This is a genomic window from Lysobacter sp. (assembly GCA_013141175.1).
Taxonomy (GTDB): Bacteria; Pseudomonadota; Gammaproteobacteria; order Xanthomonadales; family Xanthomonadaceae; genus Lysobacter_I.
On sequence record JABFRN010000001.1, the window covers coordinates 3,846,625 to 4,077,310 of the forward strand.

160 protein-coding genes, 2 tRNA genes, 2 other RNA genes and 1 pseudogene (2 of these 165 running past the window's edge) are annotated in these 230,686 nt (G+C 64.2%); 75 read left to right on the forward strand and 90 right to left on the reverse strand.

Annotated elements, in window-relative coordinates:
- The 14 genes from HOP03_16880 to HOP03_16945 all read right to left on the reverse strand — a co-directional run.
- On the reverse strand, nt 1-185 hold the beginning of the coding sequence (locus tag HOP03_16880) for an SDR family NAD(P)-dependent oxidoreductase (GenBank protein ID NOT89833.1). Its footprint begins 10,390 nt before the window's first position; only the first 185 of its 10,575 coding nucleotides appear in the window; the start codon lies at nt 183-185; the stop codon falls past the left edge of the window.
- Between the two features lie 138 nt (nt 186-323).
- Nucleotides 324-749: a PaaI family thioesterase gene (locus tag HOP03_16885; GenBank protein NOT89834.1), complete on the reverse strand. Its 426-nt coding sequence runs from the start codon at nt 747-749 to the stop codon at nt 324-326.
- Nucleotides 750-767: 18 nt separating this feature from the next.
- Nucleotides 768-1,754: an acyltransferase domain-containing protein gene (locus tag HOP03_16890; GenBank protein NOT89835.1), complete on the reverse strand. Its 987-nt coding sequence runs from the start codon at nt 1,752-1,754 to the stop codon at nt 768-770.
- A gap of 7 nt (nt 1,755-1,761) precedes the next feature.
- Complete coding sequence (gene fabD, locus HOP03_16895; GenBank protein ID NOT89836.1) at nt 1,762-2,949, reverse strand: ACP S-malonyltransferase; 1,188 nt, start codon at nt 2,947-2,949, stop codon at nt 1,762-1,764.
- Nucleotides 2,950-3,053: 104 nt separating this feature from the next.
- Complete coding sequence (locus HOP03_16900; protein ID NOT89837.1) at nt 3,054-3,293, reverse strand: acyl carrier protein; 240 nt, start codon at nt 3,291-3,293, stop codon at nt 3,054-3,056.
- Nucleotides 3,294-3,385: 92 nt separating this feature from the next.
- Nucleotides 3,386-4,135: an enoyl-CoA hydratase gene (locus HOP03_16905; protein ID NOT89838.1), complete on the reverse strand. Its 750-nt coding sequence runs from the start codon at nt 4,133-4,135 to the stop codon at nt 3,386-3,388.
- Nucleotides 4,135-4,914 carry an enoyl-CoA hydratase/isomerase gene (locus HOP03_16910; GenBank protein NOT89839.1) on the reverse strand — a complete coding sequence of 260 codons (780 nt, stop codon included), beginning with the start codon at nt 4,912-4,914 and terminating at the stop codon, nt 4,135-4,137. The genes HOP03_16905 and HOP03_16910 overlap by 1 nt, the downstream gene beginning before the upstream one ends.
- Complete coding sequence (locus tag HOP03_16915) at nt 4,914-6,173, reverse strand: hydroxymethylglutaryl-CoA synthase family protein (protein ID NOT89840.1); 1,260 nt, start codon at nt 6,171-6,173, stop codon at nt 4,914-4,916. Before HOP03_16915 ends, HOP03_16910 begins: the two co-directional genes overlap by 1 nt.
- Before the next feature lie 55 nt (nt 6,174-6,228).
- The gene (locus tag HOP03_16920; protein NOT89841.1) at nt 6,229-10,278 is read right to left on the reverse strand and encodes an SDR family NAD(P)-dependent oxidoreductase; all 4,050 of its coding nucleotides are present in this window, start codon (nt 10,276-10,278) and stop codon (nt 6,229-6,231) included.
- A 14-nt stretch (nt 10,279-10,292) separates the two neighbouring features.
- Nucleotides 10,293-23,402 (reverse strand): SDR family NAD(P)-dependent oxidoreductase, encoded by a 13,110-nt coding sequence (locus HOP03_16925; GenBank protein ID NOT89842.1) that lies wholly within the window; start codon nt 23,400-23,402, stop codon nt 10,293-10,295.
- Between the two features lie 34 nt (nt 23,403-23,436).
- Nucleotides 23,437-33,576: an SDR family NAD(P)-dependent oxidoreductase gene (locus HOP03_16930; protein NOT89843.1), complete on the reverse strand. Its 10,140-nt coding sequence runs from the start codon at nt 33,574-33,576 to the stop codon at nt 23,437-23,439.
- Complete coding sequence (locus HOP03_16935) at nt 33,573-44,150, reverse strand: methyltransferase (protein NOT89844.1); 10,578 nt, start codon at nt 44,148-44,150, stop codon at nt 33,573-33,575. The genes HOP03_16930 and HOP03_16935 overlap by 4 nt, the downstream gene beginning before the upstream one ends.
- Nucleotides 44,147-57,130, reverse strand: coding sequence for an SDR family NAD(P)-dependent oxidoreductase (locus HOP03_16940; GenBank protein ID NOT89845.1), 12,984 nt, complete (start codon nt 57,128-57,130; stop codon nt 44,147-44,149). Before HOP03_16940 ends, HOP03_16935 begins: the two co-directional genes overlap by 4 nt.
- Before the next feature lie 492 nt (nt 57,131-57,622).
- On the reverse strand, nt 57,623-58,099 hold the full coding sequence (locus HOP03_16945) for a UpxY family transcription antiterminator (GenBank protein ID NOT89846.1): 477 nt from the start codon (nt 58,097-58,099) through the stop codon (nt 57,623-57,625).
- 1,108 nt (nt 58,100-59,207) lie between these two features.
- Between HOP03_16945 and HOP03_16950 the strand changes: the two genes are divergently transcribed.
- On the forward strand, nt 59,208-61,844 hold the full coding sequence (locus tag HOP03_16950; protein NOT89847.1) for a hypothetical protein: 2,637 nt from the start codon (nt 59,208-59,210) through the stop codon (nt 61,842-61,844).
- A gap of 10 nt (nt 61,845-61,854) precedes the next feature.
- Here the strand turns inward: HOP03_16950 and HOP03_16955 are convergent, their stop codons facing one another.
- The 9 genes from HOP03_16955 to HOP03_16995 form a co-directional block, all read right to left on the reverse strand.
- A complete protein-coding gene (locus HOP03_16955; GenBank protein ID NOT89848.1) occupies nt 61,855-62,697 on the reverse strand; it encodes a 4'-phosphopantetheinyl transferase superfamily protein in 843 nt (280 codons plus the stop codon).
- Nucleotides 62,698-62,825: 128 nt separating this feature from the next.
- Nucleotides 62,826-64,190, reverse strand: a complete 1,365-nt coding sequence (locus tag HOP03_16960) for an NAD-dependent succinate-semialdehyde dehydrogenase (protein ID NOT89849.1) — start codon at nt 64,188-64,190, stop codon at nt 62,826-62,828.
- Between the two features lie 9 nt (nt 64,191-64,199).
- Nucleotides 64,200-65,051 (reverse strand): ABC transporter permease subunit, encoded by an 852-nt coding sequence (locus HOP03_16965; GenBank protein NOT89850.1) that lies wholly within the window; start codon nt 65,049-65,051, stop codon nt 64,200-64,202.
- The gene (locus HOP03_16970) at nt 65,048-65,959 is read right to left on the reverse strand and encodes an ABC transporter permease subunit (GenBank protein ID NOT89851.1); all 912 of its coding nucleotides are present in this window, start codon (nt 65,957-65,959) and stop codon (nt 65,048-65,050) included. The genes HOP03_16965 and HOP03_16970 overlap by 4 nt, the downstream gene beginning before the upstream one ends.
- Nucleotides 65,956-67,104: a polyamine ABC transporter ATP-binding protein gene (gene potA / locus HOP03_16975; protein ID NOT89852.1), complete on the reverse strand. Its 1,149-nt coding sequence runs from the start codon at nt 67,102-67,104 to the stop codon at nt 65,956-65,958. The genes HOP03_16970 and potA overlap by 4 nt, the downstream gene beginning before the upstream one ends.
- A 69-nt stretch (nt 67,105-67,173) precedes the next feature.
- Nucleotides 67,174-68,310, reverse strand: coding sequence for a polyamine ABC transporter substrate-binding protein (locus tag HOP03_16980; GenBank protein ID NOT89853.1), 1,137 nt, complete (start codon nt 68,308-68,310; stop codon nt 67,174-67,176).
- Between the two features lie 89 nt (nt 68,311-68,399).
- Nucleotides 68,400-69,758 (reverse strand): aspartate aminotransferase family protein, encoded by a 1,359-nt coding sequence (locus HOP03_16985; GenBank protein ID NOT89854.1) that lies wholly within the window; start codon nt 69,756-69,758, stop codon nt 68,400-68,402.
- 38 nt (nt 69,759-69,796) lie between these two features.
- Nucleotides 69,797-71,227, reverse strand: coding sequence for a glutamine synthetase (locus HOP03_16990; protein NOT89855.1), 1,431 nt, complete (start codon nt 71,225-71,227; stop codon nt 69,797-69,799).
- A 4-nt stretch (nt 71,228-71,231) separates the two neighbouring features.
- A complete protein-coding gene (locus HOP03_16995; GenBank protein ID NOT89856.1) occupies nt 71,232-71,999 on the reverse strand; it encodes a gamma-glutamyl-gamma-aminobutyrate hydrolase family protein in 768 nt (255 codons plus the stop codon).
- Nucleotides 72,000-72,236: 237 nt separating this feature from the next.
- On the opposite strand from HOP03_16995, the gene HOP03_17000 reads away from it, so the two are divergent.
- The 4 genes from HOP03_17000 to HOP03_17015 all read left to right on the forward strand — a co-directional run bounded on the left by HOP03_17000 (nt 72,237) and on the right by HOP03_17015 (nt 75,339).
- Complete coding sequence (locus HOP03_17000; GenBank protein NOT89857.1) at nt 72,237-73,601, forward strand: glutamine synthetase; 1,365 nt, start codon at nt 72,237-72,239, stop codon at nt 73,599-73,601.
- 167 nt (nt 73,602-73,768) lie between these two features.
- On the forward strand, nt 73,769-75,049 hold the full coding sequence (locus HOP03_17005; protein NOT89858.1) for an FAD-binding oxidoreductase: 1,281 nt from the start codon (nt 73,769-73,771) through the stop codon (nt 75,047-75,049).
- An 80-nt stretch (nt 75,050-75,129) separates the two neighbouring features.
- Nucleotides 75,130-75,205, forward strand: a tRNA-Ala gene (locus tag HOP03_17010).
- A gap of 58 nt (nt 75,206-75,263) precedes the next feature.
- Nucleotides 75,264-75,339: transfer RNA gene (locus HOP03_17015), tRNA-Glu, on the forward strand.
- A gap of 88 nt (nt 75,340-75,427) precedes the next feature.
- Here the strand turns inward: HOP03_17015 and HOP03_17020 are convergent.
- Nucleotides 75,428-76,432: a hypothetical protein gene (locus HOP03_17020; protein ID NOT89859.1), complete on the reverse strand. Its 1,005-nt coding sequence runs from the start codon at nt 76,430-76,432 to the stop codon at nt 75,428-75,430.
- Between the two features lie 203 nt (nt 76,433-76,635).
- Entirely contained in the window at nt 76,636-77,121 is a 486-nt protein-coding gene (locus tag HOP03_17025; GenBank protein NOT89860.1) for a DUF1249 domain-containing protein, read from the reverse strand.
- Nucleotides 77,122-77,574: 453 nt separating this feature from the next.
- Here HOP03_17025 and ffs point away from each other — a divergent pair.
- Nucleotides 77,575-77,671, forward strand: an RNA gene (ffs, locus tag HOP03_17030) — signal recognition particle sRNA small type.
- Nucleotides 77,672-77,801: 130 nt separating this feature from the next.
- On the opposite strand, the gene fur is transcribed toward ffs, so the two are convergent.
- Nucleotides 77,802-78,206: a ferric iron uptake transcriptional regulator gene (gene fur, locus HOP03_17035; GenBank protein ID NOT89861.1), complete on the reverse strand. Its 405-nt coding sequence runs from the start codon at nt 78,204-78,206 to the stop codon at nt 77,802-77,804.
- Between the two features lie 136 nt (nt 78,207-78,342).
- On the opposite strand from fur, the gene HOP03_17040 reads away from it, so the two are divergent.
- Nucleotides 78,343-78,759 carry an outer membrane protein assembly factor BamE gene (locus HOP03_17040; GenBank protein NOT89862.1) on the forward strand — a complete coding sequence of 139 codons (417 nt, stop codon included), beginning with the start codon at nt 78,343-78,345 and terminating at the stop codon, nt 78,757-78,759.
- Nucleotides 78,760-78,772: 13 nt separating this feature from the next.
- Here the strand turns inward: HOP03_17040 and HOP03_17045 are convergent, their stop codons facing one another.
- Together HOP03_17045 and HOP03_17050 are read right to left on the reverse strand one after the other, a co-directional pair.
- Entirely contained in the window at nt 78,773-79,033 is a 261-nt protein-coding gene (locus HOP03_17045; GenBank protein ID NOT89863.1) for an RnfH family protein, read from the reverse strand.
- Nucleotides 79,034-79,035: 2 nt separating this feature from the next.
- On the reverse strand, nt 79,036-79,467 hold the full coding sequence (locus HOP03_17050; GenBank protein NOT89864.1) for a type II toxin-antitoxin system RatA family toxin: 432 nt from the start codon (nt 79,465-79,467) through the stop codon (nt 79,036-79,038).
- Nucleotides 79,468-79,528: 61 nt separating this feature from the next.
- Between HOP03_17050 and smpB the strand changes: the two genes are divergently transcribed.
- The 3 genes from smpB to HOP03_17065 all read left to right on the forward strand — a co-directional run bounded on the left by smpB (nt 79,529) and on the right by HOP03_17065 (nt 80,864).
- Nucleotides 79,529-80,056, forward strand: coding sequence for an SsrA-binding protein SmpB (smpB, locus tag HOP03_17055; protein ID NOT89865.1), 528 nt, complete (start codon nt 79,529-79,531; stop codon nt 80,054-80,056).
- Nucleotides 80,057-80,178: 122 nt separating this feature from the next.
- Nucleotides 80,179-80,532, forward strand: a transfer-messenger RNA (tmRNA) gene (ssrA, locus tag HOP03_17060).
- Between the two features lie 149 nt (nt 80,533-80,681).
- Entirely contained in the window at nt 80,682-80,864 is a 183-nt protein-coding gene (locus HOP03_17065; GenBank protein ID NOT89866.1) for a hypothetical protein, read from the forward strand.
- A gap of 14 nt (nt 80,865-80,878) precedes the next feature.
- Here the strand turns inward: HOP03_17065 and HOP03_17070 are convergent, their stop codons facing one another.
- The 17 genes from HOP03_17070 to rpsF all read right to left on the reverse strand — a co-directional run bounded on the left by HOP03_17070 (nt 80,879) and on the right by rpsF (nt 96,426).
- The gene (locus HOP03_17070; GenBank protein ID NOT89867.1) at nt 80,879-81,439 is read right to left on the reverse strand and encodes a hypothetical protein; all 561 of its coding nucleotides are present in this window, start codon (nt 81,437-81,439) and stop codon (nt 80,879-80,881) included.
- The gene (locus tag HOP03_17075) at nt 81,436-82,224 is read right to left on the reverse strand and encodes a hypothetical protein (protein NOT89868.1); all 789 of its coding nucleotides are present in this window, start codon (nt 82,222-82,224) and stop codon (nt 81,436-81,438) included. The genes HOP03_17070 and HOP03_17075 overlap by 4 nt, the downstream gene beginning before the upstream one ends.
- 70 nt (nt 82,225-82,294) lie before the next feature.
- The gene (locus HOP03_17080) at nt 82,295-83,515 is read right to left on the reverse strand and encodes a hypothetical protein (GenBank protein ID NOT89869.1); all 1,221 of its coding nucleotides are present in this window, start codon (nt 83,513-83,515) and stop codon (nt 82,295-82,297) included.
- Nucleotides 83,516-83,540: 25 nt separating this feature from the next.
- The gene (locus tag HOP03_17085; GenBank protein NOT89870.1) at nt 83,541-84,284 is read right to left on the reverse strand and encodes an outer membrane lipoprotein-sorting protein; all 744 of its coding nucleotides are present in this window, start codon (nt 84,282-84,284) and stop codon (nt 83,541-83,543) included.
- A complete protein-coding gene (locus tag HOP03_17090; GenBank protein NOT89871.1) occupies nt 84,281-85,501 on the reverse strand; it encodes an ABC transporter permease in 1,221 nt (406 codons plus the stop codon). The genes HOP03_17085 and HOP03_17090 overlap by 4 nt, the downstream gene beginning before the upstream one ends.
- Entirely contained in the window at nt 85,498-86,163 is a 666-nt protein-coding gene (locus tag HOP03_17095) for an ABC transporter ATP-binding protein (protein NOT89872.1), read from the reverse strand. Before HOP03_17095 ends, HOP03_17090 begins: the two co-directional genes overlap by 4 nt.
- Nucleotides 86,160-86,876: a hypothetical protein gene (locus tag HOP03_17100; protein NOT89873.1), complete on the reverse strand. Its 717-nt coding sequence runs from the start codon at nt 86,874-86,876 to the stop codon at nt 86,160-86,162. The genes HOP03_17095 and HOP03_17100 overlap by 4 nt, the downstream gene beginning before the upstream one ends.
- A 150-nt stretch (nt 86,877-87,026) precedes the next feature.
- Nucleotides 87,027-88,457, reverse strand: a complete 1,431-nt coding sequence (locus HOP03_17105) for a GNAT family N-acetyltransferase (protein ID NOT89874.1) — start codon at nt 88,455-88,457, stop codon at nt 87,027-87,029.
- A gap of 111 nt (nt 88,458-88,568) precedes the next feature.
- On the reverse strand, nt 88,569-89,513 hold the full coding sequence (locus tag HOP03_17110; GenBank protein NOT89875.1) for a hypothetical protein: 945 nt from the start codon (nt 89,511-89,513) through the stop codon (nt 88,569-88,571).
- Nucleotides 89,510-90,748 (reverse strand): hypothetical protein, encoded by a 1,239-nt coding sequence (locus tag HOP03_17115; protein NOT89876.1) that lies wholly within the window; start codon nt 90,746-90,748, stop codon nt 89,510-89,512. Before HOP03_17115 ends, HOP03_17110 begins: the two co-directional genes overlap by 4 nt.
- Complete coding sequence (locus tag HOP03_17120) at nt 90,745-91,200, reverse strand: hypothetical protein (protein NOT89877.1); 456 nt, start codon at nt 91,198-91,200, stop codon at nt 90,745-90,747. Before HOP03_17120 ends, HOP03_17115 begins: the two co-directional genes overlap by 4 nt.
- Nucleotides 91,201-91,226: 26 nt before the next feature.
- Nucleotides 91,227-91,493: an acyl carrier protein gene (locus HOP03_17125; GenBank protein ID NOT89878.1), complete on the reverse strand. Its 267-nt coding sequence runs from the start codon at nt 91,491-91,493 to the stop codon at nt 91,227-91,229.
- 20 nt (nt 91,494-91,513) lie between these two features.
- Entirely contained in the window at nt 91,514-92,242 is a 729-nt protein-coding gene (locus tag HOP03_17130) for an SDR family oxidoreductase (protein NOT89879.1), read from the reverse strand.
- A 1,268-nt stretch (nt 92,243-93,510) separates the two neighbouring features.
- A complete protein-coding gene (locus HOP03_17135) occupies nt 93,511-94,926 on the reverse strand; it encodes a replicative DNA helicase (GenBank protein NOT89880.1) in 1,416 nt (471 codons plus the stop codon).
- Nucleotides 94,927-95,130: 204 nt separating this feature from the next.
- Nucleotides 95,131-95,583, reverse strand: coding sequence for a 50S ribosomal protein L9 (gene rplI, locus HOP03_17140; protein ID NOT89881.1), 453 nt, complete (start codon nt 95,581-95,583; stop codon nt 95,131-95,133).
- 169 nt (nt 95,584-95,752) lie between these two features.
- Nucleotides 95,753-95,983, reverse strand: a complete 231-nt coding sequence (rpsR, locus tag HOP03_17145) for a 30S ribosomal protein S18 (protein NOT89882.1) — start codon at nt 95,981-95,983, stop codon at nt 95,753-95,755.
- Between the two features lie 11 nt (nt 95,984-95,994).
- Nucleotides 95,995-96,426 (reverse strand): 30S ribosomal protein S6, encoded by a 432-nt coding sequence (gene rpsF / locus HOP03_17150; protein NOT89883.1) that lies wholly within the window; start codon nt 96,424-96,426, stop codon nt 95,995-95,997.
- A 178-nt stretch (nt 96,427-96,604) separates the two neighbouring features.
- On the opposite strand from rpsF, the gene HOP03_17155 reads away from it, so the two are divergent.
- Nucleotides 96,605-98,317, forward strand: coding sequence for a serine hydrolase (locus HOP03_17155; GenBank protein ID NOT89884.1), 1,713 nt, complete (start codon nt 96,605-96,607; stop codon nt 98,315-98,317).
- A gap of 95 nt (nt 98,318-98,412) precedes the next feature.
- Here HOP03_17155 and HOP03_17160 read toward each other — a convergent pair whose 3' ends face one another.
- Complete coding sequence (locus HOP03_17160) at nt 98,413-100,185, reverse strand: DUF885 domain-containing protein (protein NOT89885.1); 1,773 nt, start codon at nt 100,183-100,185, stop codon at nt 98,413-98,415.
- A 97-nt stretch (nt 100,186-100,282) separates the two neighbouring features.
- Nucleotides 100,283-100,624: an iron-sulfur cluster assembly accessory protein gene (locus tag HOP03_17165; GenBank protein NOT89886.1), complete on the reverse strand. Its 342-nt coding sequence runs from the start codon at nt 100,622-100,624 to the stop codon at nt 100,283-100,285.
- A 73-nt stretch (nt 100,625-100,697) separates the two neighbouring features.
- Here HOP03_17165 and asnS point away from each other — a divergent pair, with 73 nt between their 5' ends.
- The 8 genes from asnS (at nt 100,698) to nei (ending at nt 105,860) form a co-directional block, all read left to right on the forward strand.
- Complete coding sequence (asnS, locus tag HOP03_17170) at nt 100,698-102,107, forward strand: asparagine--tRNA ligase (GenBank protein NOT89887.1); 1,410 nt, start codon at nt 100,698-100,700, stop codon at nt 102,105-102,107.
- Nucleotides 102,107-102,412, forward strand: a complete 306-nt coding sequence (locus HOP03_17175; GenBank protein NOT89888.1) for a hypothetical protein — start codon at nt 102,107-102,109, stop codon at nt 102,410-102,412. Before asnS ends, HOP03_17175 begins: the two co-directional genes overlap by 1 nt.
- Entirely contained in the window at nt 102,409-102,747 is a 339-nt protein-coding gene (locus HOP03_17180; GenBank protein NOT89889.1) for a hypothetical protein, read from the forward strand. The genes HOP03_17175 and HOP03_17180 overlap by 4 nt, the downstream gene beginning before the upstream one ends.
- 19 nt (nt 102,748-102,766) lie before the next feature.
- Complete coding sequence (locus HOP03_17185) at nt 102,767-103,399, forward strand: FMN-binding negative transcriptional regulator (GenBank protein NOT89890.1); 633 nt, start codon at nt 102,767-102,769, stop codon at nt 103,397-103,399.
- 21 nt (nt 103,400-103,420) lie between these two features.
- A complete protein-coding gene (locus tag HOP03_17190) occupies nt 103,421-104,206 on the forward strand; it encodes an SDR family oxidoreductase (GenBank protein NOT89891.1) in 786 nt (261 codons plus the stop codon).
- A 117-nt stretch (nt 104,207-104,323) separates the two neighbouring features.
- A complete protein-coding gene (locus tag HOP03_17195) occupies nt 104,324-104,605 on the forward strand; it encodes a PilZ domain-containing protein (protein NOT89892.1) in 282 nt (93 codons plus the stop codon).
- 129 nt (nt 104,606-104,734) lie between these two features.
- Nucleotides 104,735-105,043, forward strand: coding sequence for a PilZ domain-containing protein (locus tag HOP03_17200; GenBank protein ID NOT89893.1), 309 nt, complete (start codon nt 104,735-104,737; stop codon nt 105,041-105,043).
- 4 nt (nt 105,044-105,047) lie between these two features.
- Nucleotides 105,048-105,860, forward strand: a complete 813-nt coding sequence (gene nei / locus HOP03_17205) for an endonuclease VIII (protein ID NOT89894.1) — start codon at nt 105,048-105,050, stop codon at nt 105,858-105,860.
- 24 nt (nt 105,861-105,884) lie between these two features.
- On the opposite strand, the gene HOP03_17210 is transcribed toward nei, so the two are convergent.
- On the reverse strand, nt 105,885-106,328 hold the full coding sequence (locus HOP03_17210) for a hypothetical protein (protein ID NOT89895.1): 444 nt from the start codon (nt 106,326-106,328) through the stop codon (nt 105,885-105,887).
- A gap of 631 nt (nt 106,329-106,959) precedes the next feature.
- Here HOP03_17210 and can point away from each other — a divergent pair.
- From can to HOP03_17265, 11 genes are all read left to right on the forward strand, one after another.
- Nucleotides 106,960-108,603 (forward strand): carbonate dehydratase, encoded by a 1,644-nt coding sequence (gene can / locus HOP03_17215; protein NOT89896.1) that lies wholly within the window; start codon nt 106,960-106,962, stop codon nt 108,601-108,603.
- A complete protein-coding gene (locus HOP03_17220) occupies nt 108,600-109,052 on the forward strand; it encodes a RidA family protein (protein ID NOT89897.1) in 453 nt (150 codons plus the stop codon). The genes can and HOP03_17220 overlap by 4 nt, the downstream gene beginning before the upstream one ends.
- Before the next feature lie 3 nt (nt 109,053-109,055).
- On the forward strand, nt 109,056-109,607 hold the full coding sequence (locus HOP03_17225) for a 3-hydroxyanthranilate 3,4-dioxygenase (protein ID NOT89898.1): 552 nt from the start codon (nt 109,056-109,058) through the stop codon (nt 109,605-109,607).
- Nucleotides 109,604-110,125 (forward strand): hypothetical protein, encoded by a 522-nt coding sequence (locus HOP03_17230; protein NOT89899.1) that lies wholly within the window; start codon nt 109,604-109,606, stop codon nt 110,123-110,125. Before HOP03_17225 ends, HOP03_17230 begins: the two co-directional genes overlap by 4 nt.
- A 7-nt stretch (nt 110,126-110,132) precedes the next feature.
- Nucleotides 110,133-111,143: an amidohydrolase gene (locus HOP03_17235; GenBank protein ID NOT89900.1), complete on the forward strand. Its 1,011-nt coding sequence runs from the start codon at nt 110,133-110,135 to the stop codon at nt 111,141-111,143.
- A gap of 223 nt (nt 111,144-111,366) precedes the next feature.
- The gene (gene kynU / locus HOP03_17240; protein NOT89901.1) at nt 111,367-112,638 is read left to right on the forward strand and encodes a kynureninase; all 1,272 of its coding nucleotides are present in this window, start codon (nt 111,367-111,369) and stop codon (nt 112,636-112,638) included.
- 11 nt (nt 112,639-112,649) lie between these two features.
- Entirely contained in the window at nt 112,650-114,011 is a 1,362-nt protein-coding gene (locus HOP03_17245; GenBank protein ID NOT89902.1) for an FAD-dependent monooxygenase, read from the forward strand.
- A complete protein-coding gene (sbcB, locus tag HOP03_17250; GenBank protein ID NOT89903.1) occupies nt 114,012-115,454 on the forward strand; it encodes an exodeoxyribonuclease I in 1,443 nt (480 codons plus the stop codon). It begins immediately after the preceding gene.
- Nucleotides 115,451-116,137, forward strand: a complete 687-nt coding sequence (locus HOP03_17255) for a DUF2461 domain-containing protein (GenBank protein NOT89904.1) — start codon at nt 115,451-115,453, stop codon at nt 116,135-116,137. Before sbcB ends, HOP03_17255 begins: the two co-directional genes overlap by 4 nt.
- 373 nt (nt 116,138-116,510) lie before the next feature.
- A complete protein-coding gene (locus tag HOP03_17260; GenBank protein ID NOT89905.1) occupies nt 116,511-117,344 on the forward strand; it encodes a hypothetical protein in 834 nt (277 codons plus the stop codon).
- A 10-nt stretch (nt 117,345-117,354) separates the two neighbouring features.
- Complete coding sequence (locus tag HOP03_17265; GenBank protein ID NOT89906.1) at nt 117,355-118,518, forward strand: DUF4785 family protein; 1,164 nt, start codon at nt 117,355-117,357, stop codon at nt 118,516-118,518.
- Between the two features lie 94 nt (nt 118,519-118,612).
- Here HOP03_17265 and HOP03_17270 read toward each other — a convergent pair whose 3' ends face one another.
- From HOP03_17270 to HOP03_17300, 7 genes are all read right to left on the reverse strand, one after another.
- Nucleotides 118,613-119,533 carry a 5'-nucleotidase gene (locus HOP03_17270; GenBank protein ID NOT89907.1) on the reverse strand — a complete coding sequence of 307 codons (921 nt, stop codon included), beginning with the start codon at nt 119,531-119,533 and terminating at the stop codon, nt 118,613-118,615.
- Between the two features lie 58 nt (nt 119,534-119,591).
- Nucleotides 119,592-121,121 carry a DUF4080 domain-containing protein gene (locus tag HOP03_17275; GenBank protein ID NOT89908.1) on the reverse strand — a complete coding sequence of 510 codons (1,530 nt, stop codon included), beginning with the start codon at nt 121,119-121,121 and terminating at the stop codon, nt 119,592-119,594.
- A gap of 86 nt (nt 121,122-121,207) precedes the next feature.
- Nucleotides 121,208-121,516 (reverse strand): hypothetical protein, encoded by a 309-nt coding sequence (locus HOP03_17280; protein ID NOT89909.1) that lies wholly within the window; start codon nt 121,514-121,516, stop codon nt 121,208-121,210.
- A gap of 110 nt (nt 121,517-121,626) precedes the next feature.
- Nucleotides 121,627-121,950 (reverse strand): hypothetical protein, encoded by a 324-nt coding sequence (locus HOP03_17285; GenBank protein NOT89910.1) that lies wholly within the window; start codon nt 121,948-121,950, stop codon nt 121,627-121,629.
- A gap of 74 nt (nt 121,951-122,024) precedes the next feature.
- The gene (locus tag HOP03_17290; GenBank protein NOT89911.1) at nt 122,025-122,390 is read right to left on the reverse strand and encodes a hypothetical protein; all 366 of its coding nucleotides are present in this window, start codon (nt 122,388-122,390) and stop codon (nt 122,025-122,027) included.
- A gap of 475 nt (nt 122,391-122,865) precedes the next feature.
- Nucleotides 122,866-127,113 (reverse strand): RHS repeat protein, encoded by a 4,248-nt coding sequence (locus tag HOP03_17295; protein NOT89912.1) that lies wholly within the window; start codon nt 127,111-127,113, stop codon nt 122,866-122,868.
- A 301-nt stretch (nt 127,114-127,414) separates the two neighbouring features.
- Nucleotides 127,415-128,185, reverse strand: a complete 771-nt coding sequence (locus tag HOP03_17300) for an NAD kinase (GenBank protein ID NOT89913.1) — start codon at nt 128,183-128,185, stop codon at nt 127,415-127,417.
- Between the two features lie 187 nt (nt 128,186-128,372).
- On the opposite strand from HOP03_17300, the gene HOP03_17305 reads away from it, so the two are divergent.
- A complete protein-coding gene (locus tag HOP03_17305) occupies nt 128,373-129,257 on the forward strand; it encodes a lysozyme (protein NOT89914.1) in 885 nt (294 codons plus the stop codon).
- A 79-nt stretch (nt 129,258-129,336) separates the two neighbouring features.
- On the opposite strand, the gene HOP03_17310 is transcribed toward HOP03_17305, so the two are convergent.
- A complete protein-coding gene (locus tag HOP03_17310) occupies nt 129,337-134,313 on the reverse strand; it encodes an NAD-glutamate dehydrogenase (GenBank protein ID NOT89915.1) in 4,977 nt (1,658 codons plus the stop codon).
- Nucleotides 134,314-134,362: 49 nt separating this feature from the next.
- Nucleotides 134,363-135,523 carry an acyl-CoA dehydrogenase gene (locus tag HOP03_17315; protein ID NOT89916.1) on the reverse strand — a complete coding sequence of 387 codons (1,161 nt, stop codon included), beginning with the start codon at nt 135,521-135,523 and terminating at the stop codon, nt 134,363-134,365.
- Nucleotides 135,524-135,672: 149 nt separating this feature from the next.
- On the opposite strand from HOP03_17315, the gene HOP03_17320 reads away from it, so the two are divergent.
- The 5 genes and pseudogenes from HOP03_17320 to HOP03_17340 all read left to right on the forward strand — a co-directional run bounded on the left by HOP03_17320 (nt 135,673) and on the right by HOP03_17340 (nt 141,983).
- Nucleotides 135,673-136,602 carry a metalloregulator ArsR/SmtB family transcription factor gene (locus tag HOP03_17320; GenBank protein ID NOT89917.1) on the forward strand — a complete coding sequence of 310 codons (930 nt, stop codon included), beginning with the start codon at nt 135,673-135,675 and terminating at the stop codon, nt 136,600-136,602.
- Nucleotides 136,599-137,679, forward strand: a pseudogene (locus tag HOP03_17325) (5-methyltetrahydrofolate--homocysteine methyltransferase). Before HOP03_17320 ends, HOP03_17325 begins: the two are co-directional and overlap by 4 nt.
- The gene (gene metH, locus HOP03_17330; protein ID NOT89918.1) at nt 137,676-140,396 is read left to right on the forward strand and encodes a methionine synthase; all 2,721 of its coding nucleotides are present in this window, start codon (nt 137,676-137,678) and stop codon (nt 140,394-140,396) included. The pseudogene HOP03_17325 and the gene metH overlap by 4 nt, the downstream one beginning before the upstream one ends.
- 40 nt (nt 140,397-140,436) lie before the next feature.
- The gene (locus HOP03_17335) at nt 140,437-141,261 is read left to right on the forward strand and encodes an alpha/beta hydrolase (protein ID NOT89919.1); all 825 of its coding nucleotides are present in this window, start codon (nt 140,437-140,439) and stop codon (nt 141,259-141,261) included.
- Nucleotides 141,258-141,983, forward strand: a complete 726-nt coding sequence (locus HOP03_17340; GenBank protein ID NOT89920.1) for a hypothetical protein — start codon at nt 141,258-141,260, stop codon at nt 141,981-141,983. Before HOP03_17335 ends, HOP03_17340 begins: the two co-directional genes overlap by 4 nt.
- 144 nt (nt 141,984-142,127) lie before the next feature.
- Here the strand turns inward: HOP03_17340 and HOP03_17345 are convergent, their stop codons facing one another.
- From HOP03_17345 to HOP03_17370, 6 genes are all read right to left on the reverse strand, one after another.
- Nucleotides 142,128-142,874: a DUF2058 family protein gene (locus HOP03_17345; protein ID NOT89921.1), complete on the reverse strand. Its 747-nt coding sequence runs from the start codon at nt 142,872-142,874 to the stop codon at nt 142,128-142,130.
- Between the two features lie 52 nt (nt 142,875-142,926).
- Complete coding sequence (locus tag HOP03_17350; GenBank protein NOT89922.1) at nt 142,927-143,157, reverse strand: hypothetical protein; 231 nt, start codon at nt 143,155-143,157, stop codon at nt 142,927-142,929.
- A gap of 1 nt (nt 143,158) precedes the next feature.
- Nucleotides 143,159-144,505, reverse strand: a complete 1,347-nt coding sequence (locus HOP03_17355) for a UDP-glucose/GDP-mannose dehydrogenase family protein (GenBank protein ID NOT89923.1) — start codon at nt 144,503-144,505, stop codon at nt 143,159-143,161.
- Nucleotides 144,506-144,599: 94 nt separating this feature from the next.
- Complete coding sequence (locus HOP03_17360) at nt 144,600-145,403, reverse strand: FKBP-type peptidyl-prolyl cis-trans isomerase (protein ID NOT89924.1); 804 nt, start codon at nt 145,401-145,403, stop codon at nt 144,600-144,602.
- A 76-nt stretch (nt 145,404-145,479) separates the two neighbouring features.
- Entirely contained in the window at nt 145,480-146,439 is a 960-nt protein-coding gene (locus HOP03_17365; protein ID NOT89925.1) for an FKBP-type peptidyl-prolyl cis-trans isomerase, read from the reverse strand.
- A 103-nt stretch (nt 146,440-146,542) separates the two neighbouring features.
- Nucleotides 146,543-147,121, reverse strand: coding sequence for a glutathione peroxidase (locus tag HOP03_17370; protein ID NOT89926.1), 579 nt, complete (start codon nt 147,119-147,121; stop codon nt 146,543-146,545).
- Between the two features lie 134 nt (nt 147,122-147,255).
- Between HOP03_17370 and HOP03_17375 the strand changes: the two genes are divergently transcribed.
- From HOP03_17375 to HOP03_17400, 6 genes are all read left to right on the forward strand, one after another.
- A complete protein-coding gene (locus HOP03_17375; GenBank protein ID NOT89927.1) occupies nt 147,256-147,513 on the forward strand; it encodes a hypothetical protein in 258 nt (85 codons plus the stop codon).
- A gap of 2 nt (nt 147,514-147,515) precedes the next feature.
- The gene (locus HOP03_17380; protein ID NOT89928.1) at nt 147,516-147,887 is read left to right on the forward strand and encodes a GntR family transcriptional regulator; all 372 of its coding nucleotides are present in this window, start codon (nt 147,516-147,518) and stop codon (nt 147,885-147,887) included.
- Nucleotides 147,884-148,762: an ABC transporter ATP-binding protein gene (locus tag HOP03_17385; protein ID NOT89929.1), complete on the forward strand. Its 879-nt coding sequence runs from the start codon at nt 147,884-147,886 to the stop codon at nt 148,760-148,762. Before HOP03_17380 ends, HOP03_17385 begins: the two co-directional genes overlap by 4 nt.
- 26 nt (nt 148,763-148,788) lie before the next feature.
- On the forward strand, nt 148,789-149,787 hold the full coding sequence (locus HOP03_17390) for an ABC transporter permease (protein NOT89930.1): 999 nt from the start codon (nt 148,789-148,791) through the stop codon (nt 149,785-149,787).
- A 188-nt stretch (nt 149,788-149,975) separates the two neighbouring features.
- Nucleotides 149,976-150,812, forward strand: a complete 837-nt coding sequence (locus tag HOP03_17395) for a DUF4097 family beta strand repeat protein (protein ID NOT89931.1) — start codon at nt 149,976-149,978, stop codon at nt 150,810-150,812.
- Between the two features lie 69 nt (nt 150,813-150,881).
- Nucleotides 150,882-151,595, forward strand: coding sequence for a hypothetical protein (locus HOP03_17400; GenBank protein ID NOT89932.1), 714 nt, complete (start codon nt 150,882-150,884; stop codon nt 151,593-151,595).
- Between the two features lie 23 nt (nt 151,596-151,618).
- Here the strand turns inward: HOP03_17400 and HOP03_17405 are convergent, their stop codons facing one another.
- Complete coding sequence (locus HOP03_17405) at nt 151,619-153,019, reverse strand: class II fumarate hydratase (GenBank protein ID NOT89933.1); 1,401 nt, start codon at nt 153,017-153,019, stop codon at nt 151,619-151,621.
- A gap of 123 nt (nt 153,020-153,142) precedes the next feature.
- Here HOP03_17405 and purB point away from each other — a divergent pair, with 123 nt between their 5' ends.
- The 3 genes from purB to HOP03_17420 are packed head-to-tail and all read left to right on the forward strand — an operon-like array spanning nt 153,143 to nt 156,669.
- Nucleotides 153,143-154,510, forward strand: coding sequence for an adenylosuccinate lyase (gene purB / locus HOP03_17410; GenBank protein ID NOT89934.1), 1,368 nt, complete (start codon nt 153,143-153,145; stop codon nt 154,508-154,510).
- 1 nt (nt 154,511) lies between these two features.
- Entirely contained in the window at nt 154,512-155,753 is a 1,242-nt protein-coding gene (locus tag HOP03_17415; GenBank protein ID NOT89935.1) for a cupin domain-containing protein, read from the forward strand.
- Complete coding sequence (locus tag HOP03_17420; protein ID NOT89936.1) at nt 155,746-156,669, forward strand: GNAT family N-acetyltransferase; 924 nt, start codon at nt 155,746-155,748, stop codon at nt 156,667-156,669. Before HOP03_17415 ends, HOP03_17420 begins: the two co-directional genes overlap by 8 nt.
- Nucleotides 156,670-156,676: 7 nt before the next feature.
- Here HOP03_17420 and HOP03_17425 read toward each other — a convergent pair whose 3' ends face one another.
- Entirely contained in the window at nt 156,677-158,044 is a 1,368-nt protein-coding gene (locus tag HOP03_17425) for a PilN domain-containing protein (GenBank protein ID NOT89937.1), read from the reverse strand.
- Nucleotides 158,045-158,405: 361 nt separating this feature from the next.
- On the opposite strand from HOP03_17425, the gene HOP03_17430 reads away from it, so the two are divergent.
- The 4 genes from HOP03_17430 to HOP03_17445 all read left to right on the forward strand — a co-directional run bounded on the left by HOP03_17430 (nt 158,406) and on the right by HOP03_17445 (nt 164,772).
- Entirely contained in the window at nt 158,406-161,237 is a 2,832-nt protein-coding gene (locus HOP03_17430) for a 2-oxoglutarate dehydrogenase E1 component (GenBank protein ID NOT89938.1), read from the forward strand.
- A 72-nt stretch (nt 161,238-161,309) separates the two neighbouring features.
- Nucleotides 161,310-162,503, forward strand: coding sequence for a dihydrolipoyllysine-residue succinyltransferase (gene sucB / locus HOP03_17435; protein ID NOT89939.1), 1,194 nt, complete (start codon nt 161,310-161,312; stop codon nt 162,501-162,503).
- A gap of 147 nt (nt 162,504-162,650) precedes the next feature.
- Nucleotides 162,651-164,108 (forward strand): dihydrolipoyl dehydrogenase, encoded by a 1,458-nt coding sequence (lpdA, locus tag HOP03_17440; GenBank protein ID NOT89940.1) that lies wholly within the window; start codon nt 162,651-162,653, stop codon nt 164,106-164,108.
- 70 nt (nt 164,109-164,178) lie between these two features.
- Nucleotides 164,179-164,772: a TIGR00730 family Rossman fold protein gene (locus HOP03_17445; protein ID NOT89941.1), complete on the forward strand. Its 594-nt coding sequence runs from the start codon at nt 164,179-164,181 to the stop codon at nt 164,770-164,772.
- A 33-nt stretch (nt 164,773-164,805) separates the two neighbouring features.
- Here the strand turns inward: HOP03_17445 and HOP03_17450 are convergent, their stop codons facing one another.
- Nucleotides 164,806-166,245 carry a hypothetical protein gene (locus tag HOP03_17450; protein NOT89942.1) on the reverse strand — a complete coding sequence of 480 codons (1,440 nt, stop codon included), beginning with the start codon at nt 166,243-166,245 and terminating at the stop codon, nt 164,806-164,808.
- A 68-nt stretch (nt 166,246-166,313) separates the two neighbouring features.
- Here HOP03_17450 and HOP03_17455 point away from each other — a divergent pair, with 68 nt between their 5' ends.
- On the forward strand, nt 166,314-167,309 hold the full coding sequence (locus tag HOP03_17455) for an acryloyl-CoA reductase (GenBank protein ID NOT89943.1): 996 nt from the start codon (nt 166,314-166,316) through the stop codon (nt 167,307-167,309).
- A 118-nt stretch (nt 167,310-167,427) separates the two neighbouring features.
- On the forward strand, nt 167,428-167,796 hold the full coding sequence (locus tag HOP03_17460) for a response regulator (protein NOT89944.1): 369 nt from the start codon (nt 167,428-167,430) through the stop codon (nt 167,794-167,796).
- A gap of 161 nt (nt 167,797-167,957) precedes the next feature.
- Here the strand turns inward: HOP03_17460 and HOP03_17465 are convergent, their stop codons facing one another.
- Nucleotides 167,958-168,878: a DnaJ domain-containing protein gene (locus HOP03_17465; protein ID NOT89945.1), complete on the reverse strand. Its 921-nt coding sequence runs from the start codon at nt 168,876-168,878 to the stop codon at nt 167,958-167,960.
- Between the two features lie 103 nt (nt 168,879-168,981).
- Nucleotides 168,982-169,449 (reverse strand): Hsp20/alpha crystallin family protein, encoded by a 468-nt coding sequence (locus HOP03_17470; GenBank protein ID NOT89946.1) that lies wholly within the window; start codon nt 169,447-169,449, stop codon nt 168,982-168,984.
- A gap of 141 nt (nt 169,450-169,590) precedes the next feature.
- Between HOP03_17470 and HOP03_17475 the strand changes: the two genes are divergently transcribed.
- Nucleotides 169,591-170,067 (forward strand): peroxiredoxin, encoded by a 477-nt coding sequence (locus HOP03_17475; protein ID NOT89947.1) that lies wholly within the window; start codon nt 169,591-169,593, stop codon nt 170,065-170,067.
- A 201-nt stretch (nt 170,068-170,268) separates the two neighbouring features.
- On the opposite strand, the gene pbpC is transcribed toward HOP03_17475, so the two are convergent.
- Entirely contained in the window at nt 170,269-172,650 is a 2,382-nt protein-coding gene (gene pbpC / locus HOP03_17480) for a penicillin-binding protein 1C (protein ID NOT89948.1), read from the reverse strand.
- 154 nt (nt 172,651-172,804) lie between these two features.
- On the reverse strand, nt 172,805-177,763 hold the full coding sequence (locus tag HOP03_17485) for an alpha-2-macroglobulin family protein (protein ID NOT89949.1): 4,959 nt from the start codon (nt 177,761-177,763) through the stop codon (nt 172,805-172,807).
- Between the two features lie 392 nt (nt 177,764-178,155).
- Between HOP03_17485 and HOP03_17490 the strand changes: the two genes are divergently transcribed.
- Nucleotides 178,156-180,573, forward strand: a complete 2,418-nt coding sequence (locus tag HOP03_17490) for a hypothetical protein (GenBank protein NOT89950.1) — start codon at nt 178,156-178,158, stop codon at nt 180,571-180,573.
- Nucleotides 180,574-180,661: 88 nt separating this feature from the next.
- On the opposite strand, the gene gyrA is transcribed toward HOP03_17490, so the two are convergent.
- The 7 genes from gyrA to smc all read right to left on the reverse strand — a co-directional run bounded on the left by gyrA (nt 180,662) and on the right by smc (nt 193,656).
- Entirely contained in the window at nt 180,662-183,391 is a 2,730-nt protein-coding gene (gene gyrA, locus HOP03_17495; protein ID NOT89951.1) for a DNA gyrase subunit A, read from the reverse strand.
- A 265-nt stretch (nt 183,392-183,656) separates the two neighbouring features.
- Nucleotides 183,657-184,733 (reverse strand): S-methyl-5-thioribose-1-phosphate isomerase, encoded by a 1,077-nt coding sequence (gene mtnA / locus HOP03_17500; GenBank protein NOT89952.1) that lies wholly within the window; start codon nt 184,731-184,733, stop codon nt 183,657-183,659.
- 96 nt (nt 184,734-184,829) lie between these two features.
- Nucleotides 184,830-185,966 (reverse strand): DUF3011 domain-containing protein, encoded by a 1,137-nt coding sequence (locus HOP03_17505; GenBank protein ID NOT89953.1) that lies wholly within the window; start codon nt 185,964-185,966, stop codon nt 184,830-184,832.
- 135 nt (nt 185,967-186,101) lie between these two features.
- The gene (gene genX, locus HOP03_17510; GenBank protein ID NOT89954.1) at nt 186,102-187,103 is read right to left on the reverse strand and encodes an EF-P lysine aminoacylase GenX; all 1,002 of its coding nucleotides are present in this window, start codon (nt 187,101-187,103) and stop codon (nt 186,102-186,104) included.
- Between the two features lie 118 nt (nt 187,104-187,221).
- On the reverse strand, nt 187,222-189,318 hold the full coding sequence (ligA, locus tag HOP03_17515) for an NAD-dependent DNA ligase LigA (protein NOT89955.1): 2,097 nt from the start codon (nt 189,316-189,318) through the stop codon (nt 187,222-187,224).
- Between the two features lie 84 nt (nt 189,319-189,402).
- Nucleotides 189,403-190,116, reverse strand: coding sequence for a cell division protein ZipA (gene zipA, locus HOP03_17520; GenBank protein NOT89956.1), 714 nt, complete (start codon nt 190,114-190,116; stop codon nt 189,403-189,405).
- Nucleotides 190,117-190,137: 21 nt separating this feature from the next.
- Complete coding sequence (smc, locus tag HOP03_17525) at nt 190,138-193,656, reverse strand: chromosome segregation protein SMC (protein ID NOT89957.1); 3,519 nt, start codon at nt 193,654-193,656, stop codon at nt 190,138-190,140.
- A 258-nt stretch (nt 193,657-193,914) separates the two neighbouring features.
- On the opposite strand from smc, the gene HOP03_17530 reads away from it, so the two are divergent.
- Both HOP03_17530 and HOP03_17535 read left to right on the forward strand, forming a co-directional pair.
- Nucleotides 193,915-194,961 carry an N-acetylmuramoyl-L-alanine amidase gene (locus tag HOP03_17530; protein ID NOT89958.1) on the forward strand — a complete coding sequence of 349 codons (1,047 nt, stop codon included), beginning with the start codon at nt 193,915-193,917 and terminating at the stop codon, nt 194,959-194,961.
- On the forward strand, nt 194,912-195,319 hold the full coding sequence (locus tag HOP03_17535) for a hypothetical protein (GenBank protein NOT89959.1): 408 nt from the start codon (nt 194,912-194,914) through the stop codon (nt 195,317-195,319). Before HOP03_17530 ends, HOP03_17535 begins: the two co-directional genes overlap by 50 nt.
- Before the next feature lie 19 nt (nt 195,320-195,338).
- Here HOP03_17535 and ugpC read toward each other — a convergent pair whose 3' ends face one another.
- On the reverse strand, nt 195,339-196,424 hold the full coding sequence (ugpC, locus tag HOP03_17540) for a sn-glycerol-3-phosphate ABC transporter ATP-binding protein UgpC (GenBank protein NOT89960.1): 1,086 nt from the start codon (nt 196,422-196,424) through the stop codon (nt 195,339-195,341).
- A 165-nt stretch (nt 196,425-196,589) separates the two neighbouring features.
- Between ugpC and HOP03_17545 the strand changes: the two genes are divergently transcribed.
- Nucleotides 196,590-197,963 carry a beta-glucosidase gene (locus HOP03_17545; protein NOT89961.1) on the forward strand — a complete coding sequence of 458 codons (1,374 nt, stop codon included), beginning with the start codon at nt 196,590-196,592 and terminating at the stop codon, nt 197,961-197,963.
- A 120-nt stretch (nt 197,964-198,083) separates the two neighbouring features.
- On the opposite strand, the gene HOP03_17550 is transcribed toward HOP03_17545, so the two are convergent.
- The 9 genes from HOP03_17550 to HOP03_17590 all read right to left on the reverse strand — a co-directional run bounded on the left by HOP03_17550 (nt 198,084) and on the right by HOP03_17590 (nt 210,768).
- Nucleotides 198,084-201,194 carry a coagulation factor 5/8 type domain-containing protein gene (locus HOP03_17550; GenBank protein NOT89962.1) on the reverse strand — a complete coding sequence of 1,037 codons (3,111 nt, stop codon included), beginning with the start codon at nt 201,192-201,194 and terminating at the stop codon, nt 198,084-198,086.
- A gap of 81 nt (nt 201,195-201,275) precedes the next feature.
- A complete protein-coding gene (locus HOP03_17555) occupies nt 201,276-202,124 on the reverse strand; it encodes a carbohydrate ABC transporter permease (GenBank protein NOT89963.1) in 849 nt (282 codons plus the stop codon).
- Complete coding sequence (locus HOP03_17560; protein ID NOT89964.1) at nt 202,121-202,999, reverse strand: sugar ABC transporter permease; 879 nt, start codon at nt 202,997-202,999, stop codon at nt 202,121-202,123. Before HOP03_17560 ends, HOP03_17555 begins: the two co-directional genes overlap by 4 nt.
- On the reverse strand, nt 202,996-204,267 hold the full coding sequence (locus HOP03_17565; GenBank protein ID NOT89965.1) for a sugar ABC transporter substrate-binding protein: 1,272 nt from the start codon (nt 204,265-204,267) through the stop codon (nt 202,996-202,998). Before HOP03_17565 ends, HOP03_17560 begins: the two co-directional genes overlap by 4 nt.
- 9 nt (nt 204,268-204,276) lie before the next feature.
- Nucleotides 204,277-205,674, reverse strand: a complete 1,398-nt coding sequence (locus tag HOP03_17570) for a hypothetical protein (GenBank protein ID NOT89966.1) — start codon at nt 205,672-205,674, stop codon at nt 204,277-204,279.
- A gap of 165 nt (nt 205,675-205,839) precedes the next feature.
- On the reverse strand, nt 205,840-208,842 hold the full coding sequence (locus tag HOP03_17575) for a TonB-dependent receptor (protein NOT89967.1): 3,003 nt from the start codon (nt 208,840-208,842) through the stop codon (nt 205,840-205,842).
- Between the two features lie 92 nt (nt 208,843-208,934).
- A complete protein-coding gene (locus HOP03_17580; protein NOT89968.1) occupies nt 208,935-209,978 on the reverse strand; it encodes a LacI family DNA-binding transcriptional regulator in 1,044 nt (347 codons plus the stop codon).
- Between the two features lie 209 nt (nt 209,979-210,187).
- Nucleotides 210,188-210,466: a BolA family transcriptional regulator gene (locus tag HOP03_17585; GenBank protein NOT89969.1), complete on the reverse strand. Its 279-nt coding sequence runs from the start codon at nt 210,464-210,466 to the stop codon at nt 210,188-210,190.
- Between the two features lie 2 nt (nt 210,467-210,468).
- Nucleotides 210,469-210,768 carry a YciI family protein gene (locus HOP03_17590; GenBank protein ID NOT89970.1) on the reverse strand — a complete coding sequence of 100 codons (300 nt, stop codon included), beginning with the start codon at nt 210,766-210,768 and terminating at the stop codon, nt 210,469-210,471.
- A gap of 545 nt (nt 210,769-211,313) precedes the next feature.
- Between HOP03_17590 and HOP03_17595 the strand changes: the two genes are divergently transcribed.
- The 5 genes from HOP03_17595 (at nt 211,314) to HOP03_17615 (ending at nt 216,675) form a co-directional block, all read left to right on the forward strand.
- Nucleotides 211,314-212,306: a segregation/condensation protein A gene (locus HOP03_17595; GenBank protein ID NOT89971.1), complete on the forward strand. Its 993-nt coding sequence runs from the start codon at nt 211,314-211,316 to the stop codon at nt 212,304-212,306.
- A gap of 75 nt (nt 212,307-212,381) precedes the next feature.
- A complete protein-coding gene (scpB, locus tag HOP03_17600) occupies nt 212,382-213,206 on the forward strand; it encodes an SMC-Scp complex subunit ScpB (protein ID NOT89972.1) in 825 nt (274 codons plus the stop codon).
- Between the two features lies 1 nt (nt 213,207).
- Nucleotides 213,208-215,004: a pseudouridine synthase gene (locus HOP03_17605; protein ID NOT89973.1), complete on the forward strand. Its 1,797-nt coding sequence runs from the start codon at nt 213,208-213,210 to the stop codon at nt 215,002-215,004.
- A gap of 200 nt (nt 215,005-215,204) precedes the next feature.
- Nucleotides 215,205-216,317 (forward strand): NAD(P)/FAD-dependent oxidoreductase, encoded by a 1,113-nt coding sequence (locus HOP03_17610; GenBank protein NOT89974.1) that lies wholly within the window; start codon nt 215,205-215,207, stop codon nt 216,315-216,317.
- 82 nt (nt 216,318-216,399) lie between these two features.
- Nucleotides 216,400-216,675, forward strand: a complete 276-nt coding sequence (locus tag HOP03_17615) for a hypothetical protein (GenBank protein NOT89975.1) — start codon at nt 216,400-216,402, stop codon at nt 216,673-216,675.
- 101 nt (nt 216,676-216,776) lie between these two features.
- Here HOP03_17615 and HOP03_17620 read toward each other — a convergent pair whose 3' ends face one another.
- The 3 genes from HOP03_17620 to HOP03_17630 form a co-directional block, all read right to left on the reverse strand.
- Nucleotides 216,777-217,802, reverse strand: a complete 1,026-nt coding sequence (locus HOP03_17620) for a hypothetical protein (protein ID NOT89976.1) — start codon at nt 217,800-217,802, stop codon at nt 216,777-216,779.
- Nucleotides 217,803-217,951: 149 nt separating this feature from the next.
- The gene (locus HOP03_17625; protein ID NOT89977.1) at nt 217,952-218,749 is read right to left on the reverse strand and encodes an amidohydrolase; all 798 of its coding nucleotides are present in this window, start codon (nt 218,747-218,749) and stop codon (nt 217,952-217,954) included.
- 1 nt (nt 218,750) lies between these two features.
- Nucleotides 218,751-219,896, reverse strand: a complete 1,146-nt coding sequence (locus HOP03_17630; protein NOT89978.1) for a pyridoxal phosphate-dependent aminotransferase — start codon at nt 219,894-219,896, stop codon at nt 218,751-218,753.
- A gap of 114 nt (nt 219,897-220,010) precedes the next feature.
- On the opposite strand from HOP03_17630, the gene HOP03_17635 reads away from it, so the two are divergent.
- From HOP03_17635 to HOP03_17700, 14 genes are all read left to right on the forward strand, one after another.
- Nucleotides 220,011-220,499 (forward strand): DUF3293 domain-containing protein, encoded by a 489-nt coding sequence (locus HOP03_17635; GenBank protein NOT89979.1) that lies wholly within the window; start codon nt 220,011-220,013, stop codon nt 220,497-220,499.
- 82 nt (nt 220,500-220,581) lie between these two features.
- Nucleotides 220,582-221,136, forward strand: coding sequence for a DUF3293 domain-containing protein (locus tag HOP03_17640; protein NOT89980.1), 555 nt, complete (start codon nt 220,582-220,584; stop codon nt 221,134-221,136).
- 50 nt (nt 221,137-221,186) lie between these two features.
- Complete coding sequence (ccmA, locus tag HOP03_17645) at nt 221,187-221,831, forward strand: heme ABC exporter ATP-binding protein CcmA (protein ID NOT89981.1); 645 nt, start codon at nt 221,187-221,189, stop codon at nt 221,829-221,831.
- Nucleotides 221,832-221,857: 26 nt separating this feature from the next.
- On the forward strand, nt 221,858-222,553 hold the full coding sequence (ccmB, locus tag HOP03_17650) for a heme exporter protein CcmB (GenBank protein ID NOT89982.1): 696 nt from the start codon (nt 221,858-221,860) through the stop codon (nt 222,551-222,553).
- 113 nt (nt 222,554-222,666) lie between these two features.
- Entirely contained in the window at nt 222,667-223,434 is a 768-nt protein-coding gene (locus HOP03_17655; GenBank protein ID NOT89983.1) for a heme ABC transporter permease, read from the forward strand.
- Complete coding sequence (gene ccmD, locus HOP03_17660; protein NOT89984.1) at nt 223,431-223,604, forward strand: heme exporter protein CcmD; 174 nt, start codon at nt 223,431-223,433, stop codon at nt 223,602-223,604. Before HOP03_17655 ends, ccmD begins: the two co-directional genes overlap by 4 nt.
- Entirely contained in the window at nt 223,601-224,122 is a 522-nt protein-coding gene (gene ccmE / locus HOP03_17665; GenBank protein ID NOT89985.1) for a cytochrome c maturation protein CcmE, read from the forward strand. The genes ccmD and ccmE overlap by 4 nt, the downstream gene beginning before the upstream one ends.
- Before the next feature lie 12 nt (nt 224,123-224,134).
- Nucleotides 224,135-226,180 (forward strand): heme lyase CcmF/NrfE family subunit, encoded by a 2,046-nt coding sequence (locus HOP03_17670; GenBank protein NOT89986.1) that lies wholly within the window; start codon nt 224,135-224,137, stop codon nt 226,178-226,180.
- A complete protein-coding gene (locus HOP03_17675; protein NOT89987.1) occupies nt 226,180-226,725 on the forward strand; it encodes a DsbE family thiol:disulfide interchange protein in 546 nt (181 codons plus the stop codon). The genes HOP03_17670 and HOP03_17675 overlap by 1 nt, the downstream gene beginning before the upstream one ends.
- A 2-nt stretch (nt 226,726-226,727) precedes the next feature.
- Nucleotides 226,728-227,339, forward strand: a complete 612-nt coding sequence (locus HOP03_17680; GenBank protein NOT89988.1) for a redoxin family protein — start codon at nt 226,728-226,730, stop codon at nt 227,337-227,339.
- 5 nt (nt 227,340-227,344) lie between these two features.
- Nucleotides 227,345-227,785, forward strand: a complete 441-nt coding sequence (locus HOP03_17685; protein NOT89989.1) for a cytochrome c-type biogenesis protein CcmH — start codon at nt 227,345-227,347, stop codon at nt 227,783-227,785.
- Entirely contained in the window at nt 227,785-228,807 is a 1,023-nt protein-coding gene (locus HOP03_17690) for a cytochrome C biogenesis protein (GenBank protein ID NOT89990.1), read from the forward strand. Before HOP03_17685 ends, HOP03_17690 begins: the two co-directional genes overlap by 1 nt.
- Before the next feature lie 20 nt (nt 228,808-228,827).
- Nucleotides 228,828-229,769, forward strand: coding sequence for a hypothetical protein (locus tag HOP03_17695; protein ID NOT89991.1), 942 nt, complete (start codon nt 228,828-228,830; stop codon nt 229,767-229,769).
- 79 nt (nt 229,770-229,848) lie between these two features.
- A protein-coding gene (locus tag HOP03_17700) for a homoserine O-acetyltransferase (protein ID NOT89992.1) crosses the window boundary here: on the forward strand, nt 229,849-230,686 show its 5' portion. It continues 278 nt past the right edge of the window; only the first 838 of its 1,116 coding nucleotides appear in the window; it begins with the start codon at nt 229,849-229,851; the stop codon falls past the right edge of the window.

A 230,686-nucleotide genomic window follows, 5' to 3' on the forward strand; every position in this document is an offset into this window, starting at 1 on the left:
AGGGTTTTCGGCAATGTGCCGAAGTCCTGTTCGAGCCGCTTCAGTATCTTCAGCACATGAAACGAATTGACGCCCATTTCGCCGAACGGTGTCTGCGCATCGAACATGACTTCCGTGTCCGCTGCTCCACTGATCAGCGACTTCAGGTAGTTCTCAGTCAGCTCTTGCAAAATTTCGTGGTCCATCACCGTTCGTCTCTTCTAATTCAAGGTTATGCAGAATGGGAAATCAGGCGGATCAGCGACAGCGCAAGCGGCAGGCCGTCCTGCGGATGGCGCGAGGATGAATTCCAGCATGGGTCGCGTCGAGATACGGAAAAGCGCTCATGAGTATTCCCGTATATCGGTTTCGATCTTGACGATGGTGCCCTGGGCGACAGCGACCAGCATCGACTCCTGGCCGCGCACGACGTACACCTTGCATTCGCATACCGCCTGCCGCAGCGCGAACGACAGCACCGTGGATTTCGCGACGAGCAGATCGCCGATGCTCGGCATCACGTAGTTGATCTTGAATTCCGAGGTGACGCAGTGGCCGAGCACGGTCGCGCCGGCGAAGGTCAGGCAATTGTCGGCGAGGTAACTCACGACGCCGCCATGCACATAGCCATAGCTCTGTTTGAAATCCTCGCGGATCCGCAGCGCCAGCTCGGCATAACCCTGGGACAGGTCGCACAATTCGGTACCCAGCAACCGACTGAACGGCTGCGATACCAGCACTTGCTGTCCTTTTTCGAAAAAATCGCTCACTGTCCATTTCCCGCCAGGTTATGCGCTGCGCACATCGGTCAAGCCTCCGCAGCGCAGGGCATTGCCGAAAGTCCGGTTGTCCCTGCCGAATGGGTTGACCACGTCGCTGAACACGGAAGCCGTCTGCGCAGGCAGCAGATATTTCACGAACGTAGCCAGCGTGCCGCTGGGGCCAACATCGAGAAAACAGCAATCCCCCTGGCGCAACAGCGACTGCACGGTCGTATCGAAAGCGATCGGGTGACGGGACAGCGACCAGAAATGCCGAGGCCAAAGGCCGGTGTCGAATCGCGAATCCCTCGTCGAGCCGTCGAAACTGGAGATGCACGGCACCTGGAGCGGCTGGAAATCGATGCCCTGGGCCAGTTCGAGCATCCTGCCTTCGATCGGTTGCACCATTTCGGTATGGAATCCGAAATTGACCGCCAGCAACTGATGGACGACATTGTCGTCCAGCATGGCCTCGCGCAAGGACTGGATCGCGGGCACCGACCCCGTGACGACGACATGGCGGTCGAAATTGCGCGCGGTAAGCCAGCAGCCATCGAACAGGTGGGCATAGCGGGTTTCGACGGACGGCACGTCGAGAACCGCGAGCATTCTCGCCGGCGGGCATTCCGCCTCGATCAGTTTCGCGTAATCGACGATGAACCGTATGCCCTGCTCCAGGGTCAACGCGCCGCCGACCACCGCCGCGCTGAACTCGCCAAGGCTGTAACCGAGCAGATAGTCGGGCTTGACGCCCGCCTCGATCAGTACGCGCGCAAGGCTGAATTCGAAGCACAACAGCGCAGGATTGGTATACAGCAGGCGATCGAAGGGCTTGCTCTTGTCGCCGTCGCCGTACAGGACGTCGCACAGCGAGCGTCCGATCATCGGCTGTGCGATTTCGTCGCAGTGATCCATCCACATCCGGAATCGCGGGTGGCTGTGATACAGCTCCCGGCCCATTTGATAGTACTGGGAGCTTTGTCCGGAGAACATGAATACGACAGGGAGGCGCATGACGATCCTATGCCGCCGCGATTTCGTCGAGATCGAAATAGCCGTTGTAGCCTTCCATATAGACGGCGGCACGATGACCGAAGAGCTCGACGGCGGACGTGCGGGTGGTCAGTTCGCCGTAATCCATCACCAGCGATTTGACCTTGGTACCGACCGGATGGCGTTTGTTCCACGCCGATACCTTCTGCTCCGCCAGAGCGAAACGATTATCGGACGGCGCGGCAGCGCCGGCTTCCGTACGCGCATCCGTCCCGGGCGCCGCGACCGCGACCGCAGGCGCGATGCTGGCGACCGCCGGCGGCGTCTCCGTCTTCTGGACGGCGGGCGCGGCCTTCTCGGCGGCTTTCGCGAGTTGACGCTTGATGTTCGCGATCATTTTCGTCAGGACATCGCCATGCCCCAGTTCCAGGAATTCCATCTGGTCGGAGATCTTGAGCAGGGATTGAATCGTGTCGCTCCACAGCACCGTGCTGCTGATCTGTTTCGACAGATAGTCGACGACGGCGCCTTTCGGGTACGGCTTCGCCGTCAGGTTGGCCATGACCGGAATCTTCGGGTCGGCGAACTTGCGCTTCTTGAGGAAACTCTCGAACTTGCTCTGCGCGGGTTTCATCAGCCTTGAATGGAACGCGCCACTGGTGTTCAGCGGCACGAACATGACGTTGTCGAACTGGAAAATGTTCTGGCTCGCCGCGATCTCATCGGCCGGTCCGGAAATGACGATCTGCAGCGGCGCATTGTAGTTGGCGATATCGACGTTCTTGAATCCGTTTTCCTTCAGCAATGTTTCAACCTGTCCGCGAGTCGCGTTCAGGATCGCCGCCATCGCGCCGTCGGTCGCCTGGCTCATCAGCTCGCCGCGCTTCTTGACGAGTTTCAACCCGGTTTCGAAATCGAAACATTCGGCGGCGAGCAGCGCATTGAACTCGCCCAGGCTGTGGCCTGCGACGTAGTCCGGCGTCTCGCCCGCCTGCTGGATCTGCTTGTAGTACGAAAGCGCATTGACGACATACAGCGCCGGTTGCGTGAACTGGGTATTCTTGAGTTCCTTGTTGGGATCGCTCAGGCACAGTTCCTTGATCGAATAGCCGAGGATCTTGTCGGCCTTGTCGGTCAGCTCCGGAAACTCATCGAACAGGCTGCCGCCCATGCCGCGCGCCTGCGAGCCTTGCCCGGGGAACATATAGGTTTTCATCGAATTCTCCAGCATTGTTGGTGTTTACGAGCCTGGCGGCTTCGTCAACGACAGAATGGATGCGCGGGCGTCCCGATGCCCATGGTCATGTCCTCGGCCCGGCTTCACAGTTCCGCATGCAGCAGACCGGCCAGCTCGCCGATGTTTTCGGCCTTGACGACCTTGATCAGCGGAATCTTCAGCGACAGCGACTCGAGCGTGAGCATGACGATCTCGGAACGATCGATGGAATTCGCGCCGAGTTCGCGCAGCGAGTCCGAGAATTGAAACTGACGATCGTCCAGACCCGGAAGCACATCACGGGTATGCCCAACGATGATGTCGAAAATCTTTTCCATCTCCACAGCAACTTCTCCTGGGTGGCGTGCGTCAAGCGTCTCGTCGCATGATTGCCGACGCAGACGGACCCGCACGCGAAATGCGATTCAAAAACCACTCATGCGCCGAACAGCGTCGCTATCCTGGATTTCACTTCCGGCTGCGAGAACGTGATGGCATGCATGGCGACTTCCTGCGCGACCATCGCCGGCAAGGCCTCACGCAATGGCACGGTCAGGTGTTCCTTGAGCGTCACCAGCGACAAGCGTGGTTTTTCGGCCAACGTCCGCGCAAGCTCGAGTGCGTGCGCCATCACCTTGTCTCGCGGCAATACGGGAAACGGGATGCCGCGGAGCTGCAACTCATCTCCCCGATAGTTGTTCGCCGACAGCATCATCTCGGTCGCGATACCAATCCCCAACTTCTGCGGCAGGATGAATGTCGCGCCCATACCGGGCGTAAACCCATAACGCATGAAGTTTGCAGCGTAAATGCTTTCCCGGCTCAGTACAACCATATCGGCGAACATTCCCAGCACGAAACCGCCGCCGATTCCATGTCCCTGCATCGCGGAGATGACGGGCACCGGACAATGCAGCGGAAGGCTGTACAGCGCCCGATCCGTGAATGCCCCGCGACCGTCGGAAAGCCCCATCAGCAGCTCCTGGGTGCCGCCGCTGGCGAAATAATTGTCGTACCCGGTCAGGATGACGACCTTGCAGTCCGGATTCCCGCCGGCCGCAGCGAAGGCATCCATCAGGCCCTGGGTCAGGCCCTCCGAGAACGTATTCTTGTTGACCCGGTCCTGCATTTTGATCTGCAGGATGTGCGGTTCGAGCCAATCCAGTGAGACAGCGCTGTCAGACATTACGAGGTGCCCTCCCAGGGGAATTCTCCGGTCTTCACGTAACGCGAGATGCGCTGCAGATTCTCGATATCGGAAAACACCTCCCGGTTCGCGGCGAGCGCTGCGTGCTCGCAGGTATCGAGTGACCCTTCGATCGAGTGCATATAACGCTTGTAGCGCGCGATGCTGGTCTTGTTCAGTCGACGAAGACGGAGCAGATTCCTGCGCAGCAGGTTTTCGCTGTTCTCCTCGTAGGCGTCCACGAGGCCCCATTCGTGCGCGTTCTGCACCGTGACCGGCTGTGTCATCAGCGTCATGTAGTTGGCTTTGGCGAATCCGATGCGCCGGATCAGGAAAGGCAGTACGCACGCGGGCATCAGGCCGAACAGCAGTTCGGACAGGCTGAACACCGCCTTGGTATCGGCGAGGACGATATCGCAGGCGGCCACGAAACCGATGCCGCCCGCGTTGGCCTTGCCGCGTACGTGCGCGATCGACACGTACGGCCCGCTGGCCAGCCGCCGCCACAATGCGTACATCGGCTGCGGATCCTGCTGCGGCGGTGCGTCGCCGTCGAAGCTGCGCTGCAGCTCCGCGAAGTCGGCGCCGAAGCAGAATACTTCCGGCAAGCCTTCCACAACCACGATCTTGGCACGCACCTCGCACAGATCGAGCGCCGCCGTGAATTCCTTGATCAACTGTTCGTTGATCGCGTTGTTCGCGTCCGGCCGGTGGATCTGGAGATGCGCGATCTCGTCGTCGAAACGGACGCGCAGGGTCGTGAAAGCGGACGGGTCCATCAACCGACCCACTCGTATTCGCGGTGGAATTCCTTGATTTCCTTCAGGAACAACACCGGCTTGCCGATCGCGCTGCGCGCACGCGAGACGAAACTGCTGTCCAGTTCGACGTTGCGCGTACCGAAACGGACGGCATTGCTGCCGACCAGCAGCCGGTCGTATTCGTCCATCGTCAATTCGGTGCGGCGGTCGAGATGCTCCTTGATCTGCATCTTGCGCAGGCGCTGCTGCCCTTCCTTGCGCACCACTCCGCTGAAGAACTCGGAGCAGCAGCCGGAACCGTAGGAAAACGCGCCGATGCGACGCGGGGTTTCGAAATCGCCGTGCTCGATCGTGCTCGCGATCGCCAGCGGCATGGTCGCGCCCATGATGTTGGCGACGCGCTGGCAGTAGATCATGCCCGGGGTGACGCGACGCTGGAAATCCTCCTCGATGTCGTTGGGCTTGGCGCGCATGATCTTGCGCATCATGTTGCGGTGCGCGCCCTTGACCATGCCGCCGAAGGGACAGTGGTAAGCCAGGTAGGTGAACGTCTCGGCGAAGTTGGCGTCGGGCACGCGCTTCTTGTATTCGATGAACGCGTTCTCGCAGCAATCCAGGTACGACAGCAGCGACAGGTCGGAATCGCCGGCGTCGCCGTCCGCCGTCGGCCGGCAGGTATCCATCACTTCGTAGCCGTAGTAGCCGTTCGCGCCCACGTCGATCTGCAGCAGGTGCGGTTGATCGCTGATCAGCATCGCGACCGCGCCCGATCCGCTGCTGGGTTCGGCGAACGACCAGTCGGCGGTCAGCGCGTCGCCGCCGTCCTCGACCATGAAGCGCGAAATGTCGGTCGCGATCACCAGCGCTTTCGCGCCCGGCGACGCCTGCGACAGCACGAAGTTGACCGCCATCTGGATGCCGGCGGCGCCGGAATAGCAGGCGTTCTTCAGCTCGAACAGGCGGCAGTTGCGGTTCAGCCCCAGCAGGCTGTGGCAATAGGTGCTCATCGATTTGCCGAAATCGAAGCCCGATTCGGTGCAGGTGATCACCATCTCGATCCTGTCCCTCTCTTCCGGGCTCAGCGCATCGACGATGGGTCTTGCCGCATTGACGGCGAACGTGATCGGGTCTTCGTACGGCAATGCGACCGTCTTTTCCTTCATCAACAGGTTCTCGAAACGCGTGGTGTCGAGGTTGCGATGCTCCGCGAGGCTACTGACGTTCAGAAAGGCCGTTCCAGCGAACGCGTTCATGGCCTCGATACCAACTGTTTTCATCCTATCTCTCCAAATAAAAAGCAAAAAAATCCATGGTTCTTCGATTCATCGACCGTCAGGCGTGCAGAAGCCGCCAATCCAGCTTCGAGCCATTGATCCAGAGTTCGGCGAGCTTCTCGATTTCACCGGTTTCGACGAGCCGCTTGATGAATTCCTGGCCCGCCTGGGTATCGCCGATGTCGAGTTTCTCGCCGCCGCCACCCTTGACGGAGCCGCGAAAGACCTTGCGGTGGTAGAAGCTGTCCTTGTCCTTCAGGCAGCCATCGAGCAATTCGCTCCACTCCTCGATCGAACTGGCGACGAACGCGACCCGCTCCTGCATTTCGGTTCGACCGACCTGCAGGGTGTAGGCGATGCGGCGCAGTGCGTCCGGGCCGTCGCGGCTTTTGTCCAGGAAACCGGGATACGCCTGCAGGGTGTTGTACAGGCTGTCCACATTGCGCGCGGAGAACACCAGCAGTTGCGCGTGGTCGGCATCGGTCGACGCCGCCGGGGATTCGCGCTCGACGTACTCTTCGACGATGACGTGGGCATTCGCCCCGCCGAAGCCGAAACTGCTGACGCCCGCGATGCGGGTCTGCCCGGCCGGCACCACCCACTCGCATGCCTGCTGGGCGATGACGCACGGCGTGCCGTTCAGATCGATCAGGGGACTGACCTGATCGCAATGCAGGCTGCGGGCGATTTTCCGGTGGCGGATCTGCTGGATGACCTTGATCAGGCCCATCACGCCCGCGGCGTATTCGAGGTGCCCGATGTTCGATTTGATGCTGCCGAGATAGCACGGATGGTTTTCGCGCTTTTCGGCGGCTGCCGCCGGATCGAGCAGATCCTTGGAAACCGCCTTCAGGCCGCGGATTTCGACCGGATCGCCCAGCTCCGTGCCGGTGCCGTGGCATTCGATGTAGCCGACGCGGCTGAAGTCGATGCCGGCATCCTCGACCGCCCGCTTGATCACCGCCGCCTGCGCGTTGGGATTCGGCGCGGTGAGCGAGGTCGTGCGGCCACCGTGGTTTTCCGCTGCGCCCTTGATCACCGCATAGATGGCATCGCCATCGCGCTGCGCGGCTTTCAGGCCCTTGAGCATCAGCATGCCGGCACCTTCGCCGCGCACGTAGCCGTTGGCCTTGTCGGAAAACGTCTTGCAGCGTCCGTCTTCGCAGAGCATGCCCGACTTGGTGAAGCTGATGTACACATCCGGGCTGATCAGCGCATTGACGCCGCCGATGATGGCGACGCCGCAGTGACCGCCGCGTATCGCCTCGATGGCACGATGCACCGCCACCAGGGAGCTGCTGCAGGCGGTGTCGATGGGATTGCTCGGACCGTGCCAGTCCATGTGATAGCTGATCCGGTTCGGCCCCACCGACGACACGCTGCCGGTGACCGAATAGGCTTCGATCGGCAGGTGGCTCATCAGGCTGGTGTAACTGCTCGGGCCGCAGCCGACGAAGATGCCCGTGTTGGAGCCCTTCAGCGTGTCGCCGCCGTATCCGGCATCTTCGACGCATTCCCAGACGTACTGCATCATCAGGCGCTGTTCGGGGCTCATGTACATCGCTTCTGCCGGCGATATGCCGAAGAACAGCGGATCGAATTCGTCGATGCCGTCGACGAACGAGCCCCATTTGCTGACGCCCGGATAATCGTGCCAATCCCAGCGCTCGCCCGGGATCTCGCGGATCATGTCGCGCTCGTTGTCCAGCATGTCCCAGAATTCGTCCGGGTTGCGCGCGCCTGCGATCCTGCAGCTCATGCCGATCACGGCGACATCCTCGTCGCGGTAGCTCGACTGGTTTTTGTAGGCGGTGCGGAAGCGGCGTGCGAACTGCGAGACCGAACGGCTGTCCGCGGCAGCCACCTCGGCGGGGCGCGGTGGCGCCTGCCTGGCGGGCGTGGCGGCGGCCTTCGCGTTGGCCACCGCCAGCTTCTTCATCATCTCGGGCGCGTGGTTCTCGGCAAGGAACTGGCTGAAGCGCAGCAGATTGGACGCTTCGAACATCGAGGTCGGCATCAGGTCCAGGTCGTAGACATGGTTCAGGTGCGACACGAAACTCGAGATCAGGATCGAGTCGAAGCCGAAGTTGGTCCAGTCGTCCGTATCTCCGATCTGGTTCGGCTTCAGCTTCAGGTGCTGGGCCGCCTGCAGGCGCATTTCCTGCATGATTTCGCGCTGCAGCTTGTCCAGCTCGACCGGCGACTGCTGGGCCTGCTGTTCCACGGGCGCCTTCGGCGGCGCGAACAATGCGGCATGCGCGCCGCGCTGGCCGTAGAGCGTCATCAGCTGGGCGTGCGGGCTTGCGATCGCAAGACGCAGCGCCTTCAGGCCTTCGGCGGTCGGCAAGGGTTTGATGCCGAACGTCTTGGCCAGGCTCTCGCGGCTCGCCGCGTCGAGCTGCATCGCACCCTCTTCCCACAGCGGCCAGTTGATGCTGAGCGAACGGCCGCGCGCCTGCTGCGCGAGCACGCGCTGTTCGCGCTGTTCGATGTAGGCATCCATGTAGCCGTTGCCGGCCGCGTAATCGAACTGCCCGGCATTGCCCAGCACGCCGGCCATCGACGAGAAGGCGATGAAGTGATCGAGCGGACAGCCGGCGGTGGCGCGATCCAGATTGACGATGCCCTGCACCTTGGGCGCCAGCACCCGGTCGACGGACTCGACGGATTTGTGCGCGACCAGCGCATCGTCGATCAACCCGGCGGCGTGGACCACGATGCGGATCCCGGGATATTCGGCAACGACCTGTTCGACCTGCCGCGGATCCGCGATGTCGCAGACGCGATGGATGACATGGGCGCCGGCACGCTTCAGCGTTTCGATGCGGGCAAGATCGTCCTCGCCCGGGGTCCGCCTGCCCAACAGGATCAGCGTGCTGTCGGTGGAACGTTCGGCGATATCGGCGGCGACCAGCAAACCAAGCTCGCCGAGGCCGCCGCTGATCAGCACGGTGGCTCCGTTCGGCCAGGCGAATTCCCGGGCGTTGTCCAGATCCACGTCCTGTTGCTCGAACGCCAGGGACTGGTCGCCGAGTTTCATCCGGAATTCGATCTGCGAGTGCTCGATCGAAATCGTCCTCATCGCCGCCCACAGGCCACGCGCGAGCGGATGTTCCTTCGTCGCGTGCAGCTCCAGCACCGAACGTTTGCCCTTGTCCTGCACCAGCGCTTGCGCGGCGGCCAGCAAGGCTTTGGTCGTCGCGACGTAGTCGTCGCCCGCTTCCACCACGCTGACCGTCCGGTCATCCGAGCCGGCCGGCGCCGCCGCCTTCCACGTCGGCCGGTAGAAACTCAGCCGATCCTGCCTGGCATTCAGATCGATCTCGCGCGTCTGGAAGCCTTCGATGATCACGCGGACCTTGCCGCTTTCGTCGGTGGCGATGTAGTGCATGCCGTCCGCGCGCTGCTGGATGGACACGAACATCGTGTCGGTCAGCGGGCCGACGACCAGCGTGCCCAGGACGGCGAAAGGCACGACATTGGCTTCGGGATTGCTGACCAGCGCGATGCCGCTCTGGATGATGCTGTCCAGCGCACCGGCATCCATCGCCATGCCGCGCGCGGAGGCGCCGGGAAGACGGATCGTCGCCAGTCCATTGCCCTTCCCGTCCAGCAGGATCTCATCGACGCCGCGATGCGACGGTCCGAGTTCGACGCCGCGTTTCCTGAAGGTCTGGTAGAACGCCGATTTGGTCGGGCCGGGCAAGGTGCATTCGGATTTCAGCTGCGCGATGTCGAGGTGCGCCGCGTAGCCTTTCGCGGCGAGGAAGTCGCGCTTCTTCTGCACCGCGACTTTCGACTGGAAGTGCACGCCCTGATCGGTGCTGACCTCGACCCCGAACTGGCCGGCCGCGCCCGGATACACCCGCGTCACCACCGTGCGCTTGTCCTTCACGGTCAGCGCGTTCACGAACACGCTGTCGCTCAGGACCAGCATCGAATCGTCGTCCAGGGTGATCGACCCCGCGACGGCGGCGCGTGCGATCTCGAGGTACGCCATGCCCGGCAGGATCTTCTGTCCCTGGATGATGTGGTCGGCGAGGAACGGTTCGCTGCCATCGAAGGTCGACCGGAATTCGCCGATGGGATAGTCGTGTTGTGTGTCCATCGATACGGAGGTCTTCATGGGTTGACTGCCATCGAAAGGCGCGCGTCGTTCCTGGCCTGTGCGATGACCGGGGTTTCCGGCATCACCAGCGCGCGCACGTAGAAATTGGTGATCCTGACGAGCGGTTCGCCGCCCTCGCTGAGGATCAGGATGTTGAACTGGAGCACGCTGGCATGCGCGTCCTGTTCGCCGGATCGTTCGACAAGGGCGTAACAGCGCGGAGTCAGGCTTCCGAGGATCTCGATCTCATCGATCGCGAACGGCAGGTGCGGCACGCCGCCATCATCGGCGGCGAGCAACGCCACCACCGTCTGCAGCGCGCCATCGATCAGGCACGGATGCAGGATGTACTGCTCGAAGTCGTTCGCCTGCGCGTCCGCCAGTCGCAGGCTGGCGATGGCGCAGCCGTCTCCGAGCGACACCTCGTCGATGATCTGGAACGCGGTGCCGTAGTCGAAGCCCAGCCGCTTGAAGCGCTGGTAGTACTCGCTTCCGGCATGCCGGTCGCGACAGCGCTGCCGCCATTCCGCCAGCGATGGTCGGGTCGACAGCCTGTGCGCCGCGCCGTCGTGGAAAATGACGCGGCCCTCGCAGTGCAGGACGCTCTCGTTGTCGTCGTCGAAGGTCTTCACCGCGAATTCGGTACTGTCGCCGACGGCGTTGCGCAGGCTGATGTGCAGGCTCTGCGAGGCAGGGTTCTGCGAGGCATGGCCCAGCGCCAGCGGCTGCACCCAGAAGATGTCCTTCAACTGGCGCACCCGACGCTGGCCGGCGATCGTCGCGGCCACGCACGCCATTTCGACGAAGCCGGCGCCGGGGAACACCGGCTGCCCCTGGATCCGGTGTTCGCGGGCGTAGTACTGGTCGTCGGCGAGCGCGGCATCGAAGCTGATCTGTTTCAGCGTCGACGAATTGTGGGACAGCAACGGATGCAGGCGCGGTGGCGCCGCCGAAACGGGCGCATGCCCCGCTGGCGCCGCGTCGACGATCCAGTGGCGTTCGCGGGCGAACGGATAAGTGGGCAAGGACGTGCCCACCGGAACCGGCCCGGAATGGGCACGCGGCCATTCGACCTTTCCGCCCTGCGTCCAGAACTGCGCCAGCGCCGCCATGTCGCGCGCGTCGCACAGCGCCTGCATCTGCTCGCGCTGCTCGCGCGTTGCAGGCAGGGACGCACGTCGCGCGTCGAGACTGCCGCGCCACAGCGGCGCGGTCGCCTGCGCCGCCTGTCCGTCGGATGCGAGCCATTGCTGCAGCGCATCGCGCAGTTGGGCCGTGCTGTCGACCAGCAGTGCCAGTCGCTCGAACATCGGCTCGCGGCCGACTTGCGTCGTATGGCAGAGGCTGGCGATGTCGGCTTCCGGAGTCCGCGCCAGGAACGCCACGTAACGCGAGGCGTACTCGCGCAGGCGATCCGCATTCATCGCCGAGAGCACGAACAGGCTGTTCCCGCGCGTGATCGACGGCGCTCGCGTCACCGCAGGCACGTACTCTTCGAGCACGGCGCAGGCATTGACGCCGCCTGCACCGAACGCGTTGATCAATGCGCGCCGGGGCTCCTGTCCGGACGCCTGCCACGGTGTCAGCTGCGTCTGCAGGCGGCACGGCGAACGGGCGAAATCGATATCGGGATTCGCGACATCGGCATGGATGCTCGGCGCGATCTGGCGATGTTTGAACTGCAGCAGGATCTTCGCGATGCCGGCAATGCTGGTCGCCGATTCCGCATGGCCGATATTGGCCTTGACCGAGCCCAGCGCACAGAACGCCTTGTCGTCGGTCTGCTGGCCGAAGGCCTGGCTGATCGCGGCGATTTCCAGACTGTCGCCCATCTGGGTGCCGGTGCCATGGCCTTCGATGTAGCTGATCGATCGGGCCGGAACATGGGCCTGGGCGAGCGCCTGGACGATCACCTGCGCCTGCGCATTCGGATTCGGCGTCGCATAGCCGTTGGATCGGCCGCTGTGATCGAAAGCGCTGCCGAGGATCACGCCGCAAATCGGGTCGCCATCCTGTTCGGCGAGGCGCAGGGGTTTCAACACCAGCGTGCCAACGCCCTCGCCCGGGACGAAACCGTCGTCCCCCGCGCCATAGCTGCGGTTCTGGTCGCCGACCGCAAGCATGCGGCGCTGGCAGAACGACTGGTACTTGGCGGGATGCAGGTAGAGATTCACGCCGCCCGCCAGCGCGAGTTGGCATTCGCGGCGACGCAGGCTTTCGCAGGCCAGGTGCACCGCGACCAGCGACGAGGAACACGCCGTGTCGATCGGCATGCTGGGTCCCTGGAAGTCGAAGTAGTACGACACCCGGTTGGCGATGGACCACGGCATCGCGCTCGGCGTCACCATCTGGCCGCGCTGCCAGGCTTCGGGCGCCAGCAGGTTGTACGAGTTCGTGGTCACGCCGACGAACACGCCGACATCGGTGCTCTTGCCTTTCGGATACATCTGTTTCAGGCGTTCGCGCGTATAGCCCGCGTCCTCGACCGCCGCCCACGCCGATTGCAGGAAGCAGCGCTCCTGCGGATCGATGATGTTGGCTTCGGCATCCGCGATGTTGAAGAACGACGCGTCGAACTTGTCGAAATCCTCGAGGAAACCGCCCCACTTGCAGTAGATCTTGCCGTTCTCCGCCTGCTCCGGATCCGGATCGTAGAAGTCGGCGTAGTTCCAGCGATTCCCGGGCACCAGCTGGATCAGGTCGTCGCCTGCCTTCAGATGCTCCCAGAACGTGTGCAGGTCGCGGGACTGCGGGAAATCCGCGTGCACGCCGATGATGGCGATCGGTTCCGCGTGGGTCGGCGTCGTTTCCAGCGCAGCGGGAATGTGCGCGGTTTCCCGTACCGGATCGACGGTCGTCGCATCCGCCGCAGCGCCGGCAAGCGAGAGCCTGCGAACGAGCGCTTCCTGCGCGGACTCGCACAGATATCCCGCGAGATCGGCCACGGTCTCGTATTCGTACAGCAGCGTCTTCGGCAGATCGCCGAGGTCGTGTTCCAGCGCCGCATTGAAGCGGCCGATCATGATCGAGTCGAAACCGAACGCCTCGAAGCGTTCGTTGATGTCGATCAATTCGACCGGCACCCGGGTTTCGTTGTGGACCAGCCCGCACAGATACTGCTGCGTCAGCGTGCGCAGCGTTTCACGGTCGACCGCGAGGTTTCGCGGTTTCGCGTCCGTCGCCTGCCCGCCCGAAGGGTTGCAGTGCGCGGCGATCCTGGACGGATAACCATACAGCGCGAGCGCACGCGTCGAATCGGAACGCAGCAGGGTTTCCCAATACGCGATGCCGACGTCGGTCGGAAGCGCGCACAGGCCTGAGCGCTCTTCGGTGCGCTGCAGATCGGCTGCGGACACCTGCATCCCGCCGTCCTGCCAGAACGGCCATCCGATCGACAGGGTTTTCCCGAAGCGTTCGCGTCGCGCACGCAAGGATTCGCGATGCTCGGCAAAGGCATCCATGAACGCGTTCGCGTAGGCATAGTCGGTCTGCCCGGGGTTGCCGAAACTGCCGGCGCCCGACGAGAACAGCACGAACAGATCCAGCGGCTCTTCCGCAGTCGTCCGGTCGAGGTGCAAGGTGCCCTGCACCTTCGGCGCCAGGACCTGGCGCAGGCTTTCGCGATCCTTTCGGATCAGCAGGCTGTCGCGATTGACGCCAGCGCTGTGCAGCACGCCGTTCAACGATCCGAAGTGCGTTTTGGCGGAGGCGACCAGATCGCGGACCTGGTCGGCATCCGCGATGTCGGCCGGCACGTACAGGACATCGGCACCGAGCGCGCGCAGCTGTTCGAGTTTGCGTCCGGATTCGTCGCTCGGCGACGAACGGCCGCTGAGCACCAGTTTCGCGCGATAGCGTTCGGCGAGATGACGCGCGAACAGATAGCCCAGGCCGCCCAGGCCGCCGGTGATGAGGTAGACGCCGCGATGCTTCAGCGGCAGCTCGGCCATGGCCTGTTGCTCGGGATGTTGCAGCGTCAGCACGCGCACGAAGCGTTGCGCCGATCCGGCGCTGGACATCCGATACAGGATCTCCGTGTCGTGCGACGACGGCGATTGCAGTTCGTCGACGACGCAGGTGACCGTATCGATGCTGCTCGCCGCCGCCTCCACGCCTTCGTGGTCGAGCGCCAGCACGCGGCCTGCGTAACGGTTGTTTTCCAATGCGAGCGAGCGATAGAACGCGGCCAGTGCGGAGCATGGCGCGGTGTTCGCGGCGTCCGCAGCGTGGAAGAACGAGACGAACGTACAGGGTGACTGTTGCGCCCCGCCGCTCACCAGCGCCTTGCACAGGCCGAACAAACCGTCGATGCCGAACTGCAGCGCGCGTTCCGGCGCGTTGCCGTCCTGATCGCCGGCCAGCAGGCGCGCGGCATTCAGGTTGTGGATGACATGCGTGGGAACCTGCCCCTGCGTTCGCAGCGCGGCGAGCAGCGCGTCGAAATGTTCGGGATGCGAGGCATCGACGCTGTAGCGGTCGGCCGCATGCTGCTGATAGGCGCTCGCGAGTTGTACGAGGATGATCGCCTTCAACGGCGTCGCGACATGCAGGCGGGCCTTGATCTGTTCGTACAGCCGGTCGTCGGTGTCGAGGATCAGGAGCACGTCTTCGCGACCGAACGGCGTGCGCTGCGACGGCAGCGATGACGCCTGCCATGTCGGCGTGTAGAAGGTCTTCTGCTTGCCCTCGACCACCGTATCGGACAGCGCAACCGCCGCCGACCGCACGGGCAACGCCGCCTGGGCGCGTATCGCTGCTTGCGGAGCGACCACCTGCGTTGCAGTGGCGCTGATGGGCGCGCTCGGCTGCGGCCAGTACCGTTCCTTGGCGAACGGATACGCAGGCAGGTGCATGCGCAGCGGCAACGTCTCGGGATACAGCGATCGCCACTGGATCGTGGCGCCTTCGGCCCACAGCGCCGCAAGCCCCGCCGTCTGCTGCGCACCGCTGCGCCGCTGCAGCATCGCCGCTTCGTCGGTCAATACCGTACTGTCCTGGGTACGCGCCACGCTGCCGCGATGCCAGACGACGTTGCCCGTCTCTCCGGCGACGAAGGCACGCAATTGTGCCTGCAGCTCCGCAACGGAGTCGACGACCCATGCGCAGCGTTCGCGCATCGCGTCCCGGCCGATCTGCAGCGTGTAGGCCAGATCGGGCAATGCGATGTCCGCGCCGGTCCGGTCCGTGTCGGCGCGGACGAGGAACTCGAGCAGATCCTCGGCCTGCGACCGCAGCTGCGCAGCGGTACGCGCCGACAGCGGAACGATGCACGGCTGCTTGGCCACGTTGTCGCGGCGTGCAGCCGGAACGTACTCTTCGATGACGATGTGCGCATTCGTGCCGCTGAAACCGAAAGCGCTGACTGCGGCACGGCGTTTCTGGCCCGGTGCCGCGACCCAGTCCTGCACGGTGTTGTTGATGTAGAACGGTGAATCGGCGAAATCGAACAGCGTGTTTTCCTTCACCAGGTTCACATTCGGCACGAGCTTCCGGTGCCGCAGGCTCAGCAGCACCTTGTGCACGCCCGCGACGCCGGCGGCGCCGGAGACGTGGCCGATGTTGGATTTCACGGCGCCCAGCGCGCAGAAATGCTTCTTGTCGGTGTGTTCCTTGAACACCGTCGCCAGCGCTTCGAGTTCGATCGGGTCGCCGAGCTTGGTGCCGGTGCCGTGCGTTTCCACATAGCTGATCGATGCCGCATCGATGCCGTAGCGACGATAGATCTCGCGCTCCAGTTCGATCTGGCTGTTGACGCTCGGCGCGGTGATGCCGTTGGTCTTGCCGTCCTGATTGATGCCCGAGCCGATGATGACGCCGTAGATGCTGTCGCCATCTCGTTCGGCATCGCTGAGCCGCTTCAGCACGACGGTTCCGACGCCTTCGCCGGGAACGAAACCGTCGGCACCGTTATCGAAGGTCTTGCACTGTCCGTCGCGCGACAGCATGCCGGCGCGGCACATGCCGACATACGATTCCGGGATCAGGTACAGGCTGACGCCGCCCGCCAGGCCCATGTCGATCTCGTGATTGAGCAGCGCCTGGCTGGCCAGGTGGATCGCCACCAGCGACGACGAGCAGGCGGTGTCGATCGGAATCGCCGGGCCCTTCAGATTCAGGTGATAGGCGATGCGCGCGGCGCCGATCGCGAAACTGTTGCCGGTGGTTTCGACATTCAGCGGATTGCCCTTGGACAGCAGGAACGAATACTCGCTGCTCATGATGCCCAGATAGACGCCGCACTTCTGGTTGCTCAGCGCCGCGCCCGAATAGCTGGCGTCCTCGAAGGCGCGATAGCTTTCCTGCATGAACAGGCGGTGCTGCGGGTCCATGACTTCCGCCTCGGAGGGCGAAATCTGGAAGAACATCGGATCGAAATTCTCTGCACCGTCCAACAGGCCGAGCCACTTGCAGTAGACCTTGCCCGGCTTGCCCGGGGTCGGGTCGTAGTACGCGTCGACGTCCCAGCGATCCGGCGGGATCACCTTGATCGAGTTCCTGCTTTCGAGCAGGTTGCGCCAGAACTGCGAGAGGTTGTCCGCGTCCGGATAACGCCCGGACATGCCGACGATCGCGATCTTCTCGTCGCTGCGACGGCTGTGTCCGAGACTGCCGCTTTCGACGATGGGCGCCTGGGCGAACGCCGGAAGCGTACGCGCGCGACGCTGCAACACCGGCAATCCGGCCGGCGGCATGCGCAGCGCGGAGACATGCTGGACAGGCGCGGTCGCCGCCGGCACGGCGGCTTGGTATGCCATTTCCGGCACGGACGCAGTCGCCCGCGGCACGCGCCGCTCGGGCGGAAGCTTCGCCAGTTCGCCGTGCACGAAGCCGGCGAGCGAACGGATGGTGGCGTAGTCGTAGACGCGGGTCGCGGAAATCTCCAGGCCGTAGGCCTTGTTGATGGCCTTGACCCATTCCACGCCGACGATCGAATCGAGCCCCAGATCGACGAACGACTTGTCGTTGTCGATCGCGTTCTCATCGAGGTACAGCGCCTGCGCCAGACTGCGTCGGAGCTCGGGCTGCAGCGCTTCGATGCTGGGCAGACCGGCCTGCGCAGCCGATGCCACGGGCGGGAGCGTTGCGGAAGCCGCTTCGGCCGTGGCGATCGCAACCGTTTCCATCGGCAGGGTTTCCGCCGGCGCCTCTTCCCGGGTGGGCAGTTGGCTTTCGACATAGGCGCCGAGCGCGTCGATGTTCGCGTAATCGTAGACCCGGGTCGCCGCGATATTGATCCCGAGCCCCTTGTTGATGCTCTTGACCCACTCCACGCCGACGATCGAATCCAGGCCGAGATCGACGAACGAGCGATCGTTGTCGATGCTCGACTCGTCGAGATACAGCGCCTGCGAGAGCGTGCTTTTCAGGAACGCGAGCACGTCATCGCGACGACGCGGCTTGGCCGTCGTCTTCGCCGGTGTGACCGCGACCGGCATCGGTGCGGGCATCGGTGCGGGCATCGGTGCGGGCATTGGCGCCGCGATCGACTGCGGGCTGCGCGTGACCGCCAGCGGGGCCGAGATCGCATGTTCGAGCGCCGCAAGCCGCGAAGCAGAGGGCTTCGGCAACGCGACGCCTGCGGCGGGCGGCAGTGCCGTCAATTCGGCCAGCGCCACCGCATTCGGCTTGGACAGGCTCACCGCCGGCATCGTTTCGAAGAATGCATCCGCGCTCTGCAACTGCGCAAAAGAGTGCACGGCCGATGGCGTGGATGCGGCTCCGGCAAGCACTGCCGAGACCGGCACGAAACCGCGCCAGCGCAGACAGAGGTTGCCGTTGGCGTCGCACCAGTCCATGTCCCAGGCCGCAGCGTGTTCGTCGTGCCAGCGCACCCAGACCCGCATGCTTGGCGTGCACGCCGACACGATGTCCAGCGATTCGATCGTGCCCGGCGTCGACGCGTCGACGCCCAGCGCCGTCGCGGCGGTCTCCAGCACCGCCTGCACGAGCGCCGGATGCAGCAGGAAGTCGCCGGCCTGGCCGGCGCCGGTATCGGCATCGACCGCGATCAACAATTCCTGTGCGCCCCGCCACAGACGCCATGCGGCGTGCGGATGGCCGGTGGGCGATGGCGCAGGCTGAAGGCGCATGGCCAGCGCATCGACATCGAGTCTTGCGGTCGAGGCGGACGCCAGGACGCGGCCGGTGCCCTGCGCTTGAACGCGCTCATCGACGCCGCTGTAGATGTCGAAGTCGATCGCGTCGTCCGTCGAGGGATACAGCGCGATGTGCAGCGCGCTCGCGCCATCGGCAACGAACGGCGTACCGAAGCGCAAAGCACGCAGTTCGATCGTCGTCGTGGTCGCATGGCCGCGCTGTGCCTGCACCAGCGCCGCGCACGCCATTTCAAGCAGCGCTGCGGACGGCAAGCCGGCGGCAGCGGGCATCCTTCCGAGGAAAGGTTCATTGCCGCTGAGCACCGACGAGAAGCGCAGTTGGCCCAGGTCCGAGGTGTTGTCGTGCAGCAGCGGATGGAGGGTGGCGCGCGCAGCGGCGTGCCCCGGCGCGACGGGCGGGTGCGTGTCGAGCGGGAACAACCCCACCATCGGGTCGATCCAGTATTTTTCCTTTGCGAACGGATACGTCGGCAGATGCATGCGACGCGGTTTTGCGCTGCCGTGGAACTTCTGCCAATCCAGGTCGAAGCCTTTGACCCACAGGTCGACCAGCTTCGCCAGCTTGCCCTGCGCGATCCATTTGTCGACCGCTTCGTCGTATTCGGGATCGGCGGCGAACAGGCTCAACATCTCCTTGTTCGCCTTGACCTGGCCACGGAAGCCGCTGCCGAGGTCGCCACCCAGCCAGGCGCGCAGCGCGTCCTGCAACTGCGCCGCCGAATCGACGACGAAGCCGAGGCGTTCATCCATCGCGTCGCGACCGATCTGCAGCGTGTACGCCAATACGCCGTGATCGACGCTGCGGCCGTCCGCGCTCTGCCCATCGAGGAAGGCCAGCAGATCCTGTGCCTTCTGCGTCAACTGCTCCGGCGTGCGCGCCGAGAGCGGCACGATCGCCGGCAGGCCCGGGAACGCTCCTGCCGCCGATTCGGCGGCGATGTATTCCTGGATGACGAAGTGCGCATTCGATCCGCCCGCGCCGAACGACGACAGACCCGCGATCCGCGGCACGGCTTTGCCATCGACGACCGGCGCATCCCAGTCGTGCAATCGCTGATTGACGATGAACGGCGTGCGCTCGAAGTCGATGTTCGGATTCAGTCGTTCCGAGTGCAGCGACGGCACGATCTGCCGATGCTGCATCTGCAGGATCACCTTGGTCAGCCCGGCGATGCCGGCCGCCGACTCGCAGTGACCGATGTTCGATTTCGCCGAACCGAGCATGCAGAACTGCGTATCGGACGTGTTCTGCTGGAACGCCTTGCTCAGGGCCACGATTTCGATCGGGTCGCCCAGCTTGGTGCCGGTGCCGTGCGCTTCGATGTAGCTGACATGGCGGGCATCGACGCCCGATTCCAGCAATGCGTCGGCGATCACCGCCGCCTGCGCCTGCGGATTGGGTACCGTGTAGCCGTTGGTCTTTCCGCCGTGGTTGAGCGCGCTGCCGCGGATGATCGCGTGGATCGCATCGCCGTCGCGCTCGGCGTCGGACAGGCGCTTCAATATCGCCACGCCCACGCCTTCGCCGGGAATATAACCGTCGCCGCCTTCGCCGAAGCTCTGGCAATGGCCCGAGGTCGAAATGAACTGCCCCGCGCTCAGCATGCTGTATTTGTCGGGATGGATGCTGAGGTTGACGCCGCCGGCCAGCGCCATGTCGGTGCGGCCATGCCTCAGGTCCTGGCAGGCGAGATGCATCGCGGTCAACGACGACGAGCACATCGTGTCCAGCGTCATGCTCGGCCCGTGCAGGTTCAGCACGTACGACACGCGGTTGGCGATGCTGGCGAGGCTGCCGGAGCGGTTGTATTCGCCGTACATCACGCCGGCGTAGACACCGACCTGTCCCGGCAAGCCATTGCCGTGCGGAATCCGCAGGCTCTTGCGCGAGTAACCTGCGTCTTCGATCGCCATCCACGCATGCTGCAGGAACATGCGTTCCTGCGGATCGATATACGGCGCCTCGCGCGGCGAGACGTTGAAGAACTGCGGGTCGAACTCGTCCGCACCGACGATGAATCCGCCCCACTTGCTGTAGTGGCCGCGTTGTTCGCGGTCGTCGGTGTAGTAGCTTTCCCAGCGCCAACGTTCGGCCGGGATCTCGACGATGCAGTCCTTGCCGTCGCGCAGGTTGCGCCAATAATCCTGCAGCGTTTCCGCTTCGGGATAACGGCCGCTCAAACCGATCACCGCGATCGGCTCCGGATGCCCCGACTGGCTGCGTCGCGCCATGAATGCGGGCGCCGCCGACTTGCCGCGCAATACGGCCTTGGCCTCGGAGCGTTGGGTATCGCGCGTCGGCACGATGGCCCGCGACGCTGGCGCGGCGGCAGGCGCCGTTGCTGGCGTGCCCGCGGGGTTCAACAGCGCCTGCAGCGTGGCTTCATGCGCCCGCACGAGGTGTTCGCTGAGCGCTTCGATCGTCTGGTATTCGAAGAACAGGGTTTTCGGCAGCGGCCCGAAGTGTTTCTCGAGCTGGCTGGTCAGGTTCATCGCCAGAATCGAATTGATTCCGTAGTTTTCCAGCGCCTCGTGGATGTCGATCTGCGCCGCCGCGATCTTCAGGACGGGCGCGAACTCCCTGCGCAGGAACTCCCGCGCCTGTGCCAGGAGATCGCCGGCCACCGGCATCGCTGCAGGCCGTTCGACTTGCGGCGGTGCGGGCGCGGCAGGTTTTGCGGCGACGCGCGCCGCCGGAGCATCGAACAGGCGACGCAGTCTGCGGCCATCGCCTTCGACCGCCAGCACCTGGTCGTGATCGCTCAAGAGCGCCCGGCACAGCACCGCGATACCGGATGCGGTACGCATCGGCGTCATCCCGGTCTGCGCCTGCAGCCATTGCAGGGTCCCGGCCTCGGGACGCATACCGCCGTCCTGCCAGAGCGGCCAGTTGATCGCGATCGTCTTGCCGCTGCGCAACTGTTGCGACGCCAGCTGCGTGCGATAGCGGGCGAATGCATCCATGAAACCGTTGGCCGCGGCGTAATCGGCCTGGCCGACATTGCCGAACACCGACACGCCCGAGGAAAACAGTGCGAAGAAATCCAGGTCCAGATGCCGCGTCGCCGCATCCAGGTGCCAGGTGCCCTGCACTTTCGGAGCCAGCACTCCGGCCATCTCCTGCGCGGTCTTCTTCAGGATGACGTTGTCGTTGCGCGCGCCTGCGCAGTGAAGAATGCCGCGGATCCTGCCGATCCCGGCCTGGATGTCTTCGATCGTCGAGACGCAGCGGTCGGGATCGTTGAGATCCAGCGCGCGGTAATGCAGTCGCGCTGCAAACCCGGATTCGTCGAGCCGCTGTTGGATCGCGGCATCCAGCGGCGAGCGTCCGGTGAGCACGACCTGCGCATGCTGCGCGCTGCCCAGGATGTCCTGCGCGAACACATGGCCCAGGCCACCCAGTCCGCCGGTGATGACATAGATGCCGTCTTCCTTGTACGGATGCTCGACGTGGCCATCGCTCCAACCCGGGAGCGTCTTCCAGTTCAGCGAACGCCATTCGTCCGCGCGGCACTGGATCGGCGAGAGATGCGACTGGCTGCCCGCATGCGTCAGCTGTTCGGCGAGCTGGCGGGGCGATGCCTGCGCCTCGACGATCACCAGTTGCGCGGTCAGCGCCGGATTCTCCAGCGCCGCGGTCTTCAGCATCGCGCCCAGGCCGCTGGACAGCAAAGCGTCCGGCGTGTTCTGGACAACGCACTGGACGAGCGCGGTCTGGACGAGCGCGGTTGCGCCGGCCTGCTGTTTCATTACCGACTGCAGCTGATCGAAGACCTGCAGCGCGATGGCCTGATAGCGCGAGGCCGGATCACCGGCGTTCTCGGGTGATGCGATGGTTTCGATCTGGTGCTTGGGCAGCGCCGAAGCCAGCGCGACAGGATCGATGCCGGTCGGATCGCAGAGCAGCACGCGGCTGTGCGCGAAAGCCGCAGCAGCGGCATTCGCTTCGCGCGGGCGATACGCCGCCCATTCGGGGACCGCAACCACGGTTTCGGCCGTCGCGGCTTCGGACAGTCGGATGGCCGCGCTTTTCGCATCGAAGCGGCGCGCGCGGAAACCGCGCATCTGCACGCAGATCGTGCCGTCCGGATCGCAGAGATCGAGATCCAGCACCAGCTGGTTGTCGCCATCGCCCGCCGACTCGACGCGGCGGATGAAGGCGTGCAGCGCTTGCGGGCATTCGCCGAGGATGCACAGCGATTCCAACGCGAACGGCAGCATCGGGTCGGTCGGCAGTACGCCGCGATCGCCCAGTCCGATCGCCGCCTGAAGGGCGCTGTCGATCAGGGACGGGTGCAGCAGGTAGGCGGCATTGTCTTCGCCCGCGAGCGCGTCCGGCAGCGAGAGCTCGGCCAATACCTGGGCTTCGCCGCTGTCGAGCTGCACGATCCCGCGATGCGCGGGACCGTATTCGATCCCGACCTGCGCATAGGTGTCGTAGATCGAGGTCGAATCCCAATGCTCGCGCCGCATGCGCTCGCGAATGCCGGCGAGATCCAGCGAGGCGGTCTCGACGGCATCGTAGAAGCGCGCGCGCCCGGAGGCATGGTCCATGCTGTTGCCGGCCGCGTCCTCGCTGAACACGCGGAACGCAAGGCAGTCCTCCTCCGCATCGATATCGATGCAGACATCGCGCCCGTCCTCGACGACGAGCGGCATCAGCCACAGCACGTCCTCGAACGCGATCAGCGACGTCGCCGCGAGATCGGGAACGGCATCCGCGATCGCGGCCCTGGCCATCTCGAGGTAAGCGACGCCGGGCAGGACGCTGGCGGCAAAGCCATCGCCCATCCTGACCCGATGATCGCGCAGGAAGAATTCCGCGCCGCTCAGGTGCGAGCGGTAGCGCTGCTGCGTCAGCGTCGAGACATTGCGATGCACGAGCGGGTGCAGGCGCACGCTGTCCGTGGGACGCCCGAGGAACTGCTGCATGAGTTCCAGCGCGCCGGCCTTCGCCAGACGCTTGCTTTTCAGCTCGGAAACCACGTATTCGACAAAATCTACCATAACGTCCGTTCTCTCATGATTTTGTGCCGCTGTCCTACGCCAGGGATTTCACGCGCTCGACCACCTGGAGGGTGGTCAGCCTGTCGAGCTCCAGCTCGGTGAAAAGTTCGGCGATGGCGTCCAGGTGATTGACGAACGGTCCGTGCTGCGCGGGCTGCGCTGCCGCACCCACGCTGGCCTTCGATGGAATCCAGCAACGGATGCGCGCGAATGAATATGCCGGCAGGTGCATCAGCGGAACCGTCTTCGCGCCGTCGTCCGCATCGGCGCCTTCATCGGCGATGGCCGACTGGCGATAACCCTGTTCGCGGATGTCGGCGACCTTTTCCTGCAGCAGCGGATGGAGATGCTGCGGCTTGTGCTCGCGGCTGGCGGTCGCTGTCGAGTACCCGCTTTCGCTGGGAGTGATCCAGTAAGCGTCTTCCGCGAACGGATACTGCGGCAGCGCGATCACGCCGGGCCTGTCCGCGCCGTACAGCTTGCGCCAATCCAGCGACAGCCCCTTCACCCACAGCTCGCACAGTTTCGACAGATTGCCGTCGGCGATGCACTTGCCGATGACCAGTTCCGTCATCCCGGCGTCCTCGCTCAACAGCCGAACGCTTTCCAGACCCTGCTTCACGTGCGCGGCGAACAGGTCGGCCGGCATCGGTTTCGCCGACTCGGTCCGCACGATGTATGCATTCAACCGGTCGACGACGTCCTGCATGTCGTGCGCGACGAAGCACAGTCTTTCGTCCATCGCATCGCGGTGCACCTGCAGACTGTGGCTCAAAGCGACCAGCGGAAGATCCGGACGGGCCTGCACGAAATCGAGCAATTGCCTGGCTTTCCGCAGCAACTGCTCCGCTGTGCGCGCCGACAAGGGAACGACTGCGCCGATCTCCGGACGGACCGGCATGGCGGCCGGCTGCGGCAGCTTCGGCATGTATTCGCCCAGGACCAGATGCGCGTTGGTGCCGCTGAAACCGAACGAGCTGATCGCGGCATGGCGGGCGACGCCCGGCGGCGTGGTCCACTCCTTCAGCGCCGTGTTGACGTAGAACGGACTGTCGGCGAGATCGAGATGTTCGTTCGGCTTCTCGAAATGGATGCTCGGTGGCAACTGCCGGTGCTTCAGCGCCAGCAGCAGCTTGATGAAGCCGGACACGCCCGCCGCCGTCAGGCAATGACCGATATTGGTCTTGACCGAACCGATGGCGCAGTAGTGCTTCCTGTCCGTCGACGGACGGAACGCGGCGTTCAGCCCTTCGATCTCGATCGGGTCGCCTAGCTTGGTGCCGGTACCGTGCGCTTCGATCAACTGGATCTGATTCGGGTCCAGCCCGAACCGGTCGTAGACGTCCATGATCAGGTGCTGCTGCGATTCGGCGTTCGGCGCGGTGATGCCGTTGCTCCGGCCATCCTGGTTGATGCCCCAGCCGCGGACCACCGCCAGGATCGAATCGCCGTCGCGCTCCGCGTCCGCCAGGCGCTTCAGCATGATCACGCCGACGCCCTCGCCCGGCACGAAACCATTGGCGCGCTGATCGAACGTGTAGCAGCGTCCGCTCGGCGACAGCATGCCGGCGTGGCCGGTCTTCAGGAACATGTCGGCGTTGGCCATCACGTACACGCCGCCGGCGAAGGCCAGTTCGGAGGCACCGGTCAGCAGGCTGTCGCAGGCCATCGAAATCGCGACCAGCGACGACGAGCATGCGGTGTCGATCGACACGCACGGCCCCTGCAGATTGAGGAAGTACGACAGCCGCGCAGCGAGGATGGAGGTCGCGCCGCCGGTGAAGCCCAGCGCATTGATCTGCTGTTCGCGCGACAGCAGGTTGTAGTCGCCGTAGGCGCAGCCGACGAAAACGCCGCATTTGCTGCCCGACAGCCGCTCGGCGGTATAGCCCGCGTTCTCCATGCCATGCCAGCAGCACTGCAGCAGGACGCGCTGCTGCGGATCCATGGCTTCGGCTTCCACCGGAGACAGGCCGAAGAACAGCGGATCGAACTGATCGTGCCCTTCCAGTACGCCCATCCACTTCGAATTGCTCTGGCCGAGCGAGGCGCGGCCTTCGACGTAATAGGTGCTGGTGTCCCAGCGCGACGCGGGGATTTCGCTGACGCAGTCGCGGCCGTTGGCGATGTTTTCCCAGAAGGCGTCGAGATCCTTCGCCATCGGGAACGAGCCCGCCATGCCGATCACCGCGACCTCGGGTGCGTGCGACATCGCGCCCGGCGACGCCGCCAAGGGTTCGATGGCGATGGCGTCCGTCTGCCAGGATCGCAGCGACGGCCAGTCGAACTTCTGCACGCCGACAGGCGCTGCGGAAAGCGTCGTCGCCACGGCATGCGTCGCAGGCGGCGCTGCCGGCTGCGCGACCGGATCGACCTGCGCGGAACCGCGCTCGACCAGCAGATCGCGCAGATAGCGCGCGAATTTCTCGACCGTGGCATACGTGTAGATCTTGGTCGCCTCGATCGCGGTGCCGTAGGCCTGATTGATCGCGCGGATCCAGGTGACGCCCGAGATCGAGTCAAGACCCAGTTCCACGAAGCCCCGGTCCGCATCGATGCTGTCGGGTTCCTGGCGCAGTTCCTGCGCGAGCATGCCGATGATGGCGTGCCTGATCGCACCGAGATCGACCCGGGGCTGTTGCGCCGCGGGTTTCGCGGCCATCGCGACAGGCAGCGCCGGCCTGGGTGCTGCGGTCGCGGGCTGCGGCGCGGTCGCAACGACAGCCGTCGCGACCACGGCAGGCGCATCCACGGGCAACAGCTCGCCGACGTGCTGGCCCAGCTTCTGCAGATTCGGGTAGGTGTAGACCTTGGTCGCTTCGATCGCCAGACCGAATTGTTCGTTGATCTTCCTGATCCAGGTGACGCTGGAAATCGAATCGAGGCCCAGATCGATGAACGGCGTGCGCACGTCGATCTCGGTCTCGTCGATGCGCAGTTCCTCGGCCAGCAAACGGCGGATCGTCGGCAGGATATCCGCGCGCGCCGATGCGGCCGGCGCGCGGCGCGGCTCCGCGCTCACGACCGTCGGCTTCGGCTGTTGCAGCGGCGCCGGACGGGATTGCTGCGCGGGCGTGAAGCGATCCTCGATACGCGACAGCGCATCGGACTGGCCGACCAGCGTGGCTTCGTGCATCTGCACTTCGCGCGCGAACAGCGCCTGCCATGCCGCGAAACGGTGCGCGGTGCTCGCCGCCTTCCAGGCGACGAGGTCGCTGCGTTCGTGCCGGCTGAACTTCTGCGCGAGCGCCATCGCATCCACCAGGACCCGATCGCGGGGAACGACGGTCAACAGCGGATTGCGCCGCTTCAGATCGTCGCCCAGCATCTCGCGGCCGGTGAACAGGCTTTCGCGCGCCAGATCCGGGCCAAGCTTCGCCGGCAAGATGCCGGTGGCGCCAGCACCGGGCGTGAACCCGAAATTCATGTACGGGCTGACGTAGCGACTTTCCTCGCTGAACAGCACGCAGTCGGCGAACAGTCCGAGCGTCCAGCCAGCACCGATGCCGTGACCCTGCATCGCCGCGACCACCGGCAGCGGACAGCGCATCGCCAGTTGGAAAACATCCAGATCGGTGAAGCGGACCTTGCCTTCCTGGATCGCCTTCAAACCATCGCGCGTACCGCCGGACGAGAAATACGTGTCGTAACCGACCAGCACGACCGCCTTGTACGAGGACGGGCGAGCGAGGCGATCGAACACTTCCTGCAGACCCGCGATCAGCGCGTCCGAGAACATGTTCCTGGCGTCGCGGTCTTCGAGCCGCACCAGGACCACGCCATCGGCGTCGACGCTGGCGCTGACCACGGTCGACGACAGTGCGAGCGTCGTTTCGCCCGCCGGTTGCGCACCGGCATGGGCCGCGTCCATCGCCACGGTCGCGGATTGCCCGCGCTGCTGGATGCGCGCGACGAGCGCCGACTTGTGGCTGAAAACGTCGCGCGGAATCGCGGCCAGTCCATCAACCACCTGCTGTGCGCCCGCAAGCGCGCCGCCGGCGGAACAGGCGTGCACGGATGGCGAGCGCTGCTGCAGTTCGCGACCGGTTTGCGAGAGACCGGACAGGATCCATTCGTTGGCGCACACGCCGAGGCGCTGCGCGACGACTTCGTCGAGCATGGGCAGCTGCGCGCGATAATCGTGCAGGGCGAGTCCGCCGTAGCGGCCGTCCTCGTTGCAGACCGCACGGTCGCAGGCGAGCGCCAGCACGAAGCCGGCATTGAGCGCATTCTTCTCGACGACCGCGACCACCGGCGCGCGCAGCAGCGAAAGATCCACGACGACCTGTCGCAGCAAGTCGACGTGTTGCGATGCGTCCTCGGGCAGGAAGGCCTCGAAGTCGCTGTGCAGGAACACTGCATCCGCATCACGGCATGCGTTCAACGCCGCGGACAATTGCTGCAGAACGGCGTCGGCTCGCGTCGTTTTCTTCGCCTTGATCCGCACGTGGATCCGGTTGTGGTCGCCCTTGCGAAGCTCGATGGCCTCATGCCGGGCCGAACCCGTCGCGACCACCGTCTCCGCCGACGCTTCGCCGACCGCATCGAACTGCGCAAGCCGCGCATCGAACCCGGACACCAGGTGCTGCTTGAGCAACCGCAGTGCGTCCTGCGATTTGTCGGAGAGACTCCGGCACAGGTCATCGACGGCGCTCGAGAGTCGCGCACGCTCGACCACCTTGGCGCCCCAACCGATCTGCCGCAGTTGCTCGCCGCTGAAGGGATCGGCATTGGTCGCCAGCAAGGCTGCGACCGATTCGCCGAACCGCGCGGCCAGCCACGCCATCTGCGAGCGCTGGGTCAGCGCGACGCCATCCTGCGTCGCAAGCCCGTAGACCTGATCGTCGACGGCCACCATGGCATCGCAGGCGCATGCGAACCAGAATCCCGCACCGACGGCCTTGCCGGCCAGCACCGCCAGCGTCGGATACGGGAACGACGCCAGTCCACGCCAGAGCGACCGCGTCGCTTCGTCGTCGAACACAGGGCTGCCGCCGTGCAGGAACACCTGCTCATCGCTTTCGAGCACGAGGGCCTTGATCGACGGCAATTCGCGCGCGTAGTCCAGCGCATCCCGGAACGCGTCGGCCAGCGCTGCATTCAGCGCGCCATCCACTGCGTCCATGCGCAGGACGAAAATACCGTCGCCGCGATCGCGCACGACGATCGACGCGCGCTGCCCGGACTCGACGCGGTCGCCTTCGGCGGCCAGCACGACGGCGGGCTTGTTCGCCACACCGGTCCGATCCACGGCGTTGGTCCGATCCGGTGCCGACAGCGCGATCGCATTGGGCTTGCCGGGCATCGCTGCGCTTTCGGCGCGTGCTGTCGTCGCTTCGGGATCGGCGGTCGCGGACGCAACGCTGAGGCCGTGGAACACGCGGTCCGCGATGCGAACAGGCGGCGCGGATCGTTCGGCGCCGCTTTCGACACGCTGCGCTTGGGCGATTTCGACGCGTGGCGATGGCGCATCGGACGCGATCGCCGCATGCGCCGGCATCAGCGCCAGCGACTCGAGCTGCACGCAGACCCTGCCATCGCCATCGCAGATCGCGATATCCACGCAGAAGGCGTCGCCCTGCGGATCGGCGGTTTGAATCCATGCATAGCGCGGGTTTTCGCAGCTGCCGTGGATCCGGATGGACGCGATGGAGGCCGGCATGTACAGCGTGCCGGCTGTCGGATGCAGCCATTGCGCGGCGATCAGCGCGTTTTCGAGGACGCCCGGGGGCAAGAGGCAATCGGAGAACGCATTGCGCGCGGCGTCCGACAGCTCGAAGCCCAGCAACAGGCCGTGCGCAGTCCGCTGGATCGTCGCGACCGTCCGATACAAGGCGTCGGCTTCGACGCCGATCGAGCGATCGGCCATCGCGATCGCCTCCTGGTCCGCGAACAACGGCGATGCGGTGCGCGTCAGCTGGGCGATATCGAGCACGGGCGCGGCGGTATCCGGGCGCGGCTCGGCGAATCCCTGGCACAGCACGCCGGCATGGTCGCCATCGATCGAGATTTCGAACGCGGCTTTCTGCTGCGACGGGCGTGCGCCCTGGCCGGGCAGCATCACCGCGATATCGATACCGCTCAATGGCGAAGCCGCGTGCGGCGCAGCGAATCGCACGTCCTGCAATTCCCACGGACTGCCGTTCTGCAGCGCGGGCAATGCGTCCGCGACCGCGGCCCTCGCCGCTTCGATCAGCACGCCATGCGGCACGCCGGGGTTGCCGAACAGCTTGATCCCGGAAAGACGCGCGTCATCGGCCCGGAATGCGCTGCGGTAGCGCTGCTGGCCGGGCTTGGAGATATTGTGGTGCACCAGCGGATGCAGGGCGGAGTCCAGCACGCCGGCGCCGAGCGACGATCCGCCCGGAGCTGCCGCCATCTCTTCATGCCAGTAGCGTTCGCGGGCGAACGGATAGACCGGCAGGTGCAGGCGCCCGGGCGAAGAGGCCGCGTGCAGTTTCCGCCAATCGACATCCAGGCCCTTGGTCCAGATATCGATCAGGCGCGAGAATTTCCCGGCACGGAACCAGCTGTCGACGCTGGCCTGCAATTCCTTGTCGACGCTGAACAGCGTGATCGCATCGCGGTGCCGCCTGGATTGCGCATAGAACAGATCGTCGGCGAGCGCGCCGTCCTCGATGCTGTCGCTGTCCAGGAACAGCGCGAGTTTTTCGAGCAACCCGGCACGCGAATGCACGACCATGGCGAGGCGTTCGTCCATCGCCTCGCGCCCGACCTGCAGGGTGTACGCCAATGCCGAAAGATCGATCACGGCGTCCTTTTCGACGAACGCTTTCAGATCCTCCGCTTTCTGCCGCAGCTGCGGGAAGGTGCGCGCCGAAAGCACGACGATGCACGCCGCGCCGTCGCGGTACGGCGCGGCATCCACGGGCGCGGAATACCCTTCGACGACCACGTGCGCGTTGGCGCCGCCGGCACCGAAGGAGGAAATGCCTGCGATCAGCGGCAAGCGCTTGCCGTCAACGACGGGCGCTTCCCACGCGCGCAGGCGCTGGTTGACGATGAACGGCGTTTCGTCGAAGTCGATGTTCGGGTTCAGTCGTTCCGAGTGCAGCGACGGCACGATCTGCCGATGCTGCATCTGCAGGATCACCTTCGTCAGTCCGGCGATGCCGGCCGCCGACTCGCAGTGACCGATGTTCGATTTCGCCGAACCGAGCAGGCAGAACTGCGTATCCGCCGTGTAGGCCCGGAACGCCTTGCTGATGGCCGCGATCTCGATCGGGTCGCCCAGCTTGGTGCCGGTGCCGTGCGCTTCGATGTAGCTGACATGGCGGGCGTCGACGCCGCCTTCGGCCAAGGCGTCGGCGATCACCGCCGCCTGCGCCTGCGGATTGGGTACCGTGTAGCCGTTGGTCTTTCCGCCGTGGTTGAGCGCGCTGCTGCGGATGATCGCGTGGATCGCATCGCCGTCGCGCTCGGCATCGGACAGGCGCTTCAACACCACCACGCCGACGCCTTCACCGGGGATGTAGCCATCGCCGCCTTCGCCGAAGCTCTGGCAATGTCCGGCGCTGGAAATGAACTGGCCACCACTGAGCATGCTGTACTTGCCCGGATGGATGCTGAGATTCACGCCGCCGGCCAGCGCCATGTCGGTGCGGCCGAGTCTCAGGTCCTGGCAGGCGAGATGGATCGCGGTCAACGACGATGAGCACATCGTGTCGAGGGTCATGCTCGGCCCGCGCAGGTTCAATACGTACGACACGCGGTTGGCGATGCTGGCGAGGCTGCCCGAACGGTTGTATTCGCCGTACATCACGCCGGCATAGACGCCGACCTGGCCACCGCGCCGTCCCTGCAATCCATCGCGCGTATAGCCCGCGTCCTCGATCGCCATCCACGCGTACTGCAGGAACAGGCGTTCCTGCGGGTCGATCTGTTCGGCGTCGCGCGGGGTGATATTGAAGAAGCGCGGATCGAACTCGTCGGCGCCTTCGATGAATCCGCCCCATTTGCTGCTGTGCTGTCCGGCGCCGAGCACTTCGCCAGCGGCGACATCGCGGAAATAGTCCTGCCAGCGCCAGCGCTGCGCCGGGATTTCGCGGATGCAGTCCTTGCCTTCGGCCAGATTCCGCCAGTAGTCGTCGAGATTCCTCGCTTCCGGATAGCGTCCGCTGAGCCCGACGATCGCCACCGGCTCCGTCGCCATCACCCTGCCGAGCACCGGCGGCTGTTCCGCTGCCGGAAGCTTCGGTGGAACAGGCGCCGCTGCGGCGCGCGTGGGTGGGATGCGTTTACCGACGACATGCTGTTGAGACGCCTGCTGCGCTGCATGCGGCATCGAAGCCGGCTTCTGCAGCGATACCGCAGGCGTTCGGGCCGCGCGAGGCGCCTGCGGCAGCTGCGGCGCGAGCACGTCGGCCAGCCGGGTTGCGTGCGTGGCGCAGAAATAATCGTTCAGCTGCGCGATGGTCTGGTATTCGAAAGCCAGCGTCTTGGGCAACTTGCCGAAGATCGATTCCAGATGCGTCACGAGCTTCATCGCCAGGATCGAGTCCATGCCGTAATTCTCGAGCGGCGCATCGGGACGCAGCTTGACGACGGGAATCTTCAATACGATGGAAAACTGCTGGCACAGGTATTCCAGCGACTTGGCCCGGAAGGCGTCGTCCGTGGACGGCGCATCAGCGGAGATGGCGGCCGACGCGTCTTCCTGCCCGGCGTCGCCAGCGCGATCGTTCCGCGGTGCGACGTCCGCGTGATCGAGCAGCGCCTGCATGGCCGACAGTTCGCCTTCCATCACCAGCAAACGGTCGCAGTCGAGCGCGAAGCCCCGATGCACCGCCCGCATCGCGGTCGCGGTCTTCAGCGGCTGCATCCCGGTCCGGCCCTGCATCCGCTCGTGCGTCGCCGCATCGAGGGTCATACCGCCGTCCTGCCAGAACGGCCAGTTCACCGACAGCGTGCGGCCCGAGCGTTGCCCCTGCCCCACGAGACCGTTGCGGTATTCCGCGAAGGCATCCATGAAGCCGTTTCCGGTCGCGTAATCGGCCTGCCCGTTGATGCCCCAGCAGGCGGCGATCGACGAACACATCAGCATGAAATCGAGCTTCGTATCCCGCGTGGCGCGATCCAGGTTGCCCACGCCCGCGACCTTGGGCGAAAGCACGGATGCGAATTCGTCGGTGGACTTCCTGATGATGAAACTGTCGCGGGTGATGCCGGCGCAATGGACGATGCCGGTCAGCGGCTGCCCTTCCGACCGCAGTCGCGCCACCAGCGCGTCGACCGCTTCCGCCTGCGCGACATCGAGCACAACGTAATCGATCTTGTGCTGCGCGGTCGCGAGCGTCCGCAGAATCTCCGCGGTCCCGGCCGACGGCGCCGATCGCCCGGCCAACACGATGCGCACGCGCGCGGTCTGCGCGATGATTTCGCGCGCGAACTGCAGGCCGATGCCACCGGCGCCGCCGGTGATCAGATAGCAGCCGCCCTCTTTGAAGATCACCGGGGCGTGAAGCGCGGCATCGTCGGACCCCGCTTTCGCCAGCAACCGCCAGCGCGATGCTTCGCGCTCCAGTTGCTTGCCGTCGCGCCGGTAGCGGACAGCGACATCCTGTCCGGAGGAAGCCTGTTCACCGGACGACGCCGATTCGCGTTGCAGCGATTGCAGCAGCTGCGCGGGCTCGATATCGGCAGGCACGCGGACGAACCGGGCGGACAGCGCCGGGTTCTCTTCCATCGCCGTTCGCAACAGCGCCTCGAGGCCCGTCGCCACGGACATGCCGGGCGAATCCACGGCGACCAGCAGCAGGCCGATACGCTTCGCGCGGCCGGCCTTGTTCGCCAACAGCGATTTGATTTCGCCGAAACATTGCAGCGCGGCTTGTGCGAACGATGCGTCGGTCTCCTTCGAGCCGGGCGGCGCGATTTCGACCAGGTCGGCCGCGCTCAGGTGCTTCCTCAGAAAGGCCGTTGTTTCGGACGCGACGCCCCACAGGAGGATCTTCTGCGGCGCCTGCGGCGATCCGCCCGCATCGCCTGCGGGCGCGGCGGGCGCACTCGTCCATTGGCGCGTCGCCAGGATCGTTCCCTGTTGTGCGGCATCGGCGTTGCGCTGTTTCAGCGCCTTGATGCGGACCAGCGCTTCGGCCTGGGTCAGGCGGCCTTCGGCGACAGCGCGATAAATCGGCAGTAAAGAGTCTTTCATGACAATAGCCCGAGATCCACGGCTTCTTCGGCCGACATTTCATTGTTGGAGATGCTTTCTAACAATTCCTGATAGAACGCTTCATCGAACATCGGCGTTTCATCCGATGGAATCACGAAACAAGGGGCTTCGGAAGACACCGCTTTCCGCGCTTCCACGACGCGCCAGGCGAATCCGCGAATGGCCACGCACAGCCTGCCGTCGGGCGCATGGATCGAGACATTGCAGGTCTCGGTCGCGGCGCCCTTGATCGGGCTGCGCATCGGCGTCAGTACGACGATCGCCTCCGGCGGGCACTGCCCGTGGATGGTCATCGATTGCAGCGTGAACGGAACCGATGGTTCCTTCGGCAGCGCCTGCAGCGACGGCAGGAAGCCGATGCAGGCCTGCAGCGCCGAATCCATCACGCTGGGATGCAGCCAATAGGCATCGCTGTCGCTCGCGCAGGAGGGCAGCGAGACTTTCGCCACGACCGTTCCATCGTCGCGGCAGATCTTGTCGATGCCGCGGTGCGTGGGACCGTAGTGCAGACCGACCTGGGTGAAGGCCGCATAGATGTCGGCGGCGCGCCAACCTTCGCCGTTCAGTACCGAAGCGAAGGCAGCGGTATCGACCATCGGCGCGTCGGCGCCGATGAACTCGGCCTCGCCCTGGCAGTGCAGCACCCGCTCGCCGCCGTTTTCGCTGAAGATTTCGCTGACGATCTCGAACATGATCGTGCCGGTTTCGTCGACGCCCAGATCGATCGCGACGGTCGTCCGGCCATTCACGATCACGGGCCGCCACCAGGCGACGTTGTTCAACACCAGTTGCTGCGACACGGCGCGCTCCGGCAACGCATCGGCGATCGCCGCCCGCGCCATTTCCAGATAGGCGACACCGGGCAGGACATGCTCGATGCGCCCGTCCGCCAGGCGCACGCGATGGTCGCGCAGGAAGGATTCGCTGCCGTCGAAGGTCGTGCGATACCGCTGCTGCATCAAGGTCGAAGCATTGACGTGCAGCAGCGGATGGATGACCGGTGCCGCGCCCGGGACGTTGCCGGCCGTGGCCGACATGTCGTCCTCCAGCCAGTAACGCTCTTTCGCGAACGGATACAGCGGCAGTTCGATGCGTCGCCGGGGTTGGTCGGCCGACGGCGCATGGCGATAGAGCTGTTCCCATGCGAGGTCGAGACCGTCGACCCAGAGCTCCGCCAACTTGCCCAGTTTGCCGTCGCGCAGGCAGGTGTCGATCAGGGCATCGCGCAGGTCGCCGTCCTGGCCGATGAACGCCAGTTTGTTCGAACGCGACGACGTGCTGCCGACATGCATGTCGCGCGAGGTTTCGCCGGCCGCGAATGCGCGCAGGCGCTCGACCAGCTCGCGCATGGAGCTCACGACGGTCGCGCAGCGCTCATCCATGGCCTCACGGCCCACCTGCAGGGTGTAGGCCACATCGGAGAGCGACAGCGAGGCTTCGTTGCGGACGATGAAATCGGCCAGCTCCCCGGCCTCTTCCCGCAGTTGTTCCCGCGACTTCGCCGACAGCGGGACCATCACCGCCGGCGTCGAGGGTGCATGACGCTTCGTTTCCGAGGAAAGCTCCGGGCCCGCTTCCAGCACCAGGTGCGCATTGGTTCCGCTGAATCCGAACGAGCTCACCACGCCGAGTCGACCGCCCTTGGCATTGACCGGCCAGGGTTTCAACGCGGTATTGATCACGAACGGACTGTCGGCGAGATCGAGATGCTCGTTCAAGCGCTCGAAATTGGCGGCAGGCGGCAACTGGCGGTGTTTCAGGGCCAGCACCAGTTTCAGCACGCCGGCCACGCCAGCGGCATACAGGCAATGGCCGACATTGCTCTTGACCGACCCGAGCACGCAGTACTCCGCTTTCTGCGTGTAATGGCGGAAGGCGTTGTTCAATCCTTCCACTTCGATCGGATCGCCCAGCGGGGTGCCGGTACCGTGCGCCTCGATCAGCTGGATGTCTTCCGGATCGATGCCGAACTTGTCGTAGATGCTGCGCATCAGGCGCGTCTGCGAGACCGGGTTCGGGGCGGTGATGCCGTTGGTCTTGCCGTCCTGGTTGATGCCCCAGCCGCGGATCGTCGCGTGGATGATGTCGCCGTCGCGCTCGGCGTCGGCCAGTCGCTTCAGCATCACCACGCCGACGCCTTCGCCCGGAACGAATCCGTTCGCGCGGTGATCGAAGGCGAAGCACCGGCCGTCCGGCGACAACATGCCGGACTGCGCGGTCTTGATGTGCATCATCGGGCCGGCCATGACCGCGACGCCGCCGGCCAGCGCGATGGCGCAATCGTGGCTGGCGAGGCTGTCGCAGGCGTTGGCGATGGCGACCAGCGACGACGAGCAGGCGGTATCGATCGCGATCGACGGCCCCTGCAGATTCAGGAAGTACGAGATGCGCGCGGCGAGGATCGACATCGCCGCGCCGGTGAACCCCTGCGTGCTGTAGCGGTGCTCGCGCGAGCGCTGGTGATAGTCGGTCGCGCCGCAACCGACGAACACGCCGCAGCGGCTGCCCGAGAGGGTACGCGGGTTGATCGCGGCGTTTTCGATCGCGTGCCAGCAGGTCTGCAGCAGCAGACGCTGCTGCGGGTCCATGCTTTCGGCTTCGGTCGGCGAGATGTTGAAGAACAGCGGGTCGAAGGCATCGCAATCCTCCAGCGCGCCCATCCAGCGGCTGTTGGTGGTGCCGGACACCGAGATGTCTTCGTTGAAATAGGCGTTGATGTCCCAGCGCTTCGACGGCACCTGGTCGATGCAGTCCTTGCCGCCTGCGATGTTCCGCCAGAATTCGTCGAGATTCTTCGCGTGCGGGAATTGTCCGGCGATACCGATCACGGCGATCGCATCGGTGCCGAGCCTCGGCGACCCACGATGCCGCGTCCGCCACGAAATCAACTTGCGCCGCTGCGTTGCGCCCGTACGCGCGACGGCCGCGACCGGCCGTTGGACGTGAACGACAGGCGCCTGCTCGCGCCGGGGCGCGGACGGCGATCCGGCCTGCGCCGGCAGCGATGCGCCGATGAAACGGGCGAACTCGACCAGCGTCGGATGGCTGTAGACCTTGGTGGCTTCGATCTTCGTCAGGTACTTGGCGTTGATCTTGCGCACCCAGGTGACGCCGGTGATCGAATCCAGGCCCAGTTCGACGAACTGCCGGTCCTCGTCGATGTCTTCTTCCGGCATGTGCAGTTCCTGCGCGAGCAGGCTCTTCAGCTCCCGCAGCAGATCCCTGCCCGCTTCTGCCGGCGCGGCAGCGACCACCGGCTCGACAGCAGCGCTCGCGGGCACTTGCGGCTGCGCGGCGGGCACCGTCTGCGGCGCGACCTGGACACGCGGGCGGTCGGCAGCCTGTGTCGACGCCTGCGCCGACACGCGTTCATGCACGAATTCGCAGAACTGGCGCAGCGTGGGATGGCTGTAGACCTTGGTCGCTTCGATCTTCGTCAGGTACTTGGCGTTGATCTTCCTGACCCAGGTGACCCCGGTGATGGAGTCGAGGCCGATATCGACGAACTGCGCGTCCTCATCGACGTCGCCGATCTCCATCTGCAGTTCGGCGGCGAGCAGCGACTTGAGATCCTCCGCCACGGCCGCGGCATCCACGGTCGTGGACGATGGCATCGCGGGCGATGGCACGGCGGCAGGCGCCGATGATGCCTGCGCCGCAGGTTCAACCGTCGCGACGGCGGCGGGTTGATCGCCGGTCAGGAAGTGCGCCATGACACCCTGCATGGCGTGCTGCTGGCCGACGAAACTCTGGTCGTGCATCGCCAGCTCGCGATCGTACGTCTCGTCGAGCACTGCCAGCCAGCGCGCGCCGAAATGGCGCTTCAACGCGATCAGGTCCTCGCGGCCACGCGTCGCCAGCGCGTCCGCAAGCGCCAGCGCCTGCGGCATCAGCTCGCTGCGTGCGAGACAGCGATGGGACAGGCCCTTCGCCTTCAGCTCGCTGCCGGAGTATTCGGTGGCGGTGAACAGCGATTCCTTGGCCAGATCGACGCCCAGCGTCGCCGGGAAAATCAGCGTGGAGCCGGCGCCGGGGGTGAAGCCGTACTGCATGTACGGGCTGATGTAGCGGCTTTCGGCGCTGAACATGCAGATGTCGGCGAACATGCCGAGCGCCCAGCCGCCGCCGATCGCGTGCCCCTGCATCGCGGCGATGACCGGCAGCTTGCAGCTCATCGGCAGCTGGTAGATCTTCGCGTCGGTGAACTTCGCGGTGCCCTGCTGGATCGCAAGCAGGCTTTCGCGGGTGCCGCCGCAGGCGAAATAGGTGTCGTAGCCGCACAGCACGACGACGCGATGGTCGTCGGACGCTTCGATGTGCGCGAACACGTCCTCCAGCCCCTGGATGATCTCCGGGGAGAACATGTTCTTGGCCTGGCGATCGACCATGCGCACGACGAACACGCCGTTGTCGTGGACTTCGGTTTCGATCGCGCTCGATGCGGAGACGAACGTCGAAGCCGGGCGTTTTCCCGCTGCGGCGTCGCCGGCAGCGGGCAGGCCGGCGGCGGCCTGTCCGTCGGCGCGCGCTGCCGCTTCGCGCATCCGCCATTGCTGGAACACCGTCGGCGACCGCAGCGGGAAGGATGCGGCGATCGCCAGCGCCTTCGCCAGGACCTCGCTGGCGCCACCGGTCGCGACGATGCCGGCGCATGCCACCAGTTCCGCACCGGAGACCGCCGCCGTATCGAACAGGATCCTTTTCGCCAGGCGCTCGCCGAATCGACGGTCGAACCGCAGGGTCGCCTGCTGCAGCAGCGTCGGATGCCGCCACAGCGCTTCCGTCGAATACCGGCCGCTGTCGAGATGGACGCAGGCATCGCCGCTCAGGCCGAGCAACCAACCGGGGCCATCGGCATCGTGTTCGAAGGCCGTGATCACCGGCACCGGGAAGGACGACAGTGCGGCCTGCAGTGCGGTCAGTTCCGACTCGCCATCGGTGTCGATCGGCGGCAGGAAGCCATCATGCTCGCTGCGGATGACGAGCGCCGCGTAGCCGCTGGACTGCGCGAGATCGTCGAGCGCGGCGCGCAGGTTGCGCAGCAGCGCGGACGGGTCCGCACCGCTGCCGAACAGGCGAAGCGAAACGACGGACGCCGACAGCATTTCGACCGCAATGCCTTCGCGTGCGACCCACGCATCGAGCGACAGCGTCGGGCGCTGGGGCTGCGTTGTCGCGTCCGGTTCCTGCGTCGACGAGCCGGTCGCGCCGAAACCGGTCGTGCCGAAACCAGCCACATGCTGCTGCCATGCGCTGGCCAGATGCGTTTTCAGCAGGCGCAGGGCTTGGCCGGGCTTTTCGGCCAGCGTCCTCGCGAGCGTCAACGCGGTCGACAGCGCCTGCGCACGGTCGGCGATCGGGAACGTCCAGCCCTTCGCCGACATCGAGCGACCGTCCTGGGCGCCTCCGATGTAGAGCAGATCGTTGGCCAGAGCCGCGCCGAAACGGGCCGCGAAGAAGTCGCTTTCCACCGGCGTCGCATGCACGCCCGACTGCGGATCGGAGAAGCCGTATCGCGATTCGCGGCTGCAGATCATGAAGTCGCAGATTGCGCCGAGCAGGAAGCCCGCACCGCTGGCATCGCCCTGCATGACGGCGATGGTCGGAATCGGGAGATCGAGCACGGCCCGATACAGGCCCGCGCTCGCCGCCTGGTCGATCGCAGGACGATCGCCGTGCAGGAAATCCGTCTCCGATCCGGTGATCAGCAGCGCCTTCGCATCCGTGCGCAGTTGCACGGCCTGCAACGCCTGACGCAGGTGATCCAGAGCGGCGCCGTCCAGCATGTTGCGTTCGATGGCGATCGACAGAACGCCATCGCCATGGTCGTGGATGCTGACGCACGATGACTGCGCATCCGCAGCGGAAGCCGCGCCGGGTGCCGACAGGGAAATCGTGGGACGCGCCACGCGCTTCGCATCGCTGCTGTCGCCGGCATCGCCGAGGACGCTCGGTGCGATCGCCCTCAGGGCGATGGTGTTCGGTTTGGTGGCGACGGCATCCGGGACCGGGGACAAGGCCACGGCCGGCAGGACGGTTGGCAAGAACTCGATGCGTTGCCTGGTCTCGACCGGTGGCTTGATCTCGACCGGTGTCGGCAACTGCAGCGTCGCTTGAGCGACGGTGGTCGGTGCGCTGGCGCTCGAAACGACGACATCGTGATCCGATGCGCCCTGCAATCGCAAACCGGTCGCGTGAAAGCTGGGCTGACCGAGTGCGTCGAACGCTTCGACCTCCCATTCGGATTCGCTGCGGTCCGCGCCCGGGGCATCGCTGCAGCGCAGGATGAGATAGCCGCGTTGATCGCAGCGGGCGTGGACCTGCAGCGTCCGCAGTTCGCGAAGCTGCCATTCGACGGCGGACGACGGCAGGCGGCCGAGGTCGCCGAGCAGCCGGGCAGCGCCCTGGGTCAGCGCTTGCAGCATGCCCGGAGACAGTCCCCAGGGCTCGGGCGCAGACGCTTCCGTCGAGAATTCGAGCACGATCTCGCGGCCTGAAAGCACCGCACGCTGGACGACACGCGGGCCGATGCCACCGAGATGCGCATGGAATGCGTCGGCGGCTTCACCGCGCGACAGGCGCGCGGCGATGGCGGCGACGTCCAGATGCGCCGGTCGGGCCTGTGGTTCGAATTGCGCGCGGCCTTGGCAGTGGATGTTCTCCTGCCCATCGCGCGTGCTGTAGATTTCGAAGCGCAGCGCCTCATCGCTATCGGGCAACAGCGCGATCTGCAGCTCGCACCCGGCGTCGATGACGATGGGATCGGCCGACACCATGTCGTCGATCCGCAGGTCGCGTGTCTGTGCCTGCTCGGGATACGCCGCCGCCACGGCGGCGCGCGCCATTTCGATGCACAGCAGGGCCGGCAGCTGGCGTTGGCCGGCCGCGCCCTGCACGAGGAAGGATTCGTCGCCCTTGAAGCCGGCGGCGTAAGCGGGATAGCGCAGCGTCGATGTATTGCGCTGAAGCAGCGGATGCGCCGCTGCGTGCGCCTGCGCGGCGGCGCCCGAACGCTGGGGCTCCATCCAGTGACGATCCCGGGCGAACGGATACAGCGGCAGCGAAATGCGTTTCGGCCGCAGTGGGGCATACAGCCTGCTCCAGTCGAGGTCCACGCCCCTGGCCCAGTGCTCCGCCAGCTTTGCGTCGTCGCGCTGGGCGATCCAGGCATCGCATCGCTGCGAAAACCCCGGGTCGGCCCTGCAGGCCGCGATGAATTCTTTTTCCTGTCGGGTCGAACCGCGATACGTGTCGCGTCCGGCACGCTGCCCGGTCGCCAGTGCGCGCAGCTGTCGCTGCAGGTCGTCGATCGAACCGGCGATGAGCGCCAGACGCTCGTCCATCGCTTCGCGGCCGACCTGCAGCGTGTACACCAGCTCGCTCAGATTGACACCCGATCCGTTGCGCGACAGGAAGGCATCGAGCTGGCGGATCTTCTGCTGCAGCTGATCGGACGTGCGTGCGGACAGCGGCACGATGCAGGCGCGATCGCCGTCGAACGCCTGGCGATAGGCGGCGTCGGATTCCGGTTCCGGGCGCTCCTGGACGACGACATGTGCGTTGGCGCCGCCCGCGCCGAAGGACGAGATGCCGGCGATAAGCGGGATCTCGCGCATGCCGGCGGCATCGCTGACGACCCGCCTGCGCCACGGCGCCAGCGTGCGCTGCAGGTGGAACGGCGTCTTCGAAAAATCGATCTCGTCGTTGACCTCGTCGGAATGCAGCGTCGGCACGAGCTGCCGATGCTTGAGCTGCAGCAGCACTTTGCCCAGCGCCGCGATGCCGGCCGCCGACTCGCAATGACCCATGTTGGATTTCAACGAGCCGATGGCGCAGTACTGCCGCTCCGCGCTGCCGTCCGCTGCCGTGCGACGGCTCGCGGCGAAGGCCTTGGTCAGGCCGGCGATCTCGATCGGATCGCCGAGCGCCGTACCGGTGCCGTGGGCTTCGATATAACCGACGTCGGCGGCATCGACGTTCGCGCGGGCAAGCGCGCTGGACACGACATCCGCCTGGGCGACCGGATTCGGCACCGAATAGCCGTGGGTGCGCCCACCGGCATTCAACGCGCTGCCCTTGATCACGGCATGGATGTTGTCGCCGTCGCGCAGGGCATGCGACAGCGGCTTCAGGATCACCGCGCCCACGCCTTCCGCATCGATGAAGCCGTCCGCATTCCTGCCGAAGGACCGGCACTGCGAGCCTTCCGACAGCATGCCGACCGCCGTGAGTTCCAGCATGTGCTGCGGATCGACGATCAGGCTGACGCCACCGGCGATCGCCGTATCGCACATGCCGCCGTAGAGGCTCTCCAGCGCGAGATGGATCGCGGTCAGCGACGACGAACAGGCGCTGTCGACAGCGAACGAAGGCCCGTTGAAATTGAACAGGAAGGACACGCGATTCGCGATCGAGTAGTACAGCGGCTGGACCGTGTACCTCGAGTTCATCACCCCGACGAAGACGCCGACCTTTCCGTTCGGCGCAAGCGTGGCCGGCGTGTGGCCGCTGTCTTCGATCGCGTGATAGCTGGTTTCTAGAAACAGCCGTTCCTGCGGGTCGAGGCGTTTGGCTTCCTTCGGAGCGATCTTGAAGAACAGCGGATCGAATTTGTCGATCTCGGCGAGAAATCCGCCCCACCGGGTGTAACTGGTGCCGGCCTTGCCTTTCTCCGGATCGTAGTAATCCTGCCAGTTCCAGCGGTCGGCGGGAATTTCGGTGACGCAGTTCCTGCCCGAAGACAGGTTTTCCCAGAACTGTTCCATGTCCTGCGCCTGCGGGAATCGGCCGCTGAAACCGATCACCGCCACGTCGAACACATTCAGTCCTTCCGCAGCCACGGCCGGAGCCGGGACGGGGAGCGGGAGCGGGACCGGCGCCGGCGCCGGCGCCACCGCCTTGCGTGGCGCGAACCGTCGCCGTTCGGTTTGCTCGCTGCCTGGCGACAGCGTGGCGGGCGCGACGGGAGCGGCTGGACGTGCGGATGATGCGGCAGCAACGGGCATCTGGCCTTTCGCCGCAAGGACAGCGACCAGCGTCTCGCGATCGTTGTCGAGGAAATGCCGCACCAGGCCATCGATGCTCTTGACTTCGAAGAACAGCGTGCTGCGCACGCTCGGGAACAGTTTGCGGAAATGGGTCGTCAGCTGGACGACCAGGATGCTGTCGAGGCCGTAGCTTTCGAGCGCCGCGTGCGGTTCGATTTCGCGCGCATCCATCTTCAGCGCGCCTGCGATCACGTCGCGGAACAGCGCGATGGACGCTTGGCGCAGCGCCGCATCGTCGGTGACCGCCGCGTTCGCCGGGATCGACGATTGCGTCGGCGCGGACGGTACGGATACCGCCGCCGGTGCGACTGCGACCGGGGCAGCCGCAGCCATGGCGCGCGCGGGCGGTTTCGGCGGCAGCGCATGGGCGACCAGACGCTGCCTCACGACGCCGTCGCTGCTCGCGACGATGATCTGCTGGCCCAGCCCGTGCTGGTCCTTCGCGGGGAATCCGATATCGAAATAGCGTTCGGCCTTCAACAGGCTTTCCCACTGCGCCGGCGACAAGCCGGGGCTGCCGGGCAACCGCAGGTTCTCGTCCTCGTACAACCACCAGCCTTCGAGCAGCCCGAACGTGAAATGCGTGTACCACGACCAGTCGCTGATCTCGTTGACCAGCAGCAGGCCGTTGCGCTTCAGCGCCGCTTTCGCATTGCGCATGGTCTCGCGCATGTTCGAGGTCGCGTGCAGCACGTTGGTGGCGATCACCACGTCGTAGCTGTTGGCGGGTACCGCTTGCCCGGCCAGCGGTTTGCCGACATTGAAGATGGCGGTCCTGATCGCCGGGAACTGCGGCTGGTAGACATCCTCCGCATGCAGCAGGAACGCCTTCGACAGATCGGTGTAACAGTATTCCTCGATGGCATCGCCGAACTCGCGCAGCATCGGCAGCAATGCGGCGGTCGTGCCGCCGGTGCCGGCGCCGATCTCGAGCAGACGGATGCCGCGCTCGCCGCGCGCGACCTTCGCGGCCAATGCGGCGCGCAGGCTTTCGCCCAACACCCGGTTGAAATGATCGGCGACGAGATTGTGCTTGTAGATGCCCTCGACCATGTGCATCGAGGATTCCGGGAACATCACGTCGGTCGCGGGCACCGCGTCGGTCAGGATCTCCGGCAGGCTGCGCAGGCACGCTTCGATCAGCGTGAGGTAGGCGCGATGGTTGGCGTTGTCGTGCCACGCGGGCTTGGCCGCGTCCCAACGCTGCCACAGGGCGTCGACGGACGCCATCGTGACGAACCTGTGGCGCTGCGTCGCCGCATCGATGTCGAGGCGTCCCTGCTGCGCGAGGTAACGCAGCGTCGCGCCCAGCCAGCGCTGGTACAGCGGCCCGAGCTTCTCGAAGCATTCGGCCGGCGCGCACTCGCCGTTGGCGTCGGCGAACAGCGCGCGCAGCTGCGCGGCGACGATCGTGGACGCCAGCTGCTCGGCTTCGACCGGCAGTTTCGCGGCCTCCAGCTCGGCGGCGGAGAAACCGTGCTGTCCGTGTGTTTTCGGTGGATTCATGACGCAGTCACCACATCGCTTGATGTTTCGTTGAACTTCTCGGAATCCGCGTAATAGCGGATCTCCTCCGATACCAGCATCTCGTCCAGCGCGGCGTCGGCGAGCACCTTGGCGAACGCCAATTGGTCCATCTCCGACGCAACGAACTGTTGCAGTGCCTGCATCGCTTCTTCCGGCTCGATGGAGCCGAAACCAAGTGCTTCCATACGCTTCTTGTAGAACTCGTCGGTCACGATGCCGACGCTGCCCCAGTAGCCCCAATTGACGATCTTGACCGGATAGCCGTGCGCCGCGCGCATGCTGTGCGCGAAGCTGTCCTTGAACGTGCAGCCGGCCGAATAGTTCGATTGACCGGCGCCGCGATAGAACGACGAAAGCGACGAGAAGAACAGCATGAAGTCGAGATCGTGGCCGCGGAATACGCGTTCCAGGTTCACGCTGACATCGACCTTGGCGGCGAGGCTCTGGCGGAACACCGTTTCGTCCATGCTGCGCACGCTCTGGTCCTGCAGCACCAGCGCCGAATGGACGACGCCATCGATCTTCGGGAAACGCTCGCCGATCCAGCGAACGACCGATGCCAGCGCCGACTCGTCGCTCGCATCCGCGGCGAAATAGTGCGGACGCTTGCCCATGGCCATGATGTCATCGAGTTTCGCTTCGATATGCTCGTCGAGCGGACGCCGGCCGATCCAGATCACATTGGCGTCGAAGTGCTGGACCATGTGCCGTGTCCAGACCTCGCCGAGCCCACCGGCGCCGCCGATCACGACATACACGCCGTTGTGTTTGTAACCGGGATTCGACGCCGGGATGCGGGTGACTTCGGCGAACTCCTGCCGGTGCCATTCGTTGTTGCGGCAGGCCAGTCCCCTGCCCTGCTCGTCCCACGGCAGCGCAAGGATTTCGCGCGCGGAGAGGCGGTCGATGGATTCGATGTCGAGCAGCCGGAAGCGCCACAGCGGCACTTCCTTGGCGATGCTGCCGATCATGCCGTGCACACCTGCGTGGTGTGGCAGCACGGGGTCCGCATCGTCGACCCGCTGGGTCATGCAGGTCACCACCGTGATCTTCAATTCGTGCTCGAAATGGTCGAGCTGCGTCAACGCCTTGATGATCCGGAACAGGGTCAGCACGCCCGCGTGCTGGCTTTCGACGACGGGCACGGCAGCGTCGTCGCAGAGATCCGGCGCCAGCCAGACCAGATGGTCGAAGGACAGCGCCGCGAGCGTGGCCTTGATGCTCTCGATCGATGCATCGGAGGCGATCGGCGAATGCTGCAGGTCCACGAGCGCGCTCCGCAACCATCCGAAGGCGCGTTCGCCGCCGCTGAGCAGCAGTACTTTCTCGCCCGGGGCCGGCCTGACGGTGTCGTCGCCGAACAGCACCGGATTCCATCGCGGGAGCAATGCCCGCAGCGTCGCCGTCCCGGCGTTTCCGGAAGATTTCTGCATGGCCGATATCGATGCCGGCAATGACCGGCCGCCGCCCTGCGATGCGGCGGACACGATCGAGACCGCGGCGACCGGGCGCGAGACGAGACCGCGGATCTGCACGCAGGACGTGCCGTAGCGATCCATCACATCGATATCGAAACTGCGCAGGCCCGATACGCCGGAGCCCATCGCCGGACGGACCCATGCCAGCATGTCCGCCGACGTGGCCGCGTAGACGCGCATCGTGTCGAAACTGAAGGGCATCGCGGCTGCCGCGCTCGCGGAGCCGAAACCGGCCAGCAGGCAGATCGTGCACTGCATCGCGGCATCCATGATCGCCGGATGCAGCACATATGCCTGCGCCTGCGGATCGGTGCTGTTCGGAAGCTGCAACAGCGCCAGCACTTCATCGTCGTCGGTCTTCAGGCCGACGATGCCCTGCATCGACGGCCCGTAGCGCAGACCGAGCGCCGCAAAACGCGCATACAGCGCCTGCTGCTCGTAATGCATGCCGTCGAGGGCATCGTCCAGCGCGACGACATCGATGCTTTCGAGCGACTCGCTTGCAAACGCTTCGCTTTCGAATGCCTCGCCCTCGAGCGCGGGCATCGCGGCGCTGCAGTGCAGGGAGCCACGACAATGCAAGGTGCTCGTCGCATCGGTTTCCGAAGTGATCTCGTAATCGATCGCGTATTCCGCCGTCGGGTCGTCGCTGTTGTCGAACAGCGTGACGGTGACCTCGACGTCGTCGTCGACCACGATCGGCTGGATCCAGGCGTGATTCCTGAACTCGACGAACCGGTCATCGGCTGCGGGCAACGCGAGCGCCAATGCCGCGCGCGCCATTTCGAGGTAGGCGACGCCAGGCAGCACCCGGGCGCCATTGACGCGGTGGTCGTCCAGGTAGAACGCACCGGCGTTGAGTCTGGTGCGGTATGCCTGGCGTCCCAGATCGGAAATATTCCGATGCACGAGCGGATGCAACCGGCTCACGGGCTGCTCGCGTTCGGCGGCGGGCATCGCCTGGTCGCCACGGGCGATCCAGAACCGCTCCTCGGCGAAGGGATACGTCGGCAGGCTCATGCGCATCGGCAGCGAAGCGCGATAGAGCTTGCGCCACTCGAAGTCGACGCCCTTCGCCCACAGGCCGAGCAGCTTGTCCAGCTTCCGCCCGCTCAACCATTTGTCCAGGGTCAGCCGCAGATCCTCGTCCGTGTTCCACAGGCCGAGGGTCTCGTCGTCTTCGACGACGCGTCCGCGCTGCACGCCGACCGTATCCATGGCGTCTTCGCCCAGTGTGCGCAGGCCGGCCTTCAATTCGTCCAGCGAACGCACGACGAAACCAGCGCGCTCTTCCATCGCCGCACGGCCCACTTGCAGCATGTACGCAAGCGAAGGGAGGCGGTTCGCGATCGTCGCTTCGGGCTCGCCGACCGGTGGCGCGTGGCGCTCGATGAACGCCAGCAGATCGCGTGCCTTCTGTTTCAGTTGCGCCGGGTTGCGTGCGGACAATGCAATCAGCAGCTCATCGTGGGCGGTCGCCGCCTTGTCCATGCGGATCGGCGGCAGGTACTCCTCGAGCACCAGATGCGCGTTCGTGCCGCTGAAACCGAAGGAACTGACGCAGGCCCGCCGCTTGTCTCCCAGCACCGGCTGCCACGCCTTGTTTTCGCGGTTGACGTAGAACGGCGAGTGCTTGAAATCGAAATGGCGGTTCTCGTTCTCGACATTCAACGTCGGCACCAGGCGGCGATGCTTCAGGCACAGCAGCACTTTGTGCAGGCTGGCGATGCCCGACGCGGCGGCGGTATGGCCGATATTGGTCTTGACCGATCCGAGCGCGCAGAAACCCTCGCGCTGGGTCTGCGCCCTGAACACGGTCGCCAGCGCCTCCAGTTCGATGGGGTCGCCGAGTTTCGTACCGGTGCCGTGCGCTTCGATGTAGCTGATGCTTTCGGGATGGATGTCGTGATCGCGGTAGAGCTGGCTTTCGAGCGCGATCTGGCTCTTGATGCTCGGAGCGGTGATGCCGTTGGTCCTGCCGTCCTGATTGATCGCGGAAGCGAGGACAACGCCATGGATCTCGTCGCCATCGCGTTCCGCGTCGCCCAGGCGCTTGAGCACGACGGCACCCACGCCCTCTCCCATCACGATGCCGTCGGCGGCGTCGTCGAAGGTCCTGCACTGCCCGCTCGCCGACAGCATCCTCGCTTTGCACATGCCGATATGGGTGACCGGGCTCAGCCAGAGCCTGACCCCGCCGACGAGGGCAAGATCGATCTCGCCGCTGCGCAGCGCCTGGCAGGCCAGGTGCGTTGCGACCAGCGACGAAGAGCACGCCGTGTCGATCGCAAGCGCGGGGCCCTTGAGATTCAGGAAGTACGACATGCGCGACGCCGCGATCGCCGAATGGTTGCCGGTGATGGTTTCGGAAATGCGCGGGCTCGTGGCGTACTGCCAGGAGTATTCGCTGCTTTCCATGCCGAGATACACGCCGCAATTCAGGCCATCGGCATCGCTGCCGACGTAACCGGCATCCTCCAGCGCACGGTAGCCTTCCTGCAGGAACAGCCGCTGTTCCGGATCCATGTACAGCGCTTCCTGGGGCGCGATGCGGAAGAAGCGCGGATCGAAGGCGTCGGCGTTGTCGAGGATGCCCATCGACCGGGAATACATCTTCCCTTCGGCATCCGGATCGGCGTCGTAGTACGCATCGGCATCCCAGCGCGAATCCGGTATCCCGACGATCGAGTTCGTCGCGGTCGCCAGGTTCTGCCAGTATTCCTCCAGATTGCCGGCCTGCGGATAACGGCCGGACATGCCGATCACCGCCAGCTTTTCGGACCCGCCCTGCGACGTGTACGCATCGATCCTTCCGCTGTCGCGATGGGAAAGCGCCGCCTGCGCCGCATATTGCGCATGCGGTTCGCGCACCGCATGCGCGTGTTCCTGCAGCCTGGGCTGCGCGGCTTCGAGATACTGCGCGAGCGCGAAGACATTGGGATGATCGTAGATTCCGACGCTCGACAGCGCTGTCGCGAACTTCTGGTTGATCGCGAGCACGAATTCTGTGCCCAGGACCGAATCCAGCCCGAGCTCGACCAGCGGCTTGCGCAACTCGATGTCTTCCGGACGCGCGTGCAGCACCGCCGCCAGCATCAGGCGCAGTTCCTTCTGGATCCTGTCGAACGTCAGCGTGCCATGCGCCGCCGCAACCGGAGGTGCGGCGTGTTCGACGACATCATGGCCGCGAAGCCTCGCGAGGAGTTTCGCCGGATCGCCCTGGGCCACGACCATCTGCGCGCGATTCATGGCGACGCAATCATGGAATGCCGACAGACCGACGCCGGTCTCCATCGCCTGCATGCCGATACTCTGCGCCAGCACCGCCTGCGTCGTCGCATCGATGCGCATGCCGCCGTCCTGCCAGTACGGCCAGTTGATCGACACGCTGGCGCCGCTGCGCTCTCCGCGACGGACGCGTTCACGGCGGTACTGGATGAAGTGATCCATGAATCCGTTCGCCGCCGCGTAGTCGCTCTGCCCGACGCTGCCCATCGCGCTCGCGATCGACGAGAAGACCACGAAGAAATCCAGATCCAGGTTCCGGCTCGCATTGTCCAGATGGGCGGTGCCGGTCACTTTCGGCAGCAGGGTCGCACGGAAATCCTGCGTGCTCTTCTTCGCGAGCAGATTGTCGGAGATCATCCCGGCGCAATGGATGATGCCGTTGATCGTCCGATATCGGGACACGAGGTCGTTGAACGCGCTCTCGACGCTGCCGGAGTCGTGCAGATCGAGCTGCATGTAGACGACCTGCGTATGCGCGCGCTGCAGACTGTTCACGTCCTGCACGATGGCATCGGTCGGCGGCGAGCGTCCGGTCAATACAATGGTCGCATGCGCGCAGTGATCGACGATATTCGCGGCGAACACGCGGCCCAGCGCACCCAGGCCACCGGTGATCACGTAAACGCCATCGTCCTTGTAGACCGATCCGACAGCGCTGCGGAGTTTCACCGGCTGCCAATCGAGCGCCTGCATGTGATCGCGCTGGCACTGCACCAGCGTCGCCGACGGCTGATGCTTCAGGCCGTGCAGTCGTGCGGCCAACGCATCGGCATCGAAGTCCGCGTCGATACCGACCACCTGCCCGACAAAGCGCGATTGTTCCATCGCGACCGTGCGCAGCAGCGCGGAAAGCCCGCGGTAGGTCTGGCTTTCATGGCCATTGGGGATCACGCACTGGATCAGCGTCCTGCCCGTCGACGGATCGCGGGCGAGATCACGCAGCGCTTCGAAACACTGCAAGGCGATGCTCTGATAGCGCTCCGCAGGATCATTTCCGGTCGCGGTGAACGCAACGCAGCGGCTATCGCCCGCCACCGCATTGCCATGATCGAGCGCCGCAGCAAGCATCGATGCCTGGATTTCGATATCGCAAAGCAAGACGACATGCGTCGAAAACACCTCGATGTCCGACGCCGGCTTCTCGTCCAGCGTTTGCCAGACCGGAATGGCATGCAGCACGTCATTCCCATCCGGTGGCGCGTGGCTCCGCACCGATGGCCGGGAAACCGCCGCAATCGACGAAACGCTGCCGTCGCTCGCCCCGCCGATGGACGCCAGGCGCCCGCGCCAGTAAGTGTCGGCCGCGAACGGATACGTGGGCATGTTCAGGCGTCGCGGCGTCGATTTGCCGCGGTGGAGTCTTTGCCATTCCACCGTCGCACCGGACGCCCACAGCGTCGCCAGGCGGCGCAGATCGATGCGGCCATGTTCGGCGAGACAGGCATCGACGTCCTGTATCAGCTGCGCGCGCGTGCCGCCGTGATCGGCCGCACCGGCCACGCAGGTCGCGCCGCCGATGCGGCCATTGACGAATGCTTCGAGTTCGGAGCGCAGCGCGTCGACGGAATCGACGATGAACGCCACCCGGTGCGCCATCGGGTCGCGGCCGGCCTGCAGCGTATGGGCGATGCGATGGATATCGAATTGCTCCGCATCGGCACCGGTGAACTCGAGCAACTGCCGTGCCCGGGCGACGAGCTGTTCCGGGCGGAACGCCGAGAGCGGAATCAACGCCTGCGTTTCGTACGACGACGGTTGCTCCGCGGAGACGGGGTGCGATGTTTCGTATTCCTGTACCAGCACATGCGCGTTGACGCCGCCTGCGCCGAACGACGACACGCCCGCGATGCGCGGCAATGTCCGGCCGTCGACCACGGGCTTGTCCCACGCGCGCAACTCGCGGTTCAATACGAAGGAGCCCGACGCGAACTGGATATTGGGATTGGTCTTTTCCGCGTGCAGCGTCGGTGCGAGCTGCTGGTGGCGCATCTGCAGCAGCACCTTGAGCAAGCCCGCGATGCCAGCCGCCGCTTCGAGGTGTCCGATATTCGACTTCGCGGAACCCAGCGCGCAGAACTGGCGATCGGCGGTGTCGAAAGCGAAGGCCTGCTGCAGGCCCTCGACTTCGATGGGGTCGCCGAGCGCGGTGCCGGTGCCGTGCGCCTCGATATAGCTGACATGGCGTGCGTTGACCCCCGCCTTGTCGAGGGATTCGCGGATCAGCGCAGCCTGTGCGCGTGGGTTCGGCACCATGAAGCCATGCGTGCGCCCGCCATGGTTCACGTGCGTCGCCAGGATCACGCCGTGCACGTGGTCGCCATCGGCCACCGCGCGATTCAGGGATTTGAGCAGGACGACCGCGGCGCCCTCCCCTGGAACGAAGCCCGACCCGTTCTCGCCGAAGCTGCGGCAGCGTCCGTCGCTCGACAGCATCCGCAGCGAACTGAGGTAGTAATACGCCGATGGATGCAGATACAGGTTGACCGCGCCGGCGAACGCCGCCTCGCACGAACCGAGCCTGATCTGCTCGCACGCGGTATGGATCGCGGTCAACGACGACGAACACATCGTGTCTATCGGCATGCTGGGACCGCTGAGATCCATGAAGAACGACAATCGGTTCGCGATCGAACTGAACGATGTGCGCGGATACCACTGGCCAGCGGCCCCCGGGCTGTGCGCGCCGTTCAATTCGAACTCGGTTTTCGTCACCCCGACGAATACGCCGACGCGCCGCCGATGCCGTTGACGCATGGCGTCGCTCGAATAACCCGCATCCTCCATCGCGCGCCAGGCTTCCTGCAGGAACAGGCGCTCGTGCGGGTCGATATTGACCGCTTCACGCGGCGAAATCCCGAAAAACATCGGATCGAACTGCGCGAACTCGTCCACGAAGGCGCCGAACTTGCAATAGCTCTTGCCCTGCGCCATGGCGCGCTGCACATCGGGTTCGTAGAATTCGTCGATATCCCAGCGGGCGAGCGGCACTTCCGTCACGCAATCCTTGCCTGCCGCGAGGTTCCGCCAATATGCGTCGAGATCGGGAGCCTGCGGGAACACGCCGCTCATGCCGATGATCGCGATCGCGTCGTCGCCCGATTCCACCTGCGCTGCCGGATGCCGCGCGTGCGATTCGCGCGTGATGCCGCCCACCGTCGTATTGGCGAGCGCCGACAGGGCCGCGGCGGACGCTTTCTTGAGCGTCCATGCCCGGCATTCCTCGGCATACTGCAGCGCGAGATGCCCGGCGATCTCCGCGACGGTGCGGTATTGGAAGAACAGGGTTTTCGATACCGCGCTGAAATGCCTGCTGAGCGCGAGGTTGATCTTGTTGACGAAGATCGAGTCGATGCCGTAATGCGCCAGCTCTTCTTCGATGTCCAGCTTCTCGACAGGAAGCTTCAATTGTTCGGCCACCAGCGCGGCCAGCGCGCTGGTGGTGGTCGCCAGCAGTTCGGCGGCATCGACGACATGGCCGGCGTGCGATGCGTGGCGCGAGGTGTTGACCAGCAGTTCCTCGTGCAACTGGCGCGAGTCGCCGTGCAGGATCAGCACCTGCTGCGCATTGCGCCAGTCTTGCGCCTTGAAGAACTCGAGGCCCACGGTGGTCGGCATCGGGACCATGCCGCGGGTTTCCTTGAGCAGCGCAAGCGCGCTCGCATCGACCTGCATGCCGCCGTTGCGCCACAAGGGCCAGTTGATCGAAACGCTGTGCCCGCGACGCAGCCCTTTCGCGACCAGCGCGTTCCGGTATGCGGCGTAGTGATCCAGGAAGCCGTTCGCGCAGGCGTAGTCCGCCTGCCCGGCATTGCCGGTCTCGGACATGACCGACGAGAACAGCATGAAGAAATCGAGATCGATGTCCCGCGTGGCTTCATCGAGATAAAGCGTACCGCCGATTTTCGGCGCCAGGACGTGCGCGAATTCATCGGCCGACTTGTTGACGATGAAATTGTCGGCCACTTGCCCCGCGCAATGCAGGACACCGCGCAACTGCAGGCCGTCGCTGCGAAGACTCGCGATCAATGCCTCGACATCGTCGCGCTTGTCCAGCAGCAGGCGCCGATACTCCAGGCGCGACCCCGCATCCCAGGACTCGACCTCGACTTCGATGCGATCGTCGACCGCAGAACGCCCGGTGACGATCACGTGCGCATCCGGCGCCGAATCCAGAATCTGTTTGGCGAACAAACGCCCGAGCCCACCGAGGCCACCGGTGATCAGGTATGCGCCATCGGAGCGCAGGCTCACCGGGGCGCCATGAGCGGACGATTTCGGCAGCTGTTCCCAGCGGCGGACGAGTCGCGTCGTGTCCGTGTATTTGATCGATGCGCCGCTTTCGAACGCATGCTGATTCGAAGCAAGATGCGCCTGCAGCCCGGCGATCGAGACCTCCGCCGGCAGCGTGATGATCTGCCAGTCCAGCCGCGGTTCCTCGATGCTCGCGGTTTTCAGAAGACCACGCAGACCGAAGATCCAGTCGCCGTCCCCACGATCCTCGGTGACCAGCTGGAAGCGGATCTTCGTCGAGCTTTTCTCGCGCAGCAGCGTGCCGATATACCCGAAGCAGCGGCTGGCCAGGGAGGCATAGCGCGAAGCGGACGTATCGCCAACGGCATTGACAAGCGTCAGTCGGCAGCCGGGCAGCGCCGCGCGCAACGCCGGCTCATCGAGCTTGTGCGTCGTCCATACGAATACGTGGGTTTCGATGCCGTCGATGGCCTGTCCATCGACGGCATCCGGCAGGTCGTGGCGTTCCCACACCGGCTGCAGGTATTGCGTTTCGACGCCGATATCATCGGCGGAATGGGTCAGGAACTGCGATGAAAGCATGCGCTGGACCGGCACCCAGTGCCGATCCTTGCTGAACGCATAACCCGGAAGCTTGAGGAATTTCGGCGCGGACGCCAATGCATCGTACAGGCCCCGCCATTCGCCATGACAACCCTGCAGCCAGTGCTGCGCGAGCGCCTTCCAATCGCGCCGCGCCAAGGCTTCGCTCCATTGCGAAGATTCGCGATGGTCTTCGCGCGCCGAGGCATCGATCTTGGCGAACCCGACCTCACGTCCATCCGATTCCAGCCACGCATGCAATTTGAGCGCCAGTTCGTCGAAATCGCGCACATGCACGGCGAGGCGGTATTTGAATGCGGTCCGTCCGCACTGCCACGTATGCAGCGCGTCGATGAAGTGCTGCGACGAGTCACGGCTGCGCAGCCAGTCGATCACGGCACGGGCGTTGCGACGCAGCGCGGCCTCGTCGATCGCGGAAAGCACGAACAGATTCCCATCCGGGAAAGCGCTGTCGACCGTTCCACCGGAACCGTCCAGCGCAGCGGGAGCGACATATTCCTGCAAGACGACATGTCCATTCGCACCGCCGGAACCGAAGCTGCTGACACCGGCAATCCGCGGCTGTGTCGCATGCCACTCCTGCGGCGTCGTCTGGATATGCAGCGACGTGCCTTGCAGCGCGATTTCCGAATTGATCCTGGAGATGTGGATGCTCGCAGGCAGGCGGCGACGCGCCATTGCCGCAACCACTTTCAGCAGGCCCGCCAAGCCTGCGGCCGATTCCAGATGACCGATATTGCTCTTGACCGATCCGACGCCGCAGCCCGTCCCGGCCGTCGCGGACAGCGCCGCGCCGAACGCCATTCGCATGCCTTCGATTTCGATGGGATCGCCCAGCGATGTGCCGGTCCCATGGGCTTCGAGATAACTGATCCGGCTCGGGTCGACACGCGCGTTGCGCCACGCGGACGCCAGCAGCGTCGCTTGCCTCTGCGGATTGGGCACCGTCAATCCGGCCGCCTGGCCGCCATGGTTGACGGCGCTTCCTTTGATCACCGCATGGATGCGATGGCCATCGGCGATGGCGTCGCGCAGCGGTTTCAACAGCAGCATCACCGCGCCTTCGGACCGTACATAACCATCGGCCGAATCGTCGAACACCTTGCATCTGCCATCGGGGGCCAGCATGCCCGCCTTCTGGTAGGCAAGCGAAATCCGCGGATTGCAGATGAAATTCACGCCACCGACCAGCGCGATCCGGCAGTCGCCGGCCCGCAGCGATTGCACCGCGGAATGCAGCGCAACCATCGATGACGAGCAGGCGGTGTCGATGAGCAGGCTCGGCCCATGGAAATCGTAGAAATACGAGAGTCTGTTCGCGAGCACCGCCAGCGAATTGCCGACAGCGCTGTGCGCCTCCACCTCGGCGCCGATGTCCTGCAGCAGATGGGCGTAGTCGCTGTTGCTCGCGCCCACGAAAACGCCGGTGTCCGTGCCCCGCAGCGTGGCGGGCACCACGCAGGCATCCTCGAAACACGCCCACGAGACTTCGGAGAGCAGCCGCTGCTGCGGGTCGGTCACTTCCGCTTCGCTCGGCGACATCCTGAAAAAAGATGCGTCGAAGCATTCGCCGTCGATCAGGAAACCGCCGCGCTCGATGCCGCCACCGTGCGGCCAGGGTCCGCGTGTTGCCGGATACCCGGCGATCACGTCCCGCTGCGACTCCAGGACGTCCCACAGTCCGTCCAGATCGTCGATCCCATGCGGCAGGCGACAGGCAAGCCCGACGATCGCGATATCGGATTCGTGGTATGGGCCGGCCCCGTCCTCCGTCTTCGACGCCGCCGTATCATCGGCGATCGATGCGCCCTTCCGGTTCCGCGAGGGCTCGATCCCGCCCTGTGCCGGAACTTGGGTTCCGGCACAGAAGAAGTCGACGATTTTTTGCGGTGTATTGAAGGTGAAGAAGAACGACGGCTTGAGTCGCTTGCCGAAATGGGTTTCGAGCCTCGGTTTCAGCGCGAGCAGACCGGCCGAATCCAGTCCGGATTCCATCAACGGCCGCTCGGGATCGATCGAATGCGCCTCGTCAATCAGCGCGGAGATGGTCTCCAGGATGAAACGTCGCGCGTCGGTCGTGTCGGCTACGGCTGCTGCGGTCGTAGGCGCCAGTGCCTTTCGCGACAGCCGGCATTGCCTGCGCTGCGCAAGATCGTATTCGACCAGTACGCCATTGCCTTGATTGGCCAGGTCCCTTGGACGGTAGCCGGGAAGAACGGCCGTGATCCCGGCACCATGCGCGTGATGGAAATGAAGCACGCGATCGCAATCCTTACCGGGGCCGGTGACATACTCCTCGAACTTCAGCCCTTGCTCCGCGCTGAAGTTCTTGCACAGGGTCACCGCGACGATCTTCCTCACGCCCTGCTGCAGGCTCGATCGCTGCAGCATGAATTCGAGCAGTTGATCGCCGCAGGCCAGATTCTGGCTGTCGGGGTCGATGTTGACCGCCAGCAGTTGCACCACATTGCCTGCTGGATCGTGCAGCCGATGCACGGTGTCCATGTCTTGCCGGAACAGATCGGCTTCGTCGTGGATCCGCTGGCTGTAGATGACGCCTTTGACTTCGCCGCCGATCTCCAGCGCGAACTGTCCCTGGGGAAATGCCCGTATGCGCGCCAGCAGGTGCTCCCTCGACGTGCGCAACTGCGGAATCCAGCACAGATCCTCGAGTCTTTCGAGCGCATCGATATCCGTCGGGCGCGCGAAGCGGACCGTATACTCGCGCCTGCCGAGTCGATACAGGACGCGGTCGCATATCGTTTCCGCGTTTTTCTCGAACGGCGGCGGCTCATCGCAGAACAGGCCCACGGAAGCCGCCAGAACGACGAATGCATCGGCACTGATCGGATACGCCGTCGCAAGCGAAGTCGCGGCCGGGTTCTTGCCGGGAATGTAGGTTGAAGCCCCCGCAGCGCCGCTCGCCGGCTCGGAATGCCCGAGCAGGCACAGCAACGTGCTGTCCCCTGCGGCATCGGCAAGCTGCTGCAATCGTTGCTGCCACGACGCAAGCACATGGACCGGTGCGGCGGCATTGCGCTTGCCTTTTCCGTAACGGGCCCATTGGTGCTGGGACAGCAACCCCAGATCGTCCGAAAGCGGCTCGTCGAAAGACGCTCGAAGCGCCAGGCGGCATGCATTCACCAGGCACGCCATTTCGCCATCGACAGCGATATCGAGCGACGCGAGCGCGTCGCGAAGCGCATCGTCGGCGCCGAGTTCCAGCGGCGACAAGCATGCATCCGCCTCCGAAACGCGCTGCGCCTCGCCGAAACATTGTTCCAGACGGCCAACGATGAGCCGGCAGGTCCGATCGAAGGTGGATAAGGCTTCAGACATACGATCGCCCAGTACTCTGTCCATGACGACGACGCGGATATTCCGCGCACGCGGCGAAAAAGATGATGCGCACTTGCTCTTGCTATGGATCCTTCATGAACCGCAAACACCGCAACGGCGCTGCGGACTTCCCGGCGGCGACGGGCGCGCCGCATGGCGTGCACCACGGTTCCGGTGTTTCCGGTCTCGAGGGTCGCCGGCAGCGATGATCATGCCTGGCGAAAAGAGCCTTTTTTGCATGGCTCCGCCCCGTGGCGTTACATCCCTAAACGTCACTTCCACTACCGCCTTCGATTTCATGCCGTGCCCGGAAGCGCATTGCTTCAGACGGCTTGGCTCATCCTTCGGAAATCAAATGGGCTATTCGCAAACCACACAGAAAACCATCGGCTGCACAACTGATTCGGATATCGCTCGGGTTTCGAGTGTCCATCACCGGATCAAACGATCTGGCGGCCTTTTTCAGGACAAACGCAGGACAGGGGCCATGCGCTATCCGATGGATACCATGTCCCTGCCTACTTCCACACTCACGCTGCTGCCCAACAAATGCGCGTTGATCACCAGCCTTTCCTGACTCTTGACCTTGACGAGCTCGCCTTCTGCGCCGGCGAACGGGCCCGAGACGACTTTCACGCGCTGCCCGACCACGATATTCATATCCAACTTCAGGTCGGCGCCACTGCCGACAAGGATCTTCACGGCCTGCAGGTCCTTTTCGGGCATCGTGGCCGGCTGGTTGCCGATGAGCACGAGCCCGCACGATCCGCGGATGTAGCGCATGTCGGCGTATTGATCGGCGCTCGGCTGTACGAACACGTAGCCGGGAAACAACGGCAACTCGACCACGCGCCTGCGATCTTTCCAGCGGCGGGTCACTTTATGCTTGGGTAGGTACGCTTTGATCGATTTGCGCTGCAGGCAAGACTCGACCAAATGTTCATGGCGGCTCCTGGTCCTGAGCACCATCCACCCCTCGACTCGAGCATCCATTACCCTTCACTTCCCCTTTGACTGTCCATGAATCGTCATTTCCACTTGACATTGCCGGCATCGTCCCCTGACGTCGCACAATCACTGTGCTTCAACCATCACCGGCATATATCGTTCGCGCATATTGTTATACGTGAACGTTGCAGGAACATAACAACACCCTACTGTCGAGTCAAACGGTATACGTAAGCAATGCCGGACACGCCTCGACGATGCTGTTCAAAGCCGGTCCAATCAGAATGGCTGGAGCGCGCGGTCTGAAGAATGCGTTCCGGGTGCCGTCGAGTCGTAGCGGAACGACTATCAGCGCGATTCACGCCGGGAACGACTTGTTTTATCGCAAGAATTAACTTTTATTTAACCCCATGGTGGACGCCAATCACGAAATAACACGCATTTCGCGTCGGGACTCGGAATGAAACTCATGAAGAGCACGTGGATACCCGAAGCACAATCGCATCTTTTCGTGCCTGCGCCTGCCGCCATGAATCCGACCGGGGCCGGACTTTGCATGATCGGTTTCTTTGCCGATGTTCGAGCAAGCCTGTTCCGACAGCGTTGTCACCGCCGGCCAGTGCGCGGAATGCGGGATGGGCCAAGCCGGTCATCAGCTGTCGTGGCGACCATTGCCATACGTGCCCGGCCGAATGACAAATGTCGCGATAGCGTTGTCAATGATGGCGCTGAAGCAAAGATGCGCTGCAGTCGCATGCACGGACTCCGCTGCCTCGGCACCACCGTGATCATGGATACATGACCGAATGTTAGTATCCGGAACGGATGCTGCATATGAAGGAGTCGACGATATCGGCCGCGCTGGCCGTATCCATGCTGTCGTGCCAGGGATCGCAATGCTGCCGGATTCGAAAGCCGACGTCGTTCGACCGCACGCCTGGACCAACCATCGCCGTTCCTCGCCAGCGCAACCAACCGCGATGAGCGTCCGCTTGTGCATCCGGGTGGTGCCGGCAAGTGGAGATGATCGAAAGCAATCGTAATCCTCTGCCCGAAGGTCGTCGGGTTTGCCCTGGATACCCCCCGGGTGAGCGTACGGCGCGGCCGGGCATTCTGCACAGGTCGGAAAATGAAAGATTGGAGTGAGGAACTCGGCGCTGCGCTCGACTCGGGCGACCCCGAATACATGAAAGCGATGATGGCGCGTGTACCGCCCGACATCCTGCAGCAGGCGACCGTATGGGTGGAACAGCTGGCGCAGGCGAGTCTGAAGGAAGACAGGCTCCAGGATGCCCTGGTTTCTTTCGATCACCTGATCGCGCTGTCACCGGACAATCTGGACGCACGGCTCGAGCGCACCCGCATCTGCCTTCGACTGGAAGCGCCCGCCGAAGCGCTAGCCGAAGCAGTCCGGTTTGCCGCACTGGCACCGGAGCGTGTCGAGGGTTTCCTGTTGGAAGGAGAAGCCCGGGAGCGACTGGGCGAAAACAAACCTGCACTCATCGCCTACCGCAAAGCGCTGGACCGCGCGCCGGGGGACGCCGACCTGACGCAGCGGATCCAGCAATTGGAGACGCGTCTCCGCAAGGATTCGATACTGAAGCAAACCCTGGACCCCGATACGGCCGTGGAGTCCGTAACCGAAGTCATGCCCCGCCCCGAGGCACGATTCGATCCCGCGATGCTGGACGATCCATCCCTGCCCGAGGCGACCGCACCCTTCCGCGTCGAAGGCCTCGGACAGCACCTGTCGCGCTACGGCAACCAACAGTCGCCCAGGCAGTGCATCGCGCGCCTGGAGGATCCCGAATGGCTCAAGGCCTGGGACAGCGCACTCTCGGCATTGGCGGGCGACAGCGTGCTTTTCTGCGGCAGCGAACTGGGCGTCTTCGGATTGCGCGCACTGCATCATGGTGCAGCGCAAGTATTGTGCGCCGAGTCTTACGCACTGGATGCGCGGATCACCGCCGGCATGGTTCAAAAACATTTCCTGTTGCCATGGCAGGAGCGACACGGCGCCGATTTGAAGGATCGCACGCCAGAAGAGCGGCGCGCTTCCTTCGAAGCCTTCGTGCAAGGGATCGATATCGAGGGTCCCGATGGCAATCAGCGCGATGAAGGCGGTTACGACGTCCTTGTATTCCCGCGTATCGACCACTCGTTGTTGGGCACGGGAATCGTCAAGGCGATCCGCCGTCACCAGGCCAGTGCGGCCGGCAAGCCGACCCGTGTTCTGCCCGCGCGCGCAACCCTTTTCGCCATGGCGATCCAATGGCAATACCCGTCGGCCGATGTTCCACTCCCCGAACTCGATCGGCTACGGTGGAGTCTTTACCCGCAGGCGCTCGAGCTGGATGCGACGTTCTGGAATGCGCTCACCACCCCGATCCAGGTCGGGGAAATCGATTTCGTCGATTTCAAGGAACAGCATCTGCAGGTGGAACTGCCGGTCGTTCGTGCCGGACAGGTGGATGCCATCGTCTACTGGTTCGATCTGGACCTGGGCGTGGCGCGACTCGGCAATGCACCGGGAAGCGAGTTGCAGTGCATCAAACCGGCGGTTCAATACACCGACCCGATCGATGTGCAGCCCATGCAATCGCTGCCGGTCAGGATCCGGATCGACGAGACGCGACTGTACGTGCAGGCCCAGCCTGCACCCAAAGAGTTGCATGCACGGAATGTGCCCGCATGGTTCATCCCGACACTCGGCGATCAGCGGCGTTACGATGCCTACGGGAAAGCGCTCATCGCTTCCCGGGCGCTGCATCCGGCGCGCACCGCGCTGAACATCGGCGCAGGCTGCGGACTGCTCGCGACGCTCGCGGTGCGCGCGGGCGTCGAGCGCGTCGTCGGGACCGAAACGCAGGCTGCGATCCGTGCCGTTGGCCGGGACGCGATCAAGCGCGTGGGACTTGAAAGCCGGATCGCACTCCTCGACAAGGACTGTCACAACCTCGCTGTTCCCGAAGATATCGACGAGCGCGCCGACTTGGCGCTGTTCGATGCGTTCGACTGCAGCCTGATCGGCGAAGGCATCCTGCATTTCCTGGCGCATGCCCGCGAGCACCTGCTCGACGCGCATGCGCGATTCCTTCCGGCCGGCGCCCGGATCCGGGCGATGTTGATCGAGTACCGCCTGGATCGGATCATGGATATCGACGCCAATCTGCTGAATCCGTATCGATTCTCGCCTTCCTTCATCAATGTCGACGCCGGCACGTTGCCCTATCGCGCGCTCAGCGCTCCGTTCGATGTGTTCGATTTCGATTTCTCGACGGATGGCCCCACGCCCGCTGGAAAAGAACTGGCCATCCGTGCCATCGCCCCGGGCACCGCAGGGGGCGTGCTGTTCTGGTTCGATCTGCGTATGGACCCGAGCGCATGGCTCAGCAATGCACCGCACAGCGGCGATGCCTTGAAGTGGAAACAGGGCCTGCAATTCCTGCCCGAAGTGCACGTCACCACCGGGATGGATCTGCCCCTGCTCGCACGTCACGATGGCAGTCAACTGCGGTTTCAGTGGCAGGCCGATGCCCTGCCGGCGGAATCGTTCTCGCGGTTGCCGAGGTTCGACCCGCGCTGGCTCGCTGCGAGCCAGGAACTGGAACAGCAGACGCGCGATCTGCTGCAGCATTGCGCGCAGAATCCGGATGAATTCGCGAAAGTGTCCGATCTGGCGATGCGTTTCGCGATCGACCCGGCGGCCCATGGCCTGGACCCGGTCATCGCGCAGCGCTTCGCGGCGATGATGCTCGGCAGTTAGGACAAGGGCATCAGGTTTCCGGCGAAAAGGCCTGGGCGGCACGACCGGGATGGAAATCCGATGTTTTCAGGAATTCAGGCACCAGTTGCACCTCACTGGCCAGTGGGGTGAATTTACGCATCGAGATCGTGGGTGATGCGCCGGCGTTGCGCTCGGCGCAGATCGCCATCACGTAATCGACCGTCGGCCGGCACTGCCAGAAGCTCCAGCGCCCGGCATGGTCGTCCAGGTCGGGCTGGATGCTGATCCGCACCGCGTCATGATGCGGAAAATCGAAGCTGAAACGGTCCAGGGGCAGCGAAAGCCCCATGCCGCGCGCCTTGATGTACGATTCCTTGAAGGTCCAGTATTCGAAAAAGCGATCCAGCTGTCGTTCCGTCGGAACGCAAGACAGTTCCGCGACTTCGGTGGGGGAGAAAAAGCGTTCCGCGATGCCGATCGATGGGCTCCGCACCGCGACGTTTTCGACGTCCACGCCAAATTCCCGGCCACGACCCACCGCCAGCGCGATGAGCCCGCGCGTATGCGAGATATTGAAGGACAGGCCACGCACCTCATCCACCGCGTTGGCGATCTCCGGTCGGCCGTATGCGTTCCTGGAGAATTCCCAACACTCCGGTGCGACCGGTGCGTAACGCGACAACAGCATGCGCACCGCTGCGCGCGTGACCAGATAGCGTTTGCGGTCGTCGGCGAAGAAGAATCGACCTTCCTTGTCCACTTCTTCCGCATTGAGCAACGCGCGGAGCATGACAAGTTGATCCTCGTCGACGATCTCGTCGTAATAGATCAGCCAGATATCGATATCGCGCTTGCCGGTTTCTACGCCGGCAGGGACCATTGGTTCATCCATGGGTCAAGACATTCTTCATTCTTGCGGTGCGGCCCGCAGCCGGGTTGGGCGATGGCGTCCCGGCCCGATGCATCGGCCAGCGGTTTCTGTTCTTCTCGTCAACGCATGCAAAGGATCGTTCCTGGTCGTCAACCCGCGACATACACCGTCTTGATGTTCATGAATTCGTGGATGCCGTGCTCGGCGAGTTCCCTGCCGAAGCCCGAGTTCTTCGTTCCGCCGAACGGCAATCGCACATCGCTGCGCACGATCGCGTTGACGAACGTGGCGCCGGCCTGCAGACGACGCGCGACCGCTTCGCCGCGCGCCTTGTCCGTGGTCCAGACGCTGGCGCCGAGACCGAAGTCGGTGTCGTTGGCGATGCGCACGGCATCGTCGTCGTCCCGGGCGCGCAGGATGCTGGCGGCGGGCCCGAACAGTTCGTCGTGATAGGCGGGCATGCCGGGCACGACATGATCGAGGATGGTCGCCGGGTAGTGCGAGCCGCCCTGCCCCGGCGTGCCGCCGAGCAGGAGTTTCGCGCCCGCCGCGACGCTGCGCTGCACTTGATCGTGCACTTCGTCGCGCAGGTCCGCACGGGCCATCGGCGCGAGCGTGGTGGCGTCGAGATCCGGATCGCCGACGGCGAGCTTGCCGGCCGCTTCGACGAAACGGGCGACGAACGCTTCGGCAATCCCCGGCGTGACGATGAAGCGCTTGGCGGCGATACAGGTCTGCCCCGCATTGCCGAAGCGCGAAGCGACAGCGGCGGGGATGGTCGCGTCCAGATCGGCATCGTCGAGCACCACGAACGGGTCGCTGCCGCCGAGTTCCATCACGCATTTCTTCAAATGCTTGCCGGCCGTCGAGGCGACCGCGCTGCCGGCGCGTTCGCTGCCGGTCAGGGTCACGGCCTTCACGCGGGGATCGGCGATCACCCTGGCGGCCAGTGCATTGTCGATGTGCAGCACGCCGAACACGCCGTCGGGAATCCCGGCATCGCGCAGCACGCCGGCGATGGCGTCCGCGCAGCGCGGCACGTTGGTCGCATGCTTGAGCACCGCGACATTGCCCGCCATCAGCCCCGGCGCGAGGAAACGGAACACCTGCCAGACCGGAAAATTCCACGGCATCACCGCGAAAATGCAGCCCAGCGGTTCGTAGGTGACGTAGCTGCGATGCGCTTCGGTGGCGATCATGCCGTCGCGCAGATAATCGATGGCATGGTCCGCGTAGTATTCGCAGGCGGACGCGGATTTTTCGATTTCGACCAGCGCTTCCCGGCGCAGCTTGCCCATGTCGGCGGTCATGACCGCAGCGATGGCATCACGCTGTTCCCGCAGCCGCGCGGCGACCGCGCGGATCAGCCCACCACGTTCATCGAGACTGCGCGCGGCCCATCCGGGGGCCGCCTGTGCGGCGGATTGAAGCACACGTTCGACCTCGGACTCGCCGATGTAGTCGTAGGTGTAGTCGATCTCGCCGGTCCATGGATGGATCAATCGCACCGTCATGTTTTCACCTCAGGTGTTGTCTTGAATGGCGAGCTGGATATCGCGCTGCCTGCGTTTCTCCTCGCGGTACATCAGCCACCAGCCGGTCACCGCCGCGAACGACACCGCCAGCACCATCAGGGTCGCCAGCGCATTGATCTTGGGGCTGAGGCCCAGACGGACCGACGAGAACACCTTCATCGGCAGCGTGGTCGAGTTCGGGCCGGCGACGAAGCTGGCGATCACCACGTCGTCCAGCGACAGCGTGAACGCCAGCAGCCAGCCCGATACCAGCGCGGGGGCGATGATCGGCAGCGTGATCAGGAAGAACACCTTGATCCGGTTGGCGCCGAGATCCATCGCGGCTTCTTCCAGCGATTTGTCGAGTTCCGCGAGTCGCGAAGACACCACCACGGTCACGAACGCCAGCGTGAAGGTCACGTGCGCGACCCAGATCGCGACCACGCCTTTCGGCGCGATTCCGATCAGGCCACCCATCGACACCAGCATCAGCAGGATCGACAGGCCGGTGATCACTTCCGGCATCACCAGCGGCGCGGTGATCATCGCGCCGAACATGGTCTTGGTCGGGAAATGGCGCATGCGGGTCATCGCCAGCGCCGCCATCGTGCCGAGCACGACCGCAGCGGTCGCGGTCCAGAACGCCACTTTCAGACTGACCCATGCGGCGTCCAGCATCGAACGGTCGCGCATCAGTTCGCCGTACCATTTGAACGAAAAGCCTGACCACACCGAGGCCAGCCGGGATTCGTTGAAGGAGTAGACGATCAGGATCAGGATCGGGAGATAGAGGAATGCGAAGCCCAGGCCCAGGACCGTCCAGCGGATCGCGCGATTGCCCTGCATGTTGGTACCGCTCATGCCAGCCGCCCTTCCAGCTCTTTCTGCTGGACGCGGTTGAAGATCAGGATCGGGATGAGCAGCATGACCAGCATGACGATCGCGACCGCCGACGCCACCGGCCAGTCGCGGTTGTTGAAGAACTCGCTCCACAGCACGCGACCGATCATCAACGTATCCGGGCCGCCGAGCATTTCGGGAATGACGAACTCGCCGATCGCGGGAATCATCACCAGCATGCAGCCGGCGATGATGCCGGAGCGCGACATCGGCAAGGTGATCTTCAGGAAGGCCTTCCACGGCTTGGCGCCGAGGTCGTAGGCGGCTTCCAGCAGGCGGTGGTCGAATTTGAGCAGGTTGGAGTACAGCGGCAGGACCATGAACGGCAGATAGCAGTAGACGATGCCGATGTAGGCCGCGAGCGGCGTGTTGAGGATGTGCAATGGCGCGTCGATCAATCCGATCTTCATCAGCAGGCTGTTGAGCAGGCCGTTGCTGTCGAGGATGCCGATCCAGGCATAGACGCGGATCAGGAACGATGTCCACGACGGCAGCACCACCAGCATCATCGCGATGTTGCGCGCGGACGGCGACAGGCGCGAGATGACGTAGGCCATCGGATAGCCGATCAACAGCGTGAACAGGGTCGAGATCGCCGCGATCTTCAGTGAGCTGGCATACGCCAGCAGATACTGCGAGTCCGAGAACAGCACCGTGTAATTGGTGAGGTTGAGCTTGAGCAGCACTTCGCTCTGCACGAACTCCAGGATCGGCGTGTACGGCGGCTGCGCGATCGCCAGCTTGGCGAACGAGATCTTCAGCACGATCAGGAACGGGACCGCGAAGAACAGCAGCAGCCAGAAGTACGGGACCGCGATGACGCCCCAGCGCGATCCCGGCAGGAACTTCTTCAGCGATCGGAGATTCATGACGTGAGCACCACGCCTTCGTTGTCGCCCCACGACACCCAGACACTGTCGCCCCAGGTCATGCCCTCGCTGGCCCAGCGCTGCTGGTTGGCGAAATTGGCCATGACCTTGTAACCGGTCGGCAGGCGGACATGGAAGACCGAGTGACTGCCGAAATAGGCGATATCCTCGATCTTGCCCTGCGCCTTGTTGTACTGCTGCGTCGGTTCTTCCTTGCTGATCGTCAGCTTTTCGGGGCGCACGCCGTAGCCCACTTCCTGTCCTTCGAAGCCGGAAACGCCGTGGCCGACGTAGATCGGCACCGGCAGCGACGGCGACAGGATGGTGATGTAGTCGGCCTTGTCCTCGTCGATGCGTCCGTCGAACATGTTGATCGAACCGATGAATTCGGCGGCGAAACGGCTGGTCGGCGATTCGTAGATTTCGTCGGGCGTGCCGACCTGGCGGATCCGGCCGGCATCCATCAGCGCGATGCGCGTGGCCATGGTCATCGCCTCTTCCTGGTCGTGGGTGACCATCACGCAGGTCACGCCCGACTTCTCGATGATATCGACCAGTTCGAGCTGCATCTTCGAGCGCAGTTTCTTGTCGAGCGCGCCCATCGGTTCGTCGAGCAGCAACAGCTTGGGGCCCTTGGCCAACGAGCGCGCAAGGGCGACGCGCTGCTGCTGGCCGCCGGAGAGCTGATGCGGCTTGCGCTTGGCGAGTTTGCCCAGTTGCACCAGGTTGAGCATGTCCTCGACGCGCTTGGCGATGGCCTCTTTGCCCAGACCGTCCTGCTTCAGCCCGAAGGCGATGTTCTGTTCGACGGTCATATGCGGAAACAGCGCATAGGACTGGAACATCATGTTGATCGGGCGTTCGTACGGCGGCAGATCGTTCATCACCTGGCCGTCGAGATAGATCTTGCCGGAGGTGGGTTTCTCGAAGCCGCCGAGGCAGCGCAGCAACGTCGATTTGCCGCAGCCGGAACCGCCCAGCAACGCGAAGATCTCACCCTTGCGGATCGACAGGTTGGTGTCGTCGACCGCGACGAAACCGTCGAATTCCTTGCGGACATCGACGATGCGCAGGTAATCCTCGACCGTGGCCTTGGGAGCGGCAGGAGCGCCGTTGTGCGGTTTTTCGTTGGCGACTGCGGCCATGGGGTTCCCTCGAATGCGGCTCGGAATGCAGCTCGGGGCAGGCATCGCTGCCTGCCCCGGGGCGATGTATCAGCGACCGGTCTTGAGCTGGGTCCAGATCCGCGTGTACTGGCGATCCACGTCGGGCGGGATGATCGCGTAGGTGAAGAGTTTCGCGGCGACATCCGGCGGCGGGTAGATCGTCGGATCGCCGCTGATGTCCTTGTCGACCAGCGGCGTCGATTTCGGAATGGCGTTCGGGTAGCTGACGAAGTTGGTGTTGTTGGCGGCCACCTGCGGCTCGAGCAGGTGGTTGATGAACGCATTCGCGCTCTCGACATGCTTGGCGTCCTTCGGGATCGCCAGCATGTCGAACCACATCGGCGCGCCTTCCTTCGGGATGGAATAGCCGATCTTCACGCCGTTCTTCGCTTCTTCGGCGCGGTCGCGCGCCTGGATGATGTCGCCGGACCAGCCGACCACCAGGCAGGTGTTGCCGGTGGCCATCGAATCGATGTATTGCGAGGAATGGAAGTTGGTGACGTAGGGACGGATCGTCTTCAGCAGCGCCGCCGCCTTGTCGATCACTGCCGGATCCTGGCTGTTGGGATCTTCACCGAGGTAGTTCAGCGCGATCGGGATCAGTTCCGAAGGCGTATCGAGGAGGGTCACGCCGCAGCCCTTGAGCTTGGCGATGTTTTCCGGCTTGAACACCAGGTCCCAGCTGTTGGTGACATCCGTGTTGCCGAAAGCGGCCGTGACCTTGTCGACGTTGTAACCGATGCCGGTGGTGCCCCACAGGTACGGCACGGCGTATTCGTTGCCCGGATCCTGCAGCGCGATGCGCTTCATCATCTCCGGATCGAGGTTGGCCAGATTCGGAATCTTCGACTTGTCCAGCTTCTGGAACACGCCGGCCTGGATCTGTCGGCCGAGGAAGTTCAGCGTGGGCACGACGATGTCGTAACCGCTGGAGCCCGCGAGCAGCTTGGTCTCGACCATCTCGTTGCTGTCGAAGACGTCGTAGACCACCTTCACGCCGCTCTTCTTCTCGAAGTCCGGGATGGTGGTTTCGGCGATGTAGTCCGACCAGTTGTAGACGTTCAAGGTCTTGTCGTCGTCGCCGCCCGACTTGCCGTCGCCGGACGCGGCGCCGCTGTCGGATTTGCCGCCGCAGGCGGCCAACAGACAGACGGCGATGGAAAGCCCCAACACTCGCAGTTTCATCGTGATATCCCTTTGCCCGGTAGGGCGTCAATGGTGTGGCGTGACGGTGGCATCCTCGACAGATTAACGGCTGCGGCCTGTCGCTGCATCTACAGTGCAGCGGCGGTTTCGTTCAGCGACTTCCAGGTTTTCTCGAACAGTTCGTCGACCTGCGCGCGGGTGATGATCAGCGGCGGCGACAACAGCATTGAATCATAGGTGGCGCGCAGAATGAGGCCGTTCTTCAGGGCCATGTCCCGGCAGAGCACGCCAACGCTGCCCCGCTCCTCGAAGAAAGCGCGCTTGCCCTTGTCCGGAACCAGTTCCAGCGCACCGACCATGCCGGCGATGCGCGCCTCTCCGACCAGCGGGTGTTCGCCCAGTTCGGCCCAGCGCTGCGCCAGATACGGCGCGATGTCGTTCCGCGCCCGGTCGACGATGCCCTCTTCCTGCAGGATGCGGATGTTCTCCAGCGCGACCGCGGTGCAGACCGGATGACCGGAATAGGTGCAGCCGTGCGCCAGCTCCCCGCCCTGCTCCTTCAGCACACCGGCGACGCGGTCGTTGAACATGGCCGCGCCGAGCGGGATATAACCGGACGTGATGCCCTTGGCGAGCGTCATCACGTCGGGAGTGAAACCGAAATAGTCCGCACCGAACCATTCGCCGGTGCGGCCGAAGCCGCAGATCACTTCGTCGGCGACCAGCAGCACGTCGTACTTGCGGCAGATCCGCTCGATCTCCGGCCAGTAGGTCATCGGCGGGATGTACACGCCGATCGCACCCATGATCGGCTCGCCGATGAAGGCGGCGACCCGGTCGGGTCCCAGTTCGAGAATCTTCTGTTCCAACCGGCGCGCGGCGACCAGGCCGTACTCGTCGGGCGACAGATCGCCGCCATCGGCGAACCAGAACGGTGGATCGATATGGTGGATGTCGGGAATCGGCAGCCCGCCCTGCTTGTGCATACCGGCCATGCCGCCGAGGCTGGCGCCGGCCATCGTGGTGCCGTGATAGCCGTTGTGGCGGCCGATGAAGATGTTCTTCCCCGGCTTGTCCTGCACCGCCCAGAAGTGGCGGACGAGCCGCAGGATGGTGTCGTTGGCCTCGGAACCGGAATTGGTGAAGAAGGCGTGGTTGAGATCGGCCGGCGTGAGTTCCGCAAGCTTGGCCGACAGCAGGACCGTCGGCTCCACCGTGCACTGGAAGAAGCTGTTGTAGTAGGCCAGCTCGATCATCTGCCGCGATGCCGCCTCGCCCAGCTCCCTGCGGCCATAGCCGACGTTCACGCACCACAGGCCCGCGAAGGCGTCGAGCAGTTTGTTGCCGTTGGCGTCCCAGACATAGGCGCCCTCGCCCCGGGTCAGGATGCGCGTGCCTTTCTTCGCCAGCGCCGCGTTGTCGTTGAACGGATGCAGGTGATGCGCGGCGTCGAGCTGCTGCAGGTGGACGAGTTCAGCTTTATCCATGGTGGTTCCGGTGGAATGGCAATGCGATGTGGCGGAAATCAGACGTTCAGCAGCAGGAACTCGCGTTCCCACGAACTGATCACCCGGAAGAAGGTTTCGTATTCCTTGCGCTTGACCGAGATGTACGCACGCACGAAACGCGCGCCCATCAGGTCGTGCAGCATCGTGCAGCTTTCCAACTGGTCCAGCGACTCGCCCAGGGAACGCGGCAGCTCGAAGCCCACATCCTGCGCACTGATGGTCAGCGGCGCGGTCGGTTGCAGCTTCTCGCGGATGCCGAACAGGCCGCAGGCCAGCGTACCGGCCATCGCCAGGTACGGATTGGCGTCGGAACCCGCGAAACGGCTTTCGACGCGCGTGTTCTCCGGCGTATCCATCGGCACGCGCAGGCCGCAGGTGCGGTTGTCGTAGCCCCACTGCACGTTGATCGGCGCGACCTGGCCCAGCGCCAGCCGGCGATAGGAATTCACGTTCGGGGCGAAGAAGGCCATCGCCATCGGCACGTATTTCTGCAAGCCGCCGAGGTAGTGTTCGAAGATCTTGCTGTGCTTGCCCTCGCCCTTGCCGGCGAACACATTCCGCCCGGTCTTGATATCGACCAGACTCTGGTGGATGTGCATCGCACTGCCGGGCTCGTTCTCCATCGGCTTGGCGAGGAAGGTCGCATACACGCCGTGGCGCATGGCGGCCTCGCGCATCATCCGCTTGAACAGGAACACCTGGTCGGCGCGCGACATGGCGTCGGCATGGATGAGATTGACTTCCAACTGCGCCGCGCCGGATTCGTGGATCAGCGTATCCACGTCCAGTTCCATGGCATCGCTGTAGTCGTACATCAGGTCGAGGATCGGGTCGAACTCGTTGACTGCATCGATCGAATACGACTGGCGCGCGGTTTCCGGCCGTCCCGAGCGCCCGGCGGGCGGCTGCAGCGGGAAATCCGGGTCGGTATTCTTCTGCACGAGGAAGAATTCGACCTCCGGCGCGACCACCGGCCGCAGGCCCAGCGCCTCATAGGCGTCGAGCACGCGCTTGAGCACGTTGCGCGGCGCCAATTCATGGCGTTCGCCGGTCTTGGTGTAGCAGTCGTGGATGATCTGCGCGGTCGGATCGGTGGCCCAGGGCACCAGGCGCACGGTATCCGGGTCCGGACGCAGCAGCATGTCGGCGTCGGAAGGCGAAATCAGATCGTAATAATCGTCGGGATAGTCGCCGGTGACCGTCGTGGCGAAGATGCCTTCCGGCAACCGCGTGCCGTAGTCGTGCGAGAACTTGTCGGCTGGGATGATCTTGCCGCGCGCGTTGCCGGTGATGTCGGGCACCAGGCATTCGACCTCGGTGATCCGGCGATCCTTGAGCCAGCGCAGCAATGCGGGCTCGCCCGGCTGCATGGCATGCGATGGTGCCTTGTCCGTGGATGCGATCGCACGTCTGGACGGGGTCTTGCGGGGCGGTTTGCGTGGACTCATGCGGTCATCCTATCCGTTGTTGCGCGCGCTGGCGGCAGGCATCGCCGAAGGCGCGGAAAATGCCGTGATGGAACGCGTTCTCGGCGACACGCCATTCCGGGTGCCACTGCACCGCCAACAAAAACGCGCCGCCATCGCGGCGGTAGGCTTCGATCAGACCATCGGGTGCGGTCGCTTCCACGGTCAGGGTTTCGCCCAACCGCGCGATGCCCTGCCCGTGCAGCGAGTTGACCTGGACGGTTTCGGCACCGGCGATGCCCGCGAGCAGTCCGCCCGGCGCCAGCGCGATCGGATGGGTCGGCGCGTACTGCACATCGAGCGGATCGTCGAGGTCTTCGCGATGGTCCATGAAACCGTCGACTTCATGCACTTTCTGATGCAGGCGCCCACCGAAAGCGACATTGACCTCCTGGAACCCGCGGCAGATCGCGAGGATCGGCAGACCCAGTTCGATCGCCAGCGGAATCAGCGCCAGATTGGTCTCATCGCGGGCGGGGTCGTGGAGATTACCCGGATAGCTGGGTTCATCGCTGTAATGATGGGGTTCGATATTGCTGACCGAGCCGCTCAGCAGGATGCCGTCGAGCCCTTCCAACAGCGGCCGTAACGGCAACGCGGGCTGCAGCCCGGGGATCAGCAGCGGCAGGCATCCGGCGCCATCGACCACCGCGCGAACGTACTTCTCCCCGGCCGCCAGAAACGGGTGCGGGCCGATGAGTTTGCGGTCAGTGGGCAGACCCACCAGCGGTAGCCGTGCCGATGTGGATGACATGCGAAACGCTCGTGGCGAGGCCTCGGGGGCGTCCTCCGCACGTTATCCGGCATGTTTGATTTCTGCAACACTCGGCGGCAAGGATGGCCATTCGTCGGCGCGACCATGCGCGATCACACTGATTTCAGGCAGGGCGATGGACATACTGGCAAGATGCCCGTTGAGTATTCTTGACGCCTTCCCGCCCCCATCGGCAACTGTCACACTGTTGTCGAGCCCAAGCAGACCACCGATATCATGCCCGCAAGCCTCAATCCCGAAGACCTTCTTGCACTGCAACAGAATCCGGACTGCGAGCTGGTCGACCTGATCCTGCCCGACATGAACGGCCTGCTGCGCGGCAAGCGCGTCACCCGCAGTGCGCTGGAAAAGGTCTACGCCGACGGGGTTTGCCTGCCGATGTCGCTGATCGCCACCGACATCACCGGCAATACCGTCGAGGAAACCGGGCTGGGCTACGACATCGGCGACGAGGACCGGATCTGCCGGCCGGTGCCGGGCACCCTGCGACCGGTGCCGTGGTCGCCCCGTCCGATGGCGCAACTGCTGCTGTCGATGGAAGACGCCAACGGCGGCACCTTCGAGGCCAACCCGCGCGAAGTGCTGAAGCGCGTGCTCGACCGCTACACCGCGCGCGGCCTGAAGCCGGTGGTCGCGGTGGAACTGGAGTTCTACCTCTTCGACCGCCTGCCCGACGCCCACGGTCGCCCACAACCGCCGGTCAACGCGCATACCGGCGTCCGCAACATGAGCACGCAGGTCTATTACATCGAAGACCTCAACGATTTCCACGACTTCATCGACGCTGTCGCCTGTGCCTGCAAGGCTCAGGGCATTCCGGCCGACACCGCCGTGGCGGAGTACGCGCCCGGCCAGTTCGAGATCAACCTCAAGCATCGCGACGATGCCCTGCTCGCCTGCGACGACGCGATCTATCTGAAGCGCGCGATCAAGGCGATCGCGCAGAAACAGGGCCTTCAGGCCAGTTTCATGGCCAAACCGCTCGTCGATCAGGCCGGCAGCGGCCTGCACATCCACGCCAGCGTGCTCGATGCGAACGGCGACAACATCTTCGCCTGCACCCAGGACGCGCCGTCGGACACGCTGCGCCACGCCATCGGCGGCCTGCAGCGCAGTGCGCAGGACTGCCTGCTGCTGTTCGCACCCAACGCCAACAGCTACCGCCGCTTCGTGCTCAACGCGTTCGTGCCGCTGAACGAGGTCTGGGGTTTCAACAACCGCACCGTGGCCATGCGCATCCCGCACAGCGACGAGAAGAACACCCGCATCGAGCACCGCATCGCCGGCGCCGACGCCAATGTGTATCTCGCCACCGCCGCAGTGCTGGCCGGGATGCTCGACGGTATCGAACACGGTTACGACCCCGGCGCACCGGTGGTCGGCAACGCCTACGAACAGACCGAGATCCGCACGCCCTACTGGCGCGATTCGATCCGCGACTTCATGGCCAGCGACTTCATCGCCACCCAGTTCGGCGAAACCTTCCGGCACATCTACGGCCAGCAGAAACTCAAGGAGCTGCACAGCTTCTACCGCGAAGTGACGACGCTGGAATACGACTGGTATCTGCGGTCGGTGTGACTTTTCTGGCGAATATGATTTCGACTGATGCGATTTCGACGCGATCGTGCTTCAGAAAATCCACGTTGTTCCCGCGAACGCGGGAACCCAGTGTCTTCCGGATTGTGGAAAGCAAAGACACTGGATCCCCGCGTTCGCGGGGATGACGATCGACACCAAGGCATCCCATGACAGGTTCGCCCTACCCGCCCAGTTGGTATGCCGCCAGCACCGAAGCGCTACAGTCGCAACCGGCGCTGGCAGGCGACATCGACGCCGATGTCTGCATCCTCGGTGCGGGCTATGTCGGCTTGTCGACCGCACTCGAGTTGGCCGAAGCGGGTTACCGGGTCGTGGTGCTCGAGGCCGAGCGCATCGGCTGGGGCGCATCGGGTCGCAATGGCGGACAGGTGCTGCCCGGCTTCGGCTGCGGTGAGGCCAAGCTGGCCGCGCTGGTCGGTCGGGACGATGCCCGCAAGCTGTTCGACTGGTCCTGCGAAGGCATGCGCCTGATCCACGAACGCCGCGAACGCCACGGTATCGACTGCGACTGGCGCCAAGGGCACGCGACCGCTGCGATCAAGCCACGACAGATCGTCGAACTGCAGACCTGGCAACGCGAACTCGAAAGCGACTACGACTATCCGATGCAATGGTGGGATCGCGAACAGTTGCGCACCCGACTTGATACGCGACGTTATCTCGGCGGCCTGTACGACGCCAACGCCGGGCATCTGCATCCACTGAAATACGCACTGGGCATCGGTCGCGCAGCGCTCGCGGCTGGCGTGCGGGTTTTCGAGGCCAGCCCGGTGCTGCGCATCGCCCATGGAGCGAAGCCTGTGCTGCATACCGCGCACGGGACGGTGCGCTGCGATTTCGCGGTCCTCGCCGGCAACGCGCTGGTGAAAGGCGTCGCGCCGGAGCTGGATCGCAAGATCATGCCGGTCGGGACCTATATCGCCGCGACCACGCCGCTGGGCGCGGAACGCGCGCAGGCGCTGATCCGCAACGACATGGCTGTCGCGGACTGCAACTGGGCGCTGGACTACTTCCGCCTGAGCAGCGACCACCGCCTGCTGTTCGGCGGACGTGCCAGTTACTCCAACTTCCAGCCGCCAAATCTGGGCTGGGTGATGACCCGACGGATGCGCAAGGTTTTCCCGCAGCTGGCGGATATCGGCTTCGATCACGTCTGGGGCGGCACCATCGACATCAGCTTCAACCGCGCGCCGCACTGGGGCAGGATCGGTGCGAACGTCTATTTCGCGCAGGGCTTTTCCGGACACGGCGTCGCCGCGACCAACCTCGCCGGACGCATCGTCGCCGATGCGATCCGTGGCCAGAACGAACGTCTCGACGTCTTCGCGCGCATCGCGCATCACGATTTCCCCGGCGGCCGGACCTTCCGCACCCCGATGCTGGTCGCGGCGATGGCCTGGTACAAACTGCGCGATGCGCTGTGGTGAGCCGGAACGCGGCGAATCGTCCGTTGAGGCTTGACGATCCTTGGGGCGGCCTCTAAACTTTCGCGCTCGCCACATCATGTGGGGCCATAGCTCAGCTGGGAGAGCGCCTGCATGGCATGCAGGAGGTCGGCGGTTCGATCCCGCCTGGCTCCACCAATCTTCAAACGCTTCTGATCGTTAGGCCGGATCCGAAGTGGCTTCAGAGTTCTACGACGTCCCCATCGTCTAGAGGCCTAGGACACCACCCTTTCACGGTGGACACCGGGGTTCGAATCCCCGTGGGGACGCCAATATCCACAAGGAAGGCCCGCGCAAGCGGGCCTTCCTTGTTTCCGGCGTGCGTTCGGTCAGCGCACGGAATCGGGGATCCCCGTCTGCTCAGATCCGCCGATAGACCCACAGGCTGCCGACGTTCATCCCGATATGACTGCGACCGGTGCCGGTGTATATCTCGGGACCGACCAGCGCGTATCTCAGCATGTAGTTCGAGGCCACGGTCGAAAACCCGAGGCCATATTTCGTGTTGATGTCGGTCAGCATGCGGTTGAACTGCGTCGGGCTGATGCAGAAACCGCGATCCTTGCCGCCCGGCGATACGCTGCCTTTGCGGAACGGTTCCAGCAGGTTGCCATAGCCCGGAATCGGTGCGCTGTAGACCGACTGGTTCTGGTTCTGCGTCTGCAGATGGGTGATGACGATCGGTTTGTGCGCGCTATTGACATCGGTGTCGATCAGCAGCGCATCGGCCACGGTCCAGCTCGGCCGCGAGTCGAACATCATCGCATTGACGTGAAAGCCCTGCGCGATGTTCGCCTGGTTTTCGAAATACAGCGTGATCATCGCCTGGTTGACGCCGCCGCCCGTGTAGGAGGAGGCCAGGTTCATGGTGCCGCTCACGCACAGCAGATCCTGCCGGTTCCAGACCACGCGATTCAGATCGACGCGGTACTGCAGCGAGTGGTGTTGCGCGCCGCCCGGGAACGACGCCGGCCCGAAGGTGTTGAGATGCATGCCGACCGAGGTACCGCTGCGCTGGACAATGGTCGAGCCGTAGCCGGGTGTCGTCTCGGCCGCGGCCTTGCTCGCGCGCTGGCTGTTGGCAGTGCGATCCACCGGGTCCAGCGCGGTCCACGCCGCGCCCGACCACGTGTTCGGGCTGAGCCACGCGAAACTGGCGCCGCTGCTGACGTTGAGGATGTTGTTGGCGAGCAGATTCAGCCCCGGCTGCGGTGCCGCGGAAAGATAACCGGGGTTGTTGACGATGAGCTTCGTGAGGTCCGCCGCCTGCGGCGTGTAGTAGTACTCGGTGTTCGTCCATGCAACGGCATCGACGGCGGCGGTCAGCAGCAGGACGGAAAGCGTGGTCTTGACGAGATTCGACATGCGGAAATTCCCTTTATATCGATGGAATTGAACTGCTACGGCAGGCTTTTCCACAAGTCGGCCGGGCTTGTTGCGATCCATACCGACTTCCTGAAAAAAACGCACCATGGATCGCAGGATCGATGCGTTCTCCGACTCGTTGCTTGCAACGCGCACGATGATGCGTCCGCTTTGCGGATGAGGCTGCCTTTGCTGACGTCGCTTTACCGATGGGGGGCGGACATCGCACACGCGGCGGTCAGTGCCGCCGCTCCGTGCCCGCGATCATCGAGATACTGCAGCCATTTACCGAGGAACGTGTTCATCCGCAGGCGGTGATCGAGCACTTCGGCCGCAGGCGGATACATGCCGATGGCGTCCTGCCAGCGACGGCCGATGTAGCAATGGGTGGCTTCGACCTGTCTGGCGTCGCGGTACAGGCGCAGGTACGCGGAAGGATCGGGCTCGCCGGTCACCGGGTCGAGCATCGCGTAGCTCAGGCGCAATTCCGTGGTGTAGGCGTGCTGGGCGAGGATGTCGAGTTGCAGATCGAGGCCATCGCCGACCGAAGACCCGTAACGCCCTACGGCAAGCGCCTCCGGCACGAACAAGCGATGCAGTCGCTGATGGTTCTCCGCGTACAGCGCCATCAACCAGGAAAACCGGTTGATCTTCGCGGCGTTGATCGGGCGGGAGACGACTTTGGACATGACGTGGATCGTACACATCGCATGCGGTTCGCGACAGCATTGACGGATCGCGAAAACGCGTGGACGATGGAACTTGATGCGCCCTGCCCACGAACCGCAGGTTTTCATCGCATGAACTGCCCGGTTTTTGTGGCACTACGCAAAGCGTCGAAAGTGAACCATGCAAGCAATTAGCAGGCAAAAACCGGGGTTTTGAATGCAGTGGGCGGTTGTGGTATCTTGTTTCGGCCAACTCGACCTGCGCCAGTTTGAAACCATGCGATCTTCGATGCGACGCCCGATTTTGGCGACACGCCGGAGAAGGGATTGAAAGCCGCTGCTGCGGGTTAGCCGGATCGGCAAGACTGTCGATCCACGCGGCTCGGGTCGCCGGAGGGCGAGGCACAGCGATATAGCGAGAGCCTCTTCTTCCACCAGTATCAATGCGTCGCTGACGCAACGTCTATGGTGGCCCCGTCGGCCCCTCGCGACGCTAGATCGAAAACTCCGCCAGGGCCGGAAGGCAGCAACGGTATCGGTCGATGCGGGTGCCGAGGTCAGCCGGCGGGGCCATCGCCATGTTGTCGGCATGGATGCGGCCAAAACGGATGCGAGCACACCTGTTCGCCCCTCGTGCCTTACGAGCTTCCGCAACGGCAACGACGGGGTTCGGCGCCCGGCAGGGCAGCCAGGCCTTCGGGCTATTGCTTCTTCTTTCGGACGTACAGGACCAGCGCATGGTCCTCGATGTCGAAGCCGTACTCGGCCGCGATCCTGCGCTGCAATTCCTCGATCTCGGCGCTTTCGAACTCGGTGATTTTGCCGGTTTCGATGTCGACCATATGATCGTGGTGATCGCCGCGGTCCAGCTCATAGACCGCATGCCCGCCCTCGAAGTTGTGCTTCAGCACCAGGCCGGCGGCCTCGAACTGCGTCAACACCCGGTAGACCGTCGCCAGCCCGATCTCGTCGCCATCGTCGACCAGCTTTCGATAGATGTCTTCTGCGGTCATGTGACGCGGCAAGGCCTGCTGCAGGAGTTCCAGCACGCGCATGCGGGGGTGGGTCACTTTGAGGCCGAGCTTGCGAAGGTCTGTTGATTCCATGAATGCGGTCCGTGGGTTCAAACTGGGGGGCGGCATCCAACCCGCGATGAACAACTCTTCCTGGTCCGGCTGACGGCATTGCCGGGCGCCAGTGTATCATCGGCGGGCGCATCACCCCCTCCCAGCTGGTCGCCTCATGCCCACCAATCGCCACTCGCTCCGCACCCCTCTGCTCGTTCTCGCTGTCGCAATCGCCACCACTGGCTGCGGCATCCTGTACAAACAACCGATCTACCAGGGCAACCTGATCGACAAGACTGCAGTGGAGCAGTTGCAGACGGGGATGAGCAAGCAGGATGTCATGGGCCTGCTGGGCACGCCCTCGATCTCCGATCCGTACAACGAGAATCGCTGGGACTACACCGCGACCCAGCGCATCGACCGCCGCGGAACGACCGAAGTGAAGAATTTCACGGTCTATTTCGAAAACGGTGCGGTTGCGAAGTGGGAAGGCGAGTATTTCGCCGAACAGGACGACACCCTGGCGGCGAATGCCGGCCGTCAGTTCGGACCGAATCTGGCGAAGGACGACAAAAAGAAGAAGCGCCGCTGAGGCGATCCACGCGTTACTTGCCGGCGCGTCGACGCCGGGCTTCCTTCGGGTCGATCGTCAGCGGACGCAGCAGCTCCACCCGATCCCCGTCCCGCAACCGCTGATCCCCGGTCGCGGGATCGCCGTATACCGCTATCCCGGCATGCCCGCCGGGCGTCAGGCCAGCCGCCGCGATCGCCTCGGCAACCGTCGAGCCCGCTGGAAGGTCCACGCACACCGCCTCATGCCTGCGCGGCCACGCTTGAACGACCTCGACATGGACCCGTCCGGACATGCTTACTCGTCCCCGCGATCGGCCACACGCACGAAATCGTCGACCATCCGGTCCGCAAGCGACTGGAACCCCAATACGAATGCCGGCCCGAGCAATTTGCTGTTCGGCTCGAAATCCAGACTCAGCGTGACCTTGCATGCGCATTCGTCGAGCGCATGGAACTGCCATCGACCGGCCAGTTTCCTGAACGGGCCGTCGCGCAACACCATGTCGATGTGGTGCGGCGGCGAGAGGGTGTTCTCGGTGGTGAACCAGGTGCTCAGGCCTCCCAGCCCCAGATCCAGCCGTGCCACCACCCGTGCCGAATCGGCCTCGATGACATCCGCCGCTTCGCACCAGTCGAAACGGCGCGGATACGCGGCGATGTCGTTGACCAGCGCGAACATCTTCGCGGCGGAATGTTCGACCAGAGCAGAGCGTTGGATGACCGGCATGAGGCGTATGACTCGCTGGGGTGACTCGCCAGCCTGCCCCGCATCAGGGACAATGCGACGAATGAGCAAGCAGAAAGTCGGCAAGGATAAGGCAAAGGCGGGCGACAAGGCGGGCAAGAGCGCGCCCGTCACCAAGACGATTGCCCTGAACAAACGCGCGAGGCACGAGTACCACCTCGAACAGCGCCATGAGGCAGGCCTGTCGCTGCAGGGCTGGGAGCTGAAATCGATCCGCGCCGGCCGCGCCAACATCACCGACGGCTACGCCCTGATCCAGCACGGCGAGCTGTTCCTGATCGGTGCCCAGTTCACCCCACTGATCCAGGCATCCAGCCATGTCGTCGCCAACGACCGCCGCACCCGCAAGTTATTGCTGCATCGGCGCGAGATCGACCAGTTGATCGGCAAGGTGCAGCGCGATGGTTACACCATCGTACCGACCGCGATGTACTGGAAAGGCAACAAGGTCAAACTCGAAATCGCACTCGCCAAGGGCAAGCAGGACCACGACAAGCGCCAGGCCTCCAAGGACCGCGACTGGGCCCGAGAGAAGCAGCGCACGATGCGTCGGCACAACAAGGACGCCTGACCTTCGCCTCTCTTCATGCAGCCATCTCCCGCATTGTGGGACGGAGGCAAGCCGCGCGTCCGGCGCTTGAACCCCGCCCTACCCGGCCCCATACTGGAACCGTCAGTGGTATCGACTTTCCCGGGGGTGCACTTGGCTTCGACGGGAGTAGCAACGTCCACTGGTGCATGCCGAGGGGGTAGCTTTCCTCGCTAATCCAGCTGCAAAACTTAGTTGCCAACGACGACAACTACGCTCTCGCCGCTTAAGGCGTAAGCCCCGAACCCACTTGTGCCCGTGCTCGTGGATGTAGGGTCATTATCACGGAACAGGCTCCGGCGGCGACCCGTCAACCGGTGTTTAAATAAAGCGGGTGTGTCTGGCGGTGTGCTTCGCACGTCGTGTTGCCGTCAGCCGAGAACGAACGTCGTGCTAAGCATGTAGTACCAGAGATCGCGCGCTTTCGGACGGGGGTTCGATTCCCCCCACCTCCACCATTTCAAGCTCCAAAGCAGTCCCAGAAAGGCCGGAATCCCCGCAAGACAAGGGTTCCGGCCTTTTTGTTGTCCGAGGGCATCCCGAGGGGATTGCGCAATCCGGGGCAACAATGGGGGCAGCAGACACGTCCCGGGTTGGAGTTGCCCCCATGCCGCTCACCGGTCCCCTCATCCGCAACGCCAAGCCCGCCGAGAAAGCGCAGCGCTATTCGATGGCGACGGCCTGTATCTGGCGTTTCGCTCGCAGGGGCGATGTGGTGGCGTGTCAATGCGGTTTCGACCGCAGGAAAAACCGGATATCGCCAGGCAATGATTGCGACAGCGCCTCATGAGCATGCGCGATGAATCAGGATCGTTGGATGCGGCTCACGAACCATCGATTGACGATGGTCAACAACGTCATGGGGATAACGGCCGAAAAGATCAGCTGGCCTTTGATGAAAAAGGAAGGAGTCGTAGCGATGATCGCCAGCGCCAGCAGTGCGAACGAATAGTGCTTCGTTCGCGATTCGCCGCGACCGTCCTCTTGCCCGACGAAGCCGGCCTTGGATCCGAGGGTCGTGAGAACGCCCACCGCAAGAATGCACAGGAACAGACCGCTTTCCCGCAGCGTATCGAGCATCTGGAGAATCCAGAGCTGGTTCGTGAGCGCCGACAGACCGCCGATGGCGAGATAGGCATTCACGCCAAGGAGCAGCCTGTTCAATGGGCGACCGCGGGAGATCATCGTCGCAAGGATGACCTGCAGCACGGCCACCGCACCGCCCACCATGAACGCGATCAGCCAGTCTTCCGGCTGTGGATTCCCATGCCTGAATGCAGCGAAGAGGAAGCAACTCAGAGGGAAGAACTGCAGGAGTTGCGCCACCATGCCGATATTCGACGAACGATCGGACGCCCGGGTCATGCGATCGCCTGCTTCTGTGCCGCCAGGGAAAGCAGGGCCAACCGTCTCCTGTCGAGCGACATGACGGTATCGACCCAACATTCAAGCCCGGCATGGAAATCGCTCAATGAAAGTCGCGAGACACGCTTCCGTATGGCCGCCATCTCCTGATGGGACCGGAATGCGCCGTGGCGCTTCCTGACGAACTCGACGACCGCGCGCTCGCCATCGCCGGTCTCGACGACGAAGTCGACGATTCCCTTGGCTTTCAGCTCATCGGCGCCGAATGTCTTTCCGGAGTGACAGACCTCTTCGTAGTCGCTCTTGGACAGACGTCTCGCCAGAATGGGGAGCGCGCCCATGCCGGGGAAGATGCCGAGCTGGATTTCCGGGAAGCTGAATTCAGAATGCCGCTCGGCGAAAATGTATTCGCAGGCGACTGCGGTCTCGAAGCCTCCACCGACACAGCGGCCCTGCACCAGGGCGATGGATGCCACGCCTTTCCCGAAGCCGGAATGCAGGGCATGCATCATGTCCGCAGACTGCCGCGCATATTCCGTCAGCGCTCTCCTGTCTTGGGACAGGATCATTTCCTGAAAATATCCAAGATCCGCGCCGAGCATGAACACGTCCGCCCATCTGGACCGCATCACGAAATACCGCAATGAATCCGATGCCTGGAAGGTCCCATCCATGATGGTCGAAATGCCGTACTGCATGTCCTGCAGAAGCTCGCGGCTGAAGCATGGTGTTCCGGAATCGAGCCAGGTGGACCACAGGACGTGCAGCGAGTCGTCGAGTTCCACGGAGTAACGCCCGGAAATCGGGAACGGGATCAGCCCACCATCGGGCGCGGTTGGAGGCGTAGGCATCGGCTCAAAAATACCTTTTGTAGATGACGAACAGTCTCGTATCGACGGGGTTCACTCCGTATTCGCTGAACTCCGATCCCGTGAACCTATCCACGCCCGCCTTGATGGAATCGGCTTCGGCGACATCCCAGATGAGCGCACCACGGAGGAACCTGCTGCGGTCGTCCAGGCTGAATATCATCGTCGCTTCCAACTGGAGGTTCTCCTTCAGCTTCATATCGCTGATGCGGAAAAACATCTTTTCGCGCCGCAGGGACGGCGTGCCGATCAGGCTTGCAGCCAATGGTACGTTTCCCTGGCCGGTGAGAAGCGAGCGTTCCATGCCGGAAAACTCGGAATCCGAATATCCGTTGGCGTTTCTCCAATACTCGGCAGTGAACGTCTGTCCCCGTTCCGATGTGTATTGGCCGCCGATGACAAGATCGGGAAACCATCTACGGCGATCCCCGGTCGTACCGGCCAACGCATTCTGCGCATCCCGGAAGGGTTTCCGTCGATCGCGATCCTTGCGCACGGCGATCTCTGCATATGCGGTCATCTTGTCGCCGATGGCCGTCGAGAGATTCAGCCCCAGGCCTGGGTTGTCGGCGTAATAGCCGATGACGGAATAATCGGTCGTCAGGCGATCGAGCCTTCCGGTCAGTTGCAGGAACGCCCTGATCCGTCGACCGCCCTCCTCCGCCGACGCGACAGCGCCCTGCAGGCTGTATGTCGGGCCGAAGTACGACACGCCGACGAGATCGTCCCCTTTCTTTTCGGCGCGGCGATCTTCGTCCGCCAACGTCCGGTCTTCCGGCTTGCCGAGGTTGAGGAAATCGCTAGGATTCCTCCCGAGCGCGACGCCATTCACGATCCGCTTCCTGCCCGCGAACACGAATGCGGACGTCGTGATCTCCATTTCCCAGTTCAATTCATCCACGTGGACCTGCGCGACACGGTCGTCCGACTGCGAAGATCGTGCGAACTCCGGCCTCAGCTGCAACGCGAGCGTGCTGTCATCGAGATCCAGCTTTCCCTTGACCACGGCAACGATGGAACCGCGGCTCGCGCTGTTCCCGTGTCCCTGGATGTCGTGCAGTGCGCGCAAACCGACATATCCGGAGAGCGCAAAGCGTTCGTTGTCGACGCTCTCCGACTCGCCGGCCGGAGCGTCTTGCGTCTCCTCCTGCATGGCGGGAATGACTTCATCGCCCGCGGCGCACACGCCCGCCCGGAGGCAGAGCATCAGCGCGCACGCGAGCCGGAAACGGCTAATGCGAGAGCCTCCCCAGGTATGAGGGCTGGTAATACTCCGCAGGCGTTTCCTTGACCTTGAAATTCGAGAAGGTGAGCGTCGCGCTCACCGAAGGATTGATCGCATCGGAAATCTCCAGCACGGTGGGGCGCAGCCTGCCCAGCACGGATTTGTAGCCCCCGTAGTGAATGGTCCGGACGAGCTTCCCGGACAGGGAGAAGAACTCCGCCTTGAGGGGCCGGTAATCCTGATCGCCGACCCACAGGTTGACCGTCTGGTAGCTCGATGTGCGCTGTTTGGCCCGCAGCGAAAGTTTGAGCGCCGGCACATCGCCCATGCGGAGTTTTTCGATGCGATCGGTGTCGTAGTCGATGCTGAAGACGACGCGCGCCACATCCGCGTTGGATACCGCGCCGACGAGTTGCTGCTGGGCCGAGATGCGGATGGGGCGGTTCGTCCCGGGGATATGGATCCACATGTTCGGGCCGTCCAGCAGCATGGCGCGCCCGCGCTGCTTGAGCGGTTGGCGGTACAGCACCAGGCTCTTGGTGCTTTCGCGCACCGAGACTTCGAATTCGCTCTCGCTTTGCCCGGAACGGGTTTTCGATTGCAGGTGCACGGTGAAGACGAAATTGGGAGACGGCGACCGGACCGCATCCGTTTTCTTGAGGATGTCGGCCGCCGCCATATCCTGCGCGCGCGCCCCGGCTGCGCAGACCAGGAAAACCAGACAAACGGAGAGGATGTTGATGAGTCTCATGAGTGGTGAAGCGCCTTTATGATGTCCAGCCGCGAGGCCAGATACCCGGGATAGAACGATGACAGCGTGGATGCCGCCACCGATGTGAGGAATGCATACAGGAACGCTTTCGGGCTGAGATTGATGAACGCCGTATACCCCGAAGACATGCCCGGCGGCGCCGCGACATCGATGCCTCCGAGTGCATTGATGCCGTATGCCAGCAGGCTGCCTGCGATCAGGCCGAGCAGACCCCCGATGATTCCGATCAGGATTCCCTCATACATGAACATCTTCACGATGCCGGCGCGCGTCTGACCGATGGCCCTGAGCGTGCCGATTTCGCGGAATCTCTCGAATGCCGACATTCCCATCGTGTTCGCGATGCTCAGGAACACCACGACACCGAGCACGATCGCGGTCAGGCTGAAGATGCTGGTGTAGAGATTGACCACGCCCCGGTAGAACTCCGCCAGATCGAGCCAGCTTTTGTATTCCAGCTCCGGCCGTTTCTTCAGCGACGTTTCCACGACCTTCCGCAGTTCCGGCGTTTGCCGGGTGTCGTTCGCCAGTACCAGTATTTTTTCGACCTTCTTCGTATCGACCAGACTTTGCAACAGTGGAAGCGGCACTTTCACGTAGACGTTGTCGTACTCTTTCGACGCGGTCCTGATGATACCGACCACCCTGCAGTCGATCGCATTCACCACACCGTCCAGCGTCGTGCTGAGGATGGTGAGCGATGCATCTTCCGAGGCATGAAGCCCTTTCGCCAGCCCGGAACCGATCACGCAGCCATCGGGCGTATCTTCATCGAGCTGCCTGCCTTCCAGGACGATCTCGAATGCAGAGAACTCCTCTTCGCGCTCCGGCATGACGCCGATCAGGCGGGCGGACAGCGTCGTTTCGCCATTGCTGATCAATCCCGATCCGGAAAGCCGCCAGGTCGTCGCGCTGACGAGGGGCGAGCGCCTGATGTCTGCTTCGATCTCCGCCGGGTTTGCGATCAGATACTGCTCGGAAAGCCCGGCGCCCTGCTCGAAGTAGCCCTTCTTGGCGACCTGGAAATGGCCCAGTTGCGTCCTGATCGTGGTTTCCCTCAATCCTTCGAAGGAAAAATCGATGAACCCGCCGAACACGATGATCGCGGAGGCCGCCGAGATGATCGACAGGAACGTGATGGCCGTGCGCCGCTTGTTGCGGAAGACATTCCGCAGCGCGAGCTTCCATGTATTCATGCGACCAACTTCCCGTCTTCGAGGCGAACCTGTTTGTGCGCGAACGCGGAGACTTTCGGGTCGTGCGTCGAGAAGATCAATGCGGTCTTCAGCTCCCGGTTCAACTCGGACATCAGCGCGAGGATTTCCGACGCCGTATGGCTGTCCAGATTCGCGGTCGGCTCATCCGCCAGGACGAACCCGGGGTTCGTGACCAGCGCGCGCGCGATCGCCACCCGCTGCTTCTGGCCGCCGGACAATTGATCCGGCCGCTTTGTCTGATGCTGCGCGAGCCCGACCCGCTCGAGGATGGTCGCAACGCGCCGCTTCCGCTCGGCGCCGACGATGCCGCCGATGATCAGCGGATACTCGATGTTCTCGAATGCGCTCAGCACTGGAATGAGATTGAACGACTGGAAGATGAATCCGATATGGAGGCGCCTGATCTCGGCTTTCGTCGCGTCGCACTGAAGCGACATGTCCTTGCCCATGATCCGCACGGCACCGCTGTCGGGCGTCAGCAGGCATCCCATGATGCTCAACATGGTCGACTTTCCGCTTCCGGATGGGCCGGCGATCGAGACGATCTCGCCCTCCTCCACGGTGAAATCGACATCGCGGATCGCGCTGGTGCGCTGATCTCCGATCCGATAGGTATGGGATACCGCCTGAAGCTCGATCATCGGCTGGCCTTCCTCGCCTTCTCCGCCCAGGCGGACCGGGGAGCGACACTCCGGGCCTTGGCGTAGAACTTGTCGGCGACATCGATCTGCTTGCGCTTCGCGGCCAATTGTCCCAGCTTGAAATAGATCTCGGAGAGCCGCTCCGGAGTGACCCGCGCGCCCGCTTTCGCGGCCTTCAGCACGAACAGGTAGTCATCCTGTGCCGTCTTCTCCCTGGAGAACATCGGCGGCAATTCGTATGCAACGCTGCCCCGGATGATCCGCACGGTCAGGTTGTCGGGCTCCCGCCGGACGGCGCGATCCAGCAAGGCCAATCCCTTGTTCGTGTTGCTGATCTTGTTGACGGTCAGGCTGCTGTCCCTTGCGAGCATCGCATGGGAACTGCCGAGATACGCCAACAGCTCCGTGTCGGCCGGGCGCATGCTGGAGGCGCGCTTCAGGTATTGGACCGCATCCTCCGAAGCCGAATCCACTTTGAGCCACGCCAGCTGATGACTGGCGATGCCTGCCGTCTTCAGCCAGCCCGCGTCATCGGCGTTGGACGCGAGATGCACTTTCGCCTCTTTCAGGATCGCATCGAGTTTCTGCCGGTTCTCGACGCCGTAGGGGACCTCCTGCGCCGAGACCAGGAACGAAACCGACAACATGACCGCCACAAAGCAAGTGAAGTACCGTGAACAACTCACCCGACATCTCCTTTCGTTCGATTCCAAACAGGTTGTCGAAAAAAACACAGCGCGTGCGCTTTTCGAGTCGTGAATCCTGCGCCTGCCGGATCCGTCTCCGGCAGGCCGGTCGCTTGCGCGTTCCGCCTCGCCGAGGCTGCTTCCTGGCGTCCACCAGGCTGCTTTTTCAACATTCTGCTAGAGGATCCCCCTGACCTGTTGCAGTGTGAAGCGCCACGGCCATAGCCGGCGCGTTCTGAAGAAATAACGCAAAGCGGACCGCTTGTACCATCGTTCCGCGAGATACGGATTGATGAAATCTGAAAAATGATATTTCTTCAGAGTCACGTCGTCGCGATTGAACACCAGGTAGGCGAAATTCATGTAGACCGGATAGCAGATGTAGCCATGGGACATCTTGATCGCATGGCGCTTGTCGGAGCGCTCGAAAAGTATCTCGAACCCAAGTTTCAGATAAGTCGGCAAACGATGTGAAAAACCTTCGGCGACCACGAAGGAAACATCCTCGCTCAGGCAAAGATCCAGAAAACACTTGAAAATTCCGTTCAGCACGTCGGGCCGTTCCCGATAGGCATGATCCACCGCCAGACGCCCGACGTACATCACCTTTCCGATCTTCCGCAACGGGTCGAAGGTCGAGGACATTTCCGTTTCCAACGGGAAAGGCCGCCCCTCCCTGTCGAGCACGCAGCGGATGCATCCGACGATCCGGCCCTCGTGCTCGGCGACGAACACATAGGAATCCATGCCAAGCGCCGTTTCCGTCGTGGAGACGACCTCGGCGATGTCTTCGATCGTTTTCGAGTTGCCGTCGTCGCCGGGCCGATAGATCTGCCTCGCATAGAAATCGCAGAACGGCGGGAACTGCGGCGAGTCCGGAAGGAGGCGACGGAATTCGAATTCCTCGATACCGAAATGGTCCTGACGGCCATTGCCGCGACCGAACCAGGCGAGATTCAGGAAAATACCCAACAATCCGGCGGCGATGCACAGGACGAAGGGAACGATCACATACAGCACATCGGGTATCAGCAGAACGCTCGCAAGCAGCGACATTGCATAAGCGGCGGTCCAGATCAGCGATGACGCCATATGGAGCGACCGCAGCCCTTTTCCATTCGAGTAGAACGCCGTGAAAGGCTTTCCGTACAGCAGCAGTATCGACGACAGGAGCGTCAACCAGGCGAAGATGATGATGCCAGCGTAGCCCGTATAGTCCTTGGTGACGTAGTCGAGAAGCGCCAATCCCGCGTACAACCCGAGCATGGAGATCGAGATGGGCGATCTGATGCGGAATCGAAGCTCGATCGCGACAACCGCGACATACAGCAACGCGCACATGGCGTAGGCGTAGTAATCCTGGAACAGCGAAATCAGACCCAGACTGGCGATCATGCTCCCGAAGGACAGGAACATGAACAACACTGGGAACAGCGTTTCCTTCTCGTCCTTCTCGATATTTCCGGCGATCGCTTCGACACTGGCCATTCTGTATTTCTTCCAGGCAAATCCATCCAATTCCATTCCGCCGATCGGCTTCGGCGACGGTCCGGTACGACATCCTTCCGGACCGGCCTGTCCCTTGCGAGTGCGCAAAGGAATGGCCATCGATACCGTCCGGTTGCGAAGCGCGGGCGACGCGGCGCATACCGGAAGGTGCGAGCCTCACCCGCACACTCACGATCCACGCGCAGGCGCCGCGTCCGCTCGCCGCCGACGTCAGTTCAGCGGACGCTCGAATCCGACGAAGTACTTGCCCCGCTCCGGCATCGAACAGACCAGCACCGCCCGGCTCCCCGCACGCTCGAAGAGTTGATGAAGCGCGTACGGAACCAGGGTCGCGGTGAAGACTGTCGCACTTCCCGAAATGCTCAGATCCAGGACTTCGGCATCCCCCCAACCTCCGGGGAGCGCGGACTGTTCGTCGCTCATGGCGTTGAAGCAGAACGCGAGCCGCCAGTCGTCGGGGGTACACGGCGACTTGCCGAGGACCAGGCCCGAGGCGCCATCGATCCGAGGTCGGTCGTCGTTCAGCGCATCCAGCGCGTCGCACTGCACACCGCAGATTTCCTCGGATCCGATCACCAGGAAGTAGTCGGAGCGATTGTGCGCGAACGACAGGTATGCATGCTCGATCGCCGCACACACGCCGAATGCGCCATCCTGGAATGCGATCGCCGCGGCATGCGTATCGAAGACCGCGGATGTCTGCGTCGTGATCGCGCTTGGAATCGAACTGGGCAGGAGCATGGTGTCGGTTTTCGACCAGCCCTTGTGCAAACCGACGGTCTCGAACTCCCAGGCGATGGGCGTGATCGCGGTACTCGATGCGACCGCGACGCCGGTTCTATCCCCGTTGTAGTCGCTGCGCGCGGAAACCGTTGCGATCAGCTCCTTGCCGAGCAGCGCGGCGAAGATGGTACTTTTCGCGGCCGACCGCGCGCGCGCGACACCGCTGCTGCGCATGAGCGGCAGCGGCAAATCCGTCGGGACGCAGGCGGCATCTCCATCCTTCACTCGATAGCCGCCAGCGCCGTCGAATTCGACCGGATTCACCATCGACGAATAGAGCGCTTTGGTCGCGGCAACCACGGCATGATCCGGCTTGTTGGTCCAGCCGATGGAATTGACGTATGGCCCGTTCTCGAACATGACGATGCTCATTGCACTGTCTCCGGAGGCAGAATGACCGCGGCGGCATTGATACCGCCGAAGCCGAGCGCGGTGACGAGCATGGGGCCCGGTTCGACGGCATGAGGCTTGCCCAAGGCCAACGTCATGTTCTCGTACTCGGGATTCGTGGTGCCGACGACATGCGGAAATATCCCCCGCCTGTTGGCTTCGCAAGCGGCAAGGACATTGAAACCTCCGGATGCACCCATGGTGTGTCCCAGGGATCCCTTCGTGGAAGTGCAAAGCGGAGACTTGTCGCCGAAGACGATCTTGGCGACGGCGGCTTCGGTCTTGTCGTTCTGGCGCGTGCCGGTGCCATGCCAGAAAATGCCTTTGACATCGTCGGGTTGCAGGCCCGCCTGCTGCATCGCCGTGTGCACGACGCTGGCGACGCCAACCGGATTCGGTTCGACCATATGCGCGGCATCGCAGAATACGGACGTACCCGAAACCAGACCGAAGACGTCATGGGCGGCGATCAAACCATCGCGCGTCAGAAGCATCGCAACGGCGCCTTCGCCTACGGTCGTACCGTCCCGATCGAGGTCGTATGGGCGGCAGCCGTTCTTGGACATCGCGCCGATATTGTTGAAACCCACGGACGCAACCCGCGACAGCGTGTCGATCGCGACCAGGAGCACGGCATCGCTCAGGCCTGCATTGATGCGATCGGCCGCATAGGACAGCGCCACGAGACAGGACGCGCATGCCGCGGACGTCGTCGTTCCCGGCAAGGAACGACCAAGTCCCGCGTTGACTTCCTTGATCAGGTTGTCGACCACCACGCCTTCCCAGGTCGACATGGAGATCGTGTCGTCTGGAATGTTCGCCTGGCGGAAATCGACGATTTCGGAAAGCGGGCCAGGGTCGCCGTGGGATGTCGCCACCATCAGCGACAATCTGATCTGCGGGTTGACCTCGAGCAGATCGTCTACAGCGTGCCGCATCCGGGTACCCACGATTTTCGCGAGCACGCCGGTGCGCCGATTGAAGGGCGGCTGCCCGTCGACGCCGGGGAAATCGAGAATCGCGGACAACGGTGGGCTGTCAGGCCAGTTGGGAATCAGATCCGCGCCGTTCGAGAAGACTCTTCGCCCCTCCAGCAACGCGTCCCAGCATTCGTCCCAGCTGCTGCCGATATTCGCGATCGCGCAGCAATGTTTCGAGATTGAAATCGGTTTCTTGTATGGCTCTATCATGGCGCGGCCCGAGTTGGAAGGAATCAAAGTGCGTTCGAAGCGACGGGCGTATTGATCAGCGCGCCGATGCCCGAGACCCGGCAGATCAGTCGATCACCAGCGTGCACAACACCCTCGTAGATGGTTTTCCCCGCGATGACATCGCTGATGGTGACCTCGGCAGTGATCGTTTCGCCGATGAACGCCGGAGACAGGAACTCTCCCTTGCAGCGAGCCAGGACGCCGACGCCTTCATTGCCTTTTTTTCCGCCGCTGGACAGCACTCCAAGCAGCATGGTGGCCTGCCCTACGAATTCGATGTAGAGGACCCCAGGCATGATCGAAGGACCGTCGGCGAGGTGCGCCGCCATCATCGGATCGGCGCCGGATATCGATTTCTGCACGACGATGGTCTTGTTGTCCCAGCGGACGACTCTATCCAGCAGCAGCCACGGCGAACGATACGGGACGAGGCGTACGATCTGGTGATAGTCGAGCATTTGCGGAAATGCGACGTCTGCGTCCGTCATGCGGTGACATTCCTTTCTTCATTGGCTTCAGCCAGCTCCAATACGATCGCCTTGAGTTGCGCGCCGGTTCTCACTTCGGGCATGCGCTCGTCGGGGATACGCACGTCGTAGCGCTTCTGCACTTCCACGACGAGAGCCACGGCGCCGAGAGAATCCATCGCGTAGTCTTCGTAGAAGTTGGCATCCATGGAAAACTCATCAAGCTCGCGATCCAGCGCGATTTCGACGATTTCTTTGATTTCACCAGTATTGATATCAGCCACGATTGTCCTCCTTTCCTTTTTTAAAGTGCGGTCATGCCGCCGTCGATTTGTATCGTCTGTCCAGTGATGTACCGCCCTTCTTCGCCCAGCAGAAAGCCGACCAGTCCTGCCACGTCGGAGGGCTTTCCGAATGAACGAAGAGGGGTATTCTTCAGCAACCGTTGAATTGCTGGCGTCGGCGTTTCCTTGATCATTCGGCTCTCGATGACGCCGGGGGAAACAACATTGCAGGTCACGCCGAATCTCCCCAGTTCCACGGCGATGACCCTGCACATCCCCTCCATTCCGGCCTTTGCAGCCGCATAGCTGAGCTGGCCGGGATTACCCTTCGTCGCGGATACCGAGCCGATCATGACGATGCGGCCATCACCCACGACCATCAAGGACTTGGAAAGCGCCCTCACGAAATTGAAAGCACCCGTGAGATTCGTCTGGATCACCGCATTCCATGCTTCATCGGAGATCAGCGAAATGGATCCGTCCTTCACGATACCCGCGCAGTAGACGAGGTCGGGTGCGCCTTGGAAATCGCGTTCGACCGCCTGCACCAAACGCGCGACATCCGCGCTGTCGCATACATCGACACCGTACCAGCGGACATTCTCGTCGTCCTGAGGCACATGCTCGGATGGACGGGACCTGGGGGAATGCGTCAGCGCTACGCGACGCCCGCTTTTCAACAGATGGGCGGCGATTTCCTCCCCGATATTTCCGCTTGCTCCAACCACCAGGCAAGGACGCTTCGACATTGACTTCTCCCTGTTTTTTACGTGTTTCCAACATGCATCGCCCGATCGGGAGATGCTGACCGAAACTTCGGTTCGACGCCTATCCTGCTTTTTTGCGCAAGCGATGCCGTCCATGCATCGGGAGCGGCAACATCCCCATCTCGAACAATGCTTGATCTGCTTTCAACCGGCAGCCCAACCACTTCGACGTGTGCGCCCCCGCACCGTCCGCTCGACTACAATTCATCAGTTGTGTGACATCTGCGCTACCGGGCGCGCGGACGGCATGCCTGGGACTTCTATTGTCCCGGGCAAACATGATCGGATGGATGGAGTCGGGAAAATTACAAAGCCATGACACATCGTCCATTTCGAATGGACGAGTTGCTGTTCATTCCCGGGTATGTCCGCTTGCTCCAGCAATCATGCAAGGACGATCAGATTTGAGGCTTCTCCTTTTCCTGTTCATTCCGTTCCGGCTCCGTCCGCGGTGGAACTTGAGCCATCAATGCTTCGGCGCCGCAAAAGAGCCAAGCGCCCGTCTTCAGCCTACTGCCGTGCAGCACTGCCGAAGAGGCGACAATCACCGATATTCAATAACAGCTGCGGAGGTATCGCACGATCGCACTCGACGCGACGATTACCGGTTTCCACGACGATTTCCATATTCATTCCATCGCACATGCAGACTTCATCCAATTCGGGCATTCCAGCCCCCTTATATCGCTGCGCATAGATATCGAACGCATTGCCAGGCGAATGGTTGACCGTCGATAACCTGGATCCCCATTTCGCGGCCAAGAATCTCGCTGGACATCCAATCGGTGATTGCCAGCGGGCATATCACGATCACAGCCGAGTTCAGATACCTTAATACAGACTATAAGGGTGAAAATCCATGATTGCAAATAATATGGCCTGGTATTCGTCGAGCGACGATTCGGCAGCACCAATGATCTGCGTTCGCGAACAGCGGAGGGTTTCAAAGGAATCATTCGCCGAATGCCTGATTCCGAGGCGAATTGCGGCTTGCGCACCATGGATCAAGGCAATTATTGCTGCTGATGCTGATTTCGATTCTGATTCTGCCGATCAGCTTCTGCCGATCAGCTTCTGCCGGTCTGCTGCCGGGACGGCATTAGCCCCGGAAGACGGTCCAGATCGATTTTCATCTGGAAATCACGCACGGAATCATCGATGGGACGAAAGGCCAATTGTCATTCCACGATAATCCCGAAGTGCCGCCTATTTCAATGCGGCATTTCCGGTGGCCGGTCCAACGCGGTGCCTTACTCGAAACTCCCCACGGAATCGAACGCGAGATTATCGAACCGCGTGTACTCGCCGAAGAACTTGAGCTTGAAGGAACCGGTCGGGCCGTTACGCTGTTTGCCGATGATGATCTCGGCCAGGCCCTTGTCCGGTGAATTTTCCTTGTTGTAGTAATCGTCGCGGTAGATGAAGACGATCATGTCGGCGTCCTGCTCGATAGCGCCGGATTCGCGAAGGTCGGCCATCACCGGACGTTTGTCGGCGCGCGTTTCCAGCGAACGATTGAGCTGCGAGAGCGCGATGACGGGAACATTGAGTTCCTTCGCCAATCCTTTCAGCGAGCGCGAGATTTCCGAGATCTCCGTCGCACGGTTTTCGCTGTTGCCGGGTACCGCCATCAACTGCAGATAATCGATGACGATCAGGCCCAGGCCGTGTTCGCGTTTCAGACGTCGCGCCTTCGCGCGCAGGCCTTCGGGCGAAAGACCCGGGGTGTCGTCGATGAATATCTTGGTTTCCTTGATCATGCGGATCGCGCTGCTGACCCGGCTCCAGTCTTCGTCTTCGAGCTGGCCGGTCCGCAAACGGGTGGCGTTGACGCGGCCGTTGGCCGAGATCAGGCGCAGCGCCAGCTGCGAAGCCGACATTTCCATCGAAAATACCGCGACCGGTTTTTTGGTCTTGATCGCGGCGTGCTCGGCGATGTTCAGCGCGAGCGTGGTCTTGCCCATCGCCGGACGCGCGGCGAGGATCACCAGATCGGTCGGCTGCAGGCCGGCGGTCATTTCATCGAACTCGGTATAGCCGGTCGGCAGGCCGGTGACGCTGCCGCCATTCTGGTAGCGGGTCTGCAGCACGTCGAAGGCTTCGGCCATCGCCTTGTTGATCGCGACGAAATCCGTGCGCCCCTGCGAACGGGCTTCGGAGATCGCGAACACGTCCTTTTCGGCCTTGGACAGGATCTCGTCGCTGTCACGGCCGTCCGGCTGGAAGGCGTCGTTGACGATGCCGGTGCCGGCATCGATCAGCTGGCGCAGGATCGCTTTGTCGCGGACGATTTCGGCGTAGGCGGTGATGTTGGCGGCCGAAGGCGTGGTGCTGGCCAATTCGACCAGATACGCGCCGCCAGCAACCTGCTCGGACAATCCCTGCGACTCGAACCATTCGCCCAAGGTGACCGCGTCGTAGGGCCGGCTCTTTTCCGCCAGTTCGCGGATCGCGCGATAGATCAGCTGGTGATCGCGGCGGTAGAAGTCCTCTTCATTGAGGCGATCGGCGATGCGATCGAAGGCGTCCGGTGCCAACATCAGGCCGCCGATGACTGCCTGCTCGGCGTCGATCGACTGCGGCGGGATACGCAACTGCTCCACGCGGCTGTCGCCGAAGGTGTCGCGGCGGCGGTTGTCGCCGTAGGCATTGGGGCGGAAAGCCATGGGAATGTCGTGCTCCGGGGTGCTGCGTCGGCAAGAAGTGCTATCGGCCATCGTATGCGCCCGCCCTGTGGGTTCGCGATGCAACAACCTGTGGATAAGTCCGATTTCTTACCCGGCTCCCGTCTCACGGGCCGCGACGGGACGATGCCGCAAACAAAACGGGCGCCTTGCGGCGCCCGTTCAGTCGAAACCAGGACATTGCGATTACGCGGCTTCCGGCTCGATGACGACCTTGACCGTGACTTCGACATCGGCATGCAGGTGCACGAGGACATCATGCTCGCCGGTGTGGCGCAGCGCGCCTTCGCCCATGACCACTTCGGACTTGTTGACCTTGTGGCCGGCGGCGGTGAGGGCTTCGGCGATATCGCGCGGGCCGACCGAACCGTACAGCTTGCCTTCGGTGGAAGCGTTGGCCTTGATCGTGACGCTGACGCCATCGAGCTGGCCGCGACGCGATTCGGCGCCGTCGGACAGCGACTTGGCCTTGGCTTCGTAGTCGGCGCGCTTGGCTTCGAACATCGCGACGTTGGCGGCGGTGGCCGGCACGGCCTTGCCCTGCGGTACGAGATAGTTGCGGCCATAGCCGGGTTTGACGTCGACCTGGTCGCCCAGGCCGCCGAGGTTCACGACTTTCTGCAGGAGAATCAGTTTCATGGGTGGTTCCGTATTCGTTAGCGGTGGGCGCCGTGAATGCAGCGCGCGCCGCAGCGGGTGGCTGTCCGAATGACAGTGTGTTTAATGACAGTGTGTTTAATGACAGCGTGCTTGATGACAGCGTGCTTCGTTGCGGGCCGCGACGCCGTCGGGCGCACGGCCGCAAGGATCACACGTTGTGGTTGTCGGTGTACGGGATCAACGCGAGGAAGCGTGCACGCTTGACGGCGGTCGCCAGCTGGCGCTGGTACTTCGACTTGGTGCCGGTGATGCGGCTCGGCACGATCTTGCCGTTCTCGGTGAGGTTCTGGCGCAGGGTGTTGAGATCCTTGTAGTCGATCTCTTTCACGCCTTCGGCGGTGAACTTGCAGAACTTGCGGCGGCGGAAGAACTTGGACATGGGTGGTCTCCTCAGACTTCGACGGAATCGGCGGAATCGGCAATGTCGTCGCTGTCGGCAATGCCGATGGCGCCATCATCGTCGCGGCGGCGGCGATCGCCCTTGTCCGCTTTGTCCTTGTCGTCCTTGTTCTTCATGATCAGGGACTGCTCGGTATCCGGGCCGTCGCGCTTGATCACGAGGTGACGCAGGATGGCGTCGTTGAAACGGAAGGTGTCGACCAGTTCGTTGAGAACTTCGAGACCGATCTCGATGTTCATCATGACGTAATGGGCTTTGACCAGATTCTGGATGGGATAGGCGAGCTGACGGCGGCCCCAGTCTTCGAGACGGTGGATCGTGCCGCTGCCGGATTCGACGAGCGATTTGTAGCGCTCGATCATTGCCGGCACCTGTTCGCTCTGGTCCGGGTGGACCATGAAGACGACTTCGTAATGACGCATGGTAGTGTCCTTGTGGATATCGACAGGCGGAATTGCCCATCGAAAGCCCCCGCGACGCCGGATCAGCAGATCGATACCGGTGACGGTAGGGCAAGGTCCTCCGCCGAGGGCGGAAGAGCCGGAAAGTATGGCAGTTCAAGCACTTGGACGCAAATCCAGAGGTCCCGACGCAGGAGGGATGCCCGCGGCGACGGATTCCGGGATAGTGGCGACCTTCACCAAGCCCAGCCCAGGCCACGCCCCATGCCCGCATCGATTCCGACATCGCACATCTCCCGGCCGCGGGCTGCCCGCTGGATCGGGTTCGCGCTGGCGCTTGCCTGCGGTTCGGCATTCCCGCGTCGACCGGGACGGCCGCCCCTCCCGTCGGACCGAACCCGCCCTGCCCACCCAGCTCGCGGATCTCGACGCTTACGTCGAATCCGTGCGCAAGACCTTCCAGGTGCCGGGGATTGCGGTGGCGGTGGTCAAGGACGGCGAGATCGTACTGGAGCGCGGCTGGGGCGAGCGCGAACGGGGCAAGGCACCGGTCGACGCCCACACCCTCTTCGCCATCGCATCCAATACCAAGGCATTCACGGCTGCGGCCCTGAACATGCTGGCCGAGGACGGCAAGCTGAGCATGGACGACCGGGTGATCGAGCATCTGCCGTGGTTCCAGATGGCCGACCCCTACGTGACCCGCGAAATGCGCATCCGCGACCTGCTGGCGCACCGCAGTGGCCTGGGGCTGGGCGCAGGCGACCTGCTCTACTGGCCCACCACCACCTACACCGGCGAAGAGGTGGCCCGCCGCCTGCGTCATGTGCCGCTGACCGGCTCGTTCCGCGATCGCTACGCCTACGACAATATCCTGTATGGCGTGGCGCAACTGGTGGTGGAACAGGTCAGCGGGCAATCGTACGAGGCCTTCCTGCGGGCCCGGATCTTCGTCCCGCTGGGCATGGCCGGGACCCGCTACAACAGCGATGCGCTGAAACCCGGCGACAACGTGGCGACCGGTTATGCGCTTGCCGATTCCAGGGATCTGCAGCCCGCTCCGCGATTGTCGTGGTACAACGTCTCCGGCGCGGGCGGCATCTACGCCAGCGCGCACGATATGGCTCGATGGATGCGCCTGCAGCTTGCCGGTGGCACCTACCGCGATGCGCATGGCGTCGATCATCGCGTGTTCACGGAGAAGACCCAGCAGCAGATGTGGTCGGCGATCACGCCGATGCCGGTGCCGCAGCCGTCGGTGCCCGAGTTGCAGCCGGCGATGCCGAATTTCGTCGCCTACGGTCAGGGCTGGGTGCTGTCCGATTACCGTGGGAGCAAACTGGTCTGGCACACCGGTGGCTGGCCGGGCATGGTGTCGCGGTTGACCCTGGTGCCGGACCACAAGCTCGGCGTGATCGTGCTGACCAACGCCGAACTCGGCGGCGCCTTCCACGCCATCACCCTGCGCGTGCTCGACGCATACCTCGATGCGCCGAAGACGGACTGGAACGCGGCCTACGGCGCAGCGCTGGCGAAATCGCGCGAAAAAGCCGATGCAAGCTGGGCCGCGCACCAAGCGGCCCGGGTCGAAAACTCACGCCCTTCGCTGCCGCTCGCGGGTTATGCCGGCACGTACCGCGACCCGTGGTACGGCGATGTCTCGATTCTCCGCGAAGGCGATGCGCTGAGGATGACATTCTCGCGCACGCCATCCTTGACCGGCACGCTCAGCCACTGGCAGCACGACACGTTCATCGTGCGCTGGGACGAGCGCTGGCTCAACGCGGATGCCTTCGTGAACTTCTCGCTGGACGTCGACGGCAAGGTCCGCGAAGCCGGGATGCAGGCGATCTCGCCGAACACCGATTTCAGCTTCGATTTCCAGGATCTGGTGCTGAAGCCGGTGCGGTAGAACCTATCCTCGTGGGAGCGGCGGAAGCCGCGACAGCAAGCGGAAAGAAAAATTGGCCGCACGTCATCGCGGCTTCCGCCGCTCCCACAGCATCCTCATCGACGCGCGGCGATCCACGCATCGATATGTCGCTCGAGCGTTTCCAGCGGCACGGAACCGGTCTCCAGCACGGCGTCGTTGAAGTCGCGCAGGTCGAACTTCGGACCCAGCGCCTGCTCGGCGCGCGCGCGCAGCCCGGACATCTTCAGTTGGCCGATCTTGTAGGCCAGCGCCTGCCCCGGCGTGCCGATGTAGCGGTCGATCTCGTTGACGATGTCCTGGTCGGTCTTCGGCGCGTTGTCCTTGAAGTATGCGATCGACTGCTCGCGGCTCCAGCCCTTGGCGTGCATGCCGGTGTCCACCACCAGCCGCACCGCGCGCCACATTTCGTAGGCGAGCTGACCCATGCGGTCGTAGGGATCGTCGTACAAACCCATTTCATGGCCGAGCTGTTCGGCATACAGGCCCCATCCCTCGCCGTAGGCGACGAAATACGCGGTACGGCGGAACATCGGTGCGTCCGGCAACTCCAGCCCGCGCGCGAACTGGAAATGATGGCCCGGCACCGCTTCGTGCAGCGACAGCGGGATCATTTCCCAGATCGGCCGCATGTCCGGTTTGTACAGGTTGACGTAGTAGAACCCCGCGCGACTGCCGTCGCTGGCGCCCTGCTGGTAATAAGCGGTGGTGGTGTCGGGTGCGATCGTGTCCGGAATCGGCCGCACGCCGTAGGGTTGGCGGGGAATGGTACGGAACACCTTCACCAGCTCGGGATCGATCCGCTTGGCGATCGCGCGATAGCGGGTCAGCAGCGCCTCCGGCGTTTTTTCGAAGAAACGCGGATCGGTGCGCAGGAAGGTGAAGAATTCGGCCAAGGTGCCCTGGAAACCGGCTTCGGCTTTGACCTTCTCCATCTCGGCGCGGATGCGCGCGACTTCCCCCAGGCCGATCGCATGGATTGCGTCGGCGCTCAGATCGGTCGTGGTGTAGTTGCCGGCGAGAAAATCGTAATAGGCCTTGCCGTCCGGCAGGTCCGCGACTGCGGTGCCGGCACGGGTCTTCGGCAGATAGGCGTCGTTGAAATAGGTCTGCAGTTTCCGGTATGCCGGAACGATCCGGGTCGCGATGATGTCGCGGGCCTCGGCCTGGAGTGCGGCGCGCTCGGACTCGGGCACGCCGCTCGCGAACTTCGCGAACGGCCGGTAGAACGGACTGGCGGCCGGATCGTCGACGATCTGCGCGGCGATCTGCGCCGGCACGCGCTGCATCAGCACGCGCGGCGGCACATTGCCGGTTTTCACGCCTTCGCTCATCAGCACCATGGTCTGGTCGATCACCTTGGGCAGCGCGCGCATCCGCGCCAGCCAGTCCCGATAGTCGCGGATTTCATTGAACGCCAGGCCTTCGACGATGCCATCCGCGTTCTGTACACCGCCCTGATGGCCGATGGGCTGGAGACATTCGCGGAACTTCTGCCGCTGCACGGTCTTTTCCTGCAGCCAGAGGAAAGTGTCGTAGTTCAGCTGATCGGCTGGGCTGAGGCGGCTGCGATCAAAGCGTTTCAGTCGCGCCAACGCCTCGCGATCGGCCGCCTCGCTGGCGGCGATCGCCTCGAGGCTGTTGTCGGACCAGCGGTCGTTGTAGCGGCGGTCGCCCTCGAACGAGGCCGACTCCGGGTTTTCGCGCAGTCCGCGCTCCCACTCTTCCGAGAAGAACGCATCGAGGCGCCGACCTTCGTCGGCCTGCCGGGCCCACGCATGCGGGACACCGATGCCGGTCGCAAGGGAAACCGCCACGAGCACCGCTGTACGGGACAGGCCACGGATCATGGGCAACTCCGACGCGGATGATGCCCGGAGTCTAGTCCGTGGCAGGCATCCACGGATATGGCGGAAGTCAGGCATGGCCTGCCCCGCCGGAGCGCGGTCAGGCCGCGCGGTCGGCGTCGGTGGTGAAGCTCTCGCCGCAGCCGCACTCGGCCTTGACGTTGGGGTTGCGGAACACGAACTGCTCGCTCAGGCCCTGCTTGAGGAAGTCGATCTCGGTGCCGTCGACCAGCGGCAGGCTGTCGGCATCGATGAAGATCCGGATGCCGCCCTGTTCGCTGACCGCGTCGCCGGGTTTGGCTTCGCGCGCGAGATCGACCACATAGCTCCAGCCGGAGCAACCGGTGCGTTTCACGCCGAAACGAAGACCGAGGGCGTCGGGTGCATCGACGAGATAGCCCTGGATGCGTTGCAGGGCGGCGGGAGCGAGTGAAATGGTCATGTGCGGGATTGTAGCCTCAGTTAAACTTGGTGGCTTACCCCATATCGGCGCGACGGCGCGGGAAATCAAGGCAATGGCGTTCAGCAGCGTAAAAGAAGCATTGGCCGGGACGGCCGGAGTCGGTCCCGGAGTAGGCGCCGAAGTCACCGTGAAGGGCTGGGTCCGCACCCGCCGCGACTCCACCGCGCTGAGCTTCGTGCAGGTCAGCGACGGCTCCTGCTTCGCGCCGATCCAGATCGTCGCCACCGACGCACTGTCGAATTACGAGACCGAAGTGAAGCGTCTTTCCGCCGGCTGCGCGGTCGTCGCCACCGGCACGCTGGTGGCCTCGCAGGGCAAGGGCCAGAGTTACGAGATCCAGGCGACCGAAGTCGAAGTGGTCGGCTGGGTCGAAGATCCGGAAACCTATCCGATCCAGCCCAAGCCGCACACTCTGGAATTCCTGCGCGAAGTCGCCCATCTGCGTCCGCGCACCAATCTGTTCGGCGCGGTCACCCGCATCCGCCACTGCCTGGCGCAGGCGATCCATCGCTACTTCCATGAGAACGGGTTTTACTGGGTCAACACCCCGATCATCTCCACCTCGGACGCCGAAGGCGCCGGGCAGATGTTCCGCATCTCCACGCTGGACATGATGAACCTGCCGAAGACCGCCGACGGCAACATCGATTTCTCGAAGGATTTCTTCGGCAAGGAGGCCTTCCTCACGGTCTCCGGCCAGCTCAACGTGGAGGGCTACTGCCTCGCGCTGAGCAAGGTCTACACCTTCGGGCCGACCTTCCGCGCCGAGAACAGCAACACGTCGCGCCATCTGGCCGAATTCTGGATGATCGAGCCCGAGATCGCCTTTGCCGACCTCGACGACGACGCCACGCTCGCCGAGAACTTCCTCAAGTATCTGTTCCGCGCGGTCCTGAACGAGCGCGCCGACGATATGGCCTTCATCGCCGAGCGCGTGCAGAAGGACGCGATCACCCGGATGGAGACGTTCGTGAACGCGCCGTTCGAGCGCATCCAGTACACCGACGCGGTGAAGCTGCTGCAGGATTCGAAGCAGAAGTTCGAGTTCCCGGTCGAATGGGGCCTGGATCTGCAGACCGAGCACGAGCGCTGGCTGACCGAGACCCACGTCGGCCGCCCGGTGGTGGTGATGAACTACCCGGAGCACATCAAGTCGTTCTACATGCGCCTCAACGACGACGGCAAGACCGTGGCCGCGATGGATGTGCTGGCGCCGGGCATCGGCGAGATCATCGGCGGCAGCCAGCGCGAAGAGCGTCTGGATGTGCTCGACGCACGCATCGCCCAATTCGGCCTCGATCCCTCGCATTACGGCTGGTATCGCGACTTCCGTCGCTACGGCACCGTCCCGCACGCGGGCTTCGGTCTGGGCTTCGAGCGTCTGGTGGTCTACGTCTGCGGCCTGAACAACATCCGCGACGCGATCCCGTTCCCGCGCGCGCCGGGACACGCGGAATTCTGATGATCCTTTTCTTCGCATTGGTTTTCGTGGCGCTGGCGATCGCCGGCGCGACCGCCTTCGTGATCTTCTGGCCGCTGGCGCTGGTGCATCTGCGCGATCGCCAGCCGGACATGCTCGCGGCGCTGTCTTCGCCGAGATTCATCCACCCGGTGACGCTGTGGTGGCTGCTGGACGGCGGCTATCGCAGCGCCAAGGACCGCAACCTCGACGGCCTCGCGACCCCGGCGAGACTGTCGCTGGCGACGATCCTGATCGGGCTGTTCACGGCCGGCATCCTCTGGCTCTGGTCGGTGGCATCGCCATGAACATCGCTGCCGATGCGCCGGACCACGACATCCGCGACATCCACGAAACCTGGTGGCTCGCGAGCCTCGGGCGCACCATCGTGTGGGCGCGGCTGCGGGTCCGCGAGGCCGGCACCGCCGAAGTCTTCGACAGCGACGGCAACACCCTCGCCTACGACAGCGAAGACACCGCGCGCGCCGCGCTGATGGATGCCGAATTCGTCTCGCTCGACGGATTGGATGAAGAAGACGCACTGGAGCGCGGCTTCACGATGGCCGAGATCGCGCCACCACAGGCCGAACACGACGACCAGTTGCGCGGACAGATGATCCGGACCCTCGGCGCGCGGGCCTGAGAGCCGGCAAGCCGACGGCATGTATCTGCCCCGCGCCTTCGTCGAAACCGACCTCGCTGCGCTCGATGCGCTGATCGGCGCACATCCATTCGTGACCTTGATCAACACCGATGCCGATGGCGCACCGTTCGCAAGCCATCTGCCGGTGCTGTACCGCCGCGACGGCGATGCGGTGCTGATCGAAGGCCACTGGGCGCGACCGAATCCGCAGGCGCGGCACACCGGCGACATCCTGATGATCGTCCACGGCCCCGATGCCTACGTCTCGCCGGGCGCGTATCCGGACAAGGAAGAAGCCGCACGCGTGCCGACCTGGAACTACGCGGTCGCGCATCTGCACGGCCGGCTCGATGTCTACGAAGATGAATCCGCGCTGGGCGACCTCGTCGACCGCCTCAGCCGTCGTTTCGAAGCCGGCGTCGGCCGCGACTGGCGCTTCGAGATGGGCCGCGACGATCACCGCGACCAACTGCGCGGCATCGTCGGTTTCCGCTTCGTACCATCCCGTATCGATCTGAAATTCAAGCTCAGCCAGAACCACCCGCCCGCCAACCGGCGCGCGGTGCGCGAAGACCTGGCTGCGCGCGACGATGACGGCGCCCGCGCCATCGCCCATCTCATGCGCGCCGGCGAGACCGGCCGCGACGACTGACGCCCATCAGGACACCACTCCATGGATCTGAACCTCAACGGCAAACACGCGCTGGTCTGCGGCGCTTCCGAAGGCATCGGCCGCGCCGCCGCGCACGAACTGGCACTGCTCGGCGCCGATGTCACCGTGCTGTCGCGCCGCCCAGATGCGCTGCAGGTGGTGGTCGATGCCCTGCCGCGCACCGGTACGCAGCGCCACGGTGCGGTGGTGGCGGACGTGTCCGATACAGTCGGCCTGCGCGCCGCGATCGATGCCTTGGTTACCGGTCATGCGATCCATATCCTGGTCAACAACACCTCAGGACCGGCCGGCGGACCGGCCCATGGCGCCAGCGAAGACGCCTTCCTCGATACCTTCCGCAAGCACCTGCTCGCCAACCACGCGCTGGTGCAGGCGGTGCTGCCGGGCATGCGCGCCGCGCACTGGGGGCGCATCGTCAACGTGATCTCGACGTCGGTGCGCGAGCCGATTCCCAATCTCGGCGTGTCCAATACCATCCGCGGCGCCGTCGCCAGCTGGGCCAAGACGCTGTCGCGCGAACTCGCCGCCGACGGCATCACCGTCAACAACGTGCTGCCCGGCTACACCGAAACCGCACGCCTGGACCAGATCCTGCGCGACCGCGCCCAGGCCAGCGGCCAGACCGAAGACGCCGTGGCCGCCGGGATGCGCCAGAGCGTACCCGCGGCGCGGTTCGCGCAACCTGCGGAAGTGGCGGCTGCGATCGCTTTTCTCTGCTCGCCGGCCGCCGCGTACATCAATGGCGTCAGCCTGGCCGTGGACGGCGGGCGGATGCAGTCGATCTGAACGGCTCGTCGCAGCATGTCGTCATGCCTCCCGTGGAAGCGGGATCGCCGACAGACTTGAGTTGCCCGGCCGGACGGCTATGCTGTCCGAAGCAGTCCTCACCCGGCAGTCCATCCCATGTCCCCTGAAGAACGCCGCCGCGCAGAGCGCCACGAATACGATTGTCTCGTCCTGATCGCACACGGGCCCGATGGTTTCGTCGGCCATATCGACAACGTTTCGGCCACCGGGTGCCGTACCACGCGCCCGCACGACTGGGCCTTGGCCAACGGCGCCGAAGTCCGGCTGTATCTGATGATCGACGAACGCTACGTATTCAGCGCCGAAGCGCGGGTGGTCTGGGCCAGCAATGAGTACCTGGGCTTCGAATATCTCGAACCGCAACCGCTGCCGGCTTGATTCTTGCGCGAAAGTTCCGGAACCTGTCAGGGACGGTTGCCACCCACCACCGCAGGCCGGAGCAGCCTATGATCCATATGATCCAGGAGATACGCCGGGCGCGGTGCCCGGCGCTGTGAGGTCCAAGGGATGCATCGCATGGAAGAACTGCTGTTGAAAGAACGCCGTGCCGGCGACCGCGTGCCGTTTGCGATGCAGGTGATGGTCGTTTGCAACGACATGGCATGGGCCGCCGATGTGCTCGATCTCTCCGAAGGCGGCTGCGGTATTTTCCGGCCGGTCGGTTGCCTGTTGCGCGAAGGCAATGTCGCGCAGCTGTTTTTCTACCAGGGCATCGGCCCGGCGGTTCCGGTATCGGCGCGGATCGCACGCGTCACCGAACGCCACATCGGTTTCGAGTACCACGATTCGCAGACCATCCCGCCGGCGTTGCCCTGATCCGATGCCCGAAGGCCCCGAGATCCGTCGCGCCGCCGACCGGCTCGCCGCCGCGGTCGTCGGGTTGCCATTGCATCGTGCATGGTTCGCGTTTCCTGCCCTGAAATCGCATGAAACCTCGCTTCCCGGCCATCGCATCGAAGCCGTCACCCCGCACGGCAAAGCACTCCTGACCCGATTCGACAATGGCTGGACGCTCTACAGCCACAACCAGCTGTACGGCGTATGGAAGATCGCCGCAGCCGGCGAGCGCCCCGAGAGCACCCGCTCGCTGCGGGTGGCGCTGGACACCGGGCACAGCACGATCCTGCTGTATTCCGCCTCCGACATCGAGATGTGGCGCAGCGACGACGTGCACCGCCATCCGTTCCTGATGAAACTCGGCCCCGATGTCCTCGATCCGACGCTCACAGCCGTGGCCGTGGCCAAACGCCTGCACGACCCGCGTTTCAGGAGTCGCGCACTGGGCACCCTGCTGCTGGATCAGGGCTTTCTCGCCGGCATGGGCAACTACCTGCGCTCGGAAGTGCTGTTCGCCGCCGGCCTGCTGCCGGAACGCAAACCCGCCGATCTCACGCCCGCACGGTTGCGGTCGCTTGCGCGCGAACTGTTGGCGATCCCCCGCCGCAGTTACGCCACGCGCGGGATCGAGCCCGCCAAGGGCATGCGCGAAGATTATCTGACCGACACGCCCGAAGGATTCCGCTTCCTCGTCTTCGACCGCGAAGGCCAACCCTGCCCGCAATGCGGTACGCGCATCGTCCGCCAGGAAACGGGTTCGCGCCGGCTGTATCTATGCCGGCGCTGCCAGACCTGAAGTCATGACCCGGGCGACCATCCTTCAGGCGACATAGAGACAACCGGTGACCGCCCAACGCGCCGTCGTCGCCGGATAGCTGGTCGTGATCCGGGCGATGGAAATGCGCACGTCGGTATTCTTGTCGGCATACAGCGTGACCGGGCCGAACGCCTTGCGGTCGAGATTGCTGTAGCCGGTGGCGACATGGAGGTCGTGCCAGGCGAAAGTGCCGCCGACGACCGTGCCAACCTGGAAGTCGGCGGTATCGGTGGCTGCGGGCAAACGGAACCCGGCGCTGACCTGTTCGATCTGCAGACGGTAACCCGCCGGCACCGTGAATTGGGCGGTGACGCCGCTGTAGCCTGCGGGAAAGGCGATCGAGCCCGTGGCCTGGAACGGTTTGGGGCAAGCGTCGCCGTGCGCCTGTGCGGCGAAAGGCGCGCAGGCCAGCGCCGCGAGAAGAAGAAAGCTCCGATGCGTTTTCATAGGGATGTCCTGATGTCCATGAGAGGGTTGAAGCACGGCCTTGTGCCGTATCGTTCGCGCGCCGTGCGCGGGCGGTCCCCCGCCAGCCGCATCGGGCACCCCAGCCTTAACGGTGCCGGGCAGGATCTGGGGACACGATCAGCCGACACGATCAGGGGACACGCGGAGGCCGATCTCGGTAAGCTTGTGCGATGCGAACCTTCCATCACGTGATCGCCGGCACCGAGCGCCCATCGCACAGCGGGCGCCAACTCGACGTGTTCGATCCGGCCACCGGCCACGTCCATGCGCAGGTCGCTGCCGGAGACGCGGACGATGCCGCCGACGCCATCGCTGCGGCGCAGGCGGCGTTGCCGGCATGGTCGTCGTTGCCGTCGAGCGAACGCGCGCGCTGGCTGGAGCGCCTGGCCGACGCGCTCGAAGCGCGGCTCGACGATTTCGCCCATGCCGAGGCGGTCGACGGCGGAAAACCCTACGCATTGGCGCGCGATGTCGAAATTCCGCGCGCGATCGCCAATCTGCGTTTCTTCGCGCACGCCGCCACCCAGTTCGCCAGCGAATCGCACCACGGACAGGCCGGGCTCAACTACACCCTGCGCCAGCCGCTGGGCGCGGTCGCCACGATCTCGCCATGGAACCTGCCGCTGTATCTGTTCACCTGGAAGATCGCGCCGGCGCTGGCGGCGGGCAACACCGTTGTCGCCAAGCCCTCCGAAGTCACGCCGGCCACCGCGACCATGCTCGGGCGGCTCACGAACGAGATCGGCTTCCCGGCCGGCGTGCTCAACATCGTCCACGGTCTCGGCCCCGACATCGGCGAGCCGCTGGTGCTGGATCCAACCATCAAGGCCGTGTCGTTCACCGGCAGCACCGCCGTCGGCAAGCGCATCGCCGCCCTCGCCGCTTCGCAACTCAAGAAAGTCTCGCTGGAACTCGGCGGCAAGAACCCGACCCTGATCTTCGCCGACAGCGACTGGCGCGATCAGCTCGATGTCATCGTCCGTTCGGCATTCCAGAACAGCGGCCAGATCTGCCTGTGCGGCTCACGCATACTGATCGAACGCAGCGTCTATGCCGAAGTCCGCGATGCGCTGGTCCAGCACGCCCTGGCGCTGCGCGTCGGCGACCCGATGGATTCGGACACGCGCATGGGCCCGCTGGTATCGCAGGCGCATTTCGACAAAGTCCTCGCGGCGCTGCAGCGCGCACGCGACGAAGGCGGTCATGTGCTGTGCGGCGGCCATGCGCTGGACCGCCCCGGCTGGTTCGTGGCCCCGACGGTCATCGAGGGTCTCGGCCCGGACTGCGCGACCAATCGCGAGGAAATCTTCGGCCCGGTGGTGACGCTGCAGCCTTTCGAGACCGACGATGCAGCGCTTGCCTTGGCGAATGCAGGCGACTACGGGCTCGCCGCATCGCTGTGGACCAACGACCTCAAGCGCGCGCACCATGTCGCCGCGCAGTTGCGCGTGGGCATGGTGTGGATCAACACCTGGCTGATGCGCGATCTGCGCACGCCGTTCGGCGGTATCGGCCAGTCCGGCATGGGTCGCGAAGGCGGCATGGAAGCCATGAGATTCTTCACCGAAGCAAAGAACATAGGAGTTGCACTGTGACCCGATCGCTGGAGGATCTGTTGCGCAACAACCGGGCATGGGCCGAACGGGTCCGTGACGAAGACCCTGATTTCTTCAAGCGGCTTTCGCGCCAGCAGGCACCGAAATACCTGTGGATCGGCTGCTCCGACTCGCGCGTGCCGGCGAACCAGATCCTCGGGCTCGATCCGGGTGAAGTCTTCGTGCACCGCAACGTCGCCAACCTCGTCGTGCACACCGACCTCAACTGCTTGAGCTCGATCCAGTTCGCGGTCGATCTGCTCAAGGTCGAACACATCCTGATCGTCGGCCACTATGGCTGCAGCGGCGTCCACGCCAGCCTCACCGGGAGCCGCGTCGGCCTGGCCGACAACTGGCTGCGCCACGTCGGCGATGTCGCCCAGAAACATGCGGCGCTGCTCGACACGGTGGAACCGGGATCGATGCGCCATGCGCGGCTGTGCGAACTCAACGTGATCGAACAGGTGACCAACGTCTGCCAGACCACCGTGGTCCAGGATGCATGGGCTCGCGACCAGCCACTGACCGTGCACGGCTGGATCTATGGTCTGCACGACGGCAAGGTGCGTCAGCTCGGTCTGGATGCAAGCTCGCCGACCGAACTGGCGGAGCAGTATCCCGCGGCGGTGGCGGCACTCGGAAACGACAGGAGCGAATGATGAGCGACATCATCCACGCCGCAGCCGCGCCCAAGCCCGTCGGCAGTTATCCGCACGCACGCCGCGTCGACGGCCCGGGATCAGGTCCGGGGCAAGCCCTGCTGTTTCTGTCCGGCATCGGTCCGCGCGACCCGGCCAGCAACGGCATTCCGGGCAATGTCCACGACGCCGACGGCCGCCTGATCGCCTACGACATCTCCGCGCAGACGCACGCGGTCTTCGCCAACGTGCGCACGGTGCTCGACGCCAGCGGCGCGCGCTGGGAAGACCTGGTCGACGTGACCGTGTACCTCACCGACATGGCCCGCGACTTCAAGACCTACAACGCGATCTGGGCCGAATATTTCCCCGATGCCGCCAACGCACCGTGCCGGACCACGCTGGGCATCACCGCGCTGCCGACGCCCATCGCGATCGAACTTAAATGCATCGCCGTCGCGAAGGAGTGAACCATGCTGCCCAACCCGATCAACCTGCAGGCCTGGATCGATGAACACCGGCATCTGCTGAAACCGCCGGTCGGCAACAAATGCATCTACGACGGCGATTTCATCGTGATGGTGGTCGGCGGCCCCAACGCGCGAACCGACTACCACTACGACGAAGGCGCGGAATGGTTTTACCAGCTCGAAGGCGAGATGGTATTGCGCATCCAGGAACAGACGGATGAAGGGCGCGTCGCCCCACGCGACATCACGATCAAGGCCGGCGAGAATTTCCTGCTGCCGCCGCGCGTGCCGCATTCGCCGCAGCGCTCCGCGGGCGGCATCGGCCTGGTGATCGAACGCAAACGCCTGCCGCACGAACTCGATGGCCTGCAGTGGTACTGCGACATCTGCAACGAAAAACTCTATGAGGCGTATTTTCCGCTGGTGAACATCGAAACCGACTTCCCGGCGGTGTTCGATCGCTTCTACAGCTCGCACGACCACCGCACCTGCAAGGCCTGCGGGCATTTCAATCCGGCGCCGGCGAAGTACGACCTGCAGAGAGACCAGCCATGATCCGCCCACGATTTGCAGCCTATCTGCTGACGATAGCGACCAGCCTTTTCATGATTGACTGGGCCGCTGCCGCTGAAGCGACCGAATCCTCTCCAAAGCACTATCAATTGAATCGCCTCGCACTGCTTCAGCCTGAGTCGTTGATCGGAAAACGAGTCGCTGTCAAAGACATCGTCGCAACGACGAACGCGATCACATCGATCGCTGAACGATGGTCTTCCGGTCTCGACACAGGCCGAGCGGCCAACGACTGCGCGATTTTTGTTGCATTGCGGCCAAAAAAGCGGATCAAGACATGGACAAGCTGCAAGACTTTCGAGGCGACAGAGCTCGATATCCTCATCGCCAATGAAATGCAAGCCAAGCGTATCCCCCGTGTCAGTGGCCTCGTCCTGTTCGCCATGCATGGGAAATCTTCGGATGAGAATGCTTTTCCTGATGCGTGGAAGACCGGACTCGACGGCACGCTCAAAACGGTCGCCATGAGCGACATCGTCGACCGGATCTGGCCCGAATGAATTCCTGATGCTCAAAATCGACACCCACGCCCATTACCTGCCCCGCGACTGGCCCGATCTCGCGGCCAAGTACGGCGATATCCGCTTTCCGGTGATCCATCACGGCGACGACGGACGCGCGCGCATCTACAAGGACGGCAAGTTCTTCCGCGAGATCTGGCCGAAGACCTGGGACCCGCAGCTGCGGATCGAGGAATTCGCGCACTTCGGGGTGCAGGTGCAGGTGCTGAGCACGGTGCCGGTGATGTTCAGCTACTGGGCGAAACCGCAGCACGCGCACGACCTGCACCAGGCCTTGAACGATCACATGGCCGAAGCGGTGCGCGACTATCCGCGCCACTACGCCGGGATCGGCACGGTGCCGCTGCAGTCGCCGCGCCTGGCGATCCAGGAATTGGAACGCTGCGTCGATCAGTTGGGGCTGCAGGGCGTGCAGATCGGCTCGCACGTCAACGACTGGAACCTCGATGCGCCGGAATTGTTCGATGTCTTCCAGGCCGCGAGCGAACTCGGCGCCGCGATCCTCGTGCATCCCTGGGACATGATGGGCAGCGAGTCGATGCCGAAATACTGGCTGCCGTGGCTGGTCGGCATGCCCGCGGAGCAGTCGCGCGCGGCCTGCAGTCTGGTCTTCGGCGGCGTGCTGGAGCGGCTGCCGAACATGAAGATATGCCTCGCCCATGGCGGCGGCAGTTTCCCGTACACGATCGGTCGCATCGAACATGGTTTCAATATGCGCCCCGATCTGGTCGCGACCGACAACTTCCGCAACCCGCGCGAGTATCTGTCGCGGCTGTATTTCGATTCGTGGGTGGCCGATCCGCGCGCGTTGCGCTATCTGATCGACACCTGCGGCACCGAGCGGATCATGCTCGGCACCGATTATCCGTTTCCGCTCGGCGAGCAGGAACCCGGCGCCGGCATCGCCGCGCTGAAGCTGTCCGACGCCGAAGAGACGCGGCTGTATCACGGCACTGCGCTGGAATGGCTGGGGCTGCCGATCGCGAGGTTCGCATGATGCATGGACAATTCAGCTTGATGTTCCCCTGCTTTTACTCGAAAAACATCAAACAGTTCGATCAACTGGCGACCATCGCTCATTTGCATCGTCATTCCCGCGAACGCGGGAACCCAGTGACTTTGACGTTGTGCGGGTGGCGTGAGAGCCGCTGGATCCCCGCGTTCGCGGGGATGACGATGTATTTCAAGTGTGCTGCAGCTACACCCGATGCGAGGGGCGCATGATCGACGCAGCGATGAGCGACGACTACGCTCGACAGCAGGATGCCAATGACCCGCTGCGCGCATTCCGCGACGAGTTCCACATCCCGCGTCACGGCGATGCGGAGATGGCGTATTTCTGCGGCAACTCGCTCGGCCTGCAGCCCAAAGGCGCGCGCGCTTACGTCGACGAAGTGATGGACAAATGGGCGCAGGATGCGGTCGAAGGGCATTTCCTCAAGCCCGCACCGTGGATGCCGTACCACGCGCTGGTCCGCGACGCGCTGGCGGGCGTGGTCGGCGCGCAGCCGGAAGAAGTGGTGGCGATGAATTCGCTCACCGCGAACCTGCACCTGATGTTGGTCAGTTTCTACCAGCCGACCATCGAGCGTACCGCGATCCTGATCGAAGCCGGTGCGTTCCCCTCGGATCGCCATGCGGTGGAATCGCAGCTGAAATATCGCGGGCTGTCGGCGAAGCACTGCCTGATCGAAGTCGAACCGGACCAGGCCGACGGCACCTTCTCGATGGCCGCGATCGAACGCGCCATCGCCGAACACGGCAAGCGGCTTGCGCTGATCCTCTGGCCGGGCGTGCAGTACCGCACCGGCCAAGCGTTCGATCTGCAGGAGATCGCGCGTCTCGGCCACGCCGCAGGTGCGGTGGTCGGCTTCGATCTGGCGCATGCGGTGGGCAATCTCCCACTGCAATTGCACGACAGCGGCGCCGATTTCGCGGTGTGGTGCCACTACAAATACATGAATGCCGGGCCCGGCGCGGTCGGCGGCTGTTTCGTGCACGAGCGACACGCGCGCACCGAGCGCCCGCGATTCGCGGGGTGGTGGGGGCACGATCAGGATACGCGCTTCAAGATGGGGCCCGAGTTCGTGCCGACCCCGGGCGCCGATGGCTGGCAGCTGAGCAATCCTCCGATCCTCGGTCTGGCGCCGCTGCGCGCATCGCTCGACCTGTTCGCGCGCGTGGGCATGCCCGCGCTGCGCGCGAAATCGGAGCGGCTCACTGGCTATCTGGAAGCGCTGATCCGCACGCAGTTGTCCGACAAGCTGCAGATCGTCACACCGTCCGATGTCGCGCAGCGCGGTTGCCAGCTGTCGCTGCGGGTGATCGGAGGCCGCGAGCACGGCCGCGCGCTGTTCGAACATCTTGGCGCGCAGGGCGTACTCGGCGATTGGCGCGAACCCGACGTCATCCGCATCTCGCCCGCGCCGCTGTACAACCAATTCGCCGACGTGGCGCGTTTCGCGCGCGCAGTACAGGAGTGGCACGCATGAATGTCGATCCAATGTCCGCCGCCAACCTGCGTCGTCTCACCCTGGTCGGTGCGGGGCTCGCCGGCCCGCTGCTCGCGACCCTGCTCGCACGCGATGGTTGGGAGGTGGATCTGTTCGAGCGCCGCGGCGATCCGCGCGTCCACGGCTATGCCGGTGGACGTTCGATCAATCTCGCGCTGGCCGAGCGCGGCCTGAATGCGCTGCGCAGCGCCGGTGTCGACGACGACGTCCTGAAACAGGCGGTGATGATGCGCGGACGGATGGTGCATGCCATCAGCGGCGAACAGCGCCTGCAGCGCTACGGCAAGGACGACAGCGAGGTGATCTGGTCGATCAGCCGCGGCGATCTGAACATCGTCCTGTTGAACGCTGCGGAAGCGGCGGGCGTGCGCCTGCACTTCGACCGGCGACTCGAAAGCGTCGACTTCGCGCAGCGCGTCGCGCATTTCGTCGGCGAGCGCGAAGATATCGCGCATCACTTCCACGCGCTGATCGGCTGCGACGGCGCCGGCTCGCATCTGCGCGCGGCGATGCAGACCGTGGTCGACCTCGGCGAACACATCGAAATCATGCCGCACAGCTACAAGGAACTTGAGATTCCGCCCGGCTTCGACGGCGAGTTCCAGCTCGAACCCAATGCCCTGCACATCTGGCCGCGCGGCGACTACATGTGCATCGCGCTGCCGAACGACGAACGCACCTTCACGGTCACCCTGTTCCTGCCCAACGAAGGCGGCATCAGTTTCGCGACCATCCGCAATGGCATCGAAGCGCAGGCGCTGTACGCACGCGATTTCGCCGATGCCCTGCCGCTGATCCCGAAACTCGTCCACGACTTCGACGCCAATCCCACCGGCATGCTGGCGACGCTCTATCTCGAGCGCTGGCATCTCGATGGCCGCGCGGTGCTGGTCGGCGACGCTGCGCATGCGATGGTGCCGTTCCACGGCCAGGGCATGAACTGCGCGTTCGAGGACTGCGTCGCGCTGGCCGGACATCTGCAGCGCGACCGCGACACCGAGACCGCGTTCGCGGCGTTCGAAGTCGAACGCAAACCGGATGCGCGCGCGATCCAGCAGATGGCGCTCGAAAACTACCGCGAGATGAGCGACCGCGTCGACGATGCCGATTTCCTGCTGCAGCGCGAGCTGGAACGCGCGCTCGCCGTGCGTCATCCCGAACGGTTCGTGCCGCGCTATGCGATGGTCAGCTTCCGCCGCCTGCCCTACGCCACCGCGTTCGAGCGCGGACGCATCCAGCGCGCATTGCTGGTCGACGCTACCGCCGGCCGCAGCAGTCTCGATGGCCTGGACTGGGCCGCCGTCGACCGCATGGTCGACGAACGTCTGTCGCCACTGCCTGCGGAGGTCTGAGTGCCCGCGAGCTTCCTGTTCTACGATCTCGAAACCTTCGGCACCGATCCGCGCCGGAGCCGGATCGCGCAGTTCGCGGCGATCCGTACCGATGCGGATCTGAATCCGGTCGACGAGCCCTGGGATTTCCTCGTCAAACCGGCCGACGATCTGCTGCCCTCGCCCATCGCGACCCTGATCACCGGCATCATCCCGCAGCATGCGCAACGCGATGGCGTGAGCGAAGCGGACGCCTTCGCCCGGATCTTCGAAGCGATGTCGACGCCAGAAACCTGCACGCTCGGTTACAACTCGCTGCGCTTCGACGATGAATTCGTGCGCTACGGTCTGTTCCGGAATTTCCACGATCCCTACGAACGCGAATGGCGCGCCGGCAATTCGCGCTGGGATCTGCTCGACGTGATGCGGCTGGCGCATGCGCTGCGCCCGGAGGGCATCGTCTGGCCACTGCGCGAAGACCGCGCGCCATCGTTCAAGCTGGAACATCTCGCCGCCGCGAACGGCGTGCGCGAAGGCGATGCGCACGAAGCGCTGTCCGATGTCCGCGCATTGATCGGCATGGCGCGCAAGCTGAAGACCGCGCAGCCGAAGCTCTGGGACTACACCCTGAAACTGCGCGACAAGAAGTTCGCCGGGCGCATGCTGGACACCGTGGCGATGACGCCGGTGCTGCATGTCTCGCAGCGTTTCCCCGCATCGCGGCTGTGCGCTGCAGCGGTCGTGCCGCTGGCCCGCCATCCGAAGATCGACAACCGCATCGTCGTCTTCGACCTGCACGAAGCGCCGGACGCGCTGCTCGCACTCGACGCCGACGAGATCGTCGACCGGCTGTACACGCCCGCCGCCGACCTGCCGCCGGGCGAAGCGCGGATTCCGCTGAAGGAAGTGCATCTCAACCGCAGCCCGATGCTGGTCGAATGGGCGCATCTGCGCGATGCGGACTTCGAACGCCTGCGGATCGATCCGGCGCTGGCCGAAGCGCGCGCCGAACAACTGCGCGATGCCGGCCCGGCGCTGGCCGAAAAAATCCGTCGCATCTATGCCGCGCGCACGCCGCCGGAGACCCTGGACGTGGACGGCTCACTCTACGATGGCTTTCTGCAGGATGGCGACAAGCGCAAGTTCGCCGAAGTGCGCAGCACGCCGCCGACCACGCTGGCGCAGCGCGATTTCGCATTCAAGGACGCGCGACTGCCGGAGCTGCTGTTCCGCTATCGCGCGCGCAACTGGCCCGAGACCCTGTCGATGGCCGACGCGCAGCGCTGGAACGATTACCGCCGCACCCGCCTCACCGAGGATCGCGGCCTGTCCGAATTCACCTTCGACACCCATCGCGCCGAAATCGCGGCACTGCGTCTTGCGCATGCCGACGACGGCCGCGCGCAGGCGCTGCTCGATCAACTGCAAGCCTGGGCGCACGATCTGGAGACCGGACTCGCATGAGCAGTTATTTCTCGGAACGCAGCTTCAAGTTCATGCGCGGCCTCGCCCGCCACAACGATCGCGCATGGTTCCACGCGCACAAGCAGGACTACGAGCAATACGTGCGCGCACCGTTCCTCGCGCTGATCACCGATCTGCAGCCCGCATTGCTGGAAGTGAGCGAACACTATCGCGCCGACCCGAAGACCGTCGGCGGCTCGCTGTTCCGGATCCATCGCGACACCCGTTTCTCCGGCGACAAGGCGCCGTACAAACTCTGGCAGGGCGCGCGCCTGTTCCATGCACGCAGCCGCGAAGTGGAAGCGCCATCGTTCTACCTCCATCTGCAGCCGGGCAACTGCTTCGTCGGCGCGGGCCTGTGGCACCCGGAACCCGAAACCCTGCGCCGCATCCGCCAGTTCATCGTCGACAACCCCGGCAGTTGGGCCGCCGCCGCGCACGCGAAACCATTCCGCAAACGCTTCGATCTGGACGACAGCGACATGCTGGTCCGCCCCCCGCGCGGCTACCCCGCCGACTTCATCCATCTCGACGATCTGCGCCGCAAGAACCACGTCGCGATGCGGATGATCGACGACGCAACGATGACCGGCCCGCGCCTGCTGTCCACGCTCACGAAAGACCTGCAGCAGCTCGGGCCGTTCATGGATTATCTCTGCGCCGCGCTGGATCTCGAGTTCTGAAGGTTGTTTGTAACCTGCGCCTGATCCTTGAGGCCCACCTGATCAGCAAAACAACATAGACAACAGCATGATCCCTCCGCTGTCCCTCTCCCCACAGGCGGGGAGAAGGGCAATCGCTGCAAGCGGGGAGAAGGAATTATCGGGAGGTGTGGCGATCGTTCGTCATGGATCTTGTATCGGACTGCCAAACCCGTCTCGTTTTGCCGCAATGCGTCATGACAGTGTCAATACGCCCCCGTATCCTCGTTCGTGATGCCATGCCGTGGGGACTGGCAGATCATCAAAGGATCAGCGCGGCGCATCGCCACGCTTTCATGGAACAGGAAACAAATAAAGAGGGGTTCTTATCGTGCGTAAATACCTCTGCGGGCTTCTGCTCGCTCTGGCGGCGCCGTGTGCGCTCGCCAATACCGGTGTGGCTTTCGTCCACGGCACCGGTGCCCAAACCAACGCTTACAACGACTACTGGCAACCGGCGATGGTGGACTCGGTCCGCGGCGGCTTGCCGAATCCGGCCAACTACGTCGTCATCAACTGCGACTTCGGCCAGTACTGGTGGGACAGCCGCGCTGCGGGTTGCCTGGCAGGACAGTTGACCACCTTCATCAACACCAAGGGCATCACCCGTCTGATCGTCATCACCCACTCCAACGGCGGCAACGTCATGCGGTGGATCCTGTCGAATCCGACCTACGACAGCCGTTACCCGAACATCATCAGCAAGACCGTTCGCGTCAATGCGCTGGCGCCATCGTCGACCGGTACGCCTTTGGCGGACGCGGTGATGAACGGTACCGTGTTCGAAGCAGCGCTCGGTTGGCTGCTCGGTTACCAGAACGACGGCGTCCGCCAGCAGCAGCAGAGCTGGATGGTCTTCTACAACAGCAATTATCTCTACGGCACCAGCGGGCGTCCGGCGCTGCCGAAAACCTTCCGCAGCGTGGTCGGCACCGACGTCGATTCGTCCCCGTTCGATGGCGACAGTTATTGCGGCGGCTACAGCCTCAACGTCGGTCTGGAAATCACCCAGAACTGGCTCGCCAGCTGTTCCGACGGCTTCCTGAATTGCACGAGCCAGGCCGGCGCCGGATCGGTCTGGTTCTACGACACCTCGCGGATGGCCGGCGGCGAACCGCTGTCGCACAACCAGAGCCGCCGGGCCTGCTTCGGCCTGAACAATATTCTCCGCACCGATGCGGGCCAGTGAGGACAACGCCATGAGACTCTCCATCGCTATCGCTCTCGCGCTGCTCTCCTTCTCCGCCACCGCCGCGCAACCGCTGCGGACCGCCGGTGCCAAGGATCAGGCTCCCTCCCGTCTTGTCGCCCTGCCCGCACCGTCGGCCCAGATCGAACGCGCCCCGGTGTCGTTCGCCTGGAAACTGGACCCGACCCAGGCGCTTGCCGCAACCATGCCTTACGTCGCGCAAAGCCGCGAGTACTGGCAGACCGTCGACGCCGCCGAACTCGATCGCGGCGTGCAGCTGAAGATGTCCGCCCCGGGCAGCCTGATCCGCATCAGCCCGACCCGGGGCGCGCGCGCGCTGCGCACCGAAGAGCTGCAGATCAACGACAGCCAGGGTGCGGCGAAGGTGCAGAACATCGCATCGGCCAAGCAGCTCGTCGACGCCGGTATGGACGTGCAGACCGGCACCGTGATCGCCAAGCTGGGCGACCAGGAAGGCGCCGACACCTACACCATCCGAGTGCCGAAGGCCCAGGGCCAGTACCTCGTGCATGTGTTCGAGCCGCAAAGCTCCGACGTCCTGCGCGCCGGTACCGACCGCAGCCACGCCCTCGCCGGTTCCAGCCTGCGTTTCGACGTGGACTTCAGCCGCGCAGGCAAGCTGTCCTCGGCCCTGCAGGCCGATGCCATGCTGGTCGCGCCGGATGGCCGCAGCTGGCCGGTGGCGCTCGCCTCGAACGGCAGTGGCCTGTCGGCCAACGTGAAGCTGCCGGCGAACGTCGGCAACGCGCCCGGACTGTGGGAAATGCAGGTGTTCGCCAACGCCGATGGCATCCAGCGCGACGCGCGTACCGCGTTCGCGGTGGCCGCGCCGACCGCCCGCTTCAACGGGGTGTTCGCGTTCAATGCCAAGACCATGCGCATGGCACTGCCGGTGCAGACCGGCTCCACCGGTCGCTACGAGGCACGCGGCACGCTGTTCGCCACCGCCGCCGATGGCGTGATGCGTCCGGTCTCCGAGGCGCACAGCGCGGCGTGGATGAAGCGCGGCAACGGCATGCTGGTCCTGCAGTTCGATCGTGCCCACCTGCCGCAGGGCTACGGTGCGCCGTTCGAAGTGCGTCAGCTGGAACTCAACGACCAGTCGCGCATGGCGCCGCTGGAGAGCCGCGAACGCGCGGGCATCGCTCGCTGAGTGCTGTCGTTCCATCGTTTGAAACCGACAAGGGGCCGGAAGGCCCCTTGTTTTTTGGGCGAATGCCGCAGCAGGCTTGCAACGACAGCAGACGCTATTCGTTCACCACGCCGTGCGGCACATGCCCCGCCGCCACATGCTCGCGCGCCGAATCGATGTTGTGCTGCGAATCGTCGAAGAAGATGTCCGCGCCGAACGCCTGCAGGAACGGGCCCTTGGCACGGCCGCCGAGAAACAGCGCCTCGTCGAGGCGGATGCCCCACTCGCGCAGCGTGCGGATCACGCGTTCGTGCGCGGGTGCGGAGCGTGCGGTCACCAACGCGGTGCGGATCGGACAGGCCTCGATCGGATACGCCGCCTGCAATCGATGCAATGCGTCGAGGAAGACGCGGAACGGCCCCCCGGGCAGCGGCTCGTGCGCGCGCTCGCGTTCGTGGCGCGCGAACGCTTCCAGCCCGTCTTCGCGCGACACCCGTTCGCTCTGGTCGTCGAACAGCACCGCATCGCCATCGAACGCGATCCGGATCTGCTCACGCTGCGGACCATCGACGACCGGCTGAACCGCCTGCGCCGGCAGCAGCGTCGCCGCAGCGATACCGTGCTCCAGCGCGCGGCGGACGGCTTCGGCATCGGCCGACAGGAACAGGTGCGCACCGAAGGGTTTGATGTACGGCCAGGTCGGGGCGCCGGACGTGAACGTGGCGCGGCTGATGGCCAGGCCGTGATGCTGGATCGAATTGAAGACGCGCAGACCGGTGTCCGAGGAATTGCGCGACAGCAGGATCACTTCGACGCGCGGCGTGCCCGCCGGGGCGTCCGCATTCAGCGCCAGCAGCTTGCGCACCAGCGGGAAGGCGATGCCGGGTGGCAACAGCTCATCCTCATGGCTGCGCTGGTAGGCGGCGAAGGCATCGACGCCTTCGCGCTCGAACAGCGCGTGGCTTTCCTCCAGATCGAACAATGCCCGGGAGGAGATGGCGATGACGAGGGGCTGGATGAGTTCTGGAGTTTGCATGCGATCAGTGTGCAACGAAACGGTCTCAGCCGCAGCGACGGCGCATCGACAGGACGGATCAATTGGCCAGATGCCGCGCCTGACGCGAGGGGGTGGCGCTTTTCTTGCGCGGGACCGGCACGGGCCGCACCGCGTCCGCGTCTTCGAACGCCAGCCGCGAACGACCGCCCTGACCGCGATAGTCGTCGATCAGCGCGCGGTTCGCGATCCCTGCCTCGATGCCGCCATCGGCGATCAGGAACGCCTGCAGCGCATGCACCAGCCGCTCGTGCGCGATCGCATGGGTCTGCCCGGTGCGTGCGTACAGCCAATCGCTGAAGGCCAGGAAGCGCTGGAACGGAGCGTCGCCGAGCAGCAGCGCCAAGGTGCGCGGCAGACGTCCGGAATTCGCGACCATGTCCCAGTACCGGGAGAAGCGCGACAGCCGCTGCATCGTGGCGAAATCGATGAGGTCGGTGCTGAGGATGTTGTACGGCGGATCGGGATTGAAACGCAGATCGTGCGCCTGCGCATGCCGGGCGATCGGCGCGCCGCGCAGGCGCTTGAGGATGCCGAACTGGATTTCGTGCGGCGCCAGCGCCACCAGCCGGTCGAATCCGCGCGCGAAGCTTTCCACGCTTTCCCCGGGCAGGCCGGCGATCAGGTCCACGTGCAGATGCGCCTTCGACTGCGCGCGCAGCCAGCGCAGATTCGCAGCCGCCTTCTCGTCGTTCTGGCGGCGCGAGATGCGGGTCTGCACCTCGGGATCGAACGTCTGGATACCGATCTCGAACTGCAGCGTGCCCTGTGGAAACCGCACGATCGCATCCTTGAGCCGGTCCGGCAGGTGATCGGGAATCAGCTCGAAATGCACGAACGGCGGATCGTCCGCAGCGGCATCGATCTTGCGCAGGAAGAAGTCGAGGATCGCGAGCGAGGTATCGACCTTGAGATTGAAGGTGCGGTCGACGAATTTGAACTGGCGCACGCCGCGCGCGTACAGCGTTTCCAGCGACTCGAGAAAAGGGTCAAGCGCGAACGGCCATGCGGTCTTGTCCAGCGCCGACAGGCAGAACTCGCATTTGAAGGGACAGCCGCGCGAGGCTTCGACATAGAGATGTCGCTGGCGCACGTCCTCGTCGGTGTATTCCGCGTACGGCAGCACCAGATCCTTCAACTCGGCCTGCACGCCGGGAATGATCCGGGTCGGCGGCGTTTCGCCGCGCAGCAATGTCTCGGCGAGCCATGCGAAGGTCACATCGCCCCACCCGGTGATGACGTAATCGGCGAGCGCGCAGATCCGCTGTTCGCCCACCTCGTGACTGACTTCCGGGCCACCGAGCACGATGATGAGGTCGGGCGCGACCGTCTTCAGCTGCGCCACGAGCCGCGTGCTTTCCTCGACGTTCCAGATGTAGACGCCCAGCCCGAGGATGCGCGGGCGGCGGGCGAGGATCTTCTCGACGATCTCCTCGGTCTTCTGCCCGATCACGAACTCCAGAATCTCCGAACGCTCGCGCAGGTCGCCAAGATTCGCGCGCAGATAGCGCAGGCCTAGCGAGGCATGCGAATAGCGGGCGTTGAGCGTGGAGAGCAGGATGTCGGTCATTGGGAGAGTATATCGCCCGACGGGTCCGGGGACGCGCCATGGAACAAACGTCTTGGGCGTGGCTACCGAAGGCGATCAGCCGATGATCAAGACGCGCGCTCGCGGCCTATCATCAGATGGGAATCTCGGCGGATTTTTACGAAAAGCACCGCAGTGAAAATAGCGAATTGCATCAACATGAAAACAAAAACAGTCCTGATTGCCTCTACCATTTCGCGCGTCATTTCTTCAATTCTTTGCGCGATCAATACCCTATCCTCTGGAGAGGATACAAGCGAATTCTCCAGATCCCTCTTCGGGTTATAAATATGACTCGGAATAAAAAGAATCAGAAGGTGGATGTTTACCAGAAGCACAAAACACCAGATAAAAATCCAAATTTTATTTTTTCTCATTGCGGCATCTCGCTGAATTTCATTGCAAATACACTAACCGGGGAAACATTCAAGGCCAAACGGGCCAATGAAGTTGATCGCCCCCCGCATACCTATGGATGTTTTTCAGATCATTTTGGTGTATTTTCTCGACATACATTGATCGCACCATCGTCGTCAATGATCTCGACAACTACGCCTGATGGCGATACATAGACTTTGCCTTTAGGAGCCAGTTCTGCATACCTGAGGCAAACGATGATCTTCTTCCCCTGCACGCCAAAATACGTCACTTTATCTTTAACGTCATCGACATAGTCATCCGCCTTCGCAAACTGTATGGTCTTTACTACTTTGTTGCTCGCATCCGATATCACTCGGATATTGCCATCCGCTGCCTCCCAATCAGCAGATGCAGTAATGTCTACACGAGTATCTTGGTTGACCACACTCATTAGGGTAGTCGTTGTCCTTGGCGAGCAACTTGCCAGCCACAACGCGACAAAAATGATTGGTAGCGACCGGATCTTCATTGCGCACACAAAATTGATGCTACAAGGTCAGAAAGCTCTTTTCCCAGTTGATCCTTTTCGCAACCTGATTCGCGCTCTGCAAGAGCCATTGCGAGCTTCATTGCCGCCCCTACTTTTGCGCCGGCAATGTTGCCATTAATCTCTGTATTTCTCTGGGACCAGTTGCCTTTTGTAAACCCTTGTTGAACGTCTTTGAGAGTCCCCAAAAATGCGACGGCGGGATCGCCAGTCATAAGATAGCCGCCAGCTGCTGCATATACATGGCGACCGACAGCGACGCCCTGACCATTTCCAACCAGCGATTCTTTAAAGCCACCCGCACTGGACAGGGGCACGCGCTTACCCCACGCATCGTTATGCATCTGGTTCCCTAGCCTCGTAGGGCGTAACCGCCGAAGGCGATTACGCCATTACGACACACCTGCTGCATCGAATCCCAGTCATGCCAGACACCGGAAAGACGGTGTAATCCGCTTCGCGGGTTACACTCTACGAAATGCGCTGTACGGCCGTTGGCGAGGCTTCAATCATTGCATCTTCTCGTGAGCTTGTGCCATGCACCGGCTCATCGCTAATTCCGTATCCGCAGATGTAATGCACTTAAAATCCTCACGCGTATACGAATGCCCAGATACACAACTCGCAACGGCTTGATTTGGTGGGTCCCCTGCAGTGGGATTTGGTGAGCTGCTTTCCAACAATGAGTTCTTGAATGCCAGCTCACGATCAACTATCAACTGACACTGCTTCGCCGATAAGCCCTCTCTACTGCAGCTCACCAGCGCGCAGAGTATGCTCAGAAGAAAGATCGCAATACCTTTAGTCATTGAAAAGCTCCTATTGACAACCGCAACCACGCCGAATTGCCTCGTTGCCAATCTTCAACACATCTCGAATGTTCTGCTCGTTGACAGATGCGCCTTTCAAGCTGCTGCCATCCACGATGCCTGAGCCGTGGCCTAGCCCGAGCAGATGCCCTGCTTCGTGCGCGAATGTGGAATCCCCCCATTGCCCCGGCGTATACCAAGCACCCCAATTCATATCAGCAGAATGGACCCAAGACGGCTCATTGCCAGACCTCACTGCGATTCCATTCGTTGTTCCTTGATGCCATGTCGATTGCGATGTGACGACCGTCTTGACGTTGAACGAACCAAATTTCCCTGTCCATGCTTGTTGAATGGCATTCGTGATCTGCGCGATTTGCGCCTGCGTTGCGCCTTGGAAGTTGATAGGAATAGCAATGCCGATGTCGTTCCCCTTTTGACAGACATAGCCAACCAATCCAAGTGGATCGATCGACGCGATCGGATTCCCGCCCACATACCCGTACGTACTAATCCCCCCCGCCAGCCCAATCGGATCACTCTGCATATAGCGCCCAATCGTCGGCTCGTAGTCGCGGAAGCCGTTGTGCCATAGATTCGATTCCGCGTCGTAGTACTGGCCGGGAAAACCAAGGTGATAGCCGCCGATCTGATCCAATGCGATTCCGCGCTCGAAAGCACGGTTCGCAGCGCGCCACACGCGCTGCTGGCTGGTGTTGGTCACCATCTCCGGTCGACCAAGGTGGTCGCCATGCACCCAGTACAAGGTGTTGCCTTTGACCAGCCCCACCGGCTGGCCGCCCAGCCACAGATAGCTGGTCCACTGGCTGCCGATGCCGTTTCCGCTGGTGAAACGCTCCGCGAGCATGGTGTTCTGTCCCGCATAGACATAGCGAGTACTGTTGCCGCCGCCCTGGTACTTCAGCACGCGCTGGTCTTGCGCATTGAAACGATAGGTCGCGGTGAAACCATTGCGTGTGTGCGTCTTCGGACGCAGGTAAGCATCGTAAGTCGTGGCGTTGTATTGGCTATCCGCGTCGTGCCAGGCATCGATGTTGCCAACGGCATTGGTGTTGAACCAGCGCGTATTGCCGCCTGTGACTGCAGAGAGCAGACGATGATTGCCGGCCGGATACCCGTAGGTGGTGGGCACGCCATTGTCGTTGCGGCTGGTCCGGTTGCCGACACCGTCATAGCCCATGGTCATGCTGTTGCCGGGCATGATCTGCGAGATGACGCGGCTCATCGCATCATAGGCGTAGTCCTGGGTCAGGCCAGCATCCGCGCCGTTGGTGATCTTGGAGATCTCGTCGTTGGCGTTGTGCTGGTAGTACAGGCCCTGGACGCCATCGGTGTGGATCGCGGTGAGACGGCCGTCCAGGTCGATCGGCGTCAGTCGCTGCAGGTTGTTGCCGTAGGTCCAGTTGCTGATGCCGCCGAAGGGGTGATAGTTGATGGAACCAGCAATGACATTGGAAACGCCGTTCGCCGTGGTGGTGTTCATCAACGTCAACTTGCCGCCGCTGTAGCCATAACCGACGCTGACGCCGCTGGGATAGCTGATGCCCGTGACGCGGCCCACGGTGTCGTAGACATAGCCCGTCCAGTCGTCCGTCGCCAGACCTGCAGTGAAGTCGCGGGTGACCGAAACCTGCCCTTGTGGCGTGTAGCCGTAGTGCCGGGAACCATCGCCATAGTTGGCCTCGCACAGGCGACCTTTGCCGTTCTGACACCAGTCGTAGCCATAGGCACGCCCCTGCAGGCTGGTGCCATACCAGGTCAGGCGGCCAAGGCCGTCGTAGGCGTAAACCAGGCCGGTGCCGTCGGCCCGGCTCATGCTTGTCAGCTGTCCTGCTGCATCGTGCTGGAAGCTACTGACCCCAGTGTCCGGACTGCTCTGCGCCCAGAGTTGACCGAAACCGTCGAAAACGTATGTGGTATTGAGATTGCGCGGGTCGACGACCTTGGTGATGCGATCGTCGGCGTTGTACTCGAAGCGGGTCACGGCATTGAGCGGGTCCGTTGAAGTCGACAGCCGGCCCAGCGCGTCGTAGGTCATGGCCGTGGGCCGATTAGACGAATCGGTGACGGTCTTGACATTGCCGTTGTCGTCGTACGCATAGCGGACGTTCTGGCCGTGATTACCGCGACGCGCGCGGACGCGACCCATCTCGTCGTAATCGACGAAAGCGGTTTGGGTGATCGTCGGCACTTCCACCCAGATCTGTTCTTCCTCCACGCACTCCAATACGCCCTCGATGGTCATCCAGCGCTTGCACTGGGTCTCGAAATGGCCGACAAGCTTGCGGTTGTCGACCCGAGTGACATTGCCCATCAGATCGTAGGTATACAGCTGATCCTCCTTGCTCGCGCCACCGGCGACAGTGCCGTTCGCAGTGCGCCACGTGCGCGTCAGGCGACGCGCTGCGTCATACTCGTAGCTGGTCGTCGCACCGTCTGCAGCAGTCACCGAAGCCAGCAGCCCCTGCGCGTTGTAGGTATTCACCGTGTCCGCAGCGGCTCCCGCGATCCAGCGTCGCAAGGTAGTCATGCGGCCCTGCGCATCGTAGATGATATCCACGATGTCGCCATTGGGGCCTGTGATTCGACCGGGCTGGCCAAGACCATTGTGATTGGAATAGGTCGTCGCATAGCCAAGGCTGTTGGCAATGGACAACATATCGCCGTATGGATTGTAACTGGTGACTACCGCATCGCCGCTACCGGAGATCGGCCCGTCTACGGTCACCGCAGCCAACATACCATTCGCATGTTTGGTATAGGCATACGTGGTGGTACGGGATTGATTGGCGACGCCGCTGGCTGAAAGGTTGGTGATCGTGATCGAGGACACGCGGTTTTCCGCGTCATAGACGATATCGGCGCGTTTCAGGCCTGAAACGACAATGCTCAGGATCCTGTTGCGTGTCGTATCCCAAGTGGAAAGCGTTGTGCGCGCCAGAGGTGTACCGACAGCATCCACCTGTTTTATAAGCTGACCCTTGGCATTGTAATCATAGTCAACAAGATTGCCATTGAAGTCACTGACGATGTCGTCATAGCCATTTGTATCGTAGTTGTACTCTCGATAATTCGCGAAACAATGCGTTGATGCGAACCCATCGACACTCACCGGATTGCCATTTTGAAAGCTGTAACTGGTCTGTTTTCCAAGTGGATTTGTTTCGGTAGTAAACTTCACCCCTTCGCCATTTGCAGCGTATGTAAAGGTGTAGCGGTCTTTACCTCCGCCGTGTTCTGTGCTGATTACTTTTCCGTTGGGACTGTAGTCATACCAGGAGTAACGGACGCCGCCATAGCTTTTACCTGTGAGCGCACCGAGCTGATCGACTTTCTCGTAGTGATAGGCGATGGTCGTCGCCGGGCTTCCTGGTTTTGATGTCGCCGAGAGCAGATGCAGGCCGGCGCCGAAACGGTTCGTCAAATAGGCGTAACCGAAGTAGTTTCCGGCGGGGTCGCGGACGGATGTCAGCTGGCCGCTGGTCCAGATCAGATCGATGTAGCGCCCGGACGTGTGTGTGACCCGGGTCGGGTAGGTGCCGCTGTAGCCGAAGGTCCAGCCGATGCCCTGTTCGTTCCTGATCTCATTCACATAGCCCGCGGACGAGTAACGCTCGACGAAGTTGTCTTCGTTGTAGAGCACATAGCTTCCATCGGACTGCTTTACTATTTTAGCGACCGGCGCAGGCTTTTCTTCATAAAAAATTCCGTCCGATACGTTTCTGAAAAAGCGAAGGCGTTTCCCATCCGGCCGATGCGCCCAGATGACCGTATTGGCACCTATGCCGCATGTACCGCCTCCAGGACGCGGGTAACAGCTGTTGACCTGACTGGTGCCGAAGCTGAGTTTATAGTCGAGGTTGCTCAACCAATGCTTGCCGAATATTCCAACCCCAGCCCATTGACGATTATATGTCCGGGCCAGAGAAAGCCCCATCTCGCCTTGAGAGAAGAAATCGGTTTCTGGATCGATCTTGTTACCTGTCGATAAAACCACCGGGTTGCCGCTGGTGCCATTGCCATTGCTGCCGACGCCATCTGATTCAGTTTCACTGCAATCCTTGTCCTCTTGGCGGGAATCGTCATCGCCATTCTCGACGGATCCACCACCTCCCTCAAATTGGGGGGAAAAGCGAAAGTTCAGAGACATGAGGTAAATCTGTAGATTTGTGTTGCTGACCACTCCACTCCCGACAATCGTCTGGGTGGGCAAATCATCATCATCGGCAAAGGTCATGTTCGGCCACAGGCAACACATGAGCATTCCCGTTAACAACAGTCGCAGTCGCATGCAACGCTTCGGTTGCGAAGCTGAAAGAGGCGGCTCAGTGCTGATCATTTCCATGCGGACCATATGATTTTCCAGATTGTGGATCGATTTCGTGGATCCGATACCGCATATCGCACTTTGACGCTACATGCCGACCAAAACTGCTTTTAACAAGAAATTACATGATCGGTCAAATCGCCGATCCCAATGGCAGAGATGCACCCAGAGCCTCGGAACTCGATATGCGCCGCAGAACCCGAGGCTTTCCTCAGGTCACGAACTGCTCGCTGAGGATGCGCTCTTCGAGATTGTGCTCGGGATCGAACAGCAGGGTCACCATGCGGTCGCGGGATTCACGGATCGCCACTTCCACCACATCGCGGACTTCGTGCGAGTCGGCGGTGGCGCTGACCGGGCGTTTGTAGGTATCGAGCACGCGGAAGCGCACTTCGGTATCGGCCTTGAGCAGCGCGCCGCGCCAACGCCGTGGCCGGAACGGCGCGATCGGCGTCAACGCGATCACGCCGCAGCCCAGGGGCAGGATCGGGCCGTGCGCGGAAAAGTTGTAGGCGGTGCTGCCGGCCGGCGTCGCCACCATCACACCGTCGCAGATCAGCTCGTCGAGGCGCGTCTGGCCATTGAGCTCGATCGAGATGTGCGCGGCCTGGCGGGTCTGGCGCAGCAGCGAGACCTCGTTGTACGCCAGTGATGACACGCTTGCGCCGGATTCGGTGAGTACCTGCATTTCCAGTGGACGCAGCTTGGCGGGCTCCGCGGCGGCGAGGCGTTCGAGCAGATCGCCCGACTCGAACTGGTTCATCAGGAACCCGACCGTGCCGAGCTTCATGCCGAAGACCGGCCGTCCGAAACAACCATGCCGGTGCAGCGTGTGCAGCATGAAACCATCGCCACCGAGCGCGCAGATGATGTCGGCGTCATCCGGTGCGCACTGTCCATGGCGCGCGACCATCGTCGTAAGCGCCGCCTGCGCATCGGCGGTCGTGCTGGCGAGGAAGGCGATCTTCGGCGATGTCGACATGCAAAGTCCTCATGGACGTGTACGGGACCCGTGAATACTGTCACGTCCAGCGGGACGCATACCCACTATCTTCAGCGTTCCCGGCGCTTCAGGCAACGCCGACGCCACGCACGGGACACCTGACCGCATCGGGACGAGACGGCGCCATGCACCTCACCGCTGCCCATCGCTTCATGGAGGAAACACAATGCAGTCGTTCAAACCGCTTGTCGTCGCAGTGCTTGCGACCGTTGCCATCGCTTCCGCACAGGCGGCCGATCCGCCCCGGGCCGAATCGTCGCCCGCCCTGGAATCGAACTGGCTCGACCGCCTCGACACCCGCATCCCGTCTTCGCTGGCGGCGTACATCGTCGTCAACGATCACCCCATGGGCTCGCAGATCCGCATCCACGAAGGCAAGGCGCAGATGCCATCGCCGACATCGGCGATCGTCATCTCCGCGACAGCCTCGGTCAAAGGCATGGACGTCAGCGGCTGGCAGGGCAACGTCAACTGGTCTTCCGCCTACGCCAACGGCGCACGTTTCGCCTATGTCAAAGCGACCGAAGGGACCACCTACACCAATCCCTATTTCGCGCAGCAATACAACGGCTCGTACAACGTCGGCATGATCCGCGGCGCGTACCATTTCGCACTGCCGGGCAATTCCAGCGGCAGCGCGCAGGCGGATCATTTCGTCAATCACGGCGGTGGCTGGTCCGCCGACGGCAAGACCCTGCCCGGCGCGCTGGACATGGAATACAACCCCTACGGCGCGACCTGCTACGGCCTGACCAAGACCGGCATGGCCGCGTGGATCACGTCCTTCAGCAACCGCTATCGCGCCCGCACAGGCCGCTATCCGTCGATCTACACCAGCACCAGCTGGTGGACACAGTGCGTCGGCACTTCGGGCAACTTCAGCGCGACCAGCCCACTGTGGATCGCGCGCTATTCCAGCTCCGTCGGCACGCTGCCGTATGCGTGGACCTACCATACGTTCTGGCAGTTCGCCGATTCGGGCGTTTTCCCGGGCGATCAGAACCTATTCAACGGCGCCTATAGCCGACTGCAGGCGCTGGCGCGCGGCTGAGCGATCGCTGCACTGAAACGCGAACGGCCCCGGAAACCCGGGGCCGTCCTACACGTCATCCGAACAGATCCCGCGCCGATCAAGCCCCTGCCGACAACATCGACAGCCGCCGCACCGCAACCGAAGCGGTCGGATAGTCCAAGGTCTTCTGCGCCGCCAACTCACCCAGCATCGCCAGCGTGAAACGCAGCGAAGCGTCGTCGCGTTCGATCCAGTGCTTGAGCTTGGCGTCGGCGGTCGCGCCGGGCGTGTCGAGCACCTGCATCGTCAGCAGGCGCTGCTGCGCCGCGAGTTCGTCGCGCAGCGAGCCGCGTGCGACCGCATGCCAACGACCGTCGACCGCCAGCGTGTCGATCTGCGCGTACAGCCACGGCAGCTTCAGCGCTTCGCCGAGACGGAAATGCGCCTTCGCGATATCCACCGGCTTGAGCTTGCGCGCACGCGCGACTTCGATGATGTCGCAGCACCATTCGAGATACGGCAGCGCCGCCAGCTGTTTGGCGAGCGATTCCGGCAGCCCCTTGGCTTTCCAGTCGGCATAGCTGGCGTCGTAGGCCGGCCGCATCGTCGGCGGCAGGATGCCCGAACCGGCGCGGATTTCGCGGAAGCCGTCGTGATAGCGCTCGACCGCCGTGGCGATGCCCGGAATCGGGCCCGGGCGCGACAGCAGCCAGCGCGTCATCGAACGCTGCAGATTCCAGATCACCTGCAACGCATCGACCTGCACCGACTCCGGCACCCTGCCGTCGAGTGCATCGATCTGCGCCCACAGATCGCGTGCGTCCAGCGTTTCGCGGGTGATGGTGAAGGCCTTCGCGACTTCGCCCGGGCTGCGGCCGGTGTCCTCGGTCATGCGCAGGATGAAGGTCGCGCCCATGCGGTTGACCAGCGAGTTGGTCACCGCAGTGGCGATGATCTCGCGCTTCAGGCGGTGCTGTTCCATGGCCTTGGCGTATTTCTTCTGCAACGGCCCGGGGAAATAGCGCACCAGCTCCTTCGACAGATACGGGTCTTCCGGCACATCGGAATCGAGCAGTTGCTGGAACAACACGATCTTCGAGTACGACAGCAACACCGACAGCTCCGGCCGGGTCAGGCCGATCCGGCGCGATTTGCGTTCGGCGATCTCGCTGTCGCTGGGCAGGTATTCGATCTGCCGGTCGAGCAGGCCCTGCGATTCGAGGGTACGGATGAAATGCTGCTTGGACCCGAGCCGCGACAGGCTCATCCGCTGCATCAGGCTCAAAGCCTGGTTCTGGCGGTAGTTGTCGTTGAGCACGAGCTGCGCGACTTCGTCGGTCATCGATGCCAGCAGCGCATTGCGCTCGGGCATGGTCAGCTTCTTGCGCTGCACTTCCGCATTGAGCAGGATCTTGATGTTGACTTCGTGATCGGAGGTATCGACGCCCGCCGAATTGTCGATGAAGTCGGTGTTGAGCAGCACCCCGTTGAGCGCGGCGTCGATGCGACCGAGCTGGGTCAGGCCGAGATTGCCGCCCTCGCCCACCACTTTGCAGCGCAGCTCGCCGCCGTTGACGCGCAGGCCGTTGTTGGCGCGATCGCCGACATCGGCATGGGTTTCGCTCGCGGCTTTGACGTAGGTGCCGATGCCGCCGTTCCACAGCAGGTCGACCGGCGCCTTCAGGATCGCATTCATCAGTTCCATCGGGCTCATCGCCGCGACATCCGGCTCGATGCCGAGCACCGCCCTGATCTCCGGCGACAGCGGAATCGACTTGGCCGAGCGCGGATGGATGCCGCCGCCCTTGCTGATCAAGGTCTTGTCGTAGTCGTCCCAACTCGAACGCGGCAGCTTGAACATGCGATCGCGTTCCTTGAACGAGATCGCGGCGTCCGGATTCGGGTCGAGGAAAATGTGGCGGTGATCGAACGCGGCCAGCAGGCGGATGTGCTTCGACAACAGCATGCCGTTGCCGAACACGTCGCCGGACATGTCGCCGATGCCGACGCAGGTGAAATCGGCGGTCTGCGAATCGCGCGCCATCGCGCGGAAGTGGCGCATGACCGATTCCCAACCGCCGCGCGCGGTGATGCCCATGCCCTTGTGGTCGTAACCGACCGAGCCGCCGGACGCGAACGCGTCGTCGAGCCAGAACCCGTGCGCGCGGGCGATGCCGTTGGCGATATCTGAGAACGTCGCGGTGCCCTTGTCGGCGGCGACGACGAGATACGGGTCGTCGCCGTCGTGGCGCACCACGTCATCGGGCGCAACGATCTTGCCGCCGACGATATTGTCGGTGATGTCGAGCAGTCCGTTGATGAAGCGCTTGTAGCAGGCCACGCCTTCGTTGAACCAGGCATCGCGATCGACCGAGGGATCCGGCAGTTGCTTGCAGAAAAAGCCGCCTTTCGAGCCGACCGGCACGATCACGGTGTTCTTCACCATCTGCGCCTTCACCAGGCCCAGCACTTCGGTGCGGAAATCCTCGCGACGGTCGGACCAGCGCAAACCACCGCGCGCGACCGGGCCGAAGCGCAGGTGCACGCCCTCGACGCGCGGGCCGCAGACGAAGATTTCGCGATAGGGGCGCGGCTTCGGCAGGTCGGGTACTTTCGATGCGTCGAATTTGAAGCTGAGGTAATCGGCGGGGCCGCCATCGGCGCGTACGCCGTTCTTGTAACGGATGTAATAGTTGGTGCGCAGCGTCGCCTCGATGACGCTGACGAAACCGCGCAGGATGCGGTCTTCGTCGAGGCTGGACACGCCGTCGAGCAAGGCCTTGATCGCCTGGCGTGTCGCATCCAACTGGGTCTGGCGCTTGCCGGAACGCGCCGCGATCACCGGCTCCACCGCCGTCAACATCGCCGTGTCGTCGCCGGCGAGCGCCGACAGCTGGCGACGGAACAATTCCATGCCGGCCTTGATGTCGGCCTTGCTTTCGGTACCGGTCACCGGATCGAAGCGCGCCTCGAACAGTTCGATCAGCAGGCGGGCGATGATCGGATAGCGCGCGAACGTGCCTTCGACATAGCTCTGCGAGAACGGCACGCCGACCTGCAGCAGATACTTGCAGTAGGCGCGCAGCATCGACACCTGGCGCCACGACAGGTTCGCGGCGAGGATCAGCCGGTTGAAGCCGTCGTTCTCGGCGTTGCCGCGCCAGATCTGTCCGAATGCATCTTCGAAGATCGCATCGAAGTCCTCGACATTGAGATCCGGACGACTGGCTTCGACCTCGAAATCCTGGATGAAGGCCACCTGCTTGCCCTGTCCGGGCGCATCGACTTCAAGCCGGTAGGGGTGCTCGGAAATCACCCGCAGCCCCATGTTCTCCATCATCGGCAACGCGTCGGACAGCGGGATATCGTCGTTGATGCGGTAGAACTTGAAGCGCAGGCCGCCTTCCTGGTCGCGGCACAGGCTCAGGCGCAGATCGTCCTGCGGCGTGAGCGAGGCGATCTGCTCGACATCGTCGGCGGCCACCGCGGCGGACACCTTTTCGATGTAGCCGGCCGGCAGCGCACGCCCGTAACGACTGGCTAGCGCGAGGCCGCGCTCCTCGCCGTGACGCGACACCAGCAGTTCGCGCAGATCGTCCTGCCAGTTGCGGACGATCGCGGAGAGCTTCGCGTCGATCCGCGCGGCGTCGACCTCGACGACTTCGCCTTTGCGCGGACGCACCAGGATGTGCAACTGCGCGAGCGGCGAATCGCCGAGCTGGATGGTGGAATCGACGCGATCGGCGTGCAGCGCGTCCTTCAACATCGCTTCGATCCGCAGCCGGATCTCGGTGTTGTAGCGGTCGCGCGGGATATAGGCCAGCACCGAGTAGAAACGGCTGTAGCGGTCGTGGCGCAGGAACAGACGGCTGCGGACGCGCTCCTGCAGGCTGAGGATGCCGGAGGCGAGCTGGTACAACTCGGGCCCGGTCGACTGGAACAATTCGTCGCGCGGCAGCTTTTCGAGGATATGCCGCAGCGCCTTGCCGCTGTGGCCGGTGGGCTGCAGGCCGGAGGTCCGCATGACGTGATCGTGGCGCTGGCGCACCAGCGGAATCTCCCACGGCCGACGCGTATAGGCGCTGGAGGTGTACAGACCGATGAAACGCTGCTCGGCGATCGCGCGACCCTCGGCGTCGAAACTCAGCACGCCGATGTAGTCCATGTAGCCGGGACGATGCACGGTCGCGCGGGCATTGGTCTTGGTGAGGATCAGCGCATCCGCTGCATTCGACTGCGGCATGGTGTGCGCCGCGAGCGTCGTCAGCTTGCGCGGCTGGCTGCTTTCGCTGGCGCGCAGCAAACCCAGGCCGGTGCCGGCGGTGGCGGCGAGCACGTCTTCCTTGCCCTGCTTGCGGACGCTGTATTCGCGATAGCCCAGGAAGGTGAAGTGGTCGTCGGCGGCCCAGCGCAGGAATTCCTGCGCCTCGCTGCGTGCGGCATCGCTGATCGGCATCTTGCGCTTGCCGAAATCCTCGGTGACATCGAGCATCTTACGGCGCATCGTCGGCCAGTCCTCGACGATGCCGCGCACGTCGGCAAGCACGGTACGGATCGCCGCCTCGATCGCTGCGGCATCGGTCGCGGACTGGCGGTCGATTTCCAGATGCATCATCGATTCGATGCCGCCCTCGCCCACTGCGGTGAGCTTGCCGCTGCGGTCGCGCGTGATCTTGACGATCGGATGCCCCATGACATGCACGCCGACACCGCGTTCGGCCAGCGCCATGATCACCGAATCGACCAGGAACGGCATGTCGTCGTTGACGATCTGCAGCACGGTATGCGGCGACTCCCAGCCCTGCTTCGCCAGCGTCGGATTGAACAGACGCACGCTCGGCGTCCCGGGTTTGCGGTTGCGCGCGAAGTCCAGGAAATCGTTGGCCAGCGCAGCCCAGCCCTCGGCGCCATGCATCGGCAGCTCGTCGTCGGTCATCCGCTGATAGAACGCGCTGGCGAAGGCGCTGGCATCATTTTCCCGGGTCTTGCCGGCGCGCTTGCGGATGGCAGTGAACACCGGATCGAGCAACCCGGTCTCGTCGCGGGTTTTTTGACGTGCGGACGGGCGGCGCGCGGCGGGAACTGGCTTGGTCATGTGCGGATTGTGTCCGTGATGGAGTGGCAAGCGGGATCGCGGCGGGCGATCAGCGCAGACCGGTTTCGTTGCGGGCGATGACCAGACGCTGGATCTCGCTGGTGCCCTCGTAGATTTCGGTGATCTTGGCGTCGCGGAAGTAACGCTCCAGCGGCATCTCCTTCGAGTAGCCCATGCCGCCGTGGATCTGCACCGCCTGATGGGTGATCCACATCGCGGCTTCGGACGACACCAGCTTGGCGATCGCGGCTTCGTTGCCGAAACGCGCACCCCCCTTGTCGAACTCGCCCTTCTGCCACGCCGCACGCAGGGTCAGCAGGGTCGCCGCGTCGAGCTTGCACTTCATGTCGGCGATCTTCGACTGGGTCATCTGGAACGTGCCGATCGGCGCGCCGAAGGCCTTGCGGTCCTTCACGTAGACCAGCGTGGCCTCGTACGCGGCACGGGCGATGCCGATGGCCTGCGAGGCGATGCCGATGCGGCCTGCGTCCAGCACGCTCATCGCGATCTTGAAGCCCTCGCCTTCCTGGCCCAGCACCTCATCGGGCTGTGCGACGTAATCGGCGAATTCGATCTCGCAGGTGGCCGACGCGCGGATGCCGAGCTTGGGCTCGGTCTTGCCGCGGTGGAAACCGGGCTTGGCGGTGTCGATCATGAACGCGGTGATGCCGCGCGCGCCCTTGTCCGGATCGGTCATCGCGAACAGCACGATGTATTTCGCGACCGGGCCGGACGTGATCCAGCTCTTCTTGCCGTTGACGATGTAGGTGCCATCGGCCTGTTTCACCGCCTTGCAGCGCATCGCGGTGGCGTCGGAGCCGGACTGCGGTTCGGTCAGCGCGAACGCGCCGATCTCGCGGCCTTCGGCGATCGCGCGCACGTACAGCTGTTTCTGCGCCTCGGTGCCGAACTTCAATATGCCGTTGCAGAACAGCGAATTGTTCACCGACACGATGGTCGAGTGCGCGGCATCGCCGGCGGCGATCTCGATCATCGCCAGCACATAGCTGATCGGGTCCATGCCGGCGCCGCCGTATTCGGCCGGAACCTCGATGGCCATCAGCCCGTTTTCGCCGAGGGTGCGGATGTTGTCGAGCGGGAATTCGCCGGTGCGGTCGTGGTGCTCGGCGCTGGGCGCGATCTTCTCCTGCGCGATGCGGCGGGCCACGTCCTGGATCATCAACTGCTCTTCGGTGAAGCGAAAGTCCACGGACACACCTCGGTGGGTTTTGAAGGGTATGAAATCGAAACCACAATTGTAGCCGCGCGTGTCGCCGTGCGCGCCTCCCGACCCCGGCGTGCTTGACCATCCCAGCCCCAGCGCACACAATTATCTTTATATCGCGATGGGAAGATATGATGGATCTCGAAGCCTGGTCGGCACGCCTCAAAGTGCTGGCCGACGCCACCCGCGTGCGCCTGCTGGCACTGCTGGAACACGAAGAGCTGACAGTCGCCGAGCTGTCATCGATCACCCGGCTGGCGCAGCCGCGCGTCTCCACGCATCTCGCGCGGCTGAAGGAGGCCGGGCTGGTCCGCGACCGTCGCGCGGGGGTCTCCGCCTATTACCGTTTCGACGAGGCCGCGCTCGATCCCGCGCAGCGCGCGCTGTGGCGGGCTCTGCGCGAAGGCAGCGACGACCCGCTGCTGCGCCAGGATGCCGAACGCATTCCCGGCGTGCTCGCCGCGCGTGCCGCCGACGCCAACTGGGCCGACAGCGTGGCCGGCGACATGGAGCGCCACTACTCGCCCGGCCGTACCTGGGAAGCGCTGGCGCGCTCGGCGCTGCCGCTGCTGGCGCCCGGGCACGTGCTGGATATCGCGTCCGGCGATGGCGTGCTGGCCGAACTGCTGGCGCCGCACGCCCGCGAATACATCTGCATCGACGCCAGCGCGCGCGTGGTCAACGCCGCCACCGAACGCCTGCGCCGCTTCGCGAACGTCCAGGTCCGCGAAGGCGACATGCACGCACTGCCGTTCGCCGACGACCACTTCGATCTGGTGGTGCTGATGCATGCGCTGACCTATTCCACGAAGCCTGCGGTCGCCGTTGCCGAAGCCGCGCGCGTGCTGCGCCCGGGCGGCCGATTGCTGCTGTGCAGTCTCGCCGAACACCCGCACCGCGCAGCGGTCGAGGCATACGGGCACGTCAATCTGGGTTTCGCCGACAAGGCGCTGCGTGCATTCGTCGTGCAGGCGGGGCTGGAGATCGCCACATCCGAAACCGTCACCCGCGAAAAACGCCCACCGCATTTCGAAGTCATTTCCATCATCGGACGAAAGCCATGACCACCTTGCCCTGGCTCGCGCCCGAGCGCGTCGCCAAACTCGAAGCCGCCCTGGCTGCCCGGATTCTTGTGCTCGACGGGGCGATGGGCACCATGATCCAGCGCTACAAGCGGCGACCGCTTCGAGGCGGGTTTCGATGCCCAGGCTTCCGCCGATCACGCGCATGGCGCCGACTGCGGCTGCGCACGCGACCTGAAGGGCAACAACGACCTGCTGGTGATGACGCGGCCCGACGTGATCCGCGAGATCCACGGCGAGTACCTGGCCGCCGGCGCCGACCTGATCGAAACCAACACCTTCAATTCGACCACGATCTCGCTGGCCGACTACGGCCTGGAGCACCTGGCCCGCGAGTTGAACGAAACCGGCGCACGGCTCGCGCGCGAAGCCTGCGACGCCGTCGAAGCCGCCACCCCCGACAAACCGCGCTTCGTCATCGGCGTACTGGGACCGACCAGCCGCACCGCGTCGATCAGCCCGGACGTGAATCGCCCGGGATTCCGCGCGATCTCCTTCGATGAACTGCGCGTGGCCTATCGCGAAGCCACCGACGGCCTGATCGACGGCGGCGCCGATGCGATCATGGTCGAAACCATTTTCGATACGCTCAACGCCAAGGCCGCATTGTTCGCGATCGAAGAAGCCTTCGACGCGCGCGGCGCGCGCCTGCCGATCATGATTTCCGGCACGATCACCGACGCCTCCGGCCGCACCCTGTCCGGACAGACCGCCGAAGCCTTCTGGTATTCGCTGCGCCATGCGCGACCGCTGTCGATCGGCCTGAACTGCGCGCTCGGCGCGAAGGACCTGCGCGCGCACGTCGATATCCTCGCCCAGATCGCCGACGCCCGCGTCAGCACGCATCCCAACGCCGGACTGCCCAACGCATTCGGCGGCTACGACGAAAGCCCAGAAGACATGGCCGCTGTCCTGCACGAATTCGCCGAGGCCGGCCTGCTCAACATCGTCGGCGGCTGCTGCGGCACCACGCCGGCGCATATCCGTGCGATCGGCGATGCAGTGGCCGGACTGCCGCCACGGGCGCTGCCCTCGACCAACGAAGCCGAAGCCGCATGACGACGACCGTAGACACCGCAGACGCCGCAGACACCGCGATCCGCTACACCCGGCTGAGCGGTCTGGAACCGCTGGTGATCACCCCGGAAACGAACTTCGTCAACGTCGGCGAACGCACCAATGTCACCGGCTCGGCGCAATTCAAGAAGTTGATCCTCGAAGGCCGCTTCGACGAAGCCGTGGTCGTTGCGCGCCAGCAGGTGGAAAACGGCGCACAGGTGCTCGACGTCAACATGGACGAGGGCATGCTCGATTCCGAAAAGGCGATGGTCGATTACCTGAACCTGATCGCCGCCGAGCCCGACATCGCGCGCATTCCGGTGATGGTGGACAGTTCGAAGTTCAGCGTCATTGAAGCCGGCCTGAAATGCCTGCAGGGCAAAGGCATCGTCAATTCGATCTCGATGAAGGAAGGCGAAGCCGAATTCCTGCGCCAGGCGCGGCTGGTGCGCCGCTACGGCGCGGCGGTGGTGGTCATGGCCTTCGACGAACAGGGCCAGGCCGACACCATCGCGCGCAAGGTCGATATCTGCTCGCGCGCCTACGCGCTGCTGACCGGGACGATCGGCTTTCCGCCGGAAGACATCATCTTCGACCCGAACGTGTTCGCGGTCGCGACCGGCATCGAGGAACACAACGATTACGCGGTCGCCTTCATCGAGGCTGCGCGCGAACTCAAGCGCCGCTTCCCGCTGAGCCATGTTTCCGGCGGCGTCTCCAACGTCTCGTTCTCGTTCCGCGGCAACGAAGCGGTGCGCCAGGCCATTCACGTGGTCTTTCTGTACCACGCCATCAAGGCCGGCATGGACATGGGCATCGTCAACGCCGGCGCGCTGCCGCTGTACGACGATCTGGAAGCCGATCTGCGCGAACGCGTCGAGGATGTGGTGCTCAACCGGCGCGCGGATTCGACCGAACGCCTGCTGGACATCGCCGACCGCTTCAAGGGCAAGAAGGGCGAGAAACGCGTCGAGGACCTGCGCTGGCGCGACAAACCGGTGGGTGAGCGGCTGTCGCACGCGCTGGTCCACGGCATCGACCAGTACATCGAAACCGATACCGAAGAAGCGCGCGCGCAATCCTCGCGCCCGCTCGATGTCATCGAAGGTCCGCTGATGTCAGGCATGAACGTGGTCGGCGATCTGTTCGGCGCCGGCAAGATGTTCCTGCCGCAGGTGGTGAAATCGGCGCGGGTGATGAAAAAAGCGGTCGCGCATCTGCTGCCCTACATCGAGGCCGAAAAGCTGCGCACCGGCGACGCCGGCAAGAACAACGGCAAGATCATCATGGCGACGGTGAAGGGCGACGTGCACGACATCGGCAAGAACATCGTCGGCGTGGTGTTGGCCTGCAACAATTTCGAGGTGATCGATCTGGGCGTGATGGTGCCGGCGCAGATCATCCTGGACCGCGCCCGCGAGGAGAATGCGGACCTGATCGGCCTGTCCGGCCTGATCACGCCGTCGCTGGAGGAAATGACCCACGTCGCCCGCGAAATGCAGCGCCAGGGCCTGACCATGCCGCTGATGATCGGCGGCGCCACCACCTCGCGCGCGCACACCGCGTTGAAGATCGACCCGCACTACAAATCGCCGACCGTGTGGGTGAAGGACGCCTCGCGCGCCGTGGGCGTCGCGCAGTCGCTGATCTCGAAGGAACTGCGCGAGGCCTTCGTCGCCGCCAACGACAGCGATTACGCCGAGATCCGCGAGCGCCACAAACATCGCGGCGACGCCAAGCGCCTGGTGTCCCTGGCCAAGGCGCGCGCGCAGCGTTTCGACGGCGGCTGGGCCGATTACGCGCCGCCCGTACCGAAGCAGCCGGGCCTGACCGTGTTCGACGACTATCCTTTGGCGGAACTGGTCGAATACATCGACTGGACGCCGTTCTTCAACACCTGGGAACTGGCCGGAAAATATCCGGCGATCCTCGACGACGCCGTCGTCGGCACGCAGGCGCGCGAGCTGTTCCGCGATGCGCGGACGATGCTCAAGCGCATCGTCGACGAACGATGGCTGACCGCGAAGGGCGTGTTCGGGCTGTGGCCGGCGAACAGCGTTGGGGATGACGTCGTCGTCAAGCTCGGCGATGGCGGCGCGCAGACGCTGCACTTCCTGCGCCAGCAGGTCGACAAACCCGTCGACCGGCCGGATTTCTGCCTCGCCGATTTCATCGTCCCGCAGGACAGCGGCAGGCAGGACTGGATCGGCGCGTTCGCGGTGACCACGGGCATCGGCATCGACGCCCACGTGGCCCGCTTCGAGGCCGATCACGACGACTACAACGCGATCCTGCTGAAGTCGCTGGCCGACCGCCTCGCCGAAGCCTTCGCCGAGCGTCTGCACCAGCGCGTGCGCAAGGAATTCTGGGGCTTCGCCAGCGACGAAACGCTCGACAACACTGCGCTGATCGCCGAGCGCTATCGCGGCATCCGCCCTGCCCCGGGGTATCCGGCCTGTCCCGAACACAGCGAGAAAGGCACGCTGTTCGATCTGCTCGATGCACCCGTCCATGCCGGCATGTCGCTGACCGAAAGCTTCGCGATGCTGCCGACCGCAGCGGTGTCCGGCTACTACTTCAGCCATCCCGACAGCCAGTACTTCGTGGTCGGCCGGGTCTCGAAGGAACAGGTCGAGGACTACGCGAAGCGCAAGGGTGTGGCCTTCGCCCAGGCCGAACGCTGGCTCGCGTCTAATCTGGATTACGATCCGGAGTGAACGGGCGGCGGATGCGCAGTCCGCCTCCGGATTGTCCCTCTTGACCGACAGACTCGTCTTCTCCCACGCCAACGGTTTTCCGCTGCCGGTGTATCGCCGGCTGCTGGAGGCGCTGCGCCCGGAGTTCGACGGCATCGGCATGCTGCGCTTCGGCCACGATCCCAGCCGCCCGGTCACCACCGGCTGGCCGTATCTGGTCGATGAACTGGTCGAATTCGTCCACGCACAGCCTGCTCACGGCGGCAGGACCTGGCTGGTCGGGCATTCGCTGGGCGGCTATCTCAGCGTATTGGCCGCACAGCGCCTGCAGACCCGCGTCGCGGGCATCGTCCTGCTGGATTCGCCGCTGATCTCCGGGGTCACGGCAGGTGCGCTGCGGCTGGGACGGATGATGGGCCTCGACCGGCTGGTGATGCCGCTGCAGCAGACCCTGCAGCGCCGCCAGCACTGGCCCGACGCCGACGCGGCGCACGCGCATTACGCCGCCAAAGCGGTGTTCGCGCGCTGGGACCCGCGCGTGCTGCGCGACTATGCCGACCATTGCACCGTGCCCGACGGTCGCGGCGAGCGCACGCTGCTGTTCGATCGCGGCGTCGAATACCGTATCTACCGCTCGCTGCCGACCGCGCGCGTCGCCGCCGCAGCGTCGACACTCGACGTGCCGGCCGCGTTCATCGGCGGACGCCAGTCGCGCGAACTGCGCCACATCGGCCTGGGCGCGACCCGGGCGCTGGTCGGTCCGCGTTTCGCCTGGACCGAGGGCAGCCATCTGTTTCCGATGGAAGCGCCGGACGAAACCGCGCGACTGATCCGTGCGGCCATCGATACGATGGGCAAGACAATGAATACTGGAGAATCGGAATGAGCGACGACAGCGACGACAGTACCGACGAAAGCGGCAGCACCACCGGCAACGCCGATTTCCTGCTCCGCCATGCCGCGCCCGGCCGGATCGGCCTGGTCTCGGGCGGCGACGTGATCAGCGACCTGATCCGCAAGGCGCAGGCGCCATTGACCCGCGATGGCCACCGCAGCTTCTGGTCGCATGCCTTCCTCTTCAGCGAACGCCGCAGCGACGGCCAATGGTGGGTGATCGAATCGGACCTGGACCTGCGCTACAAACAGATGCGGCTCGGCGTGCAGGAGAACCGCATCGAGCGTTATTTCGACGCCGAAGCGTTCCCGAACATCGCGGTGCTGGATTTCGGGCTCGACGATGCGCAGACCCGCCGGGTCGTGACCGCCGGGCTGGACCTGCTCTCGGGCCTGACCAGTTATTCGCTGAGCGAACTCATCGGCACGATGTTCGCGATGCACAGCCGTCGTCTGCGCAAGCGCGACAATCTGCTCGCGAAGGAAGGCGCGCTGTACTGTTCGGCGATGGTCCAGCACTGCTACGCCGCAGCGGGCATCCATCTGCTGCCGGGCGTGTCGGGCAAGAACCTGGCGCCGCACGATATCGCCGACTCGCCGCTGCCGCATCGCGCGCATCGGCTGGTGCGGGACCTGGGCGTCTCGCGGCTGCGCGAATTCGCGCACAACGCCGAAGCGTTGTTGGCGACGCCGGTGGATGAGCTGTTTGATTGAGCCCCATGAAAGCCGGTCGCGCCGGGTCTACGCCTGAATACCGGTTGTGGTGGCCGAGGCGGTTACGGATGGGAAGTAGAGACCGGGGCCGGTTTTCAACAGCCGGATGGCTGGTCAGCCCCTCCTACAATCTCTCCTGCACCATCACCAGACCAGATCGTCGGGCACCTGGTATTGCGGATCGGCGTACGGGTCGTCGCCGGCCGGTGCGTTCGGGTCGACTTTCAACGCTACCGCCTGCGCGAACAGCGCCTCGGCCTGCGCCAGCACGTCCACCGTGACCAGCAGATAACGTCCGTCGAGCTGGACCACGCCCAATTCGCCCGCGTTGAGCGCTTTCAATTGATCGGCGTTGACGTAGATGCGCTTGATCCTGGTGCCGTATTCGAAATGGCGGGCGATATCCGCCGCCGGGTCGTTCAGGCCCTTGTCCTTGAGGAGTTCGGCCAGTTTCGCCTTGGCTTCGCGACGCAGCCGCGCTTCTTCCTGTTTCACGCGCTCGGCTTCGATCCGTTCTTCCTTCTCGCGCTGGGCGCGGATGGCGTAGGCCTTGGCCAGATCCATCTCTTCCTGGGTGCGCGGCGGCTTGCGCCCTTGCGGCTGCACGCCCGCATTCTGCGGACGCCCTGTTTGCGGGCGTGCTGTCTGCGGTTGCGCGGTTTGCGGCTGCACGCCCGGTCCGGAACGCGGGCGGTCGCGGCGCGGATGACCGTCCGCCGGTCTGGAACCGGGTTTCGCACCGGGCTTCGCAGCCTGATGCGCGCGCGGATTCGCGCCCGCAGCCGGATCGCGACGGTGATGCTCCTGGGCCGGGCGCGCCGGCGGCTTCTCGGGTTTCGGTGCAGGCTTGAAGCCCAGGCCCAGCAGCTGGTCGCGAAGGGAATCACTCATCACAGCGTGCTCATGTCAGCGTACTCATGTCGGCGTGCTCGAAGTCGTCGGATCAGTAGTGCGGCGGGGGCGGCTCTTCGGCCGGATCGGCCATCAGATCGCCACGATGGAGTTTGACTTCCTCGAGCACGCGGCGCAGCAGATCGGCGCTGCGCGCGGCTTCATTGCGCAGTTCGGCGAGCGCGTCGCTGAGTTCCGCCATCGCGTGTTCCTGGAACGCCAGGCGCGTTTCCAGTTCGACGACGCGTCCCTGCAGCGCATCCGTGTCCTGCGCGGCGGTCATCTCAATGCGCCCGGATCGAGCGACCGCGCCCGATGCCGTAATAGGCCACGCCACTGGCTTCGATGTCGGCCGGGTCGTACAGATTGCGTCCGTCGAACACCACCGCATCCTTGAGCGTGCGCTGCAGCTTGGCGAAATCCGGGCTGCGGAATTGTTTCCATTCGGTCACCACCACCAGCGCGTCGGCGCCCTGCAGTGCGTCGGGTGCGTGTTCGCACAGGGTCAGGTCGTCGCGCTCGCCGAAGATGCGCTGCGCCTCGTGGGTGGCTTCGGGATCGAACGCGCGCACCTTGGCGCCGGCATCCCAGAGCAGTTGCAGCAGGCGACGGCTGGAGGCTTCGCGCATATCGTCGGTATTCGGCTTGAACGCCAGGCCCCACACCGCGAAGGTCTTGCCGCGAAGCGCCGCTTCGCCGCCGTAGTGGCGGACGATCAGCTCGAACAGATGCGCTTTCTGGCGGTGGTTGACCGATTCCACCGCGTCCAGCAATTCGGCGCGATAGCCGTTCTGCTGCGCGGTGCGCGCCAATGCCTGCACATCTTTCGGAAAACACGAGCCGCCGTAACCGGCGCCCGGATAGATGAAATGCCAGCCGATGCGCGGATCGGAACCGATGCCCTGCCGCACCATTTCGATATCGGCGCCGACTTTCTCGGCGATATTGGCGATCTCGTTCATGAAGCTGATCTTGGTCGCCAGCATCGCGTTCGCGGCGTACTTGGTCAACTCGGCCGAACGCACGTCCATCACCACGATGCGCTCGTGGTTGCGATTGAACGGCGCGTACAACCGCTTGAGTTTCTCGATCGCGACCGCGCTGTCGGCGCCGATCACGATACGATCCGGACGCATGCAGTCTTCGACCGCCGCGCCTTCTTTCAGGAATTCGGGATTGGAGACGACGTCGTAGGCCACATCCGCGCCGCGCGCAGCCATCGCCGACGCGATCGTCGCGCCGACCTTGTCGGCGGTGCCCACCGGTACGGTGGATTTGTCCACGACGACGGCCGGGCGCTGCAGATGCGTGCCGATCGTGTTCGCCACCGCGAGCACGTACTGCAGATCGGCGCTGCCGTCCTCGTCGGGCGGCGTACCGACAGCGATGAAGATCACGTCGCCGTGCGCGATTGCCTTGGCGGCATCGGTGGTGAATTCGAGACGGCCCTCGGCATGGTTCGCCTTGACCATCGGTTCCAGGCCGGGCTCGTAGATCGGGATGATGCCGCGACACAGGCCATCGATCTTGGCGGCGTCGATATCGACGCAAACCACTTCGTGCCCGACTTCGGCGAGACAGGTTCCGGTGACCAGACCGACATAGCCGGTGCCGAAGATGGTGACGCGCATGCGGGCCTCGCAGTGATCTTCAATTCGACGATGCGCCGCCCATGCAGGCGGCGCATCGCATGGTCATGCCGACAAGCAGGTTACTGCTTGTCGATTACTGCTTGACGATCTCGAGCAGCTCGACTTCGAACACCAGGGTGCTGTTCGGCGGGATCGGGCCGCCCGGCGTGCCTTCGGCGCCGTAGCCGAGCTTGGCCGGAATCCACAGCTTGTACTTGCTGCCCACCGGCATCAGCTGCAGCGCTTCGGTCCAACCCGGCACCACCGAATTGAGCACGAACTGCGCCGGCTCCTTGCGATCGTAGGAACTGTCGAACTTGGTGCCGTCGAGCAGGGTGCCGGTGTAATGGACCTTGACCGAATCGGAGGCCTTCGGCTTCGGGCCGCCCTTGCCTGCGGTGATGATCTGGTACTGAAGACCCGATGCGGTGGTGGTCACGCCCGGCTTCTTGCCGTTGTCGGCCAGGAAGGTCGCTTCGGCAGCGATGTTCTTCTTGCCCAGCGCTTCCATCTCGGCCTGCTTCTTGGCCATTTCTTCCTGCTGCTTGGCCTGCATCTTCTGGGCGAAGCCCTGCATGACCTTCGCCGCCTGCTCGTCGTTCAACAGCGGCTTCTTGTCGCCGAACACGTCGTTGATCGCGCGCTGCAGCGTGGCCATATCGACTTCGTCTTTCATCGGCTTGAGCGATTTGCCGATATCCATGCCGATCATGTAGCTGACCTGGTGCTTCTCGGTCGGCAGGCCTTCGATCTTGTCGGCGCCGTCGGTCTTCTTGCCGGCTTCATCGGCCTTCGCGTCGCCAGCGGCGGCATCCTTGTCGATCGGTTTGCAGGCGGCCAGCGCCAGGGCGCACGAGGCCGTGGCCACGGCGAGGGTCAGGTTACGCGAGAGTTTCATCTAACAGGGCTCCTGGTGGGTACGCGCCGCCGGTGCGGCACGGAAATAAAGCGGGGGATGGTCTGGGGGATATGGATCAAAGCACGTCGAGCAGTTCGACGTCGAACACGAGGGTCGCGTTGGGGCCGATGCTGGGCGGGCTGCCGCGTTCGCCGTAGGCGATCGACGCCGGAATCCAGAAACGGTACTTGGCGCCGACCGGCATCAGCGCGACGCCCTCGGTCCAACCGGCGATCACCTGGTTCAGCGCGAATTCGGCCGGTTGGCCGCGCTCATAGGAACTGTCGAACACGGTGCCGTCGAGCAGCGTGCCCTGATAGTTCACCCGGACCTGATCGCTCGGACGCGGACGCGCGCCAGTCCCTTGGCGCAGCACCATGTACTGCAGCCCGGACGCGGTAGCGATCACGCCCTTGACCGTCTTGTTCTTCGTGAGGAAGGCGGTGCCATCCTCCAGATTCTTGCGCGCGGCGTCGGCCAGGCGGGCTTCCTCGCGGGCCTGCATGCGCTTGGAGAACGCTTCGCGCACCTGGTCCATGTCCGCATCGGTCATCAGCGACTTGCCGGACGCCATCAGCGTGCGCATCGCCTGCAGGAACACCGGCAGATCGATCTCGTCCTTGATCGGTGCGAGCGAGCGGCCCACGTCGGTACCGATCATGAAGCCGACTTTGTCCTTCGCCACTGCCGGCGGCTTGGTGCCGGGTGCGACACCCGGAGCGGACTTGCCGGTACGCTCGCCGATGCGCTGCATCAGGGCGCTGCCGACGGTGCGCGATTCCTCATCCGTCAACAGCGGCTTGCCGCCTGCGAATGCGTTCTTGACCGCGCGCTCGAACGCGGCGAGATCGAGATCCGGACCGACCGCCGAAATCGAACGGCCGACATCGGCGCCGATCATGTAACTGACTTTTTCGCGATCCGTCGTCGGTGCGGACGCGGTCTGCGCGGCAGTGTTCTGCGCTTGCGCAGATGCCGCGACCAACAGCGTCGCTGCCGCCATCCATGCGGCCAGGCCGCGAAAACGAGCACTCATCGATGTCTCCAGAATAAGGGGGCCGAAGTGGCGATCGGCGGCGGAACGCTTTTCGCCGGGCCGGTATTGTCGCGGCCGACGCGGGCGCGGGCAATCACCTTGATCACTGCCCCGCATTCTTCGGTGCGGGCTGGCGCAGGGCGGCCTCGATCGCGGCGATCACCTCGGGCGCATCCGGCCTGGTCCGGCTGCCGAAATTGGCCACGACCTTGCCGTCGCGACCGATCAGATATTTGTGGAAATTCCATTTCGGCGCCTCTCCGGTGGCTTTGGCCAGCGCTTTGTAGAACGGCGTGGCCTCGTCGCCTTTGACATGGACCTTCTGGAACATCGGAAATTTCACGCCATAGGTCAGCGTGCAGAACTCCTGGATCTTCTTTTCGTCGGTGAATTCCTGGGCCATGAAATCGCCCGACGGGAAACCCAGCACCGCAAAGCCACGGGCCTTGTAACGCGCATGCAGACCCTCCAATGCCTCGAATTGCGGGGTGAAACCGCATTTGCTCGCGGTATTCACCACCAGCAGCACCTGGCCGCGATAGGCCTTGTCGAGATTGACCGGGGTTTTACCGGCGAGCGGACGATAGGCGTGGTCCAGCAGGCTGCCGCCTGCGGCAAGCACCACGGCGGACAACCCCGCAAGGGCTGCAATCACGAGCAATTTGGCCAGCAATCTGGGCATTTGAAGGTTCCGGCGGGTAAATGAGGCGGGAGTATGACTTCAGTTGGGTCGAAATGGTTTCCCAAGGGCTTGACCGGACGTGTTTTGGTGTTATAGTTGAATACAACACCACTCAACAAGAACAGGAGCTGGCCATGCACCGCAAGCTGATCCATTCGGTACGCGCCCTCGGCATCGCGCTGGGCCTGCTCACCGCCGGCCTGATTCTGGCCGTCCCGGCCCCCGCCCCCGGCCGTCTCACGGCGCATCCAGAAGCAGCCCCGGCTGCGACCGAAATCCAGGCGGACGCCACCACCGCGTATCGTCGCCATCGCCGGGCACAGGCCCGAAATGCGATGGCGCTTCCTTTCTTCTCGTTCGCGCAGGGTCTGCGCCGCGGCAACAGGAGCTGACCATGACCGCCATCCAGTGGAGCGACGGCGCTCCCATTTATCGTCAACTGAAAGACCGGGTCATCGCGATGATGCTGGACGGCTTGTTGAAGCCGGGCGATGCCCTGCCGTCGGTGCGCCAAGTGGCCGCCGAGTACCAGTTGAACCCCATTACCGTCTCGCGCGCCTATCAGGAACTGGCGGACGAGGCACTTGTCGAGAAACGCAGAGGACTGGGCATGTACGTCACCGAAGAAGCCGCGAAGAAACTGCTGGGCAGCGAACGCGACCGTTTCCTGCGCGAAGAATGGCCCCTGGTGCTGGAGCGCATCCAACGCCTGGGCCTGAGCATGCAGGAACTGCTGCAACCGGTCCGCAATGGAGGTGACGCATGAACGCCATCGCTTCGAATCCTCCGGTGATCTCCGCACGCAGCCTGCGCAAGGCATACAGGAACAAGCTCGCGCTCGACGGCACCAGCTTCGAGATCGGCGCCGGCAAGATCATCGGCCTGATCGGCCCGAACGGCGCCGGCAAGACCACCGCACTGAAGGCCGTTCTCGGGCTGATTCCGTTCGATGGCGAACTGGACGTCCTCGGCCGCGACCCGCGCACCCAGCGCGACGATCTGATGAACGACGTCTGCTTCATCGCCGATGTCGCCGTGCTGCCGCGCTGGATCCGGGTCAGCGAAGCCATCGAGTTCGTCGCTGGCGTCCATCCGCGCTTCGATCGCGCCAAATGCGAGCGCTTCCTCGCCAACACCCAGCTGAATCCCAAGATGCGGGTGCGCGAAATGTCCAAGGGCATGATCGTGCAGTTGCATCTGGCGCTGGTCATGGCGATCGACGCGAAACTGCTGGTGCTGGACGAGCCGACCCTCGGTCTGGATATCCTCTATCGAAAACAGTTCTACCAGCGCCTGCTCGAGGATTATTTCGATGAGCAGAAAACGATCATCATCACCACCCACCAGGTCGAAGAGATCGAGCACATCCTCACCGACGTGATGTTCATCCAGAACGGCAAGATCGTGCTCGACGCGACGATGGAGAACCTCGGCGACCGCTTCGTCGAAGTGCTGCTCAACGCCGACCGGACCGAGGAAGCGCGTGCGCTGAAACCGATCGACGAGCGTGCCCTTCCGTTCGGAAAAACCGTAATGCTGTTCGACGGCGTACCGCAACAGCAGCTCGCTTCGTTCGGAGAAATCCGCATCCCCGGCCTCGCCGATCTGTTCGTCGCCACCATGAAGGGGACCTACGCATGAACGCCTCCATTCAAGAACCCACCGCCATGCAAGCGCATGCCGCGGCCAACGCCTTCAGGTTCGGCAGCAAGTTCAAGCTGCTGCTCAGGCGCGAATTCTGGGAAAACAAAGGCGGCTTTTTCTGGGCGCCGATCGTCACCGGCATCATCGCCTGCACGTTCGCCCTGATCGCGATGATCGGCGGCTCGATCGTGCTGAACAAAAGCAATCTCCACGGCGATTCGATGCAGTGGGACGGTACCGGCCCCCACCCCTTCGGCACGGCCGGCGATGCGCTGCTGCTGGTCGGCATCGGACTGGCGCTGTTGGTGATGGTCTTTGTCGTCTTCTTCTACGCGCTGGGCTCGCTCTACGACGAACGCCGCGACCGCAGCGTGTTGTTCTGGAAGTCGCTGCCGGTTTCCGACATCCAGGTCGTGTTGTCGAAAGCAGCATGGGCGCTGTGCCTCGCCCCGGTCATGGCGGTGCTGATCGGCGTCGTTATCGGCATCGTGATCTGGATCATGGCCGCCATCGCCCTCACGTTGAACGGTATCGGCGGCGCGAGCGCATTCTTCACCGACTCGCATCCGCTGCATGTGATCGGCCAGGTGTTGGCGGTCCTGCCGCTCTATGCGCTGTGGGCGCTGCCGGCAGTCGGCTGGTTGATGCTCTGCTCTGCCTGGGCCCGCCGCTTCCCGTTCCTGTGGGCCGTGCTGGTGCCGCTGCTGGGCTGCGCGATGGTCAGCATGAGCGGCGGCATCTTCTCCGCCATTTCCGGCGTGGATTTCCCGCATGGTCCGATCTGGTATGTCGTGGTGCTGCGCGGCCTGGCCAGCGTGATGCCGGGCACCTGGTACGCGAACGATGCCGTAGACGCCGAACGCATCGTGACGATGAGCGCGCCTAGCGATGTCCCGACGCACTTCAACCTCCTCAGCGGCTGGTCCGCTGTCGGCACCATGGATCTTTGGCTGGGCGTCGCAGCCGGAATCGCGATGATCTTCCTCGCGATCCGCCTGCGTCGCTGGAGGGACGAGGGCTGAGGACGAAACTTGCGCGCGGGCGATGCGCCAATTCGCATTCGCCCCGAGACCAGGCCACGGATGGCTTGGCCAGGTGCATCGAAGTCCACCCGGCACTGCCTACGGACGGCACCGACGGAAAACGGACACAGCATGACGAAGCAGCATCGCCCCACTCCATTGCAATCATCATCGAGAGAGAACGTCCCATGCGCATCGTTTCGATCCTGTTGACCGCCGCCCTGGTCGCCGCTCCCTTCGCATCCCACGCCGAGCAACGCTGCGAACATTCCGCTGATCGCGATGCGGAATTGAATCTGAGCGGCATCAAGACGGTGGTATTCGACATCGGCCCGCACACCCTGGCGCTGAAGGGCGACAGGAGCCCGTCGGGCACGATCCGTGGCAAGGCCTGCGCATCGGATACCAAACGCCTCGCCGAACTCGTGGTCACCCAACTGCGCGATGGCGACAAGCTGATCGTGCGTGCCGAACGGAACAGCCTGATGCGCAAAGGCTCCTGGTCGGGCGAGTCGTACAGCTATCTGACATTGACCGCCACGATACCCGACAATATCGCGGCGCAGGTCAAGGTCGGCTCCGGCGATGCCGTCATCGATGGCGTTGCATCCCTGAGCGCCGATGTCGGCTCCGGCGACCTCGAAGCGCGTCATATCCGCGGCGCGCTGTATGCGGATGTCGGTTCCGGGGACATCCATGCGAGCGATATCGGTGTCCTGCATGTCGTCTCGATCGGCTCCGGCGACATGAGTGCGCGCAACGTGCGCGGCGACGCATGGGTTGGCGAGATCAACTCCGGCGATCTCTCCGTCGCCGATGTGCAAGGCGATCTCGCGATCGGTTCGATCGGTTCGGGCGACGCCATGCTCAGCGCGATCGCCGGAAACGTGAAACTGGAACGCATCGGTTCGGGCGATCTTGAAGCGAACGGCGTGGGTGGCGATCTCATCGTCGATCATGTCGGCAGCGGATCCGTGGGCCATCGCAATGTGAAAGGAAAGGTGCGTGTTCCTGAAGACGATTGATCCGTCGCCTCTGCGATGGCCCCGAAAACGAACCGAAATATTCCTGCCGAAACCGGAGTGGAGAATCCCATGTACACCCTGCGCATGACCGCATTCGCATTGCTCGGTTGCCTGTCCCTGTCCGGCTGCGGCAACAGCACTCCCTCGTCATCGTCCGACCCCGCCGAAGAACCCACGACTTTCATCGGCAAGGCCGTGAAGGAAGCGACCGATGGCGCCAAGGAAGAGTTGGCGACGAAGAATCTCGATCTCGATGTCACCGGCCAGCCAGGGGCCGAAATCACGCCGGCCGGGGATTTCCTGATCGATGGCAAACCGGTGACACTCAACACCGAACAGAAGGCGCTGATGCTGGAATACCGTGGGCATCTGGCCAAGATCGCGGACGCCGGGATCGGGGTCGGCATCGAAGGCGCGGATCTGGCCGGCAAGGCGATGCGCGAAGCCATCAGGGGCGTCTTCACCGGCGAAACCGATCAGATCGACAAGAAGATCGAAGCGGAAGCCGAAGGCGTCAGGCAATCCGCGCAGGAACTCTGCACTCTGCTGCCGGCGATGAAAATCACCCAGGACAAGCTCGCCGCCATGCTGCCCGAATTCAAGCCGTACGCGACCATGGACGACGGCGACGTCAAGGATTGCATGACCGACAACGACAGCCATTACGACGCGGGCAAGGAAATCGGCAGTCAGATCGGCCAGGCGATCAAGGGCGATGCCAGCGGCCACGGCGACACGATGAATGCCGCGGAAGAAGCCGAGGCCGCAAGCACCAAACAGTAGACGGAATACTGCCGGCGGCAGCCTCAGCCGCCGCCGGCACCGGTCTGCACGCCGCCCTTCACCAGCGCGGCCGGATCCAGCAGCTGTCTCAGCGTCTTTGCATCGAGACCGCTGTCCTCCAGCGCCACATCGAACACCGGACGCCGCTCGCGATACGCCTTCTTGGCGATCGCGGCGGCTTTTTCGTAACCGATGGCGGGATTGAGCGCCGTCACGAGGATCGGATTGCGCTCCAGCGCGTCGGCGATGCGGTCGACACGGAAGGTCATGCCGGCGATCGCCGTGTCGGCCAGCGCGGTCATCGCATTCGCGAGCAGGCCGATGCTCTCCAGCAGGTTCGCCGCGATCAGCGGCAGCATCACGTTGAGCTGGAAGTTGCCGCTCTGCCCGGCGATCGTGACTGCGGTGTGATGGCCCATCACCTGCGCGCACACCATCGCCACCACTTCCGGGATCACCGGATTGACCTTCCCGGGCATGATCGACGAGCCCGGTTGCAGGGCCGGCAATTCGATCTCGCCCAGTCCTGCCAACGGTCCCGAATTCATCCAGCGCAGATCGTTCGCGATCTTCATCAGCGCGACCGCCAGCGCGGACAGTTGACCCGAGAGTTCGACCGCATCGTCCTGCGACGCAAGACCTTCGAATCGATCCTCGGCAACGACGAAGCGCACGCCCGACAGCACCGATACGGTCTGCGCCACGCGCTGGCCGAAGCGCGGATCGGTATTGATCCCGGTCCCGACCGCCGTACCGCCGATCGGCAGCCGCCGCAGGCGCTTGAGGCAGTCCTCGATCCGCATCCGCGCGGAATCGAGCTGCGACGACCATGCGCCCAGCTCCTGTCCGAAGGTCAGCGGCATCGCGTCCATCATATGCGTGCGCCCGGTCTTCACCAGCTTCCGCGACTCGCGCGCGCGCCGGTCGATGGTCCGGCGCAGTTGCTGCAGCGCGGGCAACAAGTCCTCGACCACCGCCAGTTGGGCACTGACGCGGATCGCGGTCGGCACCACGTCGTTCGAGCTCTGGCCGAGATTCACATCGTCGTTGGGATGCACTTTGCCCCGGCCGGCCCGCATCACCAGCGCCGCGATCACCTCGTTGGCGTTCATGTTGCTGGAGGTGCCGGAGCCGGTCTGGTAGATGTCGACCGGGAACTGCTCATCGTGTTCGCCCTCGGCCACCGCCATCGCCGCGCGGCGGATCGCAGCCGCGCGCGTCTTCGGCAACAGACCGAGATTGGCATTGGTCTGGGCGGCAGCCGCCTTGATCAGCCCGAGGGCGCGGATGAAGCCGCGCGGCATCGGCCGGCCGGAGATGCGGAAGTTCCGCACCGCGCGCTGGGTCTGCGCGCCCCAGAGCGCCGCGGCGGGCACCTGCAGCTCGCCCATGCAGTCGCGCTCGGTGCGCATGGGCTCGGGGATCGTACCGGCATGGCGGGTATGGGCGCTGCGTCGGGGCATGGTCCGCGCCTGTCGTGATGGAGATCGGCCGAGCATACCCCCGCGAGCGTTTAGAATTGCGGCACCCCCGCATCGCAGCCCGCCATGTCCGACGCCCAGCTTCTCGCCCTGTCCCCGCTCGATGGCCGCTATGCCGGCAAGGTCGATGCCCTGCGCCCGATCTTCTCCGAATACGGCCTGATCAAAGCCCGGGTCAAGGTGGAAGTGGAATGGCTGCTGGCGCTGGCGGCCGAACCCGGCATCGTCGAACTCCCCCCGTTCTCCGTCGCCGCCATCGCCCGCCTGCGTGCGCTCGCCGACGGCCTGTCGGTCGCCGATGCCGCCCGGGTGAAGGCGATCGAACGCACCACCAATCACGACGTCAAGGCGGTCGAATACCTGATCAAGGAGCGTCTGCAGGATGATGCCGAGTTGGCGCCGGCGCTGGAGTTCGTGCATTTCGCCTGCACCAGCGAGGACATCAACAACCTCAGCTATGCGCTGATGCTGAGCGAGGCGCGGCAATCGGTGCTGCTGCCGACGCTGGATGGCCTGATCCAGAAGCTCCGCACGATGGCGCATGAGCACGCGGCGCTGCCGATGCTCTCGCGCACCCATGGCCAGACCGCTTCGCCCAGCACGGTCGGCAAGGAAATCGCCAACGTCGTCGCGCGCCTGCAGCGCCAGGGCGAAACCCTCGCCGCCGCGCTGATCGCCGGCAAGATCAACGGCGCGGTCGGCAACTACAACGCGCATGTCGCCGCGTATCCCGACGTGGACTGGACCGCGTTCTCGCGCCGCTTCGTCGAATCGCTGGGCCTGGACTGGCAGCCCTACACCACCCAGATCGAACCGCATGACGGCATCGCCGAACTGTGCGACGCGCAGAAGCGCATCGACACCATCTGCATCGATCTGTGCCGCGACCTGTGGGGCTATATCTCGCTCGGTTATTTCAAACAGGCGGTGAAGGCCGGCGAAGTCGGCAGCTCGACCATGCCGCACAAGGTCAACCCGATCGATTTCGAGAACGCGGAAGGCAACTTCGGCATCGCCAACGCATTGTTCGAGCATTTCTCCGCGAAGCTGCCGATCAGCCGCTGGCAGCGCGATCTCACCGACTCCACCGTGCTGCGCGCGCTGGGCACCGCCTTCGGCCATGCGCTGATCGGCTGCGACGCGCTGCTGCGCGGCCTGGACAAACTCAGCGCGAATCCGCAGCGTCTGGCGGCCGATCTCGATGCCGCCTGGGAAGTCCTGGCCGAAGCCGTGCAGACGGTGATGCGTCGCCACGGCTTGCCCAACCCTTACGAACAACTCAAGGCGCTGACCCGCGGCCACGGTATCGACGGAACCTCGATGCGCGCCTTCATCGCCGGCCTCGATCTGCCGGCCGACGCAAAACAACGCCTGCTCGACATGACGCCGGGCAGCTACACGGGCCTGGCGGAACGCCTGGCGAGGGAGATCTGACATGGCGAAGCGCACCCGCAATGGCGCCGACGCGCTGCCCTACGAAATCGACGCCACCGGCAACGGGCCATTGGGCATGGCGCCGGAAGCGTTCCTGCGCGATTACTGGCAGAAACGACCGCTGCTGATCCGCAATGCGTTCCCGGACTTCGTCTCGCCGGTGACGCCGGAAGATCTCGCCGGTCTGGCCTGCGAGGAATCGGCGCTGTCGCGCATCGCGAGTTACGACCGCGCCAGCGACGCCTGGCGCATCCGCAGCGGCCCGTTCGCCGAAGAAGAATTTCCCGGCATGCCGCACCACGACTGGACCCTGCTGGTGCAGGACGTGGACAAGTGGGACCCGGACGTGCGCGCGCTGCTCGACGACTTCGATTTCCTGCCGCGCTGGCGCATGGACGACATCATGATCTCGTTCGCCGCGCCGGGCGGTTCGGTCGGCGCGCACATCGACCAGTACGACGTGTTCCTGCTGCAGGGCCTGGGCCATCGCCGCTGGCTGATCGATACCGCGCCGGATCCGGACGAGACCTATCTCGACGACGTGCCGCTGCGCCTGCTGAAGCATTTCAAGCCGGACCACGATTGGGTACTGAAGCCGGGCGACATGCTGTACCTGCCGCCGGGCGTACCGCATCACGGCATCGCCGAAGACGCGTGCCTCACCATCTCGGTCGGGCTGCGCGCGCCGTCCAGCGCGGAACTGCTCGGCGACTTCGTCGACAGTCTGATCTGCGATGCCGACGAAGCCGTGCGCTACACCGACCCGGATATCGCACCGCCGAAGGACAGCCATGAGATCGACGCCGCCGCAATGACGCGCGCCATCGAAGCCTTGAACAAGCTACGCATGAACGACCCGGAGCGCCTCGGCGACTGGTTCGGCCGTTTCATCAGCCTCTACCGCAGCGCGGGCATTGCGCTCGACCCGGACGCGCCGCGCTCGCGGATCGAAATCGAATTCGATCTGCAGCAGGGTGCCGTACTGCAGCGCCATCCGTGGACCCGGGCCGCCTGGCGGCGCAGCACGGAGCGGAAAACGATCGGGAAACTCTATCTGGCGGGGCAGATCCATGCGCTGCCGCTCGCCGATGCACGCACCCTCGCCGCCGCCGAAACGCTGGATGGCGACACCTACTCCAGGCTGTCGGCGCAGGGCCAGTCTCTGGTCCTCGATCTGCTCGCGGAGGGCCAATACCGGCTGCAGAACGACGGTTTCGACACCGGCGAGGACGACGATGCCTGATCGCACGCAGTTCAGCGGCACGTTCCGGGTCGAAGCCATCGATTACGCGAGCGGCGTCGACGATCTGCGCGCGGTGCGCGAACCGGTGTTCGTGCGGGAACAGCAGGTGCCGATCGAACTGGAGTGGGACGAACTCGATCCGCGCTGCGTGCATGTGATCGCCCGCGATGCCACCGGAAAGCCGATCGGCACCGGGCGTTTGACGCCGGAACACAAGATCGGGCGCATGGCGGTGTTGCCCGAGTGGCGCGGACGCGGCGTCGGCGACGCGCTGCTGCTGTCGCTGATCCATGAAGCCGCGCAGCGGCGCTGGCCCGAGCTGCGCCTGCACTCGCAAGCCTCGGCGGTCGGCTTCTACGTGAAGCACGGCTTCGTGCCCTACGGCGATCGCTTCATGGAAGCCGGCATCGAGCACCAGAGCATGCGTCGGCAGATCGGCGGCCCCACCGCCATCGACACCCGCGAAGCCGCGGTCGCGATCACCACGGCCGTCGTCACCGCCACCCGGCGCGAGCTGTGCCTCTACAGCCGCCAGCTCGACCCGGGCCTGTTCGACTCGCCCGAAGTGCTCGAAGCGCTGCGCAGGCTCGCCACCCGCCGGCAGCGGGTCGATATCCGCATTCTTCTGCAGGACGCCGGGACGCCGCAGCGGGCGCATGCGCCGCTGATCGGCCTGAGCCAGCGGCTGTCGAGCGTATTCGCCTTCCGCGAGATCACCGATCCCGCCGACCACGGTTACGCCTCGGCCTTCATCGCCAACGACAGTGGCGGTTACTACTTCCGCACCCTCGGCAACCGCTTCGACGGCGAGGCCGCGCTCGACTTCGGCGGCCGTGCCCGCCAGCTCGCCGACGGTTTCATGCCGGTGTGGGAACGCGCGCGGATCGTCACCGAGTTCCGCGCGCTGGACATCTGAGCCACGTTCACTCCGTCACCAGCGCGGAGCGCCGCAGCAGGATCTCGAAACGCACCATGCCGCCCGGCATGGCCTGGATCTGCAGCAGTTCGGGCGTCGAGCCCTGACCGGCGATGGCGCGCAACCCGTCCGAAACGCTGCGATTGGAGCCCGCTTCGCCGACGATGGTGACGTTGCCGCCGCCATAACGCACATCGGTGATGCGACTGCCGGCCGGCAAGAGTGCGCCGACGCGGCTGCGGATCGTCGCCGCATCGGCGAACCCCGCCGAAGGCGGTTCGGGCGGTGCCACCGACAGCACGGCCAGCGTCGGCGAGGATTCCGGCGATGGTCGAGCGGCTGCCCGAGCAGCCATCGTTCCAGGTGCGGCCAACGGAGAATCGGTCAGCGTGAATTCGACTTCGGTCACCTCCGGCCGGCTGCTGAATCCGCGACGGACCACATCGCCCGGACCTCGCGTGTCGCCGCTGGCGCGCTCGACGCTGTCCAGAAGCCAATCTTTCTGTGCGTCCGGCGCCGTATAGCGGACGTGGACCTTGCCGTTCCGCACCACCACTTCGTCGAGCACCGTTCCGGCCGGCACCAGCGGTGCGAGACGCGTCCGGATCGTCTCCGCCGACGCATACCGCCGCGCATCCTCGCGGATCCGGTTCGCCTCCAAGGCCGCAGTTTCGGCTTCGATCTCGTCGATCGGCCGCTGGAAAACATAGCGCCCGCGCATGTCGTCGGGACGCCAGGCATGCAGACCGTCGTAGAGCGGCCATTGCAGGCTGCCGGTGAACGTGCCGGTGGGAATCGGCAGATCCTTGCAACCGTCGCCGCACCAGACGGTGATGCCGACGGTGCTGATTTCGCGGGACTCGCCGATGATCGACCCATCCTCGCCGCGCGTGAGCCGGATCGGTTTGCCGTAGGCACGCGGCAGTTCCACCCAGCCGTCCCGGCACACCATCTCGCTGCCCGCACGCAGCGTCCGCACGATTTCCGCACGCGGCCCGAGTTCCGCCACGCGCCTGGCATAGGCGGCCTCACCGTTGCGCGCGATATACGCCCCGCGCCCCGGATCGCTCAGCAGGTGATACCACTCGCGATAGCGCGGCTTGTCGAACTCGCGGATCACCCCGAGCTGCTGCATCACCCGTGCATCGTCGATCAGGAAATGCCAGTCGTAGAGACCATGCGCCTTGCGCTGCACGATCAGGCCGGACACCTGTGCCGCCGGCACGCGGTTGCCGTCCTCGACGGCGAATTCCAGCAGCATCGACCCTTGGTAGGACACCCCGCGCTCACCGGGCACGTTGAACGCATAGGTGCCGCTGAGATCGGGACAGCCGACATGATCCATCCGCAATGCAGCCTTGTCCGCCCGGTCCACGTCTCCCGCCCCACCCCCGCACCCGACCAGCAACAGCACCCACCCGATCACAGCGATCCGAAACAGACCCGACATCCGACACCCCCTGCGGTTTGCGTCGGCAAACGTATCAGCGTGGCCGCGACCGCGAGCCGGCGAATCGAAAGTATCGTCGCGCTCACCTCCCGGACCATCGGTTTACGACGATGGTCGAAGGCGTGCAGACCGCCTTGAACGGCGCCGAGTGGTGCGCTGCGGCGAAGCCTCCGGGTATAATTCCGATCCTTTCGCCCGCCTGCCTTGCCGCCTCTGGATTTCCCGGCGGATCAAGCGGTTACCGTACTCTCTCCGCGCTTCCCGACATTCCGAGTGTGATCCCAGAGTGGACAGTCTCCTGAAGCAATTTGCCCGGTCCTCCCAGCTCGGCGCCAATGCCGCCTACATCGAGGACCTGTACGAACAGTATCTGGTCGCCCCCGACAGCGTCGGGCCGAAGTGGAAAACCTATTTCGATGGCATCAAGGGTCGCGACGGCGCCGATGTGCCGCACTCCGCGGTTATCGCCGCGATCGCCGAAGCCGGTCGCCAGGCCGCACGCGGCGTGGTCGTGGCCGGCGGCGGCAATGCGGTCAGCGACAGCCGCGAGTTCGCGGTCAGCAAGCTGATCGTCGCCTACCGCTCGCGCGGCCATCTCGCCGCCGAGCTCGACCCGCTGGGCATGTGGGAAAAGAGCGAAGCCCCGGATCTGGAGATCGGCTTCCACGGCCTGACCAACAACGATCTCGACACCACCTTCTCCAGCGGCGGTGCCGGCGGTCAGGCGCAGATGAAATTGCGCGATCTGGTCTCGCTGCTCAAGGCGACCTACACCGGCAGCATCGGCGCCGAATTCATGCACATCACCGACGTCGAACAGCGTCGCTGGATGTACGAGCGCCTCGAACGCGCGGGCGGCGATTTCAAGCGCAGCGACGACGACAAGCGCCGGATCCTCGAACGCCTCACCGCCGCCGAAGGCCTGGAACGCTACCTGCATACCAAATACGTTGGCCAGAAGCGCTTCTCGCTGGAAGGCGGCGATGCGCTCATTCCGCTGCTCGACGTGATGATCCGCCGCGCCGGCAACGATGGCGTGAAGGACGTGGTGCTGGGCATGGCCCATCGCGGTCGTCTCAACGTGCTGGTCAACACGCTCGGCAAACCGCCGCGCAAGCTGTTCGACGAATTCGAGGGCAAGTTCGAGCACGACGAACACGCCCACGCCGGCGACGTGAAGTACCACATGGGCTTCAGCGCCGATATCGCCACGCCGGGCGGCCCCGTGCATCTCGCCCTCGCCTTCAACCCCTCGCATCTGGAAATCGTCGACCCGGTGGTCGCCGGCAGCGTGCGTTCGCGCCAGGAGCGCCGTGGCGACAAGGCCCGCAAGCAGGTGGTGCCGATCATCATGCACGGCGACGCCGCGTTCGCCGGCCAGGGCGTGGTGATGGAACTGCTGCAGATGTCGCAGGCCCGCGGCTTCGCGGTCGGCGGCACGCTGCACATCGTGATCAACAACCAGGTCGGCTTCACCACCAGCGAACGCCAGGACGCGCGCTCGACCCTGTACTGCACCGATGTCGCCAAGATGGTCGGCGCGCCGGTGCTGCACGTGAACGGCGACGACCCGGAAGCGGTCGCGTTCTGCGCCGAGTTGGCCTTCGATTTCCGCCAGAAATTCGCCAAGGACGTGGTCATCGACCTGGTCTGCTATCGCCGCCACGGCCACAACGAAGCCGACGAACCGGCGGCGACCCAGCCGCTGATGTACCAGAACATCCGCAAGCGCAAGACCACGCGCGAGCTGTATGCCGAGCGTCTCGCCGCCAAGGGCACGCTCACCGCCGACGACGCGAAAGCGCTGGTCGATGGCTACCGCGACAAGCTTGATGCCGGCGTGGTGACCACCGAGCTGGCGCCGGCGAATCCCGATGCCTACGCGATCGACTGGCGCCCGCTGCTGGAAGGCAAACTGTCCGACCCGGTCGACACCCGGGTGCCGCGCAAGAAACTCGACGCGCTGGCGACGATCATCAACGCGCTGCCGGAAGGCGCCAGCCTGCATGCGCGCGTCGCCAAGATCTACGAAGACCGCCGCAAGATGGCTGCTGGCGAGCTGGCGGGCGACTGGGGCTTCGCCGAAAACCTCGCCTACGCCACGCTGCTCGACGAAGGCTACAAACTGCGTCTGGTCGGCCAGGACTGCGGTCGCGGCACGTTCTTCCACCGCCACGCGATCCTGCACGACCAGAAAAACGACGTCGACCACATGCCGCTGCGGCAACTGGTCAAGAATCCGGAAGACGCCACCATCATCGACTCGCTGCTCAGCGAGGAAGCGGTGATGGCGTTCGAGTACGGCTACGCCACCGCCGATCCCATGACCCTCGATATCTGGGAAGGCCAGTTCGGCGATTTCGCCAACGGCGCGCAGGTGGTGATCGACCAGTTCCTGTCTTCGGGCGAAGCCAAGTGGGGCCGGATCTGCGGTCTCGCGCTGTTCCTGCCGCACGGCTACGAAGGCCAGGGCCCCGAGCACAGCTCGGCGCGCCTGGAACGCTTCCTGCAACTGTGTGCGCTGCAGAACATGATCGTCTGCACGCCGACCACGCCAGCGCAGGCGTACCACATGATCCGCCGGCAGATGCGCATGAAGACGCGCAAACCGCTGGTGGTGATGACCCCGAAATCGCTGCTGCGCCACAAGCTTGCGGTGTCGACGCTGGACGAACTGGCGAACGGCGAATTCCAGCATCTGATCCCGGATGCCAGCGCCGATCCGAAGTCGGTCAAGCGCGTCGTGGTCTGCGGTGGCAAGGTCTATTACGATCTGCTGGAAGACGCGCAGAAACGTGGGCAGACCGATGTGGCGATCGTGCGCATCGAACAACTGTATCCGTTCCCGCGCGCCGAACTCACCGCCCAACTCAAGCACTACGCCAAGGCGACCCAGGTCGTATGGTGCCAGGAAGAGCCGCAGAACCAGGGCGCGTGGTACCAGATCCAGCATCACCTGCTCACCTGCCTGCAGGACAAGCAGCAGCTCAGCTACACCGGCCGCAGCCGCTCGCCCTCGCCCGCCGCCGGTCATTTCAACGACCACGTCGAAGAGCAGTTGCAGCTGATCGCGGACGCGCTGGTCAATCCGCTCAGCGGCGAGCACGCCGACGAATGACGCTTGCCGCCGGCGCACGCATCGATGCGCCGGTGTCCACCCATTGAAATCCACGCTGTCAGGACGCCAACCATGGCCATCGAAATCAAGGTCCCCGTTCTTCCCGAATCCGTCTCCGACGCCGTCATCGCCACTTGGCACAAGAAGGCCGGCGATGCGGTCAAACGCGACGAGAACATCGTCGACCTCGAAACCGACAAGGTCGTGCTGGAAGTCCCGTCGACCGTCGATGGCGTGATCAAGGAACTGAAGTTCGTCGAAGGCGCGACCGTGCTCAGCCAGCAGGTCATCGCGATCATCGAGGAAGGCGCCGCCGCAGCGGCTCCTGCCGTGGGAGCGGCGGAAGCCGCGAAACCGGCCGCCTCGAATGCGCCTGTCGCGGCTCCCGCCGCTCCCACAGCGGCGCCTGCAACCGCCGCCGGACTGCCGCCGGGCGCGCGCTTCGCCGCAGCGACCAGCGGTGTGGATCCCGCCGATGTGGCCGGCACCGGCCGCCGCGGCGCGGTCACCAAGGAAGACATCGTCAACTACGCCAGCGGCAAGACCGCCGGCGTGGGCGGCGGCGCCCGCCCGGAAGAGCGCGTGCCGATGACGCGCATGCGCACCCGCATCGCCGAACGCCTGATGCAGTCGAAGAACTCCATCGCCATGCTCACTTCGTTCAACGAAGTGAACCTCGCGAAAGTCATGCAGATGCGCAAGGAACTGGGCGAATCGTTCGAGAAGGCCAACGGCGTCAAGCTCGGCTTCATGAGCTTCTTCGCCAAGGCCGCCGCGAATGCGCTGCAGCGCCATCCCATCGTCAACGCCTCGGTCGACGGCAACGACGTGATCTATCACGGCTACGCCGACATCAGCATCGCGGTCGCCACCGACAAGGGTCTGGTCACGCCGGTGCTGCGCAATGTCGAACGCATGGGCTTCGCCGAGATCGAAGGCGCCATCGCCGGTTACGCCAAGGCGGCGCGCGAAGGCGGCCTGAAGCTGGAAGACCTGCAGGGCGGCACCTTCACCATCACCAACGGCGGCACCTTCGGCTCGCTGATGTCCACGCCGATCGTCAACCCGCCGCAGTCGGCGATCCTCGGCATGCACGCCATCAAGGAGCGCGCGATCGTCGAGAACGGCGTCGTGGTCGCCGCGCCGATGATGTACATCGCGATCAGCTACGACCACCGCATCATCGACGGCAAGGACGCGGTGCTGTTCCTGGTCGACATCAAGAACCAGCTGGAAAATCCGCACCGCATGCTGCTGGGCATGTGATCTTTGCTCCCCTCTCCCATCGGGAGAGGGGTTGGGGGTGAGGGTTCGGCGACACTGTCGGCGTTGCACCCCCACCACACCGTCGCACCCTCATCCGCCCTTCGGGCACCTTCTCCCAAGGGGAGAAGGAAGAGTAGGAACCCCGCAATGAGCGAACAACAAGCTAGCCAACAACAGGCATTCGACGTCATCGTCATCGGCGCCGGCCCGGCCGGTTACCACGCCGCGATCCGCGCCGCACAGCTCGGCATGAAAGTCGCGTGCATCGACGCCGCGCTGGGCAAGGACGGCAAGCCCGCGCTGGGCGGCACCTGCCTGCGCGTCGGCTGCATCCCGTCGAAAGCGCTGCTCGACTCGTCGCGCCAGTTCTGGAACATGGGCCATCTCTTCGGCGACCACGGCATTTCGTTCAAGGACGCGAAGATCGATGTCGGCGCGATGGTCGGCCGCAAGGACAAGATCGTGAAGCAGTTCACCGGCGGCATCGCGATGCTGTTCAAGGCGAACAAGGTGGCCGCATTCTACGGCTTCGCACAGCTGCAGCCGGGCAACGTCGTCAACGTGAAGCAGCACGACGGCAGCGAAGTCGTGCTCAAGGGCACCAACATCATCCTCGCCGCCGGTTCGGATTCGATCGAACTGCCGTTCGCGAAGTTCGACGGCGACGCCATCGTCGACAACGTCGGCGCGCTCGATTTCACCGAGGTGCCGAAGCGCCTCGGCGTGATCGGCGCCGGCGTGATCGGCCTCGAACTGGGCAGCGTGTGGAAGCGTCTCGGCGCCGAAGTGCTGATCCTCGAGGCGATGCCGGACTTCCTCGCCGCCGCCGATGCCGAAGCGGCGAAAACCGCGCTGAAGGAATTCAAGAAACAAGGCCTCGATATCAAGCTCGGCGCCAAGGTGAGCAAGGCCGAGGTCAAGAAGAAAGGCAAAGCCAGCGAAGTACACGTCACCTACGCCGACGCGGCGGGCGAGCAGAACGTGGTGTTCGACAAGCTGCTGGTCGCCGTGGGCCGCAAGGCCGCGAGCAAGGGCCTGCTGGCCGAAGGCACCGGCGTGCAGCTCGACGAGCGCGGCCGGATCGTGGTCGACGAGCACTGCCACACCGGCGTCGACGGCGTGTGGGCCGTCGGCGACTGCGTGCGCGGCCCGATGCTGGCGCACAAGGGCTTCGAGGAAGGCATCGCGGTGGCCGAATTCATCGCCGGCCTGCCCGGCCACGTCAACTTCGACACCATCCCGTGGGTCATCTACACCGAGCCGGAAATCGCTTGGGTGGGCAAGACCGAAGAGCAGCTCAAGGCCGAAGGCATCCCGTACAAGGCCGGCAGCTTTCCGTTCGCTGCGGTCGGTCGTGCGGTCGCGATGGGCGAACCGGCGGGTTTCGTGAAGGTGCTCGCACACGCGGAAACCGATCGCGTGCTCGGCATGCATCTGGTCGGCGCAAACGTGTCGGAACTCGTGCACGAAGGCGTGCTGACCATGGAGTTCAGCGGCTCCGCCGACGACCTCGCCCGCATCTGTCATGCACATCCGAGCCTGTCCGAAGCGGTGCACGATGCGGCGATGGCGGTGCACAAGCGCGCGATCCACAAGGCCAACTGACCGGCTGCCTTTCGAGAACGGCGCACTCCGGTGCGCCGTTCTGCTTTCTGGAATTTCCCTGGAATCCTCGATGAAATCGATCTGCGTCTACTGCGGCTCCAATGCCGGCAACAAACCCGTGTATGCCCAACGCGCGCAAGCGCTGGGCGCACGCATCGCGTCCGAAGGCCTGCAACTGGTCTACGGCGGCGGCAACGTCGGGCTGATGGGCATCGTTGCCGATGCCGTGCTCGCCAATGGTGGCGAAGTGATCGGCGTGATCCCCGAACAGCTCGTGCAGTGGGAAGTCGCGCACAAGGGCGTGACCCGGCTCGAAGTGGTCGCCAACATGCACGAGCGCAAGGCGCGGATGTTCGACCTCGCCGACGCCTTCGTCGCCCTGCCCGGTGGTTTCGGCACCCTCGACGAGATGTTCGAGATGCTGACCTGGCGCCAGCTCGGCCTCGGCAAGAAACCCTGCGCGTTTCTCGATGTCGATGGTTTCTACGCGCCGCTGATGGGCATGATCGACCGCATGGTCGAAGAACGCTTCCTGCACGCAGAACAGCGCCACGACCTGTGGCACGGCGAAGACATCGACACGCTGTTCGCGTGGATGCGCGACTACACGCCCGCGCAGGCGGACAAATGGCTGGACGAGAAGAAGCGACGGGAGTTGCGGTGACACTTCCACAGCACGAAGTGCGCAGCTCGTCTTTTATGTAGGCCCTAATGTCTCTGAGGTACCTACCTGACGGATGAACATCAACTCTCCTAACCTCAAACGGTCCTCACCAATGCTTTCCAGCGGCGACATGGATCTGTCGCCGAACGAAGTTGCGGGGCAATCTGCGCCGTCAAGAATACAGCTCTCGATCTTCAACTTCGCTTCGGCCGGTTTCTCGCGTTCCCCGCTGACATTGACAGAGAACAGGCCCGCCTCATCCAAAACTCTCTCTACTGTATTGCCGCGCTTCTTGCCCAGACAGTCCTTACGTTCACGAATGGCGGCTTCATAAGGCTGTGGGCCAGGCTGAAGAGCCTGTAATCGATGAACTGCGACAACGTGTTGGCTCCATGTGGCCGAAATGACATCTTTCGCTTTATCAAACGATCCAAAAACAAGGGTGGTCTGTGTATTTCGATCTCTGATGCATCTGCTCGACACCCCATCGTCAACGATCTGTGGCAGATCTCCAGCCTGCACCCATTCACCATACAAATGAGTTACCCATTCATTAACGGGCTTATCTCCGGCGGGCACATTATCAAATGCAGGCGCCGCCATGCTCGTTTGCGGTTGTATGAACGGCAGTTCCTCCTGCGCTGGAGTCTCCACTTCACCTGTATTGGCCGGCACAAAAGCGTCGGGGGGCCAGACAAGAAGTGGATATTTTTCGACAGCAAGCCACCCCGAACCGACAAGCAGCACGATGAGCATGGAGATGGTGAATGCAAACTTGCGATTGACGCCACCACCCCCAGCAGAGATGACAGCTTGCACGGAACCGCTATGTAGGAAAGGGATCCAGCGCTGCTCGAAATTCCGGCGATAGAAGTAATCGCTGTGCTCATGTCGTTCGTGAATCAGCTCCACCACGCGACCATCGGCCAGATCGTCGAATCCACTCACCCCCGACGATCCCGCATCGGAGACAACCCATTCGACGAGTCTCGCCCATGAATCCCGCCCTCCGGCTTCGTTGAGCACCTTACTGGCCTGATTGCGCTGGGCCAGTACTTTGCTCCACGGATATGCGCGGCTGACGATCGATCCGCAAAGAATCATTTTATCGAAGCGAATATCGTCATACTTCATCATCGCTTTGGTGACGATATAACTGCCGAAGCTGTGTGCGATCACCGAAGGTAGACGTTCGGCTGTGGCGAACTTGTCGCTATAGACCCTGCGGAACCATTCGACCTTGCGCGCCCGGCTCCAAGGCATCAGCAAAGAAACGGCGCTGAAGAAACCGAAACCCAGCGGGACATGACGGTATTTGTGCTGAGTCAGTACATCAGTCAACTCCCGCTGCCAATCGCCGGTAGTGCGGATACCGTGGACCGTGAGCACCACAGGCCAATCGGAAGGTTTTTCGCCAATTCTGTCCATAGATTCCCCTGCTTCGCCGAACGCCCTGAACTCACCGCCATACATGGCGCCCTAATCAGGCGATAGTGCTCGCAGGCTGCTAAGATTTTCAAGTCATTCCAGGACCTATAGACGTGAGCATCCCCACTCGTTTCCAAGCCTTCCGCATCCGCAACGACAGCACCGGCTACCGCAGTGGTATCGAGGACATGTCGATCGACGACCTCGCGCCCGGCGAGATCGTGATCAAGACCGCGTACTCGTCGGTCAACTACAAGGACGCGCTGGCCGGCACCGGCGAAGGCAAGATCCTGCGGTTCTTTCCGCTGGTCGGCGGCATCGATGTCGCCGGCCATGTGGTGTCGTCCACCGACCCGAAGTTCAAGGAAGGCGACGCGGTGCTGGTCACCGGCTCGGGGCTCAGCGAAGTCCGCGACGGGGGTTACAGCGAATACGCGCGGATCGAAGCGAAATGGGCCATCCCGCTGCCCGCTGGCCTGAGCCTGCGCGAAAGCATGATCATCGGCACTGCGGGCTTCACCGCCGCGCTCGCGCTGCTGCGGATGCAGGACAACCGGCAGACGCCGGCCCAGGGGCCGCTGGCGGTGACCGGCGCCACCGGGGGCGTGGGCTCGCTGGCGGTGGCTATCTACAGCCGCGCCGGCTACGAAGTGCATGCGATCAGCGGCAAGCCCGAACACGCCGATTACCTGAAAGGCATCGGCGCCAGCCAGGTGCTGGGTCGCGAGGTGCTGGGCGAGGCCAAATCTCTGGAAGCCGCGCGCTTCGGCGGTGGTCTGGACAATGTCGGCGGGCCGATGCTGGCCAGCCTGCTCGCCCGCACTCGCCCTTACGGCAATGTCGCCAGCGCCGGCCTGGCCGCATCGGGCGACCTCCCGACCACGGTCATGCCCTTCATCATCCGCGGGGTGTCGCTGATCGGGGTCGCCTCGGCCGGAACCGCCCGCGATCTGCGTGATGAAGTCTGGAAGCGGCTGGCTTCGGAATGGAAGCCGGCCCATCTCGAAACGATCTGCACCCGGGAGATCGGGCTGCAAGGGCTGTCGGACGTGTTCGCGGGGATGCTGGCCGGCGGTTCGTTCGGACGGACGCTGGTGCGCGTGGGATGAGGCGTGGCCTGCACGGGCCGGCTTACGGGTTGTGCACCACATCAACAAATGACATCGCCCCGCTTCCGGGCCGGGGGCCGGACGACTACACTGGCCGAAGTCTTATCTGGGGGTCTCCATGGCACGTATCCTGATCGTCGACGACTCGCCGTCGCAATTGATGGGCATTCGTCGTATCGTCGAAAAACTGGGTCATGAAGCGCTGACCGCCGAAGACGGCGCTGCTGGCGTCGAAGTCGCCAAGCGCGAGATTCCCGATCTGATCCTGATGGACGTGGTCATGCCGAACCTCAACGGTTTCCAGGCAACGCGGACCATCTGCCGCGAACCGACCACCAAACACATCCCGATCATCCTGGTCACCACCAAGGACCAGGACACCGATCGCATGTGGGGCATGCGCCAGGGCGCCAAGGCCTATCTGACTAAACCTTTCAGCGAAACCGAGCTGTCGGACACCATCACCAAGTACGTCGTCGGGCTCTAAGAGCCTGTTCAAAATCCCACCCCAAACATCGCTTTTGTTCGTCATTCCCGCGAAAGCGGGAATCCAGCGTCTTTAACACGTTGAAATACAACGACACTGGATTCCCGCTTTCGCGGGAATGACGAGCGAAATTTTCAACGCGCAAAGATTTTGAATAGGCTCTAAGCCCGACGCCAGTCGTCGCCGAAGACATCGCGCAGCCGCTGGTAGGCTTCGCGCTCTTCATCGGTATTGGCCTTCGGCGCCAGTACTTCCAGCTCAACGATCTGATCGCCGGCAGGCGCGCTTCCGGCACCCGGAAGCCCGCGTCCACGCAGGCGCAATTTGCGCCCGGCCTCGGAATCCGCAGGAATCTTCAGTTCCACCGGCCCACCGAGCGTGGGCACGCTGATCGATGCGCCCAGCGCCGCTTCCCACGGCGCCACCGACAGCACATGGATGACGTTGCGGCCGTCCACTTCGAACTGCGGATGCGCGGCGTACTCGATTTCCAGCAGCAGGTCGCCACCACCCGTGCCCTGTCCCGCGAGCCGGATCGCCTGTCCGGGCTTGATGCCCTTGGGAATGCGGACCTCCAGCGACCTGCCGGCAACCGAAACCCGCACCGGTTCGGTGCGATAGAGGGATTCCAGCGGCACGGCGAACTTGGCGCGGGTGACGCCATCGCCGCGCGCGCGCGCGCCACCGCCGGGAGCACCGCCAGGCGCGCCCGAGAAACCACCGGCGCGACGGCGGCCGAACAGTTCCTGGAAGAAATCGCTGAAGCCGCCGTTGCCGCCGCCCGCGAAGATCTCCTCGAAATCGACGCCGCCGGGACCGCCACCGAAACCACCGGGCGGCGGCTGCACTTCATCGCCGGGCCGGTAACCGCGCGCGCGCAATTGATCGTAGGCCGCACGTTTTTCCGGGTCGCGCAGCGCTTCGTAGGCTTCGTTGACGGCCTTGAATTTCTCTTCGGCGCCCGTTTCCTTGCTGACATCGGGATGGAATTTGCGCGCAAGCCGGCGATAGGCGGTCTTGATTTCCGCCTCGCCCGCACCGGGCTCGACCCCGAGCACGTCGTAGTAGTCCTTGAAGCGCATGCTGCGAATCCGCGATTGTCGTGACGATGCGATCCACTATACCGATGCCACACCGGCCCACGCACGGTCCGCGACGCGGATCGTGCGTGGGCCGGCCACCTTCTCAGGCCTTCGCGTCGGGACGACCCACCTGGATGCGGCGCGGCGTGGATTCGGGATGTTTGGGAATGACGATCTCGAGCACGCCGTTGTGGCCGGTTGCGACGATGCCTTCCGCGTCCGCGGTGTCGGGCAGCGCGAAGCGGCGATGGAAGCTGCCGTAGCGGCGCTCGATCCGCGAGAAGCGCTCGGACTGCTCGATCGTTTCGCTGCTGCGTTCGCCCTTGATGCTGAGGATGCCCTTGTCCATCAGCACTTCCACGTGCTGCGGATCGACGCCCGGCAGATCGGCCAGGATCACGAAACGATCCACCTCTTCCTTGATGTCGACGCGCGGCACCCATTGGCTGGTGACCACGGCGGACTCGTCGGGGTTGTCGGCATTGTTGAGGAAACGGTCGAAGATCTGCTTCAGATCGTCGTGGACGCGGGCTTGTGCCGGCCACGCCTGCGGGTAGCGCATGAGGCTCATGGGGATTCTCCGTTTTTGAACGGCGGCACCGTGCCGCCATACCCGGAAAATAGGCCCGCGCGCCGTGTTTTCAAGAGCCCATTCACACGCGTTCAGGATTGCCTCTACACTGTCCACCCACCCCCGGAGAGGACCTCTGCCATGACCATCCAGATCGGCGATCGCATCCCTGAAGTCAACATCAAACGCATCAACGACGGCATCGACACCATCGACACGCACACCTTCTTCGAAGGCAAGAAGATCGTGCTGTTCTCCGTCCCCGGCGCATTCACGCCGACCTGCTCGGAAAAACATCTGCCCGGCTTCATCGAACACTTCGAGGCGTTCCGCGCCAAAGGCGTCGGCGTCGCCTGCATGTCGGTCAATGATCCGTTCGTGATGAAAGCCTGGGCCGCGAGCCAGAACGCTCCGGCCGACATGGAGATCCTCGCCGACGGCAACGCCGACTTCACGAAAGCGCTCGGCCTGGAAATGGATGCCAGCGGTTACGGCATGGGCATCCGCAGCAAGCGGTTCGCGCTGTATCTCGAAGACGGCGTGGTGAAATTCCTCGAAGTGGAAGCGCCGGGCGAGTTCCGCGTTTCGTCTGCGGAACACATGCTGTCGTTGCTGTGAATATCCGGAAATAAACTGGACTGAAGTAGGCTGGGCTGAAAAGCCCAGCACGATCGGCAAAAAATGAGGTTGGGCCTGAAACCCATGCTGGGCTTTTCAGCCCAGCCTACGCGCTGATGGCCTTGTAGGAGCGACGGAAGTCGCGACGAATTACGGAACGTCTTTTCGAAGGCGGTCACGACTTCCGTCGCTCCTACAAGATTATTCCAACACGCGGAAGCGGATTCTCGTCCACGCGCCGCTGTCGGCGAGCGCGGTCAACACATGTTCGCCCGATTCTCCGAAGTCGCGCACCAGCGACTGCCGGCCTTCGGTTTCGGCGATCCAGCGACCATCGAGCAACCACTGCACGTTGCGATCGGTGCCGAGCGCGCGCAACGAGAGTCGCACCGCATGTTCGCTGCCCGGCGCGCGCGCGAGAGTGGCGCCGTCGTTGAGTCCTTCGATACGCAGTTCCTCGCTGGCGTCGCGACCATCAAGCATGCAGTCGTCGGCGAGCACGGGCAGCGTCGATGCGCGGCGCGTTTCCGCCGACAGCCACGGCGATGCCAGCGCCGGCCAGCGCGCGATCTCGACGGTCCGCGTGCGATGCGGCAGCGAACACACCGCCGATACGCGTTTGCCGCTGTCCGCATCGATATCGAAACGTTCGCGACCTGCATTCCACAGACGCGCGCCGCGTTCGGCGAACGTCGGCGGCACCGCGCCGTCCAGCGTCCACGCCTTCATCCGGCGCTGACACAGCGACGCGGGCACGCTGTCGGCGGCGATGCCGAGCGGCCAGCAGATCTCGATCTCGGCGACGTTCGATGGCGGCGGCAACGGCAGCGAATCGCGCGCGTTGCCGGGCAGCGAATCGACCACCTCGAACAGCAGCGGCAGCGCGGTGAGCGCACCGTATTGACCGGGCAACGGCGTGCCGTCGGGGCGCCCCACCCACACACCGACCGTGTAATGGCGTGTGCTACCCACTGCCCATGCATCGCGGAATCCGTAGCTGGTGCCGGTCTTCCAGGCCACGCGCGGACGCGTGCCGCGATCGTATTGTTCGAGTTCGCCGGGACGCGGATTGGATTCGAGAATCTCGCGCACGATCCACGCGGCGCCCGGCGACAGCGCACGCCGGTCGATCTTCGGATCGGTCGGCGTGTAGCGCACGCGCCCGGAGATGCCGTTGCGATTGAACGCCGCGTGCGTGCCGACCAGATCCTCCAGTCGTGCGCCGGTGCCGCCGAGGATCAGCGCGAGATTCGGCTTGCTGTCCTGCGGGAATTTCAGCGCGATACCGGCATGATCGATACGTGCGGCGAAGCGCTGCGGGCCGACGCGATCGAGCAGATCGACCGCCGGCACGTTCAGCGACAATCGCAGCGCCTGGGCGACGCCGATCGGTCCATTGAAGGATTCGCCGAAATTTCCGGGACGATAATCGCCGAAGGTCTGCGGCGCATCGATCAACAGACTTTCGGAATGGATCATGCCGTCGTCGATCGCCATGCCGTAGAGGAACGGCTTCAAGGTCGAACCGGGCGAACGCCAGGCGCGGACCATGTCGACATGGCCAAGGCGCTGCTTGTCGCCGAAATGCAGCGAGCCGACATAGGCGCGCGCTTCCATGGTCTGGTTGTCGACCACCAGCAACGCAGCGGACGTGCGCTCCGGAAGATTCGAGAAATACGAGGTCACGCGCTCTTCCAGCGTGCGCTGCAGGTTCGCATCGATGGTCGAGGTGATGCGCGAGGCTTTCGGATGCGCCACGCGCAATCGCTGCGCCAGCAATGCGGCACTGAGCGGCGGCTGCAGTTGGCGTGCGACGACGGGTTCGATCCGCGCGTCGTCGATCTCGGCTTTGCTCCACACGCCGAGCGTCGCCATGCGATCCAGCACCTTGTCGCGCGCGACCTGCGCGACTTCCGGATGACGGTCCGGGCGGCGCCTGCTCGGCGATTGCGGCAGCACCGCGAGCAACGCCGCCTCCGCTTTCGACAACCGCGATGCGGGTTTGCCCAGATACGCCCAACTGGCCGCCTCGACGCCTTCGATGGTGCCGCCGAACGGCGCGCGCTCCAGATACAGGATCAGGATCTCGCGCTTCGACAGATGCGCTTCGAGCTGCAGCGCACGCAGGATCTGCCGCAGTTTGCGGAACGGCGTGCGCGTGTGCCGGGTGCGCTTGGCATCGAGGATGCGCGCGACCTGCATCGTCAGCGTCGAACCTCCGGACACCACCTCGCCGCTGCCCAGCATCTGCCCGCCGGCGCGCAGCAGCGCCAGCGGATTCACGCCGGGATGGCGCCAGAACCAGCGGTCTTCGTAATTGAGCAGCGCTTCGAGATACAGCGGCGACACCGTCTCGGGCGTCGCCGGGTAGCGCCAGACGCCATCGGCATCGGCGAACGCGCGCAGCGGCGTGCCGTCGCGCGCGACCACCAGCGTGCTGGTGTCGCGCGCCTTCGGCAACTGCGGCGGGAAAATCAGATCGAGCAGCAGCAATGTCGACAGCAGCGCAACGGTGCCCCAGCGGAGCCAGGGCAGCAGGCGGCGGATGCGGATGCGCAGGGATGGCGTAAGAGATTGCGACATGGATGCGCGATCTGAACTCGTCGTGTCGCGGGGAGATGTGGCTGCGGGAAGGAGCACAGCGGCGGAGAGCACCCCTCACCCTCCCTTCGGGCACCCTCTCCCCGCAACGCGGGGAGAGGGAAGAGCAAGCGCATCGAGTGACAGAAGGCCGCCTTTATTTCGGCTGCACCACCGTGATCGTGGCCGGCGTCGACTTGCCCACTCCGCGCAATTGCGGGCGATACATGTCTTCGACCAGTGACGGCGGCACGGTGTAGGTGCCAGGCGTCACCGCACGCACGAGATAGAACACGCGTGCAGCCTGGCCGCGATCGAGTTTTATCGCGGCGACGAAACGATCGTCGCGATATTCCTCGTGCCGCACTTCGGCCGCGCTGCTGCGATCGTTGATCTGGATTCCGTCCACCACCACATCGGCCCACTGCTTGCCGTCGCCGAGATTGAAGTTCTCGATTTCCAGACCGGCCGGCAACAGATCGGTCAGCAGCGCGTCGGGCATGGACTGATCGGCGGTGATGCTGAGCGCGACGATCAGCGCCTCGCCTTCGGTCAGCGGACCGGGCTTCCACGGCTTGCCGTCGGTGGTGTACCACTTTCGTTCGATCCCGATCGTCGATTTGTCCTCGCCCGGCGCGGTGCGCGGCACACCCGCGACTTCGAGACTGGCGTACAGCGGCACCGCACCCTGCGGCTCGAACTTGAAACCGCGTGCGAGTGCGGTGTAGTCGACGCGACGCCCCTGCATGCGGCGCTCGGCCACCGGGTCGCTGACATCGCCCAGACGCCACACGCCGGAGACCATCTTTTTCTGGTCCGCCAGCAGCGCCTTGCCGACGCGGGCCAGTGCGACCTGTTCCTGGGTGCTGAGATAGAACCAGCGATCGTTGCGACGGACATCGAGCTCTTTGCCCAATGCGACGACCTTGGCGTCGTATTCCGGCTTGCCGAGGCCACGTTCGTGCGTCAATGCGATCATCAGCGCGCTGTCGCGCAGCGGGCTGCTGTAGTCGCCGAGATATTCGTAGCCGCTCTTGAACGCGAAGCCCGCAGCGATCGCCTTGTTGCCGCGGTTCTTGTCGCCCTGCAGGGACAGCGCCAGACCCAGATGCACCATCGACAGTCCATTCTTGGTCTTGCCGCGTTCGTTGTCGTACAGCGCGCGCAGCGTCCCGAGCGGTGCGCGGTTGACGCGCGCGAGCACGTAGCCCGCATGCGCCTGATACGCGAACTTCAGGTGATCGCGATAGGTCTGGCCATAGAACTCGTTGCCGCCGGCCAGCAGATCCTCGCTGAGCCGCTGCAATGCTTTCTGCAGCATCGCTTCGGGCACCGCGAAGCCGGCTTCGCGCGCGTCGAGCAGGAATTCGACGATGTACGGCGTCAGCGCGGGATTGACGTAACTGTCGTCGCCCCACATCGAGAAATGGCCGTTCGACATCTGCATCGAAGCCAAGCGTCCGAACGCGCCGTCCATACGGGCCTTGCGCGCCGCCGCGTCGAGACCCTTGGCATCGAGCATCTTCGCGGTGTCGGCATCCATCACCAGCGCGGCATAGCCCTTGCTGGTGGTCTGTTCGGCGCAGCCGTAGGGATATTCCAGCACGTCCTTCAACGCGCTGGCGAACGGGATCGGCGGCAGCGCGCTGACCGTCATCTGCGCAGTGACCGAACCGGGCATCAGGCCATCGGCGAACGCTGCGTCCATCGCGATCGTGCCCAGCGCGTTCAAGGTCTGGGTCTTCGTGCGCAGCACGCTCGGCCAGGCCGGACGCACCGGCACATCGAAGCGGCGATCGACCTTGAAGCCGTTGCCGTTGACCTGCACGCGGATCTTCGCGGTGGTGTAGCCCTCGCCCGCCGACAGCGGGAAGGTCAGCGTGGTCTTGCCGCCGATGGCGAGCTTGGCGCTGCGCGCACCCTGCGCCACCGTCAACGGACCGAGCCCTTCGATCTTCACGTCGAAATCGCCGGCCTTGCCGGTGAAATTGGTGAGATCGAGGGTGACGTTGCTGCGGTCGCCGGGCGCGAGCACGCGCGGATAACTGGCTTCGGCCACGATCGGCGCGCGCACCACGATCTCGGCGTCGCCATTGCCGTAACGTTCGGCCGAATAAGCGAGCGCGGACACGCGCAGCGTGCCGTTGAAATCAGGCACCTTCAGCGCGATCTTCGCGTTGCCCTTGGCATCGAGTTTCACCGGGCCGGAGAACAGATCGACGGTCTGCACCTTCGACGTCGGCCTGCGCGCCTGCGCCAGCGGCTGCAGCGCCATGTCGCCACCGAAGCGGATCCTGCCGATCTCGCCTTCGAGACTCTCGATGATGCGGCCGTAGACATCGTAGGCATCCACGCCGAGCCTGCGCTGGGCGAAGAAATGCTTGTTGGCGTCGGGCACCGGGAACTGGGTGATGTTGAGGATGCCGACATCGACCGCCGACACCGTCACATAGGCGTCCTGGCCGGCGAGTTTCGGCACCGCGACCGTCGTCATGAGCGTCTGCTCCGGACGCATCTGTTTCGGCAGCGACAATCCGACTTCCACCCGACGCGACGCGCGATCCATCGGCACATACGCGATACCGACGGCGCGTGCCGGCGTGATCTTGTCCGAGGCGCTGCCGCCACGGAACACCAGCGCGGTGATGTAGATGTCGTGGCGCTCCCAGTCCTTGGTCACCGGAATCTCGAAGCTGCTGCCGCGCTTCACATCGACGTCCAGCACGTACAGCATGCGGTCGCCGCCTTCGACCATCAGCAGGCCCTTGCCGTCGTGCGGCGGCGTCAGCGTCACCTTCAACGTGTCGCCGGTGTTGTAGGTGGTCTTGTCGAGCGCGACCTTGACCTTGTCGGGACGCGCATCGAGGCCGCGGTTCTCATCGCCCCAGCCCCAACCCGCCTCGAACGGATAACGCGTGGTCAGCCCGGTCGCCGGATCGAGCACGTCGACGCGATACGTGCCCCACTCGACCGGGAAATCGAACTTGATCGCAGTCGTGCCTGCATCGATGGTGCGCGTCTCGACGTTGTCGAAGCGCGAGGTGAAATCGAAATCCCAACCCTCGTCGTTGTCGTAATTCCAGTGGTAATCGCGATGCTCGCGCACCAGCGTGACCTTCAGGCCCTTCGCGGGGCGCGGCTTGCCGTCGCTGTCGACGCGCATCAGCTGGAAGCCGGCATTGCTGTCGCTGTCGGGGCCTTCCTTGTCGTCGAACATCGGGCGCACGCCGACCAGCGCATCCGCCGGCCACAGCACGCGTTTGATCGAGCGGTTGATGCTGCGCCCGCCGGTCTCGAACAGGCTGCCGGAAACCATCGCCGCGATCGGCGACGCCGGTTTCGCTTCCTCGGGAAGCGTGATGTCCTGCGCCAGCTTGCCCTGTGCGTCGAGCGTGGTGTCGATGACGTCGTTGGCGTCCTTCGGCAGCGTCAGCGTGGGATCGCCGAAGAAATAGCCCGGCATCGATTCGACCGGATGCTGTTCGACCGCGACCGCGAGTTTCGCGGTGAAGCGGTTGCCCGCTGCGGGTGCGCCGTAGAGATAGGCACCGGTGGCTTCGAGTTTCAACGGCTTGCCCGGCTTCAGCACCGCATCAGCGGTGGCCAGATCGAGCTTCATGCGTTCGGGCAGGAACTCCTCGATCCGCAGGCTCATGCCCTGCACGGCTTCGGTGCTGGCCGGGTCGGTGCGGAACTCCACCTGCCAACGACCGGTCGGCGCTTCGACCGGAATCAGTTTCTCGAAGCTGTAATAGCCCTGCGCGCCGGCTTCGATCCGGCTTTCGATGAAGGGCTTGCCATCGGGCTGTTTCAGACGCACGAACAGCGGCTGCGCCTTCTTGCCCTTCATCGGCACCGGCTTGCCGTCGTTGTCGCGCAGCAGCGCCGAAATGCGCACCACTTCGCCGGGACGGTACAGATCGCGGCCGGCCCATGCGAACACATCGAACCACGCCGGTTCGCGACCGCTGACCGCGAATTCGGACAGATCCAGCGCCGGCTGGTTGAACGGCAGCATCGAGATGTCGCTGCTGCGACGGGCGATCAGCACGTGCGCGGCATCGAGTTTGTACGGCAGCATCGCGTTGCCGTTGCGGTCGGTCTGGCCCTTGAGCGTGGTTTCGCCCGCGGCATCGATGATCTGCAGATCGACGCTGTTGATCCCCGACCCATCCTGCAGCGATGCGGTGTGGACGAACAATTTGTCCTTGTACGCGCGCACGTGCAGACCGATATCGCTGACCGTGAAGAACGTGGTCTCGAACTGCTCGCGGAACTGGCCGGTGCGCTTCATGACCGCGAAGTACAGACCCGGTTCCTGCAGTTCTTCGATGTCCTGGATCGGCAGGTAGGTCACCGCGCGTTCGTTGCGCTTGCCGCCCAGCACGAAGCGGTTGGTGTAGACCGGTTCGGCCAGCTTGGCCAGCGGCGTGCCGTCGCCGTAGTCGTTGTCCAGCTCCCAACCGCTGCGGCGACCGCCGCGCTGGTATTCGGCGAAGAACTGCGGCAGCGATTTCTCGCGCACGCGCAGGAATTCGACGTCGACCTCGGGCACGTTGACCGACACCACCGGCAGGCCGCGGCTGTCGCGCGCCGGCAGTACGCTGCCCTGCGAAGCGAAGCCCACGGCGGGGTCGAGTTCGCCGGTGTAGACCTTCTGTTCGACATCGTGGCCGAGCACGCTGCCGTCGGCTGCGGCGAGCTTGCCGGAGACGGTCAGGGTGTACTCGGTATTCACCGTGACGAACGGGAAGCGCAGGATCTTGCCGCTGTCATCGAGCTTCCAACTGCTCTTGTCGTTGACCGACGTGGCGAAGGTGATGAGTTTGTCGAAGTCCTGCGTGCCGACCAGCGGCCGGGAGAACTCCAGAGCGATCGCGAGCGTGTCGCCATCCTGGTCGGGATAGGCCCGGACCAGCGCGAAGCCCTTGATTTCGTTGGGCTTGGCCTTGATAGCCTCGCCGCTGATTTCGGGCAGTTGCCCGGTCTCCTTGTTGCCGCAGCCCGGAAGCGCAGTCGTGGCGGCCAACACCAGCGCCAACCCGACTCCCGAACCCCATTGCCTGACGAAACCGCGAACCCGACCCACCACCTCAAACCGCGACGTGCGACACATATGGCCTCCTGGATGTGGTGGCGAGTATAGAGAAGCTTTGGCTCAATGGATCACTTTTTTTGAACATTTTTTTGACTTTTTTTTAACATTAATCGAGACCCGCCATCGCCGCCCGAACATGGCCGCCCAAGCCCGCGAACCACGTACTACTTCTAGATTGCCGATCATCGGAAAAGCGGCTGCACCCGGGCACAGTCTCATGGATGGACACAATGTACGGGGATACTGGGGATGCGACATGCTCGCACCGTGCCCGCCCCGCCCGCCATGGCAGAAAGCGATCCAAGGATGGCGTTGCAGTTCGTGGGAAGGCCGACAAGGACCGGGGCGTTCGGGATCGAACGCTCCCGTACATCTGGGCTGCTGGCCCGCCACATAAGGAGCGTTGAATCGTGAAGACCGCCCTTCGAACCCGAACCATCCTCGCTTCGGCGATCACACTGTGCCTGTGCGGCACCGCGCAAAGCGCAGTCGCCGCCGTCCGTACCGACCTGCATCAGCAGGACAGCACCCGTATCGCACAGCAGAATGCCGCTGCCGTTAAGACAGGCATGGTGTCCATGGTTCACACCCGTCACGAACAGGCGCTCGGCCTGGACGCCGATTCGCGCCTGTTCCTGCTCGATCGCGAAAACAGCCAGGGAGTGCGCAACCACCGCTACCAGCAGACCTTTCGCGGCCTGCCGATCTTCGGCGAACATGTCGTCGTCAACGAAGACGAAAGCGGCAATATCAGTAGCTTGTTCGGCCAAAAAGTCGAGGGACTCGCAAGCGAGATTTCCGTCGGAAAACCGCGCATCAGCAGCAACAACGCGCTCACCATCGGCAAGAGCGCCGTTCTGGGCAATCGCGTAGGCTTTATGCGCACCAGCGCGGAGAAGTCCGACCTGATGATCCACATCGACGACAACGGCCGCGCGCGCAAAGCGTACGTGGTGTCGTATTTCGCTGATACTGCTCGCGGTGGCACGCCGATGCGTCCGACCGTGATCATCGATGCCGAGAACGGCCGCATCCTGCAGCAGTTCGACAATCTTCAGCACGCGCTCATCGGTACCGGCCCCGGTGGCAACCTCAAGACCGGCCAGTACGAGTACGGTGTCCAATACGGCAGGCTCGATGTCGTCCAGTCGGGCGGCACATGCATCATGAGCAATGCCGCCGTCGTGACGATGGACCTCAATCAGGGCACAGACAGCGCAAATACCTTTTCCTACACCTGTCCACGCAACACAGTGAGATCTGTCAACGGCGCATACTCTCCACTCAACGATGCGCATTACTTCGGCGGCATCGTCTATAACATGTACAACGCATACATCAGCAAGCCGCCACTGACCTTCTTGCTGGCAATGCGTGTCCATTACGGCAATGGCTATGAGAATGCATTCTGGGACGGCTCATCGATGGCCTTCGGAGATGGCGCCAGCAAATTTTATCCGCTGGTCAGTCTCGACTTCGTCTCGCACGAAGTCTCGCATGGTTTCACCTCGCAGAACTCAAAGCTGACCTATTCGGGTCAGTCAGGCGGCATCAACGAAGCGTTCTCTGACATTGCCGGCGAAGCAGCCGAATACTATATGAAGGGCACGAATGACTTCCTTGTCGGAGCGCAAATCTATAAAGGAACCGGCGCCCTGCGCTACATGGCCAATCCGTCGAAGGATGGGTATTCGATCGGTCACGCATCAAACTATATCGGCGGGATGGATGTGCATTACTCATCAGGCGTCTACAACAAGGCATTCTATCTGCTGGCGACAAAACCAGGCTGGAATACGCCGATGGCTTTCAAGGTCTTCGCGCGAGCGAACGATCTGTACTGGACTGCGAGCACCAATTTCAAGCAGGGCGTTTGCGGGGTGCGGATGGCAGCGCAGGACTACGGCTACGCTGCAGCCGATGTCAACGCCGCGTTCAATGCCGTCGGCATTCAATGTCAACAGCCCACGATCGCGCCGCATCTGATCGCGATCGCGAAATTGGGAGGTTCCGCAAGAACTGAAGTTCATGCCCTGAACGGAATATCCAACTATCAAAGCTTCGCTTCGAATATCGCGACCGCGCTGAATCAGACCGGTAACGACGCTTCATGGACGTTCGCACGAGGCGATTACAACAAGGACGGAGCACAGGATATCTACATCATCAGCAAGCAGGGTGGCTCCAACACCACGGAAGTCCATGTCCTCAACGGCGCGAACAGCTATCAGAGCTTCCTGTTGCACAGCACCACCGCCCTGCACACAACTGGCACCAATACGACCTGGCAATTCGATGTCGCCGATTACAATCGGGACGGTACGCTTGATCTGTACGCCATCAACCGCATCGGCGCTTCCGGAAAGACGGAAGTGCATGTTCTGAACGGCGTCGGCAACTTTCAGAGCTTCCTCGGCCATCATGCGACCATCCTCGGGCAGACCGGAAGCGACGGCAGTTGGATCTTCAAGGTCGGCGACTACAACAATGATGGCATTGCTGATGTATACGGCATCGCCCGGGCGGGTGGCTCCGGAAGAACGGAAGTCCATGTGTTGAATGGCGCTAACGGATATCAGAATTTCCTGCGGCAGGTCGCTACCACGCTTGGATCAACAGGCACGGACGGCGGCTGGAGCTTCGTACTTGGCGATTACGACCGTGATGGCAAGAAAGACCTCTACGCGATAAGCAAGGTCATCCCCGCCAACACCTCCGTATACGTACTCAGCGGTGCGGGCAACTTCCAGAATTTACTGCTAGCGCAGTCGACGCCACTGGGCAGGACAGGTAGCGACTATGCCTGGGAGTTCCTCGTAATGCCCTGAGGCAGAACACCACTGCGTCTAGATACCCCACAAACGCGACAGGCCGCCCATAAGGCGGCCTGTCGTCATGCGTTCACGACTGGCGGTGTTACGCGTCGTTCTTGGGCTGCAGCGCTCCAACGCCCGTAGGCGGCTGCAGGGCCTCAGAAGTCTCGGAAATGTCATCCTCGTCCAGCGACGCATCGAGCCGCTCCAATGCCTGCAGCGTTTCGTCCTCGGCCAAGCGCATCAGGGTGACGCCCTGGGTGTTCCGGCCGACCTGGGAGATCTCTGCAGCGCGGGTGCGCACCAGCGTGCCGCCGTCGGAAATCAGCAGCACTTCATCGCGGCTGCTCAACAACACCGCCGCCACCAGCTTGCCGTTGCGCGCCGTTGTCTGGATGCCGATCACGCCCTGGGTGCCGCGGCCCTTGCGCGGGTAATCGGCCAGCGGCGTGCGTTTGCCGTAGCCGTTTTCGGTCGCGGTGAGGATGTAGGCGACAGAGGCATCGTCGACATTGACCGGCGTCTCGATGACGGCATCTTCACCCACGGTCTCGACTACGTCATCGGCCGTATCGTCCTCGATCTCGGGCTGGTCGCCCGCCGATTCGGCGACGATCAGGCTGACCACTTTCTCGCCTGCAGCCAATCTCATGCCGCGCACGCCGGTCGCGGTACGACCGACGGCGCGCACCGCAGCTTCGTCGAAGCGCACGGTCTTGCCGTTGCTGGCGAACAGCATGATGTCGCGATGTCCATCGGTCAGCGCCACGCCGATCAGGGCATCGCCCTCGTCGAGATTGATCGCGATCTTGCCGCGCGCGAGCCGGTAGGCGAATTCGGTGAGCGGCGTTTTCTTGACGGTACCGTTGCGGGTGGCGAAGAACACGAAATGTTCGTCGTCATAGCTGCGCACCGGCAGCACCGCCTGGACCTGTTCGCCCGGCTCCAGCGCCAGCCAGTTGATGATCGGACGACCGCGTGCATTCGGACCCGCATCGGGCAGCTGGTGCACCGACAGCCAGAACACGCGTCCGCTGCTGGTGAACGTCAGCAGCGTGTCATGGGTGTTCACCAGCCAGAGTTGGTCGATGAAATCCTCGTCTTTGGTCGACGCCGCATTGCGACCGCGACCGCCGCGCTTCTGGGCGCGATAGGCGGTGACCGGCTGGCGTTTGGCATAACCCGAATGCGACAGCGTGACCACCACGTCTTCCGGCGCGATCAGGTCGAGGATGTCCAGATCCTCTTCACTGGCGCGGATTTCGCTGCGGCGCTCGTCGCCGAAGGCTTCCTTCACTTCGCGCAGTTCGTCGCGGATCACTTCGCGCAGGCGGTCTGGATTTTCGAGAATCTCGATCAGACCGCGAATGACGTTGAGAAGATTCCTGTATTCCTCGGTCAGCCTGTCCTGCTCCAGCCCGGTGAGGCGGTGCAGGCGCATTTCGAGGATTTCCTTGGCCTGGATTTCGGTCAGCTGGTAATAACGCTGCCCGTCCGTACCCTCGATCAGACCGACGCCGGCCGGCAGATCTTCCGGCTTCGAGGCGTCGCTGCCGGCAGCCGCGAGCAGCGACGCGACCAGACCGGCATCCCAGGTCTTGGCGAGCAGGCGTTCGCGCGCCTCGTTGGGATTGGCCGAGGTCTTGATCAGCTCGATCATCTCGTCGATGTTCGCCAACGCGACCGTCAGGCCTTCGAGGATGTGCGCGCGGGCACGGGCCTTGCGCAGTTCGAAGATGGTGCGGCGGGTGACGACTTCGCGGCGATGGCGCACGAAGGCTTCGAGGATCTGCTTGAGATTGAGCAGCTGCGGCCGACCGTCGACCAGCGCCACCATGTTGATGCCGAACACCGACTCCATCTGCGTCTGCTGATAGAGGTTGTTGAGCACCACTTCGGCGGAATCGCCGCGCTTGACCTCGATGAAGATGCGCATGCCGTCCTTGTCGGACTCGTCGCGCAGCTCGCTGATGCCTTCGAGCTTCTTTTCCTTGACCAGTTCGGCGATCTTTTCGATCAACCGGGCCTTGTTCACCTGATACGGGATCTCGGTGACGATGATCGCTTCACGGCCATTGTCGGCGACTTCGACCTCGGCGCGGGCGCGCATGCGCACCCGGCCACGACCGGTACGGTAGGCGATGTGGATACCGCCGACGCCGTTGATGATGCCCGCCGTCGGGAAGTCCGGTCCGGGGATGTACTGCATCAGGCCATCGATATCGATCTCGGGATCGTCGAGCAGCGCGATGGTCGCGTCGATCACTTCCGACAGATTGTGCGGCGGAATGTTGGTGGCCATGCCGACCGCGATGCCGGCCGAACCGTTCACCAGCAGGTTCGGGAACCGCGACGGCATCACCGTGGGCTCCAGTTCCTTTTCGTCGTAGTTGGGCTGGAAGTCGACCGTGTCCTTGTCGATATCGGCCATCAGCTCGTGGGTGAGCTTGGCCATGCGCGCTTCGGTGTAACGCATCGCCGCCGCGTTGTCGCCGTCGACCGAACCGAAGTTGCCCTGCCCGTCCACCAGCAGGTAACGCAGCGAGAACGGCTGCGCCATGCGCACCAGCGTGTCGTACACCGACTGGTCGCCATGCGGGTGGTATTTACCGATGACGTCACCGACGATACGCGCGGACTTGTAGTAAGGCTTGTTGCTGTGCGCGCCCAGCTCGTTCATCGCGAACAATACGCGGCGATGCACCGGCTTCAGGCCGTCCCTCACGTCCGGGAGCGCTCGCCCCACGATCACGCTCATGGCGTAATCGAGATAGCTGCGTCGCATCTCGTCTTCGAGATTGACGGGAATGATTTCTTTCGCGAGATCGGTCATTACGACTTCTTAGGCAGGAGTGGCGGCACGACAGCGCGGGCGCCGATGCGGGATCGACACGCAAGAACGCCCCTGCTGCGTCGGGGGCTGTCTGGGAGTCGCTCCGGAGGGCGCGCGCGGGTCCATGCGCGAAGCCGGAATTGTAGCACGCGGAGGCCTTCGACGCCCCGCCGTACGGCGCCTTTTTCCCATGCAGAAACAGCGACTTGCGAGCACCCGATCAGGCCCGGCGACTGCTCCCGGAAATCGGACGGACGCTGCGCACTCAGTGGCCGAAAAAGGTTTGCATCGACACCCGGTTCGGACGCTCGACGACACCGCGTTCGGTGACGATGGCATCGATGAGTTCCGAAGGCGCGACATCGAACACCGGATTCCATGCGTTGACGCCTTCGGGCACCGTGCGCACACCGCCGACGCCGAACAGCTCGCCGGGGTCGCGCTCTTCGATCTCGATCTTTCCGCCGCTGGCGGTGGCCATGTCGACCGTGGACGAGGGCGCCACCACCATGAACTTGACGCCGTGGTAGCGCGCCGCGATGGCGAGCTGGTACGTGCCGATCTTGTTGGCGACGTCGCCATTGGCGCAGATCCGGTCGGCGCCGACGATCACCCACTGCACCTGCCCGGTTTTCATCAGATGCGATGCGGCAGAATCGGCGATCAGCGTCGCATCGATGCCGTCCTGCTGCAGTTCCCACACCGTCAGGCGCGCGCCCTGCAACCACGGCCGGGTTTCGCCGGCGAACACGCGGTCGATGCGCCCCTGGGCGACACCCGCGCGAATCACGCCCAATGCGGTGCCGAAGCCTGCGGTCGCCAGCGATCCGGTATTGCAGTGGGTCAGCACACCGCTGCCCTTGGCGATCAGCTGCGCGCCGAGCTTGCCCATCTTGTGATTCGCGGCGAGGTCCTCGCTGGCGATCGCCTGCGCCTCGCGGAACAGCACGGTGCGCCAATCGTCGCCCGCGTTGGCCAGCGCGCGACGCATCCGTGCCAGCGCCCAGGCCAGATTGACGGCGGTCGGGCGCGCGGCGTTGAGCTGTTGCAGGACAGGCTCCAGTCGCTCGGCGGCCTCGGCTGCGGTTTCGATCGCACCGGCACTGGTCGCGTCGAGCTCGCGCGCGGCGAGCACCACGCCCCAGGCGGCAGCGATGCCGATCGCAGGCGCACCGCGCACGATGAGTGCATGGATCGCGACCGCGACCGCGCTGGCGGTGCGGCAAGCGACGTATTCGACGGTGAACGGCAGTTTGCGCTGATCCAGAAGATCCAGCATGTCACCGGTCCAGCGGATCGGGCGGATGCGGTCGTAGCGCGCGTAATCGATATCATCCTTCATCCGTGCATTCTACCGGTCCGCAAACGAAACGACCCGGCCGGAGCCGGGTCGTACAGGCGAAACCGCGTCACAGAACACATCCGAAGACGGTATTTCTCAACGCGGACGTTCACTGCGCTCGCCGACGCGTTCGCGGGGAGCCGGTTGGGCCGTGTCGACCTCTGCCGTACCGCCCGTGCTGCGGGGCTGGACTTGGCCGGGCGCATCCTCGACTGTCTGGACTTCAAGCCGACCGGGGGCTTCCTCGACCGGCCGGATCTGGCGATCCACCCTCTCGACATTGCCTGGACGCCCGGCGACCACGTCCACAGGCGGGCGCTGATTCACTGGTGCCGTGGCCGCGCCACCGATATCACCGGGCTCGCGCCCACCGGACGTGTCCTGATAGTTCGACGAGCGTTTGCCGCCGGGCGTGCCGCCCAGATCGCCGGGCGGGCGCTGGTAACCACCGTTGTTGTTGCCACCGCGACCCGTCACGAATTCGGCGCGACAGCCCTGGGTGACCCATACGCCGGTGCGCGAACGGCCCCATGTCTGATTCTCGATGCAGGGCTTGTCGGACAGTTGGCGCAACAAACGGATATTGCCATTGCGACCGGAGGACATCGTGCAACTGTGGCTGCGGTTGTCGCGCGACTCGCAGCGGACCAGATCGTTGCCATAATTGTTTCCGTAATTATTGCCGTAGCCACCGTTGGTGCTGAACAGGGCGCGGCAGCCGTTGCTCACCCACACGCCGCGCGAATCGCTGCCCCAACTCTGGCCACGGACGCAGGGCGTGTTCGACAGCTGACGGACGAACTGGGCACGGCCACCGTAGCCATTGCAGCGTTCGGTGCGGCCATCGCGCGATTCGCAGCGGAAAGCGCCGCCGCTGCTTCCGTAGCCGTAATCGCTACCGTAACCATTGTTGCCGTAGCCGTAGCTGTCGCCATAGCCATTGTCATAGCCGTAACCGCTGTCGATGCGGAATTCGGCTCGGCAACCGGAGCTGACCCAGACACCACGCGAATCGGTGCCCCAACTGCGGCCACGCACACAGGGCGTGCTGGAAAGTTGACGAACCAGCTGCGCGCTGCCGCCATATGTCTCGCAGCGCTCGGTGCGGCCATCGCGCGATTCGCAGCGGATCAGGTCGTCGCCGTAACCGCCGCTCGACCACTGCGCCTGGGCAGGTGCGCTGGTGAGGCCAGCCACCGTAGCGGACGCGATGAGGAAAAGTGTGTTGCGCATTGTTTCCAACCCCCGAGTTGTGTGACGCCAGCATTTGCGTGAGGCTAGCGTCGGCCCGGACGCATGAACGGCCGGCGAATTTTCCGGCACGCCGCGCGGCCGGCGGAATTCCGTTCAGGAATCCTGCTTCCATGCTCAGGCATGGCCGAAATCGAAGGCCAGGACATCGGCGATCCGGTCGGTGCCGAGCATCGCCATCAGCAGTCGTTCGACGCCGAGCGCCACCCCGGCGCAATCCGGCAATCCGGTGGACATCGCCGCGAGCAGGGCTTCGTCGAGCGGCGGCTGCGTCGCGCCGCGCTCCGCGCGAACGCCATGGTCGCGCAGGAATCGCGCGCGCTGTTCCGAAGTATCGGTCAGTTCGTGATAACCGTTCGCGAGTTCCAGCACACCGAGATACAGCTCGAAACGCTCCGCAACCGCCGGTTCGCCGCCCTGCCCTGCGCGGATCTTCGCCAGCGCGCACTGCGAAGCCGGATAGTCGTACACGACAAGGATGCCATTGCGATCGAAACCCGGCTGCAGGCGATGGGTCATCAGCAGATCCAGCCAATCGTCCCGGTTGAGTCCGCCCGGGTCGATCTGGATGTCGCCGAGTGCCGCACGCAGTTCGACATCGGCAGCGGTGAACGGATCGATGCCGAGCCGATCGCGGTACAGGTCGCGGAAACGCGTCGTCGCCACATTCGCTTCGCGATCAAGCAGTCGCAACGCCGCCTGCACGAGCGCGACGGTTTCATCGATCAGCCGATGATGGTCCCAGCCGATCCGATACCATTCCAGCATCGTGAATTCGGGATTGTGCCGGCCACCCGCCTCGCCGTTGCGGAACACGCGACCGAGTTCGTAGCAATCGCCGACGCCTGCCGCAAGCAGGCGTTTCAGCGGAAATTCCGGGGAAGTGCGCAGCCAGCGCGTCGGCGACGCGCCATCGGTACGTCCGGAGAAATCCAGCGAGAACGATTCGATGTTGGCGTCGGTGTTGCCGGCGACCGACAGCACCGGCGTTTCGACTTCCAGCACCTCACGCGCGGCGAAGAAGTCACGGATCGTCGCGTACAGCCGCGCGCGCAGGCGCAGTGCGTCGATGGCAGCGGTGGGACGCCAGTCGGATACAGATGCGGAAGACGGTCGCATCACATCGTCATCCCCGCGAACGCGGGGATCCAGCGGCGTTCATTGCAGGGAAAAACAAGACTCTGGATCCCCGCGTTCGCGGGGATGACGGATAGACTTCGATCCGAAGGGGCACGCATCATGTCTGCGCATGTTCGGCAAGAAAAGCAAGCAGTGCTGCTTCGTCCCAGATCTCGACACCGAGCTCCTGCGCCTTCGCGAGCTTGCTGCCCGCAGCTTCGCCGGCGATGACGACGCTGGTTTTCTTCGAGACGCTGCCGGAGACTTTCGCGCCGAGCGCTTCGAGTTTCGCGCCGGCTTCGTCGCGCGACATCGACGCCAGACCACCGGTCAATACGACGGTCTTGCCCGCGAGCGGACCCTCGCTCGAACGCTGCGGCGCACTTTCGGGCCAGCGTACGCCGTTCGTGCGCAACGCCGCGACGACCTCGCGGTTGTGCGGTTCGGCGAAGAAGTGCGCGATTCTCGCCGCAACGATGGGGCCGACATCCGGCACCTGCTTGAGGGTGTCTTCATCGGCGGCCATCAGCGGATCGAGCGCGCCGAAATGACGCATCAGCGTCTTCGCCGTGCTTTCGCCGACATCGCGGATCCCCAGCGCGAACAGCACGCGTTCCAGCGCGGTGTCGCGGCTGGCGTCGATCGCGGCGATGAGGTTTTCCGCCCACTTGCTGGCGACCTTGCCGGCCTTCACCGTTTCCGGCGTGGTGCCTTCGCGCTCGTCGGCGCGGCGCTTCATGTCGAGGAAGTCGTCGAGTGTCAGCGTGTACAGATCGGCGACGGTCTTGACATAGCCGAACTCGACCAGCGCATCGACAAAGCGCTCGCCGAGCCCTTCGATGTCCATCGCCCGGCGCGATGCGAAATGGATCAGCGCCTGCTTGCGCTGTGCGGCGCAGAACAGGCCGCCGGTGCAGCGGGCGACGACTTCGCCCTCTTCGCGTTCGACCGTCGATCCGCAGACCGGGCAGACCGTCGGCAAGGCGTACGGCGGATGCAGTGCTTCGCCAGCGGCATCGCGCGGGCGGCGCTCGTCGATCACGCGCACGACTTCCGGAATCACGTCGCCGGCACGACGCACGATCACCGCATCGCCGACGCGCACATCGAGACGCGCGACCTGATCGGCGTTGTGCAGCGTGGCATTGGTGACGACCACGCCCGCGACCTGCACCGGCTTCAGCCGCGCGACCGGCGTCAAGGCACCGGTGCGCCCGACCTGCACATCGATGGCTTCGACCACCGTCGCTTCTTCCTGCGCCGGATATTTGTGCGCGATCGCCCAGCGCGGCGCGCGCGAGACGAAACCCATCGCGCGCTGCTGATCGTAGCGGTCGAGTTTGTAGACCGAGCCGTCGATGTCGTACGGCAGATCGTTGCGCCTCGCGCCGAGGTCGCGATAGAACGCGAGCACGCCATCGACACCGCGCGCGGTGCGCGCTTCCGGGCAGATCGGCAAACCGAGCGTTTTCAACCATGCCAGCGCCTGCGAATGCGTTTCGACGCCGGCCGGCATCGCGCTGACTTCGCCCAGCGCGTACGCATAGAAACTCAGGGGGCGTTTGGCGGTCATGCGCGGGTCGAGCTGGCGCAGCGAACCGGCTGCGCCGTTGCGCGGATTGGCCAATGTCTTTTCGTCGTTCGCCAGCGCCCACGCGTTGTAGCGCTCGAACGCGGCCTTGGGCATGAACACTTCGCCGCGCACATCGAGCACGTCCGGCACCGGACCGGCATCGTCGCGCAGTCGCAGCGGAATGCATTTCACGGTGCGCAGATTGGCGGTGACATCCTCGCCGGTGCTGCCGTCGCCTCGGGTCGCGCCGCGCACGAATACGCCGTGTTCGTAGCGCAGGCTGATCGCAAGCCCATCGAGCTTGGGTTCGACCGAGAACATCGGCGCGCCATCGCCGGTTTCCTTCTCGATGCGCGCGACGAAGTCCACGATCTCCTCGTCGGTGAAGGCGTTGCCCAGCGACAGCATCGGCACGCTGTGCGCGACTTCTTCGAATTTCGACGAAGGCCTGTTGCCGACGCGCTGGGTCGGCGATGATACATCCGCGCATTCCGGATGCGCGGCTTCCAGCGCTTCCAGCTCGCGCATCAGCCGGTCGTATTCGGCGTCCGGGATCGAATTGTCGTCGAGGATGTAATAACGATAGTTGGCGTCGTCGATCCGGCGACGCAGTTCGGCGATTCGGGCGGCGGGCTCGGTCATTGGCGAACGATCTGTAGGAGCGGCTTCAGCCGCGATAAAGCGCCCGAGGACTGTCATCGCGGCTGAAGCCGCTCCTACAGGACATCACCAGCGGGTGTTCTTGGAAATCGGCGGCGCTTCGTGCTGCCGGTCGTAGGCGCGCAGGTCGTCGCGGATGTGCGCGATGCGCTGGCGACCGAGCGCGTTGCGGGATTCGTCCAGCACCACGCCGTCGAGCAGTTCGGCCATGCGCTGTGCGGTGGGCAGCAGTTTTTCCCAGGCATCCAGCGCGGCGATCGGCGCCGGCAGGGTGAGAAAGAACGCGATCGCCGGGGTTTCCAGCGCCTGGATCTCCGTCATCTCGAAACTGCCGGGCTTCTTGATGTTGGCGACGCTGAAGATCGGCGCGCTGTCGGCACGGCCATCGACCAGCCGGTGGAATATGTTCATGTAGCCGTAGCTGAGCCCGGCTTTTTCGGCGGCGACCACGATGTCGGGGCCGCGCAATACCTGCCCGGACCGCGCCGCGACATAGAGCGTGACGATCTTGTCGAAGTCCTCGCGGTCGCGCTTGCCCACTTCCGGGCCGGACGGCGGCGGCGCAGTCTCGTGCGGTATCTCGTTCTGGCCGAAGGCGATATCGCCGCGCGCATCGGCAACCGCTAGCGACTCCGGTCGCGACGGCGATCGTTCGACCGGCTCGTCGCGGAGCTTGCGGCCCTGGCTCGGCTTGCGCGGCCGTCCGAAGAAATAGATCGCGGCGAGCAGCAGCGCGCCCGCAGCCACGATCCCGATACGCAACCACCAGATATCCGACATCGCGTTGACCTCGTGTATGAGTTAAGCCGCACCGGCGAGGCGCGCGGCCTCGGCCAGATCGACCGATACCAGGCGGCTGACGCCCGGCTCGCGCATGGTCACGCCGCTGAGCTGCTGCGCGGCTTCCATGGTCGCCTTGTTGTGGGTGACGAACAGGAACTGCACGTGTTCGCTCATTTCCTTGACCATCGCCGTGAAGCGGCCGACGTTGGCCTCGTCCAGCGGCGCGTCGACTTCGTCCAGCAGACAGAACGGCGCGGGATTCAGCTGGAAGATCGCGAACACCAGCGCGACGGCGGTCATCGCTTTCTCGCCGCCGGAGAGCAGCGAGATGTTCGAGACGCGCTTGCCTGGCGGGCGCGCCATGATCGCCACGCCGGTGTCGAGCAGGTCTTCGCCGGTCAATTCGAGATAGGCGTGACCGCCGCCGAACAGGCGCGGATAGAGTTCCTGCACGCCGGTGTTGACGCGGTCGAAGGTGTCCTTGAAGCGGCCTCGGGTTTCGCGGTCGATCTTGCGGATCGCTTCTTCCAGCGTATCCAGCGCGGTGGTGAGGTCGAGATCCTGCGCATCGAGATATTCCTTGCGCTGCGCGGCCTCGGCGTGTTCCTGGATCGCGGCCAGGTTGACCGGTTCCAGGCGACGCAGCTTGGCGTCGAAATCGGTGACGACCTTTTCCCAGGCGCGCGGGTCGGCCTCGGCATCCAGCGCGGCAATGACCTCGTCGAGAACGAAATCGGCGGCGACCACCGCTTCCGCGAGCTGGCCGGCCTTCAAGGCGAGCGCCTGCTGATCGAGCTTGCGCTGCGAGATCGCATCGCGCTGGCCGACCGATTGCTCGTCGCGCTGATGGCGGGTCTGCTCGAATCCGCGCAGCTCGTTGTCCACGCCTTCGAGCGCGGCGCGCGCGGCAGCGAGATTCTTTTCGGCGAGCACGCGCTGTTCCAGCGCGGCCTGGCGCTCGCGTTCGAGCGTGACCACCGGGGCGTCGCCTTCCGAGAGCTGCGAGGCGAGTTCGCCCAGGCGCGCGTCGAGCTGTCCGCGCTGGCCGCCCATGCGATCCAGCGCCTGCGCCAGCGCCACGATCTGCGCGCGCTGCGATTCGAGATTCAGCGCCAGCGCGTGCGCGGCATCGCGCGACTCGCGCGCGGCCTGGCGTGCGGCGTCGCGGGCTTCGGCCAGCGCACGGCGTTCGGCTTCCAGTGTCTGCCGGGTGCCTTCGAGTTCGCCCATCCGCGACATCGCATCTTCGAGCCGCGAACGCGCCTCGCGCGCCTGCTGCGCGCTGTTGTCGAGGGTTTCGATCAGTTGCGAGACATCCGCGTCGATCTTTTCGATCCGCGTGCGCGCCGAATCGAGGCGCCCCTGCTGGCTCTGCACTTGGCCCGCAAGTTCGGAGACGCTGCGATGGGCCAGATACAGCGTGCGCTGCGCGTCCTCGCGCTGCTGCTCGGCCGCGAGCATCTGGTCGCGCAGGCTGGCGATGCTGCGATCGAGTCCGGCTTCGCGCTGCTGCAGGGTTTCGATGTCGGCACGCAACGAATGGATTTCGCGTTCGCGCAGCAGCGCGCCCTGCTTGGCCGCACCGGAGCGCACGACGCGCACCCAGCCGGCACCGACCCGTTCGCCCTGGCGGGTGATCACCGATTCGCCGTCGCCGAGCCCGGCGAGCAGCTGGCGCGCATCGCCGAGGGTTTCGGCGACATGAAGTTTCGAGAGCATGCGCCGGATCGCGAGCGGGCCCTGCACTTTCGCCGCCAGCGAAGTGGAAGCGAAAACGGCATCGGTATTGTCTTCCGACACCAGCGCGATGCGGCCTTCGCCGAGTTCGCCCAAAGCGTCGACAAGCCCGCTGTCGATGGCATGCCCCGGCGACTCGACCAGCACGCCTTCGATCAGTTGGCCAAGGGCACTTTCGACCGCGTTTTCCCAGCCGGATTCGACTTTCAGCACTTCGCCGACGCGGGCGGCAGAGTCGAGGCCACGCTGTTTCAGCCACGCCACCGCAGCGCCCTGTTCCTGACCCAGCGCCGCGTGCTGCAGCGCTTCGAGCGAAGACAGCCGGCCGCGCGACGCCTGCGTCTGTTTGCGCACGTCAGCCAGTTCGGCCTGCGCGTTGCGGACCTGATCCTGCAGACCGACGACGGCCTGCTTGCGGGTTTCGAGATCCTCGTTGAGGCCGTCGAGACTGTATTTCTGCGTGTCGTGGCGATCCTGCAGGCCGGCGAAGGCCTCGGCCAACGCGGTCACGTCGAGCACGCCGCGTTCGCCGATCAGCTGTTCGCGACGACGCTCGGCGTCCAGCGACTGGCGATCGAGATAGTCGACCTTGGTGCGTTCGACATCGCCGGCACGTGCCGCTTCGCTCTGCGCGCGACTGTGGGCATCCCAGCGCTGCTGCCAGTCGGCGAGCTTCGATTCGGCGTCGTGCAAGGCCTGCTGGTGGTCGGCATCGGCGTCCTTGAGGGTGTCCAGGCGCGGCTCGGCGTCGGCAATCTGCGCGCGCAGCGTGTCGAGGCGGCTCTGGTCGGTTTCGATATGCAGGCCGATTTCAGACAGCGCCTGCTGGGCTTCGTCGCGGGCGCGCTGCAGGCGCTGGCCGAGGTCGCGCTGATGGGCGATCTGCTGTTCGATGCGGGCGAGCGTGCCGCCGGCTTCGTAGCCTTCGGCCTGCGCCTTGTTCAGCGCTTCGGCGGCGGCTTCGCGGCGGGCGCGACCGAGTTCGATCTCGCGTTCGGCTTCACGCTGCTCGGCGATGATCTGCTGCAGCCGGGTTTCTTCCTGCGACAGGCCTTCGCGCAGCGCCTGCAGTTGCCGGTCGAGCAGCCGGAACTCCAGCGCCTTCCACTCCGCGTCCTTGATCCTGCGTTCGGCCTGGATGGTCTGGTACTGCTCGGCCTGTTTGGCCTGCCGCGCGAGATGCTGCAACTGTTTGCCGACTTCTTCGCGCAGATCGCCGAGGCGGTCGAGGTTTTCGCGGGTGTGGCGGATGCGGGTCTCGGTTTCCTTGCGCCGCTCCTTGTATTTGGAGATGCCGGCGGCTTCTTCGAGATAGACGCGCAGTTCCTCGGGCTTGGCATCGATGACCTGCGAGATCATGCCCTGCTCGATGATCGAGTAGCTGCGCGGGCCCAGGCCGGTGCCGAGGAACAGATCGGTGATGTCGCGGCGCCGGCATTTGGTGCCGTTGAGGTAATAGTTGCTCTGGCCGTCGCGGCTGACCTGGCGCTTGACCGAGATTTCGTTGAAGGCCGCGTATTCGCCGGCGATGGTGTGGTCGGCATTGTCGAACACCAGCTCGACCGTGGCTTGCGCCACCGGCTTGCGCGCCGAGCTGCCGGAGAAGATCACGTCGGTCAGCGAATCGCCGCGCAGCCGGCTGGCGGCGCTTTCGCCCATCACCCAGCGGATCGCATCGATGATGTTCGACTTGCCGCAACCGTTCGGCCCGACCACGCCGGTCATATTGGTCGGCAGGTGCAGGGTGGTCGGATCGACGAAGGATTTGAAGCCGGAGAGCTTGATCGTGGACAGGCGCATGCGGTGGCGTTCGTTCTCGTCTGCGTCAGGCCGTCGGGGCGCGCGCGTCGTGGATCGGGAAATGGCGTGGATGGCCGGTTGCACGGACTCGTCCCGGCGGCGATCCGCGTGGGACATGCCCGGCCAGGACCGGCCTGCTTGATGGAGTATAGCGGCCGGAAACCCATCGACAGCGCGGGCCCGGCCAGAGTGGGGCCATTTGTACGCCCCGGTGGCTTGTGCTAAACCTCGGCCGCGACCAAACACAAGGAAAACGTGATGAGCGAGCCCGCCGCCAATCCGCCGGCCGTTCTGCCCAACGACCCCCACCACCGGCACAATGCGCTCTATCGCCACATGCTGGAGGGCGTGAACGCGGCCGAACCGGGACGCAACGCCGAGCAGCGGTCGAATCTGGCCGCAGGGCTGGTCGATGCCTACCTCCAGTCGCGCCCGGAGCGCGAACGCGACCAGCGGCTGGACGAAACCGTGATCCGCGACCTGCGGGTGGTGCCCGGCGCGCGCGACGCGCCCACGCCATCGCTGTTCGTGGTGTCCGGGACGCAGACGCCCAGCGATGCCACGCCCCGGATCTCCACTCCGCTTGCGACCGCAGACGTGCCTGCCAGCCAGACCTTGGCCGCCCACGCCCAGCAGCGCACCGTCGGCGCGGACGGCTATCTGACCGACCCGAACATCACCCGCACGCCGATCCCGGCGCTGGAACGCAATCCGCTGCCGGACGTGAACGGCATCGTGATGCATCGCACGATGGGCAGCACGGCAGCCGGCACGCTCGATCACTGGCGCGGCGAAGCCAGCCCGTTCGGCACCCATTTCCTGATCGATCGCGACGGCACCATCCACCAGACCGCCAGCCTGAACAACAACACCAACCACGTCGGCCGGATCCGGTCGCGCGGCGAGGTGGAAGGCACGCTCACGCCGGAGGGTGAGCGCGAGCTGGCGGCCACCCGGCGCCTGCCGACCAACGACTATGCCGACGTCAACAGGCTGGAGAGCGCACGGCCCTATCCGGAGCGCTATCCGACCAACCGGGACAGCATCGGCATCGAGGTCGTCGCCACCTACAACGAGCGCACCGCGACATGGCAGGAGCCGACCGAGGCGCAGCGCGCTTCGATCCAGCGCCTGGTGGGCACCCTGCAGCAGAACTACGGGCTGAACGACCGTGATGTCTATGAACACGACCGGATTTCCTACAAGACCCAGGGCGAAGGTGCGGGCCTGTACCAGCCTGCCGCTCCTGTGCGCGATGGCAATGATCCCGGCGTGCAACAGCAGCCCGCCGGCCCTCCGCGCTGATCCGGCCGACGTGATTTCCGTTCTGGAGATCGCGTCGTCCCGCTATGACCCGACCGGGGCCCGCGGCGACGGCCCGGCGCTGGCGGCGGACTGCCGGCAGTGGTCGCTGACCCGCCGGCAGGTGGAGACGTATTTCCGCCTGAGCAAGCCCATCGCGATGGTCGAGGCGCACGAGTTCGACACGCTGCCGTGCACGATCTCGGGAAAATTGCGGGCGGATGGCCGGACCTGGGATTTCGAGATCAACGCTGGCGCAACCGCGATGTGGCGCAGCGGGACCGATCTGAAGATGTTCGGCTGCGCCGATCCCGCCTGCGCGCCGCTGGTGCGGTCCATGCCGGACCACGGCGACGAATGACCGGCTGGGCGGCCAGGCGCTACAGGCGCCGGCCGTCGCCCGCGTCGAACAGATGCAAGTGCCCGGGCGCGACCCGCAGCGGCACCGTTGCGCCCGGCTCCGGCAGGTCTTCGGGCGCGAACCGGGCGACCAGCGGGTGCGGGCCGTAGCGCAGATAGGCGAACGCTTCGCTGCCGACGGGCTCGATCACTTCCAGTTCGGCCCCGAAGTGCGGCGTATCCCCATCCCCGCAACGCAGCAGATGTTCCGGGCGTAGGCCGATATCGAGGTCACGACCCAGCCACTGCGGATCGATCTCCAGCCCCGGCAGCGACAGCACCAGGCCTTCGGTCAATGCCAGGCCCGATACCCCGCCCTCGACGACCAGACGCCCGCGCAGGATGTTCATCGCCGGGCTGCCGAGGAAGGTGGCCACGAACAGATTGGCCGGCCTGCGGTACAGCGCCATCGGCGTATCGATCTGCTGGATCTCGCCGTCCTTCATCACCACGATCCGCTGGCCGAGGGTCATCGCCTCGATCTGGTCGTGGGTCACATAGACCATGGTGGTCCCGAGACTGCGGTGCAGGCGCGCGATTTCGGTGCGCATCGACATGCGCAGCTTGGCGTCGAGATTCGACAGCGGCTCGTCGAGCAGGAACACCTTCGGCTGCCGCACCAGCGCGCGGCCCAGCGCGACCCGCTGACGCTGGCCGCCGGACAGCGCGGCCGGACGGCGTTCGAGCAGCGCGTCGAGTTCCAGCGTGTCCGCCGCCGCCTGGATGCGCTGCGCGATCTCGGCTTTCGGATGACCGCGCAATTTCAGGCCGAAGGCCAGATTCTCGGCCACGGTCATGTGCGGATACAGCGCGTAGCTCTGGAACACCATCGCGATGTCGCGGTCCTTGGGCGGGACATCGTTGACGGTACGCCCGTCGATGGCGAGCGTGCCGTCGCTGATCGCTTCCAGGCCCGCGATCATCCGCAGCAGCGTGGATTTGCCGCAGCCCGAGGGCCCGACCAATACCAGCAGCTCACCGTCGGCCACCTCGAAACTGGCGCCGGCCACGGCGACGTGCCCGTCCGGGTAGACCTTGCGAAGCCGATCGAGCACCACTGTCGCCATCTTCCTTCCTCGTCCGGGTCGTGTCGTGCGCCGCGCTTCCCGACATCGACGATGTCGGAAAAGCGCAAGGGGTTACAGACCGCAAACCTTGATGTAGTCTTGATGTAACCGTTTACATACCGCTCCCGCATCATGCCATCGAAGCCGCGTCCGAGAAACCCCGCCATGCCGCACGACAACGACAGGACGTATCCGTTCCCTCCGGGTTTCCTCTGGGGCGCCGCGACCGCCGCGCACCAGATCGAGGGCTCGCCGATGGCCGATGGCGCCGGCCCGAGCATCTGGACCCGGTTCGCGCACACCCCCGGCATGACCCTCAACGGCGACACCGGCGACGTGGCCTGCGACCACTACCGGCGCTGGAAGGACGACGTGAAGCTGATGCGCGACCTCGGCCTGCAGGCCTACCGCTTCAGCGTCTCGTGGTCGCGGATCCTGCCCGAGGGCACCGGTCGGGTGAATCCGGCCGGGCTCGATTTCTATTCCCGACTGGTCGACGAACTGCTGGCCAACGGCATCGAACCTCTGCTCACCCTGTACCACTGGGACTTGCCCGCTGCGCTGGACGACAAGGGCGGCTGGCTCAATCGCGACTGCGCCGACTGGTTCGCCGAATACGGCAGCGTGCTGTATCGCGCGCTCGACGGCCGGGTGAAGAAGTGGGTCACGCTCAACGAGCCGTGGGTGATCACCGATGGCGGTTACCTGCACGGCGCACTGGCGCCCGGTCACCGCAGCCGGTACGAAGCGCCGATCGCCTCGCACAACCTGATGCGCGCGCACGGCGCCGCCGTGCAGGCGTATCGCGCCGAAGGCAAACACGAGATCGGCCTGGTGGTGAACATCGAGCCGAAATATCCCGACAGCGACAGCGCTGCGGACGCTGCAGCCGCACAGCGCGCGCACGCCTACATGAACGAGCAGTACCTGCACCCCGCCCTGCTCGGCCGCTACCCGCCGGAGCTGAAAGAGATCTTCGGCGACGCGTGGCCGGACTTCGATCCCGAAGATTTCAAGCTGATCGCGCAGCCGCTGGATTTCGTCGGCATCAACTACTACACCCGCAGCGTGACCCGGGCCAACGACAGCTACCCGCTGAAAGCCGGCGCTGTGCGCCAACCGCTGGGCACCTACAGCGAAACCGGCTGGGAAGTGTTTCCGCAGGGACTCACCGATCTGCTGCTGTGGTTCAAGCAGACCTACGGCGATCTGCCGGTGTACATCACCGAAAACGGCGCCGCGTTCTTCGACCCGCCGGTGGCGGAGAACGACCGCATCTGCGATCCGCTGCGCATCAACTATCTGCACAAGCACCTGCGCGCGATCCACGATGCCATCGACGCGGGCGTGGATATCCGCGGCTACATGGTGTGGTCGCTGCTCGACAATCTCGAATGGTCGCTCGGTTACTCCAAGCGCTTCGGCATCGTCCACGTGAACTACGGCACGCAGCAGCGCACGCCGAAAGACAGCGCGCGCTGGTATTCCGAAGTCATCGCCAGTCACGGCCGGAAACTGGACGAGCCGTCGCCTTATTGATTCCTGCCTTACTGATCCCCGCCCTACCGATTTCTGCCCTGCAGGCTCTCTCTCCGCCCACGGGCTGGTGCGCCCCGACGATGTCGATCCCCCGGTCGTCGGGGCTTTTTTTGCCTGCACTCAGCGCAACTCGACGCTCACCTCGACCGCCGGCGCTGCGATGCGCAGTTCGCCATCGTGCCATTGCGCGGACTTGCCATCGATCCGCGTGCGTCCCGGCTGCGCATCCGCCAGCGGCCACGGCAGCACCGCGCCGCCGGGCGGCAGACGCATGCCCGCGGCGAACCGCAGCACCAGCCGCTTCGGCTCACGTCGCAGCGTATAGCCGAGCCGACCCTGCGGCGTGCGCAGGCCATCGACCGCGATGCCGTCGCCATCGAGCCAGCGCGCGGGAACGCCTGCCGCGAGCACCAGGCTGTCGTCGGCTTCGCGCGGATACGCGAACATGTCCAGCGCCGAGCGCATGAAATCCGACGCGACCCACGCATGCGGCAGATCGCCGAGGAAAAACGGTTTGCGCGGCGTGCGCGACACCACTTCGCCCCACTGGTTCCAGCCGCGCGGCGCGCGGTCGTCGAAAAAGAACTCCACCGCATCCCATGCGCGCTCGCGCCAGCCCAGACGCACGAACGCGCCGACGTTGCGCCATTCGTAGGGCGTGTAGTCCTTCCACTGGCGCTTGCCGTCGCGGCGCTGTTCGAATTCCCGCCAGTAGCGCTCGAAGGTGTTGTGCAGCAGATCCTCCGGCAGGATGCTGTTCGCAAGTCCGGCCTGTTCGCCGCCGGGCGCGAGCGCGATGGTGGTCGAGGTGGGATCGAAGTCGCCAAGCTCGGCGGCGCCCGGCAGGTAGTCGATGCCGTGTCGCGCAGTCGCCGCACGCAGCGAGGCGCCGAGATCGGCGCGGAACCTATCGCGCGCCGCCGCCATGCGCAGCGCATCCTCGCGCTTGCCAAGACGCTGCGCGATCCACGCGGCATCCTTGTAGCCGCGCAGCGCCCAGAAATTGTCCCAGTACGAATGCATCGGCTTCGCCGAATAACCCTCGTGACTGATCGACACCGGCATCATTCCGTAGAACGCAGGATCGAGCGCGCGGTTGGCGTCGGTGCGCTCGCTGGCGCTGAGCGTTTCCATGTAGTCGAACGCGCCGCGCACGTGCGGCCACATCGTCGCCAGAAACGCATCGTCGCCGGTGTGTCGCGCGTAGTCGGCGATCGCGAAGATCAATTCGCCGTGGCTGTCGTTTTCGGGCACCGGGTCGCTGCCGCGATCGTCGACGCAGCACGGCACCTTGCCGTTGTCGAACTGGTACGGCGCATACCAGTCGAGGTATTCGCGGACCGCATCCTCGCGGCCCGTGCGCAGCAGGCCTTCAGCGATCATCGCGCCGTCGCGGATCCAACTGCGCGCGTACGAGCGCGTGCCCGGCTGCAGGCGCGGGCCGATGCGCGAGATCAGCTGATGCGCGAGCGCGGTGCGCAGGGTATCGACCAGCGGTTGGCCTTCGGCGGGCACATCGATGCGCACCGTGTCGAGCGTGCGGCGCCAACGTTCGGCAACGCTGTGCTGCCGTTGCTCCGCCGAGCAGGCATCACCTTCGCAGCCGGGTGCGCCGGTCATCGGAACCGTCAGCGCGATCTCGCGCGATTCCCCTGGCTGCAGGCGCATGCGATAGGCCATCGCGCCGGACGCGAGTCCGGTCGGATCGCGCACGGTCGTGGCCGTTGGCCATGCAGCGGCTGCGAGATGCGATACCGCCATCCCGCTGTCGAAGGTCGTGGCGAATGCGGCGTCCGGCGCACGCTCGGCGTACACGCGTTCGCGGCCGGCGACGCTGACGACGGCGCCATCGATGGCGAGCGCTTCGATCCGGCTGACACCGCCGGTGGTATTGAGGAACTGGCTGGGCGGATTGACCTGGAACGGCTGCACCGCCAGCGCCAGCGTGTAGTCGCGAACGACCGTGCCCGGATTGCGCAGCACATAGCGTGCGACCAACTGCGAGCGCTCCGGCGTGCCGTCGGCGAAGGCCGTCACCCGCAGCTGCGCCGCGTCATGCGACCAGTCGACTCTGGGAATCGGCAGATAGCCGTCCTGCAGCGATTGCGACATCGTCGCGTCCGCCCAGCGCAGCAGCTTGCCGTCGGCGATCACGAACGGTTCGATGCTGAAACCGCCCTTCCCGACCTCGATCGCGCCGTCTTCGCCGATCAGCCCCTGCTCGCTGCCGCCGTCGATGCCGAGGATCGTCCAGTACGCCTGTTCGCCGCTGAAACCGCGCGGGAACAGGCCGCGCGGCGAGTCTTTCGCCACCGACGCCACGAAATCGTTCGCGTTGGCCGCGAAGGCCAACGGCTCGACGCGCACTTCGTTCAAGGCATAGCCCACACCCAGACCGTCGCGCAATTCGATCGCGAGATGACGCGCTTCCGATTCCGGCAACGCGATCCAGTCGCGACCGCCGTTGCCGCCCGAGACCGCGCGCAGTTCGCGCCAGCGGCGGCCGTCGTCGGACACCTGCACCGCATAGTCGGAGGCATGCGCGCCTTCGGCCCAGTCGAACCGCAGGCCGCCGAATTCGGTGTCGCGGCCCAGATCGAGGATCAGGCGCTGGATGCCTTTGCCGGCACGCCATGCGGTATCGGCATCGCCGTCGATCGCCCGCTCCGCTTCGCCGCGCGCCGAAGTCGCGGTTGCGCTTGCGACCTCGGGCAAGGGGCGATCCTCCGGCAAAGCGGTGAACGTCAGCGCATCGAAACACACCGCACCTTTGCCGCCGGAACTGTTGTTGATCGTGAACTCGAGCTTGGCGCTGCTGCGCAGTTGCGGGTCCGCGCCCGGCCCCCAGGCCTTGCCGATATGCCTGCGTTTGTAGCGTATCGGCGTCCATGCGACCGGGAAACGATACTTCGGCCGGTTCACCCACCAGACGTTGTCGCCGCTGGCATCGATCAGTTTGAACTGCAGGTCGTTGTCCGGCGATTCGCCGCGCAGCTTGAAATCGAAACGGTAGTTGCCGGTGTAATCGATATCGAGATCGCGCTGGATGCCGACATAGCCGGAGACGCCGTTGAAGTCGTAGTCGAGGCAAAGCGCGCCATTGTCGGCGCGGATGCTGCCGCTGACCTGGGTCGAAGCGATGACGCGCCAGTGGGTTGGGTCGTCGAAGGTATCCAGAACGACGGTGGGATCCTTGGCCTGCGCGCTGCAGAACGCCATCAGCAAACACATCATGACGCAGTATCGAAACGGAACCATGTGGGATGAACCTCGAAAAATCGAACGCCGATCCGGCGGGTGCGCTATCCGCTCTCAGCCTTTCACGCTTCCGAGCAGCAGACCCTGGATGTAATACCTCTGCAGCATCACGAACAGCAGCAGCACCGGCAGCACCGTAAGCACCGCGCCTGCCATCATCATTTCCACATCCTGGATGTGTTCGCGCGACAGCGACGCCAATGCGACGGGCAAGGTGTAGTTGGCCTGATCGGTCAGGACGATCAGCGGCCACATGAAATCGTTCCAGCTGCCCATGAAGGTGAAGATCGCCAACGTCACCAGCACCGGCTTGAGCATCGGCAGCACGATCCGGAAGAAGATCAGCCACTCGCCCGCACCGTCGATGCGCGCGGCTTCGATGAGTTCATCGGGGATGGATCGCGCGTACTGGCGCACCAGGAAAATACCGAAGATCGACGCCAGTCCCGGCACGATCACGCCGGCATAGCTGTTCACCAGGCCCATCTGTTTCAGCATCAGGAACAGCGGCAGCATCGCGACCTGGGACGGAATGACCAGCGCCGCGAGCAGCAGCTTGAAGATGCGCTCGCGGCCTGTGAAGCGCAGTTTGGCGAACGCATAGCCGGCCATGGTGTTGATCAGCAGCGACAGCGCGGTGATCACGATGGCGACCAGCACGCTGTTGGCGAAATAGCCGCCCATGCCGATCCGCTCGAACAGCGCGCGGTAATTGTCCAGCGTCGCCGACGACGGCAGCAGCGGCGGCGGAAAACGGCTGGCGCCGCCTGCAGGCATGAATGAGACCGACAGCATCCACAGCAGCGGCGCAAGACTGAGCGCGGTCAGCACGAACAGGCCGGCGTGCACCAGCAGCGCGTGGCCGCGAGTGTCGCCGACGGGTTGTCCGAGCGCTGCGCTCATACCATGCCCTTCCTGCGGCCGAAGCGCATCATCGCGGCGGTCACCGCAAGGATGATCAGGAACAGCAGGAACGCCACCGCCGACGCGCGACCGAGATTCCACCAGCGGAAACCTTCCTCGAACATGAAATACAGCACGCTGACCGTACTCTGCAGCGGATCGCCACGAGTCATCACATAAGGCTCGGCGAACAGTTGGAAATAGCCGGCGACGGTGATCACGCCAACCACCATCAGCACCGGCCCGAGCATCGGCAGGGTGATATGCAGGAATTGCCGGCGACGCGAGGCGCCGTCGATGCGCGCGGCCTCGTACAGATCCTGCGGAATCGCCTGCAGACCGGCGAGGAAGATGACCATGTTGTAGCCGAAGTTCTTCCACACCGCGAGCAGGATGATCGTCGGCATCGCCCAGTGTGGGTCGCCGAGCCAGTCCACCGCGGGAATACCCAGATAGCCCAACGCCCAGTTCACCAGACCGTAGCTGGTATGGAACAGATAGCGCCAGATCACCGCGACCGCGACCAGCGTGGTCACCACCGGCGCGAACAGCGCGGTGCGGAAAAACACCCGGAAACGGGTGGCCGGCGCGTTGAGCAGCAGCGCGGCACCCAGCGACACAGCGATCGACAGCGGCACGCCGACGATCACGAAATAGAAGGTGTTGCCGAGAGATTTCCAGAAGATCGGCATCTGCAGCAGTTCGCTGTAGTTGCCCAGGCCGACGAAGCGCAGATTGCGCCAGTCCGCGAGCGCGTACAGATCGAAATCGGTCAGGCTCAGCAGCAGCGCCGAAAACACCGGCAGGCCGAAGAACACGCCGAGCACGATCAAGGCCGGCGCGACGAAGACCCAGGCAGCCAGCGACGGCTTCATGGCGCAGCCTCCGTCGATGCCGTGCGTCGCGCTTCCACCCAGCGGCGCTTTTCGAGCAGCGCATCGACCCGTGCGTCGAGCTGGCGCACGGCCGCGTCCTGCGACTGGCCCCCGCGCACCACGCGTTCGCTGGTCAGGCGCATCTCCTGGACGATCCGCTCCCACTCCAGCACCTTCGGCGTCGGCTTCACGCGTTCGAGCTGATCGCGGAACGCGGCGGCGTAGGGATCGCTGCGCAGTGCGGGCCGCTCCCAGGTACTGCGGCGGGGCGGCAGATCGCCGATGTCGGCGTGGAATTTCTCCTGGATTTCGGGGCGCGACAGGAACTCGACGAACGTCCACGCCGCTTTTTTGCGCGGCGAATTTCGGAACAGCACGAGACTGGTGCCGCCAGCGATGCCGGCGCCCAATCCATCCGGGCCAGGCAGCGGCGCGGTACCCCATGCGTCTTCGAGACCCGGCGGCGCACGCTTGCGGAACTCGCGGATATTCCAGGGACCCGACACATAGAACACGAACATGCCGTTGAAGAATTCGTCCCAGACATTGGAGATCTGCGTCTCCGACATCTGCGGCGCCAATCCCTGCTTGAACATGTCGGCGTAGAAACCGAGCGCACGCCGGAAACCGGCGCTGTCGAGATTGCTGCGACCGCCATCGAGCAGCGGGTCGTCCTGCTGCAAGGCCAGCGACAGCAATTGCTCGAACTCGTTCAGCGGCAGCAGGATCGCGTAGCGGTCCTTGCCGCGCTGTTTCTTGATCGCCGCCATCGCCGCACGCCATTCCTCCCACGTCTTCGGCGGTTGGTCGTACCCTGCTGCAGCCAGCAGATCCTTGCGATAGAACAGCAGTCGCGTATCGACGTACCACGGCACGCCATAGACCTGCCCATCGACGACATTGGTGTCCCAGATGCCCGCGAAGTAATCCTTCTGCGCAACTACAGGCGAGGCATCGACGTATGACTGCAGCGGTTCGAGCGCATGCAGTTCGGCGAACTCCGGAACCCAGGTATTGCCGAGTTGGCAGATATCCGGGAGCGCGTCCGCGGCATAGGCGGTCAGCAATTTCTCGTGCGCCGCGGTCCACGGAATCTGCTGCAGCTCGACGCGCAGATCGGGATGCTCGCGTTCGAACTGCGGGATCAGCGCGCCCACGACCTCGGCCTCACGCCCCATCGCCCAGAACCGGATGACCACGCGGTCGTCGGTCCGACGGCAAGCCGTCAGCCCGAGCAGGACACAGAGCAGGACCGCGATCGCACGCATGCGCCGACCTTACCGCGTCGCTGCGGGCGGTGGCAGTGGCGTAGCGAGCCATCCGCCCTCGAACCCCGCGCGTTCGAGCCCAAGCCGGATGTGCGGATTGCGCTTCATCACATTCCAGACGAAGCCATCGCGGTGATTCGCGATCATCGCGAGGATCGGTCCTTGATCGATCCCCAGATAGTCGCTGGCGAACCAGCCCTTGCCCGGCACGACTTTGCCGGTGACGAGCGGAATGTCGTACTGGAAACTCGGATTGAAGGCGTCGAGGAAACCGTAGCGTCCGTACAGATCATCGCCATAACGTTCACGCATCGCTTCGGCGGTCGGCACGACCAGTTCGGGCGCGAACGGCAACGACGCGAGCGCTGCGGTCGGCGCAAGGGTGCCGTCGTCGAAGCCGTCGATCGGCCCCGGCCCACGCGCACTGTAATTGCGGAATTCGCGCGGTTCGCCGAGATAGACCTGCTTCGTGCCCTGCGGCCCGTCGCTGGCCGTCAAGCCCCAGACTTTGTCGTCGTAACCTTTCCAGCGCATCGGATTGGCGATCGCGTAGGCGTGCTGCGCGAGCGTCGCGCGCCGGCTGTTCTCGAAATAATCCAGACCTTTTCCGCGCATGTAAGCGTCCTGGATACCGCGAAAATCGATCCAGACGTGACTGTACTGATGGCCGAACTGCGGCGCGAAGCGCAGATGCGTCTGCCCCTGGAATTCGCCCCAGTTGCGATCGTAGGTGCGCGTCCACGCCTGCCAGGCCTCCGGCCCGACCGGATGCGTGGGCGAGCCGAGCGCCAGCACGTACACCAGCATGGCCTCGTTGTAGCCCTTCCAGTCGTGGGTGAGGAAGGACTGCGTTTCCGGGTTCCACCCCATCGAGATCAACGGCGGGCGTGCCTGCATCCAATCCCATTCGATCCGGCGATACAGGTCGTCGCCGATGGTGCGGATCTCGCGCTCGGCGTCGTTGTCGCCCTCGTAATAGCTCTGCGCGAACAACACGCCCATCATCAACAAGCCGGTGTCAACGCTCGACAATTCCACCCACGAATCGAAGCGCTGGCCGCTGCGCATATCGAGAAAATGATAATAGAAGCCACGATAGCCGGAGCGGCCTTTCGCCTCCGGGCCGATCGACGCATCGCGCAGGAAACGCAGCGTCGTCAGCGTACGCGTCGCCGCCTGCTCGCGGGTGATCCAACCACGCTCGACGCCGATCGGATACGCCGTCAGCGCGTAACCGATCGCGGCGATACTGGAAAACGGCCGCGACGGATGACGATCCGGCGCGAGGCCGTTCTCTGCGTCGGTGGTTTCCCAGAAGAAATCGAACGTCCGCCGTTCGATGTCGTCGAACAGCGGTGGTAGAGGTGCGCCATCAGCGGGTGCAGACAGCTGGCGGCTTTCCGGCATCACCGGCGCCGTTTCGGGGGATTCGCGGCACGCGGTGAGCAGTGCGAGGACGAGCGACAACGCGGTCGCCGCAGCGATGCGGAATAACGAATGGCTCAAACGGGACTCCCGTATCGATAGGAAAACAGCGGCTGCCCGAGTGTGTCGGGCAGCCACATTGCACGATTACCAGACGAATCCGACCGACACCTTGAAGGTCCGTGTCGGGCGCTCGATGCCATCGCCCGTGCGCCGGCCGAAATTCGGATCCGCGCCGCCATCCCAACCGCGCCAGTTGGAGTATTCACCGGCACCGTAATTGCGCCAATTGAACGCATTGATGAGATCGCCGCGAACCCGGAACTTGATGTCGGTTCCGGTATTCCACTCTTTCTGCAAGGAAAGATCGAACTGTTTGTAGGCGATGGTGCCATCCGGGCGGAAGGGATCGAAATAACAATTTCCGGCAGTGGTCACTTCGTAGCAATTGATCGCTTCGACAGCTTTCGGGCTGGTGAGCGTGAGCTTCGCCGAGGCTGTCATTCCCCAGAAATCGGCGATACCGGTCGCCACCAGGCGATGTTTCGAAACGCCAAGCGCATCCGTGAACGCGACTCCATCCAGGTTCGGGTAGTCGAAGGAGAATTGATCGGAATTGCTGCGATTCTCTTCAGCATCGCTGTAGGTGTAAGCGAAGCTCACGCCCCAGTGCGATTCGCGCGTATAGGGCTTTTCCAGCGACAGCAGCAGCGAATTCAACTTGGTTTCGACCGCGTTGTCGCCGAGGAAGAAACGCCCCCATCCCGGCAGCGACTCGCCCCATGGCTGGCCGCCCCAATCCAATGCGGGATTGTTGCGGAACTCGCCATTCGGATAGCGATTTCCCATCGTGAACAGGATTCCGTCGTGGCTGCGGACATGCATCAGCGTGACCGATGAATTCCAATCGTGGCCGAACAACTCGAAGGCATTGCGCATGCCGATGCTGAACTGGTCGGAATACGGGGTCTTGAGATCGTTGTTGATGAGGAACACTTCAGCGCCGTTGGACGTTCCCGCCACCAGCGCCGCCAGATTGTCCGGATCGGCATAGCTCGGATCCCAGTTGAAGCAGGTCGGTCCAACGACACAGGTGTGACCCGGCGTATTGAAATTCAATTCGTAGCGCTGGAACGCGAGACGGTATTTCTCGTAAGACAGATAATCGAACTGGTTGCGGTTGTAGGAACGGCCCGCGCCGCCGAAGATCACATGCCGCTCGTCGCCGGTGAGATCGTAGGAGAAACCCAGTCGCGGTTGCCAAGCGCCTTCGAATGCACTGCGATTATCGCCATTGCTGATGTAGTCGTTGTAGTCGTAATCGACGTTGGCATTGTTGATGTTGGGCCAAGCCCGTAGCGCGCTCGCCAAACCCGCCGGGGTGACGTGATCCTCGTAACTTGGCGTGCTCTCGTAGTCCCAACGCAGCCCCATGTTGAGCGTCAAACGATCGGTAACCGCCCAATCGTCCTGCAGATAGATGCCGAACTGCTTGCTGCTCGACTCGACAGATGTCGGATACCCGTTTCCGGAAGCCGAGAATTGCACGAAGTACGGCACCGTGAGACTGCGAAACCCGTCGTAGCGGAACTGCGGAGAGTACGGGCTCTGCTCGAATGCGCTGATATCGATGAGCTTGTACTTGATGCCGGCCTTGACCGTATGACCGTCCCAGCCATAGAACGAGAAATCGTTCTGCAGCGAATAGCCTTTTTGCCCCTTGTCCTGATAATCGCCGCCGCCGCCCCTGCGGATGATCTGGTCCATGCCGGGGTTGTTGTTGGCCTCTTCGCCGGCGCGCGGGATGAAGAGCAGATAGCCGTTTTCGTTCGATGCCGTGCGCGGCGCAAACGTGGTGTCTTCGAACGTGACATGCGCGTCGTTCAACCAGTTCGCAGCGCTGTACTGATGGCGCAGGTCGATACGCGTTTCCTCACCGAACTTCAACGTGCCGCTGGAAGACAGATTCTGGCCGCCGATATTGGTCAACTCGTCCTCTTCGCGACGCTTGACCGTCAATTCGATCAGGTGATCGTCCGTAGGCGTCCAGTCGATCTTGCCGAAATACAGGTCTTCCCGGAATGGCGCGTTGGTGGTGTTGCGAGCCTCCTCCCGGAACTGTGCGGGCAGATTTTCGATTTCGAGATTCCTGCCCGGATCGATCTGCCGCGCATCATCCCGATCCTTCGCCTCGTACGTGATGAAGAAATGCATCCGGTCCTGGATGATCGGCCCGCCGAACGACACGCCGTACTGGAGATCCTTGCTGTCGGGTTTTTTATCCAGGCCCTTGTCTTCGCGGATGGTCCTGGCGGTCGCGCCGCCGCTCACGCTGTCCCAGAAGAAACTGCCCTTGAACTCATTGGTGCCCGATTGCGTGACCGCCGTGATCGCAGCGCTGCTCAGCTGGTCGTATTCCGCTTTGTAGTTCGAGGTGATGACTTTGTACTCGGCGATGCCGAGCTGCGGAAACGGATTGCCGCGGCTGGAATCCTGGCCGGTGACGCCGCCTTTGAGGATGTAGTCTTTCTGACCGACACCATCGATGAACACGTTGATGCCGCTGGACAACTGCGCACCGCTGCGCAGGGAGGTGGAGCCGTCGCCCCCGGTATTGAAAACAACGCCGGGAACGATGTCGGCGAACGCCAGGAAATTCCGCGAATTCTGCGGCAATGATTCGATCTGGCGCTTGCTCACATAGCCGCCGACCTCCGACGTCTTGGTCTCGGTCAACACCGCGCCGGTCACCACGATGGTGTCGAGTTCGTTTTCGGGCGCCTGCGCGACCGCATCGCCGTCGAGGGTGACGGTTTCACCGACGCGCAGGACCACATCGCGGGCCGTGGTCTGGCCACCTGCGTCCACGCTGATCCGGTAGGTGCCCGGCGGCAGGCCGACCAACGAATAGCTGCCGTTGTCGCCGGCTTCGACGCTGCGGCTGAAGCCGGTGGCGGCATTGGTGGCGGTCACTCTGGCGTCGGCGGCGACCTGGCCGCGCACGGTGGCGCCGGTGGATTGTGCGAACGCAAGCGGCGCGGTCAGGAACAGGGCGCTCGCCAGCGCGCAACTCAGCAGGCTGCGCTCGAACCGGCGCCGTTGCTGAGAAAGAATGGTCTGTCGGCGAGTCGAACGGCGTTGTTGATTCATGGCTTCACCCCTCCCGAGGGCGTTGATGCATAGGGTTTCAAAAGCTGTAAACGATTACATCCAAACTCAAAAAAAGGGGCCTGCGGATCTGTTCATGGGCCTCCATCGGAAACGGTCGCCGGGCGGACAATGCCGGCGGAACGGGTGGATTCGCGCACGATCAATTCCGGCACCAGCGGAGCGAGCCGCTCCGCGCTCACGGCTTCGTCGTTCTGCAGATCGAGCAACAGACGCATCGCATGCGCTCCCAACTCGGGAATATTCACGCGCATGGTGGTCAGCGAAGGCGCCACGTAGCGCGCGATCGGAATATCGTCGAAACCGGCCAACGCGATCTGGTCCGGCACGCGCGTACCGCCCTGGTTCAGCGCGAACAGGCAACCGAGCGCCATCATGTCGTTGGCGGCGAAGACCGCATCCGGGCGATCGCTGCCTTCCAGCAGCATCTGCCCGGCACGATGTCCGGAGGCCTCGCTGAAATCGCCCGGCAGCACCCACGGCGTGGCGGTGGCGTCGGCGGCGAGCAGCGCGTCGCGATAACCGCGCAGGCGCTCGAAGGCGTCGAAGTTGTTCGGCGGACCGGCGATGAACGCGATCCGCCGATGCCCGGCCGCCAGCAGATGCTCCATCATCGTCCGCGCGCCGCCGTAATTGTCGATGCCGAACGCGACGTGCTGGGATTCTGTCGGCTGGGAATTGATCAGCACCGCCGGCAGTGCCGCCAGATTCTCGCTGAGGAAATCGATGTTGCCCGCGTGCGGCGACATCACCAGCAGGCCGTCGACCCGGCCGCGCATCGCGCGCAGCGCAGAGGCCTGTTCTTCGGGATGGCCGTGGTAGCTCGACACCAGCAGATGCAGGCCGCATTCGCGGGCGACGTGATCGATGCCGCGTATCAATTCGGAGAAGAATTCGCCGTACAGATCGGGCAGGACCACACCGATGGTGTGGGTACGGCGGCTGCTGAGACTGCGCGCGGCGTGATGCGGGCTGTAGCGGAGTTCGTGGGCGACCGCGAGCACGCGGCTGCGAACCGCTTCGGCAACGTTGTCGTGACCATTGAGCGCACGCGAAACGGTGGCCACCGAGACCTTCGCCACACGTGCCACGTCTTTGATCGTCACACTCAATGCCATCACCTCGGAGCCATCACCTTGAATCAGGCGGGGGAACGGATCGCGCCGGGGCAATGTAACCGTTTTCACAAAACGATGTAAAGGTTTTGTGACGAATCCTGCCCCGAATTGAAAATACCTCCCAACTCATTGATATTCAATTGAATTATTGCGCTATCGAGAACCACTTCAGCGGTCAGGATCATGCTGCAAAGCAGCAAACACGTTGCTCATGTGTTGGCCTGGATCGACAGCGCGTGAATGTCCGTCCGCATCAGGTCGTCCAGTGCTGCGTACACCGCCCGATGCCGGGCGACCGGCGTCATCCCTGCGAAGACCGCGCTGACCACGCGCACCCGGTAGTGACCACGGCCATCCTTGGCGCCCTCGTGACCGGCGTGACGGTCACTGTCGTCGATGACCTCCAATTCGGCCGGCGCGAACGCGGCCTGCAGCCGGCTGCGGATCGCCTCGACTCGTTGTTCCCGAGGCAATTGCCCGGCGACCATGTTCATGGCAACACCGCCCGGAAGGGCCGGACTTCGACACGGGCATAAACGCCGGCATCGACGTAAGGATCGGCATCGGCCCATGCACGGGCGGCGACGAGCGATTCGAATTCGGCGATCACGATACTGCCGCTGAACCCGGCCGGACCCGGGTCTTCGGCGTCGATCGCCGGGCAAGGACCGGCCAAGAGCAGACGGCCGGCGTCTTTCAATGCGATCAGGCGCGCCAGGTGAGCTGGGCGGGCTTGCATCCGTTGGTCCAGCGATTGCGGGGCGTCGTAGCCCTCGATGGCATACCACATACTGTTGATGTCTCCCTCGTCCGGATCGGTCTTGCTGCAGCCGGCACAAGGATAGTGGATCGCCACCGGCCCTGCCCCTGCGCCGCGCTCGGCTGGACAGCAGCGCCCCCAGCCCTTACTCTTGGCTCCGCATCGTTTCGAGGCCGGCTGCGGCGACCCGTCGAATACGCGCAGGATCTGCAGAGACAGCATCCGCGTTCGACCCGCCGCCCCACCCGGCCCTGACCAAGGACTCTCCACTCGCATCATCCGGCCGTCGGCATGGGATGGATTCGAAGGCGTAGTCGTTTGCCTTGGGTTGACCTCGCATGCTTCGCCTCGCATGGTCCACGCCCGTCAGAACGGGCCACGCGTGTTCAATCGTTCCATCCGAGCCGTTGCTCACCCGGCCCGCGGTCCGCCGCTCCCCTGGGTACCTCCGGCGACGTGACGCCCGGATCGGTCCACAGAGACCGGCCGGGGCACGCCACCCTCCGACCGCCGTAACCCGCCGTCGACTGCCTACGCTGCCCCGAATGCCCACGTTGTCATGACCCTGTCGTTGCATGAGCACTGAAACCGCGCCCGACGCGACCGTTCCGGTCGATACGGTCGTCGCGTCCGCGTCGCCGGAGGCTCTGCAGCCGCATGCGTCGCAACCGCACGCTCCGCAACAGCATGAGATGCGCCTCGCGACCGTGCTGGGGCAGCCGGTGCTGCAGATCCCGCAGGACCTGTACATTCCACCGGACGCGCTGGAAGTCATCCTCGAAGCCTTCGAAGGGCCCCTCGACCTCCTCCTCTATCTGATCCGCCGCCAGAACCTCGACATCCTCGATATTCCGGTCGCCGAGATCACCAAACAGTACGTCGAATACATCGGCGTGATGCGCGAGATGCGCTTCGAACTGGCCGCCGAATACCTGGTCATGGCCGCGATCCTGGCCGAGATCAAATCGCGGATGCTGCTGCCCCGCCCGCCCAGCGACGAGGGCGACGAGCACGACCCCCGCGCCGACCTGGTCCGCCGGCTGCAGGATTACGAACGCTTCAAACAGGCTGCCGAAGACATCGACGCCCTGCCGCGGATGGAACGCGACACTTCACCGGCGGTTGCTTTCCTTCCCGAACGCGCCAGCGTCAAACTGCCGCCGCCGGTACAACTGAAGGAAATGCTGCTGGCGCTGCACGATGTGCTCAAGCGCGCCGAGCTGTTCACCGGGCATTCGATCAAACGCGAGGCGCTGAGCGTGCGCCAGCGCATGACCGATGTGCTGACCCGCCTCGGCGACGGCAGCTTCCACCGCTTCGAGTCGCTGTTCGAGCCGCGCGAAGGCAAACTCGGCGTGGTGGTGACCTTCCTCTCGATCCTCGAACTGGCGAAGGAACAACTGCTCGATATCGTCCAGGAAGGGCCTCTCGCGCCGATCTACCTGAAGTCGCTGGCAGTGGGCACAGGCAGCGACGCGCTCGTTGCGGAGCTCAGCAGCGAGTTCGACGACGACAGCATCGAAGCCGCAACGCAGCCTCCAGCCGCGAACGACGACGTATCCGCATGACCCGCACCCGACGCCGTCCGTCCTGCCCGCATCATCGGCATTGACGACGAACCGACCGACCACGACCCGGTACCCATGGATCAATCCTTCATCACCCGCATCGTCGAAGCTGCCCTGCTCGCGGCCAACCAGCCGCTGACCATCGTGCAACTGCGCGGCCTGTTCACCCTCGACGAGCCCGCGCCGGAAGGCAGCATCGAACAGGCGCTGATCGATCTGCGCGCCGCCTGCGAAGGCCGCGGCATCGAACTGGCGGAAACCGCCTCCGGCTACCGCTTCCAGGTACAGGCCGATGTCCATGCCTGGGTCGCGCGGCTGTGGACCGAGCGCCAGACCAAGTACACCCGCGCCACCCTGGAAACGCTGGCGATCATCGCCTACCGCCAGCCGATCACCCGCGGCGAGATCGAACAGGTCCGCGGCGTGGCGGTGAGCAGCAACATCATCAAGGCGCTGGAAGAGCGCGAGTGGATCCGGGTCATCGGCCATCGCGATGTCCCCGGCCGTCCGGAACTGCTGGGCACCACCCGTGGCTTCCTCGACTACTTCGGCCTGAAGAGCCTCGACCAGCTGCCGCCGCTGTCGGAACTGAAGGATTTCGGCGAACTCGACCCGCAGCTGTCGTTCGTCGACCCGGATGCACCGAAGCCCGCACCCATCGTCGCGGGCATCGGCGATGACGCCGGACCCGACGATGCGGGCGACGAAGACGACGCCAATTCGGACAGCATCGATTCGCACAGTACCGAAGACAACAACGAACACCGCAACGATCAAGACACCCCCGATGACGGCAATGAAACCGGCATCGCCCACGAAGCCCCCAACGACGACGCCATCCCGGCGTCCGACGACACCCACACCGCCCTCGTCGACGACGACGACAGCACCGGAGCCTGACATGACAGAAAAACGCCCCTCGACCCTCTCGCTCAAACGCGAGAAGGACGCCCCCGCCGAAGCCCCGCGCCTCGAAGAACGCCTGCACAAGGTCCTGGCCCAGGCCGGACTGGGCTCGCGCCGCGCGCTGGAACAGCGCATCGCCGAAGGCATGGTCAAGGTCAACGGCGAAGTCGCCCAGACCGGCATGAGCGTCAAGGGCGGCGACCGCATCGAGATCGACGGCAAGACCTTCGTCGCCAGCGCGCTGACCGAACCGGCGCGCGTGCTGATGTACAACAAGCCCGAAGGCGAAGTCACCACCCGCGAAGATCCCGAAGGCCGTCCGACCATCTTCGAAGCGCTGCCGGTGCTCAAGGGCGCGCGCTGGATCGCGATCGGCCGCCTCGACATCAACACCACCGGCCTGCTGCTGCTCACCACCGACGGCGAACTGGCCAACGCGATGATGCATCCGTCGTTCGAGATCGAACGCGAATACGTCTGCCGCGTGCGCGCCCCCGAAGGCGAAGACACCGTTTCCGACAAGCTCGTCGACCGCCTGCGTCGCGGCGTGGCGCTGGAAGACGGCCCGGCGAAATTCGACAAGATCGAACGCATCGGCGGTACCGATTCCAACGAATGGTTCCAGGTCAGCCTCAGCGAAGGCCGCAACCGCGAAGTGCGCCGGCTGTGGGAATCGCAGGGTTGCCAGGTCAGCCGATTGAAGCGGGTGCGCTACGGCGATGTCTCGCTGCCGCAGCAGTTGCTGCGCAGCCAGAGCCAGGAACTGGCGGCAGCCCAGGTCGACAGCCTGCGCAAGAAACTCAATCTGGAAGAAGGCCCGCCGCCGGCACTCACGCTGCAACCGGTGATCGGCCAGCGCAAGGCCGCGAAGTCGACCGTGCACGTCGGTCGCGAAGGTCGCAGCAGCCAGGCCTATGTCAACGGTCACAACACCGCCGATGAGGGCCGCGAACTGCGTCGCTTCGACAATGTGCGTGAAGATCGCGGCCGTTTCGGCAACAAGAAGAAGCGCGGCGATCTGACCGTCAGCGGCGAATCCGCCGCCCGCCAATCGCAGAACAAACCGTTCAAACAGCGTCGCGACAACGGCCAGAAGCCGCTGCCCGAGGGCAATCCCGCCGCGTTCCGCAGCTGGTTCGTGCCCGAAGGCGTCAGCACCGGTCCGACCGGCCATCGCAACGCCGATCCAAGCGCCCCGCGCAAGCCTTATGGCAACAAGCCCAGCGGGCCGCGCCCGGCAGGCAATCGCCCGGTTGGTGCCGGCGGCTATGCAGGCGAAAACCGTGGCCCCGGTGGCCCGCGTCCGAAGCGTCCCTACGGCGATCGTCCCGCCGCTGCCGGCGAGCAACGGGGCCCCGGCGGTCCGGGTGGCCCGGGCGCACGTCCGAAACGCCCCTACGGCGACCGTCCGGCGGGTGCCGGTTTCGCGGGCGAGAACCGCGGTCCGGGCGGCCCCGGCGGCGCACGTCCGAAGCGTCCCTACGGCGATCGTCCGGCCGGCGCGGGTTTCAACGACGACCGTGGTCCGCGCGGCCCCGGCCAAGGCCCGAAGCCCGCGCGCGCGGGCAAACCCTACGGCCATCCCGGCAACGCGCCGAGCTTCCCCTCGGACCACGCCAACCCAAGCAGCTTCAACGCCTTCGACCGCCCGCGTGGCCCGCGCCCGGCCGGTGCGCGTCCCAGCGGCCCGCGTCCCAACGGCCCACGTCCCGGAGGCCCGCGTCCGGGTGGTCCAAAACCCGGCGGCAATCGCGGGCCGCGTGGGGGTGGGTTTGCGGGTGGGGATCGGTAAGTCTTCACGGATCGTCGGTTAGACATCGACGTTTCTAAACCGCTCCGCCATACGCTCGTCGCAAGCTGCGATCACGCAATGTCGGGCCAGGGCCCGACCTGCGGATCGTGGGCGCTGTGTGAAGTTCCGCTTCACACGACCGCCATCTCCCGCTCTCGCCCGTTGCCGACACTGGCTCCGTCTTCCACGACGGAGCCGCCATGGCCGCGCACCCCGAACGCGATTACGACCTTGTCATCGTCGGCGCCAGTTTCGCTGGCGCGGCGTGCGCGATTGCCGCAGCGCAGTACGGGCTGCGGGTCTGCGTGCTGGAGCGCAAGCGCGACCCGGGGCTGAAACTCCACACGACCGGGATTATCGTCAAGGAAGCGGCGGAGAAGACCTGGCTCAATCGGATGCCGCAACATCTTGTACGCAGGGTCGAGCGCGTGCGCCTGTACGCGCCCAATCTGCGCGATGTCGCGCTGCAGGTGCCGGACTACTATTTCCTCACCACCGACACGCCGAATCTGATGCGCTGGCTGGCCGACGAAATGCGCGATCAGGGCGTCGATCTGCGGCTGGCGCAGTCGTTCATCGGCGCCTCGCGCGAGCCGCTGGCGCATCTCGGTCGCTGGCATGTCCCTGGCATCGGCCGCACGCGCTGGCTGGTCGGCGCCGACGGCGCGAAATCGCGGGTGGCGCAGCGTTTCGACCTCGGCCGCGTCGAGCATTTCCTGTATGGCGTCGAATACGAATTCGCTGGCCTTGAACTACGCGAACCCGATGCGCTGCACTGTTTCGTCAACAAGCAGTTCGCACCGGGCTACATCGGCTGGGCGACGCAGAACCCGACCGGCGTGCAGTTCGGCTTGGCGTTCCGGCATCGCGCTACGCGCACCGGCACGCCGGATATCGACGCGCTGCGCGCCCGCGTCGGTCACCGCATCGGCATTCCCGACGATCTCGCTCCCACCGCGATCCGCGCCGGCCTGATCCCCTGCGGCGGTCCGGTGACGCCGATCGCGCGTCCGGGCGTGATCCTCACCGGCGACGCTGCTGGCATCGTTTCGCCGGTCACCGCTGGCGGCATCCACTCGGCGTGGCAGCACGGCTGGGCGGTCGGCGAAGCGGTCGCACGCCACGAACGCGATGGTGGGCCGTCGCCGGAACTCGTCGCCGAGCGCGCCGCGCCGCGCTACCGCATCAAACGCGCGCTGCGCTTGGCCTTCGATCACTGCCAGATGGACTGGCCGTTCGATCTGATGCTGGGTTCGGCGCCGATGCGCTGGGCGGCGGAGCGCGTCTACTTCCACCGCCGGTCCAACGGCTAGCGCCTCGATGGGCGCATCGGAGACATTCGAACTCGTCGCGTCGATTCGTTGGCTGCTTCCCTTTGTCGTCACCACGGTCTTGATGACGCTGCGCTGCCCGCGTCGTCGCGGCATCCGTGCCGCCTGCGCGGTGGCGATCGCATGGGCTGGAGACATCATCTTCACCCTGTACGTCTACAACCCTGCGGGCATCGCGGCAGGTCATGCCGCAGGCATGCATTTTCCCGAAGGGCATTACGACAACAACACCATCGGCGTTGCGTTACTTGGAGGATGGTTCTGGCCGATGATGACCGTATTGGCCATCGAATGCCTGCGCCGGCGTCTGTCACGCGGAATACCAGGCAGCGTCTCCTGATCGACGATACGTGTTTCAGGACAGATCGGGCGCCATGCCGCCGAGACAACGCGCGATGCCGACGCCTTGTCGTCGTCGGCATCGCGCTACGGCGCGCAGGATCATCTGCTACCGGCCGGCACCGCCTTGTTGCAGCCCTGATTGATCAGATAGGTGTCATCGAACGCACGGTCGAGATTCCGTCCGTACTCGTTGTACTTCGCATAGATCACGGCGAGGCAGGACAGACGCGATTGGTCATCCCCTCCATCGACCAATAACCCGGGCCCCATCCTGTCCAGCGCCTTGGTGCCATCGTCGGATTTGTAGAACTGCTCCCAGCCATCCGGGCACTGCGTGTACATCCCCGATTGCGGATGGCAGATCATGACGCCGGCATCCGGATCGGGCGGGATATCCAACCCACCTGTCGCTTCGATCAGGCATCGGCCGTGATTGATGATCGTCAGTGGGCTGGTGAGAAACTTGAGAATGAACTTCTTGGCCTGTTTGCGGATGACGGCCACTCCCGCTTTGCCCTTGGTGAGGCTGCTGCCGATCATGCAATCCGCATAACGCTTCAGGTTCGCCCCTGCGGACAGATCCTCCGCCTGTTGCTCGGTGATCTCGGCCTGGAACTCGACCTCATCGGGAAGCTGCGTGTCGGGAACATCGCCATTTTGCGGGCTGTTCGCCTCGCCGGGCCCGGCGGTCGTGACCGCAACCTCCGCGATATCCCAATCGCCGCACTCGTCTTTCTGCGCGACGCTGACCGTATGCGCGCCCGGTGGGACGAGCGGAAACAACCACTGTGGCCGATCCCCGGTATTCAATGCGTCGTACCACGCATTTTCGAGCACGCGACCGTCCATGGCATCGCCATCGAGCGCGATCCGGGTTTCGACCGGATAGGAACGCGGCGGCAGGCGATACTGCAGCAAACCACCCGGGTTGACCCGTTGCCACGTCACCACCACGCCGCCCCTGTCGTCGTAGACGGCACGCAGCTGATTCACCGTCGACTGGATCTTGCACAGCCCCGCTTTCTGTTCGGGCGTGAGAGAACCACTGGCCGCGCTTGCGGTCGCGGAGAGAAGTAACAATCCTAATCCCAGACAAGCCCTGACATTCATGTCGTGCTCCTGCATTGCCGCGATCGATCCGGGATGGCCCACGGACGCGGGTTCAGCCCCTGTTGTCCCAACTTAGACGGCTTCAGTCTCCATACGCAAGCGTTCTGACCGTCCATCCATGCTTTCCATGGCCAAGCAGCCCCTGGCAGCACGGATTCCGGTGCTCATTTCAGCTCGAAGCTGTCTCCATCCAGCATCGCCGGAAACCGTTCCCGGTGCGCGGCGAGTTCCTTCGCCTGCAGCGTCGTGGTGACGACGACTTCTTCGTCCGTGCATTCGCTGACCGGGTGACCGAGGAAATCGACCACCGCGCTGTCGCCGGAATAATGCAGGTGATTGCCGTCGGTGCCGACACGGTTGAGACCGGCGACATAACAGAGATTTTCGATGGCCCGCGCGCGCAGCAGGGTCTTCCACGGATAAGCGCGGGCCGAGGGCCAGTTGGCGACGTACAGCAGCAGGTCGTAATCGAGTTGCCCCGGCCGCTCCACGTCGTAACGGTTGCGCGAGAACACCGGGAAACGCAGGTCGTAGCAGACCATCGGGCAGATCCGCCAGCCGCGCCAGTCGAGCGTCAGACGATCTCGACCGGCGGCGTAGCGTTCGTGCTCGCGGCCGAAGCGGAACAGGTGGCGCTTGTCGTAGGTCTGCAGCTCGCCGTCCGGCATTGCGAACAACAGTCTGTTGTAGACACCATCGCCTTCGCGCAACTGCACGCTGCCGCAGACTGCGGCGTTCAGTACGCGCGCCTGTTCGCGCACCCATGCGACGGTCGGGCCATCCATGGTTTCGGCCTGGGCGATGATGTCGTTGGAGAAACCGCTGGTGAAGGTTTCCGGCAGCAATACCAGATCGGTCCGATCGTGCAGCGGCGCGATCAGATGCCCGTAGTACTCGCGATTGGCGGCGGGATCGTGCCAGCGGGTAGCGCCCTGGACGAGGGTGATGCGGAGGTCGTTCATGTCAAAGCCTCTGCAGACGTTCGATCGCACCGTCGAGCGTGCTGTCGTTCTTCGCGAAGCACAGTCGCGCGAGACGCTGTCCATCCGGAGGCGTTTCGTAGAACGGCGACAGCGGAATCGCGGCGACGCCTTTCTCGGTGGTCAGCCAGCGGCAGAATGCGGCATCGTCAAGGTCGCTGATCGCCGAATAATCGACCAGTTGGAAATAACCGCCCGGCACCGGCAGCGGCTTGAGCTTCGTCGTCAGCAACTGCTCGCGGAAACGGTTGCGCTTGGACTGGTAGAACGCGCCCAACTGTTCGTAGTGTTCGGGCTCGGCATCGATCATCGCCGCGAACGCGTGCTGCGCCGGATGGAAGGTGCAGAACACGTTGTACTGATGCACTTTGCGGAATTCCGCGCTCAACGCGGGCGGCGCGATGCAGTAGCCGACTTTCCAGCCAGTGCAGTGATAGGTCTTGCCGAAACTGGAGATCACGAACGCGCGTTCGCGCAGCTCCGGGTAACGCAGCGCGGATTCGTGCCGCGCACCATCGAAGACGATATGTTCGTAGACCTCGTCCGACAGCAGCCAGATGCCGGTGTCGCGCAGCAGCTCGGCGACGATCGCCATGTCGTCGGCGGTCAACATCGCGCCGGACGGATTGTGCGGACTGTTGATCATCAGCATCCGCGTCTTCGGGCCGATGGCGTCGCGCACGCGCTGCCAGTCGGGCGCGAAGGTCTGCGGGTCGAGCGGGACATGCACCGCGCGCGCGCCGGCCAGATCGATCGCCGGCTCATAGCAGTCGTAGCAGGGATCGAGGACGATGACTTCCTCGCCGGCGCGCACCACCGCGTGGATCGCGTTGAAGATCGCCTCGGTGGCGCCGCTGGTGACGGTGATTTCGCTGTCGGCATCGGGCAATACGCCGTAGACGCGCGCGGTCTTCCCGGCGATGGCCCGGCGCAGCGCGGGGATGCCGGTCATCATCGAATACTGGTTGTGCCCGGCGCGCATCGCCTTGTCCAATTCATCGACCAGCCGTGGCGGCACCGGGAAGTCGGGAAACCCCTGGCCGAGGTTGATGGCGCCGTGTTCGGCCGCGAGCTGCGACATCACGGTGAAGATGGTGGTGCCCACCTTGGGCAACTTGGTCTGCGGCATGCTGGGGTCCGGGGAGAAAGTCGATACTGAAGTCGTGCGCGATGGCGCGTAGCACAGCTTCGCATACGGGCGCCAGAGTTTACGGGGCCACGCATCCGGGTTAAACCTTGACCCATGCCATCGTCCACACCGTACACCGGCGAAGCCCGGATCGCCGAACTGGTGCGCGCCTATCTTGCTGCGGAATACCGCTGGGAGATGGACGGCGACTGGTTGAATCTGCGCATCGGCGAGCGGGCGCCGGATGCCGCCCGCCGGTTTCCCCACGCCACGCAGTTCGGCCTGCTGTCCGCCTGGAACCCCCATTCCGTCGAGCGCCCCGAAGCCGCCAACCGCGCGGCCGACGATACGCTGCAGCAGGACCTGCTCGGCTGCGGACGGAGATTCCAGCCCGCGTTTTCGTCGGCCGTGAATCGCTCCTGGCGCGAACCGAGCTGGCTGGTGGTCGATCTGCCGCTGTCCGGGTTCGATACGCTTTCGCGCCGCTATGGACAACTGGCCACGCTGCACTGGACGGCACTGGATGCGGTCAGACTGCGGGTGGACGCGACCCGGCCGCGCGAATTCGCGCACCACGCCGATATCGACTGGCTGCGAGGCTGAACAGACGCCGAGCCCAGGGTCACGATCCGAGCTCCTGCTCCAATATCGTCCACCTACCATTCCGGGCCCAGCCATCACTCCGGTGAATCAGTTGTCGTATCAGGACGTGACCGAAGCGCCTCCCCTCCCTCCTCTCGCCACTTTGGCCGCCATCTACACGGCAGCCGGTTACAAGTGGGAGATCGATGGCCGCTGGTGGCCGATCCAGATCGGCGAACATGCCCGCGAGCTCGACGACGCATTTCCGGACGCGACACGTTTCGGGATGCTCAGCGCCTCCAATCCCGGCAACTTCGCACTCAACGACGCCGAGAACCGCTCCGCGGACCGCGAACTGCAACGCGCACTGGACCAGCTCGGCCTGCGCTACAGACCGGGTTTCGTCATGGGCCGCAATCGCAGTTGGCGTGCGCAGAACTGGCTGGTCATCGAGCCCGGAGAATCGACATTCGATGCGCTGGCCCGCCGCTTCGGCCAGATCGGCACGCTGCTATGGCCGCGCGAGGCACCGGTACGTCTGCGGATGCGTGCGGCACGGCCCGAAATGCTCGTCGAACAGCCGTATATCGACTGGCTCGGGGACGGTTTTTGCGCCGCGTCGGCCAAGGACGGAGCAATCCCGGCACTCAGCACGTAAAATCGCCGGTTCAGGCTGGAACACAGCCGCGACCCGGCCGATGACTGTCGATGACCGATCCATCCCTCCGCGCCACCCCCCTGCTCGCAGCGCTCGGTCTCAGCTTCGCCCGCAATGACGAGCCGGTGTTCGGTCCGCTCGATTTCACGGTCGATGCCGGCGAAGCTCTGCTGATCCGCGGCGACAACGGCGCAGGCAAGACCACGCTGCTGCGGGTGCTTGCCGGCCTGCTGCGTCCCGAGGCCGGCCGGATCGAGGTCGACGGCCATGGCACCGACGCTCCGGCGCGCACTCGCGCACTGGCCTATCTCGGTCATTTGCCGGCGCTCAAGGCCGATCTCGGCGCGTTGGAAAACCTCGAATTCCTGTCCGGGCTGCAGGGGCATCGCCACGGCCAATCGCCCGATGCGGCGATGCGGATCGTCGGCCTCGATGGTTACCAGGACGCCCTCGCCCGCCAACTCTCGGCGGGCCAGAAAAAACGTCTTTCGCTGGCACGGATCTGGCTGTCGCCGGCGCCGGTCTGGCTGCTGGACGAGCCGTACGCGAATCTCGATCTCGGCGGCATCGAACTGGTCAACCGCATGGTCCAGGCGCATCTGCGCGAAGGCGGCGCGGCACTGGTCACGACCCACGGCGCCTACGCTGCGCCACCGGTGCGCACCCGCGAACTGATCATGAGGCGGGCGGCATGAGCGCATCGCCGCTGCATCCGCCACGCATGACCATCGCCGGCAGTGCGCCCACCCTGCTGGAGGCCGCCCGCGCCCTGCTCGCCCGCGATCTGCGCCTGCTCTGGCGCCGTCGCGGGGACGCGCTGCAGCCGGCATTGTTCGCTTTGATGGTGGTGGTGCTGTTCGCGCTGGCGCTGGGCAACGACCCACCGCTGCAGGCCAAAGTCGCCGCTGGCGTGCTCTGGGTCGCGGCGCTGCTGGCCGGGCTGTTGGCGCTGGATACCCTGTTCCGCAGCGATGCCGAAGACGGTTCGCTGGAACAGTGGATGCTCGCGCCGGTACCACTGGCTTGGCTGGTTGCGGTACGCACGTTCATGCACTGGGCGACGACCGCGTGGCCGCTGTTGCTGGCCACGCCTTTCCTCGCCGAACTCATGCACCTACCGCATGCGCAATTGCCGATCCTGATGACCGGCCTGGCGCTGGGGACACCACTGTTGAGTCTGATCGGCGCGGTGATCGCGGCGCTGACGGTCGGCATGCGCCGCTCCGGTATCCTAGTGGGGTTGCTCGCCTTGCCGCTGTACGTGCCGGTGCTGGTGTTCGGTGCCGGCAGTGTCGCCGCAAGCGCTCAGGGCATGGATGCGGTTGGACCGATGCTGTTCCTGGGCGCGGGCCTGATCGTCGCGATGGTGCTCGCACCGCTGACTGCAGCGGCTGCGATCCGGATCGCGGTGAATTGAGGCGTGGGTCACCCGGCATCTTCGCACCACGACACTGCTCGGCCATTCAAACTCCGCCATCATCATCTCCCCAATGCTTGATCGAGTGATCCGTCGCACATGAAGCCCCACCCATGAACCCCCTCGTCCGCTGGTTCCACCAACTCGGTTCGCCGCCGTACTTCGACCGCTTCGCGGCGCGCTGGGCGCCGTGGTGCTTCGGCCTGGGCGTGCTGGTCATGCTCTGGGGCGGCTGGCAGGGCTTGTTCGTCGTTCCCGCCGATTACCAGCAGGGCGACAGCTTCCGCATCCTCTACATCCATGTGCCCTCGGCATGGATGAGCATGTTCATCTTCGCGCTGATGGCGTTCTATGCGGCCATCGCGCTGATCTGGCGGATCAAGCTGTGCGAGATCCTGGCCATGGCCTGCGCGCCGATCGGTGCGGCCTTCACCGTGATCACCCTGGCCACCGGCTCGATCTGGGGCAAGCCGATGTGGGGCACGTGGTGGGAATGGGACCCGCGGCTGACCAGCGAGCTGATCCTGCTGTTCCTGTATCTGGGCGTGATCGGTCTGTACCAGGCGATCGACGACCGCCGCAACGCCGCGCGCGCCGCCGGTCTGCTGGCGATCGTCGGGGTCGCGCTGCTGCCGGTGATCCGCTACTCGGTGACCTGGTGGAACTCGCTGCACCAGGGCCAGACCATCCGCATGTTCGGCGAATCGAGCATGGATGCCAGCATGATTCCGCCGCTGGTGGCGATCGTGCTGGGGACCAAGCTGTGGTTCGTCGGTTCGCTGCTGCTGCGGGCGCGCGCGGACAATCTGGAACGCGAAGCGGGCAAGGACTGGGTGCGGCAGCGTGCGGGGATCGACACCGCAGCGGAGCGTGGGCCATGACCTATCTGGGCTATGTCGTCGCGGCCTACGCGATCTTCGCGGTGGTGCTGCTGTGGGACCTGGTCGCACCGCTGCTGCGCATCCGCCGTATCCTGCGCAACGTCTCTCTGCGTGCGAGGCGCGCATCCGCGCAACAAGACGCGCCCATTCCCACGGAGCTGCAACGATGAACCCCACCCGTAAACGCCGCCTCGTGCTGGTGCTGTTGCTGCTGGCTGCGGCCGTCGCCGCGACCGCGCTGGTGACGCTGGCGCTGCAGCGCAATGTCGCCTATCTGTACACGCCCAGCGAAATCCTCGCCGACGAAGCGGGCGCGAAGGTCAAGACCGGCGACGCGGTGTTCCGCCTCGGCGGCATGGTGGCGGCCGATTCGCTCCAGCGCGCCGAAGGCTCGATGGAAGCGCGGTTCAAAGTGACCGATGGCGACGGCGAACTGGAAGTGCGCTACACCGGGATTCTTCCGGATCTGTTCCGCGAGAAGCAGGCGGTGGTGGCGACCGGGCGGATGGACGGGCAGATCTTCATCGCCGAGCAGGTGCTGGCCAAGCACGACGAGACCTACGTGCCGAAGGAAGTGGCCGACAAGATGGGTTTGGCGCACAAGAAGCACAACGTACCCGAGGCGACGGGCGCCGCTGCAGCGGGAACACCCGCCGCGACAGCGCCGATGCCGATGCCGGAGCGCTGAGCGCGCATGCATCTGCTTCCGGAGTTCGGCCAGGTCGCGCTGATCCTCGCGTTGCTGGTCGCGTCGCTGCAGGCGATCCTGCCGCTGCTGGGTGCACAGCGCGGACTGGCGCCGTGGATGGCCATCGCACGACCGACGGCATGGGCGCAGTTGGTGCTGGTCGGCGCGGCCTTCGCGATCCTGACCTGGGCGTTCGTCGCGCAGGACTTTTCGTTGCGGTATGTCGCCACGAATTCCAATTCGCTGCTGCCGATGGTGTACCGCTATTCCGCCGTGTGGGGCGCACACGAAGGTTCGCTGCTGCTGTGGGCGCTGATCCTTTCGCTGTGGACCGCAGCGGTCGCGATGTTTTCGAAATCGCTGCCGGTGCGGGTGGTCGCCCGCGTGCTCGGGGTGATGGGCATCATCAACGTCGGCTTCCTCGCCTTCCTGATCTTCACCAGCAACCCGTTCGAGCGGATCCTGCCCGCCGCCGCCGAAGGCCGCGATCTCAACCCGCTGCTGCAGGATTTCGGCCTGATCGTGCATCCGCCGATGCTCTACATGGGCTACGTCGGCTTCGCGGTGCCGTTCGCGTTCGCGATCGCCGCGCTGCTCGATCGCAACGCCTCGCAGCCGGAGGAAGTCGCGCGCTGGCTGCGCTGGACGCGACCGTGGACCAATGTCGCGTGGGGCTTTCTGACCATCGGTATCGCGCTGGGCAGCTGGTGGGCGTACTACGAACTGGGCTGGGGCGGCTGGTGGTTCTGGGATCCGGTCGAGAACGCGAGCTTCATGCCGTGGCTGGCCGGTGCTGCGCTGCTGCATTCGCAGGCGATCACCGAGAAGCGTGGCAGTTTCCGCAGTTGGACCCTGCTGCTGGCGATCGCCACGTTCTCGCTGTCGCTGCTCGGGACGTTCCTGGTCCGTTCGGGCGTATTGACCAGCGTGCATGCGTTCGCGTCCGACCCCGGACGGGGTCTGTTCGTCCTGATTTTCCTCGGGCTGGTCGTCGGCGGTTCGCTGGTGCTGTACGCGCTGCGCGCACCGGACGTCGATGGCGGCAAGCCCTTCGTCGGCGCATCGCGCGAAGCACTGCTGCTGCTCAACAACGTCTTCCTCACCGCCGCCTGCGCGATGGTGCTGATCGGCACGCTGTATCCGCTGCTGGCCGATGCGCTGGAGCTCGGCAAGATTTCGGTCGGCCCGCCGTATTTTTCGCTGATGTTCATCGTGCTGATGGCGCCGATCGTGCTGTTGTTGCCGTTGGGACCGCTGATCCGCTGGCAGCGAGACGAACTCGCGCGCCCGCTGCGTCTGCTGCTGCCGTGGGCGGCGCTGGCGCTGGCGGCCGGGGCCATCGCCTACTTCCAGGCGCCGAATGGCCCCTGGAAAACCGCGGCCGGCGTCGCCGGTTCGGTGTGGATCGCATTCGGCACCGCGCGCTTCGTCTGGCAGCGGCTGCGCACGCACCGCAGCGCGCTGACGCCGGAAATGCTCGGCATGGTGCTGGCGCACAGCGGCATCGCGGTATTCCTGATCGGCGCGCTGCTGGTGGAAGCGCAGGTGCAGCAGCGCGAGATCGCGATGAAACCGGGACAGACGCTGATCCTTGGCCGCGACAGTTTCCGTTTCGATGGCGTCGAGCGATTGCAGGGACCGAACTACGCTGCGAGCCGCGGCACCGTGACCGTGTTCCGCGACGATCAACCCGTGATCACGCTGCATCCGGAAAAACGCGAATACGCCAGCGGCGGCCAGGTGATGACCGAAGCGGCGATCCGCCCGGGCGTGAGCCGCGACCTGTTCGTCGCGCTCGGCGAACCGCTGGGCGGCGATGCCTGGGCGGTACGCGTGCACATCAAACCCTTCATCCGCTGGATCTGGCTGGGCGCGATCATGATGGCGCTCGGTGGTTTCGTGACCGCAGTGGATCGGCGCTTCCGCAAACCCCGCGCCGCCGCCGACGATCACGCAGGCACCTTGTCCAGATTGGGCGCGCGCGAACAGAAGCGCGGCCGACAGGACGATCCCGGCATCGGCGACGGGATACCCGTGAACGACGGAGGCGCAGACTGATGCGCGCCAAACGCTGGCTTCCCTTCGCCGTATTCCTGTCGATCGCCGCGCTGCTCGCGACCGGCGTCTGGCTCAGCCGTCGCGACAACCGCGAAGCGCTGCCCTCGCCGCTGATCGGCAAACCGGCGCCGGAGTTCGCGCTGCCGGTGCTGCACGAGCCGAACCGCACCGTGACCTCGAAGGAACTGCACGGCCAGCCGTATCTGTTGAACGTGTGGGGCAGCTGGTGCGCGGAATGCCAGGTCGAGCATCCGGTGATCACCCGCTTCGCCGAAACCAAACGGCTGCGCGTGATCGGCTACAACTGGAAGGACGAACCGGCCGACGCGCTGGCGTGGCTGGAACGCTTCAACAATCCTTACTGGCTGGTGTTGGCGGATGTCGAAGGCGGCACCGCGATCGATTTCGGCATCTACGGTGCGCCGGAAACGTTTCTGGTCGACGCGAACGGCATCGTGCGCTGGAAGCATGTCGGCGCGATGACCGATGCCATCGTTCGCGACGAACTGCTGCCGGCACTGGACGCCGCAGAGCGCAGCCGATAACGATGGCGACGCCGACCGACCACCTGCCGCAGCCGCCGCAGCGGACCTCCACGCGACCGCCGCTCAAGCACTGGCTGGGGATGATCGCGGCATTCTTCGTCCTGCTGTTCGTCATGACCTTCGGCGCGGAAGTCCTGAACTACGCGTATCGCAGCTACACCAAACCGCCGGCATCGCGACTGGTCGGCCAACCGCTTCCGGAGTTCACGATGCCGACGCTGGGCGACCCCGCGCGGACGGTCTCGCGGCAGGAACTGCTCGGAACGCCCTATCTGCTCAGCACCTGGTCGAGCTGGTGCTACGGTTGCAAGGAAGAACATCCGACCGTCGCCCGGTTCGCCGAAAGCAAACGGATCAAGGTGATCGGTTTCAATATCCAGGACGAACCGCAGGATGCCAACGCATGGCTGGAACATTACGGCGATCCATACGCATTCACCCTCGTCGACGGCACCGGACGCACCGCGAACCGGATGGAAATCTTCACCTCGCCGCATCACGTGCTGATCGATGCCAAGGGCGTGGTCCGCTGGAAGCGCAGTGCGATCATGGACGAGCGCATGGTCCGCGACGAATTGCTGCCCATGATCGAAACCATGGAGCGCCAGCAATGATCGCGATGCTCCGCCGCTGCGTGCTGGTTCTGCTGCTGATGCTCGCCGCTGCACCGGCATTCGCGCAGAAAGCCTCGGACCCCGCGCCGCTGCAGTTCCGCGACAGCGCCGAAGCGCAGCGGTTCCACGATCTGGTCGCGGAACTGCGCTGCGTGATGTGCCAGAACCAGTCGCTGGCCGATTCCAACGCGCAGATCGCGGTCGATCTGCGCCACGAAGTGCTCGCGCTGATGCGCGAAGGCCGCAGCGATGCGGACGTGCGCGACTTCCTGGTCGCGCGCTACGGCGAGTTCGTGCTGTATCGGCCACGGGTCAGCGGCACGACCTGGTTATTGTGGTTCGGCCCGCTGCTGTTCGCGCTGGGCGGCGGCGTCGTGGTCTGGCGTCTGCTGCGCCGCGATGGCAAGACGCCGCCGCCTCCGATCGACGACACGCAGGAGTGGTGATGTCCTCTTCCCTCATCTTCGCGCAGGTCAGCGCCGTCGCGACGCTATTGGTCTTCGGTCTCGTGCTGCGCCCGCTGTGGCACGCCAGGCGCCTGTCCACCCTGCTGCTGATCGCCGGGCTCACGCTGACCTCCGCCAGCATCTATCGGCTGGTCGGCAACCCGGGCGCGCTCGATGCCTCGATGGTCGAACGTCCGCGGAATATCGAGCAGGCGCTGACCCAGCTCGAGCGCAATCGCGACAGCTTCCCGGATCACGAAGGCTGGGTGATGTTGGCCAGCACCTACGCCCGCGTCGGCAAGTTCGAGCAGGCGCGCGACGCTTGGGACGAAGTGCTGAAGCGCGTGCCGGACGACGCGAATTTCCTCGCCGCCGCTGCGGAATCGCGTGCGCAGTCGGACGCGCAGCGCCGCTTCGATCCGCGCGCGGTCGAATATCTGCAGCATGCGCTCAAGATCGATCCGCAACACCAGCGCGCGCGCCTGTTCATGGGGATCGCACTGCGCCAGCAGGACAAACCCGCCGATGCGGCGCGGATGTGGGAACCGCTGCTCGCACAGGTCGATGCGGCCAACGCGACAACGCTGCGCGCCGAAGTCGACGCCGCGCGCAAGGACGCGGGTCTGCCGCCCTTGCCGCAGCCCGCCGCCGCGCCCGCATCGAAAGGACCTGCATCGAAGGGAATTGTTGTCGAGGTCGCGCTGGATCCCGCATTCGCCGCGCGCGTCCGGCTGCGCGGCGACGCCACCGTATTCGTGATCGCGCGTGCCCCGAACGGTCCACCGATGCCGGTCGCGGTGGAAAAACACAGCGTCGCCGATCTGCCTCTGACGGTGACGCTCGACGACGCCGATGGCCCGATGCCGACGGCCAAGCTGTCGGCGCTGCAGGAAGTCGACGTGATCGCCCGCATCTCGGAGAGCGGCAATCCCATGCGTCAGGAAGGCGACCTGGAATCGAAATCCGTGCGCGTTCAGTTGCCCGCGAAGCAAACGGTCAAGCTCACGCTCGGCTCGGAATGACCGCCGCACCGGCGTCCCGCATGCATCGTGTCGCCGGCCACGCACGTTGGCTGGCCCTGCCCTGCGCGTCCGGTCTGCTGCTGCCGCTGCTCGGCCGCCTGTGGTCCCCGGCTTCGAATACGACGGTGTGGTTGCTCGATCTCGCCGCGCACTGGCAACTGTTGTACGCGCTCTGCTGGCTCGCGCTGTGTCTGCTGTACGCCGCGCGCAGCTGGCGATGGCTGCTGCTCGCACCGCTGGCGCTGCTGCCGCTGTTCAGCACCAGCATGCCGCTGCAACGCGTGGAAGACCGCAAACCGGCGCTGATCGTCGCTGCCGCGAACGTCAACCTGGCCAATCGCGATCCCACCCCGCTGGTCGCCTGGCTGCGCGCGCAACCTGCGGATGTGGTGATGCTCAGCGAGCTGACGCCCGCCTATGCCGATGCGCTGGTACGCCAACTCGGCGACGACTATCCGCATCGCGAGTTCGCATCCGACGATTCGCCATTCGGCATCGGCCTGCTCTCGCGCACGCCGCTGACCTCAGTCGAACTGCACGCCAGCGCCGACGGCATTCCATTCCTCACCGCGATGATCAGGAGCGGGAATGTGCCGATCCGGGTCGTCGCCGTCCATCCGATGCCGCCGATGGCCCCGCATTGGCATGGCGAACGCGATGCGCTGCTGCGGATGCTGGCGCAGCAGACGGGACGCACTCCGACCGTCGTCGCAGGCGACCTCAATGCCACGCCGTGGTCCACCGCGATGATCGGCGCGACGCACGACGGCCTGTTCCGCGCCACCTGCCACGCGCCGACATGGCCCGTGTGGGGACGTGGCGTCTTCGGCATTCCGATCGATCATGTCCTCGCCACCATGCACTGGCGGCAGGCGGGATCCAGCCGCGGCCCGGACATCGGCTCCGACCATTACCCCGTTCGCGCGACCCTGGTCTGGCTCGATGGCCGCGATATGGAGTGACTGTCACCTCGCCACCCTCGGAATACAGCGGCCCATCGCGTACGATCCGCGCTCCCGCCCGGATCGATAGACTTCACGGATGACCGAATTCATACCTGCCGGCAGCCGCTTCCTCGAGCTGCCCTCGCCGTTCCCGATGAAACGCGGCGGGGCCCTGCTCGGCGCGCGCATGGCCTACGAGACCTGGGGCGCACTGAACGCCGCTGGCGACAACGCCATCCTCATCCTCACCGGGCTGTCGCCCGATGCTCATGCCGCCAGCCACGCCGACAATCCCGATCCGGGCTGGTGGGAAGCGATGCTGGGCCCCGGCAAACCCATCGACACCGACCGCTGGTACGTGGTCTGCGTGAATTCGCTGGGCAGTTGCAAGGGGTCGACGGGCCCCGGATCGATCGATCAAGCCACCGGCCAGACCTATCGCCTGGGCTTTCCCGATCTGTCGGTGGAAGACTGCGCCGACGCCGCCGCGCACGTGGTCCACAGCCTGGGAATCGGCCGCCTCGCCTGCGTGATCGGCAATTCGATGGGCGGCATGGTCGCGCTGTCGGTGCTCCAGCGCTTCCCGGGGATCGCCCATGGCCATATCAACATCTCCGGCGCAGCCCGGGCGCTGCCGTTCTCGATCGCCATCCGCTCGCTGCAGCGCGAAGCGATCCGGCTCGACCCGCAGTGGAGCAACGGCGGCTACACCGACGAGGCCTATCCCGAGGCCGGCATGCGCATGGCGCGCAAGCTCGGCGTGATCACCTACCGCTCGGCGCTGGAGTGGGACGGCCGCTTCGGCCGCGTGCGCCTGGACTCCGACCGCCGCCTCGGCGACGACCCGTTCGGGCTCGAATTCGAGGTCGAGAACTACCTCGAAGGCCACGCGCGGCGTTTCGTCCGCCGCTTCGACCCCAACAGCTATCTCTATC

Excerpts from the sequence above, each read along its gene's own strand:
- HOP03_16890 (NOT89835.1), bottom strand. The coding sequence starts at position 1,754 with ATGCGCCTCCCTGTCGTATTCATGTTCTCCGGACAAAGCTCCCAGTAC.
- fabD (NOT89836.1), bottom strand. The coding sequence starts at position 2,949 with ATGAAAACCTATATGTTCCCCGGGCAAGGCTCGCAGGCGCGCGGCATG.
- HOP03_16905 (NOT89838.1), bottom strand. The coding sequence starts at position 4,135 with ATGTCTGACAGCGCTGTCTCACTGGATTGGCTCGAACCGCACATCCTG.
- HOP03_16910 (NOT89839.1), bottom strand. The coding sequence starts at position 4,914 with ATGGACCCGTCCGCTTTCACGACCCTGCGCGTCCGTTTCGACGACGAG.
- HOP03_16915 (NOT89840.1), bottom strand. The coding sequence starts at position 6,173 with ATGAAAACAGTTGGTATCGAGGCCATGAACGCGTTCGCTGGAACGGCC.
- HOP03_16920 (NOT89841.1), bottom strand. The coding sequence starts at position 10,278 with ATGGACACACAACACGACTATCCCATCGGCGAATTCCGGTCGACCTTC.
- HOP03_16925 (NOT89842.1), bottom strand. The coding sequence starts at position 23,402 with ATGGTAGATTTTGTCGAATACGTGGTTTCCGAGCTGAAAAGCAAGCGT.
- HOP03_16930 (NOT89843.1), bottom strand. The coding sequence starts at position 33,576 with ATGAAAGACTCTTTACTGCCGATTTATCGCGCTGTCGCCGAAGGCCGC.
- HOP03_16935 (NOT89844.1), bottom strand. The coding sequence starts at position 44,150 with ATGAATCCACCGAAAACACACGGACAGCACGGTTTCTCCGCCGCCGAG.
- HOP03_16940 (NOT89845.1), bottom strand. The coding sequence starts at position 57,130 with ATGTCTGAAGCCTTATCCACCTTCGATCGGACCTGCCGGCTCATCGTT.
- HOP03_16945 (NOT89846.1), bottom strand. The coding sequence starts at position 58,099 with ATGGTGCTCAGGACCAGGAGCCGCCATGAACATTTGGTCGAGTCTTGC.
- HOP03_16950 (NOT89847.1), top strand. The coding sequence starts at position 59,208 with ATGAAAGATTGGAGTGAGGAACTCGGCGCTGCGCTCGACTCGGGCGAC.
- HOP03_16955 (NOT89848.1), bottom strand. The coding sequence starts at position 62,697 with ATGGATGAACCAATGGTCCCTGCCGGCGTAGAAACCGGCAAGCGCGAT.
- HOP03_16960 (NOT89849.1), bottom strand. The coding sequence starts at position 64,190 with ATGACGGTGCGATTGATCCATCCATGGACCGGCGAGATCGACTACACC.
- HOP03_16965 (NOT89850.1), bottom strand. The coding sequence starts at position 65,051 with ATGAGCGGTACCAACATGCAGGGCAATCGCGCGATCCGCTGGACGGTC.
- HOP03_16970 (NOT89851.1), bottom strand. The coding sequence starts at position 65,959 with ATGAATCTCCGATCGCTGAAGAAGTTCCTGCCGGGATCGCGCTGGGGC.
- potA (NOT89852.1), bottom strand. The coding sequence starts at position 67,104 with ATGGCCGCAGTCGCCAACGAAAAACCGCACAACGGCGCTCCTGCCGCT.
- HOP03_16980 (NOT89853.1), bottom strand. The coding sequence starts at position 68,310 with ATGAAACTGCGAGTGTTGGGGCTTTCCATCGCCGTCTGTCTGTTGGCC.
- HOP03_16985 (NOT89854.1), bottom strand. The coding sequence starts at position 69,758 with ATGGATAAAGCTGAACTCGTCCACCTGCAGCAGCTCGACGCCGCGCAT.
- HOP03_16990 (NOT89855.1), bottom strand. The coding sequence starts at position 71,227 with ATGAGTCCACGCAAACCGCCCCGCAAGACCCCGTCCAGACGTGCGATC.
- HOP03_16995 (NOT89856.1), bottom strand. The coding sequence starts at position 71,999 with ATGTCATCCACATCGGCACGGCTACCGCTGGTGGGTCTGCCCACTGAC.
- HOP03_17000 (NOT89857.1), top strand. The coding sequence starts at position 72,237 with ATGCCCGCAAGCCTCAATCCCGAAGACCTTCTTGCACTGCAACAGAAT.
- HOP03_17005 (NOT89858.1), top strand. The coding sequence starts at position 73,769 with ATGACAGGTTCGCCCTACCCGCCCAGTTGGTATGCCGCCAGCACCGAA.
- HOP03_17020 (NOT89859.1), bottom strand. The coding sequence starts at position 76,432 with ATGTCGAATCTCGTCAAGACCACGCTTTCCGTCCTGCTGCTGACCGCC.
- HOP03_17025 (NOT89860.1), bottom strand. The coding sequence starts at position 77,121 with ATGTCCAAAGTCGTCTCCCGCCCGATCAACGCCGCGAAGATCAACCGG.
- fur (NOT89861.1), bottom strand. The coding sequence starts at position 78,206 with ATGGAATCAACAGACCTTCGCAAGCTCGGCCTCAAAGTGACCCACCCC.
- HOP03_17040 (NOT89862.1), top strand. The coding sequence starts at position 78,343 with ATGCCCACCAATCGCCACTCGCTCCGCACCCCTCTGCTCGTTCTCGCT.
- HOP03_17045 (NOT89863.1), bottom strand. The coding sequence starts at position 79,033 with ATGTCCGGACGGGTCCATGTCGAGGTCGTTCAAGCGTGGCCGCGCAGG.
- HOP03_17050 (NOT89864.1), bottom strand. The coding sequence starts at position 79,467 with ATGCCGGTCATCCAACGCTCTGCTCTGGTCGAACATTCCGCCGCGAAG.
- smpB (NOT89865.1), top strand. The coding sequence starts at position 79,529 with ATGAGCAAGCAGAAAGTCGGCAAGGATAAGGCAAAGGCGGGCGACAAG.
- HOP03_17065 (NOT89866.1), top strand. The coding sequence starts at position 80,682 with ATGCCGCTCACCGGTCCCCTCATCCGCAACGCCAAGCCCGCCGAGAAA.
- HOP03_17070 (NOT89867.1), bottom strand. The coding sequence starts at position 81,439 with ATGACCCGGGCGTCCGATCGTTCGTCGAATATCGGCATGGTGGCGCAA.
- HOP03_17080 (NOT89869.1), bottom strand. The coding sequence starts at position 83,515 with ATGCTCTGCCTCCGGGCGGGCGTGTGCGCCGCGGGCGATGAAGTCATT.
- HOP03_17085 (NOT89870.1), bottom strand. The coding sequence starts at position 84,284 with ATGAGACTCATCAACATCCTCTCCGTTTGTCTGGTTTTCCTGGTCTGC.
- HOP03_17090 (NOT89871.1), bottom strand. The coding sequence starts at position 85,501 with ATGAATACATGGAAGCTCGCGCTGCGGAATGTCTTCCGCAACAAGCGG.
- HOP03_17095 (NOT89872.1), bottom strand. The coding sequence starts at position 86,163 with ATGATCGAGCTTCAGGCGGTATCCCATACCTATCGGATCGGAGATCAG.
- HOP03_17105 (NOT89874.1), bottom strand. The coding sequence starts at position 88,457 with ATGGCCATTCCTTTGCGCACTCGCAAGGGACAGGCCGGTCCGGAAGGA.
- HOP03_17110 (NOT89875.1), bottom strand. The coding sequence starts at position 89,513 with ATGAGCATCGTCATGTTCGAGAACGGGCCATACGTCAATTCCATCGGC.
- HOP03_17120 (NOT89877.1), bottom strand. The coding sequence starts at position 91,200 with ATGCTCGACTATCACCAGATCGTACGCCTCGTCCCGTATCGTTCGCCG.
- HOP03_17130 (NOT89879.1), bottom strand. The coding sequence starts at position 92,242 with ATGTCGAAGCGTCCTTGCCTGGTGGTTGGAGCAAGCGGAAATATCGGG.
- HOP03_17135 (NOT89880.1), bottom strand. The coding sequence starts at position 94,926 with ATGGCTTTCCGCCCCAATGCCTACGGCGACAACCGCCGCCGCGACACC.
- rplI (NOT89881.1), bottom strand. The coding sequence starts at position 95,583 with ATGAAACTGATTCTCCTGCAGAAAGTCGTGAACCTCGGCGGCCTGGGC.
- rpsR (NOT89882.1), bottom strand. The coding sequence starts at position 95,983 with ATGTCCAAGTTCTTCCGCCGCCGCAAGTTCTGCAAGTTCACCGCCGAA.
- rpsF (NOT89883.1), bottom strand. The coding sequence starts at position 96,426 with ATGCGTCATTACGAAGTCGTCTTCATGGTCCACCCGGACCAGAGCGAA.
- HOP03_17155 (NOT89884.1), top strand. The coding sequence starts at position 96,605 with ATGCCCGCGGCGACGGATTCCGGGATAGTGGCGACCTTCACCAAGCCC.
- HOP03_17160 (NOT89885.1), bottom strand. The coding sequence starts at position 100,185 with ATGATCCGTGGCCTGTCCCGTACAGCGGTGCTCGTGGCGGTTTCCCTT.
- HOP03_17165 (NOT89886.1), bottom strand. The coding sequence starts at position 100,624 with ATGACCATTTCACTCGCTCCCGCCGCCCTGCAACGCATCCAGGGCTAT.
- asnS (NOT89887.1), top strand. The coding sequence starts at position 100,698 with ATGGCGTTCAGCAGCGTAAAAGAAGCATTGGCCGGGACGGCCGGAGTC.
- HOP03_17175 (NOT89888.1), top strand. The coding sequence starts at position 102,107 with ATGATCCTTTTCTTCGCATTGGTTTTCGTGGCGCTGGCGATCGCCGGC.
- HOP03_17180 (NOT89889.1), top strand. The coding sequence starts at position 102,409 with ATGAACATCGCTGCCGATGCGCCGGACCACGACATCCGCGACATCCAC.
- HOP03_17185 (NOT89890.1), top strand. The coding sequence starts at position 102,767 with ATGTATCTGCCCCGCGCCTTCGTCGAAACCGACCTCGCTGCGCTCGAT.
- HOP03_17190 (NOT89891.1), top strand. The coding sequence starts at position 103,421 with ATGGATCTGAACCTCAACGGCAAACACGCGCTGGTCTGCGGCGCTTCC.
- HOP03_17195 (NOT89892.1), top strand. The coding sequence starts at position 104,324 with ATGTCCCCTGAAGAACGCCGCCGCGCAGAGCGCCACGAATACGATTGT.
- HOP03_17200 (NOT89893.1), top strand. The coding sequence starts at position 104,735 with ATGCATCGCATGGAAGAACTGCTGTTGAAAGAACGCCGTGCCGGCGAC.
- nei (NOT89894.1), top strand. The coding sequence starts at position 105,048 with ATGCCCGAAGGCCCCGAGATCCGTCGCGCCGCCGACCGGCTCGCCGCC.
- HOP03_17210 (NOT89895.1), bottom strand. The coding sequence starts at position 106,328 with ATGAAAACGCATCGGAGCTTTCTTCTTCTCGCGGCGCTGGCCTGCGCG.
- can (NOT89896.1), top strand. The coding sequence starts at position 106,960 with ATGGAACCTGCCGCTGTATCTGTTCACCTGGAAGATCGCGCCGGCGCT.
- HOP03_17220 (NOT89897.1), top strand. The coding sequence starts at position 108,600 with ATGATGAGCGACATCATCCACGCCGCAGCCGCGCCCAAGCCCGTCGGC.
- HOP03_17225 (NOT89898.1), top strand. The coding sequence starts at position 109,056 with ATGCTGCCCAACCCGATCAACCTGCAGGCCTGGATCGATGAACACCGG.
- HOP03_17230 (NOT89899.1), top strand. The coding sequence starts at position 109,604 with ATGATCCGCCCACGATTTGCAGCCTATCTGCTGACGATAGCGACCAGC.
- HOP03_17235 (NOT89900.1), top strand. The coding sequence starts at position 110,133 with ATGCTCAAAATCGACACCCACGCCCATTACCTGCCCCGCGACTGGCCC.
- kynU (NOT89901.1), top strand. The coding sequence starts at position 111,367 with ATGATCGACGCAGCGATGAGCGACGACTACGCTCGACAGCAGGATGCC.
- HOP03_17245 (NOT89902.1), top strand. The coding sequence starts at position 112,650 with ATGTCCGCCGCCAACCTGCGTCGTCTCACCCTGGTCGGTGCGGGGCTC.
- HOP03_17255 (NOT89904.1), top strand. The coding sequence starts at position 115,451 with ATGAGCAGTTATTTCTCGGAACGCAGCTTCAAGTTCATGCGCGGCCTC.
- HOP03_17265 (NOT89906.1), top strand. The coding sequence starts at position 117,355 with ATGAGACTCTCCATCGCTATCGCTCTCGCGCTGCTCTCCTTCTCCGCC.
- HOP03_17270 (NOT89907.1), bottom strand. The coding sequence starts at position 119,533 with ATGCAAACTCCAGAACTCATCCAGCCCCTCGTCATCGCCATCTCCTCC.
- HOP03_17275 (NOT89908.1), bottom strand. The coding sequence starts at position 121,121 with ATGACCGACATCCTGCTCTCCACGCTCAACGCCCGCTATTCGCATGCC.
- HOP03_17280 (NOT89909.1), bottom strand. The coding sequence starts at position 121,516 with ATGAGAAAAAATAAAATTTGGATTTTTATCTGGTGTTTTGTGCTTCTG.
- HOP03_17285 (NOT89910.1), bottom strand. The coding sequence starts at position 121,950 with ATGAGTGTGGTCAACCAAGATACTCGTGTAGACATTACTGCATCTGCT.
- HOP03_17290 (NOT89911.1), bottom strand. The coding sequence starts at position 122,390 with ATGCATAACGATGCGTGGGGTAAGCGCGTGCCCCTGTCCAGTGCGGGT.
- HOP03_17295 (NOT89912.1), bottom strand. The coding sequence starts at position 127,113 with ATGACCTTTGCCGATGATGATGATTTGCCCACCCAGACGATTGTCGGG.
- HOP03_17300 (NOT89913.1), bottom strand. The coding sequence starts at position 128,185 with ATGTCGACATCGCCGAAGATCGCCTTCCTCGCCAGCACGACCGCCGAT.
- HOP03_17305 (NOT89914.1), top strand. The coding sequence starts at position 128,373 with ATGCAGTCGTTCAAACCGCTTGTCGTCGCAGTGCTTGCGACCGTTGCC.
- HOP03_17310 (NOT89915.1), bottom strand. The coding sequence starts at position 134,313 with ATGACCAAGCCAGTTCCCGCCGCGCGCCGCCCGTCCGCACGTCAAAAA.
- HOP03_17320 (NOT89917.1), top strand. The coding sequence starts at position 135,673 with ATGGATCTCGAAGCCTGGTCGGCACGCCTCAAAGTGCTGGCCGACGCC.
- metH (NOT89918.1), top strand. The coding sequence starts at position 137,676 with ATGACGACGACCGTAGACACCGCAGACGCCGCAGACACCGCGATCCGC.
- HOP03_17340 (NOT89920.1), top strand. The coding sequence starts at position 141,258 with ATGAGCGACGACAGCGACGACAGTACCGACGAAAGCGGCAGCACCACC.
- HOP03_17345 (NOT89921.1), bottom strand. The coding sequence starts at position 142,874 with ATGAGTGATTCCCTTCGCGACCAGCTGCTGGGCCTGGGCTTCAAGCCT.
- HOP03_17350 (NOT89922.1), bottom strand. The coding sequence starts at position 143,157 with ATGACCGCCGCGCAGGACACGGATGCGCTGCAGGGACGCGTCGTCGAA.
- HOP03_17355 (NOT89923.1), bottom strand. The coding sequence starts at position 144,505 with ATGCGCGTCACCATCTTCGGCACCGGCTATGTCGGTCTGGTCACCGGA.
- HOP03_17360 (NOT89924.1), bottom strand. The coding sequence starts at position 145,403 with ATGAAACTCTCGCGTAACCTGACCCTCGCCGTGGCCACGGCCTCGTGC.
- HOP03_17365 (NOT89925.1), bottom strand. The coding sequence starts at position 146,439 with ATGAGTGCTCGTTTTCGCGGCCTGGCCGCATGGATGGCGGCAGCGACG.
- HOP03_17370 (NOT89926.1), bottom strand. The coding sequence starts at position 147,121 with ATGCCCAGATTGCTGGCCAAATTGCTCGTGATTGCAGCCCTTGCGGGG.
- HOP03_17375 (NOT89927.1), top strand. The coding sequence starts at position 147,256 with ATGCACCGCAAGCTGATCCATTCGGTACGCGCCCTCGGCATCGCGCTG.
- HOP03_17380 (NOT89928.1), top strand. The coding sequence starts at position 147,516 with ATGACCGCCATCCAGTGGAGCGACGGCGCTCCCATTTATCGTCAACTG.
- HOP03_17385 (NOT89929.1), top strand. The coding sequence starts at position 147,884 with ATGAACGCCATCGCTTCGAATCCTCCGGTGATCTCCGCACGCAGCCTG.
- HOP03_17390 (NOT89930.1), top strand. The coding sequence starts at position 148,789 with ATGCAAGCGCATGCCGCGGCCAACGCCTTCAGGTTCGGCAGCAAGTTC.
- HOP03_17395 (NOT89931.1), top strand. The coding sequence starts at position 149,976 with ATGCGCATCGTTTCGATCCTGTTGACCGCCGCCCTGGTCGCCGCTCCC.
- HOP03_17400 (NOT89932.1), top strand. The coding sequence starts at position 150,882 with ATGTACACCCTGCGCATGACCGCATTCGCATTGCTCGGTTGCCTGTCC.
- purB (NOT89934.1), top strand. The coding sequence starts at position 153,143 with ATGTCCGACGCCCAGCTTCTCGCCCTGTCCCCGCTCGATGGCCGCTAT.
- HOP03_17415 (NOT89935.1), top strand. The coding sequence starts at position 154,512 with ATGGCGAAGCGCACCCGCAATGGCGCCGACGCGCTGCCCTACGAAATC.
- HOP03_17420 (NOT89936.1), top strand. The coding sequence starts at position 155,746 with ATGCCTGATCGCACGCAGTTCAGCGGCACGTTCCGGGTCGAAGCCATC.
- sucB (NOT89939.1), top strand. The coding sequence starts at position 161,310 with ATGGCCATCGAAATCAAGGTCCCCGTTCTTCCCGAATCCGTCTCCGAC.
- lpdA (NOT89940.1), top strand. The coding sequence starts at position 162,651 with ATGAGCGAACAACAAGCTAGCCAACAACAGGCATTCGACGTCATCGTC.
- HOP03_17445 (NOT89941.1), top strand. The coding sequence starts at position 164,179 with ATGAAATCGATCTGCGTCTACTGCGGCTCCAATGCCGGCAACAAACCC.
- HOP03_17450 (NOT89942.1), bottom strand. The coding sequence starts at position 166,245 with ATGTATGGCGGTGAGTTCAGGGCGTTCGGCGAAGCAGGGGAATCTATG.
- HOP03_17460 (NOT89944.1), top strand. The coding sequence starts at position 167,428 with ATGGCACGTATCCTGATCGTCGACGACTCGCCGTCGCAATTGATGGGC.
- HOP03_17465 (NOT89945.1), bottom strand. The coding sequence starts at position 168,878 with ATGCGCTTCAAGGACTACTACGACGTGCTCGGGGTCGAGCCCGGTGCG.
- HOP03_17470 (NOT89946.1), bottom strand. The coding sequence starts at position 169,449 with ATGAGCCTCATGCGCTACCCGCAGGCGTGGCCGGCACAAGCCCGCGTC.
- HOP03_17475 (NOT89947.1), top strand. The coding sequence starts at position 169,591 with ATGACCATCCAGATCGGCGATCGCATCCCTGAAGTCAACATCAAACGC.
- pbpC (NOT89948.1), bottom strand. The coding sequence starts at position 172,650 with ATGTCGCAATCTCTTACGCCATCCCTGCGCATCCGCATCCGCCGCCTG.
- HOP03_17485 (NOT89949.1), bottom strand. The coding sequence starts at position 177,763 with ATGTGTCGCACGTCGCGGTTTGAGGTGGTGGGTCGGGTTCGCGGTTTC.
- gyrA (NOT89951.1), bottom strand. The coding sequence starts at position 183,391 with ATGACCGATCTCGCGAAAGAAATCATTCCCGTCAATCTCGAAGACGAG.
- mtnA (NOT89952.1), bottom strand. The coding sequence starts at position 184,733 with ATGAAGGATGATATCGATTACGCGCGCTACGACCGCATCCGCCCGATC.
- HOP03_17505 (NOT89953.1), bottom strand. The coding sequence starts at position 185,966 with ATGCGCAACACACTTTTCCTCATCGCGTCCGCTACGGTGGCTGGCCTC.
- genX (NOT89954.1), bottom strand. The coding sequence starts at position 187,103 with ATGCGACCGTCTTCCGCATCTGTATCCGACTGGCGTCCCACCGCTGCC.
- ligA (NOT89955.1), bottom strand. The coding sequence starts at position 189,318 with ATGACCGAGCCCGCCGCCCGAATCGCCGAACTGCGTCGCCGGATCGAC.
- zipA (NOT89956.1), bottom strand. The coding sequence starts at position 190,116 with ATGTCGGATATCTGGTGGTTGCGTATCGGGATCGTGGCTGCGGGCGCG.
- smc (NOT89957.1), bottom strand. The coding sequence starts at position 193,656 with ATGCGCCTGTCCACGATCAAGCTCTCCGGCTTCAAATCCTTCGTCGAT.
- HOP03_17530 (NOT89958.1), top strand. The coding sequence starts at position 193,915 with ATGAGCGAGCCCGCCGCCAATCCGCCGGCCGTTCTGCCCAACGACCCC.
- HOP03_17535 (NOT89959.1), top strand. The coding sequence starts at position 194,912 with ATGGCAATGATCCCGGCGTGCAACAGCAGCCCGCCGGCCCTCCGCGCT.
- ugpC (NOT89960.1), bottom strand. The coding sequence starts at position 196,424 with ATGGCGACAGTGGTGCTCGATCGGCTTCGCAAGGTCTACCCGGACGGG.
- HOP03_17545 (NOT89961.1), top strand. The coding sequence starts at position 196,590 with ATGCCGCACGACAACGACAGGACGTATCCGTTCCCTCCGGGTTTCCTC.
- HOP03_17550 (NOT89962.1), bottom strand. The coding sequence starts at position 201,194 with ATGTGTTTGCTGATGGCGTTCTGCAGCGCGCAGGCCAAGGATCCCACC.
- HOP03_17555 (NOT89963.1), bottom strand. The coding sequence starts at position 202,124 with ATGAGCGCAGCGCTCGGACAACCCGTCGGCGACACTCGCGGCCACGCG.
- HOP03_17560 (NOT89964.1), bottom strand. The coding sequence starts at position 202,999 with ATGAAGCCGTCGCTGGCTGCCTGGGTCTTCGTCGCGCCGGCCTTGATC.
- HOP03_17565 (NOT89965.1), bottom strand. The coding sequence starts at position 204,267 with ATGCGTGCGATCGCGGTCCTGCTCTGTGTCCTGCTCGGGCTGACGGCT.
- HOP03_17570 (NOT89966.1), bottom strand. The coding sequence starts at position 205,674 with ATGCCGGAAAGCCGCCAGCTGTCTGCACCCGCTGATGGCGCACCTCTA.
- HOP03_17575 (NOT89967.1), bottom strand. The coding sequence starts at position 208,842 with ATGAATCAACAACGCCGTTCGACTCGCCGACAGACCATTCTTTCTCAG.
- HOP03_17580 (NOT89968.1), bottom strand. The coding sequence starts at position 209,978 with ATGGCATTGAGTGTGACGATCAAAGACGTGGCACGTGTGGCGAAGGTC.
- HOP03_17585 (NOT89969.1), bottom strand. The coding sequence starts at position 210,466 with ATGGTCGCCGGGCAATTGCCTCGGGAACAACGAGTCGAGGCGATCCGC.
- HOP03_17590 (NOT89970.1), bottom strand. The coding sequence starts at position 210,768 with ATGTGGTATGCCATCGAGGGCTACGACGCCCCGCAATCGCTGGACCAA.
- HOP03_17595 (NOT89971.1), top strand. The coding sequence starts at position 211,314 with ATGAGCACTGAAACCGCGCCCGACGCGACCGTTCCGGTCGATACGGTC.
- scpB (NOT89972.1), top strand. The coding sequence starts at position 212,382 with ATGGATCAATCCTTCATCACCCGCATCGTCGAAGCTGCCCTGCTCGCG.
- HOP03_17605 (NOT89973.1), top strand. The coding sequence starts at position 213,208 with ATGACAGAAAAACGCCCCTCGACCCTCTCGCTCAAACGCGAGAAGGAC.
- HOP03_17610 (NOT89974.1), top strand. The coding sequence starts at position 215,205 with ATGGCCGCGCACCCCGAACGCGATTACGACCTTGTCATCGTCGGCGCC.
- HOP03_17615 (NOT89975.1), top strand. The coding sequence starts at position 216,400 with ATGACGCTGCGCTGCCCGCGTCGTCGCGGCATCCGTGCCGCCTGCGCG.
- HOP03_17620 (NOT89976.1), bottom strand. The coding sequence starts at position 217,802 with ATGCAGGAGCACGACATGAATGTCAGGGCTTGTCTGGGATTAGGATTG.
- HOP03_17625 (NOT89977.1), bottom strand. The coding sequence starts at position 218,749 with ATGAACGACCTCCGCATCACCCTCGTCCAGGGCGCTACCCGCTGGCAC.
- HOP03_17630 (NOT89978.1), bottom strand. The coding sequence starts at position 219,896 with ATGCCGCAGACCAAGTTGCCCAAGGTGGGCACCACCATCTTCACCGTG.
- HOP03_17635 (NOT89979.1), top strand. The coding sequence starts at position 220,011 with ATGCCATCGTCCACACCGTACACCGGCGAAGCCCGGATCGCCGAACTG.
- ccmA (NOT89981.1), top strand. The coding sequence starts at position 221,187 with ATGACCGATCCATCCCTCCGCGCCACCCCCCTGCTCGCAGCGCTCGGT.
- ccmB (NOT89982.1), top strand. The coding sequence starts at position 221,858 with ATGACCATCGCCGGCAGTGCGCCCACCCTGCTGGAGGCCGCCCGCGCC.
- HOP03_17655 (NOT89983.1), top strand. The coding sequence starts at position 222,667 with ATGAACCCCCTCGTCCGCTGGTTCCACCAACTCGGTTCGCCGCCGTAC.
- ccmD (NOT89984.1), top strand. The coding sequence starts at position 223,431 with ATGACCTATCTGGGCTATGTCGTCGCGGCCTACGCGATCTTCGCGGTG.
- ccmE (NOT89985.1), top strand. The coding sequence starts at position 223,601 with ATGAACCCCACCCGTAAACGCCGCCTCGTGCTGGTGCTGTTGCTGCTG.
- HOP03_17675 (NOT89987.1), top strand. The coding sequence starts at position 226,180 with ATGCGCGCCAAACGCTGGCTTCCCTTCGCCGTATTCCTGTCGATCGCC.
- HOP03_17680 (NOT89988.1), top strand. The coding sequence starts at position 226,728 with ATGGCGACGCCGACCGACCACCTGCCGCAGCCGCCGCAGCGGACCTCC.
- HOP03_17685 (NOT89989.1), top strand. The coding sequence starts at position 227,345 with ATGCTCCGCCGCTGCGTGCTGGTTCTGCTGCTGATGCTCGCCGCTGCA.
- HOP03_17690 (NOT89990.1), top strand. The coding sequence starts at position 227,785 with ATGTCCTCTTCCCTCATCTTCGCGCAGGTCAGCGCCGTCGCGACGCTA.
- HOP03_17695 (NOT89991.1), top strand. The coding sequence starts at position 228,828 with ATGCATCGTGTCGCCGGCCACGCACGTTGGCTGGCCCTGCCCTGCGCG.